We start from the raw sequence: 226,616 nt of genomic DNA, 5'->3' as shown, positions 1-226,616 counted from the left end.
TCGGCGTGGACCTTGGTGTCGTCGGACATGTGTATCTCCTTGACGGACCCGGCGGGGCGGGTCCTGATGTATCGGGGTCTTGTTCAACTCGAACGCATGCGCGTGAGGAAAGCCGCCAGGGCCCGCATCACCGCGTCGATCACGGATGCCGAGCATCCCTCGCCGAAGTTGCGGTCCCGAGTCTACCAGGGCGGCCGCTACGATGAAGACGACGTCTGCGCATCGAACGCATCGGGAGGATCTCACATGGACGCACAGCTCGCTTCGGACCTCGTGTTCGGCTACGTGGGCCTCGTGGTCCTGATCGGCCTCGTCAGCGTCGTGCTGTCGTTCTGGTACCTGGGCCGGCAGAACTACCGCAAGCGCTGACATCTAGGCTGGGGTCATCCCGATCCTGTTCGACAAGGAGTGTCCGTGACCGCGTCCGCATCCCAGCCCACCGCGAACATCGGCGTCGTCGGATTGGCGGTGATGGGCTCGAACCTCGCCCGCAACCTCGCCAGTCGCCGAGGCAACACGGTGGCCGTGTTCAACCGCAGCCGCTCCAAGACCGACGACCTCGTCGCCACCCACCCCGAGGCCGGTTTCGTCCCCACGTTCTCGTACCAGGAGTTCGCGGACTCGCTGACCAGGCCGCGCACCGCGATCGTGATGGTCAAGGCCGGCGCTCCCACCGACGCCGTGATCGACGACCTGGCGGCGGTGTTCGAGCCGGGCGACATCATCGTCGACGGCGGAAACGCCCTGTTCACCGACACGATCCGCCGTGAGAAGGCGGTTCGAGACACCGGCATCAACTTCGTCGGCATGGGCGTCTCGGGCGGCGAAGAGGGCGCGCTGCTCGGCCCGTCGCTCATGCCGGGCGGATCGGACGAGTCCTGGGTCACTCTCGGCCCGATCCTGCGATCGATCGCCGCTGTCGCCGAGGGCGAGCCGTGCGTCACGCACGTCGGCCACGACGGTGCCGGCCATTTCGTCAAGATGGTGCACAACGGCATCGAGTACGCCGACATGCAGCTGATCGCCGAGGCGTACGATCTGATCCGCCGCGGCACGGGCAAGAGCCCGGCCGAGATCGCCGACGTGTTCGCACAGTGGAACGAGGGCGAACTGGAGTCGTACCTCATCGAGATCACCGCCGAGGTGCTGCGCCAGCAGGATGCCGCGACCGCGGCGCCCCTGATCGACGTGATCGTCGACCAGGCCGGGGCCAAGGGTACCGGCGGCTGGACCGTGCAGACCGCGATCGACCTGGGCGTGCCCGTGTCGGGCATCGCCGAAGCCGTGTTCGCCCGGTCGCTGTCGAGCCACCCCGAGCAGCGGTCGATCTCGGTCGGCCTGCCCGGCCCCGCCGCGCAGCTGCGCGCCGAAGACGCCGACGCGTTCATCGAGGACGTGCGCCTGGCCCTGTTCGCCTCGAAGATCGTCGCCTACTCGCAGGGCTTCGATGAGATCCGCGCGGGGGCGGCGCAGTTCGGGTGGGACATCGACCTCGGCGCGGTCGCCAAGATCTGGCGCGGCGGCTGCATCATCCGCGCGCAGTTCCTCAACCGCATCTCGGACGCGTACGCGCAGACCCCCGACCTGGCCGTGCTGCTGACCGCGCCGTACTTCGTCGACGCGCTCGCCCGGGCGCAGGACGCGTGGCGGCGGATCGTCCAGATCGCGGCGGGTGCCGGCATCCCGGCCCCCGCGTTCTCGTCCTCACTGGCGTACTACGACGGCCTGCGCGCCGACCGGCTGCCGGCCGCCCTCATCCAGGGACAGCGCGACTTCTTCGGCGCGCACACCTACCGTCGCGTCGACCGCGAGGGCACGTTCCACACGCTCTGGTCGGCCGACCGCAGCGAGGTCGAGGCGCAGGACACGCACTGAGCGGGGCATACACCTCGGCGACGATGCGCGTGCGCCGCACCGCGGCGCGCATCGTCCTGACGGCCCTGACGGCCGGGTACCTGTTCGCCGTGGCATGGCTGACGCTGCGCGCTCAGCCCTACGGCGGCGTCCTGGCCGGCGGGCTCGACCGGCTGCTGGCCTGGCTCGCGCAGCATCCTTCCACGGCCTGGATCACGTTCGACCGGGTCGAGTTCGCCGCGAACGTCGCGATGTTCGTGCCTCTGGGCATCCTCGCGGTGCTGTGGTTCGGCGTGCGCGGGTGGTGGTCCGCGCCGGTGATCGGACTGGTCGTCAGCGCCGTGATCGAGGCGTCGCAGGCCCTCCTGCTGCCGAGCCGCGTCGCCGACGTCCGCGACCTCGCGGCCAACACGACCGGGGCCGTGGCCGGGATGCTGCTCATGCTGCTGCTGGCGTTCCTGCTCGCTCCCCGGCGCACCTGAGGTGCCCTTCATGGCACGATTCACAGGAGCGCCATAGTCTTTGCCATAGAAGATTCACAGTCCGCTGACGAGAATCGGAGGCATGACCATGACTGCTCCCGGCACTACGCTGCATCGCGCCGACGGCGCCGCTCCCCGCATCCTCGTCGTCGACGACGAGCAGATGCTCACCGATCTGCTGTCCATGGCGCTGCGCATGGAGGGCTGGGACGTCCACTCCGCCGCGTCCGGGTTCGAGGCGCTGCAGGCAGCACGCGACTTCGCCCCCGACGCCATGGTGCTCGACATCATGATGCCCGATCTCGACGGCATGAGCGTGCTGCAGCGGCTGCGCCACAGCGGCAACAACGTGCCGGTGCTGTTCCTCACCGCGAAGGACTCCGTCAGCGACCGGGTCGCGGGCCTGACCGCCGGCGGCGACGACTACGTGACCAAGCCGTTCAGCCTCGAAGAGGTCGTGGCGCGCCTGCGCGGGCTGATGCGCCGGGCCGGCACCGCCCAGGCGGCCGAGTCCGAGCCGATCCTGCGCGTGGGCGACCTGTCGCTGAACGAGGACAGCCACGAGGTCGAACGCGCCGGACGCGAGATCGAGCTGACCGCGACCGAGTTCGAGCTGCTGCGCTATCTGATGCGCAACCAGCGTCGCGTCGTCTCGAAGGCGCAGATCCTCGACCGGGTGTGGAACTACGACTTCGGCGGCCGCTCGAGCGTCGTGGAGCTGTACATCTCCTACCTTCGCAAGAAGATCGACCAGGGCGCGGAGCCCCTCATCCACACGGTGCGCGGCGTCGGGTACATGATCAAAGCCCCGCAGTGACACCGACCGACCACGCCGTGACGGCGCGGCGGCGCCTGACCCTGCAGACCCGCCTGATGGCGACGGTGATCGGCATCGTCACCCTGATCCTCGCCGCCGTGGCGCTGGGAACGAGCGCGATCCTCGGCGGCATCCTGCAGCAGAACCTCGACAACAAGGTGCGCGAGACGACCGCGCTCGTGCTGCAGGGCACGACCCTGAACCCGCCGACGATCATCGAGCCGGGCACGCAGGCGTACGACATCCTGCAGAGCCAGCGCACGCGGACCATCGCCGGCTACCTGCTGGTCGTGAGCCTGCGCGGCACGGCGCCGGACGGCGCGTACGTCACCGCCGACGGCGACGTGCGGCAGATGTCGGCGCGCCAGGTGGAGCAGGTCGTCACGAGCCTCGGGCACACGAGCACGTCGACCGTGGCGATCGACACGCTCGGCGTCTATCACATGCGGCTCGGCACCCTGGGGACCTCGTACGCGGTGGCGGGCGGGCTGCCGCTGAGCGAGGTCAACGAGACGATCGCGCAGATCCTGACCACCGTGCTGCTGGTCACCCTGGGCGGTCTGCTGCTGCTGGCCGCGGCGATCGCAGTGGTGATCCGGCGCGGGCTGCAGCCGCTGCGCGCGGTGGCCGAGACGGCGACCCGGGTCGCAGCGCTGCCGATGAGCGAGGGCGAGGTCTCGATCTCGGAGCGGGTGCCGGCCGACCAGGTCGACCGGCACACCGAGATCGGCCGGGTCGGCACGGCGCTGAACACGCTGCTCGACCACGTCGGCGCGTCACTGCAGGCGCGTCAGCGCAACGAGGAGCGCATGCGCAGCTTCGTCGCCGACGCCAGCCACGAGCTGCGCACGCCGCTCGCGTCGATCCGCGGGTACTCCGAGCTGTCGCTGCGGGATCGCACCCTCAGCGACACCAGCGCGCAGGCGCTCGAGCGCATCCAGGCCCAGTCGCTGCGGATGACCGCCCTGGTCGAGGACCTGCTGCTGCTGGCGCGCCTGGACGAGGGGCAGGAGCTCGTGTTCGGCACCGTCGACCTGTCGCGGCTGGCCGTCGAGGCCACGGGCGACGCGCAGGCCGCCGGGCGCGACCACACCTGGCTCGTCGACGTCGACGAAGAGCCCGTGATCGTCGCCGGGGACGCCGGCCGCCTGCACCAGGTGCTGGCCAACCTGCTCGCCAACGCCCGTACGCACACGCCGGCCGGCACCACAGTCACCACGAGCGTGACCCGCGACGACGCGTCGGCGATGCTGCGCGTGCACGACGACGGTCCCGGGATAGACCCGTCGGTCACCGACGAGCTGTTCGAGCGGTTCGCCCGCGCCGACCGCTCGCGCGCGCGCAATACCGGAGGCACGGGACTGGGGTTGTCGATCGCCCGGGCGATCGTGCACGCGCACCACGGCACGATCTCGGTGCGCTCCACGCCCGGCGACACCACGTTCGAGGTGCGGCTGCCCGCGCGCCCGCACGACCCCGGCGACGGCGACTGACCTCGCGCCCGGGACGGCGCTCGTTCGGCAGCCGGGTCGACGGCCGGGTCAGTAGCCGCTGAACGCGTCGGTCGTGATCGAGCGGGCCCGCTCCAGGGCGGGTGCGAGGTCGGCGATGAGCCCTGCCGGTCCCGACACATAGGCATGGCGCTGCGCGATGTCGGGAACCGTGCGCGCCAGGCCCGCGGCATCCAACCGCACGCCCCGCGCCCACTCCCACTGCGCGGGCAGGTCCTTCGGCTCGTCGCGCGTGAACACCACGACGCGCACGCCCGATGCCTCGAGGTCGGCGCGGAACGCAAGCTCGGCCGCCTCGGACGCGACATAGACCACGACGATGTCGCGGGTCGATCCGGTGAGGGTGAGCTGGCGCAGCTGCGAGACGAACGGCGTCACCCCGATACCGGCGGCCACCAGCAGGATGGGGCTGTCGGGATGCCGCGGCAGCACGAAGTCGCCCCACACGCCGGTCACCGCCAGCGCCGTCCCCGGCGGCACCGCCGCCAGCGCCTTCTTGTAGGTGGACTGCGATCCGCGGCGGAATGCGATCCGCACGGTGGGCAGGTCGGCCGGAGCCGACGCGATGCTGAACTCGCGGCGCGTGCCGCGCGCGTCGGGCCGGCGGTGCGGCACGTCCAGCTCGAGGAACTGGCCTGCCGTGAACGAGAAGCCCCGCCCGGCGCGGAAGGTCAGCTCCTCGATCGACGGGGTGAGCTCGGCGCTGCCCTGGTAGACGAGCCGGACGGCGGCGCGCACGGCGAACGCGAACGCGATGAGGTTGCCGATCAGCACCGCCCGCTCCTGACCGAGCGAGACCGGGAACGTGCCGATCATCGGGGCCCAGCCGACGAGCGCCCCGACCACGGCCGCCACGACCATCTGCTGCCAGCGTCGCGGCGGCAGGGTGAGCGGCTCCGAGAGCATGAACGCCCCAAGGAACAGCAGCGGCGACGACCACAGCTGCTGCCACAGGATGGTCCCGACGTCCACCGGCGCTCCGGCCTGCTCGTACTGCGCCGCGACCGATACGACCCCGATGACCAGCCCGACCACCCAGAACAGCGCGATCACGCGCAGCTTCTCGGTGCGCCACAGCACGATCACGCCCAGCAGCAGCACGATCGGGCCGAACAGCGTCGTGCCGACCCACCACGACGACCCGCCCAGGGCGTACGCCCCGGTGGCCGCCGAGATCAGGGTCAGCACCGTCGCGCCCACGGCGGCGGGGTTGAAGACGTGCCGACCGCGCCACGCCAGCACGTATTTCGAGAGGGATGCCACGGCCCCCGCGATCGCGATGCCCGCAAGGCCGAGCGGATCGACCGAGGGACGCAGCACGAACAGCAGGATGCCGGCGGTGATCAGCGACGATTCCAGGCGCCAGGGCAGCTTCAGCAGGCGCTGGGACGCGGCATCCACTGCGGAGCACACGACCACCAGCACGGCCGACGTAGCCACGAGCTCCAGCGGAGTGGGACCCGCGAGGTCCGCGAGCGAGAGCAGGAACGCGATCGCGGCGAGCAGGCCCAGCGCCAGCAGCGCCAGGCGGTACATCGAGATCCTGCCGAGCAGCTGGAACCCGCGGTTCCAGACGGCGGTCAGGGATGCGGGCACGGCGGACGACACGAGCGCGTCAGGCGGCCCCGTCGAACATGCTCGTCACCGAGCCGTCGACGAACACCTCGTGGATCGCGCGTGCCAGCAGCGGCGCGATCGGCAGGACTGTCAGCCCGTCGAACAGCTTCTCCTCCGGCAGCGGGATCGTGTCGGTCACCACGACCTCGTCGATCGCCTCGTCCTGCAGGCGCTCGACCGCGGGATCGCTGAACACGGCGTGGGTGGCGGCGACGATGACGCGCTCGGCGCCGTTGTCCTTGAGCGCCTCGGCGGCCTTGAGGATCGTGCCGCCGGTGTCGATCATGTCGTCCACGAGCAGGCAGACCCGCCCGCGCACGCGGCCGACGATCTCGTTCACGGTGACCTGGTTGGCCACGTTCGGGTCGCGACGCTTGTGGATGATGGCCAGTGGCGCGTCCAGGCTGTCGGACCACTGGTCGGCCACCCGCACCCGCCCGGTGTCGGGCGAGACGACCGTGAGCTTCGCGCGGTCCTCGGCGCTGAGCGTGCGCTGGAAGTACTCCAGCAGCACCGACTTGGCGAACAGGTGGTCGACCGGACCGTCGAAGAAGCCCTGGATCTGCGCGGCGTGCAGGTCGACGCTCATCACGCGGTCGGCCCCCGCGGTGCGCAGCAGATCGGCGACCAGGCGGGCGCTGATCGGCTCGCGGCCGCGGCCCTTCTTGTCCTGCCGGGAGTATGGGTAGTACGGAGCGACCACGGTGATCCGCTTGGCCGAGGCGCGCTTGGCGGCGTCGAGCATGATGAGCAGCTCCATGAGCCACTCGTTGACCGGCGGGCCGAAGGACTGCACGAGGAACACGTCGCAGCCGCGCACCGACACCTCGAAGCGGGTGAGGATCTCTCCCGACGCGAACGTGCGGTACTCGGTGGGCACGAGCTCGGTGCCCAGGGCGGTGGCGACCTCGGAGGCCAGGGCCCGGTGCGAGCGGCCCGAGGCGACCACCAGACGCTTCTTGGTCTTTGCGACCAGGCCGGGAGCTATCCCGCGGTCGCGATCGAGGTCAACCTTCTTGTCCTTGTGGCCCATCGCCGGCTTTCTGTGCGGATCGGGCGCGCGACGCGACATCCGCCGCCCTCGTGCCCGATCGGTTCTTCTCGACCCACCCCTCGACATTGCGCTGGGGTGCCACGCTCAGGGCCAGGGCTCCGGCGGGCACATCCTTGCGGATGACGGCTCCCGCCCCGGTCTTCGCGCCATCTCCGATCCTAACGGGCGCCACGAACACGTTGTGCGAGCCGGTGTGCACCTCGTCGCCGATCTCGGTGCGGTGCTTGGTCAGGTCGTCGTAGTTGGCCGTGATGGCGCCCGCGCCGAGGTTCACGCCGGTGCCGATCGTGGTGTCGCCGACGTACGACAGGTGCGGCACCTTGCTGCCCTCGCCGATCGTGCTGTTCTTGGTCTCGACGAACGTGCCGATCTTGCCGTGCGCGGCCAGGTACGTGCCCGGGCGCAGGTAGGCGAAGGGGCCGACGGTGGCGTCGGCGCCGATCACGGCAAGGGTCGCGTCGGTACGACGGACGGTGGCCCGCTCCCCCACCTCGCAGTCGACGAGGCTCGTGTCGGGGCCGACGATCGCGCCTTCGGCGACCGCGGACGCGCGCAGGATGTGCGTGTTCGGCAGCACCGTCACGTCGGGCGCCAGAGTGGCCGTGACGTCGATCCACGTGGTGGCGGGATCGATGATCGTCGCGCCCTCCAGCTGCCAGCGCCGCACCGTGCGGGCGTTCAGCAGCCGGCCGACGTCCGACAGCTGCGCGCGGTCGTTGACGCCGTACGTGAGGGTGACGTCGTCGACGACGGATGCCGCGACCCGGTCTCCCGCCCTGCGGGCGAGTCCTGCGACGTCGGTGAGGTACTTCTCGGCCTGGGCGTTGTCGGTGCCGATCGTCGGCAGATGGGTGCGCAGGGTCTCGGCGCGGAACACGTACACGCCGGCGTTGATCTCGTTCACCGCTGCTTCGGCGTCGTTCGCGTCCTTCTGCTCGACGATGCGGGCCACGCCCCCGTCGGCGTCGCGGATGACGCGTCCGTAGCCGCTCGGGTCGTCGACCACGGCGCTCATCAGGGTGACGGCGGCGCCGGAGGCGCGGTGCCCGGCAACGAAGGTCGTCAGGGTCCCGGCATCCAGCAACGGCACGTCGCCCGAGAGCACGAGCACGTCACCGGAGAAGTCGGGGAGCCGTTCGACGGCCACCTCGACGGCACGACCCGTGCCGGGGATCTCGTCCTGATCGACCACGACCGCGGCCGGCGCGTCGTCGGCCACGGCCTGGGCGACGAGGTCGCGCTCATGGCGCACGACGACGAGGGTGTGCGCCGGGGTGAGCGCGGCCGCGGATGCCAGCACGTGCCCGACGAGCGAGCGGCCGCCGATCCGGTGCAGCACTTTCGGCAGCGACGACTTCATCCGGGTGCCTGCTCCTGCGGCCAGGATCACGACGGCAAGGCTCTGATCGATGTTGTCAGCCATGCTCCGCCGCCAGGACTCGAACCTGGACCTCACAGCTCCAAAGGCTGTCGTGCTGCCATTACACCACGGCGGACCGCCGCATCCGCGGCCCGATCAAGTCTGCCAGATCCTGAACGGGGAGCCGCGTGCGCGAGAATGGGGGCATGGCGCACGAGACCGACGAAGTGGACCGGATCGTCGAGGCGTGGGTCACGCAGCGCCCCGACCTCGACTTCTCGCCGCTCGAGGTGCTCTCGCGCGTGGACCGCCTGTCGCGGCATCTGGACCGCGCCCGGCGCGAGGCGTTCCGCCGCAGCGAGCTCGAGCCCTGGGAATGGGATGTGCTGTCGGCGTTGCGCCGGGCGGGCGAGCCGTTCCGGCTGACCCCCAAGCAGCTGCTGCTGCAGACGCTCGTGTCCAGCGGCACCATGACCAACCGCATCGACCGGCTGGTCGGGCGGCGCCTGGTGCGCCGCGAGGCGGATCCCGCCGACGGGCGCAGCATCCTCGTCGTGATGACGCCGGACGGCAAGACCCGGGTGGATGCCGCGATCACGCGGCTCGTGGACGCCGAGGCCGTGCTGCTGGCGCGGCTGTCGCAGAGCGATCGCGAGCGTCTGGCCGCGCTGCTGCGCAAGCTCAGCCTCGGCTTCGACACCGGCGGCGCCTGATCGGTCGGTTCGCGCCTGCCGGCCGGCAGGCGGGAGCATGATGGGCGTATGGGCGAGGACGACCGGATGCCGCAGCCGCCGCTGCAGGAGTCGGACGACGATGCGCTCGGCGGGAACGCGGCGCTCGGCGGCGACGATGCGTTCGGCGGCGACGCCGCGTGCTGGCTGCCGAGTCTGTGTGCCGAGTGCGGCACCATGATCGAAGGCCCGGCCGGTACGGCGTGCTGGCGCTGCGGAGGCACCCGCCGCGAAGGCGACTGAGCCGGGCTGCCAGCCGCGAGGGCCGCAATCAGCGCACCGCATCGACGCGGCCGGATTCGCCGCCGCGTTCGGGCCGTGGGGCACCCGCTACGGTGGGGGCATGCCCGGCATCCGCTACGAGTTCGATGCGACGCTCTTCCGCTGGACCGCACGGCGCGAACTGTGGGTGTTCGCCCGCGTTCCGGCCGACATCTCGGAGGAGATCCACGACATGCCGCACCCGCCCGCCGGGTTCGACTCGGTGAAGATCGTGGCCACGCTGGGCTCGTCGCGCTGGTCGACGTCCCTCTTCCCCGAGTCGGGCGGAGCCTATGTGCTGGCCGTGTCGCGACCGATCCGCGACCGCGAAGGGGTCGGCCTCGGCGACACCGTCCGCATCGGGATCGAGACGCTGCTGTAGTCCCGACCGGACGCGCGGATGTCGGTCCCGCTCTTCCCAGATGGTATGCCAAGGCGTAACATGTCACGCACTACTCCTTCGAAGACGTGGGAAGACGTAGGAAGAGGTACCCCTCATGACCACCCCCCGAAGCCCCCAGTCCCTTCTCGACCGCATGGACGCCCTGCCGGTGATGCGGCCGCACTACAAGCTCGCTCTCATCGGCGGGCTCGGCCTGCTCTTCGACGGCATGGACGGGTCGATGGTCTCGTACATCCTCCCGATCATCCGGCCGCTGTGGAATCTCGACAGCGCCCAGGTCGGGCTCATCGGCAGCTCCCTCCTGATCGGCATCCTCATCGGCGCGATCGCCGCCGGGGTGCTCGGCGACAGGATCGGCCGTCGCCGCGTCATGATGTGGGCGCTCGCGCTCTACGCGGTCGCGACGCTCATCGCCGCGACGTCGCAGAGCTGGGAGTTCTTCTTCGTCATGCGCGTGATCGCAGGCATCGGCATCGGCGCCGAGTCCGCGATCATCCCGACGTTCATCGCCGAGCTGATCCCGAAGAAGCGCCGAGGTCTGTTCGTGGGCGGCGTCGCCGGCTTCTTCGCCCTGGGCTACGTGTTCTCGGCGATCATCGGCACGACGATCGTGGCGCACTTCGCCGACGGCTGGCGGATCAGCCAGGTCGTCACCGCACTGCCCGTGCTGATGCTGGTCTGGTGGCGACGCGTGCTGCCCGAGTCGCCCCGCTGGCTCCTCGAGCAGGGCAGGGTCGCCGAAGCCGAAGAGATCGTCGACGGCCTCGAGCGGGGCGTGCTCGTGGGCAGGCCCTCGAAGCAGGCGCTGGCCGCCGAGGCCGCGCAGCCGCGGGTGCGCGAGCGCGCACCGTTGTTCCGCCACCTCGAGCTGTGGACCCGCGAGAACGCACGCGCGACCGTGGTCATCTGGGTGCTGTGGATCGCCGTGACGTTCTCGTTCTACGGCTTCTTCACCTGGATCCCGTCGCTGCTCGTGCTGCGCGGCATGTCGATCACGACGAGCTTCACGTACTCGCTGATCATCACCCTCGCCCAGATCCCCGGGTACTACAGTGCGGCGTTCCTGAACGAACGGCTCAGCCGCAAGATCACGATCGCGACCTACCTCATCGGCGGCGCGCTGGCCGCCCTCGCGCTGTCGCAGGCGCATACAGAGGGGTACGTGCTGCTGTTCGGCTCGCTCCTGTCATTCTTCATGAACGGCTCGTACGCCGGTCTCTACGCGTACACCCCCGAGGTGTACAGCACGCGGCTGCGGGCGACCGGCATGGGCAGCGCCTCGGCGGTCGGGCGCATCGGCGGCATCGTCGCGCCGATCCTCATCGGCGTGGCCTTTCCGGCGCTCGGGTTCAGCGGCGTGTTCGTCATGTTCGTCTCGGTGCTGGGGGCGGCCGCGCTTATCGTGCTCGTGCTGGGCGCACCGACCAACGGGCGCTCGCTCGAGGAGATCACGGGCGCGATCCGCATCCCCGAGAAGGTCCGGAAGGAGCAGGCCCATGGCACTCAGGCGTGATCCCGGCTCCCCCGCCGCGCCGACGACGGTCACACTGCGGGACGCCCGCGTACTGGATGCCGCGTCCGGCGACGTCCGCGATGCCGGCACGATCGTCGCCCGGGACGGAGAGATCGTCGAGGTCTCGGCATCCACCCGCAGCGTGCCCGGTGCCGTCGAGTACTCGCTCGCGGGCCTGACCGTCCTGCCCGGACTGATCGACGCGCACGCCCATGTGACCCAGGCATCCGGGGACTTCGCCGAGATCCTCTCCTGGTCGCCGCACTACCACGCCGCCCGCACCTCGGTGATCATGCACGAGATGCTGCTGCGCGGATTCACCACCGTGCGCGACATGGGCGGGGCCGACACGGGTCTTGCCCGCGCGGTCGACGAGCGCCTGTTCACCGGCCCGCGGCTGAAGGCCGGCGGCCCGATCTTCGCACCGACCGGCGGCCACGCGCTCACCCACGTGTGCGACGGCGAGGTGGAGCTGCGGCGGGCCCTGCGCGCCCAGTTCCGCGACGGGGCCGACCACGCCAAGCTCACGCTGTTGGGTGGCGTCATCTCGAAGATGCGGCTGGAGGCCCTCGCGTTCTCGGACGCCGAGGTGGCCGCCGCCGTCGACGAGGCGAACCTGGCGCACCGCTACATCGCCGCGCACGTGTACACGGCCGAGGCGATCGCGCGGGCCCTGCGCCTGGGCGTGCGCACGATCGAGCACGGCAACCTGCTCGACGACGAGTGCATCTCGCTCTTCTTGGACAACGGCGCGTTCTACGTGCCGACCCTCGCCACGTTCTGGGCGATCCTGTCCGGGCACACCGGTCACGGCATCACCCCCGACAAGCGCGCGGCGGTCGCCGAGATCTTCGAGCGCGGCCTCGATTCGTTGCAGCGCGCGGCGGCGGCCGGAGTGCCGATCGGCTACGGCACGGACCTGCACGGCGCCGGCCTCGCCTTCCAGCTCGAGGAGTTCGCGCTGCGCGCACGCGTGCAGGAGCCGATCGACGTCATCCGCTCGGCGACGCTCGTCGGGGCCGACATCGTCGGCGAGCCGGGGCGTGTCGGCGTCGTGCAGGAGGGTGCACGGGCGGACCTGATCGCCGTCGACGGCGATCCACGCGAAGACATCACCGTCCTGTCGTCGGGCACGCGCGTGCGCTTCGTCCTCACCGACGGCGACCCCCTGCGCATCGGCTGACGGGCGCGACCTCGCTGACCTCCCCGCACAGGCCGGTGGCCTAGCCTGGGAAGGCTATGGCACATCTTCTCGGGGCGGAGTCCCTGCATCTGGAATACCCGACCCGGATCGTGTTCGACGCGGTCAGCCTCGGCGTCGACGAGGGCGACCGGATCGGCATCGTCGGCCGCAACGGCGACGGCAAGTCGAGCCTTGTGGCGATGCTCACCGGACGCCTCGAGCCCGACGGCGGGCAGGTCACCACGCGCCGCGGCGTGCGCATCGGCGTGCTCGAGCAGCAGGACGCCCTGGACGACCACGAGACCGTCGGCCACGCGATCGTCGGCGACCTCCCCGAGCACGAGTGGGCCGGCGATGCGCGCACCCGCGACGTCATCGCGGGCCTGGTCGCCGATCTGAACTGGGACGGACGGATCGGGATGCTGTCGGGCGGCCAGCGCCGGCGTGTGGCCCTTGCGGCGCTGCTGCGCGCGGACTGGGACGTCATCGCACTCGACGAGCCGACCAACCATCTCGACGTCGAGGCGATCGCCTGGCTGGCAGGACACATCAAGACGCGCTGGAGCGCGAACTCCGGCGCGCTGCTCATGGTCACGCACGATCGCTGGTTCCTCGACGAGGTGTGCAACACGACGTGGGAGGTGCACGACCGGATCGTCGAGCCGTTCGAGGGCGGCTACGCGGCGTACATCCTGCAGCGCGTCGAGCGCGATCGGCAGGCGGCGGCGATCGAGGCGCGCCGACAGAACCTCGCCCGCCGCGAGCTCGCGTGGCTGCGCCGCGGCGCCCCCGCCCGCACCTCGAAGCCGAAGTTCCGCATCGACGCGGCCAACGCCCTCATCGCGGACGTGCCGCCGTTGCGCGACGCCGTCGCCCTGCAGGCACTGGCCACCGCGCGCCTGGGCAAGGACGTCGTCGACCTGCTCGAGGCATCCTACTCGTGGCACGACCCCGCAACCGATGCCGAGCAGGAGCTGCTGCACGCGGTGGAGTGGCGCATCGCGCCCGGTGAGCGCACCGGCATCCTCGGGGTCAACGGTGCCGGCAAGTCGACGCTGCTCGGGCTCGTGGACGGCTCGGTCGCCCCGACCGCCGGTCGCGTCAAGCGCGGCAAGACCGTGCAGATCGCTGCGCTCTCGCAGCGGATGGACGAGCTGACCGAGCACCTCGACAAGCCTGTGCGCATCGTGCTCGACACCCTGCGCACGACGTACACGTTCGGCAGCGGCTCGAAGGCCGCGGAGCTCACCCCCGGGCAGCTGCTGGAGCGGATGGGGTTCTCGAGCGCCCAGCTGTCGACGCCGGTGAAGGACCTCTCGGGCGGTCAGAAGCGCCGTCTGCAGCTGCTGCTCGTGCTGCTGAGCCAGCCGAACGTGCTGATCCTCGACGAGCCCACGAACGACCTCGACACCGACATGCTCGCCGCCATGGAAGAGCTGCTCGACTCGTGGCCCGGGACCCTGCTGGTCGTCTCGCATGACCGATACTTCCTCGAGCGGGTCACCGACCAGCAGTACGCGATCCTCGACAAGCGCTTCCGCCACCTGCCCGGCGGCGTCGACGAGTACCTGCGCCTGCGGGCCGACCAGCGCAACCGCACCGCGGCGCCCGCGAGAACGGATGCCGCGGCCGTGGCATCCTCCCCCGCCCTGTCGGGAGCGGACCGGCGTGCCGCCGAGAAAGAGGTCTCCTCGATCGATCGGCGGCTGCAGAGGATCCAGCAGGAGCTCGCCGCCGTCGACCTGAAGCTCGCCGACGCGCACGATGACTATGCCGCGCTCGTGCGCCTGCAGGGCGAACGCGATGCGCTCACGTCCGAGAGCGCGTCCCTCGAGGAGCGGTGGCTCGAGCTGTCGGAGAAGCTCGAGGGCTGACTCACGCCGCCACGGTCTGCGCCGCCGGCTCGATGCGGATGACGACCGACTTCGACGCCGGCGTGTTGCTCACCTCGGCCGTCGCCCCGAGCGGGACGAGCGGGTTCGCCTCGGGGAAGTACGCGGCCGCACAGCCGCGCGCCGTCGGATAGGCCACGAGCCGGAAGCTGCGCACGACCCGGTCGACGCCGTCGCTGAACTCGCTGTGCACGTCGACGCGCTGGCCGTCGCGCAGACCCAGGTCGGCGATGTCGAGGGGATTCACGAACACGACGTCGCGACCCTTCTTCACACCGCGGTAGCGGTCGTTCAGGCTGTAGATCGTCGTGTTGAACTGGTCGTGCGCCCGGATCGTCTGCAACAGCAGACGTCCTTCGGGGCAGTCGACGTAGTCACGGGCGTTGACGGTGAACATGGCCTTGCCGGTCGCCGTCGGGAACGTGCGCGAGTCGCGCGGGCCGTGCGGCAGCACGAATCCGCCCTTGTTGCGGATCTTGCGGTTGTAGTCGTCGCAGCCGGCGCACACGTGCGAGATGTGCTCGCGGATCGTGTCGTAGTCGCGCTCGAAGCCCGCCCAGTCGACGCTCACCTTGTCGCCGAGGGTCGCCCGGGCCAGTCTGCTGACGATCGCGATCTCGCTGAGCAGGCCGGGCGCGACCGGTTCGACCTTGCCCCACGACGGATGCACGGCGCAGACGGTGTCTTCGACCGAGACGAACTGCTCCCCCGTCGCCTGGCGGTCGATCTCGGTGCGTCCCATCGTCGGCAGGATCAGCGCCTCGCGTCCGACCACGGCGTGCGATCGGTTGAGCTTGGTCGAGATCTGCACGGTGAGCTCCGCCTTGCGCATCGCCTCTTCGGCTGCGTGCGTGTCGGAGACGGCCGAGACGAGGTTGCCGCCCAGGGCCACCCAGACCTTCAGCCGGCCCTCGGACAGGGCACGGATGCCGTCTACGCTGTCGACTCCGTTCACCCGGGGCGGATCGAAGCCGAACTCCGCCTGCAGCTTGTCGAGGAAGGCGGGCGGCATCTTCTCCCAGATGCCCATCGTCCGGTCGCCCTGCACATTGCTGTGGCCCCGGATCGGCGAGGCTCCCGCGCCCGGCTTGCCGATGTTGCCGCGCAGGAACAGCAGGTTCATGATCTCTTTGATCGTGGCGACCGCCCGCTTGTGCTGGGTCAGTCCCATCGCCCACGTGATGATGACCCGGTCGGCCTTCATGTAGCGGTCGGCCAGTCCCCCGATCTCGCCGGCGGTCAGCCCCGTCGTGCGCAGCACCTCGACCTCGTCGAGATCGCGCAGGCTCTGCGCGTACTCGTCGAAGCCCTGGCAGTACCGGTCGATGAAGTCGCGGTCGAGCACCGTGCCGGGGGCTGCCTCCTCTGCCTCGATCACGCGCTTGGCCACGGCCTGCATGAGCGCCTGGTCGCCGGCCAGCCGGATCTGCAGGTAGTCGTCGGCCAGGCCTGTGCCCTTGCCGATCCATCCGCCGACCTTCTGCGGGTTCTTGTAGCGCATGAGCCCGGCCTCGGGCAGCGGGTTCACCGCGACGATGGCCGCACCCGCCTGCTTGGCCTCTTCGAGGGCGGTGAGCATGCGCGGGTGGTTGGTGCCGGGGTTCTGGCCCATGATGATGATCAGATCGGCCTTGGCGAAGTCGTCGTACGAGATCGTGCACTTGCCGACCCCGATCACCTCGCCGAGGGCAGCGCCCGTCGACTCGTGGCACATATTGGAGCAGTCCGGCAGGTTGTTCGTGCCGAAGGCGCGCGCGAACAGCTGGTACGCGAACGCGGCCTCGTTCGAGGTCCGGCCGCTGGTGTAGAACGCCGCCTGGTCCGGGGAGTCGAGGGACCGCAGCTTCTCGGACACGATGCGGAACGCCTCGTCCCAGCCGATCGGCTCATAGCGGTCGCTGTCGGCGGCCTTGTACACGGGTTCGACGAGGCGCCCCTGCATGCCGAGCCAGTACTCGGTCTTCTCCAGCAGGACGGGGATCGGGTGATCGCGCCAGAAGTCGCGCGAGACCGTGACCGGCGTGGCCTCCCAGGTGACGGCCTTCGCCCCGTTCTCGCAGAACTCCGCGATCTTGCGGTGGTCGGGATCCGGCCACGCGCAGCTCATGCAGTCGAAGCCGTCCTTGTGGTTCATGGAGGTGAGCAGCTTCGCCGCTCTGCCGATACCCATGTCGCGGACGGCCGGCCCCACCGAATGCGTGATGCCGGGGATGCCTGCGGCCCATGTCTTGGGATGGGCGATCTGGATGTCCTCCCGGTCGTCGACCTTCCGTTCTGTGCTGACCTGTTCACTCATCATGGTGCACTTCCTCTGCGCACGAGTCCTGCTTTCAGGCATACGCCTGACATCGCGCTCGTGCAACCCTGATTCGGGCAGATCAGGCGCGACGCGGCGCGCTTGAGATTCACCGCGGGCAGGGACACTATGTGAACGAGGGGAACGATTGATAATCGAAGAAGGTCCATCATGCAATTCGCAGTTTCGATGTTCCCACCCCTGGCCCTCGGCTTCTTCGGCCTCGGCACCGGCTACCTCATCTACGGCCCGCAAGAGCTGTTCGGGTGGCCGAAACGAGATGAGAGAGTCGACCGTGCCACCGGTGTCTGGGGCATCTGGTTGCCCGGGCTGTGCCAATTCATCGCAGGAATGATCCTGTTCATAGGCATGAGTTGGTTCCAGGTATTCAAAGACGCACCGCTTTACATGGCCGCATTCGCGTTCTCGGCATACGGCATCCACTGGTTCGCAATCGGCTATAACCGTTATCGCGGAAGCGACCCGCGCCCGAACGCGGGAATGTGCGTCGCGTTCTTCATCATCTCCATTGTCGGCCTCGTCGTGTTCTTCGTCGCCGGCGACTGGGCGGTCGGCCTGCTGTTCGTCGGCCTGGCCCTCATCTATCTGTCCGACTTCTTCGCCTCGATCGGGCAGAGGCTGGGCGAGCGTGCGCTGGGATTCTGGCACCTGGTCACGGGGTTGTGGCTGATGTACCTGATGCTCGCCGTCGCGTTCAATTTCTCACTGGGCTGGTCGCTCGCTGTCTGACCGGCCCATCCCACCCACCGCCGCCGCCGCCTCACGTTCCCCTCGTGACGGCGGCGGCGGTGCGTGAGCGCGACGAGCGCCTACTTCAGCCCGTTGTCGGACAGGAACTTCTTGGCGATGTCGGCCGGCGACTGCTGATCCGTCGTGTTCTGGACGTTCATGTCGACCAGCACCTCGGGCGTGAGCTTGGCCTGGACGGCGTTGATGACGTCAGCCACCTTGCCTTCGACGTCCTTGCTCACCAGGGGCACGATGTTCGAGGCGAGGATCATGCCCTTCGGATCCTTGAGCACGACCAGATCGTCCGTCTTGATGCGCGGGTCGGAGGTGTACACGTCCGCCACGTTGACGGTGCCGGCCACCAGGCTCTCAACCGTGGTGTCACCGGTCGCCTTGAACCCGATGTCGATGCCGTAGATCGACTTGAGTCCCTTCGGGCCGTACGGGCGGTCGGCCAGTTCGGGGTTGCCGCCGAGGGTGAGCGGCACCGTGACGTTCGCGAGGTCGGCGATGGAGCTCAGGTGGTACTTGTCGGCGAAGGCCTTGGTCACCGTGTACGAGTCCTGATCGGTGGCCGTCGCCATGTCGAGCACCGCGAGATTGGCCGGCAGCGCCTTCTTCAGCGCTGCGTAGACGTCGTCCGGCGCGGTCTCGGTCGCGTTCTTGTTCAAGTACTGCAGCAGGTTGCCGGTGTACTCGGGGAACAACTGGATCTGCCCCTTCTCGAGCGTGGGCATGTACGCGTCGCGCTGGCCGATGTTGAACTTGCGCTGGACTTTCATGCCGTCGCCTTCGATCGCCTGGGCATAGATCTCGGCGATGATCTCGTTCGACGCGTACGCCTGCGAGCCGATGACGATCGCCGAGCCCGAGCCGCCCGAGGCGCCGGTGCTGGGACTGAGAGGGTTGTTCGAGGAGCAGCCCGCGAGGGCGAGCGCCGCTCCGACGATCGCGGCGACGGCCGCGATGCTCTTCTTCGCATGCATGATGGCTTCTCTTTCTGTGGGTGGGAGGACAGCGGTCAGGTGAGCGCTTCGCGGACGATCTGCTCGTCGGGCCGCACGGCCCGCCGCGGCGGCCGGACGGTACGCACGCCCCGTGGCACGCTCCAGCGCTGCAGCAGCGCGAAGACGCCGTCGAGCACGAGCGCGAGCGCGGCGACCAGGATCGCACCGCCGAGCACCATGTCGATCCGCTGCAGCGGGAAGCCGGCGAGGATGTACTGGCCGAGCCCGCCGATGGGCACGTAGGCGGCGATCGTCACGGTCGCGACGACCTGCAGCATCGCCGAGCGGATGCCGCCGACCAGAAGCGGCAGGCCCAGGGGCACTTCGATGCGCCACAGCACCTGCCACTGCGTCATACCCACGGCGCGGCCGGCGCCGATCACGGAGCGGTCGATGGCCTCGAACCCGGCGTACGCGCCGGCGAGGATCGATGGGATGGCGAGGATGACGAACGTGATGACCGCCGCCGCGGGGGTGCGCAGCACCCCCATCAGCAGCACGAGCAGGATGAACAGCCCGAACGACGGGATGGCCCGGGCGGCGCCCGAGATCGCGACGGCGACGTCGCGCCCCTTGCCGGTGTGCCCGATGAGCCAGCCCGCCGGGACGGCGATCGCCATCGCCGCCGCGACCGACAGCACCGAGTACAGCAGGTGCACCCCGAGCGCGACCGGGATCGGGTCGGTGCCGGCCAGGTCGCCGCCGAAGATCCACCGGATGGCCTCGATGAGAAAGGTCACGCGATCGCCTCCTGCGCGCCCTGCCGGACGCCCTCGGGGAGCGCGCGAGTCGTCCAGGGCATCAGGATGCGGCCGGCGAGCACGAGTAGCAGGTCGACGACCAGCGCGATCACCATCACGGCCACGATCCCGGCGAGCACCTCGAGCGTGATGCGCCGCTGCAGGCCGTTCGTGAACAGGTAGCCGAGATTGGTCACCCCGATGAGGATGCCGACGGTGGCCAGGGCGATCGTGCTGGCGGCCATGACCCGCAGCCCCGCCAGCACGACGGGTCCGGACAGCGGGAACTCCACGGCCCAGAACCGGCGCCACCCGCCGTACCCGACCGCCGTGGCGGCCAACCGCACGTCCTCGTCGACGGAGTCGAGCCCGTCGGCCACCGCCCGGACCATGAGCGCGATGCCGTAGATCGTCAGGGCGACGATGAGGTTGATGTCGCTGAGGTAGCTCGTGCCCAGCAGCAGCGGCAGCAGCACCAGCAGCGCGAGCGACGGAATCGTGTACAGCAGACCCGTGATCACGAGGATCGGCCCGCGCACGAGTCGGTAACGCCACGCCACCCACCCGAGCGGGATGGACAGCGCGAACGCGACCGCGATCGGGATGAGACTCTGTCGCAGGTGCACGAGCGAGAGCTGCAGGATCAGTCCGAGGTTCTCTGAGAGCCAGATCACCCGGTGCCCTCTTCCACGCGCGCGGCCTCGGCCGCCGTCGCGCCGTCGACGATCGCCCCCTGAGTGCGCCCCACCGAGTCGACGACCACCACGCCGCGGGGGGTGCGCTTCAGGCGCAGGGCGCGGGCGCCGCGTTCGGCGCCGATGAATGTCGACACGAAGTCGGACGCCGGGTCTTCGATGATCTCGTCGGGGGTGCCGCGCTGGGCGATCTGCGCTCCCTTCTGCAGGATCACGACCTGGTCGCCGAGCAGGAACGCCTCGTCGATGTCGTGCGTGACGAACACGACGGTCTTGTCGAGCTCGCGCTGCAGCCGCCGCAGCTCCTGCTGCAGCTCGGCGCGGACGATGGGGTCGACCGCCCCGAACGGCTCGTCCATCAGCAGGATGTTGGGGTCGGCCGCGAGCCCGCGCGCGACGCCGACCCGCTGCTGCTGACCGCCGGAGAGCTGGCTCGGGTAGCGCGCGGCCATCTGTCGGTCGAGCCCGACGGTGTCCATGAGCTCGCGCGCCCTGGCCCGGGCATCCTTCTTCTTCACGCCCTGCAGCACCGGGACCGTGGCGATGTTGTCTTCGACGGTCAGGTGCGGCAGCAGGCCGGAGTTCTGCATGACGTACCCGATGCCGCGCCGCAGCGGCACCGCCGGGCGCGTCGCGATGTCGTCGCCATCGATCTCGATCGTGCCGGACGTGGGGTCGACCATGCGGTTGATCATGCGCAGCAGCGTCGTCTTGCCCGATCCGCTCGAGCCGACCAGCACCGTGATGCGGCGCGCCGGAATGATCAGATCGAAGTCTCGGACGGCGGCCGTCCCGTCCGGGTAGAGCTTCGACACGCCGCGGAACTCGATCAGGGCGCGACCTCGACTTCGGGGTCGAACGCGACGTAGCCCGAGAAGTCGCGACCGACCTTCTCGATCCCGCTCGGATACGGCGTGGGATATGCCCACGCCAGATCCGCCCGCAATCCGTCGCCGTCCTTCACCGAGTAGTACTGGCACTCGCCCTTCCACGGGCACGTGTAGGGCGTGTCGCTGCGCTCGAGCAGCGAGAAGTCCACCGCGCGGGGCGGGAAGTACCAGTTGCCCTCGATCCTGATGAGATCCGCCTCGTCCGCTTCTGCGATCGTGACGTCGCCGAGTCGTGCCCTCATGGTTACCTCCATGCCGCCGGTTTCTCGCGTGTTCTCGAGACTAACCCAGGCCTCCGACACGGGATCGGATCGATACCGGAAGCACAGCCCGGTACCAGCGATCCCGCCGTGTCCCTGGGATCGCGCTCAGTACCAGAAGCTCAGCCTGGGCGGGACGGGCCAGGAGAATAGGGATGCCGCGGCCGCGGCATCCGTCGCCGTCATCCGCCCCGCGGCCGCCAGCGTCGCCGGCGACACGCCGCCGAGCACGATCGCCGACAGCTCGGCGGTGCCCAGTCGCAGGACGGGCGCGTCGGACGGGCCGGCGTCGGACCGGCCGGCGTCGGACCGGCCGGCGTCGGCCGCGGCGCTCACCCGCGCGCTGCCGTCGTCGGCGGCCTCGAGCAGCCACGTCCCGCCGCCGATGCCGAGGGGATCCTCGACGTCGAGCAGCACGCGGCCGGCCCGGGCGTATCGCCGGGCGCCGAGCACCGTCGGCACGTCGAGCACGCGTACGTAGTGGTGGTCCCTGATCGTGACCGTCGCCGCCCGCTGGTCCGAGATCATCCACAGCAGCGGCTCGTCGGTCGACAGCTCGGTCGCCGTGACGGTGCCGACCAGGGGCAGCTCGACGAGGTAGCGCCACAGGCCCGCGTACGCCTCGGCGTCCTCGGCCAGCAGCAGCAGAATGCGCACCGACGACTTCGTGAAGTCGTCATGGTTCTCGTGCACCGTGTACATCGCGACGCCGCCCGGCTCGCCGCTCGCGGTCGTGTACTGCACGGCCCGCACCGCGCCCGGCTTGTCGGCGTCGGGGTCGGTGCCGGTGAACCTGCCCCAGTGCGCGTCGGGGACGGCGAGCTCGCCCGGCCACGCGGAGCGCACGCGTTCGTGCAGCGCGGGGGCCAGACGACGCGCCTGCTCGCGGGTGATGAAGTCGACGCGGCCGGGTGCGTCCGGTCCCGCCCACCGTGTGCGCTTCGTGTCGATCACCCAGGTGGCCGCCGCCGTCGCCGGGGCGAACCCGTAGCGCCCGTAGAGCGTGGACTCGCTCACCGTGAGCGCGGCCATCGGCACGCCCAGCGCCGCCGCGTGCCGCAGCTCGCCCTCCATCATCGTGCGCGCGATGCCGCGGCGCCGGTGGGTCGGGGCGACCGTCACGGCGCTGATCGCGGCGGTCGGCAGCATCGTCCCGCCGGGCATCGTCAGCTCGCCGACCCACGACGCGAACGTGCCCACCGGCACGTCGGGGATCGGCCCCGACGGGTCGTAGACGCCGATGTGCCGCCGGTAGCCGGCCCGCTCGATCGAGGCTGCGAGCTGCTCCGGGGTGCGCTCGGCGTCGAGGAAGCCCCGTGCGGTCGCCTGCAGCCATCCCTCCAGCTCGGGACGCTGCGGCGGCACCCGCCGCAGCTCGAGCCCGATGCTGTGCAGCCGGCGGGCGGCGGCCTCGTCGACCGGTCCGTCGAGGTGTCGTGCGGGCAGCTGGTCGTCCATGTTCCTCCTGTCGGTGGTGCGGCCCCGGGCCGCTCGGTGGGCGGCTCAGGCCGCGATGACCCGTGCGCCGGGCACCGGGCCGTGCACGTGCAGCGCCTGATGGCCCTGCGCGCTGAGGGTGATCTGCAGTCCGATCGCGGCCCGCTCGTCTTCGGCGAGCATCGCGATCGTGGGCCCCGAGCCCGACACGAGTGCCGTGAGCGCGCCCTCGCGCAGACCGAGGTTGATGATGTCGTCCAGCGGCGGACGCAGGCGCAGCGAGGCGGGCGTGAGGTCGTTGTGGGATGCCGCGGCCAGCCGGTCCGCGTCGCCCTGGCGCAGCGCCTGCAGCACGGTCGGCCGCACGGTCGGGTGCCGCGTGATCGGCTCGACCCGGGGCCCCACCGACGCGCGGTACTCGTCGAGCTCGGCATAGACGGCCGGGGTCGACATCCCCTCGTCGCTGGTGACCAGCACCCAGTCGAAGCGCCCCTTGGCCAGCGCCGGGTTGAGCTGGTCGCCGCGGCCCGTGCCCACCGCGGTCCCGCCCATCAGCGCGAACGGCACGTCGGCGCCCAGCTGTGCGCCCAGCGCCAGCAGCTCGGCGTGCGAGAGGCCCGCGCCCCACAGCTCGTCGCAGGCGACGAGTGCGGCCGCGGCATCCGCCGACCCGCCGCCCATGCCGCCGGCGACCGGCACCGTCTTGTGGACCTGCAGGTGCACGCCGTCGACGGCGCCGACTTCGCGCGCGAGCAGGCGCGCGGCGCGCAGGGCGAGGTTCGTGTCATCACGCGGCACGCCCGCGATGTCGACGCTGCCGGTCACGCTGAGCGTGAAGCCGTCGGCGGGCGTGGCCCAGACGTCCTCGTACAGCGACACGGCCTGATAGACCGATGCGACCGGGTGATACCCGTCGGGCTCGAGGCCGCCGACCTGGAAGTACACGTTGATCTTCCCGGGTGCACGCGCGTGCACCCGATCGACGGTCGATGCCATGCTCACAGCTTCGCCGACACCGCCCACAGGTCGACGTCGATCGAGTCGCTCAGCGTGTCGATCTGCTCGATCTCGGCCACGTCGAAGGCGGGACCCGACAGCGCCTCGAGGTTCTCGTCGAGCTGCGCACGGCGCGAGGCGCCGATGAGGGCGGATGCCACGACTCCGTCGCGCAGCACCCACTGCAGCGCCATCTGGGCGAGGGTCTGCCCGCGCTCCTTGGCGATCCGGTCGAGGCTGCGCAGCGCCGAGAGCCCCGCGTCGGACAGGCGCGCGTCCGGCAGCGACGAGCGCTGCTGGGCGCGCACTGCCGTGCCGTCGGCGAGGTACTTCGAGGTGAGCAGGCCCTGCGCGAGCGGGGTGAACGCGATCGCCCCCATCCCCTCCTGCCTGAGCACGCCGGTCAGCCCGTCCTCGATCCAGCGGTTGAGGATCGAGTACGCGGGCTGATGGATCACCAGCGGCGTGCCGAGGCTGCGCGCGACGCCCTTGGCCGCGGCGGTGCGCTCTGCGCTGTAGGACGAGATGCCGACGTACAGCGCCTTGCCCTGCCGCACCAGGGTGTCCAGCGCCCCGACCGTCTCCTCGATCGGGGTGACCGGGTCGACGCGGTGCGAATAGAAGATGTCGACGTGGTCCAGGCCCATGCGCGCAAGCGACTGCTCGGCGCTGGCCAGGATGTACTTGCGGCTGCCGAGGTCGCCGTAGGGGCCGGGCCACATGTCCCACCCGGCCTTCGACGAGATGATCAGCTCGTCGCGGTACGGGCGGAAGTCCTCGCGCATCATGCGGCCGAAGTTCGTCTCTGCCGAGCCGTACGGCGGACCGTAGTTGTTCGCCAGGTCGAAGTGCGTGATGCCGCTGTCGAAGGCGTGCCGCAGGAGCGCCCGCTGATTGTCGAACGGGAAGTTGTCGCCGAAGTTCCACCACAGGCCCAGCGAGATCGGCGGCAGGTAGAGACCGGAGTCGCCGACCTGCCGGTAGGCGAAGCCGTCGTATCTGTCCGCGGCCGCGGTGTAGGGACGGTGGATGTCGTTCATGTCGGTGCGGAATCGCGGCTGCTCGGTCACCCGTCCAGGCTAGCGAGCGCTCTGCACTAGCGCGATGCGGATCCGCGCGCGATGGCGACGAAGTCGTCGATCGCGAGCTGCTCGCCGCGGGCGGTGGGAGGCACGCCCACGCGTTCGAGGGCGGCCGAGGCTTCGGCGGCGGAACCGCCCAGCACGCCCGCCAGCGCCTGACGCAGCATCTTGCGCCGCTGGCCGAACGCGCCGTCGACGATCTCGAACGTGCGCCGCCGCTCGGCCTCGGTGCCCCGCGGCTCGGCGGCGCGCTCGAACGCCACCAGCACCGAGTCGACGTTGGGCACCGGCCAGAACACGTGGCGCGAGACGGTGCCGGCCAGCCGCCAGCGACCGTACCACGCGGCCTTGACGCTCGGCGCGCCGTAGGTCTTCGATCCGGGCGCGGCCGCGAGCCGCTCTCCCACCTCCGCCTGCACCATGACCACGCCGCGCTGCAGCCGCGGGAAGGTCTCGAGGAAGTGCAGCAGCACCGGCACCGACACGTTGTACGGCAGATTCGCCACGAGCACGGTCGGATCGCCCGCAAGCTCCGTCACACGCAGGGCATCGGCATCCATCACCGTCAGCGCGCCGTCGCTCACGCCGTGCGCCGCCGCCGTGGCGGGCAGCCGCGCGGCCAGGCGATGGTCGATCTCGACGGCCGTCACCGACGCCCCCGTCTCGAGGATCGCCAGGGTCAGCGACCCGAGCCCCGGCCCCACCTCGACGACGCGCTCACCGGGTCGGACGGCGGCGATCTGCACGATCCTGCGCACCGTGTTCGCGTCGACCACGAAGTTCTGCCCGAGCTTCTTGGTGGGGGTCACCTCGAGATCGGCGGCGAGCGCGCGGATCTCGCCCGCGCCCAGCAGTGTGACGGTCATCCGCTCATTCTTCCATTGCCGCAGCGTCCGACCCGATGGCTAGGATCATGCGGTGACGACCCTCGGCGACCTGATCGCACCCCGGCGCCTGGGCCGCGACTTCCGCTGGCTGCTGGCGTCGTCGTGGACCAGCAACGTCGGCGACGGCATCGCGCTGGCCGCCTCTCCGCTGCTGATCGCGTCGATGACGTCGTCGCCGATCCTGGTCGCCTCGGGCGCGATCCTGCAGTTCCTGCCGTGGCTGCTGTTCGGGCTGCACGCGGGTGCGATCGCCGACCGGTTCGAGCGGCGCCGACTCGTCATGCTCGCCAACGCCGCCCGGGCGGTCGTCGTGCTGGCCCTGGTGGCGTTCCTGGTCACGGGCACGGCGACGATCTGGATCGTGCTGACGGTCTCGTTCCTGTACGGCCTGGCCGAGGTGTTCGCCGACACCACGAGCACGACGCTGCTGCCGGCGATGGTGCGCCCGGCCGACCTCGGCGTCGGCAACGCCCGCATGCAGGCGGGGTTCCTCGTCGCCAACCAGCTCGCCGGCCCCCCGCTCGGGGCGTTCCTGTTCGCGGTCGGCAGCTTCTGGCCGTTCGCGCTGCAGGCACTGTGCGTGGCGACGGCCGTGCTGCTGATCGCACGGATCGCGCGCCAGCCGGTGCCGCCCCGGCAGGCGGATCGGGATGCCGCGGCGCAGCGTTCGCGGTCGGTGCACCGCGACACTTCGTCAAACTCGGTGCACCGGATCGCCGAGGGCATGCACTGGGCATGGCGCAGCAAGCCGGTGCGGACGCTGATCATCATCATCCTCACGTTCAACGTGACGTGGGCGGCCCCGTGGGGCATCCTCGTGCTGTATGCGACCGAGCATCTGCGCATGGGGCCGGTCGGCTACGGCGCGCTGACCACGGCGTCCGCCGTCGGGGGCCTCGTCGCGACCGTCGGCTACGGGTGGCTGGAGCGGCATCTGTCGTTCGCGACCCTGATGCGCGTGTGTCTGTCGCTCGAGGTGCTCATGCACCTGTCGTTCGCGCTGGCCACGGCCGGCTGGATGGCCCTGGCGATCATGTTCGTGTTCGGCGCCTACGCGTTCGTCTGGGCAACGATCTCGACGACCGTGCGCCAGCGACTGGTGCCGCATGCGCTGCAGGGACGGGTCGGGTCGCTGAACATGGTGGGCGTGTACGGCGGCATGGTGCTCGGGCAGGCGCTGGGCGGCGTCATCGCCCAGGTCTGGGGCCCGACCGCGCCGTGGTGGTTCGCGTGCGTGGGGGCGGCGATCACTCTGCTGCTGATGTGGCGCCAGATCGGGCACATCGCCGCAGCGCGGCCCGTGGTGGGCGACGAGGACGCCGCGGCCGCCAGCGCGCCCTGACGAGGTCGAGATCGCACGAACTGCGCGCCAGACACCGATCGCGGCGCAGTCTGCGCGATCTCGACGACTCGCGCGTGGCCGACCACTGGCCGCAGCCGGGGTCGCGACACGCTCTTCCCGGTGCCCCGCATCGCGCGGCCGCGCGTGAGGAGTGTGACCCCCATGAGCGCATCCGCGGCAAGGTCCTGGGCGTGGCGGCGGCCGCCCCAGGGGATCGCCACCTTCCTCATCACGGTCAGCCTCCCGGCCGTGTCTGCCTGGTCGCTGCCTCCCACGACACGGTCGGGTAGCGGTCCGCCGGTCGATCGTCAAGGGTCGGGACCGTTCGGGATGCCACGGCCTACCGTGCTCGCATGACGACCAACGACGACATGAACGAAGAAGACACCAGCAGGTTCGACGTCGACTCGGCGGGACAGGTGGGCGACCACATCCGCAACGACCTGATGCGGCGCGTCCAGGACGAGGGGCACGATATGCCGGTCAAGGACGTGAACGGCGACCAGGTGGGGACCGTCGACCACATCGAGGGCGACCGGCTCAAGCTCGCCAAGAGCGGCAGTCCCGACGGGCAGCACCATTATGTGCCGCTGCACGCGGTCGCCAGCATGGACGACACGGCGGTCTACCTCGACGTGGGGCGGGACGCGGTGGAATGAGCGCGGGTCAGTCGAACGAGCCGTAGACGGCGAGGGTGTTGGCGGCCAGCTGCGCGCACAGCTCGTCGAGGTCCATGCCGAGCTCGTCCGCCATGAACCGCATCGTCACAGGCACGAGGTACGGCGCGTTCGGCCTGCCGCGCAGCGGCACGGGCGTCAGGAACGGCGCGTCGGTCTCGACCAGGATGCGGTCGCGCGGGGTCACCGCCAGCGCGTCGCGCAGGTTCTGCGCGTTCTTGAACGTGATGTTGCCCGCGAACGACAGGTGGTAGCCGGCCTCCGCGGCCACCCGGGCCATCTCGGCGCCGCCCGAGAAGCAGTGGAACACGGTGCGCTCGGGCGCGCCGACCCGCGCGAGGGTCTCGAGCACGGCCTCGTGCGCGTCGCGGTCGTGGATCTGCATGGCGATGCCGTGCTTCTTCGCGAGCGCGATGTGCGCCTCGAAGCTTTCGAACTGCGCGGCCCGCCCGTCCTCGCCGGTGCGGAAGAAGTCGAGCCCGGTCTCGCCGATCGCCCGCACCCGCGGCTGCGCGGCCAGTTCGTCGATCACCGCGATCGCCTCGTCGAGGCGTCCCGCCGCGGCGTACTCCGGCGCCTCGTTCGGGTGGATCGCGACGGCCGCGAGCACTCGCGGGTGCGAGGATGCCGCGTCCGCCGACCAGCGGCTCGACGAGATGTCACCGCCCGCCTGCACGACGCCGGCGATCCCCACGGCGATCGCCCGGTCGAGCTGCTCGTCCAGCGACAGCCCGCCGCCGTCGCCGTCGGCGATCTCGAGGTGGCAGTGGTTGTCGTAGACGGGCACCGCAAGCGGTTCGGGCACCGCGGGATACGACACGTCCCGCGAGCCCTTCTCACGCTGGCGCACGTAATTGCTGGGATCGTCAGGCATGTCGTTTCGTCTCGCTTCAGCTCGCGGGGCGACCGGGGGTGGGCATCAGTTCTGCTCGACGCGCGGGAACAGCGGCGCAAGACCGTTCACCGACGTGCCCGGCCGCAGCGCGCCCCACGACCCCGCCGCGCGCACCGACTGGTCCTGCAGCCGGCCGAGCGTCTCGGCCGCGCCCAGGCCCACCCACAGCCGCTCGGTCGCGATCGGCATCACCGGCGACAGCAGCACCGCGAGGGCCCGCAGGCCCTCGGCGGCCGTGTACAGCACGGTGCCCAGGCGCCCCCGCTGCGCGTCGTCCTTCGCGAGTACCCACGGCGCGTTGTCTGTGATGTAGCCGTTCAGCTCGTCGACGATCGTCCAGATCGCGGCGATCGCCTCGTCGATGCGGAATCGCCCGATGGCCGCGTCCGCGGCGGACGCGGCATCCGCCACCGTCTTCTGCACGAGAAGATCGCGCTCGGAGTACGCCCCCGGCGCCGGCACGATGCCCTCGAAGTACCGCTCGATCATCGCGGTCGTGCGCGAGGCGAGGTTGCCGAAGCCGTTCGCGAGCTCCGCCTGGTACCGCGCCGACAGGTCCTCCCACGAGAACGAGCCATCGTGGCCGAACGGGATCGCCGACAGGAAGTAGAAGCGGTACGCGTCAGAGCCGAACACGTCGGTGATCTCGGTGGGCGCGATGCCGGTGAGCTTGGACTTCGACATCTTCTCGCCGCCGACCAGCAGCCAGCCGTGCGCGAACACGCCGCGGGGCACCTCGAGGCCCGCCGCCATCAGCAGTGCCGGCCAGATCACCGCGTGGAAGCGCAGGATGTCCTTGCCGACCACGTGATAGGCCGGCCAGCGGCGCGCGAAGTTGGCCTCGTCGGTGCCGTACCCGATCGCCGTGGCGTAGTTCAGCAGCGCGTCGACCCATACGTAGATGACGTGCGACTGGTCCCACGGCACCTTGATGCCCCAGTCGAACGTCGACCGCGAGATCGACAGGTCCTTCAGCCCCTGCTTGACGAACGAGACGACCTCGTTGCGCGCCGAGTCGGGACGCACGAAGTCGGGCTCGGTCTTGTACAGCTCCAGCAGCCGGTCGCCGAACTCGCTGAGCTTGAAGAAGTAGTTCTTCTCCTGCAGCAGCTCGAGCGGCTTGGAGTGGATCGCGCAGACCTTCAACCCTTCGAACGGACCGGTGCCGTCGACGATCTCGGACTCGGGCTTGAACTCCTCGCAGCCCACGCAGTACAGCGCCTCGTACTCCCCCGCGTAGATGTAGCCGCGGTCGTACAGCGCCTGGAAGAAGGCCTGCACGGCCTCTTCGTGCCGCGCCTGCGTGGTGCGGATGAAGTCGTCGTTGGCGACGTCCAGCGTCTTCAGCAGCGGGAACCAGCTCTCGACCACGAGCTTGTCGACCCACTGCTGCGGAGTCACGCCGTTGGCGGCGGCCGCCCGCAGCATCTTCTGGCCGTGCTCGTCGGTGCCGGTGAGCATCCAGGTGTCATCGCCGGACTGCCGGTGCCAGCGCGCGAGCGTGTCGACGGCGACCGACGTGTACCCGTGCCCGATGTGGGGCAGATCGCTCGGGTAGTAGATCGGCGTCGTGATGTAGAAGGAACCGGCGGAAGTCACGGGGTCAAGTCTAGATTGAGGCAGACATCCGATGTCTGCGCGTTTCAGTCGCTACGATGTCGGCATGGCCGTGACCGACGACGCGATCCTGCGCATCAAAGAGATGATCGTCTCGGGCGAGCTCCACCCCGGAGACCGCCTGCCACCGGAGAAGGAGCTCGGCGAGCGCCTCGGCGTCTCGCGCAGTTCGCTGCGCGAGGCCGTGAAGGCCCTCGAAGTGATCCGGGTGCTCGACGTGCGCCGTGGCGACGGCACGTACGTGACGAGTCTCGAGCCGCGCCTGCTGATGGAGGCGCTGAGCTTCGTCGTCGACCTGCACACCGACCGCTCGGTGCTGGAGATCTTCGGCGTGCGCCGCATCCTGGAGCCGGCCGCGACGGCGATGGCGGCCACGCAGCTGACGGACGAGGGACTCGCCGCGATCGAGAGACTCGTGGACGAGACCGACCTGGACGGGCCGATCGAGGACCTCGTCGCGCACGACCTCGCCTTCCACCAGGCCATCGTCGAGGCGGCCGGCAACGAGTACCTCAGCCGGCTCGTCGAGTCCATGCAGTCCGGTACGCAGCGGGCCCGCGTGTGGCGCGGCATCACGCAGCACCGCGCCGCCCACCGCACGATCGCCGAGCACCGCGGCATCGTCGAGGCGCTCCGCCGGCACGACGCAGGCCTTGCCCATGCCCTGTCGGTGGCCCACATCGCCGGCATCGAGCAGTGGCTGCGCGAGGCGTCCGAAGGAGCGGGCCGATGAGGGTCGCACTGCACTCGGTGATCGCCGACGGCGCCATCGACGACTACCGCACCGAGCACGCGCGAGTGCCCGACGAGCTGGCGGCGCTGTTCGAACGCGCCGGCATCCGGGACTGGTCCATCTGGCGCAGCGGCGACCGGCTGTTCCACGTGGTGGATTGCGACGACTGGGACCGCGCGATGCAGGTCGTCAAGGGCGACCCCGCCGACGACCGCTGGCAGGCGCACATCGGACGGTTCGTGGCGGGCTTCCGCGGGCCCGACGGCGAGGACGCCTACGCACCGCTCGACGAGGTCTGGTCGCTGGCCGCGCAGGCCGGCCGATGATGCCGCCCGACACGCCGCTGCTGGACACGCACGTCCACGTGTGGGACACGGCCGCGCTCGACCACCCGTGGCTGGACGGCCCCCCGCTGCCGCCGCGGTGCCTGCCCGGTGACGTCGACCGCGCCGGCGGACGGACCACCCGGATGGTGTTCGTCGAGGCGGATCCGCGATCGGGCCTGGGCGTCGCCGAGGCGCGCTGGGTGGCGGGCCTGGACTGGCCGGAGCTGGCGGGCATCGTCGCGCACGTCGACCCGGGCGCCGGGGACGAGCTGGTCCCGACCCTCGACGAGCTGGGCGGGATCGGACGGGTCGTGGGCGTGCGCCGCGTGCTGCAGGGCGACCCGGCGGACACCTGGCCGGCCGACGCCCTCGCCGACGGCCTGCGCGAGCTCGGCCGGCGCGGCCTGACATTCGACGCGTGCGTGCGGGCGACGCAGCTGGAGGCTCTCGCCGATCTGCTCGAACGCGTGCCCGGCACCGCGGTCGTGCTCGACCACCTCGGCAAGCCGCCCGTCGACGCCGGGATCGACAGCCCCGCCGGGCGCGCATGGACGGCGGGCATCGCCCGGGTCGCCGCTCTGGACCACGTGCACGTCAAGCTGTCGGGGCTGGCGGCCGAGGCGATGGATGCCACGTCCTACGCCGCGCACGCCGACGCGTTCCTCGACGCGGCCCTGACCGCCTTCGGCCCGGACCGCGCCATGATCGGCAGCGACTGGCCGGTCTCTGCCCGGATGGGCGCCGGCACGACGACAGCCGCGTGGGCCGACCGCGTCCAGCGGGCGACCGGGGCGACCGGCGCCGATTGGACGGGGATCGCCGAGGGCAACGGCGCGCGGTTCTACGCACTCGCCTGAGCTGCGGCATCCATCGACGACACGGATGAGGAGTGGGCCTGGCCCTCGACGGCGGCATGCAGCAGCTGCGCCTGCGGCCGGCGGAGCACTGAGTCCCCGCCGGCCGCACACGCTCAGACCTCGTCGGTCACCGGCACCGTGCCGGTCTCGGCCCGCACGCGCTCGCGGTCGATGCGGTCGATCTCGTGCAGCGACGCCCCGCGGGTCTCGCGCAGCGAGAGCACCGCGACCATCGTGATGGCCGCCGCGATCGCCAGGTACACCGCGATCGGGATGTACGAGCCGAACGACGACAGCAGCGACGTCGCGATGATCGGCGCGACCGAGCCCGCGACGATCGAGGTCACCTGGTAGCCGACCGACACACCCGAATAGCGCATGCGCGTGGGGAACATCTCGGACATGATCGCCGGCTGCGGCGCGTACATGAACGAGTGGATCATGAGCCCGAGCACGATCGCCAGGATGATGATGCCGGGGCTCTTCGTGTTGAACATCGGGAACGCGATGAAGCCCCACACGGCCGCGCCGCACGCACCGATGAAGTACACGCGCTTGCGCCCGATGCGGTCGCTGAGCGCGCCGACCAGCGGGATCACGATCATGTGCACGACATGGGCGATCGCGATCATGCCGAGCACCTCGGCGGTCTGCATCTGCAGCGCAACAGCGAGGTAGGTGATCGAGAAGGTCACGACGAGGTAGTACATGATGTTCTCGGCGAAGCGCAGTCCCATCGCGGTGATGACGCCGCGCGGGTAGCGCTTGAGCACCTCCAGCACGCCGTAACGCTGCTTGGAGGCCTGCTCGTCGCGCTGCTGCGCCTCGATGAAGATCGGGGCGTCGGTGATGCGGCTGCGGATGTAGTAGCCGAGCGCGACGATGACGACCGACAGCCAGAAGCCCACGCGCCAGCCCCACGCGAGGAATGCGTCGTGGGTGAGCACGCCCGAGAGCACGAGCAGCACGATCGTGGCGATCAGGTTGCCCACCGGCACCGCCGCCTGCGGCCACGAGGACCAGAATCCCCGCGTCTTGTCGGGCGAGTGCTCGGCGACCAGCAGCACGCCGCCGCCCCATTCGCCGCCGACGGCGAAGCCCTGGCCGAAGCGCAGGATCACCAGCAGGGCGGGCGCCCAGTAGCCGACCGCGTCGAAGGTGGGCAGGCATCCCATCAGGAACGTCGTGATGCCCACGAGGATGATCGCGAACTGCAGCAGCTTCTTGCGACCGTACTTGTCGCCGAAGTGGCCGAACACGATGCCGCCGAGCGGGCGGGCGATGAAGCCGACAGCGTAGGTCACGAACGCCGCGATGATGCCGGCGTACGGGTCGTGCGACGGCGGGAACATGACGAGATTGAACACGAGGGTCGCCGCCGCAGCGTACAGGAAGAACTCGTACCACTCGACGACCGTGCCGGCCATGGCGGCGACGACGACCTTGCCGAGCCGTGTCCTGGGGGCTGTGGCCTCAGCGGGCGTTGATGATGCCATGCGCAGATACCTCCTTGTTTCATGCGCGAATGCGGCGGGGAGCCGCGGCCCTGAGAGTACCTGAGAGCGCGTTCAGGTTTAAGAGCCACCTGTGCACAGCGGCGTGTGCATCAGTGCACAGCGGGATTCAGGTCGGTCAGCCGTTCTTGATGGCCAGCGCCGCCTGATACAGCTCGCGGCTCGAATGGCCGGTGACCTCCGACACCTCGGCTGCGGCATCCTTCATCCGCACGCCGGTGCGGGTCAGCTCGAGCACGTGCATCACGGCGTCGCCGAACGCGATCCGGCGCGCTGGAGCGCCCGCGACCACGATGACCAGCTCCCCCCGCACGCCGCCTTCCGCCCACGCGACGAGCTCGTCGAGCGTGCCCCGGGCGACCTCTTCGTGCAGCTTCGTCAGCTCGCGGCACACCGCCGCACGGCGCTGCCCGCCGAACGCGGCCGCCATGGCGGCCAGCGTCTCGCCCACGCGGCTCGGCGCCTCGAAGAAGACCGTCGTGCGCGGCTCCGCGGCCAGCGCCTCCAGCGCCGAGCGCCGTTCGCCGGCCTTGCGGGGCAGGAACCCTTCGAACGCGAACCGGTCGGTGGGAAGGCCCGACACCGCCAGGGCCGTCACCACCGCAGAGGGCCCGGGCAGCGCCGTGACGGCGACGCCCTGGGCGGCCGCCTCGGCCACGAGCGAGTAGCCGGGGTCGCTGACGGTGGGCATGCCGGCGTCGCTGAGCACGAGCACGTCGGTCTCGCGTGCGAGGGCGACGACGTCGCCGGCGCGCTCCTTCTCGTTGTGGTCGTGCAGCGCGATCAGCCGCGGGCGGTTCTCGACGCCGAGGGCCGCCAGCAGGCGCTGCGTGGTGCGGGTGTCCTCGGCCGCGATCACCGTGGCGGACTGGAGCGCCTCGACGAGGCGACGCGAGGCGTCCCCGAGGTTTCCGATCGGAGTCGCCGCAAGGATGATCACCGCCCCAGCATAGGCTGGGACGGTGACCTCGACGGTGGATGCGCTCGCGCCCGATGTGAACCCGTCGCTGCTGGACCGCTGGCGTGCGCGCGTGCGCGCCGCGCCCGCGCTGCGGCGCCGCATGGACGTGCTCGCGCCGGTGCTCGTCACGCTCCTGGCGGCGGTGCTGCGGCTGTGGGACCTCGCGCATCCGCACGCGCTCGTGTTCGACGAGACGTACTACGTGAAGGATGCCTGGAGCCAGTGGAATCTCGGCTACCCGGCCGAGTGGCCCTCCGACGCCGACGCGGGATTCGTCGCGGGCGAGACCGGTGCGTATCTGCGCACCGGCAGCTTCGTCGTGCATCCCCCGCTGGCCAAGTGGCTCATCGGGTTGGGCATGTGGATCGTCGGCCCGGACTCGTCGGCCGGGTGGCGGATCGCGGCGGCCCTGGCCGGCACCGCGACCGTGCTGCTGACGTACCTGCTGGCCAAGCGCCTGTCGGGCTCGACCCTGCTGGCGACGGTCGCCGGCGGCCTGCTGGCGATCGACGGGCTGGGGATCGTGCTCAGCCGGGTCGCTCTGCTCGACATCTTCCTGACGATGTTCAGCGTGCTGGCGTTCCTGTTCGCCGTGCTCGACCGGCAGCGGCACCTGCGCCGCCTGGCGGCGCGATGGCGCCCCTCCGACGACCTCGGCCCGCTCGTGTGGGCTCGCCCGTGGTTGTTGGCCGCGGGGGCCGCTGCGGGGGCCGCCACCGCCGTCAAGTGGTCGGGCCTGTACGTCGTGGCCGCGATCGGCATCTACACGGTGGTCAGCGATGCGCTCGAGCGGCGCCGCGCCGGGGCCACGGGGTGGGCGTGGGGCGCGGCACGGCAGGGCGCGGCATCCTTCATCCTTCTCGTCCCCGTGGCACTCGTCGTCTATCTCGCGTCGTGGATCGGATGGCTCGTGACCGCCGGCGGCTACGACCGGCAGGCCTCGACCAACCCGTTCACGAGCCTGTGGATCTACCACGAGGCCATCTACGCGTTCCACGTCGGGCTGACCACTCCGCATGGCTACGCGAGCCCTGCCTGGCAGTGGCCGCTGCTGATCCGGCCGACCTCGATGTACTGGCACCAGGACAAGTTCGGCCAGGCGGGGTGCACATGGGCGAGCGGCTGCGTGCAGTCGATCTCGTCGATTCCGAACCCGCTGATCTGGTGGTGCGGGATCGTCGCCGCGATCTACCTGATCGTCGCGTTCGTGCTGCGCCGCGACTGGCGCTTCGCGATCGTTCTGCTGGGCGTCGGTTCGGCCTATCTGCCGTGGCTGCTGTTCCCCGAGCGCACGATCTTCCAGTTCTACACGATCGCGATGGCGCCGTTCCTGGTCATCGCGCTCGCCTTCGCGCTGCGCGACGTCGCCGGCCGGGATCTGCGCGGACACGTCGCCGGCACCGCCCGCCGGCTGGCCGGCCAGCGCGTGGTGTGGATCTTTCTCGCGGTGGTCGCGCTGCTGTCTGCCTTCTGGTACCCGGTCTGGGTCGGGATGCCGGTTCCCTACGACTTCTGGCTCATCCACAACTGGCTGCCGACCTGGATCTGAGTCCCGGCGCGCCGGGTACGCTCAGAGCGTGACTGTTCGCATCGAGAAAGTCGACCTGCCCGGCATCGGCGTGCGCACCGATCTGGTGACCGAGAGCGGCCGGCGCCTGGCTGTCGTGCGCTACCGCGACGGCGAACGCGAGCTCGCCGTCTACGACGTCGACGACCCCGACCTGTGCCGGGAGTCGCTGCGGATCACCGAAGAAGAGGCCGAGGCCCTGGCCGACCTGTTCAGCACGTCGCTGTCGGTGAGCCGGCTGACCAAGCTCACCGAGCAGACCGACGGCCTGTACACCGAGAAGATCGCGCTGCCGACGACGTCGCCGTTCGTCGACCGCCCGCTGGGCGACACCCATGCCCGCACTCTCACGCACGTGTCGGTGGTCGGCATCATCCGCGATGGGCGCATCATCCCCTCCCCGACGCCGACCGAGGTGCTGCGGGCGGGCGATGTGATCGTGACCGTGGGCACGCGCCGCGGACTGGATGCCGCATCCCGCCTGATCGCCGACGGTCCGGAATGATCGGTCGGCGCCGACCGTGAACGACACCACCCTGGTCCTCATCGAAGTCGGCGCCCTGCTGTTCGCCACGAGCCTGCTCGGCCGGCTCGCCGCCCGGTTCGGGATCTCGCCCATCCCGCTGTACCTGCTGGTCGGACTCGCGTTCGGCACGGGCGGCATCCTGCCCCTGGACGCCAGCGAGGACTTCTTCCGGATCGGCAGCGAGATCGGCGTGATCCTGCTGCTGGCGCTGCTCGGCCTCGAGTACTCCGCCGACGAGCTGCTGCGCGGACTGCGTCGCTCGAAGGCGGCCGGGCTGCTGGACGCGGTGCTCAACGCCCTGCCCGGCGCGGCGTTCGCGCTCATCCTCGGTTGGGGGCCCGCGGCGGCGGTCGCGGTGGCCGGCATCTGCTGGGTGACCTCGTCGGGGGTCGCCGCGAAGCTGCTGCGCGACCTCGGCCGCATCGGCAACCGCGAGACCCCCGTCATCCTGTCGATCCTCGTGATCGAAGACCTCGCGATGGCGTTCTACCTGCCCACCGTCTCGGCCGTGGTGATCGGGGTCAGCCTGCTGCAGGGGGCGGTGCGCGTGGCGATCGCCGTCGCGGTGGTGCTGGTGATCCTGTTCGTGGCGCTGCGGTTCGGGCCGCTGATCTCGCGCATGTTCACCCCCGATCTGGCAGAGCCGCTGCTGCTGGGCGTGCTGGGCCTGACGATGCTGGTGGCGGGCCTGGCCGAACAGGTGAGCGTGTCGGCCGCAGTGGGGGCCTTCCTCGTCGGCATCGCCCTGTCGGGCCGGGTCGCGCAGTCGGCACGCGAGGTGCTGACGCCCCTGCGCGACCTGTTCGCGGCGGTGTTCTTCATCTTCTTCGGGCTGGCCACCGACGCCTCGCGGCTGCCGCAGGCGATCCTGCCCGGCGTGGCACTGGCGATCGTCACGACCGGCACCAAGATCGCGACCGGCTACGTCGCCGCCCGCCGTGCGGGCATCGGGGTTCCCGGCCGCTGGCGCGCCGGCATCGGGCTGACCCCGCGCGGCGAGTTCTCGATCGTGATCGCCGGGATCGCCGCGGGCACCGCTCCCCTGCTGGCCCCGATGGCCGAGGTGTACGTGTTCACGACCGTGGTGGGCGCGACGCTGCTGGCTCGCCTGAGCGACACGGCGTGGTTCCGCCGCGTCACGACCCGCAAGAAGACGAAGCCGTCGACGCTCACGCCGGGTCAGGAGGCGGTGTGACCCGAGAGGCTGCGGCAGGGGGCTCGGTGACCGGCAGCCGGCACGCGAAGTCGCGGCAGTCGTAGAGCGTCGGGCGTCCCTCCAGCGCGGTCTTGCCCTCGAACAGCGCGAACCCTGCCTTCGCAGCGGCGTCCGCCTGCGCGGCGGTGGCGACGGCGAACACGTCGGCGGGCTCGGCCCGCATCGCCTCGGTGAGCCGCTCGCCCGCACCGCCGCCGATCACGACGATCTGCCGCGGCGGCGCGGCCAGCTGTGCCGCCACGCGCAGCAGCGCACCATGCGCGACGGGTTCGGCGAGTGCGGCGGTCGCATGGGCGCGGACGAGGGATGCCGCGGCCTGCCGGTGCTGCTCGCCCGCGCCCGCGAGCCATAGGGCGCACGCGGCCTCGGCCAGTGCTGACGGCCCCGACGGATGGTCGGTGTCGGCGGCGGAGGATGCGCTGGGCACGCCGAGCGAGGACAGCACGGCGTCGCCGCCGCCCGGGACGGCGGCGGCCGCTCCGCCCGCAGCGCCCGCGCCCAGGCACGCGTCGACGAGCGCGCGGGCGCGCACGGCGTACGCGGGCTCGCCGGTGGCGAAGGTGAGTGCGACAAGCCCCGAGGCGAGCAGGCCGTAGTCCTCGAGGGTGGCCGCGGCCGGTGAGACGATCTCGTCGAGCGATGCGCGGCGCAGGCGGCCGTCGGGCGCGGTGTTCGCCTCGAGCACCGCGTCGGCGGCCCACCGCGCGGCCTCGATGAAGCGCGGCTCGGCCAGGCGCAGCCCTGCGCGGGCGAGCGCCCCGATGGCCATGCCGTTCCAGCCGGTGACGATCTTGCCGTCGATCGCGGGCGCATCGAGCGCGCTGCGCCCGGCCCGATCGAGCGCGTAGTAGCCGCCCTCGCTGCGCGCGCCGTCGATCCACGACTCGGAGTCCTGGGCCGCGGCCAACCCGCCCGAGGGCTGCTGCAGGACCCCGAGCAGGAACTCGGCGACGCCTCGGGCGGTCTCGGTGTCGCCGGCGTCGAGGGCGACGTCGACGAGGCCGGCGTTGTCGGTGAGCATGCGCTCGTAGTGCGGCACGGTCCAGTCCCGGCGCGTCGCGTAGCGGAAGAAGCCGCCGTCGACGATGTCGCGCAGCTCGGACGCCGCCATCGCGGCCAGGGCGCGCCGCGCGGCCGCGCCCGCTTCAGGCTCGACGCCGAGCAGCGCGTGCGCCTGCAGGAACCGCAGCGCCGGCACGGTCGGGAACTTCGGGGTCGTCATCGTCGCCCCGGCCGGCGCGAAGCCGCCGTACTCGCGGTCTTCGCGGGTCAGGGCCAGGCGGGCGGCGCCGGCGAGGTCGTCGACGGTCGGCAGGTCGGATGCCGCAGCCTCGCGGTCGCCGGTGGCGGCGAGGGCTTCGACGACCGCAGCCGCCGTCGCGTCGACCTGGCCGCGGCGGGTGGTCCAGGCATCCGTCACAGCCTCGAGCACCTGACGGAACGACGGCATGCCCGCGCGCGGGGCGGGCGGAAAGTAGGTGCCGGCGTAGAAGGCACGTCCGTCCGCGGTGGCGAACACGCTCAGCGGCCAGCCCAGGTTCGGCGAGAACGCGGACGCGGCGGCCAGGTACGCGTCGTCGACCTCGGGATGCTCCTCGCGGTCGACCTTGACCGCGACGAAGCGGTCGTTGAGCTCACGGGCGGTGTCGGCATCCTCGAACGACTCGCGGGCCATCACGTGACACCAGTGGCACGTGGAGTAGCCGATCGAGATGAAGACGGGCACGTCCCGCCGGGCCGCCTCGGCGAACGCGTCCTCGCCCCACGGAAACCACGCGACGGGATTGCCGGCGTGGGCGCGCAGGTACGGGCTCGCCGAGTCGGCCAGGCGGTCGGCCATGGCCTCAGTCCACCTCGTCGGGGTGCGCGCTCACGCGCCCCGACCCGTCGCCCGGGTCGATCCCGTCGATCGCGGCGACCTCGGCGTCGCTGAGCGCGAAGTCGAACACGTCCAGGTTCTGTGCGAGCCGCTCGCGGTGCACCGACTTCGGGAACAGGATGTGGTGATGCTGCAGGTGCCAGCGGATGACCACCTGAGCGGGCGTCTTGCCGTGCACCGCGGCGGGGTCTGCGACGGCCGGGTTGCCGAACAGGTCGTACTTGCCCTGCCCGAGCGGTCCCCACGCCTCGATGCGCACGCCGTGCGCGCCGGCCCAGTCGGTCACGTCGCGCTGCTGGTAGGCGGGGTGCAGCTCGATCTGGTCGACGGCGGGGGTGACGCCGGTCTCGGCGACGATCTTCTCGAGGTGCGGCACGAGGAAGTTCGAGACGCCGATGCTGCGCGTCAGACCCTGCTCGCGCAACTCGATCAGCTTCTCCCACGCGTGCACGTAGTTGTCTCTGGCCGGCGTCGGCCAGTGCACGAGGTACAGGTCGACCTGATCGAGCCCGAGCTTGGCGAGGCTCTCGGCGATCGCCGCGTTCGGCTCGTCGCCGTCGTGCCGGTCGTTCCACAGCTTGGTGGTCACGAACAGCTCGCCGCGCGGGATGCCGCTCGCTGCGATCGCGGCGCCCACCTCCGCCTCGTTGCCGTAGATCGCGGCGGTGTCGATGTGGCGGTAGCCGAGCTCGAGCGCTTCGGACACCGCCCGCTCGGCCTCGATGGAGGGCACTTTGAACGTGCCGTAGCCGAGCTGGGGGATCGTGTTGCCGTCGTTGAGGGTGATGTGGGGAACGGTCATGCCTCCAGCCTAGGAGGATGCGGCACCGCCCGTGCGGGTCGCGTCATCGTCGCACTCGTCCGGCTCGGCGCGATACGATGGCAGGCTGTGTCTGCGCCCGAACCCGTCATCGCCTATCCGCCCGAGCTGCCCGTCAGTGCGGCGCGGGAAGACATCGCGCGCGCCATCGAAGACCACCAGGTCGTGATCGTCGCCGGGGCCACCGGCTCGGGCAAGACGACGCAGCTGCCGAAGATCCTGCTCGAGCTCGGCCGCACCTCGATCGCGCACACGCAGCCGCGCCGCATCGCCGCGCGCAGCATCGCCGAGCGCGTCGCCGACGAGCTGCAGGTGCCGCTGGGCACGACGGTGGGCTACAAGGTGCGCTTCACCGACAAGGTCTCGGCCGACACGAAGATCGCGCTGATGACCGACGGGATCCTGCTGGGCGAGATCCACCGTGACCGGCTGCTGAGCCGCTACGACGCGATCATCGTCGACGAGGCGCACGAGCGGTCACTGAACGTGGACTTCCTGATCGGGTATCTGCGCCGCATCCTGCGCAAGCGCCCCGACCTGAAGATCGTGATCACCTCGGCCACGATCGATCCCGCCAGCTTCGCGAAGCACTTCGCCGCCGCCGACGGCATCCCGGCCCCGATCGTCGAGGTGTCCGGCCGCACCTATCCGGTCGAGGTCCGCTATCGGCCCCGCACCCCGGTCGCTGAGCGAGCGCAGCCAGGCGAAGCGCCCGACGACGTCGACGGGCTGCTGGCGGCGCTGCGCGAGCTCGACCGTGAGCCTTCCGGCGACGTGCTGGTGTTCCTGCCGGGCGAGGCCGAGATCCGCGACGCGATGGATGCCGTCCGCGGCATGTACGCGAAGGACGCCGCGCCCACCGAGGTGCTCCCCCTCTACGGCCGGCTGTCGGCGGCCGACCAGCACCGGGTGTTCGAGCGCTCGGCGATCCCCGGTGTGCGCCGCCGCGTCATCCTCGCCACGAACGTCGCCGAGACGAGCCTGACCGTTCCCGGCATCCGATATGTGGTGGATGCCGGAACCGCCCGCATCTCGCGCTACAGCAACCGCAGCAAGGTGCAGCGCCTGCCGATCGAGGCGATCTCGCAGGCATCGGCCCAGCAGCGTTCGGGCCGCGCCGGCCGCACCGCGCCGGGCGTGGCGATCCGGCTGTACGCCGAGGACGATTTCGCATCACGTCCCGAGTTCACCGAACCCGAGATCCTGCGCACGAGCCTGGCCGCCGTGGTGCTGCAGATGCTGGCGCTCGGCTTCGGCGACATCGCCGACTTCCCGTTCCTCACTCCCCCGGACTCGCGCGGCGTGAAAGCCGCGTTCGACCTGCTCGTCGAGCTCGGCGCGGTCACGCTGCGCACCCAGCCGAAGACGCAGCCGAAGCTCACCGAGATCGGCCGGGAGCTTGCGCGCCTGCCCATCGACCCCCGCTTCGCCCGCATGATGATCCAGGCCCGCGCCACGGGCGTCCTGTCCGAGGTGCGGGCGATCGTGGCGGGCCTGTCGATCCCCGACGTACGCGAGCGCCCCGAGGATCAGCAGGAGCAGGCCGACCGGCTGCACGCGCGGTTCGCCGACCCGACCAGCGACTTCCTCGCCCTGCTGAACCTGTGGAACCACCTGCAGCAGCTGCAGCACGACCTCGGCTCGAGCGCGTTCCGGCGGGCCTGCCGTGCCGAGCACCTGAACTATGTGCGGGTGCGCGAGTGGTTCGACGTGCACCGCCAGCTCGGCTCGCTGATGAAGGGCGGCGGCCCGCGCAGCGAGGCCACCGACCCCGACGCGATCCACAAGGCGATCCTTTCGGGCCTGCTCTCGCAGATCGGCGTGCTCGACGAGCGATCGCTCGCGCCGACCGGCGACCACAAGCGCGCGGGCGCGAAACCCCGCAAGCCCCGTGCCGAGTACGTCGGCGCCCGCGGGGCGAGGTTCACGATCTTCCCCGGCTCGGGGCTGCGCAAGAAGAGCCCGCCGGCGGTCATGTCGGCCGAGCTCGTCGAGACCAGCCGCCTGTTCGCGCGCACGGTCGCTGCGATCGATCCGGCCTGGGCGGAGCCGCTGGCGGGCGACCTCGCGAAGCGACAGCTGTCGGACCCGCACTGGTCGAAGGATGCCGGAGCCGCGGTCGCGAGCGAGAAGGTGACCCTGCTCGGGGTGCCCATCGTCCCCCGCCGCCCCGTGCAGCTCGCGCGCATCGACCGGCCGCTGGCCCGCGAGATGTTCCTGCGCCACGCCCTGGTCGACGGCGAGTGGGACTCGACGACCCTCGACAAGCGCGTCACCGCGTTCGAGCGCCGCAACCTCGAGCTGCGGCGCCGGCTCGAGAAGCTCGAGGAACGCGAGCGCCGGCGCGACATCCTCGCCGGCGACGAGGCGGTGTACGCGTTCTACGACGGGCGCGTGCCGCGGGACGTGTTCGACGTGCGCTCGTTCACGACCTGGTGGCGCGAGGCGAGCACACGCACTCCGCGACTGCTGGACATGACCGAGGCCGACCTCGTCGACGATGCGTCGCGGGCCGACGAACGCGACTTCCCGACGCGATGGCGGCAGGGCGATCAGGTCCTCTCGCTCGCCTACCGATTCGAGCCGGGGGCAGCCGACGACGGCGTGACGGCGGTGGTACCGCTGGCGCTGCTCGCGCAGCTGCGCCCGGACGGGTTCGACTGGCAGGTCCCGGGCATGCGCGACGAGCTCGTCACGGCGCTCATCCGCGCCCTGCCGAAGTCGATCCGCCGGCACGTCGTCCCGGCCGCCGACTGGGCCTCGACGTTCGCCGAAGAGCTGGCCGGGCAGGGCCCCGAGTCGCACGAGGGGATGCCGGCCACCGGGCTGCGTGAGGCGTTGGCCGACCGCATCCGGCGCGTCGCGAGCCAGCCGGTCACGGCCGGCGATTTCGACATGGCGCGCGTACCCGGGCACCTGCAGATCTCGTTCCGCGCGGTCGACGCCCGCGGCCGGACGGTGGGCAGCGACCGTGACCTGGGAGCCCTCCAGTCGCGCCTGGCCGACCGTGCCCGCTCCGCCGTCTCCCGCTCGTTGAGCGAGGAGCGCAGCGGCGAGTCGAGACGAGGTCCGGGACCGCAGGGGCGTTTCGACTCGCTGCGCTCGCAGGCAGACCGAGCGGGCACGTCGTTCGCCGAGCGGACCGGGCTCACGGCGTGGGACTTCGGCGACCTGCCCGATGTCGTCGACACGAAGGTGCCCGGCGGCGTCGTGCGCGGCTACCCGGCACTGGCCGACGACGGCAAGACCGCGTCGCTGCGCATCGAGGCGACACCCGAGGCTGCGGCATCCCGCACCCAGGCCGGCGTGCGCCGGCTGCTGCTGCTGTCGGTCCCGAGCCCGGCCGACTACGTGCTCGATCACCTCACCGCGCCCGAGAAGCTCGCACTGACCGCCTCGCCCTATTCGTCCGCGCGCGCGGTCATCGAGGACTGCCGCGTCGCCGTCGCCGATGCGGCCCTGCTCGCCACCGCACCGGACGGGGTGATCCGCACGCGCGCCGCGTTCGAGCGGGCGCACGAGGCGCTGTCGGCCGGGATCGTCGACGACCTGTTCCGCACGGTGTCGCTGGCCAGTGGCATCCTGACCCTCGCCCGCGACGTCGAACGCGCCGTGAAGGCGACCAATGCCCTGACCCTGCTCGCGGCCCTGAACGATGTGAAGACGCAGCTGGCGGGGCTCGTCCACCCCGGCTTCATCGCGCGCACCGGCACGGCACGCCTCGCACACCTGCCCAGGTATCTGCGCGGCGCGCTGCTGCGGCTGCAGGCACTGCCCGACAATCCGGGCCGCGATCGGACGCGACTGACCGAGTACGAGCGGGCGGCGACCCTGTACGCCGACGCCGGCGGCGTCATCCCGCCCGCCGCCGGCGCGCCCACCCCTCTCGTGCACGCGCGATGGATGCTCGAGGAGTATCGCGTCAGCCTGTTCGCCCAGTCGCTGGGCACCGCCGAGTCGGTATCGCTGCAGCGCATCGCCAAGACCGTCGCCGGGCGCTGAGCCCCACGTCCGCGTGGGGTCTTGACGCAACACCGGTTGCGGGTGAAAAGTCTTCCCAGGTCGTTCCCAGCGATCTTCAACACAACTGAATCCCGGAAGGAAGACGATGTCGTCACCCGACACACCGACACGAGGCCCCGCCCGACCAGGCCCGTACGTCATCGCAGGCATCCTGATCGCGATCGCGATCGTCATGCCGCTCCTCATCCCCATGTACGCCAAGCACGATCCCGTCCTGTGGGGCCTGCCGTTCTTCTACTGGTACCAGCTGATCTGGGTGTTCATCGCCTCGGGGCTGCTGTTCCTCGCCTACATCGTCATGCGCAAAGAGGACCGCCGTCGCCGGGCCGAGGTGCGCCGAGGGAGGGACGCCTGATGCTCGCCGTCACCGCAGCCGCCCCCGTCCCGCCCAACCGCCCTATCGACTGGGTGCCGCTGGTCATCGTCATCGTCCTGTTCGTCGTCGTCGCGATCATCGGCTTCCTCGCGTCGCGCTGGCGCACCGCGCCCGCCGACCGCGGCATGAAGACCCTCGACGAGTGGGGCCTGGGCGGCCGGGGCTTCGGCACCTGGGTGACCTGGTTCCTGCTCGGCGGCGACCTGTACACCGCGTACACGTTCGTCGCGGTGCCGGCAGCCATGTGGGCCACCGGAGCCGTCAGCGGCTTCTTCGCAGTGCCGTACACGATCGTGCTCTACCCGATCGTGTTCCTGCTGATGTCGCGGCTGTGGTCGGTCTCGCACCGGCACGGCTACGTCACCCCCGCCGACTTCATCGGCGGGCGCTACGGCAGCCGCACGCTGTCGCTCGCGGTGGCGCTGACGGGCATCATCGCGACGATGCCGTACATCGCGCTGCAGCTGGTGGGCATCAAGTCGGTGCTCACGGTGCTGGGCCTCGGGTCGAACACGAACTGGTTCATGGCCGACCTGCCGCTGATCATCGCGTTCGTCGTGCTCGCCGCCTACACCTACACGGCGGGCCTGCGCGCGCCGGCGCTGATCGCGGTGGTCAAGGACATCCTGATCTACGCGGCGATCATCGTGGCGATCATCTACCTGCCCAGCAAGTTCGGCGGGTGGGACCAGATCTTCTCGGCGGCCGACAGCAAGCTCAGCGCCACCAACCCCGCCACCGGCAACCCGTTCGGGGCGGTGATCCCGGGGGCGGCGAGCTTCAACGCGTACTGGACGCTGGCGCTGGGCTCGGCGATGGCGCTGTTCATGTACCCGCACTCGATCACCGGGGTCCTGGCGACCAAGAGCCGCAACACGATCCGGCGAAACGCCATGATCCTGCCGCTGTACTCGCTCATGCTCGGCGGCCTCGCGCTGCTCGGGTACGTCGCGATCAAGGCCGGCACGCAGCCGATCGACGTGAACGGGTCGGTGAACGCGCAGCTGGTCGTGCCGCAGCTGTTCACCGACGCGTTCCCGAAGTGGTTCGCCGGCATCGCACTGGCGGCGATCGCCATCGGCGCCCTGGTGCCGGCGGCGATCATGTCGATCGCGGCGTCGAACCTGTTCACCCGCAACATCTACAAGGACTTCTTCAAGAAGGACGCGTCGCCCGCGCAGGAGGCCAAGGTCTCCAAGCTCGTGTCGCTCATCGTGAAGCTGGGAGCCCTGGTGTTCGTGCTGGGCATGGATCAGACCTCCGCGATCAACCTTCAGCTGCTGGGCGGCGTCTGGATCCTGCAGACGTTCCCGGCGATCGTCGCGGGTCTGTACACGCGGTGGTTCAACAAGTGGGCGCTGTTCATCGGCTGGGCCGCGGGCATCGTCTACGGCACCGTCGCGGCGTACAACGTCGTCAACCCCGTCACGCACAACCACTTCGGCGGATCGATCGCGAACTTCCCGTTCACGAGCATCCCCGTCTACATCGGGGTGTCGGCGTTCGTCGTCAACGCGGTGATCTCGATCGTGCTGACGCTGATCATGCGCGCGTTCAAGGTCGCCGACACGACCGACTCGACGCGTGCCAGCGACTACGGCGCCGACGAGAACGACCCGAAGGTCATCGAGATCGAGAAGGAGGCCGCGATCGAGGAGGCGAACCCCCTCGCCCCGTGACGGCGATGCTCGACGCACCGTGACAGGCTGGAGGACATGACGCAGGCGATCCAGTACACCGCATTCGGCGGACCCGACGTCCTGTCCCTCGCGCAGACGACCTCCCCGGCACCCGCTGCCGGGGAGGTCGTCGTGCGCGTGCAGGCGGCAGGAGTGAACCCCATCGACGCGAAGATCCGCTCGGGTCTGCGGCCCACGGGCGAGATCACGACCCCACGCCGGATCGGAGAGGATGCCGCGGGCACCGTCGCCGCGGTCGGCTCCGACGTCGCCGGCTTCCGCGTCGGCGACGACGTGATCGTCTTCGGCGGCAAGGGGACGTATGCGAGCGAGGTCCTCGTGCCCTTCCAGAGCGTGCAGCCGCGCCCGCCCGCCGTCTCGGCTGCCGAGGGCGCGGCTCTGGGCGTGCCGGCCGGCACGGCGTACCAGACGCTGCGCAGCCTCGGCGTGCGCGCAGGCGACACCCTGCTCGTGCACGGCGGCTCGGGCGCGGTCGGCCAGGCCGTCGTGCAGTTCGCGACGCTGTGGGGAGCCGCGGTCGTGGCCACGGCATCCCCTCGCCGGCACGAGCGTCTGCGGGCGCTCGGCGCGATTCCGGTGGCGTACGGAGAGGGGCTCGAGCAGCGCGTGCGCGAGGCTGCGGGCGCCGCCGGCGTGACGTGCGTGATCGACATCGCCGGCACCGACGAGGCGATCGACGTCTCTCTGGCCCTGTGCGCCGACCGCTCGCGCATCGCGACCCTCGTGCGCGGAAAGGATGCCGCAGCCCTCGGCATCCGCGCCTTCCTGGGCGGCTCGCCCGACCCGCTGACGCCGCGCGAGCTTCAGCTGCGCGCCGAGGCGATGCCGGTCACGCTCGCCCTGATGGCGGCGGGACGCTTCAGCGTCGAGCTCGGCCCTTCGTTCGCACTCGCCGACGCCGCCGAGGCCCACCGGGTGCTCGAAGCGGGGGTCGACGGCAAGATCACGCTGGCCCCGTAGCGACCGGGCGGCCGGGCGTGTTCGACCACTGGCTCCACGAGCCGGGGTAGACCGTGATGTCGATACCGGCGAGGGCTCCGGCCAGCGCGGTGTGCGCGGCCGTGACGCCCGACCCGCAGTAGGCGGCGACGGCGACGCCGGGCGTCGCGCCGACCTCGGCGAAGGCGGCGCGGATGGCCGCGGCATCCTTGAACCGTCCGTCGTCGAGGTGCACGAGGCTCGGCAGGTTCACGGCACCCGGGATGTGCCCGGCGATGGGATCCATCGGCTCGCTCTCGCCGCGGAACCGCTCGGGCGCGCGCACGTCGATGAGCACACCGTGCCCCGACCACGCTGCCGCATCGTCGATGGATGCCACGCCCGCCGTGCGCTCGTGCAGGGTGACCGTCCCGGGTTCCGGCCGGTCGTCGCCGTCGTCGACGGGCAGGCCCGCCTCGACCCATGCACGGTAGCCGCCGTCGAGCACGCGGACGTCGGCGGCGCCGGCGCCGGTCAGCAGCCACCAGGCACGCGCTGCGCCCATGCCGTTCCAGTCGTCGTAGACGACGACCGTGTCGCCGTCGCGCAGACCCCAGCGGCGCGCCGCCGTCTGCAGCTCGTCCAGGGCCGGCAGCGGGTGCCGGCCGTCCTCGGGCCGGTCGATGTGCGCCAGCTCGTGATCGAGGTCGACGTAGACGGCCCCGGGAACGTGACCCGCACGGTATGCAGGACGCCCATCGGGCCGGTCGAGCCGATAGCGCACGTCCAGCACGCGCACGGGCTGCGCCGAGGTCAGCAGGTCAGAGAGCTCTTCGACGGTGATGAGCGGATGCATGTCTCCATCCTGCCCGAGAATGCTGTCACGCTCTCCCGTGTCGCGCGTCCCGGGCCGGTCGTCCGCTTGTGCCGAGGAGCCGCTCCGCGGTCGCGCGCGCGGCGGGGCAAGCCGGGTCGGCGACGCCGAGGATCGGCGGATCGACGCTGACGAGAGCCTCCGACTGCTCGGCGTCCTCACGCACGTCGGCGATCGCCTTGCGCACCAGGGGTGCGGCGCCGAACGCGGCCTGCGGATCCCCCTTGTGCTCGCTCAGCGGCACGATGTACAGCTCGGTGGCGCCGTCGGCGTCCGCCCGTGCGGTGACCACCGCCATGGTCGGCGCGATCCCGCGCCGCAGGCCCGGGATGACGTCGACGGGCACGACCTCTTCGACGACGTCGGCCACGATCCCCCGCAGCCACGACTTCTTGCGGCTGCCGATCCACAGCGCCTGCGCGGTCCATTCGGACCCCTCGGCGCGCAGCGCCTGATCGAGGTCCTTGTCGTGCCGGGCGAATCCCTGGGCCAGCAGCGCGTCCACCCCTCGCCGCACAGCCTCGTCAGGGGTCCACCGCACCACCAGGCGGCGACCGGTCAGGGCGCCCTGATGGCGCAGGTCGATGAAACGTGCGTCGGCCGCGTCGCCCACCGTCACAGGCTCCACAGTCCGCCGACGTGCTCGTCGGCGGCACGGTAGCCTTCGGCGTTGGCGGCCGCCGCGTCCGACGCGCTCTGCAGGACGTCGACGAGGAACGACATCTGCCCGTTCCACTGCGCGTACGAGCCGACGTAGGCCGCCTGCGCTGCCCCGGCCCATGCAGAGGTCATCCGGCCCGACGCCGTCTGCAGCCCCGTCAGCTGCGCGCTCAGCGCGGCGCGCTTCTCGGCCAGAGACCGCGCGGACATCTGGAGCGAATCGGGCTCGATCTTCAGATCAGACATGTCGTCCTTCCCACCTCATGACGGCCGTCCTCGGCCCATCCGGTCGATCGCCGCGATCGCCTCGTCGATCTGCTGCAGCGTCGCGGCGTAGTGTGCGAGCGCATCGGCCTCGGCCTGCGAGACCACCGCTGCCGGCGAGGGCTCTTCGGTGCCGCTCTCGTCCTGCTTCTGCCACCCCCGGGCCAGCTCCCGCAGGTTCTGGCTCGATCGCTCGCGCAGCGCCTGCGCCAGGGGCGAGTCGTCCGCTCCACCGAACACGTCCGCCAGGGTCGTCTCGTCCGCGTCGATGCGCTGCTGCATCCGGCGCCAGTCGTCGCCCAGCTCACCCTCGCGTGCGCGCTCGGCGCGCCGCGCTTCGGCGCGCTCCGATTCCGCCTGCTGCGCCGCGATCTCCTTGTCGAGCTCGGCGTCCGCCGCGATCAGCTGATCCATCACCTGCTGCAGGGCCTCCGGCATCCGTCCGATCTCGTCGTCCATCACGCCCTCGCCGCCACGCCCCGGGCCAGACCCTCGGCGAGATCGGCCATCCGGAACGCGGAATCCGCGATGTCGGCGATCCCCGAGACCATGCCCGACACCGCGTCGTACACGATGTTGACGTACTTGTACGCCTTGAGCGCGTCCTGGGCGAGGTCCACGGCGCTGATCCCGGTGGTGATCAGCGCGGCGGCCCAGCCGACCAGCGGCACCGCCGCCTCGGCGGCGATCATCAGCAGGCGGTCCTGGATCTTGCGCAGGATCTTCAGGATCATCCCGGCGGCGAACTTCGCGACCGTCGCCAGCGCCTTCAGCATCGACGAGACCGTCGCAGCCGGGCCGCTGAGCACCTGGTGGCCCTGCGAGACCGCCGCGGCGGCGACGACGAACGCCTCGGAGCCCTTGCCGGTCCACGAGGCCGTGCCCGGCAGGAGCCCTGCGGCGTTCTGCGACAGGGCCTTGAGCGCGTCGCTCGTGTGCGTCCAGGCCAGCGCCGCCTCTTTCATGCTCGTCCAGTTGCCCGTGAACGGCTGGGTGATCTTCTCGAGCAGCGAGTAGTGGAACAGCTTCTCCCACACCCAGTCGACGGCGCCGAAGATGACGCCGGCCTTCCAACGGATGTTCTCGAGCTCGGGGTCGTCGGCCTTCGGCACGGGAAGGAAGGAGCGCACGTCCACGGACTCGCTCACCGTCGGGTGCGCGGTCAGTCCCGCCGTGACCCTGTCCCGGGCCTGCGAGGTCACGTCGTCGCCCCATTCGGCCGCGCCGTAGCCGTCCCAGAACGCCTGGTTGAACAGATCACCCTCGGGATCGCCGTAGTGCGACGGCGCACTGTTGCTCGCCGCGCCGAGCGTCGGGATCGTGGGCGGCGTGTACGGCGGCACGCTCGCGCCCAGCCGCTGCGCGACCTCGGCATTGCGTTCGGCGGCCCGCCGCTCGGCCTCGAGGTAGGTGTCCAGAGTCTCGCCCATCCGCTTGCCGCCCTCTTCGAAGACGGTCGCCGACAGATCGAGCGCCCGGCCGCCGACGTTCAGCAGCGCATCGTTGATGGGCAGGAGCAGCTGCAGGATCAGACCCATGTCGGACTGGTCGAGCGTGCCGTAGGTGGTCAGGTGCTGCTTGACGGCGACGCTGCTGTCGTGCTGTCGGACCAGCACCTGCTGAGCCAGGCCCAGGTTCGCGTAGTTGACTTCGATGATCCTCACCCCATCGTCGATCGGTCCGGCGACAAGCGTAACAACACGCCGGAATCCGCCCTGGGCGCCGACACACGCAACAGTTCGACACACGCCGGGAGCCGCACCGGCCCCCACGGTGAGAATGGGGGCATGTCCGAGACCGCCGACCGTCCCACGCCCGCCTTCGCCACCGTGCAGGTGCGCTCCGGATTCTCGGCGCTGACCGCGCCGGCGGCCGCCGTGCCGCCGATCTATCAGTCGAACGCGTTCGAGTTCGAGTCGCTCACGCACGCCGCCGATCTGTTCGCGCATCGCCGCGACGGCGACGTCTACTCGCGCACGGCGAATCCGACCGTCACGGTCTTCGAGCAGCGGGTCGCCGCCCTCGAAGACGGCGTCGCTGCGGCGGGCCTCGCTTCGGGCCAGGCCGCCGTGGCCCTCACGCTCGTCGCCCTCGCCGGCCGGGGCGGACACATCGTCGCCGCCTCGCAGCTGTACGGCGGCACGGTCGATCTGCTCGAAGACACCCTGCCGGACTGGGGCATCACGACCACGTTCGTCGACCAGGACGACATCGACGCCTGGCGTGCCGCGGTGCGCCCCGAGACGCGCGCATTCTTCGCCGAGACCGTCGCGAACCCCATCGCCCAGGTGCTCGACGTGCGTGCGGTCGCCGACGTGGCGCATGCGGCCGGGGTGCCGCTCGTGGTCGACAACACCGTGGCGACCCCGTATCTGCAGCGCCCGAAGCAGTTCGGCGCCGACATCAGCGTGCACTCGGCGACGAAGTTCATCGGCGGACACGGCGCGGTGCTGGGCGGCGTCATCGTCGACCTGGGCACGTTCGACTTCTCCGCCGAGCCGACGAGATGGCCGGCGATCACCGAGCCATCGCGGCGCGTGCCCGGCAAGAGCCTGGCCGAGCACTTCGCCGGCGGTTCGCCGTTCATCGCGCTCATCAAGGCCAAGTACATGCACGACCTCGGCCCGACGCTGTCGGCGGCCAGCGCCTTCCAGCTGCTGCAGGGACTGGAGACACTGGATCTGCGGATGCAGCGGCACGCCGCCTCCGCCCAGCGCGTCGCCGAGCATCTCGCCGCCCACCCCGCCGTCGCCCGCGTGCACCATCCGGGTCTGCCCGGCAACGCGTGGCACGGCGCCGCCGGCACGTACCTGTCCCGCGGGGTGCCGTCGGTGTTCTCGATCGACCTGCACGGCACCGGCGACGACGCGCAGGACTTCGCCCGCGTCGAGACGTTCGTCGCGGGACTGCGCGTGCTGCGGCTGCTGGCCAACATCGGCGACGCCCGCAGCATCGTGACCCACCCGGCCTCGATGACCCACAGCCACCTGTCGACGGCGCAGCTGACCGATGCCGGCATCTCCACCACGACCGTGCGCCTGTCGATCGGCCTCGAAGACCCGGACGACATCGTCGCCGATCTCGACCGGGCGCTGTCGCGGCTCTGATCCGGTCGCGGCGAAAGCTAGCCTGATGACATGACCGCACCTCGCACAGGCCTTCGCTGGGGCATCCTCGCCACGGGCGGCATCGCCCGCTCCTTCACCTCGGACCTGCGTACAGCAGGCCTCGCCGTGCAGGCGGTGGGATCGCGACGGCAGGAGGCCGCCGACGCGTTCGCGCAGGCCTTCGAGATCCCGCACGCGCACGGCTCGTACGAGCAGCTGGTGGCCGACCCCGACGTCGACATCGTCTACATCGCCACCCCGCACACGCTGCACGCCGAGAACGCCCTTCTGGCGCTCGAGCACGGCAAGCACGTGCTGGTCGAGAAGGCGTTCACGGCGAACGCACGCGAGGCGTCGGCCGTGCGTGCGGCGGCCGCCGCCCGCGGGCTGCTGGCGATGGAGGCGATGTGGACGCGGTATCTGCCGCACATGCGCCGCATCCACGAACTGCTCGACGACGGCGCCCTCGGAGACGTGCGCGCCGTGTTCGCCGACCACACGCAGAGCCTTCCGCTCGATCCCGCCCACCGCCTGAACGCGCTCGAGCTCGGCGGCGGTGCACTGCTGGACCTCGCCGTCTATCCCCTCTCATTCGCGTGCGACGTGCTCGGCGTGCCCACCTCCGTGGCCGCGCAGGCGCGCCTGGGCGCCACGGGTGCCGACGCCGAGGTGGCGACGGTTGCCACGCATCCCGGGGGCACCCTGTCGACCACGCTGTCGTCCTCGCGTGCCGCGGGACCCAACACGGCGCACGTCGTCGGCACCGAGGCGCGCATCGACATCGACCGCGTCTGGTACGCCCCCACGACCTTCCGGCTCACGGCCGGCGACGGGCGGGTCGTGGAAGAGTTCACGAGCCGGGTGGCGGGCCGGGGCATGCAGTTCGAGGCGCTGGCCGCGGAGGAGATCATCGCACGAGGCGCCCGGGACAGCGGCATCCTGCCCATCGACGAGTCGGTCGCGATCATGGCCGTCCTCGACGAGATCCGCCGGCAGATCGGGGTGCGCTACGACGCGGACGGGCCCGAGGACGTGTCGTCGGGGGTGTGAGAGCCGCCCTGGCGACGGCGCAGTTCTGCACGCAGCCGCTCCTCTTCGATCTCGCGCTCGAGATCGGCCAGCTGCTGCTCGGTGCTGCGCGGGTCGTGCGGCCGACTCGGGGGCGGCGTCGGACGCGCGCGCGGCGATGTGCGCTGCGGGCGGGGTGACCGCGCGGGATGATCGCGACCGATCGCGAACCAGAGCACGACGCCCACCAGCGGCAGCAGGATCACGAGGATCAGCCACATGAGCTTGGGCATGTGCTTGATCTGGCTGTCGTCGCGCGTCACGATGTCGACGACAGCGACCACCATCGCCGCCACCACCAGCAACCACAACAGGAACGACATGACACAGAGCATAGGGGCGACCTGACACACTGGACGCATGCCCACGTCTCAGGATGCCCGCGTCGCCGTCTATCTCGACTTCGACAACATCGTCATGTCCTGGTACGACCGCGTGCACGGGCGCAACTCCTACTCGCGCGACCGGCAGCGCATCGCCGCCGACGTGTCCGAGCCCGAGATCGCGCAGCGGCTGAACGAGGCGACGATCGACATCGGTGCGATCATCGACTACGCCGCCTCTTTCGGCACCCTCGTGCTCACCCGCGCGTACGCCGACTGGTCGAGCCCCGTCAACGGCGAGTACCGCCAGCAGCTCGTCGCGCGCGCCGTGGATCTGGTGCAGCTGTTCCCCGCCGCCGCGTACGCGAAGAACGGCGCCGACATCCGGCTGGCCGTCGACGCCGTCGAGGACATGTTCCGGCTGCCCGACCTCACGCACGTGGTGATCGTCGGCGGCGACAGCGACTACGTCCCGCTCGCGCAGCGCTGCAAGAGGCTCGGCCGATTCGTCGTCGGGGTCGGGGTGGCGGGATCCACCGCGAAGTCGCTGGCCGCGGCGTGCGACCAGTTCGACGACTACGACTCGCTGCCGGGCATCACGACGCCAGAGCCCGCCAAGAAGGACAGCGCGAAGGATGCCGCGCCCACCCGCCGGCGCAAGAAGAAGGAGCCCGATCAGGCCGGCGAGCTGCTCGAGCGCGCCCTCGTGCTCGAGCACGTGCGCACCGACGACGAATGGATGCACTTGTCGGCCGTGAAGAACCTGCTGCGCCGGATGGACCCCTCCTTCAGCGAGAAGGCGCTCGGCCACAAGTCGTTCTCGGACTTCGTCAAGGCCCACCCCGATGTCGCCGAGCTCGACGAGTCGACGAACATCGTCCGCGTGCGGCTGCAGCCGTCGCGCGCATGAGTCGCACGGTGCTCACCGAGAACGGCACCGCGCCGCGCCAGCGGCTTGCCGACGGCACCGCGCCGCTCCAGCGGCTTGCCGATGGCACCGTCAAGCAGATCGGGCCGCTGACCGGCACCCACGTATGGACCGTGCCGGGCCGTGCGAACCGGCCGCTGGCGCCCGAGCGTCTTGAGCCGCGCATCCTCGAGCCGGGCGAGGCCACCCGGCTGTGCGCGTTCTGCGAGGACCGGTATCTCGAGACGACGCCCGAGAAGGCACGGCTGGCCGGCCCCGACCACCGCCTGCTCGAGCACGTGCCGGCCGGCGCCCTGCACGACACCGTGGCCGAGTTCCGCCGCTTCGGCAATCTGTTCGAGATCGTGTCGGCGGAGTACTGGCGCGAGAACCACGGCTTCCGCCAGCCGGCCGACGTGGTCCGGTGGGCCGACGCGTACCTGTCCGACCAGGCCGGGCGCGCGCACATCGAGCGTCTCGCGGCGATCCGGGCCGCGGCATCCGGAACCCGTCCGAGCCTCGAAGAGGCCGCCCTCGACCTCGTCGGCGGGTCGCACGACGTCGTCGTCGCCCGGCGCCACGTGCGCGAGGGCGCGACCCGCGACGACGAGCTCGTCTCCTCCGGCACGCTCACCCCCGCCCAGCACGCCGCGTACATGACGTTCACGGTGCGGGCGCCGCACGAGATCGAGGCGGCGCAGCCGCACGCGAAGTACGTCGCGGTGTTCCAGAACTGGCTGCGGCCGGCCGGGGCATCCTTCGAGCACCTGCACAAGCAGCTCGTCGCCATCGACGAACACGGTCCGCACCTCGACCACGAGCTGTCGCTGCTGGCTGACGATGCGCTGCTGTACCAGCGCGCGATCGCCGATCTCTCGGTGCGCGAAGGGCTCGTCGTGGCCGCCGTCGACGGCGCGGTCGCGTTCGCGGGCGTCGGCCACCGCTACCCCGCGTTCGAGGTCTACTCGACGGCGCGGGCGAACCACCCCGCCGAGCACTCCGCGGCCGAAGCGCGGGCGGTCTCGGACCTCGTGCACGCGCTGCACGCTGCGACCGGGGTGCACGTTCCCACCAACGAGGAATGGCATTACCGTCCCGCCGACGCGACGCAGCCCATGCCCTGGCGCATCGTGCTGAAGTGGCGCATCTCGAACCCGGCCGGTTTCGAGGGCGGCACGAAGGTGTATGTCAACACGATCGACCCGTGGACGCTGCGCGAGCGCGCGGTCGCCGAGCTGGTGCGCCTGCGCGAAGCCGGCGCGATCGCCGTCGGCATCCGCATCGGCGACGAGTGCTCGCCCGGCGACGCACGCCTGCGGTACGCGGACTGAGCCATGGCCGAGGTGTCGCTGCGCGGAACCCGGGGCCAGATCCTGGTCTCGCTCATGCTCGGCACGTTCCTGATCGCGATCGACTCGACGATCCTCGCGACCGCGGTGCCGACGATCGTCGGGAGCCTCGGCGGCTTCAGCCAGTTCCCGTGGCTGTTCTCGGTGTACCTGCTCGCCCAGGCGGCGTCGGTGCCGGTGTATGCGAAGCTCTGCGACACGTTCGGCCGCAAGCCGGTCATGATCGCCGGGATCCTGCTGTTCCTGGGCGGCTCGATCCTGGCGGCCCTGGCGTGGAGCATGCCCGCCCTCATCGCGTTCCGCGCGATCCAGGGACTGGGCGCCGGCGCCATCACCCCGGCGAGCATGACGATCGCCGGCGACATCTACACGGTCCGTGAGCGCGCGACCGCGCAGGCGTATCTGGCCAGCGTGTGGGCGATCTCGTCGGTGGCCGGTCCCACCCTGGGCGGCGTGTTCGCGCAGTTCGTGTCGTGGCGCTGGATCTTCTGGATCAACGTTCCGCTGTGCCTGCTGGCCCTGTTCATGCTGCGCCGCAGCTACCACGAGCACTTCGACCGGCACCGGCAGCGCATCGACATCACCGGCGCGACGCTGCTGACCACGGCGCTCGTTCTGCTCGTGCTCGGTGTGCTCGAGGGCGCTCAGGGCTGGGCGTGGAACAGCTGGCAGAGTGTGGGATGCTTCGTCGGCGGCGCGGCGTTGCTGGTGGCCTTCGCCCTGGTCGAGCGTCGTGCGGCCGATCCGGTGCTCGCGCCGTGGGTGTTCTCGAGCCGCGTGGTGGTCACCACGTCGTTCGCGGCTCTCGGCGTGGGCGCGGTGCTCATCGGTCTGACCTCGTTCGTGCCGACGTTCCTGGAATCGACGGCAGGAGCGACACCGCTGCTGGCCGGGCTCGCGGTGGCCGTGCTCAGTCTCGGGTGGCCGATCAGTGGTGCGCTGGCGGGCCGGTTCTACCTGCGCATCGGCTTTCGCGCGACGGCCGTGATCGGCAGCTGTCTGTCGGTGGTGGGCACCGCGCTGATGGTGCTCTTCGCCGCCTCGCCCTCGATCCTGCTCACGGCGATCGGATGCTTCGTGGTGGGGCTCGGCCTCGGGCTCGTGGCCAATCCTGCGCTCATCGCCGCGCAGTCGTCGGTCGATCTGCGTCGGCGCGGCGTCGTGTCGGGCACGAACATGCTCGCCCGTTCGGTGGGCAGCTCGGTCGGCGTCGCCGTGTACGGCGCGATCGCCAACGCCGTGATCCTCGGGCACGGCGGGGCGCGGCATCCCGACGCCATTCAGGCGGGGTCGGCCGCGGTCTTCCTCGGCGTCGCGGTCTCAGCGGTGCTGCTGGTCGCCTGCACGGCCCTGATCCCGCGCGTGCCGATCAGCGACGACGAGTAGCCCCCCGCCGCGCCCACACCTCGCGCAGGGCCTCGTCGAGGTCTGTGTGCGCGAACACGAAACCCGCGTCTGACAGGCGCTGCGGCACAACCCACCGGCTCTTCAGCACGAGCTCGGGCTCGGTGCGCAGCGCCCACATCGCCGGTTCGAGCACGAAACGAGGGGCGGGCAGGCCGATCGGCATCCGCACGCTGCGCCGGAGCGCTGCCATGAGCGTGCGGTCGTCGCTCGGGTGCGGTGACGCGAGGTTCACCGCCCCCTCGATCCCCGGATGATCCCGGAGGAACCGCACGGCGCCGACGACGTCGTCCAGGTGGATCCAGCTGAACCGCTGCCGCCCCTTCGAGCGGTGCCCGGGGGCATGACCGTCTCCACTGGCGTGCGGACCGATCCCCCGGTAGCGACGGTGCGCAAACCACCACCCGTCGTACTGCGGTCCGCCCAGCCCCCAGCGAGCCAGACGGAACAGCATCGAGGTCGCCGGCCCGTCGCCGAGCACGATCGCCATGCGCAGTGCGACCCGGCGGGTGTGCGGCAGGTTGCCGGCGAACAATGCGGCCTCCCAGTCGCGCGCGACGTCGACCGAGAAGCCCGTGCCGAGCTCGCCGTCTGCCTCGGTCTGCGGGCGGTCGATCGCGTACCGGTAGATGGTCGCGGTGCTCGCGTTCAGCCACAGCCGCGGGGGCGAGGATGCCTCGGCCACCGCATCGTGCAGCGTCCGGGTGGTCGCGATCCGCGAGCGGTGGATCTCGTCGCGGTTGCGGTCGGTGTAGCGGCAGTCGACGGACTTTCCTGCCAGGTTGATCAGCAGGTCGGCGCCGTCGACTGCGGCGCGGACGCTGTGCGCATCCTTCCAGGTCGCGTCGGAGCCGGTGCGCCCGATCCGGCGCAGCACATACCCGTCGGCTTCGAGTGCCGCGGCCAGGGCCGTGCCGACGAACCCCGAGCCGCCGGCGAGCACGGCGATCGGGGCAGGCATGATGCGAGCCTAGCGGGCGGGCTCGCCGGGCCCGGCAGCAGACGGGACGCTGATCACCAGGATCTACCCGGCCAGTTCGCCCGCGCCCCGCGCGAAGCGCAGGTAGGCCTCGACGTCGTCCGAGTCGGTCATCGCGCGCAGCACCACCTCGTCGACGGCCCCGCGGTACGAGGCGAGGATGCCGGAGGCCGCATCGGAGGTGATCACGGTGTCGATCGCCTCGACGCCGAGTCGATCGAAGTTCGCCGTGTACTTCGGGAAGCGCGCATAGCGGTCCGCCTCGGCGCGCAGCCGCGGCATCCCAGCCTCGTCGAGGGCGGTGCGCACGTACAGCGCGACGTGCGCGCCGGGGGCGACCGCGTGGGCCTCGGCGGACTGCGCGGCGGCGATCTGCGGCGTCAGCCAGTTCAGCAGCATGCCGTCGGCCTGCTGTGCCGCCAGCGCCCGCATCTTCGGACCGAGCGCCCCGACCACGATGCCGGCGCCGGTGCCGGCGCGCAGCGTGTCGACCGCGTTTCCCACGGCCGCCAGCACGGGGCCGGACGCCTGACCCGAGCCGATGCCGAGCATCAGTCTGTCTTCGGGCAGGCCGTCGGCCCGGGCGAGGATCTCGTCGGGCGTCGAGCGGTCGAGCGCGATCACGCCGGTGCCCAGCACGAGGCGCTCGGTCACCGCCGCCGCTTCGTGCAGCGCCGCCAACGCATCGCCGCCGGGGGTGTCGTTGACCCACAGCGCATACAGGCCGGCCGCTTCGGCCGCCGCGGCGATCTGCGCGATCGCGGACGGACCGAGCGCGCCGGCGACTCCGATCGAGACGGGTGCATCGCTCATGCAAACGAGTGTGTCACGGTCGCTCGTCTCGGAGGGGCGGATGACGCCGTTCCGGCCCGAGGCAGCCGCACGCCGTGCACGGCTGCGCGGATCCTCGGCGACGCGCGGGTCCGGCACGATCCCCTACGCAGCCCGGGCGACCGCCTCGGCCGTCACGACCAGCGCGTCGGCCGCGGCATCCACCGTCACCGCTCCCCCGTCGACGAGCGCACCCGACACGAACAGGTCGGCGATGCGGTCGTCGACCTCGCGCTGGATGAGCCGGCGCAGCGGCCGCGCACCGTACTCGGGCTCGTACCCGTGGTCGGCCAGCCACTGCACGGCGGCGTCCGCGACCTCGACGTGCACGCTGCGCCCGGCCAGGCGCTTGCGGGTCGCGCCCAGCAGCAGCCCGACGATCTCGCGCAGCTGCTCGCGGTCGAGCTTGCGGAACAGCACGATCTCGTCGATGCGGTTGAGGAACTCGGGCCGCATCGCCTCGCGGAGCTTCGCGAACACGCGGTCGCGCAGGTCCTTCTCGCTGCCGAAGCCGGTCGCTCCGCCGCCGTCGGCAAGGAATCCGATCGCCCCGCCGCGCGATGCGAGGAACTCGCTGCCGAGGTTCGAGGTCATCACGACCACGGTGTTGCGGAAGTCGACCGTGCGGCCCTGCCCGTCGGTCAGGCGCCCATCGTCGAGCACCTGCAGCAGCAGGTTGAACACGTCGGGGTGCGCCTTCTCGATCTCGTCGAACAGCACGACCGCGTACGGGTTGCGCCGCACGCGCTCGGTGAGTTGCCCGGCCTCGTCGTAGCCGACGTATCCCGGAGGGGCACCGACCAGGCGTGCGGCCGTGTGCCGTTCACCGAACTCACTCATGTCGAACCGGATCACGGCCGACTCGTCGTCGAACAGCGACTGCGCGAGGGCCTTGGCCAGCTCGGTCTTGCCGACGCCGGTCGGGCCGAGGAACAGGAACGACCCGATCGGCCGGTGTGCGTCACCCATGCCCGTGCGGTTGCGCCGCACGGCCTTGGCGACCGCGGTCACCGCGTCGTCCTGCCCGATGACCCGGGCGTGCAGCTCGTCCTCGAGCGAGGCGAGGCGGTCGCGCTCGGTCTCGGTCAGGCGCGAGACCGGGATGCCGGTGGCCCGGCTGATCACCGCGGCGATCTCGGGCTCGTCCACGACGGCTTCTGCCTTGGGGCCGCCGGCGCCGGCTGCGAGCTCGTCGAGCCGGGTCTGCACCTGGCCGATCTCGTCACGGATGCGCGATGCGTCCTCGTAGTGCTCGGCGGCCACAGCCGCGTTCTTGTCGGCCTCGAGGTCGGCGAGGCGCTGCATGAGCTGGGTGGCGTCGGTCTGCAGACCCAGGCGCAGGCGCAGCCGGGCGCCGGCCTGGTCGATCAGGTCGATGGCCTTGTCGGGCAGCACGCGCTCGGTGAGGTACCGGTCGGAGAGCTCGACGGCCGAGCGCAGGGCGTCATCCGTGTAGGTCACGCCGTGGTGCAGCTCGTACGCGGATTTGAGCCCCTGCAGGATCTTCACGGCGTCCTCGACACCGGGCTCGCCCACCTTGACCGGCTGGAACCGGCGCTCCAGCGCGGCATCCTTCTCGATCCGCCGGTACTCGTCGAGCGTCGTCGCGCCGATCAGGTGCAGGTCGCCACGGGCCAGGCGTGGCTTGAGGATGTTGCCGGCGTCCATGCCGCCGTCGCCGTTGCCGCCGGCGCCGACGACCGTGTGCAGCTCGTCGACGAACACGATCAGCTCGCCCTTGCGGGCGGTGATCTCGTCCATCGTCTTGGTCAGCCGCTCTTCGAAGTCGCCGCGATAGCGCGTGCCCGCGACCATGCCCGGCAGGTCGAGCGCGACCACGCGCTTGCCGCGCAGCTGCTCGGGAACCTGGTTCGCCACGATCGCCCGGGCCAGGCCCTCGACGATCGCGGTCTTGCCGACGCCGGCCTCGCCGACCAGCACCGGGTTGTTCTTGGTGCGGCGGCTGAGGATCTCGATCGTCTGCTCGATCTCGGTGGCCCGGCCGATCACGGGATCGAGCGTTCCCGCCTCGGCGAGCGCGGTCAGATCGGTGCCGAACTGATCGAGCATGGGGGTGCCGGATGCCTGGGCCGCGGTCTCGCCGTTCGCCGGCGCACTGCCCGGGGTCACGGTCTCACGCGTGCCCTGGGTGAGCGCTTCGGCGGTCACGCCGGCGTTCGCGAGCACCTGGCCCGCGGGGGCGTCCTGGCCGAGCACGAGCGCGAAGAAGAGGTGCTCGGGGTCGATGTAGGTCGAGCCGGACGAGCGGGCGACCTGGAACGCGTGGAACAGGGAGCGCTGCAGCGATGGGGTGATGACCGCGCCGTCGGCGCCCTCCTGGCTGCGGCCCGCCGAGGGCAGGCGCTCTTCGGCTGCACGCGCGATCGCCGCCGGGTCGGCGCCGATGCGACGCACGGCGGCCTGCACCGCGTCGGCGTCCATCAGCACGTGCAGCAGGTGCAGCGTGTCGACCTCGCGCTGGCCGCGCTCGAGCGCGTACTGCGCCGAGCGCTGCAGGATCTCCTGTGTGCGCGCGGTCAGGAACCTGCTGAGGTCGATCGAGCGCTGCTCACGGGCGCGCTCACCGGCGAGGTAGCGCGCGAGGAAGTCGTCGAACGCGCTCGCGCCGGAAGCGGCGCCCTCGACCGGGGGTGTGCCATCGTCGTTCATTCGTGATCTCCCAAAGATGAGTCTTACGGTGTCAAGTTTACAAACTTGAGCACGGTTGTATCAAGTTCAACGCAGGACAGACGAGCGTATTCCTGCCGCAGCCGATGTCGGAACCTCTGCGTAGCGTGGAGGCACATCACCCCTGGAGGATTCCCATGAACTGGCGCATCGAGCTGATCTTCGTCCCCGTGACAGACGTCGACCGGGCGAAGGAGTTCTACACCCGCATCGGGTTCCACCCCGACCACGACCAGACGCCGTTCGAGGGGCTGCGCTTCGTGCAGATGACCCCGCCCGGCTCGGCCTGCTCGATCGCGTTCGGCACGAACCTCGGCATCGACCTCGAGCCGGGGCGCCAGAACACGATCCAGGTCGTGGTGCCCGACGCCGACGACGCACTGGCCCACCTGCGCGACCTCGGGGTCGAGGCCGACGGCGTCGACGAGCAGGCGTGGGGGCGGTTCGTCACGTTCCGCGACCCCGACGGCAACCGCTGGACGCTGCAGCAGGTGCCGGCCCGCTGATCGGGCCCCTCAGCGCTTGGGCAGGATCGAGGGGTCGGTCTCGTCCCACTTCTGCACCGTCTGGGCGATCCAGAAGACGGCGAAGAGAGCGACGAGACCGACCTCCCCGACGAGCACCCAGGGCTGTCCCATGAGGTCGGCGCCGTTCAGGCGTGCGAACTCGACCCCGGCCAGGTAAGACAGGCAGGCGACCATGCCGACGGCCACCGCGGTGTAGACGTAGCGCCACCGCGGGTGGGAGATGCGCGGAGCGGTGATCGCGCTGACGATCGCGACGGCGACCATGAGCCCGAAGAAGACGCCGGTGGCCACCAGGTGCCCGATCCCGAGCAGCCCGTGCGGCGCGACGCCGAGCCAGACCACGAGTCCGGCCGCGACGGCGACGGCGGCGGCCGCGCCGATCAGCACACCGCGGGTCACGCTGTGCTGCACGCGCGCGAGCACGATCGCCGTGATCGCACCGAGCACCGCGACGATGGCAAGCACGATGATGCCCGTCCGCGCACCGGCGAACTCGGCCGGTGGAACGCACACCGTCGCCCCCACCGCGCACGCGGGCGCCGGCCCCGGGACATCCCCCGCGCCGACCGGTGTGGGCACGACGGCGATCAGGGCCGCGAAGACGGCCGCGACATCCAGCAGGACCTGTTCGACGCTGTGCCCCGACAGCGCGACCAGGCCCAGCGCGATCGCGCACATCGACCCGACGAAGATCGTGCGCCCCGACGTGTAGTACATCCCGCTGATCGAGGTGATCGGCCCGTCGCTCACCGTCACCGCCACGATGCCGATCCCCAGCACGACGGCCGCGCCGACGATGGCGATCCGCAGGTACCGGTATGTGCGTTGGGACGACGTGCTCGACAATCGCATATTCACGATCCTGCACCCCACGTGCGACGCGCACGGGCACTAGCCTGGGGGCGTGTCCTCGCCTTCCACGTTGCCGGGCCGTCTCGACAAGGCCGTCGAGGGCCTCACACCGGGATACTTCGCCCTCGTCATGGCGACGGGCATCGTCTCGATCGGAATGCGCACCGACGGTTGGGTCGCGGCATCCACGATCCTGCTGGCCATCGGCGGCGCGGCGTACTTCCTGCTGCTGGTGCTCAACGCGATCCGCATCGTGCGGCACCGGTCCGCCATGGCCGAGGACTTCGCCGACCCCGCGCGCGCGTTCGGCTTCTTCACGTTCGTGGCCGCCACGTGCGTGCTGGGCAGCCGGCTCAGCGAAGAGGACGGCTTCCACAGCGTGGCCGTCGTCCTGCTGCTGGTGGCCGCCGTCGCGTGGATCGTGTTCGGCTACACGGTGCCGTGGACCGCTGTGCTCGGCGACCGCAAGGCGGCGCCGATCACGACCGCGAACGGCACGTGGTTCATCTGGGCGGTCGCCAGCCAGTCCATCGCGGTGCTGGCCGCCACGCTCGAGGTCGAGCTCGCGCAGTGGCGCGACGCGCTCGCGCTGCTGGCGGTCTTCTCGTGGTCGGTGGGCACGTTCCTGTACTGCGCGGTCGGCGTGTTCGTCGGCGTGCGGATGCTGACGGTGCCGTTCCGGCCCGAAGACCTCACGCCGCCGTACTGGGTCGCAATGGGCGCGACGGCCATCACCGTGGTCGCCGGCGCCCGCATCGTCGAGATGGCGAACGCCCCGATGGTCGACGCCACCCGGGGGCTTATCGCCGGCGCCGCCGTCTTCTTCTGGGCGTTCGGCACCTGGCTGATCCCGCCGTTGGTGATGGCCGGGTGGTGGCGCCACGTGCGCCACCGCATCCCGTTCCGGTACGAGGCGACGCTGTGGAGCATCATCTTCCCGCTCGGGATGTACGGGGTGGGGTCGCAGTTCCTCGGCGACGTCGACCGGCTGCCCGTCGTGCACTCGATCGGCTACGCCGAGAGCTGGATCGCCCTGGCGGCCTGGGCCGGCACGTTCGTGTGGATGCTGGTCAACCTGTGGCGGACGGTGCTGCGGGCACCGCGCGGGCACGGTCGCGAAGCGACGATGGATGCCACGCCCACCATGCGCTGAGCCCGCCGGTCAGGCCCGCCCGCCGGGAGGGCCCACTACGAGCAGCGCGGTGAAGAGGCATGCCACGGCGACCACCGCGAGACCTCCGAACAGCACCGGCCGCACGAGGAAGAAGCGCAGCAGCCGATCGTGCCACGTGCCGTCGCGAGGATCGTCGGTCGCCGTGATCCGCCACGCACCGGTGAGCCGGCCGGTGCGGTGCAGCCAGATCTCGGCCGGGACGGTCGCGTACGGGACCACGGCCGATGCGAGGGCGACCACGATCGGCCACGCTCGCCAGCGGTTGTTCTTGGCCACGAGGATCGCTGTGGCGCCGTAGCAGAGGAAGACGAATCCATGGATGCCGCCGCCGATCAGGACGACCATGGCGAAGCCGGTGGCCCCGCGGACGATGAGCGCTGCGATCAGCAGCGTCCAGGAGATGGCTTCGCCGACGGCGAAGACGCGGAACAGTGCGGAAGGGGTCTGGAACACGCCTTCAGTTTAACTGAAGGATTTTTCGGCTCAAAATTTCCTCTTCCGCCGCGGGGACCGCTCCGCTATGGTGATCCGAAACTGAGCGGAAATCTGGGATCCGCTCAGGATTTCCTATCATTCCCATGAGTCCACTGGGGGGACCATGAAGCATCGCCCGACCCTGCTGTCCGCCATCGCCATCGCGGCGACCGCCCTCGTCGTCGCCGTCGGCGGCGCCGCTCATGCCGACAACGTCGCGATCGACGGAGACGCACTCACGATCGGCACCCAAAGCTCCGTCGATTTCGGAGCCCCGGTATGCGGAACCACTGCGACCAAGACCGTCACCGTGGCCATCAGCCGCAACGGCAACGGCCAGGTCTTCGCAAACAACGCGCAAGTCACCGTCACGGCGATCTCGAACAATCCGGTCGTGACCGTGCCGGCCGCGGCGGGAACGATCACAATGCCCTCCGACTGGTCGTCCGCGACCAACAACGAGCTGTCGACCAAGGTGAGCACGGTCATCGCCCTGCCGAACGTGACGGCGAACGTTCCCGGCGTCAGCGTCACCTTCACCGCCACCGGGGCGCAGTCAGGGGGCGGGACGCTGACGCGGAGCGCGAGCATCCCCGTCACCTGGACCACGGACTGCAGCGTGAAGACCGATACGACCACCTCCGTCTCCTGTCCGACCTCCGTGACGTACACAGGAGCGGCCCTCGAGCCGTGCACGGCCGAGGTGACCGGCCAGAACGGATTCCAGCAATCCCTCCCGGTCACGTACTCGAGCAACACGAACACGGGGACGGCGACCGCGACGGCATCCTTCACGGGAGACGGCACGCACAACGCGAGCAGCAGCGGACCCGCCACGTTCCAGATCACTCCGGCCGGCTCGACGACCACGCTGGACTGCCCGGCCGCAGTCACGTACACGGGTCAAGCGCTTACTCCGTGTACGGCCACCGTCACCACCACCGACGGCCTGAACCTCACCGCGATCCCCGCATACACCGACAACACAGACGTCGGCACCGCCCACGTCACGACCGGCTATGCAGGCGACGACAACCACGCGGCATCCGATGACACGGCGACGTTCGCGATCACAGGAGCGACCGCGACGTGTGCAGTCAGCGGATTCGCCGGCGACTACGACGGCGCCGCCCACGGCGCCACCGGCTCCTGCTCCGGGCTCGACGACGTGGACCTGAGCGACGGTCTCGATCTCGGCGCATCGTTCACTGGCGTGCCTGGCGGCGCGGCGGACTGGACCTTCACCAGCCCGAACTACCTCGCCCAGAACGGCACTGCGCAGATCACGATCGGCCGAGCCGCCTCGTCGATCGCGATCGTCTGCTCCGACACGGTCTACGACGGTACGGCTCAGACGCCGTGCACCGCGAAGGTCACCGGAGCCGGCGGCCTCTCTCAGGACCTCGAGGTCAGCTACTCCGACAACACGAATGCCGGTCAGGCCATCGCGAGCGCTTCGTACGCCGGCGACGACAACCACACCGCCGCCGACCAGTCGACGACGTTCACCATCGCGAAGGCGGGCACCACGACGACGATCACGTGCGACGCGCCGGTCACCTACACCGGCGAGGCGCTCACTCCGTGCTCGGCGCAGACGACGAGCGAAGGCGGGACGATCACCGGCGCGCCCGAGCTGACCTACACCGACAACACGAACGCGGGGACGGCCGGCGTGACCGCGTCGTACACCGGCGATGACAACCACCAGGCGAGCGGTGACGAGGCGCACTTCACGATCGATCGCGCTGCGTCGTCCATGACGCTGACGTGCCCCTCCTCCGAGGTGTACACCGGCGAGGCGCTGACTCCGTGCACCGCGACGGTGTCGGGAGCCGGGCTCGACGACGTGAACGTCGACGTGGTCTACACCGACAACACCGATGCCGGTGCTGCCACGGCGCAGGCGGCGTGGGCCGGCGATCTGAACCACATCGGCACGACGGCCGATGGCGGCTTCACGATCGACCAGGCGTCCTCCACGACGACCGTCACCTGCCCGGCCGAGGCCATCCCGTTCACCGGCTCGCCGATCGAGCCGTGCACGGCCCGCGTGACGGGTGTCGGCGGACTCGACGAGGCAGTCGCCGTCGACTACACCGCCAATGTCCACGTCGGCCCGGCCAGCGCATCCGCGACGTTCGCAGGCGACAGGAACCACCTCGGTGGCACCGGGTCTGCAGACTTCGAGATCACCAAGGCGACCTCCGACGTGACGATCACCTGCGACGAGCCCGTGACGTTCGACACCACTGCGCACACGCCCTGCCGCGCCACCGCAACGGGCGCCGGCGACCTCTCGGTGGACGTGTCGGCCTCGCTCGTCTACAGCGACAACGTCAATGCGGGCACCGCGCACGTCAGCGCGTCATACACGGGCGATGACGACCATGACGGGTCGACGAAGGACTCGACGTTCACGATCGGCCGGGCGAGCTCGACGACGGTCGTCAGTTGCCCGGTGCGCCTGGTGTTCAACGGGTCGGCGCTCACGCCGTGCACGGCGCGCGTGACCGGCATCGGCGGGCTCGATCAGTCCGTCGAGGTGACGTACGAAGACAACGTGAAGGTCGGCACGGCGACGGCGACGGCGACCTTCACGGGTGACGACAACCACCTCGACAGCACGGACGTGGTGACCTTCCAGATCGGCGCCTGGACGATCAACGGGTTCTACAAGCCCATCGACATGGGCACCGTGGTCAACACGGTGAAGGGGGGTTCGACCGTGCCGCTGAAGTTCACGGTGACCGCCGACGGCACTCCGATCACCGACACGGTGAAGCTCGGCGCGAAGTTCAACTTGACACCCATGACGTGTGGCAGCGACCCCACGACCAGCGATGACATCATCACGACGACGGGCGGAACGAGCCTGCGGTATGACGCCTCGGCTCAGCAGTGGGTGCAGAACTGGCAGACACCGTCCGCGTCCGCCGGCAAGTGCTACAAGGTCACGCTGACGACCGCCGACGGCTCGTCGATGTGGGCGTTCTTCAAGATGAAATAGCCGCGCGACCCGTCATCGCCTGCCTGCGGTCATCGCGCACCGCAGGCAGGCGATGTGGCGTGCGCAGTCGTCAGTCGGAGAGCCCTTCTCCGAACGGCTCCTCGTGCAGGCCTTCCAGCGCACGGGTCAGCACGGGCGCGTCTGTCCCGAAAGCCGCGTCGAGCTTCTCGAGCCGCGCATCGGCTTCGGCCAGGGCCTCCGAGCCCTTGTCGGTAACGCGCAGATCCGAGGCAGCACCGGCGTGGGCCGTGGCATCCGCCGCGAGACCGTCATCGACCAGCGCCCGCACCGCCGTGTGCGCCGTCTGGACCGTGATCTGCGAGCGACGCGCGAGTTCTGAGAACGAGATGCCCGGCGTGGCTTGGATGTGCGCGAGCAGGCCGTACTTGCGCGTGGTCAGGCCGAGGCCCTTGAGCTGCTTGTTCAACTGGACGTCCCAGATGCTCGCGAGCGTCAGCAGCGAGATCACGGGACTGAAGCGACGCGGCTGGGGCATGGCATCCATCGTAGTCGTCGCCCGTTGCGGCACCCGCCGGCATGCTCACGTACGGGGACGATCCCCCGTTCTGATCCGGCGCGCCGTGTGAGCCGTGTTCTACCGATACGTCTGCGGCGGCATCGGCGGCTGCGGCCCCCCGCCGGGACGGAACCCGCGCCGCAGACGCTCCTCGTCGGCGAGCAGGATGCCGTTCTTCACCGCCGTACGCATGATGAGGTATCCGATCCACAGCGACAGCGCGATGATGGCCAGATAGATGATCAGCCCGATGATGAAGATGCCCAGACCCAGGCCCGCAGCCATGCCGGAATAGTCGTTCATAGGCTCACCATAGCGAGGCGACGACGAAGCTCTGGGATGATCGCATCGTGACCGACGACTCGTTGACGGGCGAAGAGGCTCTCGCCCGCGCCTTCTGCATCGACGACCTGCTGCCAGACGACGCCCGCCGGTGGCAGCGGGTCGCGCGCGGCGTCGCCCGCGACGTGCTGGCCCCGACGATCGAGGACGACTTCGAGACCCAGCGCTTCCGCGCCGAACACATCCCTGCGCTCGGCGAGGCGGGACTGCTCGGCATGCATCTGCACGGCTACGGCTGCACCGGGGCGAGTGCGACGAGCTACGGCGCCGCGTGCCTCGAGATCGAGGCCGTCGACAGCGGCTGGCGCACCTTCGTCTCGGTGCAGGGGTCGCTCGCGATGACGGCGATCGCGACGTTCGGGTCCGAAGACCAGAAGCAGCGCTGGCTGCCCGAGATGGCGGCCGGGCGCGCGGTGGGATGCTTCGCCCTGACCGAGCCCGCAGGCGGCAGCGATCCGGCGGCGATGGCCACGTTCGCGCGGCGCGAGGGCGCGGACTGGATCCTCACCGGACACAAGCGCTGGATCGGCCTGGCCACAGTCGCCGATGTCGCGGTGGTGTGGGCGCAGACCCGCCAGGGCGTGCGCGGGTTCCTCGTGCCCACCGATGCCCCCGGGTTCACGGCGAGCCCGATCGCCGGCAAGCGCGCGATGCGCACGTCGATCCAGTGCGACATCGACCTCGACGAGGTCCGACTGCCCGAGGAGGCTCGGCTGCCCGACGCCCGCGGCCTGCGCGGACCGTTCACGTGCCTGAACGAGGCCCGATTCGGGATCGCGTGGGGTGCCATGGGCGCCGCGCGCACGTGTCTCGAGGCCGCCGTCGGCCGTTCCCGCACCCGCCAGGTCTTCGGCGCGCCGATCGGTGCGCGTCAGCTCATCCAGGCGCAGCTGGCCGACATGCTTCTCGAGTACGAGAAGGGCGCGCTGCTCGCGCTGCACCTGGGGCGGTTGAAGGATGCCGGAGCCCTCGCCCCCGCACAGCTGAGCGTCGCGAAGCTGAACAATGTGCGCGAGGCGATCCGCATCGCGGGTCGCGCACGAAGCATCCTCGCCGGAGACGGCATCACGGACGAGTTCCCGGTGATGCGCCACATGGCCAATCTCGAGGCGGTGCGCACCTACGAAGGCACCGATGAGATCCACGCCCTCATCCTCGGGCGGGAGCTCACCGGTGCCGACGCGTTCAGCTGAGCGTCACCCCGCCGCCCACGGGCACCTCGGGGTCGAGAGCGGCGTACGGTGAAGACACGACGAGAACACACCCGTCGCACACGGGAGAGTCATCATGGCGCCGAACACGCAACGCGGCGAAGGGAAGCACGCACGCTGGGTCATCGGCACGGTGGGAACCGCACGGGCCACCGGAGCGTATGAGAACTACCGGGCCTGGCAAGCGCTGCTGATCCTGGTGGTGCCCGCCGTCGTGCTCGGCGGCGCGGGGATCGTGGCGGCGATCCTCATGCAGAACCCGTAGCGGACTGGTCTCGCCGTGCGGTCACGGCGAGACCAGCGCAACCGGTCCTAGAAGTCCCAGTCGTCGTCCTCTGTGGCCTCTGCTTTGCCCATGACGTACGACGAGCCCGACCCGCTGAAGAAGTCGTGGTTCTCGTCGGCGTTCGGCGACAGGGCCGACAGGATCGCCGGGTTCACGTCCGTGACGGTGGCGGGGAACATGGCCTCGTAGCCGAGGTTCATCAGGGCCTTGTTCGCGTTGTAGTGCAGGAACTTCTTGACGTCCTCGGTCAGCCCGACGCCGTCGTAGAGGTCCTGGGTGTACTGCACCTCGTTGTCGTACAGCTCGTACAGCAGCGAGAACGTGTAGTCCTTCAGCGCGTCACGCGTGGCCTGGTCGACCTGCTCGAGCCCCTTCTGGAACTTGTACCCGATGTAGTAGCCGTGCACGGCCTCGTCGCGGATGATGAGCCGGATGATGTCGGCCGTGTTCGTGAGCTTGGCCTTCGACGACCAGTACATCGGCAGATAGAAGCCCGAGTAGAACAGGAACGACTCGAGCAGGGTCGACGCGACCTTGCGCTTGAGCGGGTCGTCGCCACGGTAGTAGTCCATGACGATGTGCGCCTTGCGCTGCAGGTTCGTGTTCTCGGTCGACCAGCGGAACGCCTCGTCGATGTCCTTCGTCGAGCACAGCGTCGAGAAGATCGACGAGTAGCTCTTCGCGTGCACCGACTCCATGAACGCGATGTTCGTGTAGACGGCCTCTTCGTGCGGCGTGATCGCGTCCGGTATCAGCGAGACCGCACCGACGGTGCCCTGGATCGTGTCGAGCAGCGTCAGCCCGGTGAACACGCGCATCGTCACGGTCTGCTCTTCGGGCGTCAGCGTGTTCCACGACTGCACGTCGTTCGACAGCGGCACCTTCTCGGGCAGCCAGAAGTTGCCCGTCAACCGGTGCCACACCTCGAGGTCCTTCTCGTCCTCGATGCGGTTCCAGTTGATCGCCTGGACCTTGTCCAGGAGCTTGAGCGGTTCGGGGGTCATGTCAGTTCTCTTTCATACAAGCAAGACGAGGGATGTCCGGGATCACAGCATGCAGCTGACGCAGCCGTCCACCTCGGTCCCCTCGAGGGCCATCTGGCGCACGCGGATGTAGTAGAGCGTCTTGATGCCCTTGCGCCAGGCGTAGATCTGCGCTCGGTTGACGTCGCGCGTGGTCGCCGTGTCCTTGAAGAAGAGCGTCAGGCTCAGGCCCTGGTCGACGTGCTGCGTGGCCGCGGCATACGTGTCGATGATCTTCTCGGGACCGATCTCATACGCGTCCTCGTAGTACGCCAGGTTGTCGTTCGTCATGAACGGCGCCGGGTAGTAGACGCGGCCGAGCTTGCCCTCCTTGCGGATCTCGATCTTCGACACGATCGGGTGGATCGAGCTCGTCGAGTTGTTGATGTACGAGATCGATCCGGTCGGCGGCACCGCCTGCAGGTTCTGGTTGTAGATGCCGTGCTCCTGGACGGAAGCCTTCAGCTCGCGCCAGTCGTCCTGCGTCGGGATCAGGTGGCCGGCGAACAGCTCCTTGACCTTGTCGGTCTGCGGCACCCACTCCTGATCGATGTACTTGTCGAAGAACTCCCCCGAGGCGTACGCGGAGTCGGCGAAGCCGTCGAAGGTCTCGCCGCGCTCGATCGCGATGCGGTTCGACGCGCGCAGCGCGTGGTAGAGCACCGTGTAGAAGTAGATGTTCGTGAAGTCCAGGCCCTCTTCGGAGCCGTAGTGCACGTGCTCGCGCGCGAGGTATCCGTGCAGGTTCATCTGCCCGAGGCCGATCGCATGCGAACGGTCGTTGCCGTCCTCGATCGAGCGCACCGACGAGATGTGACTCTGGTTGCTCACCGCGGTCAGGCCCCGGATCGCCGCCTCGACGCTCTTGCCGAGGTCGCCGCCGTCCATCGCCAGGGCGATGTTCATCGAGCCGAGGTTGCACGAGATGTCCTTGCCGATCTGGTCGTAGGACAGGTCGTCGTGGTAGGTGGTCGGCGTGTTCACCTGCAGGATCTCGCTGCACAGGTTCGACATGTTGATCCGGCCCTTGATCGGGTTGGCCCTGTTCACCGTGTCTTCGAACATGATGTACGGGTAGCCCGACTCGAACTGGATCTCAGCAAGGGTCTGGAAGAACTCGCGCGCGTTGATCTTCGTCTTCTTGATGCGCGGGTCGTCGACCATCTCGCGGTACTTCTCTGTGACCGAGATGTCGCCGAACGGCACGCCGTAGACACGCTCGACGTCGTACGGGCTGAACAGGTACATGTCCTCGCCGCTCTTGGCCAACTCGAACGTGATGTCGGGCACGACAACACCCAGCGACAGCGTCTTGATGCGGATCTTCTCGTCCGCGTTCTCGCGCTTGGTGTCGAGGAACCGCATGATGTCGGGGTGGTGCGCGTTGAGGTACACGGCGCCGGCGCCCTGACGCGCACCGAGCTGGTTCGCGTAGCTGAAGCTGTCTTCGAGCAGCTTCATCACCGGGATGATGCCGGACGACTGGTTCTCGATCTGCTTGATCGGAGCGCCCGACTCGCGGATGTTCGAGAGCAGCAGCGCGACGCCGCCGCCGCGCTTGGACAGCTGCAGCGCCGAGTTGATGCCGCGGGCGATCGACTCCATGTTGTCTTCGATGCGCAGCAGGAAGCAGCTGACGAGCTCGCCGCGCTGCGCCTTGCCGGTGTTCAGGAACGTCGGCGTCGCCGGCTGGAACCGGCCCGAGATGATCTCGTCGACGAGATCGGTCGCGAGCTGCTGGTCGCCGTCGGCCAGGCCCAGCGCCGTCATCACGACGCGGTCCTCGAAGCGCTCGAGGTAGCGCTTGCCGTCGAAGGTCTTCAGCGTGTAGCTCGTGTAGTACTTGAACGCGCCGAGGAACGTCTCGAACCGGAACTTCTTCGCGTATGCGCGATCGTTGAGCTTCTGGATGAACTCGAACGGGTACTTCGCGAGGACGTCGCCCTCGTAGTACTGCTTCTCGACGAGGTAGTCCAGGCGCTCCTTCAGGGAGTGGAAGAACACCGTGTTCTGGTTCACGTGCTGCAGGAAGTATTCCCGGGCCGCACGCTTGTCGGCATCGAACTGGATCTTCCCGTCCGCGCCGTACAGGTTCAGCATCGCGTTCAGCGCGTGGTAGTCCATACCCTCGAACCGCGCGTCGGTCTTGAACGGAACCTCGTCCGTCACTGCAGCTTCCACCATTTTTCCAATCCATCGCTCACGCGGGCGACGTCCTCGGGCGTGCCGAACAGTTCGAGCCGATACAGGTGCGGCACGTGGCACTTGCGGCTGATGATCTCCCCGGCCAGGCAGTACGCCTGACCGAAGTTCGTGTTCCCCGCGGAGATGACTCCGCGGATCCACTTGCGGTTGTCCTCGTCGTTGAGGAACCTGATGACCTGCTTGGGGACGGCGCCCTTCTCCTCGCCGCGCCCCTGTCCCCCGCCGTAGGTCGGTGTGACGAGCACGAACGGCTCGTCCACGTGCAGCGGGGGCTCGACGCTGTGCGGCCCGGCGTGCAGCGGGATGCGCCGGGCCGGCAGGCCCAGCTTCTCGACGAATCGCGCCGTGTTTCCCGAGACGCTGGAGAAGTAGACGAGAAGCGGCGCTGCCACCGCGATGGGCATGTCAGGCCAGACGGGCGGCGAGCTCGTCGATCTTGTCGGGACGGAAGCCCGACCAGTGGTCCTCATCGGTGATGACGACCGGCGCCTGCAGGTAGCCGAGCGCCTTCACCTGCTCGAGTGCTGCCGGGTCCTCGGTGAGGTCGTGCACTTCGTATTCGATGCCCTTCGAGTCCAGAGCGCGGTACGTCGCGTTGCACTGGACACAGGACGGCTTCGTGTAGACCGTGATCGCCATGTCGACTGTCTCTCCCCTCATTCGGTCCCTCTGTCCGGCAGTTCCCCCCGCCGGTCCCCCAATACTACATATGGGGACGGACACTCGGAAGCACCACAAGGGATAGTAGTTACATCTATGTAGTTTTCCACCGCTCTCCCCATGTACAACACAGCTTGTCCACCGTTTCATCCACAACCGCGCGGGTGTCGTCGAGGCCGCGGAAACGCTGATTCACGCGGGTCTTCCGCCCGACTGGCGGCATCCATCCACATCCCGGACCATATGCGGCACCTCCGACACCGGTTTTCCTGTGGACAACGCCCACGGCGTGTCGCGGGCGTGTCGAGCGCGCCGGTAACGTTGACCCGTGGCGGGATACCGGGATCTTCTGCGCACGCCGGGAGTCGGGCGCATCATCGCCGCGCAGCTGACGGCGCGCTTCCCTTCGGGCATGACGAGCCTCGCGCTGCTCATGCACATCGAGCACGTGACGGGCACATACGGCGCGGCCGGCCTGGTCCTGGCCGCCGCCTCGGTCGGGCAGGCGATCTCAGGCCCGATCACGAGCCGCTGGATGGGCCGGTGGGGCATGCGCCGGGTGCTGACCCTGACCATGATCGTGTGCGCGATGTCGCTGGCCGGCATCGGCCTGTTCGAGCTGCCGATCGCCGCCTACATGGCGCTGGGCCTGATGTCGGGACTGTCCACGCCGCCGGTGCAGTCGGCGGTGCGCACCATCTATCCGAAGATGGTCAACTCGCGCCAGCTCACCCCCTTGTTCTCGCTGGATGCCTCGCTGCAGGAGATCATCTGGATCCTCGCGCCGGTCGTGATCACGATCGTCGCCACGCAGATCGGCACGGTCGTCGGCATCGTGATGGTCGTCGTGATCCTGTTCGCCGGCGGCAGCTGGTTCATCCTCTCGCCCGAGCTCGGGCGCGTGCGCATCCCGCGCAGCCGCCGCCGCTTCGGACGCGTGCTGGCCCGGCCGGCGGTGCTGCTGGCGACCGTCATGGGCTTCCTGCTGATCGGGGCGTGCGCGGCCGTCGAGGCGGGCGTCATCGCGACCTTCGGCCACGGCGGGCTGCAGGCGGGCCTGGTCCTGGCGATCTTCTCGGTCGGGAGCCTGGCCGGCGGCCTGCTGTCGGGCGGCATCCCGATCGGCCGGTGGGCGATGGCGCGGCGGATGGCGATCGTGGCAGCGGGCCTTGTCGTCACGACGTTCTCGCTGTCGGTCTGGTGGCTGAGCGGGTCCCTTCTGGTGGCCGGCATCGGCGTCGCTCCGGCTCTGGCCGTGATGTTCGCGATGACGACGGCCAGCGTCAAGTTCAGCGACACCGCCGAGGCGTTCGGCTGGGTGGGCACCGGCCAGCTCATCGGCGCGGCCGCAGGGTCGGCCATCGCGGGGTTCCTCATCGACGGGATGGGCCCGACCGGCGCGTACTGGACCGCGGCCGGGTTCGCCGTGGCCGGCCTCATCGTCTCGGTGCTGTGCGTGCGCGGATTCCCCGACCTGCGCTTCCGCGACGCGAGCCCGATGCCCGACACCGAGCCGGTGCACACGGTCGCCTCGTGATCGTCAGCGGGTGACGCGGCCGAGCAGCTCCAGCAGCGCGAGCGCGTAGGCGTCGGCCGGCTCGGGGTGCTCGAACGACAGCGCCTTGCCCGCGATCTCGACGTCGACCGCGTACGCGTCGGGCAGGCGCCGCAGCGCCCGGAACGTGCCGCGCAGCAGCTCGCGCAGCTGATCCTCGCCGGGCAGCCACAGCGCGTCCTCGAGGGCCACGGAGTCCAGCGCCCACTCGGTCGTGCCGTTGAAGGCGAGGATGCTGCCGGTCGGATACGTGCGCGGCTCGATCGTCATGTCGCTGACCGTGAACACGTCGGCCTCGAACTCGGGCTCGTCGAGCTGGAACCGATCGCCCGAGGCGGGATGCCACACCAGGCCCGTCTCACGCAGCCGGCGTGCGAGGTCGGTGGAGATCATTCCCTCAGGGTATGCCCGCACGCTCATCCGAACGCGGCCTGCACCTCCGCCTCGCCGAGCATCGACCACAGCGCATCCAGCCGGGCGTTCGGGCGCTGGCCCCGCGGCACCGCCAGCACCACCTCGTTCGGCGTGACCCGATCGCGCACCCGGACGTAGGCGACGCGGCGGCCGTCGAACGCCTCGGTGCCGATCGGCTTGCCGCTGAACACCGAGTAGCCGAGGCCGTGCGCCACCATGGCGCGTACGGTCTCGGGGTTCGAGAACGCCCAGCCGGCGTGCGGCACGACGCCCGCGTCCTCCATCAGCGCCTCGATCACCCGGCTGGACTCGGCCGCGCGCACGATGATCAGCTGCTCGCCGGCGAGCTCTTCGAGGGCGAGATCACTCCGGCCGGCCAGCGGATGGTCGGCGGCCAGCACGGCATACGGCTCCACCGTGCGCACCGTCCGCGCGTCCAGTCCCTCGCCCAGCTGCCGGCGGTACAGCAGGCAGACGTCGGCTGCCCCCGTGCGCACCCGCTCCTGCACATCCGTGGCCAGACCGTCCGTGACATCCAGCTCGACACGCGGATACCGCGCCCCGAACTGGGCCGCCACCAGCGGCAGCACGCGCGGCGACAGCGCGATGGTGCAGGCGATGCGCAGCCGCCCCGCCACCTCTCCATGCTCGGCCGCCGCCAGCTCCGACAGCTCGGCGGCGTCCGCCAGGATCCGGCGCGCGATCGGCAGGACGCTCTGTCCGCCGCCGGTCACCGTCACGCCCTTCGCAGGACGGCGCACCAGCAGCTGCATGCCCAGGGCCCGCTCGAGGTCGTTCAGGGCGGCCGAGACCGCCGCCTGCGACGCCTGGCATCGCGCGGCGGCCGCGCTCACGGTGCCGGTGTCGACCGCGGCGACGAAGTACTCGAGCTGGCGCAGCGTGCCACCATTCATCGCTTCTCCCGATGTTCTCGTTCGGCTTTTCCCGTTTTTCAAATGATTACACGGGTCGCACCATGGATCCATCGCCCCGAACGAACTGGGAGAGAATCCATGACCGGCACCTCTGTCGTCACCCTCGGCACCGCCGGCGGCCCGCGCTGGTGGACCCCGATCGATGCGCACTCGCGCTTCGGCATCTCCACGGCGATCGCGGTCGGCGAGCGCGTCTACCTCGTCGACGCCGGCATCGGCGCCGGCCGCCAGTTCGCCCGCGCCGGGTTCACCATGGACCGGCTGGGCGGCGTCTTCCTCACGCACCTGCACTCGGACCACACCACCGACCTCGCCAACATCGCGCTGTTCGGCATGTTCGGGCTGTCGGGCGAAGGTCCTCGCATCCCGATCCTCGGACCCGGCGACCGCGGCATGATGCCCCCGGTCTCGCCGCGGGCGGTCGTCCCGCCGAAGCCCGTGGCACCGCACCTGCCCACGCCCGGCACCGCCGACATGTTCCGGCTGCTGATCGAGGCGCACGCCACCGACCTCAACGACCGGGTGCTCGACGCGCTGCGCCCGTCGCCGTTCGACCTGTTCGACGCGCGCGACATCCCGGTGCCCACCGACATCGGCTACCACCCGAACGACGCCATGACACCCGACATGCAGCCGTTCACCGTCTTCGAGGACGACCGGGTGCGGGTCGAGGCGATCCTCGTCGAGCACCCGCCCATCGCCCCCGCGTTCGGGTTCCGCTTCACCACCGACGACGCCACGATCGCGATCTCAGGCGACACCCGCAAGACGCCGAACATGGCGCGGCTGGCCGCCGGCGCCGACCTGCTGCTGCACGAGGCGATCAGCTTCGACTGGGTGCATCGGCAGTACGGCGGCGCGATGGATGCCACATCCCGGGCGTCCATCGATCACCACCGCAAATCCCACACGAGCGCGGCCGAAGCGATCGAACTCGCCCGCGAGGCGGGTGCCGCGCGCCTCGCGCTGCACCACTTGGTGCCCGGTCACCTGCCCACGCGGCAGTGGCTGGCCGAAGCGGGCCACGATCGCGCCGTGCTCGTGCCCGACGACCTGCAGGTCCTCACCCTGGACGGCGCCCGCACCCGGGTCGCCGTCTGATCCCGTTCCACCCCACAGAAGCACCCACTCAGAAGAGAGGTCGATGATGACCCACAATACGGTTACGACGATGTCCTCCGACTCCCCCGCCCCCGGCGCGCAGCTCGGCGCCGACGGCACCCAGCTGTCGCTGACCACGCGCGAGATGCGCCGCGTGATCGCGTCCAGCTTCATGGGCAGCATGATCGAGTTCTACGACTTCGTGCTGTACGCGACGGCGGCCAGCATCGTGTTCAGCCACGTGTTCTTCGCCGGCCTCGGGCCCCAGTTCGGCCTGTTCGCCTCGATCGCGACGTTCACGGTGGGCTACATCGCGCGTCCCCTCGGCGGCATCCTGTTCGGCCACTTCGGCGACACCCGCGGCCGCAAGGTCGTGCTCGTGCTCACGCTCGTGCTGATGGGCGTGGCGTCCACACTGATGGGACTGCTGCCGGCGACGGCGCAGATCGGCATCGCCGCTCCCATCGCCCTGGTGGTGCTGCGCGTCGTGCAGGGCGTCTCGGTCGGCGGCGAGTGGGGTGGCGCGACGCTCGTCGCCCTCGAGCACGCACCGGCGCGCAGCCGCGGACTGGCCGCCGCCTTCTCCAGCGCGGGCGGCCCGGTCGGGGCCGTGGTGGCCACGCTCATGCTCGGACTGTTCTCGGTGCTGCCCGACCAGCAGTTCATGTCGTGGGGCTGGCGTGTGCCGTTCCTGTTCAGCATCGTGCTGGTCGGAGTCGGCCTCGTCATCCGCCTCAAGGTGTCGGAGACCCCGAACTTCCAGCGCCTGGCACAGCGCGCCGAGGCCTCGCGGACCCGCATCCCGATCGTGCAGGTGCTGCGTCACCACTGGCGCGCGGTCGTGCTGTCGCTGCTGGCGGTGCTCGCCTTCACCTCGACGCAGGGCCTGATGACCGTGTGGGGCGTCGCCGAGGCCGTCGAGCACGGCGCCGACCGCACAGGCGTGCTGAACTGGAAGGCCGTGGCCGCCGTCCTCACGGTCGTGGTCGGGATCCTCGCCGCCAAGGTGAGCGACCGCATCGGTCGGCGCGCCGTCATCGTCACGGGCTGCGCGCTCGGGGCCGTGCTCGCCTTCCCGATCATGCTGCTGCTGGGCACGGGCACCGTGTGGGGCTTCGCGATCGCGATCGTCCTGGGCAACGGACTCGTGCAGGGCCTGGTCTACGGGCCGGTCGGCGCCTTCGTGGCCGAGCAGTTCCCCACCGCGCTGCGCTTCTCGGGCGCGTCGGTCGCCTATCAGTCGGCCTCGACGATCGGCGCCGGCTTCTCGCCGCTGATCGCCACCGGACTGGTCGTGGGCATCGGCGCCGCCTGGCCCGTCGCGGTCTTCTGGATCGTCGTGATGATCGCAGCGGGCGTCGCCATGCTGCTCGCCCCCGAGGGCAAGGACATCGACATCCACGCCGCGTCCTGATCCTGGCTGCGGAGCGCGCATCGGCCCGTGCCGGTGCGCGCTTCGCCGTCAGCGGTTGCCGACGTCGTAGACCTTGAGCACTTCCGAGACGGCCTGCTCGCGCTCGTCGCCGCCGTTCTCGAACATGTGCGCCACGTGCGTGCGCAGATGGTTCTCCAGCAGCAGCTTGTCGAGCGAGGCGAGCGCCTTCTGGATGGCCCGCGACTGCCCGATGATGTCCATGCAGTAGTCCTCGTTCTCGATCATCTTCGCGAGGCCGCGCACCTGTCCCTCCAGGATCGCCGTGCGGTGGAGGGCCCGCTTCTTGATGTCTTCGATCACGCGGCAAGGGTACCCGCCCCAAGGGGCCTCGGGTGCGAGGATGGCGCCATGGCGCGCACCCCGACGGACAGTCTCAGTCCCGCCGACCGGGTCCGGCGCCGGGGCCTTCGGCGCATGAAGGCGATCGCCCTCGGCGCGCTGGCGGTCCTGGCGGTCGTGTTCGCGTTCTCGTTCGTGTTCGAGGACCGCGTCCCCGCGCTCACGTACGTGCGCGCGGCCGCCGAGGGCGGCATGGTCGGCGCGCTCGCGGACTGGTTCGCCGTCACGGCGCTATTCCGGCATCCCTTCGGACTGCCGATCCCGCACACCGCGATCATCCCGACCCGCAAGGACGAGATCGGCCGGTCGCTCGGCGAGTTCGTCGAGACGAACTTCCTGTCCGGCCCGGTGGTGCGCGCGAAGCTCGAGCAGGCGGGCATCGCCGCGCGGCTCGGCGCCTGGCTCGCCCGGCCTGCGCACGCCGAACGCGTCGCGACCGAGGGCTCGGCGATGGCCGCCGGCGTCCTGCGCGCGCTCGACGACGCCGACGTGCAGGAGCTCATCGCCGACCTCGCACGCGATCACCTCATCGCGCCGGAATGGGGGCCGCCGGCGGGCACCTGGCTGCAGCGCGTGGTGGATGCCGATGCCCACCGCGGTGCAGTCGACCTCGCCGTCGACAGCATCGCGACGTGGCTGGCCGCCAACCACACGGCGTTCGAGGGCCTGGTCTCGCGCCGCCTGCCCGGCTGGGTGCCGAAGATCGCGCACCGCTTCGTCGATGACACGGTCTACACCGAGGCGATGAGATTCGCCGACGCGGTGCGGGCCGACCCCCGGCATCCCGCCCGCCTCGCCTTGGACGCGTACCTGAAGCGCCTCGCCGACCGGCTGCAGCACGACCCGGCGATGATCGCGCGGCTCGAGGACGCCAAGGGGGCGGTGTTCGACAGCCCGCGCGTGCGCGAGCTCGCCGCCCGCGTGTGGGGTACCGCGAAGGCGGGGCTGCTGGACGCACTCGCCGATCCCGGCAGCGGGCTGCGCGGCCGCATGAGAGAGGCCCTCGTCGACGCCGGCGAGCGCCTGACCGCCGACGACATCCTGCAGCGGCGGGTGGACGGCTGGATCACCGACGCCGCGGTGTTCGGCGTCGAGCGCTACCGGCACGACATCGCCTCGATCATCACCGACACGATCGAGCGGTGGGACGCCGCCGAGACGACCGAGAAGATCGAGCTCATGGTGGGGCGCGACCTGCAGTACATCCGCCTGAACGGCACGGTGATCGGGGCGCTGGCGGGCCTGGCCATCTTCGTCGTCGCGCAGCTGACCCTGGGATGATGGAGCCATGGTCACTCTCGCGCTCGTGCGACACGCGAAATCCGACTGGGGCGATCCGGACGTGCCCGATCACGACCGGCCGCTGAACGCGCGCGGACTGCGCGATGCGCCGGCGATGGCCGCGCGGGTGTCGGCGACGGGCTTGCACCCCGACGTCATCGTCTCGAGCACGGCCCTGCGGGCCCGCACGACCGCCGAGGCGTTCGGCGCGGCGCTGGGCGTGGCCGTCGACCTGGACGCGGACCTGTACGGGGCGCCGGCCGACGCGATCCTCGCGGCGGCCGCCCGGGCGAGTGCCGCACAGGTCCTGGTCGTCGCGCACGATCCGGGCATGAGCGCGCTGGCCGCACGGCTGTCGGGCGACGAGATCGCCCACATGCCGACGTGCGCGGTGGCGGTCTTCAGGTGGGACGAAGACGACTGGGACGTCGCGACCGCGGTGGATCCGGCATCCTTCGCCTTCGATTCCCCGCGCGGATGAGCGGGGCGCCGGCGAACGCGGTCGGTCTGCTCGACGCCGACGGGTCGATTCGCGAATGGATGCCGTGGGCTGAGGTCGACCGCCGGCTCGGCGACGCAGCGGTCACGGTGGCGACGGCCACGCGCGGCGACTGGCAGGTGCGGATGCTGCGCATCGACGCGGGAACGGTCGCCGGCGTGCGGCTGACCGGGCACGCGGTCGAGATGGCCCAGGGCGAGGAGCCGGTGATCACCGAGGTGCACCAGGGCGTGGATGTGCGCGTGGACGCGCACGGTGCGGCCGTGCACTCCGAGCTGCGGATGCTGGTGCCGTGGGACGGCGAGATCGCGGTGTCGGACGAGGCAGCGACGCCGTGCGCCACCGTGCACGAGCCGCCGACCGGCTTTCCGGTCATCGTCGCGGTGCGTCTGGGCGCCGCCGATCCGGCCGTGCCGCAGATCGAGGAGAAGACCGTGGGCGGCGGCAGCAAGCCGATGCGGATCCTGCGCACCGGGCTGTCGATCCCCGAGGTGGAGCTCGCGCCGGCGCCCGGTGGCGGCCACGCGATCACGGTGCTGTGGCCCGACCGCGATCGCGAGGTCGTGGTGCTGCCCGGCGGGTGACCCGCGGTCCTCAGCCGACCTGGCGGCCGTCCTTGTAGACGCTGTCGATCAGCGGCACACCGGGGCGGTACGCGAGATACGTGCGGCTCGGGGCGTCGAGCACGACGAGGTCGGCGCGCTTGCCGACGGCCAGCACGCCGACGTCGTCGCGGCGCAGCGCCCGCGCACCGCCGGCGGTGGCCGCCCAGATCGCCTCGGGCACCGTCATCCTCATCTCGCGCACGGCGAGGGCGACCATCAGCGGCATCGAGCTCGAGAAGTTCGACCCCGGGTTGCAGTCACACGCGATGGCGACCGTGACGCCGGCGTCGATGAGCCGGCGCGCGTCGGGGTACGGGTGGCGGGTCGAGAACTCGACACCCGGCAGCAGGGTCGCGACGGTGTCGGAGCCGGCGAGGGCCGCGACATCGTCGTCGCTGAGGAACGTGCAGTGGTCGACGGACGCCGCGCCCAGCGCGACGGCCAGCTGCACGCCCGGTCCCTCGCCGAGCTGGTTGCCGTGCACGCGCGGGACGAGGCCGCGGGCGATGCCGGCTTCGAGCACCCGGCGCGACTCGTCGGCGGTGAACGCCCCGGTCTCGCAGAACACGTCCACCCACTTGGCGTGCGGGGCGCACGCGGCGAGCATCGGCCCGCAGACGATCTCGACGTAGTCGTCGCGGGCGTCGGCGTACTCGGCCGGCACGACATGCGCGCCGAGGTATGTCACCTCGGGGGTGACCTCGGCCGCCAGGCGTGCGAGCCGCGCCTCATCGTGCACGGTGAGGCCATAGCCGGTCTTGATCTCGACCGTCGTGGTGCCCTGCGCGTGCAGCTCGGCCATGAGCCCGGTCAGGCGCCGGCGCAGCGCGTCATCGGTCGCGGCGCGGGTAGCGGCCACGGTCGTGCGTATGCCGCCGGCGGCATACGGATCGCCGGCCATGCGTGCGGCGAACTCAGCGGACCGCTCGCCGCCGAACACGAGGTGGCTGTGGCTGTCGACGAACCCCGGGATCACCGCGCGTCCACCGACGTCGATGACGTTCTCGGGAGTGGGGGCGGATGCCGCAGGCCCGACCCAGGCGATGCGCGAGCCCTCGATCAGCACGGCCGCGTCGGTGAGCGTGCCGCAGAGGTCGTCGCCCGCGGCCACGTTCGTGGTGAGCTCGCCGATGTTCGTGATGAGGAGTGCCGGGGCGGTCATGAGACGTCCTTCCGGGTCAGGATGCCACCGACGATCGTCGCTGTCACATCTCCGGTACGGGCGACCAGCGGCAGCTGCAGCAGGTCGGCCCCGCGTGTGCGGGTGGTGTCAGTATCGACCTCGACGGCGTCGAACGCGTCCCCGACGCGCAGGCCGGCCGCATCCTGCCCTCTTCCCCCGAGACCCAGCGCGCGGGCGCCGCCGGCGCTGCCGGCGCGCCACAGCTGCGCGGGCGTGAAGATGCCCCGTTTCTGGGCGCGCAGGCGCTGGTCGAGCTCGAGCCGGGCGACCTCTTCGAACGGATCGATCACGGCATGCTGGTCCGACCCGATCGACAGGGTGGCGCCGGCAGCCTGCAGCTCGGGGGCAGGACCGATGCCGTCGCCGAGGTCGGCCTCGGTCGTCGGGCACATCACGATCGACGCGCCCGCCGTGCCCAGCAGCGCGATGTCGTCGTCGGTCAGGTGGGTCGCGTGCACGGCGGCGAGCCGAGGGTGCACGAGCCCGTGCTCGGCCAGGAGCGCCGTCGGCGTCAGACCGTATGCGTCCAGGCACGCCTGGTTCTCAGCGACCTGCTCCGACAGGTGCACGTGCAGCGGCACACCGGCGGGCAGTTCGCGGCCGACGACGGCGAGGTCTGCCGGCGTGACGGCGCGCACGGAGTGCACCGCGGCCCCGACCGACACGAGTGCGCGTCGGCGCGGATCGGCCGCGACCGCATCGCGCAGGCCGTGCCAGCGCTCGAGCCATGCGTGCACGTCGCCGTCGCCGAACCGCTGCTGGCGCTCGCTCAGCTGCATGCCGACGCCGCCGCGCAGATAGCAGGTGTCCAGCAGCACGAGCCGGATTCCGGCGGCCACGGCCGCGTCGGCCAGGGCCAGCTCCATGGCGTGGTCGGGGTACGGCGTGCCGTCGGGCCGGTGGTGCACGTAGTGGAACTCCCCCACCGCCGTGTATCCGGCATTCCGCATCTCGGTGAAGGCGCGCTCGGCCAGCGTGCGATACGACTCCGGGGTGAGGGCACCCGCGGCCCGGTACATCTCCTCGCGCCACACCCAGAAGTCCCCGCCCCCGCCGTGCGTGCGACCGCGCAGCAGCCGGTGGAACGCGTGCGAGTGGGCGTTGACGAACCCGGGTGCGACGACGCCGAGCCGTGTGTCGCCGGGCTCGGCGGGAACGCCCGTGGCGAGCTCGGCGATCACGCCGTCACGCGCGGTGATCCGCACATCGGCGGCGAAAGCGCCGTCGACCAGGGCCGCGGCGGCGTGGGCCGACGCGATGACGCTCATGCCGTCCCCGCCAGGGCACGCAGGGCGGCCGCGAGCGCCCGGGCACCGGCTTCGCAGTCCTCGTCGCGCGCGCCCTCGCCCGGGGCGTGCGAGACGCCGGTGGGGTTGCGCACGAAGATCATCGCGGTGGGCAGGTGCGCGGCCAGGATGCCCGCGTCGTGGCCGGCTCCGGTCGAGATGGCCGGCACCGGCCCGAACTCGGGCTCCAGCGCCGCGGTGATCGCGGCGGTCAGATCGTCGTCGAAGTCCACCCGCGGGGTGAACGACTCCTCGTGCACGTCGAGGACGCAGCCCTCGGCCTCGACGACCGCGCGGACGCGCTCGATCGTCAGCGCGTACTGCTCGCGCACGTCGTCGTCGGTGAAGGCCCGCAGGTCCATCCACGCGACCACGCGGGATGCGATCACGTTCGTGCCGCCCGGGACGATCTGCGCCTTGCCGATCGTGCCGCGCGCCCCCGGCATCCGCGACACGGCCACATCGCGCACCGCGAGGACGGCGCCGGCGAGCGCGACCATCGGGTCGGCGCGCAGGTCCATCGTCGTGGTGCCGGCGTGGTTGCCCTCGCCCGAGATCGTCAGCCGCCAGCGGCCGTGCGGGATGATCGCCGATGCGGTCGAGACCGGCAGTCCGCGGTCCTCGAGGTCCCGGCCCTGCTCGACGTGCAGCTCGACGAACGCCGACAGGCGCCCGATGCGCTCGGGGTCGGGCCCGACCCGCCGGGGGTCGCGACCGGACTCCCGCCAGGCCTGCGCGAGGGTCGTTCCCGCGGCATCCGCGCGTTCGAGTACCGATGCCGCGTCCGCGGCGCCGGTCAGCAGCCGTGTCCCCAGGCACGGCATGCCGAACCGCGATCCTTCTTCTTCGGCGAACGCGCAGACGGCGATCGGGCGGGCGGGGGCGAAGCCGGCCGCCCGCAGCTGCGCGACCGCCTCGAACGCGCTCGCGACTCCCAGCGGTCCGTCGAACGCCCCGCCACCGGGCACCGAGTCGAGGTGGCTTCCGGTCGCGACAGCCCCGGCCCCCGGCATCCCCCACCAGGCCCAGAGGTTGGCATCGTCGTCCTCCTCCACGGCCAGTTCGAGCTCTTCGGCGCTGCGGCGGAACCAGTCCCGCAGCGCCGCGTCCGAGGCGTCGAACAGGTGGCGCGAGTATCCGCCGCGGTCGGCGTCACGGCCGAGGTCTGCGATCTCGGTCAGGCGACCGGCCACCGTCATGTCAGCCCTCCGACAGCATCGGGACCTTCAGGCCCCGCTCACGGGCGATGTCCTTGGCGTGCTCGTAGCCCGCGTCGACGTGCCGCATGACACCGGTGCCCGGGTCGTTGGTCAGCACGCGCTCGAGCTTCTGGGCGGCCAGCTCCGACCCGTCGGCGACGGTGACCTGACCGGCGTGGATCGAGCGGCCGATGCCGACGCCGCCGCCGTGGTGCAGCGACACCCAGCTGGCGCCCGACGCCGTGTTCAGCAGCGCGTTCAGCAGCGGCCAGTCGGCGATCGCGTCCGAGCCGTCCTTCATGGCCTCGGTCTCGCGATAGGGAGAGGCGACCGAGCCGGAGTCGAGGTGGTCGCGGCCGATCACGATCGGCGCCTTCAGTTCGCCCGAGGCGACCATCTCGTTGAACTTCAGGCCCGCGAGGTGCCGCTCCTTGTAGCCGAGCCAGCAGATGCGGGCCGGCAGCCCCTCGAAGTGCACCTTCTCGCCGGCCTTCTCGAGCCAGCGGTGCAGCGCCTTGTCCTCGGGGAACAGCTCGGCGATGGCCCGGTCGGTCTTGTAGATGTCCTCGGGGTCGCCCGACAGCGCCGCCCACCGGAACGGGCCGCGGCCCTCTTCGAACTGCGGGCGGATGTAGGCCGGCACGAAGCCCGGGAACTCGAACGCCCGGTCGAACCCGCCGAGCTTCGCCTCGGCGCGGATCGAGTTGCCGTAATCGAACACCGCGGCCCCGGCATCCTGGAACGCCACCATGGCCGCCACGTGCGCGGCCATCGACGCACGCGAGCGCTGCGTGAAGCCCTCGGGGTCGCGCTCGGCCTCGGCCTTCCAGTCCGCGACCGAGATGCCGATCGGCAGATACGCGAGCGGGTCGTGCGCGCTGGTCTGGTCGGTGACGATGTCGATCGGCGTGCCGCGGCGCAGCAGCTCGGGGAAGATCTCGGCCGCATTGCCCACGACACCCACCGACAGGGCCTCGCCGGCGTTCTTGGCCGCCACGACGCGCTCGACGGCGGCGTCCAGGTCGGTCGTGTACTCGTCGAGGTAGCCGTGCTCGACCCGGCGGGCGAGGCGCGACTCGTCGACGTCGACGATCAGCACCGCACCGTCGTTGAGCGTCACCGCCAGCGGCTGAGCGCCGCCCATGCCGCCGGCTCCGGCGGTGAGGGTGAAGGTGCCGGCGAGCGAGTCCTTGCCGAGCGAACGGGCGACGGCCGCGAACGTCTCGTACGTGCCCTGCAGGATGCCCTGCGTGCCGATGTAGATCCACGAGCCCGCGGTCATCTGGCCGTACATGATCAGGCCGAGCTCTTCGAGGCGGCGGAACTCCGGCCACGTCGCCCAGTCGCCGACCAGGTTCGAGTTCGCGATGAGCACGCGCGGCGCCCACTCGTTCGTGCGGAACACGCCCACCGGCTTGCCCGACTGCACGAGCAGCGTCTCGTCGGGCTCGAGCTCGTCGAGCGTGCGCACGATCGCGTCGTACGCCGCCCAGCTGCGGGCCGCGCGACCCGTGCCGCCGTACACGACGAGGTCTTCGGGGTGCTCGGCGACCTCGGGGTCGAGGTTGTTCATCAGCATGCGCTTGGCGGCTTCGGCGCCCCAGCTCTTGGCGGTGCGCTCGTTGCCGCGCGCCGCGCGCACGGTGCGTGCTTCGCTCATCGGTGTTCTCCTTCTCAGTTCTGTGCGTAGGCGGCGTCGCGGACGGCGCCGGAGAGGACGAGGCCCGTGACGGTCTCGATGTCGGGGCTCACGAATCGGTCGTGGCCGGGACCGGCGACGCCGTTGCTGCGCAGCAGATCGCGCACCGCGCCGGTGCCGGGGCCGGCCTGCAGCGGCGCGCGCAGGTCGAGCGCGCGGCTGCCGGTGATGACCTCGACGGCCAGGACCCGGGCCAGGCCGTCGATCGCGCGGCGGAGCTTGCGTGCCGCGGCCCACCCCATCGACACGTGGTCCTCCTGCATCGCCGACGAGGGGATCGAGTCGACCGACGCCGGGACGGCCAGGCGCTTGAGCTCCGAGACGATGCCCGCCGACGCATACTGGGCGATCATCAGGCCCGAGTCGACGCCGACCTCATCGGCCAGGAACGGCGGCAGCCCGTGGCTGCGCGCGGGGTCCAGGGCGCGGTCGGTGCGACGCTCCGAGACGCTCGCGACGTCGGCGACGGCGATCGCGAGGAAGTCGAGGACGTACGCGACCGGCGCGCCGTGGAAGTTGCCGTTGGACTCGACGCGGCCGTCCGAGGTGATGACGGGGTTGTCGACGGCGGCCTGCAGCTCGCGGCCGGCCACCAGGCGGGCGTGGTCGACGGTGTCGCGGGCGGCGCCGTGCACCTGCGGCGAGCACCGCAGCGAGTACGCGTCCTGCACGCGGCCGTCCTCGGGTCCCTTGTGGCTGGCGACCATCGGCGACGGGTTCAGCAGCGTCCGCAGGTTCGCGGCGCTCGTGGCCTGCCCGATCTGCGGGCGCAGCGCCATCAGGTCGGCGGCGAACACGGCGTCGGTGCCCAGCTGGCTCTCGATCGACAGGGCCGCGGCGGCGTCGGCCGTGTCCAGCAGCATGTCGAGGTCGGCGATCGCCATCAGCAGCATGCCGAGCATGCCGTCGGTGCCGTTGATGAGGGCCAGGCCCTCCTTCTCGGCCAGGACCAGGGGCGTGATGGATGCCGCAGCCAGCGCGGTCGCGGCATCCTGCAGCTCGCCGTCCACACGCACCTGCCCCTCGCCCATCGTGGCCAGCGCGATGTGCGCGAGCGGGGCCAGGTCGCCCGAGCAGCCGAGCGAGCCGTACTCGCGGACGACAGGGACGATGTTCGCGTTCAGCAGGGCCGCGTACGTGTGCACGACCTCGGGGCGCACGCCGGTGTGGCCGGTGGCCAGGGTCTGCAGCCGCAGCACCTGCAGGGCGCGCACGACCTCGGCCTCGACCTCGGCGCCGGTGCCGGCGGCGTGCGAGCGGATCAGGCTCTCCTGCAGCTGGCGGCGGCGGTCGGCGGCGATGAAGGTGGTGGCGAGTGCACCGAACCCGGTCGAGATGCCGTAGTGCGGCACCGGGTCGTCGGCCAGACGCTCGACGAGCGCGCGGGCCTCGGCGACGCGGGCCTCGGCGCCGGCGTCGATGTCGACGTGCGCGCCGTGGCGGGCGACGGCGACGACCTGGGCAGGGGTGAGCGGCGAAGCGCCGACGGTGACGGTGTCGAGAACGGGGGTGACCATGTCTTCGATTCCACACCCTCGGACCCCGCTCGGGCAGCCGCGACGACCATCCTTAGTCTGGAATACCAGACAGTCGGGCAGTGTGGTCAGTCGACCTTCTCGACGGTCCCGCCGGTCAGCTGCACGAGCTCGTCGAACGTCAGCGGGAACACCGCGTGCGGCGTGCCTGCCGCGGCCCACAGCTGCGGGTAGGCCGACAGCGCCTCGTCGACCACCGTCGTGACCGGCGCGGGGTGTCCGGTCGGAGCGACGCCGCCGATCGCCTGCCCGGTCGCCTCGCGCACCTGCTCGGGAGTGGCGCGGGCGATCTTCGTCCGCCCCAGTCGCTCGGCGAGCGCCTTCACGTCGACGCGATGGGCGCCGCTGGTCATGACCAGGAGCGCCTCGCCGTCCGAGAAGAACACGAGGCTGTTGGCGATCGCCCCCACCTCGACGCCGAGGGCGGCCGCCGCGAGCGGCGCGGTGGCGGCCGAGTCGGGCAGCACGACGATCTCGCCGGGGATCCCGGCGGCGCGCAGGGCGTCGTGCACGAGCCGGGTGCGGGTGGGAAGCTGGTCGGTCATGCCGCCAGCCTAGATGAGGGCAGCGGACGCGTTCAGATCGCAGGACTTTCTGTCGCACGGCGCTCGACACGCCGCGATTCGGGATGCCGGGGCCGGCTCTTGCTGTCATCTGGACGACGCGCACCGGGCAGAATGGAGACAGGCGCCGCGAAGCCGCGGCGCCGCACGCACAGCCCACAAGGCCCGCCGAAAGAGGTCGCGATGTCGCACACCCTGCCCCTGCCCGATTTCGTCCACGAGCGCGTGGAGGTGATCACCGGAGCGCGCAGCGGCCTGTTCCTCACCGTCGCGCTGCACTCCTCGGCGCTCGGCTCGGCGCTGGGCGGCGCCCGCCTGTGGACCTACCCGCACTGGAGCGACGCTCTCGGCGACGCCCTGCGCCTGTCGGCCGCGATGACGCTGAAGAACGCCGCGGCCGGGCTCGACACCGGCGGCGGAAAGTCCGTCATCCGCCTCGAGCCGGGCCAGACGCTCGACGCCGACCGGCGCCGCGCCGCCTTCCTCGACCTCGGCGACGCGGTCGAATCCCTCGGCGGCCTGTACCGCACGGCGGAGGACGTCGGCTCCACCGCCGAGGACATGCTCACGATCAGCGAGCGCACCGCGCACGTCGTGGGCCTTCCCGACACCGCGGGCGGCGAAGGCGAGCCCGCCGGTCCGACGAGCCTGGGCGTCTACGAGTCGCTGCGCGCGACCCTCGAGCGCGTCACCGGATCCGCCGACGTCGCCGAACGACGCATCACGATCTCGGGCCTCGGCCAGGTCGGCGGGCGCCTCGCCCAGCGGCTCGCCGCCGAGGGCGCGATCCTCACGGTCACCGACGTGAACCCCGCCAAGAAGGAGGTGGCGACCCGCCTCGGCGCGACCTGGGTCACCCCGGGCACCGAGCAGCACGTCCCCGGCGACGTGTTCGTGCCGGCCGGCATCGGCGGCGTGCTCGACGACGAGGTCATCGACGCGCTGCAGGTGAAGGCCGTCTGCGGCCCGGCGAACAACCCGCTGGCCGACCGCTCGGGTGCTGCCCGCCTGGCCGGCCGCGGCATCCTGTACGCCCCCGACTTCGTCGTCAACGCGGGCGGCGTGATCTACCTCGACCTCGAGGCGAAGAAGCACGGCACGCGCGAGGAGATCATGCAGCGCGTCAGCGCCATCGGCGACACCGTGCGCCGCATCTTCGACGAGGCCGAGGCCGCCGGCACGACTCCCCTCGAGGCCGCCGAGAACCTCGCCGCGGCACGCCTGGACGCGGCCCGCACCGCCCGGGTCTGACCCGCCCGCACGCGGACCGAGTATCACGAGAGCTGATACTCGGTCCGCGTGGCATGATGGTCGCAACCGGTGACGGAGCCGGCCGCCGACACCAGCATCGGCGCGTGCACGATGAATCAAGGGAGAAGCCTCGTGTTCCACAGCCCGTTCCCCGACGTCGAGATCCCCGAGCTCAGCGTCTACGACTACCTGTTCGGCGATCTCTCCGACGAAGACCTCGCCCGCGTCGCCCTCATCGACCCGGCCACGGGCGCCGAGACCACATACGGCGCCCTCAAGGCGCAGATCGACGCGTTCGCCGGCGCCCTGGCCGCGCGCGGCGTCGACGAGACCACCGTGATCGGGCTGCTGTGCCCCAACGTCCCCGCGTTCGCCGTCGTCTTCCACGGCGCGCTGCGCCTGGGCGCGACCGTCACGACGTTCAACTCCCTGTACACGGCCGGCGAGATCCAGAAGCAGATCGAGGATGCCGGAGCCACCTGGATCGTCACTGTGAGCCCGCTTCTGCCGCACGCCGCCGAGGCGGCCGCCGCCTGCGGCATCGCCGAGGACCACGTCATCGTCCTGGACGGCGCGGAGGGGCACCCCGATCTGCGCGAGCTGCTGGGCGAGCAGCGCACCCCTCCCGAGGTGCACATCGATCCCGCCACCCACGTCGCCGCGCTCCCGTACTCGTCGGGCACGACCGGGGTGCCCAAGGGCGTCATGCTCAGCCATCGCAACCTCGTCGCCAACGTCGAGCAGTCGCGCGTGAACATCGACCTGCGCGCCGCCGACCGCGTGCTGGCGGTGCTGCCCTTCTTCCACATCTACGGCATGACGGTGCTGCTGAACCTGGCCCTGCGCCAGCGGGCGAGCCTGGTCACGATGCCGAAGTTCGACCTCGTCGAGTTTCTGAAGAACATCCAGGACTTCGGCTGCACCTACCTCTACATCGCGCCGCCGATCGCGGTCGCCCTGGCCAAGCATCCGATCGTCGACCAGTACGACATCTCCACCGTGCACACCGTGTTCTCGGGCGCCGCCCCCCTGGACGGCGAGACCGCGGAGCTTGCCGGCCGTCGCATCCACGCCCGGATGATGCAGGGCTACGGCCTGACCGAGACGAGCCCGGTCACCCACGCGATGCCGTACACGCGCGACGACATCCCGGTCAGCTCGGTCGGCGTCTCGCTGCCGAACACGGTCTGCAAGCTCGTCGACCCCGACAGCGGCCAGGAGATCACCGAGTTCGGCGACGACGGCCGGACCCGGCCGGGCGAACTGTGGATCAAGGGTCCACAGGTCATGCTGGGCTACTTGAACAAGCCGGATGCCACAGCCCATGCGATCGATGCAGACGGCTTCTTCCACACCGGCGACGTGGCCACCTACAGCGAGGGCGGCTGGTTCACGGTGGTCGACCGCGTCAAGGAGCTCATCAAGTATCACGGGTACCAGGTGCCGCCGGCCGAGCTCGAAGCGCTGCTGCTGGGCCACCCGAAGGTCGCCGACGTCGCCGTGATCGGCGTCCCCGACGACGAGGGCCAGGAGATCCCGAAGGCCTTCGTGGTCCCCGCCGCCGGCGCCGAGCTGACCGCCGACGAGGTCATGGAGTTCGTGGCCGGGCAGGTCGCACCGTACAAGAAGGTGCGCCGCGTCGAGTTCATCGACGCGATCCCGAAGTCCAGCGCCGGCAAGATTCTGCGCAAGGATCTGCGCGCCCGCGAAGCGGCGGCCCGGTAGGGCGCGGGCGCCCACAGACCCGCGGGTCGCCGCTACCTCGGCAACGCGGCGATCCGGGGCAGCTGTCCGGGGTCGGCGGGCGCCGACCAGCCGAGGTCGGCCGAGGCGCCGGCCGCAGCGCGCAGGAGCGCGGGCAGTAGGGTCAGGGCGGCTGCGGCATCCATGCTCACCGTCGGGACCGACACCGACAGCGCCGCTGCGACCCGCCCCCAGGCGTCCCGAATCGGGGCGGCCAGGCAGTTGAGGAACGACTCGTGCTCGCGGCCGTCGCTGGCGTAGCCGTCCAGACGCACGCGCTCGAGCTCGGCCAGATAGGCGTCGGGCGAGTCGATCGTGTTCTCGGTGAACCGCGTGTAGAGGATGCCGCGAGCCGTCCGTTCGCGTTCGGCCGACGCCAGCGCGGCCACGAGCACCTTGCCGACGGCCGTCGCGTGCAGGGGCGCGGTCAGGCCGATGCGCGAGTACATCCGGATGCCGCGACTCGGCTCGACCTTGTCGATGTACACCGCCTCGCCGGCTTCGAGCGCCGCCAGGTGGATCGTCTGGCCGGTCGCCGCCCCCAGCGCCTCGAGGTGCGGGCGGGCGGCCTGGCGCACGTCCCATCCGTCCAGCGCCGTGGCCGCCAGGGCGAACAGCCGTCGGCCCAGGCGATACCGGTGCCGCGCATCGTGGGCGACGAAGCCCTTCGCCTCCAGGGTCTGCAGCAGGCGCAGCGCGGTGGACTTGTGAACGTCGAGCCGTGCCGCGCACTCCTCGAGCGAGCGCGGGCCGCCCTCGAGCGCCGCGAGCAGCTCGAGCGCACGGTCGACGCTCTGCGTGGTCACGACCTCGCCCCGACGTGGTCGCCGGCGACGGCGAGCGCCTGCGCCGCGGTCGCGTGCCCCGCCTGCACGCACGATCGCAGGTCGTCGCCGCGCAGGATGCCGCCCAGCAGCCCGGCGGCGAACGCGTCGCCGGCGCCGATCGCCTCGACGACGTCGACCCGGCCGGGGGCGACATCCACCCGCCGGTGGCCGTCGAACGCGGTCGCGATGCCCGCGTCGTTCTTCACGACGAGCAGGCGCGGCGCGTCGAACAGCGCGCGCACGTCGTCGACCGTGCGCACGCCGAACACCGCCTCGGCCTCGTCGAGCCCGACCAGGACGATGTCGGCGAGGCGCGCGAACGCGGCGATCGCCTCGCGCCCGGCCTGCTCGCGCCCGTGCCATAGCGCGGGCCGCCAGTTCACGTCGAACGAGACCAGTGCGCGCCCGCGCACCCGATCCACGAGCACGCGCTGCGTGGCGTGGGCGGAGTCGGAGAGGGCCGGCGTGATGCCTGTGGTGTGCACGAGGTGCGCCTCGGCCAGCGCTGCGGCCACGGCCGGTTCGTCGAGGTAGTCGGGGGTCATCGCCGAGGTCGCCGACCCCGTGCGGTAGTAGTGCATGACGCTGCGCGCGAGCCCGACCTCTTTCACGTACAGGCCGGTGGCGGCTGTCGCGTCGACGTCGACCGCGTCGACGTCGACGCCGAGTTCGCCCAGCAGCCGCGTGGCGTAGCGGCCGAAGCCGTCGTCGCCCACGCGCGTGAGCATGCTCGCCCCGATGCCCTGCGCGGCCAGTCCGATCGCGACGTTGGCCTCGGCGCCTCCGAGGGAGCGGCGGAAGGTCTCGGCATCCTCCATCGCCCCCGGCTGCTCCTGCACCAGCACGGCGAGCACCTCGCCGAAGGCCGCCACACGCCGGTCAGTGCGCGGTGCGGACGGGATCGACGGGACCATGCGGCGAGACTAGCCCCCGACGGGATCGCGTGCAACGCACGTTGCACGATGTGCAACGGGGGATTCCGCAGGCCCACGACGCCGAGGTTCGGCCCTCGTGCGCTCAAACGGGCCTATCCTGAGGGAATCCGACTCAGCGATGAGTGAGGAGTGATCATGACCGGCAAATACACTCCGACCACCACACACGGTGCATGGGGCTCGGGTCATCCGCACCTGATCGTCAGCAGCGACGACGAGCACCTCGAGGTGCCGCTGGATCGCGACCTGGTGCGCATCGGATCGTCGAGGGACGTCGAGGTCACGCTCGACGGGCTCGCGTCGCTGCACGCCGAGGTCCACCACGACGTGCGCGACGAGTACGTGCTCGTGCTGCACGGTCCGGCGACCACCAGCGCGCGGCACGAGCCGATCCCGACGATCGGCGGCAGGCCGGGCGAGATACTGCGCACGGGCGCCCGGTTCGTGCTCGGCGACTGGGCGTTCGTGTTCATGCGCGAGGAGTTCGCCGACCACGGCCTGCCGTACGGCGGGCGCACCGGCGGCGAAGGCGCGCACGAGCCGCACCAGCCCAGCCGGCCCGACTACACCGGCTCGCATCCGGTGATCACGCCCGACATGCAGCCCAAGCGCTGACGGGGCGCGCCCGTCGAGCCGCCGGGCGGCCACCCCCTATGCTGGCAGACATGACGGATGACACGGCCACCGACCGCGCCGACGCGTCGATGCCGCAGCCGTCGCTGGTCGAGGTCGGTCTGGAGTACATCCGCGACCGCATCGTCTCGGGCGAGTTCGCACCGGGCAGCCGGCTGAAGGAGCGCGATCTCGTCGAGAAGATCGGCATCTCGCGGGTGCCGGTGCGCGAGGCGCTGCGCAGTCTCGCCACCGAGGGCTTCGTCACACTGAGCCCCCGGCGCGGCGCCGTCGTCACCCCGCTCGAGCTGCGCGACCTCGACGAGATCTTCGAGGTCCGCGAGGCGCTCGAGGTGTTCGAGTGCGAACTGGCCACACAGAAGGCCGGCCCCGCCGAGATCGCCCGCATGAAGGGCATCGTCGACGAGGCCGACGCCGCCCTGGCCGCGGGCGACGACGAGGGCGTGATCGACGCCAACCTGCGCTTCCACCAGCTGCTCGTGGAGATCTCGCACAACGACGTCCTCGCGCGCATGCTCGAGCCGATGCGCAATCGGCTGAACTGGCTGCTGCGTCAGAACGACGACAACACGCAGCTGTGCCGCGAGCACCGCAGCATCGCCGACGCCATCGCGGCCGGCGACGTGCGCCGCGCGCGGCGCCTGGCCCGCGCGCACGTGAAGACGTCGAAGAAGGTCGCCATCGAGCGGCTGTTCGGCGTCTCGGGTCGCTGACAGCGCCGCCGCCGCACCCGCTCTGTGCGCATTCTGCCGCGGCTGTGCCGTCTTCTGCCGTCCTCGCGGCAGCTCGTGTTTCACCATGTGGCGGTTTCTGGTAGGCCAAAAAGACGATATGGTATGCAAGAGCGACCCGCTCGGGTCCGCTGTCCAAGCTAAGACACGAGGTGGATCCATGCGGCAGCCCCTGCAGAACCCGACGGAATGGCCGACGCTGGCGGCGACCGCGACTCCCGACGACATCACGCGCGCCCTCGCGGGCGGCGCCGACATCGACGGGGTCGACTCCCAGGGCCGCACCGCGATCCTGATCGCCGCGAAGGCCGGGCGCCTCGACATCGTCCGGATGCTCATCGACCTCGGCGCCGACCTCGACAAGCAGGACCAGGTGCGTCTGAACCCGCTGCTGTGGGGCTGCATCTCAGGCGACCTCGATCTGGTCAGGCTCATGGTCGAATCCGGCGCCGACCTCGAGCGCCGCACGCGCTTCGACGGCGCCCCGATCCACCCGCCGGCAGAGAAGGGCCACGTCGAGATCGTGCGCTACCTCGCCGAGCACACCGACTGCAACGTCAACCACACGAACCTCTGCGGCTGGACCCCGATGCTCGAGGCGATCATCCTGCGCGACGGGGGCCCCGTCCAGCAGGAGATCGTGAGCCTGCTGATCGGCGCCGGGGCCGACCCGACGATGGTCGACCAGTGGGGCACCTCTCCCCTGCAGCACGCGCAGGAGAAGGGCTTCGCCGAGCTCGCCGACATCCTCACCGCCGCCCTTCCCTGATCGGGGAACGACAGAGCGAGGCGATGTGACGACGGTGGCGATGGCGATCTCGGCGGATGCCGAGGTGCTGGCGACGCCCGCCCTGCTGAGCGGACGGATCCATTCCGTGTTCGCCTCGGTCGTCAATGTCTGCGCCGCCGACGGATCGCTGTGGTGCCTGGCCGCCGCCGGCGTGCCGGCCGGCCCCCGCCAGATCACGGTGGACGCGGCATCCTTCACCGGCCTCGGACTGAACGAAGACATGACGGTCGACGTCACGGCGGCCGACGTGCGCATCGGCGACCGGCTGAGTGTCGCGCTTGCCGGCGCCCGCCCCTGGACGACGCCGCGCGCGCACGGCCCGGTCGTGGCCGGGCGGGTCGCAGAGCTCGACGAGGCGCTGGCCCAGGTCGGGGTGCCGGGTGGCGCCCGCTCCGGCCACGACCTGTTCTCGCACGCCGTGGCCGAGCGCATCCGTTCGGCGCTGGACGCGATCGCGTCCGGCGTGCGCAGCGGCGACGTGGCCGCCATCACCGGCGCCGCATCGGGCCTGGTGGGCCTGGGCACCGGGCTCACGCCCGCCGGCGACGACGTGCTGACCGGCCTGGCGTTCGCCGCGGCCCAACTGGGCGGCGAACTGGCGGCGATCCCGGATGCCGTGGACCGCGCGGCACGCGACGGCTGGACGCACGCGATCTCGCTCACGGCGCTGCGCGAAGCGTGCCGCGGGCGCGCGGTGCAGCCACTCGCCGACCTGCTGAGGGCGCTGTGCGCGGACGGCCCCCACGACGGCGCCCGTTCGATCCCCCGTCTCACGGCCGATCTCGTCGAGATCGGCCACACATCCGGCACGGACCAGGCCACCGGGCTTCTGGCAGCCGTGTGCATGACCCAAGGAATGCGAGGAAAGTGATGCCCACAAGGTCACTGATAAAGAAGAACACCTACATCGATTCCGTCTCGCTGATGGCGATCTCGACGAAGGCGGGGCAGTTGGACGGCGTGACCAATGCGGTCGCGGCGATGGCGACGCCCATGAACAAGGACGTCCTGACGAACCAGGGCCTGATGACCCCCGAGATCGACGAGGCGACCCCGGGCGACCTGGTCCTGATCGTCGTCACCGACGGCGACGAGGCGACCGCGGACGCCGCGCTCGAGGGCCTGATCAGCCTGCTCGACCGCAAACCCAGCGGCGAGAGCGCCGAGATCACCTACCGCACGATCCCGGCCGCGGCAGAGGGCCGTTCGGACGCGAACATCGCGGTGATCTCGGTCAACGGCGAGTACGCCGCGCACGAGGCGCACAAGGCGCTGGACGCGGGCCTGAACGTCATGCTGTTCAGCGACAACGTGACCGTCGCCGACGAGCTCGCGCTCAAGCGGAAGGCCCACGACGCGGGGCTGCTGGTGATGGGTCCCGACTGCGGCACCGCCATCATCAACGGCGTCTCACTGTGCTTCGCCAACAAGGTCCGCCGCGGGCGCATCGGCATCGTGGCGGCCTCGGGCACCGGCGCGCAGGAGCTGAGCGTGCGCATCCACGACTTCACCGCGGGCGTCTCGCAGCTGATCGGCACCGGCGGGCGCGACCTGTCGGCCGAGATCGGCGCGATCATGATGCTCGACGGCATCGATGCGCTCGACGCCGACCCCGACACCGACGTGATCACCGTGATCTCCAAGCCCCCGGCACCCGAGGTCGCCACCACGGTGCTCGACCGCCTGGCAGCCTCGGGCAAGCCCGCCGTCGCGTGCTTCCTGGGCGCGAACGACGAGCTGAAGAAGGCCGGCGCCGACCGCGGCGTGCAGGTCTTCGACCGCACCAAGCCCGCGGCCCTGGCCGCGGTCGTCGCCGGCGGCGTGCGCGAGGAGGATCTCGACCTGCACGCGCTGAACCTGCCGCTGATCGACGAGGTGCGCGCGAAGCTGAAGCCCGAGCAGCAGTACATCCGGGGCCTGTTCTGCGGCGGCACGCTGTGCGACGAGTCGATGTTCCTGACCCTGGAGAAGTTCCCCGAGGTCTATTCGAACATCCAGAAGGACCCGTCCAAGAAGCTCAAGGGCACCGACGCGTCGAAGGCGCACACGTTCCTCGACTTCGGCGAGGACGAGTTCACCAACGGCAAGCCGCACCCGATGATCGACCCCTCCAATCGCATCGAGCGGTTCCTGGTCGAGGCGGCCGACCCCGAGGTCGGCGTCATCGTCATGGACTTCGAGCTCGGCTACGGCGCGAACCCCGACCCGGTGGGCGTCATGCTGCCGGCGATCGTCGAGGCCAAGCAGAAGGCCGAGGCCGCCGGACGTCACCTCGAGATCCTCGCCTACGTGCTCGGCACGAGCGAGGACGCGCAGGGCTTCGACGCGCAGGTCCACAAGCTCACCGACGCCGGGGTCACCTGGGCGTCGTCATCCACCAACGCGGGACTTCTGGCCCGCGAGTTCGTCAGCAAGGGAGAGAACGCATGAGCACGGTCGCGGAGATTTTCACGCGCCCGCTGTCGGCGATCAACGTCGGCGCGGCGATGTTCGCCGACGACATCAGCGCACAGGGCGCGTCGGTCACGAACCTCGACTGGACGCCGCCGGGCGGCGGACGACCCGAGATCGTCGCGGCCCTCGCGGCCCTGTCGCGCCCCGACCTCGTCGAGAAGATCGAGGCGGCGAACGCTGAAGCGGTGAACCGCATCATCACGTCGCAGCCGGTGCTGGTGGGCTACGGCCAGGCGATCGACGTCGTGCCCGGCATGACGAAGAAGACGATCCTGCACGCCGGCCCTCCGATCACGTTCGAGCGGATGGCCGGCCCCATGAAGGGCGCCGTCACCGGTGCGCTCGTGTTCGAGGGGCTCGCCGGCGACCTCGACGAGGCGTACGAGCTCGCCGCCTCGGGCGAGATCACGTTCTCGCCCTGCCACGAGCACCAGACGGTCGGCTCGATGGCCGGTGTGACCAGCGCCTCGATGTTCATGCACGTCGTCGAGAACCGCCCGTACGGCAACTACGCCTACACGAACCTGTCGGAGCAGCTCGCGAAGATCCTTCGCATGGGTGCGAACGACCAGTCGGTCATCGACCGCCTGAACTGGATGCGCGACGTCTTCGGACCCATCCTTCGCGACGCGATGGTCTCGGCCAAGGAGATCGACCTGCGGATGATGCTCGCCCAGGCCCTGCAGATGGGCGACGAGGCGCACAACCGCAACAACGCCGGCACGACGCTGCTGATCCAGGCGCTCGCGCCGCACATCCTCGAATCCGACTTCTCGACGAAGGACAAGCAGGACGTCTTCACCTTCGTCTCGTCGTCGGACTACTTCTCGGGGCCGACCTGGATGGCCACCGCGAAGGCCGCGCTGGACTCGGCGCACGACATCGAGTACTCGACGATCGTGACGACGATGGCCCGCAATGGCGTCGAGTTCGGCATCCGCGTGTCGGGCCTCGGCCAGGACACCTGGTTCACCGGTCCTGCCCAGTTCATCGAGGGCCCGCTGTTCCCGGGCTTCACGAAGGACGACCGCGGGCGCGACATCGGCGACTCGGCGATCACCGAGACCTACGGCATCGGCGGTTTCGCGATGGCCGCGGCCCCCGCGATCGTCCCGCTCGTGGGCGGCACGGTCGAAGAGGCCATCGGCTACTCGCGGACGATGATGGAGATCACCACCGCGACCAACCCGAACCTGACGATCCCGATCCTCGGGTTCCGCGGGACCGCGACCGGCATCGACGTCCGCAAGGTCGAGGAATCCGGCATCCTGCCGCTCATCAACACGGCGATCGCGCACAAGGATCCCGGCATCGGCATGATCGGCGCCGGCATCACGCATCCGCCGGTGGAGGCGTTCCACGCCGCCACGCTCGCGCTGGCCGAGAAGTACAAGTAATCCCCCTCCCGGGCCCGTCGCCCCCGCCGGTGACGGGCCCGACCCATACCCCCGAACACGAGGAAGCCATGACCACCACGACCCGTCCTGTCGATGCGGAAGGCATCGCTGAGATCCCCGACGCGGATATCGACAGATATCTCGAGCGCGGCTATTCCGCAGAGGTCCTGCCGCTGCGCAAGAGCGAGCGCACCTGGGGAACGGCCAACTTCATCACGGTGTGGATGGGCCCGGTCCACAATCTGCTGTCGTACTTCACGGTCGTAGGCTTCTTCGCCCTGGGCCTGAACGCCTGGCAGGTCGTGGCGGCCATCATGACCAGCGCGGTGATCGTCTCAGCCGGCTACGTGCTCAACGGCGTCGCCTCGGCGCGCTACGGCATGCCGTTCGCGATGCTGGTGCGCGACGTGTTCGGCGTCAAGGGCGCCGTGATCCCGAGCGTCGTGCGGGGCCTCGTGGCCGGCTTCGTGTTCTTCGGCGTGACCACGGTCTCGACCGCACAGGCGCTGGACGTGGCGATCGACCAGGTCTTCCCCGGCTACCGCGACTTCGCCGGCGACGCGAACGTCCTCGGCTTCCCGATCCCGTCGCTGATCTCGTACGCGATCATGTTCGTGATCACGATCGCGCTGTACCTGGGCGGCCAGAAGTTCCTCGGCAGGTTCGCCAACTGGGCCTCCCCCGCCGTGTACGTCCTCGCCGTGATCGCCGTCATCATCGCCCTCGTGAACGCCGGCGGCTTCGGCGCGGCGTTCTCGTTCCACGCCGAGGGCGCCCCCGGGTTCACGCCGGTCGCCTTCATCACCTGCGTGTCGCTGCTGGTGTCGAACTGGGCGGGCCCGATCGTGAACACCGGCGACTACTCGCGCAACGCGAAGAACGCGCGCTTCCCGAAGATCGGCTTCCCGGTCGGCATGATCGTCTCGTACATCCTGTTCGCGGTGGTCACGGTCGCCTTCATGGCGAGCCTGAACGCGGCCACCGGCGGCAGGTTCGACATCAACAAGCCGTCGGTGTTCGTCGACGCGATCGGCTCGATCGGCAACCCGGTGATCATCGTGCTGCTGATCCTCGCCTTCAACGTGGGCGCCACGGCGTTCTGCGTCTTCGGCAACATGCTGCCCTCCGGCCTGCAGCTGGCCGCACAGCTGCCCAAGGTCTTCACCGTGAAGACCGGCGGCATCGTCGCGGCGGTCCTCGGCACCCTGATCGTGCCGTGGCAGTTCGTCGAGTCGACACAGATGCTGGGACTGTTCTACGGCTTCATCGGCTCGGTGTTCGGACCGATCGCCGGCATCATGCTCGCTCACTTCTTCTTCGTGCGTCGCGGTCAGGTGAACATGGACGCCGACATGTACGTCGCGCCCGGCACGAACGGCACGTACGCGCACGGCATGAACGCGAAGGCGGTGACGCTGCTGATCGTGAGCTTCGTCGTCACGATGTCGGGAGCGTTCCTGCCGAGCGTCGAGCTGTTCGCGACCTCCAACAAGTTCGCGTTCTTCGTGGGCCTGATCATCGGCTTCTTCGGGTACCTGCTGGCGAGCCTGCCCGCCCGCAACGCCGACCGCCGGCTCTGACCGATCCTGAGAACGAGGAGACACATCATGGACGAATACTTCCGTCTGGCCACCGAGGCGACGCTCGCCGGGATGGATGCCGGGACCGGCGGCCCCTTCGGCGCCACGCTCGTGGCGCCCGACGGCGAGGTCGTGTGCGCGGTCGGCAACACCGTGGTCAAGGAGATGGACCCTTCGGGCCACGCGGAGCTGGTCGCCGTGCGCGAGGCGTGCAGCAGACTCGGCACGCTCGACCTGTCGGGGTACACGATGTACGCCACGTGCGAGCCGTGCCCGATGTGCGTGTCGGTGATGATGCTCGCGGGCATCACCACCTGCTACTACGCGTCGACGGATGCGGATGCCACCGAGGGCGGCTTCCCGGTCGACCACCTGCGCGACTTCCTGACCGGCGCGCGGCCCGACGCGTTCGAGCTGGTGCACGTGGCCGAGGGCCGCGACGACTGCGCCGGGATCTGGACGCAGTGGAGTGCCGCGCGGGCGTGACGGAGGGCACGAGAAGGGGGGCCCGGGCGCACGCCCGGGCCCCCTCGTCGACGTCGAGACTATTCGACGGCCGCCGCGCTCGGCTGCCGGCGCGGCGCCTCGATGGCCAGATACACGATCAATCCGACCAGCAGGCCGGTCACGGCATCCGAGAATCCGGGCGCCACGATGTGCACGAGCAGCCCCGCCGCCGAGCCCGCGGCCCAGGCGACGAACGCCATCGGCCGGATGCGGCGTTCGGCGCGAGCGGCCAGGCGCCTGGCGAGGATGATCTGGTCGGCGATCAGCACGGCGCCCAGCGGTGGCACCACGACGCCGAGGATCGACAGCCAGTTCACGTAGTAGTGCCAGGCCCCGAGAACCGCCGCGAGCAGGCCCACGGCTCCGAGGATCAGCGTGAGCAGCCGCATCTTCGACCGCACCAGGTGCGACCACCCCAGTGCGCCGTTGTACAGGCAGTGCGTGCACACCGAGCCGAGGTTCACGACCACGAACACGACCACCAGCGCGTTCAGCAGCAGGTTGCCCGGCCCGGTCAGGATCGGGGTGAAGTCGCCGCCGGCGTTGGCCGGATCGGCGATGGCGCCGGCGGCCACCAGCACACCGCCGGACAGCTGCGCCACCAGGCTCGCGACCGGGAAGGCGCTCGTGGTGGCCAGCACCGCCTCGCGCCCGTTCTTCGACCACCGGGTGAAGTCGGCGGTCATGGTGCCCGAGTCCAGGAACGTCGCCATGATCGCCGTCACGGCCACGCCGAACGTCATCGCGCCGCCGCCGACGCCCGCGAACTGGAAGACCTGCCCGAAGTCGTGCGTCTGCGACGCGATCGAGAAGGCGATCACGACGGCGATGATGAACAGCGGGGCGGCGATCGCGCCGATCCACGACAGCGCCTTGATGCCCAGGTACGTGGCGGCGATGAACAGGATCGCGACGATCCCGGTCGTCAGCGGCTCGTTCCACCCGAACGACAGGTGCAGCGCTGAGCCGGTGGCCCCGGCGTTGAAGGCGAACCAGCCGACGACGATCGTCGCCAGCAGTCCCGACGCGATCGCATAGCCGGTGGTGCCGAAGGTCTCGGTGGTCTGCAGGGCGAAGCTCTTGCCGGTGCGGCCGGCCCGGTAGCTGAGCAGGCTGACGTAGACGAACATGATGAGGTTCGCCACGAGGATCGCCGCCACACCGGGCCAGAATCCGAGCATCGCCACGACGATGCCGCCGGGGACGGCATTGGTCAGGATCATCGGGAACCCGAACCAGACGGCCGAGACCGTCAGCAGGGACTTGCGGTGCGAGAGGGGGACGGGCGAGTGCTCGAACTCGGACTCGAGTCCGCCCTCGCTGACGGCCGCGTCTTGCGCTTGTGCCATGGGTGGTTGCTCCATTTCGGTCACGCCGAGCACACCGGAACATCGGCGTTCAGCGCATTCTGGTATACACGTTCAGCCTACTCTGGTATACCTAAATGCAACAGAGTTCTGTCTGAAACGGAGAGCATCAAGATGCGCATCGTCGTAGCCCTCGGGGGCAACGCACTCGCCCGCCGCGGCGACCCGATGACCGCGGACCGCCTGCGGGCGAACGTCCGCTCCACGTGCGAGGCCCTGGCTGGCCTCGCCCGCGAGCACGAGGTGGTCATCACCCACGGCAATGGTCCCCAGGTGGGTCTGCTCGCCCTGCAGAACCTCGCGTATCGTGACGTCGCCGCCTACCCGCTCGACATCCTCGGCGCCGAGACGCAGGGCATGATCGGCTACGTGGTGCAGCAGGAGCTGTCCAATGCGCTGGACGGCCAGCGCAAGGTCGCCGGCGTCATCACGACCACCGTCGTCGACGAGAACGACCCCGCCTTCGAGCGCCCGACCAAGCTCATCGGCCCGCAGTACTCCGCCCACGACGCCGCCGAGGCGGCCGCCGAATACCGCTGGACGATCGCGAAGGACGGCAAAGCCTTCCGCCGCGTCGTGCCCTCCCCCAACCCGATCAAGATCGTGCAGGCCCCGCTGGTCAAGCTCCTGCTCGACAGCGAGTACCTGGTCGTCTGCGTGGGCGGCGGCGGCGTGCCGGTGCGCACGGACGCGGCCGACAAGCGCCACTTCGGCGTGCAGGCCGTCGTCGACAAGGACCTCGCCAGCGCTGCCCTGGCCGCAGACCTCGAGGCCGACATGCTCATCATGCTCACCGACGGCGACTACGTCAGCCAGGATTGGGGCACGCCCGAGCAGAAGGACATCCTGACCGCCTCGGCCGACGCGATCGCGAAGCTGCAGTTCGCCGAGGGGTCGATGCAGCCGAAGGTGGATGCCGCGATCCGCGTGGCCCGTGCCGGCGGCCGTGCCCTCATCGGCCCGCTGGACCGCCTCGAGGAGCTCATGAACCGCACCATCGGCACCGAGATCCGCCCCGACGTCAAGGGCGGCATCGTCTACGTGTGATCTCGCGCCGCTCGCCGCGCCGCCGGGGTGATCACCATCCCAGCTGCGCGGCGAGGGCCGCGATCACCGGTCCGCGGGCGAGCTCGATGTGGGCGTGCGTCTGCGCACCCGCGAGTTCCGCGTTGCCGTCGGCGACCGACCGGAAGATCTGCCGGTGCTCGTCGGCGTGCTCGCTCTCGCGCGTCGTGCGGGTGAGACGGAACACCCATTCCATGCGCCCGAGCATGGGCCCGAGCGCCCGCATGAGGATCGAGTTGCCCGACAGGCGCACGATCTCGGAGTGGAACTCGAGAGTGGCCTTGCCCGGCGCGTCGCGGTCGTCGGGCTCCACACTGCGCTGCAGCGCCTCGGCGAGCCGGTCGACCGACGCGTGGCCCGCCGCGACGCGCGCGGCGGCCCGCCGGGCCGCGAAGGGCTCCACGCACAGTCGCGCGTCGAACAGCTCCTCCATGTCGGCGCGCGTCACGTCCGCCACTCGAGCGCCGCGGTTGGGCAGCGTCACCACGAAGCCCTCCGCCTCCAGCCGCTGAAGCGCCTGGCGCACGGGGATCCGCGACACGTCGTGCCGCTCCGAGAGCTCTCGCTCCTTGAGTCTCGAGCCCGGCTCGAGGGTGCCCTCGACGATGCTGCGCCAGATCTCGCGATACACGCCCTCCGCCAGCGCCGTGGCGGCCGGGACGTCCGTCCGGGGGAAGTCCATTCGTCTCCTGTCTGGTGTCACGTGTCCGGGGTCACAGCGCGGCGTAGACCGTCGGGAACAGCTCCTCGGCCTCGCCCCCACGGTAGTCGCGCTCGGAATAGGCGGCGCGCATCTTGGCGAACAGCGTCGCGGTGTCGCGGCGGATCGCCGCCAGGTCGACACCGGGGATCTGGCCGTCCCGCATCACGATACGACCGGCCACCATGGTCAGGCACGCGTCCCGCGCGGTGCCGGCCAGCACGAGCGCGCGCAGCGGGTCGTCGATCGGGCCGGTCCGCACGTCGTCGAGCCGGAACGCGGTCAGGTCGGCCTGCGCGCCCACGACGATGCGGCCGAGGTCGGGTCGGTGCAGGGCAGCCGCTCCCCCGAGCGTGGCGGCATCGATGTAGCCGGCGACGTCTCCGCACGAGAGGTCGCGGTTCTGTGCCTTCGCCACCGAGACCCCGGCGTCGATGCCGCGGATCAGGTCGGGCGGGAACGAGTCGGTGCCGAGCGCGATCGTCAGCCCTGCGTCGCGATACCGGGCGAAGGTCTCGAGCTCGGACCCGTACCGCGCGTTGGTCAGCGGACAGTGCACGATGCTGGCGCCGGCCCGCACGAGGCGGTCGAGGTCGCCGCGGTCCTCGCCGTCCACGCGTCGGTTCACGTCGAGGAACACGCCGTGCGGGATGATCAGGCGATCGTCCAGCAATCCGCAGCGCGCGATCAGCTCCAGCGGCGTGCACCCGTGCTCGCGCAGCACGTACTCGCGCTCGAAGGCGCCCTGCAGGGCGTGCAGGCGGACGAGTGCCCCGCGCTCGTCTGCCGCACGCGCGGTGGCCTCGAGCAGCTCGACGGTCATCGTCTCGATGCGGCACGGCAGCAGTACACCGGTCAGCAGCGGGTCGGCCCGCTCGGCGAGCTCGTCGACGAACCGGATCGCGTCGGCCAGACCCCGTCGCCCCTCGTCCTCGTCGAACAGGACGTCGCGGCTGCCGTCGGAGCGGACGACGTTGACGCCGGAGCGGTAGCTCGGGCCGAGGAAGCCGCGCAGGCCCAGGCGCGCCGAGAAGTCGGCCATCGCGCGCAGCTCGTCCGCCGACTCGGCCCAATCCGAGTGCACCTCCGAGGCGATCGGCATGTACGTGGTGATGCCGTGCAGCGCCAGCTGCACGAGGGCGATCTCGCGGATGCGCGCCCGCTCGGCGGGCGTGAACACGGCGCGCCGGCGCGTGAAGTAGTCGGCCGACCACTGAAGACGCGCCGCGGCTGCGGCATCCCCCCACGAATCCAGGATCAGGTGATCGATGTCGCTGAGCGCATCCAGGTCGATCAGCCCCGGCATCAGCACGCTCTCGCCGAGGTCGATCCGTTCGTCGTGGGCCGGCGCGCATGCCCGTGGCCCGACGAAAGCGACGCGGTCGTCGTCCACCAGCACGGCGCCGTCCGTGAGCAGCCGATGCGCACGGCCGTCGGATGCGATGACGTGGTCGGCGGTGACGAGGGTTCGCATCGCACTCCTTCGTGTGATCTCGGTACGGGGTTCCGGCGCTTGGTATCCAAACTGTAGCCACATGGCGTGTCGAGGGCAATGCGCGGGCAATATTACGCAGCATCAGGATGCCTCTCGGGGATCCGTTTATCTCCTGTTCACACGGTATTTCGCGAGGGCTTCCGGATGCCGGAGGCAAGGGCGTAATGGAATGCAGGGCTTGCGCGAGTTCGAGGTTGGTATACACTTTTGGTCAATCACGTCCGCCAGACAATCGAGGAAGATCGTGACGGCCACATCAGCGACGACGCCGAAGACCGACGTCCTGCCCATTCCGGCACACCAGATCAAGACCGGGCGATCGCTGCTCGGCACGGCTTGGCTGCGCATCCGACGCAGCAAGATCGCGATGATCGCACTGGTCACGGTCGGGCTGATCGTCCTGTTCGCGCTGCTGGCACCGCTGCTGACGGCCATCGAGGGCCAGGATCCGTACACGACCCACACCGGGCCGGACGTGCTGGACAACTTCATGACCCCGGGCCTGCCGCTGCCCGGCTTCATGTACCCCTCGGCCGAGCACTGGCTGGGCGTGGAGCCCGGACTCGGCCGCGACCTGTTCGCCCGCCTCGCCTTCGGCGCGCAGATCTCTCTGCTGATCGCGCTGCTGTCGACGGTCGTCTCGGTCACGCTCGGCACGCTGATGGGAGCGGCGGCCGGCTACTTCGGCGGCAAGGTCGACACCGTCATCAGCCGCATCATCGACCTGTTCCTCGCCTTCCCGCACCTGCTGCTGGTGCTCTCGCTGACCCCGATCCTGCAGTCCCGGCTGCAGAACACGCCGCTGGGCAAGGGCAGCTTCGTGCCCGTCGCGTCGCTGATCCTCATCCTGGGCTTCTTCGGCTGGGCGTATCTGGCCCGCGTCGTGCGCGGCCAGGTGCTCAGCATCCGCGAGCAGGAGTACATCGAGGCGGCCCGGTCGTACGGCGCGTCCAACCGCACGATCATCCTCAAGCAGGTCGTGCCGAACGTCATGGGCGTCGTGCTGGTGTACGCCACGATGATGATCCCGATGAACATCACCGCCGAGGCGGCGCTGTCGTTCCTCGGCGTGGGCGTGAAGGATCCCACCTCCTCCTGGGGCCAGATGCTCAACGCCACACAGGCGGGCAACTGGTACCTGAGCGACCCGTGGTTCCTGCTGGTGCCCGGCACCGCGCTCGTGATCAGCGTGCTCGCGTTCAACCTGCTCGGCGACGCCGTCAGCGACGCCCTCGATCCGAAGGCGTCGCGCCGGTGAGCGTCGCACCCCTTCGCCCCCAGACCCCCACCCCCCACACCAAGGAAATGAGGAGAGGCATGAGACCTCGTCACACCGTCGTCATCGCGGTCGCCGCAGCGCTCGCGCTGACGATCACCGGATGCGCCGCGGGCGGCAACGCCGGCCCGAATCAAGGCGCCCCCAAGGACCCGTACGCCGCGCACATCGTCGGCGCCGGGTACACCCAGAAGGGCGGCAACGTCAACGTGCTCATGTCCAGCGACTTCCAGACGCTGGACCCGGGCAACAGCAACTACGTGCAGACGGCCAACGTCGGCCAGCTGTACTACCGCACCCTGACCATGGCGAAGGAGACCGCCGGCCAGCCGCCCAAGATCGTTCCGGACCTCGCCACCGACACCGGCAAGGTCTCGGCCGACGGCCTGACCTGGACCTACACGCTCAAGGACGGGCTCAAGTTCGAGGACGGCACGCCGATCACCTCGGCCGACATCAAGTACGGCGTCGAGCGCACGTATGCCCGCGACGTCTACACCCAGGCGCCGCAGGAGCTGAACGCGGCCCTGACCGACGACACCTACAAGGGCCCCTACACGGGCGGCGACCTCAAGGCGATCGACACCCCGGACGCCAAGACCGTCGTGTTCCACCTCAAGCAGCCGAACCCGGACTTCCCTGCGCTCGCCTCGCGCTCGAACACCGCTCCGGTGCCGAAGGACAAGGACACCAAGCTCGACTACACGAACCACCCGATCTCGTCGGGACCGTACAAGGTCGCGTCCTACGAGCGCGGCCGTGAGCTCAAGCTCGTGCGCAACCCCGAGTGGGACCCGGCGACCGACCCGAACCGCACGGCACTGCCCGACACGTTCACCTTCTCGCTGTCGACGGCTCAGGCCACGATCAGTCAGCAGCTGATGAGCGACAACGACCCGACGGCGATCACGCTCGACTCGAACGGCGCCCTGCAGGCCTCCGACACGTCGCGCCTGAGCGACCCGGCGATCGCGGCGCGCACCGCTTCGGGCCTGCTCGGCTGCACGGACGTGCTCAACCTGAACACCGAGACGATCACCGACCCCGACGTGCGCCACGCGATCGCGCTGGCCATCGACCGGTCGGCCATCCAGGTGCAGTACGGCGGCGCCCGCTTCGGCAAGCTGACCGACTCGTACCTCAACGACGCCCAGGTCGGCTACATCAAGCCCACCATCGACCTCGACCCCGCCGGCGCTCCCAAGCTCGCCGAGGCAAAGAAGCTGCTCGCGGGCAAGACCGTCCCGTCGTCGCTGACCTACGGGTACGCGAACTCGACCGACCGCTACAAGAACCTCGGCACCGTGCTGCAGCAGAACCTCAAGCAGCTCGGCATCGACCTGCAGCTGGTCGCGATCCCGTCGGCGAACTACTACACGACGCTGGCCGGCAAGGACATGCCCGACATCGCCCGCTCCGGATGGTGCGGCGGCGCCGCCTCCGGCTCGACGCGGACGACGGTCGATCCGAACCTCGGCCCGAGCCTGGACGGCAAGACCTTCGGGTTCAGCAACATCCCCCGTTACTATGACGCGACCGTCTCCAAGGAGATGTACGACCTGCGCGCCAAGAACGGCACCTCCGAGGAGATCAACACCGACTGGTCGAACCTCTACAACAAGGCGATGGAGAGCTACCCGCTCGTCCCGCTGATCCGGTCGTTCACCAACAGCGTCGTGGGATCGAAGATCCGCAACGCGCAGGTGGGCTACTTCTTCGGCGGCATCGACCTGTCCATCATCGGTGTCGAGCACTGATCCACATTGAAAGGAAGGGGCCGGCGGTGATTCGCCGCCGGCCCCGGATGGCCCCGCCATGCTCGGATTCTTCACCCGACGACTGATATCGCTGGTCGTCCTGCTGCTCGTCGTCAGCTTCGTGACGTTCGTGCTCTTCTACTTCGGCCCCGCCGACCCGGCGGCGGCCGCCTGCGGCCAGGAATGCACGCCCGACCGCATCGAACAGGCACGCGTCGCGCTCGGGATGGACAAGCCGTTCTTCGTCCAGTACTTCACCTACCTGAGCGGCTTCTTCGTGAGCCGGATGGTGGGCGCGCCCGGTGCGCAGCAGCTGTGCGCCTGGCCATGCCTGGGCAAGTCGTTCCAGACCAACGAGAACGTCACCGACATCATCATGCGCGCCCTGCCCTACACGCTCTCGATCGCCGTCGGCGCCGTCATCCTGTGGACCGTGCTGGGCGTGGGCCTGGGTCTCGTCGCTGCTCTGCGCCGCGGCAGGGCCGCCGACAAGGCCATCGTCGGAGCGGCATCCTTCGGCGTCTCGCTGCCGATCCCGGTGACCGGTCTGCTGCTGCTGCTGATCTTCGTCAGCACGCTGCACTGGCTGCCCTTCACGAGCAACTCGATATCATCGCCGTTCGGGGCGGCCGGGCCCGGCGCCTGGATCGCCAACTACTTCCTGCCGTGGGTCGCCATCGCCGTGCTGTTCAGCGCCCAGTACATCCGCATCACGCGCAACAACATGATCGAGACGTTCGGCGAGGACTTCATGCGCACCGCCCGGGCCAAGGGCCTCTCGCGGCCGAGCATCATCTTCGGGCACGGCGTGCGCGCCGGCATCACGCCGGTCATCACGATGCTGGGCCTGGACATCGGGGGGCTGCTGGGCGGCGCCGTGCTCACCGAGCAGATCTTCTCCGTCCCTGGACTGGGCTTCACCGCCGTACACGCCGCCATCGCCGGAGATCTCCCGGTGACCATGGCGATCACGATGCTCGCCGCGTTCTTCATCATCACCGCGAACGTCGTCGTCGACCTCGTCTACGCCGGCATCGATCCGAGAGTGAGGGTCAGCTGATGGCCGCACCGCTGCTGGACGTCCGCGATCTGCGCGTGACGTTCCCGACCGACGACGGGCTGGTCCACGCCGTCAACGGCATGGACCTGCGCGTGAACCGCGGCGAGACCGTCGGCATCGTCGGCGAGTCGGGATCGGGCAAGACCGTGACCAGCCAGACCCTGATGGGCCTGCTCAAGGGCACGAACGCGCGCGTCGCGGGCAGCATCCGCCTGGACGGCGTCGACCTGGTGCCGCTGAGCGAGGCCGAGATGCGGCCGTACCGCGGGCGCAAGATCGGCATGATCTTCCAGGACCCGCTCTCGGCGATGCATCCCTTCTACACCGTCGGCCGGCAGATCGCCGAGGCCTACCGCGTGCACAACCGCACGAGCGCGAAGGACGCGCGCAACCAGGCGATCGAGATGCTGAACCGCGTCGGCATCCCCGACCCGGTGTCACGCTTCGACGCCTACCCGCACGAGTTCTCGGGCGGCATGCGCCAGCGCGCGATGATCGCGATGGCGCTCATCTGCGAACCCGAGCTGCTCATCGCCGACGAGCCGACCACCGCCCTCGACGTCACGGTGCAGGCGCAGATCCTCGACCTCATCTCGTCGCTGCAGTCCGAGACCGGCTCGGCGGTCATCTTCATCACGCACGACCTGGGCGTGGTCGCCGAGGTCTGCCAGCGGGTCGTGGTGATGTACGGCGGCCAGTGCGTCGAAGAGGGCGACGTGCGCGACATCTTCTTCCGCACCGAGCACCCGTACACGAGGGGCCTGATGGCGTCGATGCCGTCGATGACCGATGAGTCCGGGCGCCTCACCCCGATCCCCGGGTTCCCGCCCTCGCTGATCGACCTGCCGCAGGGGTGCCTGTTCGCCGAGCGCTGCCCGGTGGCCCATCTGGTGGCCGACGGGCGCTGCTTCACCGAGCGCCCGGAGCTGGTGATCACCGGGGAGGGGCACCGCTCGCGCTGCCACCTGTCCACCGCGCAGGACGATGCCGCCCTGACCGTCGAGGAGGTCGCCTCATGACCGCGCCGCTGCTGAAGGTCGATGGCCTGGCCAAGCACTTCCCGGTGAAGAAGGGGATCGGCCGCAAGCCCGGGCAGGTCAAGGCCGTCGACGGCGTCTCGTTCACCCTCGAACGCGGATCCACTCTCGCCCTGGTCGGCGAATCCGGCTGCGGCAAGTCGACCACCGCGCGGCTGCTCATGCGCCTGCTCACCCCCACGGCGGGTCAGATCCTGCTGGACGGGAAGGATGTCGCGCAGCTGCGCGGCAGGGGCCTGCAGTCGTTCCGCCGCCGCGTGCAGATGGTGTTCCAGAACCCCGCGTCGTCGCTGAACCCGCGTCAGAGCGTGGGGTCGGCCATCGCCGCGCCGCTGCGGGCCCAGGGCATCGTGCCCGAAGGCGGCGTGAAGAAGCGCGTCGAGTCGCTGATGGACCGGGTGGGCCTGCGCCCCGAGCACTACAACCGGTTCCCGCACGAGTTCTCGGGCGGGCAGAAGCAGCGGGTCGGCATCGCCCGCGCCCTCGCCCTGGACCCCGACATCGTGATCTGCGACGAGCCGGTGTCGGCGCTGGATGTCTCGGTCCAGGCGCAGGTGATCAACCTGCTGCAGGACATCCAGAACGACACCGGGATCTCGTACGTGTTCATCGCCCACGACCTGTCGGTCGTCAAGCACTTCGCCGACGAGGTCGCGGTCATGTACCTCGGCAAGATCATGGAGCGCGGCACCCGCGACGAGGTGTTCGACGCCCCCCGCCACCCGTACACCCGGTCGCTGCTGTCGTCGGTGCCCTCGCCGGACCCGGATGCCGACCGCAGCGGCCGCATCCGCCTCAGCGGCGACCTGCCGCACCCGTCGAACCCGCCCAGCGGCTGCGTGTTCCGCACGCGCTGCCCGTTGTACGCGATGCTCGACGCCGACCGCCAGAAGGTCTGCCAGGACGTCGTGCCCACCGGTGCGGTCGCGTGCCACCATCTCGACCGGGACGACGACCTGGCCCTCGCCACCCCGATCCTCGAAGGAGCGCAGAATGCTGATCAGTGACGTCCGCCCGTGGGGCGCCGAGTCCGTCGACCTCGACATCGAGGGCGGCGTGATCCGCGGCATCCACCCGCACGACGCCGCCCGCGCCGCCTCCGCCGACGTCGACGGCCGGGGCCGGCTCGCGCTGCCCTCCTTCAGCGATGTGCACGTGCACTTGGACTCCACCCGCATCGGCCTGCCGTTCCGGCCGCACACCGGGGCGCCCGGCGTGTGGGCCATGATGCTCAACGACCGCGACAATTGGCGCGACGCCGAGGTCCCCCTCCCCGAGCGGGTCGCCGGCACCCTCGAGCGCATGATCGCGCACGGCACGACGCGCGTGCGCTCGTTCGCCCAGGTCGACGTGGACTGCGAGCTCGACAAGCTCGAGGCCGTCCTCACGGCCAAAGAGAAGTTCGCCCGCCACGCCGATGTGCAGATCATGGTGTTCCCGCAGGCGGGCATCCTGCGCGAAGAGGGCACCGTGCCCCTGCTCGAGGACGCGCTGCGCGCCGGGGCCGACGTGATCGGCGGCATCGACCCGTGCCAGCTCGATCGCGACCCGGTGCGGCATCTGGACGTCGTGTTCGGCCTGGCCGAGAAGTACCAGACCGACATCGACATCCACCTGCACGAGCCCGGCCACCTGGCCGTGTTCAGCACCGATCTGATCCTGGAGCGCGTGCGCGCGCTCGGCATGCAGGGACGGGTGACCCTGTCGCACGCCTACGAGCTGGGCGGCGTCTCGGAGGCGACGACCCGGCGCCTGATCGACGAGTTCGCCGAGCTTGACGTGTCGCTGACCACCGTCGCGCCCTCGGCCCGCAACCAGCTTCCGCTGATCGGGCTGGTCGAAGCCGGCGTGCGCGTGGGCCTCGGCGAGGACGGCCAGCGCGACTACTGGAGCCCCTACGGCAACTGCGATCTGCTCGATCGCACCTGGCAGCTCGCGTTCACGAACGGCTACCGCCGGGACGACCACATCGAGCTCGCGCTCGCGGTGGGCACGATGGGCGGGGCGAGCATCATGGACCGCGGCGTCGCCCGCGTCACCGGCCTCGGCGACCGGCCGGGCGTCGGCGTCGGCGACCGCGCCGACCTCGTGCTGGTGGACGGCGAGACACCGACCAGCGCCGTGATGGACCGCGGGTCGGACCGCACCGTCATCCACGACGGACGCGTCGTCGCAGACGGCCTGCAGGTCGTCTCGCTCTGAGTCCGGCCGCGCCGTCGGGCCGCCCCGCGGGTCGACTAGATTTGACTCCGCGGGGCACCGGCGCCACAAGCCCGACGAGTGCCCGATCATCCTTCGACCTGGAGGCACCGTGAAGGCACTGTTCAAACCCGAGCCGGGACCCGGCTTCGAGCTCATCGACCGCCCCGACCCGGTCGCCGGCCCCGATGACGTGATCATCCGGGTGCTGCGCACCGGTATCTGCGGCACCGACCTGCACATCCTGCGGTGGGACGACTGGGCGGCATCGACGATCACCACTCCCCTGACCCCCGGACATGAGTTCTTCGGCGAGGTCGTGTCCATCGGCGAGCGCGTGCGCGACGTCACGGTCGGCGACCTGGTGTCGGGCGAGGGCCACATCGTATGCGGCACGTGCCGCAACTGCCGCGCAGGGCGCCGGCAGATGTGCATCCGCACACAGGGCCTCGGCGTGCAGCGAGACGGCGCGTTCGCCGAGTACCTGTCGCTGCCGGCGAGCAACGTGTGGGTGCACCACGAGTCGATCGAGCCCGAGGTGGGTGCGATCTTCGACCCGCTGGGCAACGCCGTGCACACCGCTCTGGCCTTCCCCGTCGTCGGCGAGGACGTGCTGGTCACCGGCTGCGGCCCGATCGGGCTGATGGCGATCGCCGTCGCCCGGCACGTCGGGGCGCGCTTCATCGTCGGCACCGACGTCAGCGCGCAGCGCCTCGAGATGGCCCTGCGCATGGGCGCCGACGAGGTCGTCGACGTCTCGCGCGCCGATGTCGCCGACGCGCAGCGGTCCCTCGGCATGCGCGAGGGCTTCGACGTGGGCTTCGAGATGAGCGGCGCCCCCACCGCACTGCCGCAGATGATCGAGAACATGAACCACGGCGGTCGCATCGCGATGCTGGGCCTGCCCTCGGGTCCGTTCGCCGTGGACTGGGGCAAGATCGTCACGCACATGCTCACGATCAAGGGCATCTACGGCCGCGAGATGTTCGAGACCTGGAACGCGATGGGTGCGATGCTGCAGACCAGCGCCGAGCTGCGTGCGGCGATCGCATCGATCATCTCCGCGCGCTTTCCTGCCCGCGACTGGCAGCAGGCCTTCGATGCGGCCGCGGCAGGCGCCACCGGCAAGATCATCCTGGATTGGACGCAGCTATGACCTCCGCCCGCTACGCCGCCCACGCGGCATCCGTCCTCGAAGAGATCGAGCAGGCCGGGCTCACCAAGCGCGAACGCGGCATCTCGGGCCCGCAGCAGGCCGAGATCACCGCGGACGGCGCCGAGGTGCTGAACTTCTGCGCCAACAACTACCTGGGGCTCGCGGACGATGAGCGGCTGATCGAGGCGGCGAAGGGCGCGCTGGATGCCTGGGGCTACGGCCTTGCGTCGGTCCGGTTCATCTGCGGCACGCAGGAGCAGCACCTCGAGCTCGAGCGGCGGGTGTCGTCGTTCCTGGGCACCGAGGCGACGATCCTGTTCTCGTCGTGCTTCGATGCGAACGGCGGCGTCTTCGAGGCCCTCTTCACCGACGAGGACGCGATCATCTCCGACGAGCTGAACCACGCGTCCCTGATCGACGGCATCCGGCTGTGCAAGGCGCGGCGGCTGCGCTATCGCAACCGCGACATGGCCGACCTCGAGGCGCAGCTGCAGGCCGCGGCCGACGCGCGGTTCCGGGTGGTCGTCACCGACGGCGTGTTCTCGATGGACGGCTACATCGCGCCGCTCGCCGAGATCTGCGACCTCGCCGAGAAGTACGACGCGCTCGTGTTCGTCGACGACTCGCACGCGGTCGGCTTCATCGGCGCACACGGCCGCGGCACTCCCGAGCTGTGCGGCGTCGAGGGCCGCGTCGACATCTACACCGGCACGTTCGGCAAGGCGCTGGGCGGGGCCAGCGGCGGATATGTCTCGTCGCGTCGCGAGATCGTCGACGTGCTGCGCCAGCGCGCACGCCCCTACCTGTTCTCGAACACCGTCGCACCCTCGATCGTGGCGGGGACGCTGCGGGCGATCGACCTGCTCGAGGGCTCGGACGAGCTGCGCGAGCGGCTCACCGCCAACGCCGCCCTGTTCCGCGAGCTGATGACCGACGCCGGCTTCGACCTGCTGCCGGGCGAGCACCCGATCGTGCCGGTCATGTTCGGCGACGCCGCGCGCACCGCCCGCATCGCCGACGAGATGGGCCGGCGCGGCATCTATGTGACCGCCTTCAGCTTCCCGGTCGTGCCGCGCGAGAAGGCGCGGATCCGGGTGCAGCTGTCGGCCGCCCACACCGAGGAGCAGATCCGCCGCTGCGTCGACGCGTTCACCGCCGCGCGGGACGCCGTGGGCTGACATGGGCGAATTCGCCGACGGATCCGTGCAGTGCGCGACCTGCGGCGTCGAGCGCGACGCGTCGGGGGTCCCCGCGGTGTGCCCGATCTGTGCGGACGAGCGGCAGTACATCGATCCGCACGGTCAGCGATGGATCGATCCGCGCGCGTTCGATGGCCGCATCGCGCTGCACGAGATCGAGCCGGACCTGTGGGTGCTCGAGGTCGAGGACGGCGTGGGCATCGGCCAGCACGCGAAGGTGATCGTCACCGACGCGGGCACCGTGATGGTGGACGTGCCCGCCGCGATCACGCCCGAGGCCGTCGCCGCGGTGCAGACGCTGGGACCGCTGCGGGCGATCATCCCGTCGCACCCGCACATGTTCGGCGTGCAGTCGCTGTGGTCGCAGGCCGCCGGCGACGCGCCCGTGTGGGTGGCGGCGGCCGACGCCGACTGGCTCGGGCTGCGTCCCCGCGCCCTGCGCCTGTGGGACGGCGCGATCGAGCCCGTGCCGGGCATCGTCGCCTCGCAGCCGGGCGGGCACTTCCCGGGCAGCGCCGTGGTGCACTGGGCCGGCGCCGACGGCGCGGGCGTGCTGCTGTGCGGCGACACGATCATGGTCAATCCCGATCGTCGCACCGTGTCGTTCCTGCGGTCCTACCCCAACCGGCTGCCTCTGTCGGCCGCTGTGGTGGAGCGCATCGCCGCGCACGTCGACCGGTACGCGTACGACCGCGTGTACAGCAACTTCTCGTTGCGCATCGAGCGTGATGGCAAGGCTGCCGTGCAGGCATCGGCCCGTCGTCACGCCGCGTGGGTGCGCGGTGAGTTCGATCACCTCACCTGACGCGGTCAGACGGTGACCTGACCGCCCTCGACGACCACGCGTCCGCCGGCGACGACGATCTCGCGCCGCGGTGCGCGCACGAGCGCGTCGGCCGGGTTCTGCGCGTCCAGCAGCACGATGTCGGCACGTGAGCCGGCCGCCAGGTCGTGCTGCGCACGGTGCACGAAGCCGGCGGCCTCGGTCGAGGCGAGCGAGACGGCGCGGGCGAGGTCCTCGTCGGTGCGCAGCCGGTGCAGCTGCGCGAACGTGAGCGCGACACGCAGCAGGTCGCCGTCGCCGAACGGGTTCCACAGGTCGCGGATGCCGTCCGTGCCCAGGCCCAGACCCATTCCCGCATCGCGCATCGCGCGCCACGGCAGCGGGGCCGAGCCGACCGGAGCGACCGTCGTCCACGAGATGCCCGCCTCGGCCAGGCGGGGCAGCAGGTCCTGCTGGGCCGGCGCCGAGATCTCGCCGAGCGCGAAGCCGTGCGCGATGTTCACGCGGCCCTGCGCGCCGACCGCGAGTGTCCGGTCGAGGATCAGCTCGAGCTGGAAGCGGCCGAGCTCTCCTCCGTCGTGCAGGTGGATGTCCAACCCCACACCCGTGCGGTCGACGATGTCGAACAGCGCATCCAGCTGCGCGACCGGGTCGCGGTCGATGCCGGCCGGGTCGAGCCCGCCGATGTTGCGCACGCCCATCGACGCCGCCTCGTCGAGCAGCTTCACCACGCCGGGCCGTCGTATGACGCCGTCCTGCGGGAAGGCGACGATCTCGATGTCGACGGCGCCGCCGAGGTTGCGGCCGGCCTCGAGCACGTCCTCGACGCCGCGCAGCCCGATGCCGAGGTCGACGTCGACGTGCGAACGGGTCGCCGTGGTGCCGTGGCGCAGGAACTCGCGAAGGATCTTCTCCACGCCGCCGACGGACGGGATGCCGAGTTCGTCGCGGTGCGCGCGCTCGTGCTCGATGCGGCCCTGCGTGGTGGCCCGGCCGCCGTACGACACCCACGGCTGGTCCCACCACGACTTGTCGACGTGCGCGTGCGCGTTGATGAGGCCCGGCAGCGCCAGCAGCCCTCTGCCGTCCACCACCCGGGTGTCCCGGGCCGCGGCCGTGCCGGCCGGGACGATGGCGGTGATCGCGTCGCCGTCGACGACGATGTCGGACGCGGCCGCCCCGAGCGGGCGGACGTCGCGAAGGATCCAAGTGGTGTCGGTCATGCCACTACGGTATACCAAAGTTGCAGCCCGAAATGCCGGACCCGGTCGGCCGCGATCAGCGGGCCGCGCGGTCGATGGCCTCGACGATCCCCGTGTATCCGCGCTGGACGGCCAGGTCCCGCGGCAGCACTCCGCCGCCGTCGCGGATCGACGCGTCGGCGCCGGCCGCCAGCAGCATCCGCACGACCTCGACGTGGTCGGCCGACCCGTTCCCGAGCACGATCGCCTCGTGCATCGCTGTCCAGTCGAGGTTGTTGACGTGGTCGAGCGGGACGCCTGCGTCGATGAGGATGCGCGCGGTGGAGACGTGGCCGTGCTCGCTGGCCGGGATCAGCGCGGTGCCGCCGTAGCGGTTGGTACTGGTCACGTCGGCGCCGTGCTCGAGAGTGAGGGTCAGGATGTCATCGAGTCCCTCAGCGCCGGCATAGAGGAACGCCGAGTCCTGGATGCCGTCCTTCGCGTCCGGGCTCGCCCCCGCCTCGAGCAGCACCCGGACGATATCGACCCGGTCGGCCTTGGTCGCGGCGACGACCGGCGGTGTGCCCGAGCCGTCACGGGCCTCGACGTCGGCGCCGTCGGCCACCGCGGCGCGCACCTGCGCGAGGTCGCGGTCGTGGATGCCGCGCCACAGCCGGGTGGTCGCTTCGGTGCTCGTCGGCTCCGTGCTCGTCGAGTGCGTGGCATGCCCTGCGGAGCCGGCGGGAGCGCACGCGACGAGCACCGCCCCCAGGACTGCACCCAGAAGCGTTCCCGCCATGGCCGTCGCGGCCTTGGTCCGTCGTGTGCCCGTCATGTCGCCACCCTCTTTCGGTCTGTCGATGGTATGCCAAATATCCTCCGAGTCCCCTGAACGCCTAGACTTGCCACCGAGCGTGGGGGGTGTCGTGGGCGAGCGCATACGACGGATCGAGCCGCCGGATCACGAGCCTGCAGAGCACCCGGGCGCGGACACCCGGTTCCGGCTCGGACTGCAGATCGCCATGCAAGGCTGGGTGTGACCCGTGAGGAGAACCGTGCGACCGTATCTGGACAAGATCGCCCCCGAGGCGTGGAAGGCCGCGTCGGCGTATTCGGCCGCCGTCGGCGAGGCCGCATCACGGCTGGGACTGACCGAGGCCGAGACCGAGCTCATCAAGGTGCGCGCGTCGCAGCTGAACGGCTGCGCCTTCTGCCTGGACCTGCATGGGCGGCAGGCGCGGGATGCCGGCATCCCGCAGCAGAAGCTCGACATGCTGCCCGCCTGGCGTGAGTCGACCCTGTACACCGACCGCGAGGCCGCGCTCCTCGCCGTCGCCGAAGCCGCCACCCGGCTGCCGCTTTCGGAGGACGCGCAGGGCGATCTCGACGCCGCTCGCGGCATCCTGGACGACGACGCGTTCGTCGCCGCCGAGTGGATCGCCGCGACCATCAACACGTTCAACCGGATCTCGATCCTCAGCGAGCACCCGGTGCGTGCACGCGATGCGAAGGGGGCGCTGGTCCGCTGAGCGGTTCGGCGCCCATGCCGAAGCGGCCGTGCCTCGGCTCTCCGAGCCTGTCGAAACGGGGCCCCGCTGACGCGGTCGATCTCCTCTAGGATTGCGCAATGGGATCAGGCAACCTTCTGGCGCTCGATCTCTTCCGGCTGCGAATCTTCACCACCGTCGTTGAACGCAACGGCTATTCGGCCGCCGCCCGTCACCTCCATCTTGCGCAGCCCACCGTTTCACACCACGTGGCAGAACTCGAAAAGGCACTCGGCTCTGTCCTTCTCCGCTATGAGCAGCGGGCGGTACACCTGACGCCGGCTGGCAAGGAGGTGTACCACTCGGCCCTGCTCATGCTCCGTGAGCAGGAGTCGCTGCAGGAATCGCTCAGCGACCTGCAGCACGGCCGGCGCGGCAGGGTGCGCCTCGGAGCCAGCATCGCGTTCGAACAGAGATACTTCGTGGACCAGGTGATCGCTCCGTTCTGCCGCGCGCACCCGGGCATTCTGCTCTCCCTTCGATTCGGGCACAGCGGCCAGTACGCCCAGGCGGTCTTGGACAGGGAGGCGGACCTTGCATACGTGCTCAAGTGGCAACTGCCCCCTGATGCATCCTTCGAATCCCTGCACGAAGCGCCTCTGAGGTTTCTCGCGCCAAGTTCCCATCCCCTGGCCAAGCAGGAATCCGTCGATGTCGAGGACATCGCGGCGGCCGGCCTGATCTCCGGCCCTCTTTCGGGCCTCGAATCGATCTACTACCGGCAGATCCTCCGCGAGAGCGGGATCACCGGCGCGCATTCCGTGATTGAGGTCGACGGCCTGCACGCTCGCGTCCTGGCGGCCGAAGCAGGCCTGGGTGTCGTGGCGACGTTCATCCCCCACTACGCTCACGGTGACGTCATGGCCCCGCTCGTCGAACTCTCGGTCAGTGGCCCGACCGCCCAAGCCGAGATCGGCCTGGTCCGTCGACCCGGGGACGATGAGTCGGAGAGCACCAACGCGCTCGCAAGCTGGTTGCGCCGACTGACGTCGACCCCGGATCCAGTGGAGCCGACGTCGTAGCGGCAGACGACGTCTGGGATGCGTGGTCTTCGGAGCATCCAAGCCATTCAAGAACTCCATATATCCATTGATGCCAGCCCATTGAGGAAGGCGCATACGCCGCATACGCTCGCTGCCAGTGGCGCGCAATGGAGATATTGCGCGACTCCCGCATTCGAGGAGAGCCGATGGCAAATCACACGATCAGAGTCGCGATCATCGGCGCCGGGATCGGGGGGCTCGCCGCCGCAATAGCGCTTACAAGGATCGCGGGCGTTCAGGTCACGGTGTTCGAGCAGACGCGACACATAGCCGAAGTGGGCGCCGGCTTCGGAGTCGCCCCCAACGGTCAGCGCGTGCTCGACCGCCTCGGGCTACTCGACGAGACAAAACTCGCAGGTGCCGTCATGGAAGGCCCCGACCTCTATAGGAATGCCGACAGCCGCATAATAGCCGAAGGAGCCTACTCGGATACAGCCGGGCAATACCACACTATTGGCATGCATCGAGCTGACTTCGTCGACATGCTGACCCGCGCGCTTCCCGGCGGCACGGTCCGTACAGGTCACAGGTTGACGTCGATCCATGCTTCGGATTCGAGCGTGCGTCTTGAATTCGAAAACGGGGTGGATGCCGAATTCGACGCCGTGGTCGGTGCGGACGGCATACATTCCGTCGTCCGAGATTCGATCACGCAGTCGTCGAATCCGGTCTATTCAGGATCCATCGCCTATCGCGGCGTTCTCGACGCGAGCCTTCTTCCCGAAGATTGGCCGATGAAGATTCAGATCTGGATGGGCAAAGACAAGCATTTCATGTGTTACCCGCTGCGCCATCGCACCCTGTTCAACTACGTCGGCTTCGTTTCGAGCGATAAGCCTCTCAGGGAATCATGGTCGGCTGCCGGGGACGTCGACGAACTGGCCGCCGAGTTTGCCGGCGAAGCGTGGGATCCGCATCTCCGTGAGTTCATCGAACGAATCGATAAGACATTCTGGTGGGGTCTTTATGACCGAGAGCCTCTGAGGAACTGGTCGCGAGGCCGGGTCACGCTGCTGGGCGACGCGGCCCACCCGATGCTCCCCCACGCCGGCCAAGGTGTGAACCAGGCACTGGAAGACAGCGTGACCCTTGCGATGTTCGTGAGAGAAGTCAGGGGTTCCGACGATATCGTCACCGCGTTCAAGCGCTATACGTCAGCGCGTATGCAGCGAACGGCGATCGTTCAGGCGAATTCGCGCAGGAGCGGGTCACAGCGCGACTCGCAGGCTGAGTTTGGAGACATGCGCAGACGCGACGCCGAGATGCGCGCGGGGCGAGATTTCCGCCGGAGTTTCATATTCGACTACGATGCGGTCGCCGTCGCCCAAAAGTACTTGACGCGATCATATTGGTAGAAGGAAGGCGTTGTGAGTATGACATCGATCAGCATAATCGGGACGGGCAAGATGGGTTCGGCAATCGCCGATGTGTCATCGAGGGCGCATGCACATATTCAAATGCTCAAACGGAGGGCCGGTGTCGGCCCGACAATCGAGCGCGACGACGTCGAATACGGGGTGATGGGTGATGCACTCACGGGTGAAATCGTGGTCATCGCGACACCGTACGCGGCGATCGCGGACATACTTGCGCAGTACAGGGATCAACTGGCCGGCAAAGTCGTCGTCGAGATCAGCAACCCCATCGACTTCGTCACGTTCGATGGATTGACCGTTCCTCCGGATTCCTCCGCCGCGGCCGAGCTTGCGGAGGCCATCCCAAGTGTCGCCGTCGTCAAGGCGTTCAACATCAATTTCGCAGAGACATTGACGACGGGAACCAATGACGGAAGGCTCACGACGGTTGTCGTCGCCGGAGATGATGCCGACGCGAAGATTGCCGTCATGGATCTGGTCGAAGCGGCAGGTATGAGGGCTGTCGACGCTGGACCTCTTTCGCGCGCGCGGGAACTCGAGGCATTGGGCTTTCTTCAGATCACCTTGGCAGCACTCGCAAAGACCCGATGGGAGTCCGGGTTCGCGCTGATGACGTGAGCAGACCACTTCGACGACAGCGGTGTCGCCGGAGGAAACCGAATCAGAGAGGCAAGTTCAGGCATGAACACGCGCAAGACGAAGGGAGCCGTCGGCCTTATCGCCACGGCGTCGGCGGCCGCGCTCATCCTCAGCGGATGTGCGCGCGGCGGCGAATCACCTCAGATGAGCGACAGCGGCCGCGCATCGAGCTCAGGCATCACCGACACGACGCTCACGTTCGGCATCACGACGCCACTGAGCGGCGCGTCGGCCGGCGTCGGAAACTGCACGGCAGATGGTGCACGTGCCTACTTCGGACAGAAGAACGCCGCCGGCGGCATCACGTTCGGCGACGGCAAGACTCGCACGATTCAGATCAAGACCTACGACGACCAGTACGACCCGCAGAAGGCCATCGCCAACTTCCAGCAGATGGCCGCCGGCGGCGTGTTCGCCGCCGGCATCGGGCTCGGCACGCCGACCAATCGCGCTTGGCGTGAGGCCGCGATTCAGAGGAAGTTCCCGCAGGTGCTCGTCACCACGGGCGACGAGCTTTTCAGCGACCACGAAGACAGCCCGTGGCAGCTCGGCTTGATACCGACCTACCAGCAGGAGGGGGAGGCGTTCGGCAGCGCACTCGTCGCATCGGGCCAACCGCACAAGGTCGCGGTTCTGTCGCAGAACGACGACTATGGAAAGGGCTACGTCGAGGGCTTGAAGAAGGCCATCGCCGGCCACCCGGATATCCAGATCGTCGGCGAGCTCACATACGAGACGACCGACACGAGTGTCGACGCGCAGCTCACCGAGCTCGCAGGCACGGGGGCGGACGTCTTCTTCGATGCCATGTCGATCACCCCGCTCGTGATCTCGTCGCTGCAGAAGGCGCAACAACTGGCCTGGAAGCCGAGCTGGTTCCTGCCCGCGAACACCTCGAGTCCGAAGGCCATCCTCGAGCCCGGCGGCGGCGCGGCATTCCCCGGCATCTACACCGTCGCCTTCGCCGAGGCCGCGGCCAGCCCCGCGTTCCAGGAGAGCGACGCCGGCAAAGGCTTCATGTCGGCGCTCGCTGAATATACGAACCAGGACGGCATCCCCGCGTTCCCGCAGTGCGTGTGGAGCTGGATCGCCGCCGAGACACTGACGGAAGCGTTCGAGAAGATGAAGGAGCCCACCCGTGAGAGCTTCATGAAGGCGCTGCGCGACATCTCCGACTTCCACGCATCCTTCATGCTGCCTGGTGCGGCGATCGACACGACGAAGGACGGCGTCCCAGCGGTATCTCAGGTCGTCGTGCAGAAGTACAACGGCAAAGGCTACGATACGGTCCGCGCCTTCGGCTGATCAGGTGACCGGTCCGAGCGGAGCGCTCACCCGCTGATCATGCCCACCATCGTCTGCAGCGGCTCGGCGGATCGCGGTGAGACCATCGGCACGCTCCCTCTCTCAGCCGGGTCCTATCGCCGGACCACGGCCTCGCCGTGGGTGGCGCTGACCGGGATGCCGTCGATGTCGACGCCGTCGCCGGCCAGGACGACGGCCGCCGACCCGTCTCCGGTGGCCTGGATGCCGCCACCCACCGTGAGCCGCCCGATCGAGCCGTCCGATTCCAGCGTCGTGACGTGATCGCCGCTCGTGGCAAGCCGGCCGCCGATGCGGATCTCGTCCGCCGCGCCGCCGGGTTTGACGCTCAGCCCGATCGCCTGCAGGGCGACCTGCACGCCCTTGACGAGACTGAGCCCGGTGCCGCCGCTGGTGGTGACATCGCCGGCGACCGCAAGCCGGCCGAGCGGTCGGCTGATCTGGATGCCGATCGAGCCGTCGCCGCTGGTCTCGATGCTCGCGAAGCGCGCATCGCGGAGGCTGCCGTCGTACAGGTTGAATCCGCGGGCGCCCTTGCCGGTCGTGGTGATCGGAGCCTGCACGTCGAGCACGTCGATGTCGCCGAAGTTCACGAAGCCGATGCCGCTGGGCCCGTGCGAGGTCACCGGCGCCGCCGCGGTCCAGGAGCCGACGGTGCCCCAGTTGTCGAGCACCATGTCGTTCTGCCCATAGGTCGTCACCGGTCCGTCGTCGACGACCCGGTCGACGCCCGCGCCGCTGATGACGAACACGCCGCCCGAGATGAGGTCCGGCGTCGCCTCGGGGATGCCGCCGTCGACGTGGATCTCGCCGGTGCGCAGCTCGCTCACCCGCAGAGTGCCGCCGTCGCCCTTGCCGTCCCAGTCGCCGTGCCCGCCGACGAACACGCCGCTGCCGCGCACCGGCTCGCCGGCCGTGCCGGCCGCGATGCCGCGCAGCTGCGCCGTCAGAACGACCGCCGGGTCCGCCTGCCGGTTCCAGAGGGTGAACGCACCCTGCAGCGCCTCGACGCCGAATCCATGCGGGCGGCACGAGCGTCCCCGCACGTCGGCGGCGAGCACGTGAACGCCGTCGGCCTCGATGTGGCCGGCGCGCACCCGGTCCTCGGCCAGCAGCAGCACCTGTCCGCGGGTCGTCACGTTGTGCAGTGTCAGCGTACCGAGGTCGTCGCGGGTCGTGTCGTTCAGGACGGCGACCTCCTGGTCGGGCACCAGGACCGTGATGTCTTCGAGGGTGTTGTCGCGGGTGAGCCGCACACCCTTCGCGCCGAACCGCAGCGTGCCGCCATGCAGCCTCGTGCCCGGCGGCAGGGTGATCATCGGCGAGCCGCTGATCGTGCCGTGCACCTCGATGTCCAGCATGCCGTCGAACAGAGCCGCGGCCAGTTCCGCCGCGGTTGTGACGATCCTCGTGTCCATATCCGTCTCCGCCCTGTTCGTCCGGCCGCGCTCGATCGTCGCGTTCTATCCGGATCGTACGCCGACACGATGTGCTCGCCGGAAGGGCCTCGCGCAGGCGGTGCGGATGCAAAACACCCAGCCGACGTTCTATCGTCTGACTGGGTGTTTCTCTTCGGTGGACCTGAGGGTGTCTGGGTTCACGACATAGGTCTCTTCTGATAGGTCTCTGGTGAGTTGCGTCAGAGGTCACAGTCGATGGCGTGTCGAAGAACGTGTCGTTGTGCTGAAGATCATCGCCGGCCAGTTGACGGTCAGTGAAGCCGCCGCCGTGTATGGGCTGTCACGCCGACATATCCATCGTCTGCTCGCCAGGTACCGGCAGGACGGGATCGACGCAGTCGAGCCCCGCTCACGCGCCCCGTTATCCAGCCCACAGCAGACCACCGACCGGGTCCGGGAACGGGTCATCGCGCTACGGCGGCAGCTGGTCGCCGCCGGTGCGGACGCGGGACCGGGGAGATCATCGCGACCAACACCATCGACCCTGACCACACCTACTGGCGCAACACGATGAAAGCCCCAGGCCGATGGCCCGGGGCTCCCAAACAGTGACCTATGACGCGACTCACATAAGACCTATGACGCGACTCATCACACGGTGGACCTGAGGGGATTCGAACCCCTGACCTCTTCATTGCGAACGAAGCGCGCTACCAACTGCGCCACAGGCCCGTGAACCTCAGCAACACTATCACGACTGCGGAGGGGGGCAGAACCAACGAACCCGACCTGCCTTCAGCATCCCGGCGGACACAGCGGCGGGGATTCTGCCCGACACGCCGCAGCCCACGCGGGCCCACCGCGTGTCGCCGAAAATCCCCGCAGATGTGCACGCGCGTCTGAACCGACTGGTCAGACGGCGGCGCGGTGGCGCAGCAGCTGGCGCACGTGCGCTTCGATCTCGGCGTCGTCGATGTGGCCCATCCGGGCCACGCGGGCCGCGTCCAGCCCGGCGGGGCGGGATCGCTCGGCGCGCTCGCGCAGCGGCTCGTCGAGGCTCGCCTGACGCAGCTGCTCGCGGGCGGCTGCGGCATCCAGCACCGCGGCGGCGCGAGACCCCGCCGAGGCCGTGAGCGGCCGCGGCAGCTCGCGCGGCTGCCAGACCCGTTCGTCGGTCAGCGAGATGTCCTGCGCGGCCAGTGCGACGCGAGGGCGGACGGATGCCTCGACCTGCACCCCGGCTTCCGCCGCCCGAGCACCGACCCGGGCCATGCGCACGAGCAGCAGGGCGCACGCGAACACGAGCGCTCCCCCGACCGTCACCGGCAGCACCGTGCCCGCCGTCAGCAGGACGTACGCACCCCATCCGGTGAGCCCGAGCGACAGCATCCCGATCATCGTCGTGGTCAGTCGCGCGCGGCGACGTACCCGTGCCAGGTGGGCACGCGCGGCCCGCGGCCCGGACTCGCGCACCTGGGCCTGCGCCACTCGCTCATGCGCCGCCCGCTGCTCTCGCAGGGCCTGCTCGCGCCGGCCGAGCACGTCGCGCTCGCGCACAGTGCGATCACGGGCGGCCTCGAGCGCCGCCCGGCGCTCGGCCACCTCGGCCTGCGCGCGCACGAGCTCGGCCTGTTCGCGGGCCACCAGCTCGCGCTGGGCGACGCGGTCGCGGGCGACCTGCGCCTGGAGCGCCAGCGCATCGCGGTCGGCCTGCGCCTTGCGCGCCAGCGCATCCCGCTCGAGCTGCGCCCTGCGGGCGAGCTCTTCGCGCTCGGCCTGGGCGCGCCGCGCGATCTTCTGCTGCGCCAACGCAGTGCGCGCCGACAGCTCCAGCCGCACCTCTTCGGGGGTCTCGCTGGTCTCGGCGAGCACGCGCAGCGCCTGATTCAGTCGCACGGCATTGCGCTCGGCCGCGTCGTATTGATGCCGCTGGTACCAGCTGGGCAGCAGATACACCAGCCACAGCGCCACCGCCACCAGGACGACGATCCCCCCGCCCAGCACCTGCCCACCCATGCCCCCAACGGTATGCGATGCGAGGCTCCGCTCCCCTCAGCGGCGCGCGTGTCGGCTCACGCCGGCAGCCGGTCGGCCGGGGGGATGGATGCCGCGGCCTGCGGCGCACGGCCCGCCAGCCATCGCGCGAGCACCCCTTCGGGCACCTCGTCGCGGGTCAGCGCGAACGCGTAGTGGTCGCGCCAGTCGCCGTCGATGTGGATGTACCGCCGCCGCAGGCCCTCGTAGCGGAAGCCCAGCTTCTCGACCACGCGCAGGCTCGGCTTGTTCTCGGGCCGGATGCAGATCTCCATGCGGTGCAGGCGCAGCTCGGTGAAGCACACGTCGGTGGCGAGGGCGACCGACGTGGGCGTGATGCCCCGCCCGGCGTACCGTTCGCTCACCCAGTACCCGATCGTCGCCGAGGCCAGCGACCCGCGGGCGATGCCCCACACGTTCAGCTGACCGGCGATCTCGCCGTCCCACTCCATCACGAACGGGACGCCGGCGCCGTCCCGGTACTGCTGCAGCAGCCGGCGCACGCCCAGCCGCATGTCCAGCGACACGGGCCCGTCGGGACTGGTCGCCTCCCACGGACGCAGCCAGCCGCGATTGCTCATCAGCTCGTGCTGCAGCGCCCGGGCGTCCTTCTGGCGGATCAGCCGGATCGAGACGGCGCCGTGGCGGTGCGGATCGGACAACTCCACTTGGCCCCCTTCGGCGAGCTAGAGCGTCGCAGCGAACTCCTTGAACCACGGACGCAACTCCGGCCCGAGGTCGTCGCGGTCGGCGGCCAGTTGCACGATGGCCTTGATGTAGTCCACCTTATCGCCGGTGTCATATCGTCGCCCGCGGAAGATCACGCCGTACACACCGCGGTCGGCGTCGCCCGCGAGCTCCTGCAGAGCGTCGGTCAGCTGGATCTCGCCGCCCTTGCCCGGCTCCGTGCGCTCGAGGATCTCGAACACCTCGGGCGGCAGCACGTAACGGCCGATGACGGCCAGGTTCGACGGAGCGTCCTCGGCGCTGGGCTTCTCGACCATGCCCGTCACGCGCACCACATCGGGGTCGTCGGTGGTCTCGACCGAGGCCACGCCGTACATGTGGATGTGCGCCGGGTCGACCTCCATGAGGGCCACGACTGCGGCCTCGCGCTTGTCGTACTCGCCCAGCATGGTCTTGAGCAGGTCGTCGCGTTCGTCGATCAGGTCGTCGCCGAGCAGCACCGCCAGCGGGTGGTCGCCGACATGCCCCTTGGCCCGCCACACCGCATGGCCGAGCCCGCGCGGCTCGCCCTGGCGCACCATGTGGATGTCGGCGAGGTCGCTGGAGTACTGCACCTTCGCCAGGCGGTCGTGATCGCCTTTGCGCTCGAGCGTGGACTCCAGCTCGGGGACCGAGTCGAAGTGGTTCGCGATGGCGTTCTTGTTGCGCCCGACGATGATCAGCACGTCTTCGATGCCGGCATCCACCGCCTCTTCCACCACGTACTGGATCGCAGGCTTGTCGACCACGGGCAGCATCTCTTTGGGCATCGCCTTGGTGGCGGGCAGGAACCGCGTGCCCAATCCGGCGGCGGGAATCACGGCTTTGAACGGCTTGTGCGGCATCGTCCCACTCTACCGACCGTAGAATCGGGTCATGCGCGACCCGATCGACGACGCCAAGCGCGCGCAGCGCGCCGAGCTGCGCGAGCGGCGGCAGCAGCTGAGCGACGCGGCGCGCAGCGCCGCCGAGGCGGGCATCACCGCCCAGCTCGACGCCCTGGTGGCCGAACACGACGCGCAGTCGGTGTCGTGTTACCTCTCGACGCCCATGGAGCCGGGAACCCGGCGCTTCGTCGACGCCGCCATCGAGCGCGGCATCCGTGTGCTGCTGCCCATCATGCGCGCGGACGGCCTGCTGGACTGGGTCGTCGCCGACCCCGACGCGCCCGAGCACGAGGCGGCCCTGGGCGTCTCGGAGCCCGAGGGCGAACTGCTCGGCCCGATCGCCGTCGGCGACGTCGACGTCATGATCATCCCGGCCGCCTCCGTGGACCGCACCGGGATGCGCCTGGGCTGGGGCCGCGGCTACTTCGACAAGACGATCGGCTCGATGCAGGACCGGCCCCCGATCTACGCCGTCGTCTACGACAGCGAATTCGTCGACGAGCTGCCCCGCGACGTGCACGACCAGTACGTCACCGGTGTCGTGACGCCGACACGTACCATCACACTTGCGCCCGCCGGGCGCTGAACGGAAGATCCATGCCCACATACGCCTATGCCTGCAAACAGTGCGGTCACGCCTTCGACGCCGTGCAGTCCTTCGCCGAGCCGTCCCTGACGGTGTGCCCCGAGTGCGGCGGAGCGCTGCGCAAGCAGTACGGCTCGATCGGCGTGACGTTCAACGGGTCGGGGTTCTACCGCACCGATTCGCGCAAGGCACCGGCATCCGGCGGCGACTCGTCCGGCGGTTCGGGCTCGTCCGCCGGTACCGGCTCGAGCGCCCCCGCGGCGAAGTCCGAGACCAAGAACTCGCCCGCACCCGCGGCATCCTGACCGCACGCCCCGCGGATGCGCTCCGCGGGGCGCCTCGAGAGTCAGACGGCAGGCTGGTCCGTCCCGCAGTACTTGCACTTGCTCGCCCCGACCGGCAGGTCGTCGGACAGGCAGGCGGGGCAGGTCTTGGCCGGTGCCGGATCGCCGAAGACGACGACGCCGCGGCGGGCCTGGATCGCCTTGTACGGCACGACGATCACGAAGTAGACCACCGCCATGAAGATGATGAAGTAGATGATCGCCGAGATGAACGACCCGAGGTCCAGGTAGGTCGCCTTGTTGCCCGCGGCGCCCAGCTGCCAGCCGAGGCCGAGCGACTTGCCGCCCCCCGCAGCCGCGACGAGCGGGTTGATGACGAAGTCGGTGAACGCCTTCACCAGCGTGCTGAACGCCAGTGCGACGACCAGTCCGACGGCGACGGTGACCACGTCGCCGCGCATCAAGAAGTTCTTGAATCCGCGAATCATCGCATTCCTCCTCCATTTTCGGCGGCGGGTCTGCCGCCGTTTCGAAGGATAGAGCACGCCGTCCGCGCACGTCCGGCGACACCCGGCACGTCGGATGGGGCGGCACAGTGGTGAGTCGGCTCAGTAGTGCGGCGGCTTGTCGCGCCGCATCCGCTCGTCGTTCGGCCCGGGCGCGTCCGCCGGCGTCTCCTCGTCCGTCGCGACCGGCTCCTGCGTCGTGCCGGGGGCGGGCGTCAGCTTCGCTCGGCGCGACCCGCGCACGCGCACGACGTGCTGGCGGGACGGGTCAGTCGACATCGATCGGCTGGGTGTCGGCATCCGCCCGCGGAGTCTCGGGGTTCACGCCCAGGATCCCGGCGATGCGCTGGGCGACGTCGGCCGGGTCGCTGTACAGATCGAACGAGTGCACACGCACGTAGTGCCACCCCAGGCGCCGCAGCACCTGCGGGCGCAGGCGCAGCGATTCGCGCAGCGACCCGGTGCCCGCCTCGGGGTCGCTCTCGACCGCGACGGCCTTGCCGCCGTACTGCGCGACCAGGGGCAGCAGGCCGCGGTAGTGCACGTCGACCGACACGCCCAGCTGACGCAGCTCGCGGGCCAGGACCAGCGTGAGCGGATCGGCGAGGTCTTCGAGCCGCGCTTCGCGCGCCCGCGCGGCGATGCCGCCGAGCACGGTCATGAGAGTCGCGGCGCCGTGCTGCAGCCGCCCCTCGTCGAAGGCCGACGGGCGGATGCACGAGACGATCACCATCGAGCGGCGGGCACGGGTCATGCCCACGGTGAGAAGCCGCTCGCCGTCCGGCGTCGACAGATCGCCGAAGTCGCTGAGCACGCGCCCGTGCCGGGTGAGGCCGAAGCCGAGCGAGAAGATGACGCGGTCGCGGCTCTCGGCGACCGATTCTTCGAGGGTGAGCACCGCGAGCGGTTCGGCGGTATCGCGCGAGACGAAGTCGGCGACGTCGGACCGGCCGGCGAACGCGGCGTCGACGGCGGCGCGCACGCGCTCGGCGTGCTTGGCGCTGGCGGTGACGACCATGAGCGACTCGGTGCCGCGGTTCACGGCGTGCTCGACGACGAGCGTGACCACGCGGGCGACCTCGGCGTCGGGACTCTCGACCGCACCGGTCTCGGGATCGGGCACGCCGGACCCGCCCTCGACGTAGTCGACCGACAGGCTGCCGCGCCCGAGGTACGAACCGGCCCACGGCAACGACACCAGCTCGCCGCCGTAGAAGGCGTCGTTGACGAGCTCGGCCAGGTCTTCGCCGCCGGCCCGGTAGCTGTGCGTGAGCGTGTCGACCGGCACGAGCTCGGCCAGCCGTTCGAAGACGCTGGCCGAGTCGAACGGCTCGTCGTCCTCATCGGGCTCGTCTTCGGGCCGCGGGCGCCCGGAGGCGATGCGGAACGGCGTGGGCTGCTGCGTCACCGGGTCGCCGAACGCCACGACCTGCCGCGCCCGGCGCAGGGCCGGGGCGGCTTCGGCCAGCGACAGGGCGCCCGCGTCGGCCAGCAGCACGACGTCGAACGCGATGTCATCGGGGATCGAGGGCACCTCGTAGGGCGACGCGATCCAGGCGGGGGCCAGGGTCGCCGACAGCGACGGCGCCACGCGCACGAACTGGGTCGGGGTCGGCTCCCCCGCCTTCAGCGTGCGCTTCAGTCCGTCGGCCTCGGCGGCGTGGTCGACGATGCCGATGCGCCACTGGGTGGCCAGGCGCGCGGCCAGCAGGGGGCCGGATGCCGCGACATGGGCTTCGTCGACGAGGCGGAAGTCGCGCTCCAGGCGATCGACGACGGACGTGTTCGCGCCCAGCAGCGCCTTGTCGGTGCGCAGCAGGTGCTCGAGCGCCGACTGCCACCACGCGTACTCGAGCTCGGCGCGCACCTGGTCTTCGGGCACGTGCCGCACGCTCAGCTCCACAAGCAGCGGCTCGAGGCCGAGTGCCGCCAGCTCCGTGCGCAGGCTCGCGCGCTCGACCAGGTTCTCGAAGTAGGCCGAGTCCGCGGCCAGCGCCCCCAGCTGACGCACCATCGCCTGCGCAGGCAGCGCGCTCAGGCGCGCCGTCTCGGTGCGGTCCACGACGAGGTCGAGCCGGTCCAGCCCCTCTTGCGCCCGCTGCCAGAGCGCGGTCACCTCGCCGAGTCCGACCGGCACCTCGGGCACGACCGCGGCAGACTCGGCGAACGACTCCCACTCGGAGCGCTGCCGCTGGATGCGCACCAGCGCATCGTGCATGTCGGCCACGTGCACGCCGGGCCGCACGTATTCGCGCGACAGGCGACGCAGCCGCCGGCGGTTCGCACCGCTGAGCTGGGGTGCGTCACGGCGCGGGCCGTGCGCCTGGATGAGCTCGCCGAGCGGATGCTCGAACACGGTCGGGCTGAACCTGTCGAGCGAGTCGCGGATGCCCTGCAGCAGCCGCAGATAGCCGCCGAGCTCGGCGACGCTGCGGAACGGGCGCATCCGGGTCTGCGCGATCAGCTCGTACCCGCGCTCGAGCAGGGCGGGCACGTCTTCGCGGTGCAGCCGGCGGGCCAGTGCATGCGCGTCGCGGGCCGCCTCGGTGGTGGCGAACGTGACCCCGTACCAGGCGGAGTCGTCGGGCCCGTACCGGAACTCGCCCAGGCGGGCGGCGGCCACGAGCTTGTCGGCGGCGGCCCGTCGCGTGTTCTTCAGCCGCTGCAGCGTCGCCGCATCGAACCGGGCGGAGGTGATCGGGGCGGCGTGGGTGGCGGCCAGGGTCGTCAGCTCCCGGACGATCTCGAGCACCGAGACGTCCAGTTCCGGGCGCGGCCGGGTCAGTGCGCCGCGATAGTCGCGCAGCACGGTGCGCAGCCGCAGCAGGGCGTCGTCGATGTCGGCGATGCGCGGCTGCTCGGCCTTCTCGTTGCGCCCGATCGCACGAATCAGGTCGCGCCGCAGCTGACGCGGCGAGACGGCCAGCCCGCCCAGGCCGATGCCGGCCAGGCGGTGGCGCACGCCTTCGAGGGTCGAACGGCGAGCGCTGACGACCAGCACGCGCTTGCCGTCGTCGATCAGGGCGCCCAGCGCGTTGATCACGGTCTGCGTGCCGCCGGTGCCCGGCAGGGTGTGCACGACCAGCGACTGGCCGTCCACGATCCGGGCGAGCACGTCCTCCTGCTCGGCGTCGGCGTCCAGCAGCAGGGTGTCGGATGCCGGGGGCCGCTCGTCGGGATCCGCCACCGCCGGGCGGCCGCGGCGCAGGGCCAGGCGCGCGCGGTCGTCGGGGTGGCCGGCGAGGGCGTTGAGGACGGGATGGTCGAGGGAACCCAGGTCGCGCGCGAGCCGGGCACCGACGTCGCCGAAGGTCGAGATGACCAGACGCGGCCGCACCGTGAACGAGGGGATGTGCGCGGTCAGCTGCCGCAGCCGGTCGATCACCGGCTGCGGCTTGAACAGGCCGCCGTCGATCGCGAGCTCGGCGAGGCTCCGGCCGTCGACGTCGACGCCGAACTGCTCGGCCAGAGCGCGCACGAGCTCGGTGTTCACGATGAACGATCCGTGCAGCTTGACCTCGAAGTCGGAGTGATGGCGCCGGATGGCGGTGGGACGCAGCAGCACGGGTGCGCAGAACGATTCGCCGCCGACGGTCCAGGAGGCCAGGCCCACCGCCAGGGCGACCAGGTCCAGGCCCCGGGCGGTGCGCAGTTCGACGCTCTTGGAGGCGACGTGGGCCGCCGCGATGCGCGCGGTGCGCAGTGCGACCTCGTCACGGAACAGGTTCGACAGCAGCGTGGAGCGGCCGGTGATGAACTGCGGAAGGCTGCCGGGGTGCGCCTTGGTGATCTCGATGCCGGCGTCGCCGGCGTCGGTGAAGCGCAGCAGGGTCGACCGCCCGCCGAGCATCGCGGCCTGCGCCCGGATGCGCTCGCGCTCGGGCTCTGCCACATGCATCACCGTCACCCCCTGCTCTGCGAGCCGCAGGGTGTGCGGAGTCACCTCGGCCGGGCCGGAGTCCTCCTCCACGCCCGCCACCGCGTTGCCTTCAGCTCGCCACACAGACACACACTAAGCGGCGCGGCTGGATGACCCCCGCATCCCGAGCGGGTTTCGCTGGATTACAGGCCCGGATGCCCCCTGATCGGCGCCTCCTGCACAGCCGGCGCAGCCCGGCGGGTTCTTCACGGATCCGGCCTCCGGTCCGTCGCCGACCCCCGCGGCGGACCAGGATGGACGCATGACGCACACCACCTTCACCGTCCACCCCTCCCCCGTCGGCGACGTGTTCCTCGCCTCCACCGACGCCGGCCTGGTGTGTGCGCATGTGCTGCGCGACGACGACGAGCGCGGCATCGGCGAGCAGCTGGCCGAGCTCACCCTCGCGCTCGGGTCGACCCCGGGCCGCGACGATGCCGGCGCGGACGAGGCCCGTCGTCAGCTCGACGAGTATTTCGACGGGCGGCGCCGCGCGTTCGACCTGCCGCTGGACTGGCGCCTGGTGGGCGGCGGGTTCGCCCGGGACGCGTTGCAGCGGGTGTGCGACATCCCGTTCGGCGAGACGGCGGGGTACGGCGAGGTGGCCGCCATGGCCGGTCATCCGCGCGCCGCGCGTGCCGTGGGCAACGCGTGCGCCCGCTCGCCGTTCTCGGTCGTGGTTCCCGTGCACCGGGTGGTCCGCTCGGACGGCTCGATCGGCGGGTACGGGGGGCGTGCAGAGGTCAAGCGCTATCTTCTCGCGCTCGAACGCAGCACCGGCGAGTAGGCCGCCGGCGGTGCGGGATCGGCCCCGGACGCATCGCGTCCGGGGCCGATCGACCGTGTGGACCGTGTCAGTGCTCCACCGCCTTCTCGGCACCGAAGCCGGTCAGCGACCGCACCTCCATCTCGGCGGCGCGCTCCGGGTCCTCGTCCTTCTTCGAGAGCACCGAGCCGAGCCAGCCCAGCACGAAGCCGACCGGGATCGAGACGATGCCCGGGTTGTTCAGCGGCCACAGGGCGGTTCCGATGTCCTTGAACACGCTCGTCTCGGTGCCCCAGAACACCGGAGACAGGAAGATGAGGATGATCGCGGCGGCCAGGCCTCCGTACATGCTCCACACCGCGCCGCGCGTGGTGAAGTCCTTCCAGAACAGCGAGTAGAGGATGGTCGGCAGGTTGGCCGATGCCGCCACCGCGAAGGCCAGCGCCACCAGGAACGCGACGTTCTGGTGCTGCACGCCGATGCCGCCCACGATGGCGAGCACGCCGATCACCAGCACGGTGCGGCGGGCGACCTTGACCTCGGTGCCCGGCTCGACCTTGCCCCTCTTGACGACGTTCGTGTAGATGTCGTGCGAGAACGACGCTGCCGCGGTGATCGTGAGCCCCGCGACCACGGCGAGGATCGTGGCGAACGCGACCGCCGAGATGATCCCCAGCAGCACTGGACCGCCCAGGTGGGCCGCCAGGAGGGGAGCCGCCGAGTTGACGCCGCCGGGCGCCTTCTTGATCGCCTCGGGACCCACCAGTGCTCCGGCGCCGTAGCCGAGCACGAGCGTGAGCAGGTAGAACAGGCCGATCAGCCAGATGGCCCACACGACCGAGCGCCGCGCCTCTTTGGCCGTCGGCACCGTGTAGAACCGCATCAGCACGTGCGGCAGGCCGGCCGTGCCGAGCACGAGCGCGATCGCCAGCGAGATGAAGTCCCACGGGTTGCTGCCGTACTGCAGACCGGGGGCGAGCACCTTCTCTCCTGCCGGGGAGGCGGCCACGGCGTTCTCGAGCAGCGTGTCGATGCTGAAGCCGTTCAGCGCCAGCACCCAGATCGTCATGACGACCGCGCCCACGATCAGCAGCCCCGCCTTCACGATCTGCACCCAGGTGGTGCCCTTCATGCCGCCCACCAGCACGTACACGATCATCAGCACGCCCACCACGGCGATCACCAGCGACTGGCCGAGCTCGCCGTCGATGCCCAGCAGCAGCGACACCAGGGCGCCGGCGCCGGCCATCTGCGCGAGCAGATAGAACAGGCACACCACGAGCGTGGTGATCGCCGCCGCCATCCGCACCGGGCGCTGTTTGAGGCGGAACGAGAGCACGTCCGCCATCGTGAACTTGCCGGTGTTGCGCATGAGCTCGGCGACCAGCAGAAGGGCCACGAGCCATGCGACGAGGAATCCGATGGAATAGAGGAATCCGTCATATCCGTTCACGGCGATCGCACCGCAGATGCCGAGGAACGACGCCGCGGACAGATAGTCGCCCGAAATGGCGAATCCGTTCTGCGGACCCGAGAACGAACGACCCGCCGCATAATAGTCGGCGGCGGTCTTGTTGTTGCGGCTGGCGCGAATGACGATGAACAGCGTGACGGCGACGAACAGGGCGAAGATCGTCATGTTCAGAATCGGGTTGTTCTCGACTTCCGTGGCGCCGTCGGCGGCGAAGACGAGTCCGTTCACGACGCCGCCCCCTGCCGGTTCTCGAGTTCTTCCCGGATCGACTCGGCCTTCGGGTCCAGTTTGCGATTCGCGTATGACACATACCACATCGTGATGGCGAATGTCGTGACGAATTGACCGAGCCCGAACAGCAGGCCGACGGTGATGTCGCCCCAGACGCGCTGCGACATGAATTCCGTCGCGAACGACGACAGCAGGACATAGACGAAATACCAGAGCAGGAACGCCACCGACAGCGGGAAGACGAAGCTGCGCTGCGCCTTCCGCAATGATCGGAACGGCGCCGACTCCTGCACGGCGACGTAGTCGATGCCCCCCTTCGGGGTGACATCGGTCGTGGGATCTGACACGGGGCCTCCTTGCCTCATGACTGAGCGGTGCATCGATGCACCGCACAATGACAGCGTGATCGGGATCGACACGCGAGTAGGGTTGAGGCTACGAAGCACCTGTGAATCCCCGTCACCCCCGGAAGTAGGTATTGCGCGTGTCCGCTGCCACCGCCGCCCCGGATGCCGATCTGATCTCACACGCCGTGGCCGAGCTGACCGCCCGCACCCGCTTCCCCGTCGCGTTCGGCGGGCTGCTGCACGAGGACGGCGTGCACGTCAGCGCCGTGTCGGGCGCGCGCACGCACCTGCTCGACACCCTCGTGGTCGAACGGGGCCGGGGCCTGGGCGGACGCGCGGTGATCGAGACACGGCCGCGGCTGGCCCTGGACTACCGCACCGCGAAGGGCATCACCCACGACTACGACCGGGTCGTCCTCGGCGAAGGCATCGCGACCCTGTTCGCCGTTCCGGTGATCGTCGCGGGCACCCCGCGCGGCGTGCTCTACTGCGGCTCGTGGGGCCAGGCCCCGATCGGCGAGCTCGCCGCCCGCCCCGCTTTCGCGATCGCCGACGAGGTCGCCACCGAATTGCGCATCCGCGACGAGGTGAACCGGCGTCTGGCGCGCATTCCCGTCCCCGATCACACATCGGCTCTGACCGCGACCACGCAAGAGGAGCTGCGCGAGGCGTACGCCCAATTGCGTCAGATCGCAGCGACCGTCGAAGACCGTGCATTGCGCCGGCGACTCGCACAGGTCGAACTCCGTCTGGCGGCGTTGTCGGCCGATCGATCCCCCGTCGAACTCGAAATCCCTCTTTCTCCGCGTGAGACCGACGTGCTGGCATGCGCCGCTCTGGGTTCGACGAATGCGCAGATCGGAATCGCCTTGGGATTGAAAGAGGCGACCGTGAAATCGTATCTCGCGGCCGCGATGTCGAAATTGGATGCCTCGACCCGGCATTCCGCAGTCGCCAAAGCGCGGCGCGCGGGCATTCTTCCTTAAAGTTCTATAATCAATTCGCGTGTCGAATGCCGGCTTCTGCCAGAATTCATCCATGGCCAGAAAAATCGTGCACCAATTGGTCGACGACATGGATGGAACCGTTCTCGAACCCGGCGAGGGTCAGACCGTTCTGTTCTCGCTCGACGGCATCGCCTATGAGATCGACTTGACCGACGAGAACGCCTCCGCATTGCGCGACGCGGTGAGCCCTTATGTGGCAGCCGGTCGCGCCGTGGCCGGAGGCCGCGGAGCCCGCCGCACCACCGTGGCGCGCGGCGGACGCCGCCGCACCGGTCAGCGGGACTATGGGCCCATCCGCGCCTGGGCGAAAGAGAACGGCTACGAGCTGTCGGACCGCGGCCGGGTGCCGGCCGCGGTGCTCGAAGCATTCGACGCCGCCCACTGACAACACCCTCGCAGCGCCGCTGATCGTCTGACGGTCAGCGGCGCTGCAGCGTTCCGCGCCGCCATCCGAGCGCGGGAGCGACCTCGCCGGCGATCAGCTGGATCGATCGCAGCACGAGCTCGTGCGGCGGATCGACCGGGTGCACCTGGAAGACGATGTCGGTGGCCGCGGCGAGCACCTCGTCGGCGGCCAGTTCTGCGACCACCTCGTCCGGCGTGCCGACGTGCACGTCGAGGGCCGCCAGCACCTCGGCGGTCGCGCCCGCGGGCACGCCCAGTCCCGCCCTACGCGCGTCGCCGGCCGCTCGCTCGAGGCCGCGCTCGGCGAGCGCCCGTGCGGTGACCCTGTCGTCGGTGACGAACACGCTGCGCGAAGCGAGGACCCGCGGCGTCGCCCCCGCCGGCAACGCGTCCAGGTACGCCTCGACCAGCGGCCGCTGCATCGCCCCGAGGCTCTGGTCGCCGCCGCCCCTCTGCTCGCCGGCCGAGCGGGGCTGCGAGCGCGCCAGCATGAGCCCGTGACCGGCCGCCCCGATCCGCGTCGCCCCCGGCACCGACGACGTCGCCTCCCAGATCGTCGTGCGCAGCTCGGGGGCCGCCGGATACAGGGCGCCGTCGTCGGCGGTCAGGCGGGCGCCGGCCAGCGCATCGTCCAGGCGCCGCACGTTCTCGACGTAGAGCCGCGAGCGGTGCGCGGCATCCTTCCCGAACGGAGCGAACGCGCTCGCGGTGCTGCCGCTGCCCACGCCCAGCTCGAATCGGCCACCCGACAGCCGGGCGAGGACCGCCGCGTCCTCGGCCACCCGCAGCGGGTCCTCGAGAGACAGTGCGACGATCGCGGTGCCCAGCGTGATGCGCTCGGTGAACGCCGCGGCGTACGCGAGCAGCACGAACGGCGACGGCAGGCCGCCCTCGTCGCGGTGGAAGTGGTGCTGCGCCACCCACGCGGTGTCGAACCCGGCCCGCTCAGCGGCGACGATCTGCTCCACCGCGAACCGATAGCGGTCGGCGGCGGGCGCGGCTTCGAGCACCCGGGTGAAGAACCCGAGTCGCTGACGGTGTGCGAGGTGATGCATCCCTGCTGACGGTATGCCGCACGCGCCGCCGGCGCTGATGCCGTGTCGCCGTGTGACCGCCGGTGACGGAATGTGACGAGCGACATTTTCGACACATTCCTCCCCCGCGCCCGCCCGGCGACCGTAGGCTGAGGCCGATCCCGAATCGCGGAAAGGCCCCACATGCCCGGCATCCACTCCGACATCACCACCGCCTTCGGCGGCACCCCGCTCGTGCGCCTGAACCGCGTCACCGACGGCTCGCAGGCCGAGGTGCTCGCCAAGCTCGAGTTCTACAACCCCGGCTCGAGCGTGAAGGACCGCCTCGGCATCGCGCTTGTGAACGCGGCCGAGGCGTCGGGCACCCTCGCGCCCGGCGGCACGATCGTCGAATCCACCAGCGGCAACACCGGCATCGCGCTGGCGCTGGTGGGCGCCGCACGCGGCTACAAGGTGATCATCACGATGCCCGCCTCGCTGTCGAAGGAACGCCGCGTGCTGCTGAAGGCGCTCGGGGCCGAGCTCGTGCTCACCGACCCCTACAAGGGCATGACCGGGGCGATCGCGGTCGCCGAGGAGATCGTGGCGAAGACGCCGGGGGCGATCCTGGCCAAGCAGTTCGAGAGCCCTGCGAACGTCGCGATCCACCGCGAGACCACCGCCGAGGAGATCTGGCGCGACACCGACGGCGACGTCGACGTGTTCGTCGCCGGCGTCGGCACGGGCGGCACGATCACCGGTGTCGGACAGGTGCTCAAGGAGCGCAATCCCGACGTGAAGGTCGTGGCCGTGGAGCCGGCCACCTCGCCGCTGCTGGCCGAGGGCCACCCGGGCCCGGCCAAGATCCAGGGCATCGGGCCGAACTTCCTGCCGCCGGTGCTCGACACCGACGTGTACGACGAGGTCATCGGCGTCGAGTTCGAGGACGCGCTGAGCACGGCGCGCGCCCTCGCCGCCCAGGAGGGCATCCTCGCTGGGATGTCGGCGGGCGCCGCGGTCTGGGCCGCGCTGCAGATCGCCGCACGGCCCGAGAGCGCCGGCAAGCGCATCGTGGTGATCGTGCCCGACACCGGCGAGCGGTACCTCAGCACCGCGCTGTTCGAGGACCTGCGCGAGCCCAAGCGCGAAGAGGCCAAGCGCGAAGAGGCCAAGTGACATGGGCGTCGTCGACCGGATCCGCGAGGACGTCGCCGCCGCACGGCTGCGCGACCCTGCGGCGCGCAGCGGCGTGGAGATCGCGCTGCTCTACCCCGGCCTGCACGCGATCTGGGCGCACCGCGTCTGGCATGCGCTGTGGATGCGCAGGATCCGGTTCGTCGCGCGCACGGGCTCGCAGCTCACGCGCTGGCTCACCGGGATCGAGATCCACCCCGGCGCGGTGATCGGCCGCCGGTTCTTCATCGATCACGGCATGGGCGTGGTCATCGGCGAGACCGCCGAGGTCGGCGACGACGTCATGCTGTACCACGGGGTGACGCTCGGCGGACGTCAGCGCGAAGGCGGGAAGAGGCATCCCACGATCGGCGACGGCGTCGCGATCGGAGCGGGCGCGAAGGTGCTCGGCCCGATCACGATCGGCGCCGGCTGCGTGATCGGCGCGAACGCCGTGGTCACCAAGGACGCGCCCCCCGACAGCGTGCTGGTGGGCGTGCCCGCCAAGCCCCGAGCGCGGCGCCCCGGCGAGGACACTCGGGCGCTGCTGGCCGCGCCCGAGTACTACATCTGAGGCTCAGGCCTCGTCGGCCAGGGCCGAAAGCCGCGCCTCTTCGTCGGCGCGCACCGCCGATTCGACGATCGGGTCGAGCGCGCCGTCCATCACCTGGTCGAGGTTGTAGGCCTTGTACCCGGTGCGGTGGTCGGCGATGCGGTTCTCGGGGAAGTTGTAGGTGCGGATGCGCTCGGAGCGGTCCATGCCGCGGATCTGCGAGTGCCGGGCGTCGGATGCCGCAGCCGCCAGCTCTTCCTGCTGGCGGGCCAGGAGCCGTGCGCGCAGCACGCGCATGCCCGCCTCGCGGTTCTGCAGCTGGCTCTTCTCGTTCTGCATCGACACGACGATGCCGGTGGGCAGGTGTGTGATGCGCACGGCCGAGTCGGTCGTGTTCACCGACTGACCGCCGGGGCCGGACGAGCGGTACACGTCGATCTTCAGGTCGTTCGGGTTGATCTCGATCTCGTCGGGCTCGTCGACCTCGGGGAAGACGAGCACGCCGGTGGTCGAGGTGTGGATGCGCCCCTGCGACTCGGTGGCCGGCACGCGCTGCACGCGGTGCACGCCGCCCTCGTACTTCAGGTGCGCCCACACGCCCTGTGCGGGATCGGACGAGGACCCCTTGATCGCGATCTGCACGTCCTTGTAGCCGCCGAGATCCGACTCGTTGCGCTCGAGCAACTCGGTCTTCCAGCCCTTCGAGGCCGCGTACTGCAGGTACATGCGCAGCAGGTCGGCGGCGAACAGCGCCGACTCGGCGCCGCCCTCGCCCTGCTTGATCTCCATGATCACGTCGCGGGCGTCGTCGGGGTCGCGCGGGATGAGCAGGCGCCGCAGCTTCTCCTGCGCTGCGGCGGCCTGCTCTTCGAGCGCCGGGATCTCGTCCGCGAACGCGTCGTCCTCTCGGGCGAGCTCGCGCGCGGCCGCGAGATCGTCGGATGCCGCGGCCCACGCATCATGGGCCGCGACGATCTTCGACAGCTCGGCGTAGCGCCGGTTCACCCGCTTGGCCCGCGCCGCATCGGCGTGGACGGCGGGATCGCTCAGCTCCTCCTGGACGGCCTTGTGCTCGGCGATGAGGCCCTTGACGGACTCGAACATCGCCGGCTCGGGCGCTGCGGACTCGGCCACCACTCGACCGGGCTCAGCGGATGCTGTTCTCGTGCCCGTGCGAGTGGCCGCCGCCGTGGCCGGCGGTCGGCGCCGGGATCGACTTCTGCATCTGCACGAGGAACTCGACGTTGGACTGCGTCTCCTTGAGCTTGCCGAGCACGACCTCCAGCGCCTGCTGCGGGTCAAGGCCCGCAAGCGCGCGGCGCAGCTTCCACGTGATCTTGACCTCGTCGGGGCTCAGCAGCATCTCTTCGCGGCGGGTCGAGGACGCGTTGACGTCCACGGCCGGGAAGATGCGCTTATCGGCCAGTTGGCGGTTCAGGCGCAGCTCGCTGTTGCCGGTGCCCTTGAACTCCTCGAAGATGACCTCGTCCATCTTCGACCCGGTCTCCACGAGAGCGGTCGCGAGGATCGTGAGCGATCCGCCGTTCTCGATGTTGCGCGCCGCGCCGAAGAACCGCTTGGGCGGGTACAGCGCCGAGGCGTCGACGCCGCCGGTGAGCACGCGGCCGCTGGTGGGCGCCGAGATGTTGTAGGCGCGGCCGAGCCGGGTGATCGAGTCGAGCAGCACGACCACGTCGCGGCCGAGCTCGACCAGGCGCTTGGCGCGCTCGATCGCGAGTTCGGCGACGGTGGTGTGATCTTCGGCCGGGCGGTCGAAGGTCGAGGCGATGACCTCGCCCTTGACCGTGCGCTGCATGTCGGTGACCTCTTCGGGCCGCTCGTCGACGAGCACGACCATGAGGTGGACCTCGGGGTTGTTCGTCGCGATCGCGTTGGCGATCTGCTGCAGCACGATGGTCTTGCCGGCCTTGGGCGGGGCGACGATGAGGCCGCGCTGACCCTTGCCGATCGGGGCGACCAGGTCGATGATGCGCTGCGTGAGCTTCTCGGGCGCGGTCTCGAGGCGCAGGCGCTCCTGCGGGTACAGCGGCGTCAGCTTGCCGAACTCGACGCGGGCCGCGGCATCCTCGACACTCAGTCCGTTGACCGCGTCGACCTTCACGAGCGCGTGGTACTTCTGGCGGCTGGACTGCTCGCCCTCGCGGGGCTGCTTGATCGCACCGACGATCGCGTCGCCCTTGCGCAGGTTGTACTTCTTGACCTGGCCGAGCGAGACGTACACGTCGGTCGCCCCGGGAAGGTAGCCGGTCGTGCGCACGAACGCGTAGTTCTCGAGCACATCGAGGATGCCCGCGATCGGGACCAGGACGTCGTCCTCGCCGATCTCGGTCTCGAACTCGTCGCCGGCGGCGCCGCGGCGCTTGTTGCGCTGGCGCCCGCGACCCGATCCGCGCTCGTCGTCGTCGGACTCGTTGCCGCCGCCCTGGCCGCCCTGGCCGGCGTTGCCTCCGTTGCCGCCCGCGTTGCGGTTGCGATTGCGGTTGCGGCCGCGGTTGCGGCTGCGCGACGGCTGCTCGCCGCCCTCGGACTCGCCGCCCTCGGCGGGAGCGGGCGACTCGGCAGGCGTTTCGGACGCGCCCTCGGCCGGCGCCTCGGCGGAGGCTGGCTTCCTGCGCCCGCCCTTGGCGGGGGTGGATGCCTCGGCCGCGCCGTCGGCGGTCGGCTCGGGCTTCTGGGCGCCCTGGGCGCCCTGGGCGCCCTCGACGACGGCGGTGGTCTCGGCGGGCGCCTCGGCCTGCGCGTCGGCGGCCTGCTGCTCGGCCTCGGCCTTCTTCTTGGCCGGGCTCTTGCGGGTGCGGGCGGGCGCCTTCTTGGCCGGGGCCTCGGCCGGGGCCTGGCCGTCGGCCGAGGCGGGCTCGGCGGTGGGCGCGTCGGCCTGCGACCGCTCGGCGGCGGGCGCGGTCTCGGCCGGTGCGGACGCTGCCTCGGACGAGTCCGCCGCGGCGGCGGGCTCGCTCTTGGCACGGCGCGGCGCGCGCTTGCGCGCGGGCTTGGCCTCGGCCGCCTCGGGCAGGTCGATCAGCGTCTCGGGCTTGGATCCGCCCGGGGCGGGAGCGGCAGCGCTCTCGGCAGAGGCGGGGGCGCCGGAAGCGTCGCCGGTGTGGATCTCGGAGATGGACTCCACGAGTTCTCCTTGTCAAAACGATTGGATAGACAGAACCGCTCCGGACGGGCGTCGGGGACGCGCGCCGGTGCGCCGTCGGCTCACAGGGGCCGGGGACGAGTCCCAGACCGGGTCATGTCAGCCGGCGGGGCGGTGCGGGTGTTCGCAGAATGCGATGGAGGAAAAGATTCTCGCCAGTTCACGACGCGTGCGTCGCTGACTGCGAAGCATCCTCCGTATGGTTTCTCACTGTACCACCCTTGAAGTCGACGGCGAGCATCAGCGCCTCCCAGGGCGTGTCCGTGACGGATGCCGCGAGCTGGGCCGCCTCCAGACGCCGGCCGGGTCCGTCGGCGAGCACCAGGACCGAGGGACCCGAACCGCTGAGCACCGCGGCGAACCCGGCCGCGCGCAGCGCCCGCACGAGCCGGTCGGTGTCGGGCATGGCCTGTGCGCGGTAGTTCTGGTGCAGCTTGTCGTCGGTCGCGGCCAGCAGCAGCTCGGGACTCTGCGTGAGCGCGGCGATCAGCAGTGCCGAGCGCGACACGTTGAACACGGCGTCCTCGCGGGTGACCTGCAGCGGAGCCAGCCCCCGGGCGACGCTCGTGGGCATGACGAACTCGGGGACGAACACGAGCGGCGCGACGCCGCGGTGCACGAGCAGCTTCTTGTACTGCGGGCCGTGCTCGTCCATCCACGCGATCGTCAGTCCTCCGAACAGCGCCGGGGCGACGTTGTCGGGGTGCCCCTCCAGCTCGGTGGCCAGCCGCAGCAGCAGCGACGGGCCGAACTCGACGTCTCCGGCCAGCAGGCCGCGGGCCGCGAGCAGCCCCGCGACCACGGCGGCCCCGGACGATCCGAGGCCCCGGCCGTGCGGGATCACGATGCTGCTGGACAGCCCGACCCCCGGCATCCGGCGCCCCACCGCCTCGAACGCATACGCCATGGCCCGCACCACCAGGTGCGAGTCGTCGCGCGGCACCGCCTCGGACCCGGGGCCGGTCACGTCGATCCGCAGCTCGCCCTCGGGCAGGGCCTCGACGACGATCTCGTCGTACAGGCTCAGCGCGAGGCCGAGCGTGTCGAAGCCCGGCCCCAGGTTCGCGCTCGTGGCGGGCACCCGCACCGCGACGGTGCGTCCCGCCACGACCGGCGACACCAGGGCTGGGCTCACGCGGTCGCCTCCGCGGTGTCGGACACGGTGTCGGACGCGCCGAGCTCGAGCACTTCAGCGACCTGGCGGGTGTCGGCGTCGACCACGGTCGGGGTGACCTCGGTGCCGTCGAGCTCGCGCAGCGCCCACTGCGGGTCCTTCAGGCCGTGCCCGGTGACGGTGAGCACGACGCGGGACCCGGCGGGGATCACGCCGGCCTCGGCGCGGTCGAGCAGGCCCGCCACGCTCACGGCCGAGCCGGGCTCGACGAACACGCCCACCTCGGCGGCCAGCAGCTTCTGGGCCGCGAGGATGCGCCCGTCGTCGATCGCGCCGAACCAGCCGTTCGTGGCATCCCGCGCCTCGAGGGCCAGGTGCCACGACGCCGGGTTGCCGATGCGGATCGCCGTGGCGACCGTCTCGGGGTTCTTCACGACCTCGCCGCGCACGATGGGCGCCGAGCCCTCGGCCTGGAAGCCGAACATGCGCGGCACGCGGGTCGCGACGCCCCGGGCGGCCTCTTCGCGGTAGCCGCGGCTGTAGGCCGTGTAGTTGCCGGCGTTGCCGACCGGGATGAAGTGGAAGTCGGGGGCGTCGCCGAGCTGCTCGACGACCTCGTAGGCCGCGGTCTTCTGCCCCTCGATGCGGTCGGGGTTGACCGAGTTCACCAGGTGCACGGGATAGTTGTCGGCCAGCTCCCGGGCGATCTCGAGGCAGTCGTCGAAGTTGCCGCGGATCTGCAGCAGCCGCCCGCCGTGGATCACGGCCTGCGCGAGCTTGCCCATCGCGATCTTGCCCTCGGGCACGAGCACGGCCGCGGTGATGCCCGCGTGCGCGGCGTAGGCGGCGGCCGAGGCCGACGTGTTGCCGGTCGAGGCGCACACGACCGCCTTCGCGCCGTGCTCGACGGCGCGCGAGAGCGCCACGGTCATGCCGCGGTCCTTGAACGAGCCGGTCGGGTTCATGCCTTCGAACTTCACCCACACCTCGGCGCCGGTACGGCGCGACAGCGCGGGGGCCGGGATCAGCGGTGTGCCGCCCTCGCCGAGGGTCACCACGGTCGACGATTCGGTGACGCCGAGTCGGTCGGCGTATTCGCGGAGGACTCCGCGCCAGACATGTGCCATGTCAGTCTCCTTCCACACGCAGGACCGAGACGACGCGCTCCACCACGTCTTCGGCGGCGAGCCGCTGCACGGTGTCGCCGAGGTCCTGCTCCAAAGCCTTGTGCGTTCCGATCACCAGCCGGGCCGAGCCCGTGCCCGCCTCGCCGTCCGGCGAGGGCTGGATGGTCTGCTCCACCGTCGCGATCGATACCCGTCCTTCGGACAGGATGCCCGCCACGCGCGCGAGCACGCCCGGCCGGTCGTCGACCTCGAGGGTGACCTGGTATCGGGTGACCACGTGGCCGATGTCGAGCACGGGGAGGTTCGCCCTCGTCGACTCGCCCACTCCGACGCCGCCGGCGATGTGACGCCGGGCCGCCGAGACGACGTCTCCGAGCACGGCGGATGCGGTCTGCACTCCCCCGGCCCCGGCGCCGTAGAACATGAGGTTGCCCGCCGCCTCCGCCTCGACGAACACGGCGTTGTTCACACCGTGGACGCTGGCCAGCGGGTGGTCGCGGCGGATCAGGGCGGGGTACACGCGCACCGAGATCGCCTCGTCGGCCTCGGATGCGGTGCCGGATGCCGCAGCCCGCCCGGTGACCCGCTCGCACACCGCGAGCAGCTTGATGACGTAGCCGGCGTGGCGCGCGGCATCCATCGTCGCCCGCGTGATCGACGTGATGCCCTCGCGGTGCACCGCCTCCAGCGGGACGCTGGTGTGGAACGCCAGGCTCGCCAGGATCGCCGCCTTCTGCGCGGCGTCGTAGCCCTCGATGTCGCTGGTCGGGTCGGCCTCGGCATAGCCGAGGCGCTGCGCGTCGGCGAGGATCTCGGGCATCTCGGCGCCCTCGGCGTCCATCCGGTCGAGGATGTAGTTCGTCGTGCCGTTGACGATGCCCATGATGCGGTGCACGCGGTCGCCGGCCAGCGAGTCGCGCAGCGGACGGATGATCGGGATCGCCCCGGCGACGGCCGCCTCGTAGTAGACCGACGCCCCGACCTGGTCGGCGGCATCGTAGATCTCGGCGCCGTGCGCGGCCAGCAGCGCCTTGTTGCCGGTCACCACGTCGGCGCCCGAGTTCAGCGCCGTCAGGATGTGCGTGCGGGCCGGCTCGATGCCGCCCATCAGCTCGATGACGATGTCACTGCCGACGATGAGCGTCTCGGCGTCGGTGGTGAACAGCTCGCGCGGCAGGTCGGTGTCGCGCGGGGCGTCGAGGTCGCGCACGGCGATGCCTGCCAACTCCAGCGCCGCACCGGACCGGTCGGCCAGTTCGTCGGCGTGGGTGAGCAGCAGGTCGGCGACCTGCGATCCGACGGAGCCGGCGCCCAGCAGGGCGATGCGCAGGCGACGGTAGTCGATCATGCGTTCCTTTCCTCGGCGATGCCGGCGTCCCGCTGCAGGAGGTCGGCGATCGTCTCCCCGCGCACGATGACGCGGGCCTGTCCGCCGCGCACGGCGACGACGGCAGGGCGCGGCAGGTAGTTGTAGTTGCTCGCGAGCGAGAAGCAGTAGGCGCCGGTGGCGGGCACGGCCAGCAGGTCGCCCGGGGCGACGTCGCCCGGCAGGTGCTCCTGGTCGACGACGATGTCGCCGGACTCGCAGTGCGACCCGACGACGCGCACCAGGGCGGGCGCGGCATCCGAGACCCGCGACGCGAGTCGCGCGGAGTACTGCGCGCCGTACAGCGCGGGCCGCGGGTTGTCGCTCATGCCGCCGTCGACGCTGACATAGAGGCGCTGCGCGTCCTCGCCGATCGTTACGGGCTTGACGGTGCCCACCTCGTAGAGCGTGACGCCGGCCTGGCCGACGATCGCGCGGCCGGGTTCGAACGCCAGCTCGGGGAGGGGGATGCCGCGCACCTCGCACTCCTGCGCGACGGCCGCCACGATGCCGGCGGCCAGGTCCTCGATCGGGGTCGGGTCGTCGGCGGCGGTGTAGGCGATGCCGAACCCGCCGCCGAGGTTCAGCAGCGGGATCGGGCCGTCCTCGAGCAGCTGCGCGTGCAGGTCGACGAGGCGGGCGGCCGACTCGGCGAAGCCGGCGACGCCGAAGATCTGCGAGCCGATGTGGCAGTGCAGTCCGAGGAACCGCAGCGAGCCGAGTTCGCGGATGCGGGCGACCGCGGCGGGTGCGGCATCCATCGCGAAGCCGAACTTCTGGTCCTCGTGCGCGGTGGCCAGGAACTCGTGGGTCTCGGCGTGCACGCCGCTGTTGACCCGCAGCAGCACCTGCTGCACGGCGCCCCGGCGGTCGGCGATGGCGGCGAGCCGCTCGATCTCGATGAGGCTGTCGACGATCACGGTGCCCACGCCGGCCTCGACGGCGCGTTCGAGCTCGATCGTGCGCTTGTTGTTGCCGTGGAAGCCGAGCCGCGCCGGATCGGCGCCGGCGGCCAGCGCCACCTCGAGCTCGCCGAGGCTGCACACGTCGACGTTCATGCCGCAGTCCGCGACCCAGCGCACGACCTCGGTGCACAGGAACGCCTTGCCCGCGTAGTAGACGCGGGCCGTGGTGCCGTGCGCGAGGGCCGCCGCATCGAACGCGGCGACGGTGCGCCGGGCGTGCGAGCGCACCTCGTCCTCGTCGAGGACGTACAGCGGCGTGCCGAACGTGTCGCGCAGCCGGGCGACGCCCACGCCCGCGATGGTCAGCTCGCCGTGCTCGTCGCGTCGCGCTGAGGCCGGCCACACGCGCTCGACGAGCCCGTTGGCGTCGTCGGGGACGATCGGCGGGGCGAGAGGGTGGGCGGAGGCGGACAAGGACGGTCCAATCGGTGGATGCTTCGGTGCGGCGTTTCCGGAAGGGTTCTCCGGTCGCGCCGGGTCGACGCCTGCACCGGGAGTATCTCTGAAGTCTACCGGGGTCAACCGCAGGTGCCCGGCTTCTGTAACGACGGGTCCGCCATGATGCGGGGGTCGACGTGGAACGACGTGGTCACGGCATCCCTGCCCACCTCGATGGCGGTCATCGTCATGCCCTTCGGGAACGTCGTGGCCACGCAGAAGCTGCGCGGGGCGAGGATGCCGTCGGCCAGCGTCCCGAAGCGCTGCCGGATGATGTCGGCCGACATCTTCTCGCCGCCCACGTCGAATCCGACCGGGGTGAGCACCAGCCGGCCGTCCTTCGCGGACGGGCGCAGGGTGAGCGTGAACGAGACGCCGCTGAGGAACTGCGACGGGTCGAGCGAGACCGCGACGTCCTTGCCGACGATGTGCAGGGAGCCGGGCACGGTGCGGCCGAGGTCGCCGACGAGCTTCGCGATCGCGTCGGGCTTGAGGCTCACGTCCGCCTGCACGCTCGTGGCCGCACCGTCGCCGCGGATCGGCACGCCGGTGGCGTTCACGGTCACGTCGCCGGTCGTCTTTCCCAGCGGGGCGTCGGGGACGGTGACCGTGAGCGTGCTGAGGTCACCGGCCACCAGCTGCGGCAGCATGGGCTCGGCGACCGTGACCTCGACCGGGTGGTCGGCCGGCACGCCCAGGGCCTGGCGGGTCTTCTGCTGCACCTGGTCGATGACGGTCTGCTTGGCCCAGGCGTTGCCGGCGACCCAGCCGACCCCGGCGAGCACCGCGAGCACGACCACGACGCTCAGGGTGATGACCGGACCCTTCCACCGCCGGCGCTTGCGCGGCGGGGCGGGCGCGGCGGCCGCCTGCGCGGGCATCTGCTGCGTGTACTGCGGGTACGCCGCCGTCTGCGGGTACTGCCCGGTCTGCGGGTAGGCGGGCGCTGCGGGCACGATCGGCAGCGGCAGGGTGGTCGCCTCGGGTTCGACGGGCGGCTCGGCCGGCGTCGGCGACGCGGATGCCGCGGCCGCGGCATCCGGTGCCGGCGACGAGATGGGCTCGGTCGGCGGCGCCGGAAGCGGCGGCTTCGGCGGGATGTTCAGCGGCTCGGTCGGGTCAGGCAAGGGTGCTGGTCGATCAGCCATGGCGTTCGGGCCCCTTTCCGATGACTACATGCGCTCGGGCGCGCTCACTCCCAGAAGGCCGAGGCCGTTGCGCAGCACCTGGCCGGTGGCGTCGTTCAGCCACAGACGCGTGCGGTGCACGGACTCGATGGGAGCGTCGCCCAGCGGGATGACGCGGCAGTTGTCGTACCAGCGGTGGTACAGGCCGGCGAGCTCTTCGAGGTAGCGTGCGACGCGGTGCGGCTCGCGCACCTCGGCGGCGAAGCCGACCACGCGCGGGAACTCCTGCAGGGCTCCCAGCAGCGCCGACTCGGTCTCGTGCGTGAGGGTCTCGGGCGCGAACTCGCTGCGGTCGACGCCCGCCTGCGCGGCGTTGCGCGCGACGTTGTGGGTGCGCGCGTGCGCGTACTGCACGTAGAACACCGGGTTGTCGTTCGTACGCCGCTGCAGCACGTCGAGGTCGACGTCGAGGTTCGAGTCGGCCGAGCTGCGGGTCAGCGCGTAGCGCGCGGCATCCACGCCCACGATCTCGACCAGGTCCTCGAGCGTGACGATCGTCCCGGCGCGCTTGGACATGCGCACCGGCTGGCCGTCCTTGACCAGGTTGACCATCTGGCCGATGAGGATCTGCAGGTTGAGGCCCGGCTCGTCCCCGAACGCCGCGCACATGGCCATCAGCCGGCGGACGTAGCCGTGGTGATCGGCGCCGAGCATGATGATGCAGCGGTTGAAGCCGCGCTCGCGCTTGTCGAGGTAGTACGCGAGGTCGCCGGAGAAGTAGGCCGCCTCTCCGTCGGACTTGAGGATCACGCGGTCCTTGTCGTCGCCGAAGTCCGTGGAGCGCAGCCACGTGGCGCCGTCCTGCTCGAAGATGTGGCCGAGCTCGCGCAGCCGGGCGATGGCGCGGTCGACCGCGCCGGAGGCGTGCAGGTTGTTCTCGTGGAAGTAGACGTCGAAGTCGACGCCGAACTCGTGCAGGTCCTGCTTGATCTCGTCGAACATGAACCCGACGCCGAGGCTGCGGAACGCCTCCTGCTTCGCGGCGGCGTCCAGCACGTCGAGGTCGCCCTGGTACGCGAGGGCCACGCGGCGGGCGATGTCGGAGATGTAGGCCCCGCCGTAGCCGTCCTCGGGAGTCGGCAGGCCGTCGTGGGCGGCGACGAGGCTGCGCGCGAACCGGTCGATCTGCGCGCCGTGGTCGTTGAAGTAGTACTCGCGGGTGACCTCTGCGCCCTGCGAGGCGAGGATGCGCGCGAGCGCGTCGCCGACCGCCGCCCAGCGGGTGCCGCCGAGATGGATCGGCCCGGTGGGGTTCGCGCTCACGAACTCGAGGTTGATCACTTCGCCGACCCGGCTGTCGCCGCCGCCGTAGGCCGCACCGGCCTCGACGATGGTCTTCGCGAGGGATCCGGCGGCCGCGGCATCCAAGCGGATGTTGATGAAACCGGGACCCGCGACCTCCACCGACGCGATGCCCGGGACCACGCCCAGCGCCTCGGCGATCTCGGCGGCGAGCACGCGCGGGTTGGTGCCGACGGCCTTGGCGAGCTTGAGCGCGGCGTTGGACGCCCAGTCTCCGTGCTCGCGGTTCTTCGGCCGCTCGAGCGGAAGATCCGCGGCGGTCAGCCCGGCCGTCGACTCGGGTCGTCGCGCCTCGGCCAGCAGGCGGACGACATCGAGCAGGGTGGCGGAGAGGGCTGCGGGATCCATAGACGACCGATTCTATGGGGTCCGTCCTCGACTCCCCTGTGTGCGGGGCGGGAATCGGCATTCAATCCATGCGGTTGAATCGACATCGGAAGGGAGACACCACATGACCCGTCTCATGATCCTCGTCGCCAGCGTGCGCGAAGGACGCATCGGACTTCCGATCGCCGAATGGGTGCGCCACGAGGCCGAAGCCGACGGCCGGTTCGAGATCGACGTCGCCGACCTGAAGCAGATCGGCCTTCCGCTGATGGACGAGCCCAACCACCCGAAGCTGCGCCAGTACACGAAAGAGCACACGAAGGCGTGGAGCGCGCGGGTCGAGGCATCCGACGCGTTCGTCTTCGTGCAGCCGGAGTACAACTTCAGCTACGCGCCGAGCCTGAAGAACGCCCTCGACTACCTGCACCAGGAGTGGCGGCGCAAGCCCGTGGGCACCGTGAGCTACGGCGGGATCTCGGGCGGCACGCGCGGGACGACGGCGATCCGGCCGGTCGAGATGGCGCTCGGGCTCGTGCCGACGACGATCAACGTCGAGCTCGCCTGGGCCGCGCAGCACATCGGCGACGAGGGCGACTTCGAGCCCACCGAGAGCAACCAGCGGCTGCTGCACGGGATGTTCGACGAGCTCGTCCAGCTCGAGGGGGCGCTGGCGCCGCTGCGCGGCTAGCGTGCTTGGCCTCTCACAGCGTTCGGAAGATCGCACGAAGTTCGGATGTCTTCCGCCGAATCATCCGAACTCGGTGAGACCTTCCGAACTCTGTGAGCGCGGAAGCGCGGCGCTCGCGGACGCTACGCGACCCGGTCGGGCTCTGCGCTCCGGCTGCGTGCCATGTACGCACCCGTGAGCGCCGCGCCGACGACCAGCACTGCTCCGCCGATCATGACGGTCGCCGGGATCCCGACGAGCGTGCCGACCACTCCGACGGTCACACCGCTGAAGGTCTGCATGCCCGGCCCGAACATGCTGTAGGCGCCGAGCACGCGGCCCCGCTCTGCGGCGGGCGCCTCGAGCTGGACGATCGCCTGCCCGGTCGCGGTCGACGTGATCTGCGCGACGCCGGTCAGCAGCAGCGCCACCACGGCGACGGCGAGCCAGGTCGTGACGGCGAACACGAGCGCGAACGCGCCGAACAGGATCGACGCCACGACGGCGGTCGTGGCCGTCGGGCGGATCCAGCGGCTCGCCTCGAGGAAGAACCCGCCGACCACGCCGCCCATGCCCAGCGCGAACAGCAGCGTGCCGTACACGAGCTCGCCGTCGGCGCCGGCAGGGGTCAGCACCGCTTCGAACACGGGCATCGAGGTCTGCAGCACGGCGCCGATCGTCACCGACGCGAGGGTGGCGAGGATCAGCATGCCCATGATCCGCGGGTGGCGGCGCACCGTGCCCAGCACCCGGAACGACTGCAGCATCGACACGCGGCCGGTCGCGAACAGGCCCTCGCGCGAGTGCCCGGTGTACGCCGTGCGCGACAAAAACAGCACGAGCGGCAGATAGAACGCGATGTTCGCGAAGATGCCCCAGGTCGTGCCGAGGGTCAGCAGCAGCACCGAGCCGACCACCGGTCCGAACAGGATGCCGAGGCTGCGGAAGGTCGCGTTCACCCGCACCGCCGAGGGCAGCTGTTCGCGGCCGGCGAAGTCGTACAGCATCATCTGCTCGGCCGGCCCCCACAGCGTACCGGCCAGGCCGTGCAGCACGAGCAGCACGCACGCTTGCCACAGCTGCAGGGTTCCGGTGAGGAACAGGATGCCCCAGCACAGCGACACGAACATGAACAGGGCCTGCGCGGCCTGGATGATGCGCCGGCAGTCGAACCGCTGGGCCAGCGAGCCCGCGTAGACCGAGAACAGCAGGAACGGCAGCCAGTGGCTGACGAGCTGGAAGCCGACGAGCACCGGCGAGTGGAACGTGTTCCACAGCACGAGGTAAGTGATGACGTGCTCGATGTTGTCGCCCATCATCGCCAGACCTGCACCGACGAGGTAGGGGGCGGTCTTCCAGCTGCGCAGCACGCCGAAGCGCGGGGCGGGGCTGGCGGCGGTCACTCCCTCATCTTTTCACCGCCGACGTCAGCCGCGGCCGGACCAGCCCGCGAACAGCGCGTGCGCGAGCGGGAGCGCCGAGACCGACATCAGCACGATGCCCAGCGGCGGATTCCACGGCAGCAGCAGCACGCCGCCGACCAGGAGTCCCGCGAACATCACCGCCGAGACCGCGCGGCGCACGAGTCGCTCCAGCCGCGCGAGCCGCCGGTCGATCGCCGGGGTCGAGACGGTCACCCGTCCCTGTTCGACGCGGGTGACCAGCGCGTCGAACCGCTGCGGCAGTCGCACCGTGGCCGCGGCGACCGCCAGCGCCTGGGTCGACAGCTCGCGCAAAGCGTTGCCGCTCTCGGCCCGCAGCAGGCGCCCGGCGAACGGCTCGACCGCGTCCCAGATGTTGAACTCGGGGTCCAGCGCGCTGCACACGCCGCTGGTCAGCGACATCGAGCGGATCACGAGCAGGAAGCTGTCGGGCAGCTGGAACGGCAGCGACCGCACCACGGCGCCGAACTCCTCCGCGAAGTCTCGGAACTCGCGCGGGTCCACCTTGCGCAGCTGCGCGAACCCCATGCCGCCGAACCGGGCGAACAGCTGCGTCATTGCCCGCTCGAGCTCGGTCGTGTCGGCCGACGGCAGCAGCACGCCCACGTCCCGGATGCTGTCGACCAGGCTCTGGCTGTCGCGCGCGGCCACCGCGATCAGCAGGCGCCGCAGGCCCGCGCGCAGCTCGTCGTCGACCTCGCCCATCATGCCGAAATCGATGAACGTGAGCCGCCACGGCGGGGACGCGGCATCCTTCTCGGCATCGGCGGGCACCGCCGACGGCGTGACGAAGATGTTGCCAGGGTGCGGATCGGCGTGGAAGTAGCCGTGGTCGAAGAGCTGCTCGAACATGACCTCGGCGAAGCGGGCGGCCACCGCGGCGGGGTCGATGCCGGCGGCGCGCAGGCCCGCGACGTCATTGATCTTGATCGCCGTGACGTCCGAAAGGGTCAGCACGCGCCGCGTGGTGCGCTCCCATGCGACCTCGGGGATGCCCACCCCCGCCTCGCCGGCGAAGTCCTCGGCGAACCGCTCGGCGTTGGCCGCCTCGTGCAGATAGTCGATCTCTTCCAGGCTCGTGGCCGCGAACTCCTCGACCAGTCCGGGCAGGTCGACGTGGTCCGCCACCACGCGCACGTGGCTGAGCCAGCGCGCGACGCGGCGCAGGGCCGCCAGGTCGATGTCGACGATCTCGTCGATGCCGGGCCGCTGCACCTTGACGATGACGTCGGCGAAGCCGGCGTCGGCGGCGCCGGCGGGCGTGAGTCGTGCCCGGTGCGCCTGCCCGAGGGATGCCGCGGCCACCGGCACGTCGTCGAACCGCACGAACGCCCGCTCGAGCGACATGCCGAGCTCTGCCTCGGCGAGCGCGCGGATCCCGTCGAACGCGACCGGGGGCACCTCGTCCTGGAGCCCTGCGAGCTCACTGGTGATCTCGGGCGGGAGCACGTCCAGCCGCGACGAGAGGAACTGCCCGACCTTGATCATGAGGCCGCCGAGCTCCACCGCCAGCACGTGGAACCGCTGGGCCAGCGTCGTCAGCCGCGCCGCCCGGCCGCGGGCAGCCAGGGCGCCGAACCCGATCCGGGGCAGGATGAGCTCGAACCACCACATCTGCGCGATGTAGCGCATCGCGAAGCGCATGATGCGGCGGTAGCGCGGTCCGTCCACGGGCGCCGCGGGCGCCGGTGGCGCGTCCACATGCGGGGCGCCCGGTCGGGACGCCGCGACGCGGTGCGGGCCGCCGGTGCCCCCGGCATCCTCCTCCACCCGTTCAGTCCTCCGCGAGGATGCCGTGCAGCCGGCGCCGCGCCTCGACGAGCACCGTCACCGCCTGCTTCACCTGCTCGGGGCTTCCGGTGCGCGCGACCTGGGCCGCGGCCTGGGCGAGCTCGACGCCGGCCTTGGGCAGCGCGCCCAGCGGGCCGTGCGCGGTCATGCCCGCACCCTCCCACGGGGTCGCCCGGTCGGCGGTCTCCTCGGCCTCGGCCCGGCCCGCCTCGGTGAGCGAATACGTCTTGCGGCCGTTCGACTCCTCGGCGGTGATCATGCCCTCGTCTGCCAGCAGCTGCAGCGTCGGATACACCGATCCCGCGCTCGGCTTCCACGTGCCGCCGCTGCGCTTGTCGATCTCGCCGATGATCTGGTAGCCGTGCATGGGCTGCTCGGCCAGCAGCGAAAGCACCGTGGCCCGCACATCCCCGCGCGAGACCCGCGGCATCATCTTCTTCTCGAACGTCGAGCGCATCTGATCGAGCATGTCCCACAGGGCCTGCGGGCCGTAGGGGAACCCCTGCCCCGGGCCGTGCGCGCCGAATCCGCCGGTGTGTGAACTGGTCATGGCGACCTCCTCGTTGAAAGGCCCGTCCGGGTCTTGCCGATATATAACGATATATCGTTCAGGATGCCGCGACCAGGCCCTCTGGGGACATTCTCGCGCGTGCGGGGTCGTCACAGGTGACGGGAGTGGACCCGGCGCCCTGATAGTCTTGATCGGCACGCCTCCGTAGCTCAGGGGATAGAGCGTTGGTTTCCGGTACCAAAGGTCGCAGGTTCGATTCCTGTCGGGGGCACCAGATGCGATGAGGGCCCCGTCCGCGAGGACGGGGCCCTCATCGTCCCGTTCTCGTGCAAACGGGCGGGTGGATGGGCGAAAAGGCGTCCACCCCGCTGCGACACCCCTCCCGTCACACCCGGCGGTAGGCGAGGTCGCGGATGGCGCGGCCCGCCGCGATGCCCTTGCGCTCGAACGCGGTCATGGCGCGTCCGTCGAAGCGCGGGGCCCACTCCCCCTCGAACGCCCGCACGAAGCCGGGCGCGGCATCCATCACGTCGGCCATCTGCAGGGCGTAGTCCTCCCAGTCGGTGGCCAGCCGCAGCATCCCGCCGGTGCGCAGCGCTCGGGCCGCGATGCCGGCGAACTCGGACGCGATCAGCCGCCGCTTCGTGTGCCGCTTCTTGTGCCACGGGTCGGGGAAGAACACCCAGATCTCGTCGACCGACGCCGCCGGCAGCAGATGCTGCAGCACTTCGGGCGCGTTGGCCTCGACGAGCCGGAGGTTCGCGGCCCCCGCGGCCGCGGCATCCTTCATCGTCCGCGCCAACCCCGCGCGGAAGACCTCGACCGCGAGATAGTCGACGCCGGGGTGGGTGGATGCCGCGTGCACGATCGCGTGGCCCTGGCCCGAACCGATCTCCACGACGAGGGGCGCGCTGCGCCCGTACACGACGGCCGGGTCCACCCGGGCGTCCCGGGCGACGCTCGTGGAGGCGATGTCGCGCGGCACGTCGATCAGGTACCGGGCGGCGAGCTGCTCCCACGCCCGCTCCTGCCCGTCGCTCATCCGGCCGCTGCGTCGCACGAACGACACCGGATGGTCGCGGAACGTGCGCGGGGCCTCCGGCGCGATCTCGGGTTCGGGGGCGGGTTCGGTATCGGGCACCCCTCCAGGGTAGGCGGCTCTCAGCCCGCCTCCGCCGTGACGAAGTCGATGAGCTCCTCGACCCGGCCCAGCAGCGCCGGCTCGAGGTCGCGATACGAGTGGACGCGCGAGAGGATCCGCTGCCACGCCCGCGCGATGTCGGCCTGGTCGTCGGCGGGCCAGCCGAAGGCGCGGCAGACGCCGACCTTCCACTCGGTTCCGCGCGGGATCACGGGCCACGCCCGGATGCCCAGCGCCGCCGGGGTCACGCACTGCCAGACGTCCACGAACGGATGGCCGACGATGCGCAGGTGGCGCCCGTGCACACCGCGCGCGATGGACTCGGCGATGCGCGCCTCTTTCGACCCGGCCACGAGGTGGTCGACCAGCACGCCGTAGCGTCTGGCCGCCGACGGCGGGTCCTCGCGCAGCGCCGCGTCCAGCAGGTCGACGCCCTGCAGGTATTCGACGACGACGCCCTCGGCGCGCAGGTCGTCGCCCCACACCTTCTCGACGAGCTCGGCGTCGTGCCGGCCCTCGACGAAGATGCGGCTCGCGCGGGCGACCCGCGCACGCGCGTCGTCGGCGGCGAAGGACCCGGATGCCGTGCGCCGGGGCGCTGCGGCCCCCTTCGCGGTCGGCGCCACGAGGATCACCGCCTCGCCGTCGACGAGGAAGCCGGGGCCGAGCGAGAACATGCGTCTGCGCCCGTTCCGGTCCTCGAGCTCGACCAGCCCGCCGGAGCAGCCGGTGACCGCGCCGCAGAACCCGTCCTCGGCGACCTCGACCACCGTGTCGCGGTCGGCAGGCACCTTCGGCAGCACCCTGCGGAACTGCTCGCGCCACCCGGCCGACAGCACATCGGTGCCGTAGCGATCGTCCATCACGCCTCCCGAACCGCCGAGCCTATCCCGACGCCCGGCCGGCACCGGCACCGACGCGCCCCCTTTCCGACTGTCGGCGCATCTGAATAGACTCGCGGCAGGAGTCAGGCTTGGGGAGGGACCGATGCGCCTACGCCGACTGCTCGCCGTCGCTGCGGCATCGATCGCTCTCGTGATCGGCTCGGCGACGGCCGCAGCCGCCACGGATCCGGTGTCGCTGGGCGCCGGGCGCGTGCTCGACGACGCCGGCGTGCTCGACTCCGGCCAGACCGCCGCCGCCGAGGCCAAGCTCGGCGACCTGTACGAGGCGACCGGGGTCGACCTGTACGTCGTGTTCGTCGACACGTTCACCAACCCCTCCGACCGGCAGGACTGGGCCGACACGGTGGCCACCGAGAACGGCCTGGGCGCCCGGCAGTACCTGCTGGCGGTGGCGACCCGCAGCCGGCAGTACACCATCTCGGCCGACGACACCGGGCCGCTCGACAACGCCCAGCTCGACCAGATCGAGGCCACGATCAAGCCGAAACTGTCCAGCGGCGACGATCTGGGCGCGATCATGACGGCCGCCGGCGCCTTCCGCTCCGCACTGAAGGGCGGATCGGGCGGCGGGGGCTGGATCGGCGGGTTCGTCGTCTTCCTGATCGTGGCGGCGATCGTCGCCGTGGTGATCTGGCTTGTCGTGCGCGCGCGCCGCAAGAAGACCGGCCCGCCGGGATCGGCGCCCACGCCCGACGAGCTCGACACGAAGGAGCTCGCCCGGCGTGCGGGGTCGGCCCTCGTGCACACCGACGACGCCGTGCGCACGAGCGAGCAGGAGCTCGGGTTCGCCCGCGCCCAGTTCGGCGACGCCGCGACGACCGAGTTCACCGCCGCGCTCGCGCAGGCCAAGGCGAACCTCGACGAGGCGTTCGCGCTCAAGCAGAAACTCGACGACGCGGTCGAAGACACCGAGGCCGACACGCGCGCCTGGAACACCCGGATCGTCGAGCTGTGCACCCAGGCGAATCAGGGCCTCGACGAGAAGGCGGCGGCGTTCGACGAACTGCGCAAGCTCGAGCAGAACGCGCCCGAGGCGCTCGCCAGCCTGCAGCAGCAGCGCACCGGGGTGGCGCAGGGCATGGATGCCGCAGCCGCGCAGCTGCAGCAGCTGACCACGTCGTACGCGCCCGAGGCGCTGGCCACCGTCGCCGACAACGTCGAGCAGGCGCGCCAGCGCCTCGCCTTCGCCGACGAGCAGATCGCGGACGCGCAGAAGTCGCTCGGCGAAGGATCCGGCGGGCAGGCCGCCGTCGCGATCCGCTCCGCCGAGCAGGGCGTCGATCAGGCGCGGCTCCTGCAGCAGGCGATCGGCAAGCTCGGCGCCGACCTCGCGGAGGGCGAGAAGACCGTCGCCACCATGATCACCGACCTCGAGGGCGATCTCGCGGCCGCCTCGGCCCTTGCCGACGCCGACGGACGCATCGGGCAGGTCGTGACCGCCACCCGCACGCAGGTCGACGCGGCCAAGGCCGACATCGCGGCGGCGAAGCGGCATCCCCTCGGCACGCTCAAGGCGCTCGAAGCGGTCAACGCTCAGATCGACGCGGTGCTGCAGGGTGCGCGGGATGCCGCGGCCCGCGCCCAGCGGGCGCAGCAGATGCTCGGGCAGATGATGATGCAGGCCCAGACGCAGGTGTCGGCGGCCGAGGACTACCTCACGGCGCGACGCGGCGCGATCGGAGCGGATGCCCGCACGCGACTGGCCCAGGCGGGCGCCGAACTGACGCACGCCCGGCAGCTGCAGGCGACGGCACCCGATCAGGCGCTGCAGCACGCCCAGCGTGCCGACCAGCTCGCCGGCCAGGCCCTGCAGCTCGCGCAGAGCGACGTCGGCGGGTTCGACGCGGGTTTCGGCGGCCGGGCCACGGCCGGCTCGGCAGGCGGCGGGAACATGATGGGCGCCGTGCTCGGCGGTATCCTGATCAACTCGCTGCTGGGCGGCGGCGGACGCGGCGGAGGGTTCGGCGGCCTGGGCGGAGGATTCTCGGGCAGATCCCACACCTCCGGCGGCGGGTTCGGCCCCGGCAGCTTCGGGGGCGGCGGAACACGCAGCAGACGAGGGGGCGGCCGTTTCTGACCACGCCCGGTCCCTGACCCACAGCACCTGACACCCGGTACGACCCAGGAAGGAAAACAGATGGCAAAGCAGTCCATCTTCGGCCGCATCTCCACGCTCGTGCGCGCGAACGTCAACGCGATGCTCGACTCGGCCGAAGACCCCCAGAAGATGCTCGACCAGCTCAAGCGCGACTACGCGAACAACATCTCGGACGCGGAGTCGGCCATCGCCGAGACGATCGGCAACCTGCGCCTGCTCGAGCGCGACCACGCCGAGGACGTGCAGGCCGCCGCCGAGTGGGGCAACAAGGCCCTGGCCGCCTCGAAGAAGGCCGACCAGCTGCGCGCGGCGGGCAACGCCACCGACGCCGACAAGTTCGACAACCTCGCGAAGGTCGCCCTGCAGCGGCAGATCTCCGCCGAGAACGAGGCGAAGGCGGCCGAGCCCCAGCTGGTCGCACAGAACGAGACCGTCGAGAAGCTCAAAGACGGCCTCAACGGCATGAAGCAGAAGTATCAGGAGCTGAACGCCAAGGCGGCGGAGCTGGTCGCACGGCAGAAGACGGCCGAGGCGCAGAACAAGGTCGCCGATGCGGTCAAATCGATCGACGTCATGGACCCGACCAGTGAGCTCGGCCGGTTCGAAGACAAGATCCGCCGTCAGGAGGCGCTGGCGCAGGGCAAGCAGGAGCTCGCCGCCTCGAGCCTGGACACGCAGTTCAACCAGCTCGACGACCTGGGCGAACTGACCGAGGTCGAGGCGCGCCTGGCAGCGCTGAAGTCCGGCCAGAAGCCGTCCGTCACCGCTGCACCCGCGGCCGCCGCGATCGACGCGCCCACGGCGCCGTATACCCCCGGTCAATGATCCGGTGAACCCCGGTGAGGCCGTGGATCCTTCGGGAACGCCGCCTCACCGGCGTACGCTCGTTAGAGTCTGAGCATCGTCCGAGGGGGCAGCCGTGACCCGTTTTCTGGTGGTTCCGCAGTGGCAGGGCTCATCCTCGTCCCGGGCGATGCAGCTCATCGACGGCGCCCTGGCGATCGCGGGCGACCTTCCCCGCGCCACGAGCGTGACCATCGACGTCCCGATCGAGGCCGGAGAGTCCCTCGACTCGGGCGTGCACCGCCTGAGCGCCCTGCAGCGGATCGCCCGGCTGCATCTTCAGGCGCTGGCCGAGCTCGACGGCTCCGAGCACGGCGAGGCCGTGCTGACCGTCGGCGGCGACGGGGGCGTGGCCACCACAGCGGCCCTGGCGGCGATCGGCGCGACCCGCGGCGAGATCGACCCCGGAGCGGTCGTGGTCTGGTTCAGCGCGCACGCCGACCTGCACGACCCCGCCACCTCCCCCACCGGCGCGTTCGACACGATGGCCGCCCGCGCGCTCCTGGACGACACCGTCCCGCGACCGGCCGAGCACGGCCTGGCGCCGGACCGTCTCGTGCTGGCCGGGGTCCGCGCGATCGAACCCGCCGAGGCCGAGGTCGCCGAGCGCCTGGGCATCGGCATCCTGACCTCCGACGACCTGACCCCCGACGCGGTGGCCGCCGCCGTCCTCGACCGGGGTGCGACGAGCGTGTTCATCCACGTCGACCTCGACGTGCTCGACCCGGGCGCGATGACGGGGCTTGCCAGCCCCGAGCCGTTCGGGCCCGCTGTCGCGTCCGTCATCGCGTGCATCGGCGCCGTGCGTGCGGTAGCCCCCCTGCGGGCCGCAGCGATCACCGAGTTCTCACCGTCCTCCCCCGCCGACGCGGTCGAGGACCTGGGAGCGATCCTGCGACTGGTCGGGGCCCTCGCGTGAGTCCGCTCACGACCCCGCCGGCCGACTGGCGCCGCCGGGCGGACCGCGCCCTCGCCCGCGGGCGGCGGTTCGACCGCTTCATCCCCGCGGTCCTGCTCGACTCGCGCATCAGCCGCGCCGGGGCCCGGTACGGCACGACCGTGGGCTGGTTGTGGGGCAGCGTCTGGAGCACGGGGCGCGTCGAGCGCCATGGCCGACTCTGGGTGTTCCGGGGGCTTCCCGCCTGGGCGTTCCGGCGCGGCGGAGTGTGCGTCGGGCGGTGCTTCCTCACCGGCGACCAGACGCCGTCGGCCGAAGTGCTCACGCACGAGGCCGTGCACGCGCGCCAGTGGGAACGCTACGGCGCGCTCATGCCGCTGCTGTACCTGCTCGCGGGCCGCGACCCGCTGCGCAACCGCTTCGAGATCGAGGCGGGGCTCGAGGACGGCAACTACGTGCAGCGGGGAGCCTGAGGGCTCAGGGCACTCAGCGCAGCCCGTACTCCGCCGGGGTGCGCACGGTCTCGGGCGCACGCCCGAGATGCTCGTCGAGGTGGTCGACGATCTCGGCCGCCGCGAGGTAGCCGCCCATCAGGAACACACGGGTGTCGTCGCCGTCGGCGCACATCATCTCGTCGGCCCAGGCCGTGACTGCCCGGGTGAGCGCCGCGCCGCGGCGGCAGGCCCGACCCGAGCCGGGGTCGCCCGTGCGCGCCGAGCGGTCCAGCCACGTGACGGTCATGCGGCCCGGTGCCGGCAGCTCGCCGACCCACGATGCGTCCGGGACCTCGACGAACACCCGGCCGGTCGCGCACATCGGCAGCGTCGCCAGCAGGGCCTGCGTCTCGGCCAGCGCCGTCTCGTCGGCGGCGACCAGGTGCTGGACAAGACCGCGGCGGGCGATGCGGCGCGCGACGGCGCTCATCGGCGCGGTGTTCGGCGCGGTGTTCGGCGCGGTGGCGGAGGCGGAAGCGGAAGCGGGCATGACTGCATCAGTGTAACGCAAGGATAGGCATGCCTTACCTCACCCTGCCCCGGCGGAGGTCACGCGTCGCTGCGAGGCGGCACCGGGTAGCGACCGGCGATCGCGAGCCGGTTGAACGCGTTGATCGCGATGATCAGCCAGCTCAGCGCGACGTACTCCTGCTCGGACAGGATGCCGCCGACCCGGTCGTAGACCTCGTCCGAGACGCCGCCGTCGTGGATGAACACGAACGCCTCGGTCAGCTCGAGCGCGGCGCGCTCGCGCGCGGTGAAGACGCCCGATTCCTCCCACGTCGGGATCTGCGCGATCACGTCGGCGTCGAGCCCGGCCTTCAGGGCACGCTCGACGTGCACGCGCACGCAGTACGCGCAGCCGTTCAGCTGCGACGCGTGCAGCTGCACGATCTCGGCGAGCCGATCGTCGATGCCCGTCTCGGCGGTCACCTGCTTCACGCTCCTGCTGAACGCGTCCAGCGCGTCGTAGGCGGGGCGGGCGGCTCGGGCCAGGTGCACGCGGGTCTGCTAGGTCATGCCGCCAGCCTATCCAGCGCCCTCCTGATGGATCTGCCCTGACAGAATGACACCGTGATCGACGACGACTTCGACGAGTTCTCGTTCCTGCCGGCACAGGCCGCCGACAACGACCTGCCCGGGCCGCTCCCCCGCGGCGAGCGCCTGGCGCTGACGCTGGCCGATGGACGTGTGCTGAGCGCCCTGCGGTATGCACCGGCATCCACCCCCGACGCCGCCCCGCAGGTGACGTTCGTGCACGGCGCGGGCCTCAACGCGCACACGTGGGACACCACGATCCTCGCACTGGGCCTGCCGGCCCTCGCCGTCGACCTGCCCGGCCACGGCGACTCGTCATGGCGCGACGACGCCGCCTACGTCGCCTCGACCCTGGCGCCCGACGTCGTCGCCGGGATGCGCGCCTGGACCGACCGCCCGCAGCTGCTGGTCGGCCAGTCGCTCGGTGGACTGACAGCGGCCGCGGTCGCAGCCTGCGCCCCCGACCTCGTGCACGAGCTCGTCGTCGTCGACATCACGCCCGGGATCGATCCGAACGGCAACGCGCAGCAGATCGCGCAGTTCTTCGCCGGGCCGACCGACTGGGCGACCCGCGACGAGCTCGTCGAGCGCGCCCTGAGCTTCGGCCTCGGCGGCACGCGCGCGGCCGCCACGCGCGGCGTCTACCTGAACTCGCGGATGAGAGCGGACGGACGCGTCGAGTGGAAGCACCACTTCGCCCGGGTCGCCAATGCGCTGGCCGCCGACCCGGACGCGGCCCGCGCGGCGGCCGACCGGCACAACGCGGTGGGAGCCGTGCTGGCCGACGCCTCGTGGGCGGACCTCGCCGCGGTCGCCGCAGCGGCGCCGGTGACCCTCATCCGTGGCGACCACGGATACGTGACCGACGACGAGGCGGCGGAGTTCGCCCGTCGGGTGCCCGGGGCGAGCGTCACCACCGTCGAGACCGGCCACAACGTGCAGGAGGAGATCCCCGCCCGGCTGGGCGCGATGCTCCGAGGCCGGGTGGTCTGAGCCGTTCCGGCCTTCCGCAATGCGCGGCCCGGAATGCACGGGCTCACAGCTGTGTTGCGATGGGCAGACAAAGGACGGCAGCCCACCCGCCGGGCCTCTAGGCTTGTCGGCAGCCCGCGAAAGGATCCCCTCCCCATGCTTCGTCGCTCTCTGACGGCCGCTGCCGCACTCGTCGCCGCCTCTGCGCTCATGCTGACTGCGTGCACGTCCACCGGAAGCGGACCGACATCGTCCGGCACGCCCGACCCGAACGCGTCGATCGCGATCCGGCTCGTGCTCGAGCCCAGCAACCTCGACATCCGGCAGACCGCGGGCGCCGCCCTCGACCAGATCCTGATCGACAACATCTACCAGGGCCTGGTCTCGCGCACCCCCGAGCAGAAGATCGTCCCGGCCCTGGCCAGCCAGTACACCGTGTCGCCCGACGGGCTGACCTACACGTTCACGCTGCGCGAGGGCGTCACGTTCGACGACGGCCAGGCGCTCACCCCCGATGACGTCGTCTGGTCGCTCACCGAGCACAAGACGCAGGCGACGTGGACGGACTCCGAGACCCTGTCGCGGGTGAAGTCCATCACCGCCGACGGCCAGAAGATCACGATCGTGATGAATCAGCCGGACTCGCAGCTGCTGTGGAACCTGTCGGGCCGTGCCGGCATCATCCTGAAGAAGGGCGACAAGGTCGACTACAAGACCAAGGCCAACGGCACCGGCCCGTTCGTCCTGTCGAGCTGGAAGCAGGGCGACTCGATCACGTTCGAGCGCAACGACAAGTACTGGGGCCCCAAGGCGAAGGCCAAAGAGATCGTCTTCGACTACATCCCCGACAACCAGGCCGCGCTCAACGCCGCGCAGGCGGGCGAGGTCGACGTCGTCACCGGGTTCGATGCGAACCTCAAGAAGCAGCTCGAGCAGAACGGCGACTTCCGCCTCGTGCTGGGCAGGTCGACCGACAAGGGCACGCTCGCGATGAACAGCCACAACCGGTGGCTGAAGGACAAGCGGGTGCGTCAGGCGATCCGCCAGGCGATCAACCACAAGGCGGTCATCCAGGCGCTCGGCTCGGGACAGACCATGTTCGGCCCTATCCCCGAGCTCGACCCGGGTTACGAAGACCTCTCGTCGATCGCTCCGTACGACCCCGCGGCATCCAAGAAGCTGCTCGCCCAGGCGGGCGCGAACGACATCACGCTGACGCTCACGATCTACAACGGCTACGGCACGACGATCCCGCAGATCCTCGTCTCGGACCTGAACGCGGTCGGCATCACCCTGAAGGTCAACGCCGTCGAGTTTCCGACATGGCTGAACGACGTGTACGTGAACAAGGACTACGAGCTGAGCTTCGTGCTGCACACCGAGGCGCGCGACTTCGGCAACTGGGCCGACCCGAACTACTACTTCACGTACGACAACCCGAAGGTGCAGCAGCTGTACCAGGACTCGCTGGGCGCGACCACCGAGCAGGCGGCGGCCGCGGACCTGCGCCAGGCCGCCCGCATCGTCTCCGAGGACATGGCCGCCGACTGGCTGTACAACGGGGCGTCGGTGGTGGGCGTGGCCACCGACATCACCGGCATGCCGTCCGTGAACGTCAACGAGCGCCTCAACCTGGCCGACATCGCCAAGAGCAAGGGGTGACCCGCTACGCGCTGACCCGGCTGGCCCTCCTTGCGGTGGGCCTGTTCGTGGCCAGCGTGCTCATCTTCGTCACGCTGCGCGTGCTGCCCGGCGACGTGGCCCAGCTGATCGCGGGCACCGACAGCTCGCCCGCGCAGATCGCCGCGATCCGTCGCAGCCTCGGACTGGACGAGCCGCTGCCCGCCCAGTACCTGGGCTGGATCACGGGCGTCCTGCACGGCGACTTCGGCACGTCGCTGATCACCGGCTCGCCCGTGCTGGGCGAGCTCGCCCAGAAGGCGCAGGTGACCGTACCGCTCGGGCTCATGGCGATGACGATCGCCCTGGTGACCGCGGTGCCGCTCGGCGTCCTGTCGGCGCTGCTGCGCGGCCGGGCCGGCGGCACGTCGCTGAACGTCGCGTCGCAGGCGGTCGCCGCGGTGCCCGTCGTGTGGGCCGGCATGATGCTCGTGGTCGTCTTCGCCGTGTGGCTGGGGTGGCTGCCGGCGCAGGGCTTTCCCCGCGCCGGCTGGCAGCAGCCCGGGTTCGCGCTGCGCGCGCTGCTGCTGCCGGCCCTGACGATCGGCATGGTCGAGGGCGCGATGCTGCTGCGGTTCGTGCGCAGTGCGACATTGCAGGCGGTCGGGCAGGACTACGTGCGCACGGCGGCGGCCAAGGGCCTGACCCGCACGCAGGCGCTCATCCGCCACGGGCTTCCGAACATGGCACTGTCGGTGATCACGGTGCTCGGGCTGCAGGTGGCCGGCATCATCGTGGGCTCCGTGGTCATCGAGCAGCTGTTCTCCCTTCCCGGCATCGGACGGATGCTGGTGACCGACGTCGGCAACCGCGACCTGGTCAAGGTGCAGGGCGAGCTGCTCGTGCTCACCGGCTTCGTGCTGATCGTCGGCTTCGCCGTCGACCTCGTGCATCGCATCATCGACCCCCGGCAGCGGGAGGCGGCATGAGCGCCGGGGCACGCGCCCATGGCCGCGCAGCCTGGCTGCGCCGGCTGTGGCGACTGTCGACGGGACGGTTCGGACTGATCGTCTCGGCGATCATCGTGCTCACTGCCGGCGCGTCGCTGTTCTGGACGCCCTTCGACCCGCAGCATGTCGACATCGCCGCGCGCTGGCAGAGCCCGACCTGGCCGCACGTGCTGGGAACCGACGGCTCGGGTCGCGACATCCTCTCCCTCATCATGGCCGGCGCGCAGACGACGGTGTTCGTCGCGGTCGGCTCAGCGGTCATCGCCACCGTCCTGGGCATCGCCCTGGCGGCCCTCGGCGCCCTCACCGCCCGCTGGATGCGCGAATCGGTCGCGGTGCTCGTCGACATCCTGATCGCGTTCCCGGTGCTGCTGATCGCCCTGATGATCTCGGCCATCTGGGGCCGGTCGCTATGGGTCGTGATCTGGGCCGTGGGCATCGGGTTCGGCGTGAACATCGCCCGCGTCACCCGGCCCGAGCTGCGCCGCGTGCTGCACAGCGACTTCGTGCTCGCCGGCACGGCTTCGGGTCTGACCGGCGCGCAGAACCTCTACCGGCACCTGCTGCCCAACGTCGCCCCGGTGTTCATCGTGCAGCTGTCGTGGGGCATGGCGGTGGCCGTGCTGGCCGAGGCCGGCCTGTCGTACCTGGGCGTGGGCGCTCCGGTCACCGCGCCCAGCTGGGGTCTGCTGCTGGCCGAGCTGCAGCAGTTCCTGACCGTGCATCCGCTGTCGGTGCTGTGGCCGGGTCTTGCGATCACGTTCACGGTGCTGGGCCTGAACCTCCTCGGCGATGCACTGCGCGAGGCGACAGACCCCACGCTGACGCGGCGCGAGGGTCGCGCGGCGAGGGACCGGATGCCGCAGCCCGAGGTGGTCGCATGAGTCTGCGGGTGCGGGGTCTGAGCATCGACATCGGTGGCCGGCGGGTCGTCGATGACGTGTCGTTCGACGTCGCCGACGGTCAGCGCACGGGGCTGATCGGCGAGTCGGGCTCGGGCAAGTCGCTGACGGCCCTGGCGATCCTGGGCCTGCTGCCGGACGGCGCCCGCGCGTCGGGCAGCATCCGCTGGAACGACCGCGAGCTGGTCGGCCTCGCCGACCGCGAGCTCGCCGAGCTGCGCGGCGACGAGATCGGCATCGTCTTCCAGGAGCCGCGCACCGCCCTGAATCCGATCCGCACGGTGGGGCGTCAGATCGCCGAGGCGATCCGCATCCACGAGCGCATCGGCCGCGCCCAGGCGCGCCGCCGCGCGATCGCCGAGGCCGCCCGGGTGGCCCTCCCCGACCCCGAGCGCATCGTCGACCGCTACCCGCATCAGCTCTCCGGCGGGCAGCGCCAGCGGGTCGCGATCGCGATGGCGCTCGCGTGCCGGCCGCGGCTGCTGATCGCCGACGAGCCCACCACCGCGCTGGACGTGACGATCCAGGCCGAGATCCTCGACCTGCTGCACGGACTGGTCGACGACGACGGCATGTCGCTCGTGTTCATCACGCACGACCTCGCGGTGCTGTCGCAGATCGCCGTCGACGGGGTCGTGCTCGAGCATGGCCGCGTCGTCGAGCAGGCCCCGGTGCGGCAGCTGCTGACCACGCCGCAGTCGCCGATCACGCAGGGGCTGCTGCGCGATGCCACCACGACGCTGTGGAAGCCGGAGGGCCGGGCATGACGGCATCCATCCTCCTGCAGGGGCGGGGCCTCACCCGCCGCTTCCCGGTCCCGCGCAGGACGCTGTTCGAGCGCCGCACGTTCACCACGGCGCTGGACGACGCCGACATCGACGTGCGCGAAGGTTCGGCGGTCGGGGTGATCGGCGAGTCCGGCTCGGGCAAATCGACTCTCGTGCGCCTGCTGCTGGGGCTGGACCGGCCGACGACCGGGACGGTCGCCTTCGACGGGCGGACGGTGGATGCCTCGGCCGGCGCGCGATCGCTGCACTGGCTGCGCCGAGAGACGGGCGTCGTGTTCCAGGACCCGTACGCGTCGCTCGACCCGCGGATGAGCGTCGGGCGCATCGTCGGCGAGCCCCTGTGGGCGCTCGGCCTGTCGGGCGAGGGCGCCCCCGGATCCGCGGGCCGGCGCGAGCGCGTGCGCGAGGTGCTCGTCGACGTGGGGCTGGAGCCCGGCATGACCGGCCGCTACCCGCACGAGTTCTCGGGCGGACAGCGGCAGCGGATCGCCCTGGCGCGTGCGATCGTGCACCGTCCGCGGCTGCTGGTGGGCGACGAGCCGCTGTCGGCCTTGGACGTGACCGTGCGCGCGCAGATCCTGCAGGTACTGCAGACGCTGCGCGAGCGCGACCGGCTGACGGTGATCATGGTCTCGCACGACATCGGCGTCGTGCAGAACCTGTGCGACGAGGTCGTGGTCATGAAGGACGGCCGCATCGTCGAAGAAGGACCCACCGAGAAGGTGCTGCTCGAACCGCAGGTCGCCTACACACGGCGCCTGCTCGCCTCGATCCCGGTGATCGACCCCGGCGCATGAGCCGTGTCCCACCGGGCGGTGTCGGCGGCCGAGGATACGGTCGGAAGATGGAATACGGCATCGTCCCCCCGTTTCTGCTCGACCGTGTGGCCAAGACCGACATGCCACACCTGGCCCGGGCGGCACGTGCCGCGCACCACACGCTGGCGGCCGATCGCGCGTATCGTCCGCGTCGCGCGCAGCTCGAGCTCAGCCTCGAGGACGGCGAACTGGTCGCGCGTGCCGAGCCCTCGCCCGATCGGACGATCGCCGATGCGAAGGGCACCGAAGAGCTGCCCGGCACCACGGTGCGCACCGAAGAGCAGCCGGCCGTGGCCGACGCGGCCGTGAACCAGGCGTTCGACGGCCTGGGTGAGACCTTCGAGTTCTACTGGGAGGCGTACCGGCGCGACTCGATCGACGGCCGGGGCCTGGCGCTGGACGCCACCGTGCACTACGGGCAGGACTACGACAACGCGTTCTGGAACGGCGAGCGCATGGTGTTCGGCGACGGCGACGGCGACGTGTTCGTCGGCTTCACCGGCTCGATCACGGTGATCGCCCACGAGCTGACGCACGGCGTGACCCAAGCCAGCGGCGGCCTCGACTACCAGGGGCAGTCCGGCGCGCTGAACGAGTCGATCTCGGACGTGTTCGGAGTGCTGACCGAGCAGTTCACGAAGAACCAGACGGCCGAGCAGGCCTCGTGGCTGATCGGCGAGGGGATCCTCGCGCCCGGCATCCACGGCGAGGCGCTGCGGTCGCTGAAGGCGCCCGGCACCGCCTACGACGATCCCGTGCTCGGCAAGGACCCGCAGCCGGCGACGATGGCCGGCTACGTCCAGACCACCGACGACAACGGCGGCGTGCACATCAACTCCGGCATCCCGAACCACGCGTTCTACCTGTGCGCGACGGCCCTCGGCGGCTTCGCGTGGGAGCGCGCGGGGCTGATCTGGTACAAGACGCTCACCAGTGGCTCGCTGCCGCCGAGCGCCGACTTCGCCGCGTTCGCGGACGCCACCCTGCGGACGGCCGTCGCGGAGTACGGTGAGGGATCAGAGGAGGTCGCCGCCGTCCGCACCGCGTGGACGAGTGTCGGCGTGCTGGAGGATGACAAGTCCTGACGTCGTCGTGACCGTCGTGCGCACCGGCGGTTTCGCCGGCATCCGGCGCGAGTGGACCGCCGAGCCCGAAGGCGATGAGGCGCCGCGCTGGGTCGCGCTCATCAAGGAATGCCCGTGGGACGAGGAGGATGCCGCGACCCCGACGGATCCCGAAGCCGGTGGCGATGCGGGTGGTAGCACCGGTGGCGGTGGCGGTCCTGGTGGTGGTGCCGACCGATTCATGTGGCGGATCGAGGCGCGCCTGGGCGGCGACGACCATCACGCCGAGCTGCCCGAGACGCGCCTGCACGGCGCCTGGCGCGACCTCGTCTGCGAGGTGCAGTCCTTCGCCGACCCCGGTCGTCGGTGAGCGCGCGCGTCGCCCGTCGTCAGAAGGGCGCAGGGTCGCGTGCGAGTGCGTGATCGATCTCGCGTCTGAGGTGGGGGTCCGGGTTGATCAGCTCGACGGGGTCGAATCTGACGGTGCCCGGTGGTCGGGTGGTGTGGACCCGTCGGGTGGGCGCGGTCCAGCGCAGGATCCCGCCGGCCAGCTGCTCCACGGACCAATCGGTCTCGTGCTTCACCGTGTGGTGGCGTTTGCAGAGATGCTCGAGGTTGCACAGGCAGGTGGGTCCGCCCTGGGCATGGGGGATGGTGTGATCGGTGTCGCATCTGTGCGCGGGACGGCGGCAGCCGGGGAACCGGCAGTGCTCGTCCCTGACCCGCAGGAACAGTTTCTGCTTCTTCGAGGGCCGGTACCGGTCGACGCTGATCGGCACCCCGGTGCACACGTCGGTGAACACCCGAACCCAGGTGCGGGCCATGCCGGCGAGGTGCTTCGCGGTGTCGTCGTCGATGGGCCCGAACCCGGTGACCACGGCCCCGCCGACGGTCGCGCCGGCGAGGGTGGTGGCGGGCACGGTGACGTGCACGGTAGGGGTGATCGCGTTGATCGCGTCGCGCCCTTCTGGGGTGTTGCCGTGCCCGTCGGCGGCGGAGGTGAGCAGCAGATCGCAGAAGATGTCGGCCATGATCTGCGCGTGCGTGCGCTCATCGAACACCGGCCGATCGGCATCAGTGTCGACGGCCGGCGCCTCCGCGTCGGCGCCGACGACTGCCGTCCCGGCCTCGCCCGGTGGCACGGACGCATCCGGCTCGCCGGCCGGCGCCGGGTTCGCCGTCGCCGTGACCGCCACGGCCTTCTCGACTGCGGCTGCTTCGGCTTCGGTCTTCTCCGTCGTGTTCTGCTCGAACAGCTCGGTGGCCATGTCATGGATGCGGTTGAACGCCCCCACGCCCTGCGCCGTGGGCACGTCTGCGGTGATCCGGGACAATCCCGGCTCTAGTTCCCGCACGGTGACCTTGCGGCGCTTCACTGCCTCGCGCACCCGCCGCCGGGTGCCCTCGGGGTCCAGGCGTTCCACCAGCCCGTTCACTGCGGGCTTGAGCTGCCCGGGGGTCATCTCCCCGGCCATGTCCAGCGCGACGGCCTCATACTCGCGAAGCACCGTCGGATCTTCGATCACGCCACCGCTCTCCGCGATCAGCGTCGCGTGCTCGGGAGAGATTCGTCCGCAGCTGGCCTCGCACAGCGTCTCGTGGAACTGGTTCGTCAACGACCAGGCGACCGAGACCTTGCGCGCCACCTGCCACTCGCTCAGCCGCAGAGCGGCCGCGATCTCGGCGAACACCTCCCGCATCCCCAGCTGCGAGGTGCGAGTGATGGCCCCGTCATCGCGCGCCGCGCGCTCCCGCTCGCGCCGCTCCACCAGACCGGCGACGCGTTCGAAGAAGAACATCTCGGCGGCGAACGCCGCCGCAACCCGCTCCCGCGACTGGCTGAGCTGGTCCACGATCTCATCCAGCTCCGAGATCACCGGAGACAGGCTCGCGTCTGTCATCGTCGACATCGGCCCCTCCCGTCATCGGTGCGGTTGATGGACTAAGACTATCGAACTTCTGTTCGTCGAACAAGAGGCACGATTGCCTGATTCTGCAGTCGCCAGCGACCGCGAGGCCTCAAGTGTCAGAAGCTGTTTCGGCGCCTAGGATTCGAACACAAAGACAGTCGAGGGGCGACACGGCCGGAATCAGTCGGGCACGCGCCAGTCCACCGGCTCGGCGCCCTGCTGCACGAGCAGCGCATTGGCGCGCGAGAACGGCCTCGAGCCGAAGAAGCCGCGATGCGCCGACAGCGGCGACGGATGCGGCGACTCGATGATCGGCGTCGGTCCGAGCAGCGGGCGCAGGTTCGCGGCATCCCTCCCCCACAGGATCGCGACCAGCGGGCCGCCGCGGTCGACCAGCGCCCGGATCGCGTGCTCGGTGACCTTCTCCCACCCCCAGTTGCGATGGGATGCCGGAGCCCCGGGCGCGACGGTGAGCACACGGTTCAGCAGCATGACGCCCTGGTCGCTCCACGCCGACAGGTCGCCGTGCGCGGCCGGTGGGATGCCGAGGTCGTCGCCCAGCTCCTGGTAGATGTTCGCGAGGCTGCGCGGCAGCGGCCGCACGTGCCGGTCGACGGCGAACGACAGCCCGATCGGGTGCCCCGGGGTCGGATACGGGTCCTGCCCCACGATGAGCACGCGCACATCGGACAAGGGCCGTGCGAACGCGCGCAGCACCCGGTCGCCGGCGGGCAGGTAGTGCCGCCCTGCCGCGACCTCGGCGCGCAGGCGCTCACCGAGGGCGGCGATGTCGCCGCCGACGGGCTCGAGCTGCCTGGCCCATCCGGCGTCGATCAGCCCGGCATCGGCCAGTTCCGGCAGGGTCATCGCCATGTCAGGGTCGCGCCTCCGCCCCGGTGTCCTCCTCGATCACCGAGCCTCGGAACGACCATGGGAAGTCGATCCACAGGTCGGTGCGCTTGAACGAGAAGTCCGGCTCGACGATCGTGGTCGGCTTCGTGTAGATCACCGCCGACCGCACTTCGGCGCCCTGTTCGACGAGCAGCCGCACGGCCAGGTCGAGGGTGCGGCCGCTGTCGGCGACGTCGTCCACCAGCAGCACGCGCCGGCCGTTCAGATACGACATGTCCAGCTCGGGCGGCAGGAGCTCGGGGTTCTCGAGCACGGTGCCGATCCCGGTGTAGAACTCGACGTTGATCGCGCCGCAGTTCTTCACGCCGAGACCGTAGGCGATGGAGCCGGCCGGCAGCAGCCCGCCGCGCGCGATGGCGACGACGACCTCAGGCGCGAAGCCCGACGCGACGATGTCGCGCGAGATCGTCCGACTCGCCTCACCGAATCCGTCCCAGGTCAGCGTCTCTCGCTCCCGTTCCACCGTCATCGCGCCCCCGCCCTTTCCGTCGTTCACGATCCCAGGCTCCGCACCAGCACGCCCTGCTCGGTGCCGGTGACGCTCCACACGCTGCCGGCACCGGCCACGCGCAGCGCGCCGTCGCCCGCGATCAGCACGGTGTTCTCGTCGACGCCGACCCCGGCATCCACCATCCCTGCCTCGACGGCGGCGATCAGGCGCGACAGGGTGCCCCACTGCGCCGCGTGCACGTCGACCGCGATGTCGACGAGGCCGATGCCCGGGCGCACGGCCAGGTCGTCGAGGTCCTCGCCGGCGTCTTCGGGCGCGACCTCGACGCCGCCGATCCGCCAGCCGCCGACGATCGCGTGCGTTGCCGCGATCGCGGACCCCGCCGAGAAGCCCAGGTACGGCACGCCGGCGAGCACCAAGGCCCGGATCAGGTCGAAGCGCGGCTCGAGGCGGTCGCGGTAGACCGGGGTGAGCCCGCCGCCGACCAGGATCCCGTCGACGTCGTCGAACGCGGTCGCCGGGATCTCGTCGTCGGGGCCGCCCGCAGTGACCACGGGCTCGAAGGCACCGGCCGGCGACGCGTGCGCGATCAGCTTGACGGCGTGCTCGGCGCCGTCGCCGTCACGCACCGCGATGACGGCGATCCGCGGGACCTCGCGTCCCGCCGCGGCCGCGCGCGCCGTCGCCTCGGCCACGAACGCGCGGTACGCGGCGCCGTCGGGCTCGTCCTGCCAGCCGCCTCCGACCAGATGGACGCTCACTCGCGCACTTCCAGCGGACCGCGCGCGAGCAGATGCGTGGCCGACTGCGCCACCGGGCGCATCGTGACCAGGTCGAGGTTGACGTGCCCCGGCGCGTTCAGCGCGTACGCGATGACGTCGGCGACGTCGGCGGCGGTCAGCGGGGCCTCGACATCGGCATAGACCTTGTCCGCGGCATCCTGATCGCCGTGCAGCCGATTGAGCGAGAACTCCTCGGTGTGCACGAGCCCGGGCGCGATCTCGACGACGCGGATCGGTTCGCCGTGCAGCTCGAGCCGCAGGGCGTGCACCAGCATCGACTCGCCCGCCTTGGCGGCGTTGTAGCCGGCGCCGCCCGGATACGCCCCCTGCGCAGCGGTCGAGGTGACGAAGAGCGTGTCGGCGTGGCCGTCGGATGCCGCGGCCCGCCGCAGCAGCGGAAGCAGCGCCGCGATCAGCCGCTGCGTGCCCAGCACGTTCGCGTCGAACATCCACTGCCAGTCCTCGGGACGCCCGTCTTCCACCCGGTCCGTGCCGCGGGCGCCGCCGGCGACCTGAACGACGGCGTGCACCGGCCCGGTCTCGCCGAGCCAGCCGGCGAGGGCGTCCACGTCCTCCTGCCGGGTGAGGTCGGCCGCGAAGGCAGCGGCTCCGGTGGATGCCTCGACCTTCGCGAGTCGGCCCGCGCGGCGTGCGACCGCCACGACATCCCATCCCGTCGCCCGCAGGGCTCGGACGGTCGCCTCGCCGATCCCCGTGCTCGCCCCGGTCACCACTGCGCGTCTGGTCATGCATCAACCGTAGTCGCCGCCCCCAGCGGGGAGGTTACGTAACATTTCCCGCGCGTTGTTGACACACCGCGGCATCCGTACCCTCGAGACCAACGCCCCACCCGAATCCGAGGAGCTTCCGATGACCGCACCCGAGAACTGGCGGTTCGAGACCGCGCAGATCCACGCCGGCGCTCAGCCCGACCCGGTCACCGGGTCACGCGCCACGCCGATCTACCAGACCACGTCGTACGTGTTCAAGAACACCGAGCATGCCGCGAACCTCTTCTCGCTGGCCGAGACCGGCAACATCTACACCCGCATCCAGAACCCCACGCAGGACGTCGTCGAGCAGCGGCTGGCCGCGCTCGAGGGCGGCACCGGCGCGCTGCTGACAGCATCCGGAATGTCGGCCGTGACGCTCGCGATCCTCAACATCGCCAGCGCCGGCGACCACGTCGTCGCCTCGTCGGCCCTCTACGGCGGCACCTACAACCTGCTGCGCTACACGCTCGACCGGCTCGGCATCTCGACCACGTTCGTCTCGGACCAGGACGACCCGGCGGCCTGGCGGGCCGCCGTGCGGCCGAACACGAAGCTGTTCCTGGCCGAGTCGATCGGCAACCCGAAGATCAACGTGCTCGACATCCGCACCGTCGCCGACGTCGCCCACGAGGCCGGCGTGCCCCTGGTCGTCGACAACACGATCGCGACCCCGTACCTGATCCGCCCGTTCGAGCACGGCGCCGACGTCGTGGTGCACGCCGCGACGAAGTTCCTCGGCGGCCATGGCACGGTCATCGCCGGCGCGATCGTCGACGGCGGCACCTTCCCGTGGTCGCAGCACGCCGACCGGTTCCCGGGGCTGACCGAGCCGGACCCGTCGTACCACGGCGTGAGCTACACGGGCGTGCTCGGCGACGGCATCGCCTACATCATCAAGGCGCGCGTGCAACTGCTGCGCGACCTCGGCCCCGCGATCTCGCCGAACAGCGCGTGGCAGCTCATCCAGGGAATCGAGACGCTGTCGCTGCGCATCGAGCGCCACGTGCAGAACACCCAGCAGATCGCCGAGTGGCTCGAGGCGCGCGATGACGTCGCGTCGGTCAGCTACGCGGGCCTGCCGAGCTCGCCCTGGTACGCGCTGGCCAACACCTACGCTCCGAAGGGCGCCGGAGCGGTGCTGTCGTTCGAGCTCAAGGGCGGCGTCGACGCCGGCCGGGCGTTCGTCGACAACCTCACGCTGTTCAGCCACCTCGCCAACATCGGCGACGTCCGCTCGCTGGTCATCCACCCCGCCTCGACGACGCACTCGCAGCTCTCGCCCGAAGAGCAGCTGTCCAGCGGCGTCACGCCGGGACTGGTGCGCCTGTCGGTGGGCCTCGAGAACGTCGAGGACCTCAAGGCGGACCTCGAGCAGGCTCTCGCCGCCGCGCACGAGGTGCGCGAGGCCGCGCGGGTCTGACCCGCACCGACAGACAGACCCCCTCCTCAGGGACCGGATGCCCCGGCCCGGCCCGTTCGCTCAGGCTCGGCCGGGGCATCCGGCGTTCGGCGGCCGTCGCGAGACTGCCGCTCAGGCTGCGGCATCCCACCAGCGCAGCACCCGCAGCGCACGCAGGGTGACCCACCTGCTCGGGAAGCCCTCGGCCTCGGCATCGAACGCGAACAGCGTGGGCCCCTCGTGGGTGTTCGCGAGGTTCCACATCCCGTCGTCCAGCCGCTGGGATCGGAGGACCTCGAGCGCGTCGGCGCAGCGCGGGTCGCGCTCGGGCCGCGCCCGGCGGAAGTAGTCGAGCCCGCGCAGCCCGTCGTAGAACCAGCGCGTCGGATACGACGCCATCGCGAACCGCGGGTCGATCGGCGCGCCGTCCGAGGCACGCCAAAGCAGGCGCCGGTCGAGCAGGTACTCCTCGCCGCGACGGCGCGCCTCGCTCACTGCAGCGACCGCGTCGGCAGAGGCATCCACCCCCAGAGCCTGCTCCCACGCGAGCAGGCCTTCGAGCGCGCAGATCGTGGAGTGGAGCGACGACACGCTCGTGCCGTCCTCGTCCCAGCAGTTCCACCCGCCGTCGTGCAGCTGGGTGTCGAGCAGGGTGCGTGCGATCCGGGCGCCGTCCTCGCCGACATACGCTGCGATCGCCAGCGCCACGCCGTTGATGCACGGCTCGGTCTCGCCGTCGAAATAGGGCTCGCCGGCATGATCCCACCGCACGTTCTCGCGCACTCGGTCGATGGCGAGCCGCACCGCGGGATCGGCCGGATCCACGCCGAAGTCGACGAGCTGCTGCAGGCTGAAATGCGTCGCCGTCCAGGCGTCGAAGAACGGCCGCGAATCGTCGGCCCAGCCCGGCCGGTACACGCCCCCGTCCCACAGTCCGTCGTCGGCCTGCTCGGCCAGCAGCCGGGCGCCCCAGCCCTCGCGGGCGACGCGGGCGCGTTCGGCGGCGACCTCGTCCGGTGCCGCGTCGATGAGGTCGGCCATGACCTGCCAGCGGATCGCGGGATCGCCCGCGAGGAGATATTCGATGACATCGTCCATGCGCGCGACGCTACTCGGGGGCCCCGACATGTAACAGGCCCAGGCACGTCGCGCGGGCACGGGAGAATAGGTCCGTGGATTGGCAGCAGACCTCGGAAGACACCGTGCCCAGCGCACCGGTGACCGAGGCCGACGCCCGCTCGCTGCTCGGCCGCCCGCCCGCGACCGGCGCATGGCGCGACGGCGACCGGCCGGGCAACCGGCAGTTCGCCGGCATCGGCGCCTTCCGCACCGAGAACGGCGCCGAGCTGCCGTTCGTGCGCATGGCCTACGAGGCGTGGGGCGAGCTGAATCCCGCCCGCGACAACGCCGTGCTGATCCTGCACGCGCTGACCGGCGACAGCCACGTGCGGGGAGCTGCGGGCCCCGGGCATCCCACGTCGGGCTGGTGGGAAGAGGTCGTCGGCCCCGGCTGCGCCGTCGACACCGACCGGTGGTTCGTGGTGGCGCCGAACATGCTGGGCGGATGCCAGGGCTCGACGGGACCGGCGAGCATCGGTCCGACCGGTCGCGAGTGGGCGTCGCGGTTCCCCTACCTCACGATCCGCGATCAGGTCGCCGCCCAGGAGCGTCTGGCGGACGTGCTGGGCATCGAGCGCTGGGCCGCCGTGATCGGCGGGTCGATGGGCGGCATGCACGCCCTCGAGTGGGCGATCGGATCCCCCGACCGGGTCGCGCGGCTCGGCATCCTGTCCTCTCCCCCGTTCAACACGGCCGACCAGATCGCGCTGAACTCCGTGCAGCTCGAGGCGATCCAGATCGACCCGCGCTTCGCCGACGGCGAGTACTACGATGCCGGCGACGGCGACGGGCCGCACCGCGGGCTCGCGCTGGCGCGGCGCATGGCGCTGCTGAACTACCGCAGCCCCACCGAGCTGAACCAGCGCTTCGGCCGCTCCTGGCAGTCCGGCGTCTCACCGCTCGGCGACGAGGGCCGGTTCGCCGTCGAGTCCTACCTCGACTTCCACGGCAACAAGTTCACGCGCCGGTTCGATGCGAACAGCTACATCCGCCTCGTCGAGGCGATGGACTCCCACGACGTGGGCCGCGGCCGAGGCGGCATCGAAGACGCCCTGGCCCTGGTCACCGCGACGACGCTCGTGCTCGGCATCGACACCGACCGGCTGTTCCCGGTCGAGGGACAGCACCGCATCGCCCGCGGCATCCGGAACACCCTCGATGGCCACGAGGCCGTCGTGCTGACCAGCGACTTCGGCCACGACGGCTTCCTCATCGAGTCCGAACTGGTCGGCCTGCACCTGCGTCGGCTGCTGTCCGCCTAGTCGGCGACGAGGTAGCGCCAGGGCAGCACGGCGGTCTCGAGCCGGTGTCGCGCGCCGGGCGCATCGATCCGCACGGCCGGGTCGTAGGCGGCATCGGGCTGCCAGACGAAGACGGTCGCGTCGCCGTCGCGGCGCACATTGCTGGCGAACAGCTGGATGCCGCGGCCCGCCGCCGCGTCCAGCAGCGCGTCGACCGACGAGAATCCGCTCAGCGCGTGCAGCGTCACCCACGTCGGCGGGTACAGCGTGAAGTCGCCCTGTGCATGGCGCACGAGCGCGTCCTCGGGCCGCGTCCACAGGATCGCGGCCACCTCGGCGGCGCTGGGCGTCGGCTCCGCCCGCCCGGCACGGCCGAGGAAGAACCAGGTGCGGATGCGCTTGGGGATGCCCGCCGGCGGATCCCACCGGCTGATCGGCACGAGCAGGTCGGCATCGATCGCGAGTCCCACTTCTTCGGCGGTCTCTCGGGCCGCCGCCCGTCGGGCGTCGTCGATCGGGTCGGCGCTGCCGACCAGATCGTCGTCTTCGACCCGGCCGCCCGGGAACACCCACGCCCCGCCGAACGACCCGCGGTCGGGCCGGTGCATCATCAGCACCTCGGGCCCCTCGCCGCCGTCGCGCACGAGCACCGCGGTGCCGGCGCGCGGGAGCGCGGCATCCGGATCCGGCCCCTCGCCGCGTACGACGCCGACGGCGGACTGCAGCTCGCGCAGGGCCCGGTCCATGTCGCTCACGCCGCCAGCCTAGCCACCGTCGGGTTCGGCCGGCCGGGGCCGGGTGTGCAGAACTCCGGAGATCCGGGCCACGCGAACCCGGGTTCGGCGTCCGACGGCGGGCAGCGGCCGGTTCTTCGGGAGTTCTGCACGAGGCCAGACCCGGACGCCGTCCGCACGGCCTGTCGTGACCCGGGCTCAGCCCTGTTCGTCGATCGCGGCCTCGAGGCGCGCGATCTTGCCGTCGAGCTCGCCCGAGTACCCGGGGCGGATGTCGGCCTTGAGGACGAGCGACACCCGCGAGCCGAACGGCATGACGGCCTCGGTGGCGCGCTTGACGACGTCCATCACGGTGTCCCAGTCGGGGCCCTCGATCTCGGTGAACATGGACGTCGTGCGATGCGGCAGGCCGGAGTCGCGGACGACCTTGACGGCGGCGGCGACGGCGTCGTGCACCGAGGCGTCGGCGCGTTCGACGGAACCTGCGGGGGCGCCGCTGGGGGCGACGGAGAAGGCGATCAGCATGCCGTCGACGCTACTCCGCCCCGGCTGTGGCCGGGTCGACGGTCGGCCGCCGGGCGGCGGCCACGCGCACGCGCACGAGTCGCGTCACGGCCCACGCGAGCAGCACGACCAGAAGGAGGTTGCGCACCGTGAGCACAAGGGCAGGGCCCGCCTCTGCCTGCAGCAGACCGCCGTACGCGATGGGATACACGACCTGGGTCAGCGCCGCGATCAGCAGCCCCAGCGCCGCCGGCCCCCACCATCGGCGACGGTCGACGACGAGCCCGATCATCAGCGGCACGGCGATCCAGGTGAGGTACTGCGGCGAGCCCACCTTGTTCAGCGTGATGAACGCGGTGACCAGGCTCAGCGACAGCGGCACGAACAGCGCCGCGAACGTCGCGCCGCGCTGCGCCTTGAGTGCTCCGACGATCGCGATGAAGGCGACCACGGTGAGCATGACGGGCGTCATGACGGCGATCACGGCGTCGACGTTCGGCCCGGTGACCTGGAACGTGAGGATGTGCGGGTCGTAGTAGATGAACGACCCGTCCATGCCGGCCACCGCCCGCCACAGGTAGATCGCGCTCACCGGCGCCTCGAGCTGCAGACCCCGGCCGGTCTGGTCGCCGATGAAGCCGAACGCATAGCGCATGCCGCCCGCGGCGGCGACCGCGGCCAGCGTCAGAGCCGAGACCACCAGGGCTCCCCCGACGACGGCGAGCCGACGCCGGACGGCGATCACGGCGGCCACGAGCAGCGCCGCCGGCCAGACCTTGATCCACGCCCCCACGGCCAGCAGCATCGAGCCCAGCCACGGCCGGCCGACCAGCCACAGGCATCCCGCGATCGCCAGCGGGATCGTGACGGCGTCGAGCCGGTACAGTCCGACCGGCCCGAGCAGCAGGATCGAGGCGACCCAGAACCAGGCCGCGGTCACCCGGCCGCGCGATCGGGCCCGTCCCACCAGCATCCAGAACGCCAGCGCGTTGCACCCGGCGACCATCACGACCCAGCCGAGGACGTACCCGCCGATCCACGCGAAGCCGTGCGCGAGCGCCATCGGCACGAGCGCGAGCTGCGGGTACACCCAGGGTTCCGTGATCCCCACGATCCCCGTGCCCGCCAGGGCCGCGTTCGACCAGGGCTCGTAGACCAGGTAGACATCGCCCATGGGCTGATTGGGCATGATCCAGCCCAGGCCCCCCGCGACCAGATGGACGACGACGAAGGCCGCCCACAGGATCGCGCGTCTGCCCACCGGCCCATCCTAGAGGGAGGGGGTCAGGATGCCTCGCCCAGCACCTCCGCGACGGCCCGGGGCAGGGCCGCGGCGAGGTCCAGGGCCACCAGCGGACCCGGCCGGCCCGCGCCCGCCCGGCGGGACGCGACCCTGCCCGCACCGCCGTGCAGCCACGCCGCCGAGGCTGCGAGGGGGCCGAGGGACTCGGCATCCACTCCCCCTGCCTCGCGCTCGCGCGACGCCTGCGCCCCTGCCACGACGGCGCCGAGCACGCCCGCCAGCACGTCGCCGGTGCCGGCCGTGGCCAGCCACGGCGTCGACGCGTCGACGCGGGCGGTCCAGCCCGACGGGGTCGCCACGATCGTCACGGCGCCTTTGAGCAGCACCGTGACGTTCAGCGCCGACGCGGTCTGACGCGCGGTGGCGATGCGCGTGGCCTCGTCCGAGCCGTCCTGCGCCGGCAGGCCGATCGACGTGCGCAGCGCCGCGAGCTCGCGCGCGTGCGGCGTGACCACGCACGGCGCTGTCGCGGCGGCGACCAGATCGAGCGCGCCGGCGTCGGCGATCACCGGCAGATGGCCGGCGAGAATGCCGCGCTGCGCTCGGGTCTCGTGCGCCTCTCGGGTCGCGGCATCCATCCCCGATCCGATCACCCACGCCTGCACGCGGCCGTCCGCGGTCACGGTCTCGGGGCGCCGGCGCAGCACGAGCTCGGTGGGAACCGTCGCGCCGAGATACCGCACCATCCCGATGCCGGTGCGCCACGCCGCCTCGACGCCGAGCACCGCGGCGCCGGGGAACATGTCCGATCCGGTGCGCATGCCGACCACACCGCGGGAATACTTGTCATCGGAGGCGGTCGGAGCGCGCAGGACCTCCGCCACCCGGGCGGCCGTCCACGTCACCGCCTCGACCATGGCCACACCATACCCGCAGGAGCACCGCCGAATGAGTATTCTGTTCGCCCCGTTGACGATCCGGCGCACGACGTTCCGCAATCGGCTGTGGGTCTCGCCGATGTGCCAGTACAGCGCGGTGGACGGGATGCCGCAGGAGTGGCACCACGTGCACCTCGCGCAGTTCGCGACCGGCGGTGCGGGCCTGGTCATGGCCGAGGCCACCGCGGTGCTGCCCGAAGGCCGCATCTCGCCCGAGGACACCGGACTGTGGAGCGACGCGCACCGGGACGCCTGGGCGCCGATCGCCGATGCGATCCGCGCCCGCGGAGCGGTGGCCGGGGTGCAGCTGGCCCATGCCGGACGCAAGGCGTCGACGTGGGCGCCGTTCGCGCCGCGGCGCGGCTCGGTGCCCGCGGATGCGGGCGGGTGGCCCACCGTCGCGCCGTCGGCGATCGCCTATGAGGGGTACGCGTCGCCGCACGAGCTCGATCCTGCCGGCATCGCGCGCGTCGTCGAGGCGTTCGCCGCGGCCGCGGTGCGCGCGGTGCAGGCCGGGTTCGACGTGCTCGAGATCCACGGTGCGCACGGCTACCTGCTGCACCAGTTCCTCTCACCGCTGTCGAATACGCGCACGGACGGGTACGGCGGCGACCTGGCCGGGCGTGCGCGGCTGCTGCTCGAGGTCGTCGACGCCGTGCGCGCGGCCGCGCCCGAGGCGCCCGTGTTCGTCCGGCTGTCGGCCACCGACGGCGCTGAGGGCGGCTGGGACGTCGCGCAGACCGCGACCGTGGCCGGGTGGGCCGCGGCGCGCGGCGCCGATCTGTTCGACATCTCCAGCGGCGGCCTGGTCGCCCACCAGCGGATCGATCCCGGCCCGGGCTATCAGGTCGCGTTCTCGTCGCAGGTGCGCCGCGAGGCGGGCGTGCGCACCAGCGCGGTGGGCCTGATCGGCTCGGCCGCGCACGCCGAGCAGATCCTCGCCGACGGCGAGGCCGACGCGATCATGGCCGGGCGCGAATGGCTGCGCGACCCGCACTTCGCGCTGCGCGCGAGCACCGAGCTTGGTGAGGCCATCGATTACTGGCCGCTGCAGTACCTGCGCGCACGGCCCCGTCGCTGAGCGGGCACGGGGCGGGCGCGGGGTGGGCGCGGTGCCCGGACCGGGCCGTTCCCGGCTCCGTCACCGTCCGTTGCCGCGGTGCCCGCGACGGGTCGCGTCCTGCACCTCGCCGACCAGCTCCTCGATCACATCCTCCAAGAACAGCACGCCGGTGGTCGCGCCGTGCTCGTCCCGCACCTGTGCGAGGTGGCGGCCCGCACGGCGCATCAGGGCCAGGGCGTCCTCGAGATCGGTGGTGGTCAGCACCGGCACGAGGTGGTGGATGCGCTTGGCGGGGATCGACCGCACGCCGCCGGCCGAGGCATCCGGATCCTCCGCCGCGCGCAGCACGTCCTTGAGGTGCACGTACCCGACGACTCCACCCTCGTCGTCGACGATCACGTAGCGCGAGAAGCCGTGCTGCGCGACCGCGCGCTCGATGTCGTCCGGGGTCGACGATCGCGGCAGCGTGACCAGGTCGGCCAGCGGCACGGCGATGTCGGCGGCCTTCTTGTCGGTGAATTCGACGGCCGCGGCGACCGTGCCCGAGGCATCCTCGAGCACTCCCTCGATCCGCGACCGGTTCACGATCGTGGCCACCTGGTCCAGGGTGAACGTCGACGCCGCCTCGGCCTTCGGCTCGACCCGGAACAGGCGCACGACCGCGTTCGAGGTCCAGTTCAGCGCGACGATCACCGGGTGGAAGACCTTCGAGATCCACACCAGCGGGGTCGCGAGCATCAGTACGGCCCGATCGGGCATCGAGAACGCGAGGTTCTTCGGCACCATCTCGCCGAACACGACATGGAGGTACGACACGAGCACGAGCGTGATGACGAACGCGATCACGTCGACCAGGGCCTCACCGGCGCCGGTGAGCCCGAGGGGCGCAGCCAGCAGATGGTGGATCGCCGGCTCCGACACGTTCAGGATCAGCAGCGAGCAGATCGTGATGCCCAGCTGCGTGGTCGCGAGCATGAGGGTGGCGTGCTCCATCGCGAACAGCGCCGTGCGCGCGCCGCGCGAGCCCTCGTCGGCGCGTGGCTCGATCTGCGAGCGACGCGCCGAGACGACGGCGAACTCGGCCGCCACGAAGAACGCGTTGCACACCAGCAGGACGACGAGCCAGATGATTCCCGCCCAGTCGCTCATCGGGGCTCACCCCCCTCGTGGGACTCGGCCCTGCCATCGACCCCGGCATCGGCGGGGTGCGGGACAGGTGTGAACGTGACCCGTTCCATGCGTCGGCCCGACATGCGCGCGACCGTCAGAGTGCCGTCCTCGATCTGGACGGTGTCGCCGGTCTTGGGCACCCGTTCGAGCACGCTCATGATGTAGCCGCCGACGGTGTCGTACACGTCGCCCTCGGGAACGCGCACGCCCGCGCGGTCGCGCAGCTCGTCGGGGCGCCAGTCGGCGGGGAACGTGACGGTCTCGCCGCCGCGCACGAGCTCGGCGCGGCGCCGGTCGTGCTCGTCGAGCACCTCGCCGACGATTTCTTCGACGAGGTCTTCGAGCGTGACGATGCCGGCCGTGCCGCCGTACTCGTCGAGCACGATCGCCAGCTGGTACCCGCGGGCGCGCAGCTCGGCCAGCAGCCCGTCGAGGTGTACGGCCTCGGGCACCCGCAGGGGCTCGGATGCCAGTGCCGCGGCCGGAACGTCGGCACGGCGCTCGCTCGGCACGCTCACCGCGGCCTTCAGGTGCACGACGCCGACGATGTCGTCCATCGACTCGCCGGTGACCGGAAAGCGGCTGTGCCCGGTGCGGCGGGCGAGCTGGATGACCTCCTCGGCCGAGTCGTCCGCGGCCACGGCGTGCACGCTCGGGCGCGGGGTCATCACGTCGGCGGCGCTCAGGCGCGAGAAGGTCAGGCTGCGATCCAGCAGCGTCGCGGTGTCCTGCTCGAGCACGCCGGCGCTGGCCGAGCGGCGCACCAGGCTCGACAGCTCGGATGCCGTGCGGGCGCCGGACAGCTCTTCCTTCGGCTCGACGCCGACGGCCCGCAGCACGCCGTTGGCCGAGCCGTTCAGGGCCGCCACGGCAGGGCGGAACACCGTGGTGAACGCGACCTGGAACGGCAGCACGAGCTTGGCGGTGTGCCGCGGCAGCGCCAGGGCGAAGTTCTTCGGCACGAGCTCGCCGAGGATCATCGAGAGGATCGTCGCGATGACGATGCCGATGATCGCCGCGAGCGGCACGAGCACGCCATCGGGGATGGACCACGCGGCGAACACCGGCCGCAGCAGGTTCGAGATCGCCGGCTCCATCGTGTAGCCGGTCAGCAGCGTCGTCAGCGTGATGCCCAGCTGCGCGCTGGACAGATGCGTCGACGTCTTCTTCAGGGCTGCGATCGTCAGCGCGAGACGCGACTCGCCGCGCGACTGACGCGCCTCGAGGTCGGCGCGATCGAGGTTGACCAGGGCGAACTCGCTCGCCACGAAGAGGCCGGTCCCGACCGTGAGCAGGAGCCCCACGCCCAGCATGACGTAGTCCATCACACGTCACCCCCTGTCCGGGGAGCGGGTTCGTGGGGCGGGCGTCTGCAACTCGGCGGGTCGTCCATCGTGGCGACAAGTTTACTGCGCCCGCTCGCCGGCATGCTGCGCGGCGGTGCGCGACTGCGGCACCGCCGCCTGCGGCTGCGGCATCCCTCCTCGCGCCGACCCCCTTGACTCGGTCAACTCACCTCGCGAAAGCTACAGCATCCTGCTGATGCGGCACGTCTTTACGACGGGCGGCACTTTCCTGCTGATGCTCCAAGAAAAAGCGAGCGCATCAGCAGGAAAGTGCCGCCCCGGGTGTCCGGGTGCTGCGCGTGACGACGCCGAGCGCAGACGCATTCGCCGCGCCTCCTCCCCAGATCGCGACAGCGGGCGAGAACGGGGCACTTCTCCACAGAAGGGGATGCCGGGGCCACGGCCGGCGGCCGGCATCGGCATCCTCTTGTCCATGACCTCCTCCGCACTGCGCAGACTCGTCGTCTCGAGACGCAGCGACCGGCCGCTGGAGCTGATCGACGATCGCCATCTGTATGCGGCGATCGCCAGCGGTGACTGGACGCGCATCACAACCGGAGCGTATGCGCCGACGGCATTGTGGAGCCCGCTGAAACCGATCGAGAAGCATCGCGTGTTCGTGCACGAGGTGCTTCGACGACTCAAGAGTCCGGGGGTGGTCTCGCATCTCGCCGCGGCCGCCGAACACGGGATCGACGTGATCGGCGGCTGGCCGGGACGGGTGGATGTCACGACCCGTCGCACCGACGGCGGCCGATCCAGCGGCACGGTGCAGCGGTACACGCTGGGGCTCGAAGATGTCGAGACCGCAGTCATCGGCGAGCACCGCGTCACCACTCCGACCCAGACGGCGCTCGATCTTGCGCGCAGTCTGCCCTTTCTGCGCGCGGTGACCGCCGTGGACCAGGCGATCTGGACGGGTCGTCCCGGCGGACCGCTCACCACGATCGGACAGATCCTGTCGCTGATGGAACGCACACAGCCGCGGCGCACGGATGCCAAGGCGCGTCGTGTGCTCGCGTTCGCCGACCCGCTGGCCGCGAATGTCCGTGAATCGCAGAGTCGGGTTGTGGTCGTCCAACTGGGGTTTCCCAAGCCGCGGCTGCAGGAGAGGCGTGTGCTGCGCACCGGGCGGCTCGTGTTCGGGGACCTCTATTTCGAGACGGAAGACCACTGGTGCGAGGTCGACGGACGGGTGAAGTACGTCAAGCCCGAGTTCGACGACAAACGCGACATCACCGAGATCGTCATCGACGAGAAGGATCGCGAGAACGAGATCCGGCGAGAGGTGCGGGGGTTCTCGCGCTGGGCCGCGAAGCAGGCAGACACCCCGCGCGTCATCTGGGACATCCTGACCGGAGACGGGCTTCGGTGCTCGAAGCCTCGCCCGTAGCGCTCAGTGACGGCGCTCACGGAATCCGCATCTCCGATGCCGCTCCCGGCGTTCCGCTGATGCTGCAGATCCCTGCTGATGCGCCAGGAAAAAACTGCCGCATCAGCAGGGAACTGCAGCACTGGGAAAATGGATGCCGCATCAGCAGGAAGCTGTAGCATTCGGCGTTTCGGGTTCGAGCGTCGGTGGCGGGCGGCGCAGCCGGGAATCCGGTGGCGGCGGCGCTACCAGCTGACGGGGAGAGCCTTGCCCTCCTCGTAGCCGGCGGCGGACTGCAGACCGACGCGGGCGCGATCGTGGAACTCGCCGACCGTGCGGGCGCCGGCGTAGGTGAACGACGAGCGGATGCCCGAGGTGATCATGTCGAGCAGGTCCTCCAGGCCCGGGCGCAGCGGGTCGAGATAGATCCGCGACGACGAGATGCCCTCGGCGAACAGCTCTTTGCGGGCCAGCTCGTAGGCGTCGAGGCGGCCGAAGCGCTCGCGCACGGCCTTGGTCGAGGCCATCCCCCACGACTCCTTGTAGACGCGGCCGTCCACGTCGGCCAGCAGTTCGCCCGGCGCCTCGACGGTGCCCGCGAACCACGAGCCGATCATCACGGACGACGCGCCTGCGGCCAGGCCCAGCGCGACGTCGCGGGGGTAGCGCACGCCGCCGTCGGCCCACACGTGCGCTCCCATCAGGTGTGCGGCCTGCGCGGTCTCGAGCACAGCTGAGAACTGCGGCCGCCCGACGGCGGTCATCATGCGCGTCGTGCACATCGCGCCCGGCCCGACGCCGACCTTCAGGATCGATGCGCCCGAGGTCACGAGGTCGTGCACGCCCTCGGCCGTGACGACGTTGCCGGCCGCGATCGGGATCGACAGGCCGAGCTCGGCCACTTGCTGCAGTGCGCGCAGCATCCCCTCCTGGTGGCCGTGGGCGGTGTCGACCACCAGCACGTCGACGCCCGCGCCGACCAGGGCCCTCGCCTTGGCCTGCACGTCGCCGTTGATGCCGATCGCCGCCGCCACGATCAGTCGGCCCGAGGCGTCGACCGCGGGCCGGTACAAGGTCGCGCGCAGCGCGCTGCGACGAGAGAGGGTGCCCACCAGCATCCCGTGCCGCAGCACGCACACCGTCTCGGCCCCGCTGTCGACGATGAGGTCGAATGCGTGCCGGGCGTCGGTCACGTCGTCGGCGTCGATCGAGGTCGGGCGGGCGCGGGCCAGGTCACCCAGCTGTGCGTCCGGCAGCGCGGTGCCAAGTCGCCCGGCCGAGACCACCCCGCGGATCCGCTCGACCGGAACCGCGTGGGCCGGCTCGTCGGAGACGACGATGCCGTACCCCTCGAGCGGGGGAAGGATGCGCGCGGCCTCGGCGACCGTCGTGTGCGGGGGCAGCACGACGGGCGTGTCCCACGGCACCGGCTGCGCCTTGACCCAGCGGATCGCGGCGTCCAGGTCCTGCAGCGGCATGTCCTGCGGCAGCACGCCGAGCCCGCCGCGGCGGGCCAGGGTCGCAGCCAGCCGGGGGCCGGTCACGGAGTTCATGTTGGCCGACACCAGCGGGATCGTCGCCGTCGTGCCGTCGCCCGGCGACAGGTCCACGTCGAGCCGGCTGGTGACCTCCGAGCGGCGCGGGACCAGGAACACATCCGAATACGTCAGGTCGCCGACAGGCTGCTCGCCGTAGAACTCCATGCTGTCAAGGGTAATGATTCTTTCGGCGGGGGAAACGATGCCGAATCATGGCGTGCGGCGGGCCGCAGCATCCTGCCCTCTTCCGCGTGGTGAGATACGCTAGACAGTCGTGTGCAAGGGCGACAAAGAGCCCGTACATCTCCAGATCTCAGCGAGGAAAGCAGGCGAACGAACGTGTCGAGCCAGGTGAACGGCGTCGGGACTTCGAGCGAAGGAGAGTTCGGGGCCAATGAGTGGCTCGTCGACGAGCTCTACGAGCAATTCAAGAAGGACCGCAACTCCGTCGACAAGTCGTGGTGGCCGATTCTCGAGGCCTATCATCCCGTCGACACGAGCGCACACGTCGCCGCGCCGTCGGCCGCGGCGCCCGCAGCTCCCGTGACCACGACGCCGCCGTCGGACGCGCACCCGGTGACCGCTCCGGTCCCGGTGATCGGGTCGCAGCCGGTCGCGCGCACGACGGCCAAGCCCGCCGCTCCGCAGCCGATCCCGGCCCAGGCGCCCAAGGTGAAGCCGTCGGCCGCCGACGAAGAGCACGAGCACGTCGATGAGGATGTCGTCACCCCGCTGCGCGGGATGACCAAGACCCTCGCGGCCAACATGGACCAGTCGCTGACGGTCCCGACCGCGACCAGCGTGCGCACGATCCCGGCCAAGCTCATGATCGACAACCGGATCGTGATCAACAACCACATGTCGCGCACCCGCGGCGGCAAGGTCAGCTTCACTCACCTGATCGGGTGGGCGCTCATCCAGGCGCTCAAGGAGTTCCCGAGCCAGAACGTGTTCTACACCGAGGTCGAGGGCAAGCCGTCCGTCGTCGCCCCCGCGCACGTGAACCTGGGCATCGCGATCGACCTGCCCAAGCCCGACGGGACCCGTGCGCTGCTGGTGCCGAGCATCAAGCGTGCCGACAGCCTGACCTTCAACGAGTACCTCGCCTCATACGAGGACCTGGTCAAGCGGGCCCGCGCCAACAAGCTGACGGCGACCGACTTCGCCGGCACCACGCTGTCGCTGACCAACCCCGGCGGCATCGGCACCGTGCACTCGGTGCCGCGCCTGATGAAGGGCCAGGGCTGCATCATCGGCGCCGGCGCCCTCGAGTACCCCGCCGAGTTCCAGGGCTCGAGCGACAAGACGCTCAACGAGCTGGGCATCGGCAAGACCATCACCCTGACCAGCACGTACGACCACCGCGTGATCCAGGGCGCCGGCTCGGGCGAGTTCCTCAAGAAGGTGCACGAGCTGCTGGTCGGCGAGCGCGGCTTCTACGACAGCATCTTCGCAGCCCTCCGCATCCCCTACGCCCCGATCCGCTGGGCCAAGGACATCAACGTCGACATCGCCGAGCGGGTCGACAAGACCTCTCGCGTGCAGGAGCTGATCAACTCGTTCCGCGTGCGCGGCCACCTGATGGCCGACACCGATCCGCTGGAGTACGTGCAGCGCACGCACCCCGACCTCGAGATCGAGAACCACGGTCTGACGTTCTGGGACCTCGACCGCGAGTTCGTCACGGGCGGGTTCGGCGGCAAGCGCATCATGAAGCTGCGCGACATCCTGGGCGTCCTGCGCGACTCGTACTGCCGCACGATCGGCATCGAGTACATGCACATCCAGGACCCGGTGCAGCGCAAGTGGTTCCAGGACAACATGGAGGTCAAGTACCAGAAGCCGAGCCACGACGAGCAGCTGCGCATCCTCAGCAAGCTCAACCAGGCCGAGGCGTTCGAGACCTTCCTGCAGACGAAGTACGTCGGCCAGAAGCGGTTCAGCCTCGAGGGCGGCGAGTCGCTCATCCCGCTGCTGGACCAGATCCTGCAGGGGGCAGCGCAGATCGGTCTCGACGGTGCGGGCATCGGCATGGCGCACCGCGGCCGGCTGAACGTGCTCACCAACATCGGCGGTAAGACGTACGGCCAGGTGTTCCGCGAGTTCGAGGGCTCGGTGGCCGTCGGCAACAAGAGCGGCTCGGGTGACGTCAAGTACCATCTCGGCACCGACGGCACGTTCGTCGGCGACGGCGGCGAGCAGCTGCCGGTGCACCTGGCCGCGAACCCGTCGCACCTCGAGACGGTCGACGGCGTCCTCGAGGGCATCGTGCGGGCGAAGCAGGACCGCAAGCCGTTCGGCTCGTTCACGTATCTGCCGATCCTCGTGCACGGCGACGCCGCGTTCGCCGGTCAGGGCGTCGTGGTCGAGACGCTGCAGATGTCGCAGCTGCGCGGCTACCGGACCGGTGGCACGATCCACGTCGTCGTGAACAACCAGGTCGGGTTCACGACGCTGCCCAACGACGGCTTCACCTCCGTGTACGCCACGGATGTCGCCAAGACCATCCAGGCGCCGATCCTGCACGTGAACGGCGACGACCCGGAGGCGGTCGTGCACGTGGCCGAGGTCGCTTTCCGCTACCGTCAGCAGTTCCACCGCGACATCGTGATCGACCTCGTCTGCTACCGCCGGCGCGGGCACAACGAGGGCGACGACCCGTCGATGACCCAGCCGCTGATGACGAACCTCATCGAGGCCAAGCGCTCGGTGCGCCGCCTGTACACCGAGTCGCTCGTCGGCCGCGGCGACATCACCGAAGACGAGTACGAGACCGCGAAGAAGGACTTCCAAGACCGCCTCGAGGTCGCCTTCGCCGAGACGCACGCGGCCGAGACCGGCACCTCGCCGATCGTGACCGTCACCGGTTCGGTCGACACCGCGACCGGTGCCCCCGACACCACGGGTGTCTCGCGCGAGGTCATCGAGTCGATCGGCGACGCGTTCGTGAACAAGCCCGAGCGCTTCACGGTGCACCCGAAGCTCGACAAGCTGCTCACCAAGCGTCTGGACATGAGCCGCAACGGCGACATCGACTGGAGCTTCGGCGAGCTGCTCGCGTTCGGTTCGCTCCTGCTCGAGGGCACCGCGGTGCGCCTGGCCGGGCAGGACTCGCAGCGCGGCACGTTCGTGCAGCGCCACTCCGTGCTGCACGACCGCCAGAACGGCCAGGAGTGGATCCCGCTGGTGAACCTGTCGGCCACGCAGGGCCGGTTCTGGGTCTACAACTCGCTGCTCAGCGAATACGCGGCGATGGCGTACGAATACGGCTACTCGGTGGAGCGGCCCGACGCGCTGGTGCTGTGGGAGGCCCAGTTCGGCGACTTCGCGAACGGCGCCCAGTCGGTGGTCGACGAGTTCATCTCGTCGGCCGAGCAGAAATGGGGCCAGCGCTCGAGCGTCGTGCTGCTGCTGCCGCACGGCTACGAAGGACAGGGCCCCGACCACTCGTCGGCCCGCATCGAGCGCTACCTGCAGATGTGCGCGCAGGACAACATGACCGTCGCGCGCCCGTCGACCCCGGCCTCGTACTTCCACCTGCTGCGCCGTCAGGCCTACGCCCGGCCGCGTCGCCCGCTGATCGTGTTCACACCGAAGGCGATGCTGCGCCTGCGCGGGGCGACGAGCCAGGTCGACGACTTCCTCACCGGCAAGTTCGAAGAGGTGCTCGACGACGACCGCGGCATCGCCAAGGACGCCGTCAAGCGCGTGCTGCTGCACTCGGGCAAGATCCACTGGGATCTGAAGGCCGAGCTCGACAAGAACCCGAACCCCGAGATCGCGCTGGTGCGCCTGGAGCAGTACTACCCGGCGCCGATCGAGCAGCTGAAGACGGTGCTCGGCCAGTACCCGAACGCCGAGCTGGTGTGGGTGCAGGACGAGCCCGAGAACCAGGGCGCCTGGCCGTTCATCGCGCTCGAGATCGACAAGCAGCTCGACGGACGGTCGATGCGCGTGGTCTCGCGCGCCGCATCGGCATCACCGGCGACCGGCTCGCCCAAGGTGCACGCCGCCGAGGCCGCCGACATCATCGCGCGCGCGACCACGCTGTAGGGCCTCGCCGAGGGTACAGCTGAGCCTCGCCGAGAGTACAGCTGCGGGGGCGAAGGTGCGGGACGATCCCGTACCTTTGCCCCCGCAGCTGTACCTTCGCCGTCTGGATGCCGGTGCCCGGCGCGACGGGCGAGCGGGACGAGGGTCAGCGGGGGTCGAGTTGCGCGAGCGGATGCCACGGCTATCGCAATCGGTGACGCCGAGATGTTTCGGCGCCGGCCCGGGTCACGCTGACGCTGTGCAGGGGTCGGCAGCTCCCGCGCCATCCGGGCACGGCGCCGCAGGGACCTCGGGCACGGGCGATGCCACGACCTCGGGCACGGAAGGGCCCGCCGACACCGCGCCGCCCGCCGACACCGCACTGCTCGACAGGACCGCTACCGGTGCCGCTCGCCGACTGGCCCGACGGCGCCGCCAGAGCGTGACCGCGACCGCCGCGGCGGCCAGCACCGCGGCCGGGGCCAGATGGGCGATGTTCAGGGCGAGCAGCGCCACCGAGAGCACGGCCGCGACGAGCGCCATCCACCATCCGGGCGTGGACCGGGGAAGGATGCGCAGCGCGGCGATCATGCCCGCGGCGTAGATCGAGACCATGTTGCCGGTGTGGATGAGGATGAACGTCTCGAGGTTGCCGCCGGTGGCCACCGCCGCACCGAAATAGGCCAACGCGACGCCGAACGTCAGCAGAAGCGCGCGACGCGGCACGCCGCCGGCCTCGGCACCGGGCGCGAACACCTTCGGCAGATCACCGGTGACGGCCAACGACGCACCGAGTTTGCCGAAAGCGGCCAGATACGAGTTCAGCACGCCGAGCGCGACGATGCCCGCGGCCACGCCCACCAGAACGCGCCCGACGCCGGGAGCCACCGCCTCGGCCAGCGCGACCAGCGGCGCATCGCTGTCGCCGGCGGCCCCACCGAGCACCCCGACCGTGACGACCTGCAGCAGCAGATAGGCGGCGCCGGTGACCACCAGGGCGATGCCGGTGGCTATCGGGATCGCACGACGCGGATTGCGGAACTCGCCCGAGATGTGGGTGCCGACCTCCCATCCGGCGAACGCCCATACGAACAGGCTCACCGCGACGCCGACACCGGCCCAGCCGTGCGGAAGCGGCGGCACGAAGCGCTCGGGTTGAACGGCGGGGAACGCCACCCCCACGACGAACACCACGATCGCCGTGAGCGTTCCGGTGAGCACGAACTGCACCCACCCCGCCGTCCGCACACCGAGCATGTTGATCGCGAACGGCGGAACCAGCACCGCGAGGCCGAGCAGCGGCGCCGCCGACGCATCGACGCCGGTGAGCGCCGTGAGGTAGTTGCCGCCCAGCAGAGCCAGGACGGGGAAGCCGGCTGCGACCCCGAAGTAGAACCAGTATCCGGTCGCGCGCGCCGCCGTGGGACCGATTGCCCGACGAACATAGCTGGCGACCCCACCGGGATCGGGATAGCGGGCCGCGAGCGCGGCGAACGTGCCCGCAAGCGGAGCCGCCAACAGCATCACGGCGAGCACGGCGAGGATCGACGCCGGCCCCGCCACCGCCGCCGCCAGCCCGGGGAGCACGAGCAGCCCGCTGCCGAGGATCGCGGCGATGTACAGCGCCGTGCCCTGCAGCACGCCGATGCCGCCGGTGCGCACGCCGGTACCGCCGGCGCGAACGCGCGTCTGAGTCACGCCTCCAAGTATGGACGGCACCTCCGACACCGACTGACGCCCCGACACCGCCCGACGTCGCCGACGGCGCGCTGATAGATTCGCCCGGATGACCGACTACGACCCGCGCATCGTGGATCTGTACGACCTCGACAACCCCGACGGTCCCGATCACGACTTCTACCGCTCCCTCGCGGACGAGGTCGGCGCCGGCGCGGTACTCGATCTCGGCTGCGGCACCGGCATCCTCACCGTCACCTTCGCCCGGGGCGGGCGTCGCGTCGTCGGCGTCGACCCGTCCGCTGCGATGATCGCGTATGCGCGCCGGCGCGCCGGCGCCGAGGGCGTCGAGTGGTTCCACGGCGACAGCCGGGCGATCCCGCCGGGGCCGTTCGACGTCGCGGTGATGACGGGCAACGTCGCCCAGCACGTCCCGGAGTCCGACTGGGCGCGCACCCTGGGCGACCTGTGCCGGGCTCTGCGCCGAGGCGGACTGCTCGCCTTCGAATCCCGCAACCCCGCCGTCCCTGCCTGGAACGACTGGACCGCTCCCCCGTCGACGCGCGAGAGCGCACACGGCCCGCTGCGCGAATGGTCCGATGCGCGAGAGATCGCGCCCGGACTCGTCGAGCTGTCGTCGCACAACGTGTTCGAGCGCACCGGCGACGCCGTCGACGAGGTCCAGCTGCTGGCGTTCCGCACTCGCGACGACATCGCGCGTGCTCTGACCGCCGCCGGCTTCGCGGTCGAGGCCGTCTACGGCGGCTGGCATCGCGAGCCGCTCGCTCCGGACAGCCGCCCGATGGTCTTCGTGGCCCGCGCCGACCCGTCATAGCCCCGGGCCGCCACCTCGACCATGCCCTCGGCCGTCCGTTGCACTCTCGGGTGATGGGCGGGGGTGGAGGGGGCGGGGAACGGGAGCGTCAGGCGGGGTCGACGCCGGCGCGGGCGAAGGCGGATGCCGCAGCCGCGGCGGATGCGTCACGGTCGGCCGCGACCAGACCCAGGCGGGTGCGCCGGTCGAGCACGTCGTCGATCGTGAGGGCGCCCTCGACCCGCACCGCCCACTCGAGCTCCTGCGCCGTCACGCCGCGCGCCGCACCAGGACCCGCCGGCAGCCCGGCCGCAAACCGCGCCTCGGCCCCGTACCGCCGCACGAAGCGGTCCGGCACGCCGGGCGCCAGATCGCCCAGTCGCTCGCGCGGCCATGCGCCGACGACCGGCAGCGACGCCGTGACGCACGCCCCGGCCGCCAGTCCGGCGTGCCGCACCGCGGCATCCACCCCGTCCTGTGCCATCCGGCGATACGTCGTCAGCTTGCCGCCCACGACCGAGACCACGCCGTCCGTCGACACGCGCACCGCGTGCCGCCGCGACAGGTCGCTCGGCGCTCCGCGCGCGCCCGCCACGCCGCCCGCACGTGCCGCCACGCCCCCGTCCGCCAGCAGCGGCCTCAGCCCGGCGAACGTGCCGATCACGTCCGCGCGCGTCAGCGGCGCCTGCAGCACGCCGCCGAACACGTCCAGCAGCTGGTCGATCTCGGCATCGGCGGCCTCGGCGACCTCGGGCGGCTCGCCGGGAGCGGAGACGTCCGTCAGCCCGATGTACGCCCGCCCGTGCGGCGCCGGCACCGAGAAGACGAACCGCGACGACGATCCCGGCAGGGGCGCGGTCAGCGAGAGGTCCGCGAAACCCAGGCGCGCGGCATCCACCACCAGATGCGTTCCCCGGCTGGGCAGCACATGCACTCCGTCGTCGAAGCGCCCGGACCACACGCCGGTCGCATTGATGACCGCCCGCGCGCGCACCGCGATCTCGTCTGCGGTGAGCGCGTCGCGCAGCAGGGCGCCGTCGCCGGTCGCCGAGACGGCCTCGAGGCGGGTGAGAACGGATGCCCCGTACCCGGCCGCCGTCCGTGCGACGGCCACGACCAGCCGGGCGTCGTCGAACAGCTGCCCGTCCCACCCGCGCACGCCGCCGCGCAGATCACCGCGCCGGACGGCCGGCGCGAGCCGGGCGACCTCGTCCGCCGAGACGAACCCCGGGTCGGGCAGCACCCGCCGCGGGGTTCCGGCCAGCGCCCGCAGCGCGTCGCCGAGCAGGTACCCGGTGGCGATGTACGCACCGTGGGCGGCCGAGTCCGCGGCGAACAGCGGCACGACCTGCGCGAGCGGCCGGGTCAGGTGCGGCGCGATGCGCGTCATCAGCAGGTGGCGTTCGACGGCGCTCTCGTGCGCGATGCCGACCTGCCCGGTCGCCAGGTACCGCAGTCCGCCGTGCACGAGCTTCGAACTGAACCGGCTCGTACCGAACGCCAGATCGTGCTTCTCGACCAGCACCGTGCGAAGGCCCCGGGATGCGGCATCCAACGCCACTCCCGCCCCGGTGATCCCACCGCCGATCACGAGCACGTCGATGTCGGCGGTGTCGGCCAGCGCGTCGAGCTCGCGTCGCCTGCGCGCCGCGTTCAGTGCGGTGGGATGGGGCGTGCGCCCGACGGTCCTCATCGCAGGTACCCCCTCAGCGCGGCGGCGAGCTCGCGGCGCCACACCGCCTCGTCGAGCCACGCGTCGACGATCGGCGCCGACAGCGCCGCCGACTGTGCGATCAGCAGCACCATCGCCGCGATCTGCGACGCGTCGCCGGCGCGCAGGAGTCCCGCCGCCTGCCCCGAGCGCACCCGCGCGGCCAGCTGCTCGTGTATCAGCCGCTGGCTCGTGCCCACGCGCTCGAGCACATATCGTGCGAGCAGTTCGGGGTCGCTGCGGCGCAGCGTCTGCAGCAGCGGCATGCGCCGGATGCGATCGGTCGTGTCGACCAGTGTCTCGACGAACGCCTCGAGCGAGGCCGGATCGGCCGGCGGCGGCATCACTGCCAGCAGCTCGCGCGTGATCAGTGCGGCCAGCAGCGACTGCACGTCGGGCCAGTACCGGTACAGCGTCTGCCGTGACAGTCCGGCGCGACGCGCGATGTCGGACGCCGTGGTGCGACGGATCCCGTGCGCCCGCACCTCGTCGGCCGCGGCATCCAGGATCTCCGCTTCGGTCTGCGTCGTCAGTGCCGTGCCATCCGCGTCAGCCATGTGACAAATATACGTACTGTGTCATACTGTCGCCATGGTTTCGGATGAGGCGAGGATGCCGCGGCCCCCGCTCGCCGTCCCCTCGCCCGCGCCGCGACCGCCGTGGGACGGGTGGTCCGACGAGCCCGCCTCGCTGCCGCCCGGTGCGCGGGCGATCGCCGCGGCGCTGCTGCGAGGACGGCCGCATCCCGTGCCCCGCCGCGCGCCCGCGCCGCTGCCCCCGCCCCGCCTGTCCGCCGACGACCTGGCGGTGCTGGCGGCGGTGACGGAGGTCGTGACCGACGACGACGCACGTCGCATGCACCTGGGCGGCAAGAGCACGATCGACCTGCTGCGCCGCCGGCTCGGCCTCGACGAGGCGGCACCCGATGCCGTCGCGCGTCCCACGACGCACGCCGAGGTCGCCGCGGTCCTCGCCGTGTGCGACGAGCGCGGCGTCGTCGTGGTGCCGTTCGGCGGCGGCACCAGCGTGGTCGGCGGCGTCGATCCCGTCGACGGCGCACGCGCAGACGACGGATCCGAGAACGCGCGCCCGGTCGTCACGCTCGACCTGTCGCGCACCGCCGCGCTGCTCGACCTCGACGAGACGTCGCTCGTGGCCTCGTTCGGCGCCGGCACGACGGGGCCCCAGGCCGAAGAGCTGCTCGGCGCGCACGGGTACACGCTCGGCCATTTTCCGCAGAGCTTCGCGTTCGCCACCCTCGGCGGGTTCGCCGCGACCCGGTCGTCGGGCCAGGCCTCCCGCGGCTACGGCCGGTTCGACGACCTCGTGCAGCGTCTGCGCATCGCGACCCCGACCGGCGACCTCGACCTCGGACGCGCTCCCGCCACCGCCGCCGGTCCCGATCTGCGCGAGCTGTTCCTCGGCTCGGAGGGGACGCTCGGAGTTATCACCGAGGTCGCCGTCGCGATCCGGCCGCACCCCGCCGTCACGGCGTACGGCGCCTGGACCTTCCCCGACTTCGCCGCCGGCGCCCGAGCGATCCGCGAGCTCACGCAGCACGGCGTGCGCCCCACCGTCATGCGCCTCTCGGATGCCGCCGAGACCCGGGTCAACGCCGCCCTCGGCGGGCATCTCACGCGTCTGCGCGGGTGCCTGGCCGTCGCCACATTCGAGGGCGAGACCGCGGCGGACGCGGCATCAACCCTCGAGCGCACCGACGCGATCTTCGCCGCCCACGGCGCGAAGGCCCGGGGCGAGGACCCCGCCCGCTCGTGGGAGCGCGGCCGGTTCGCCTCGCCGGCCTTGCGCGACACCCTGCTCGAGATCGGCGTGCTCGCCGAGACCCTCGAGACCGCGACGACGTGGTCGAACGTCCCGCACCTGAAGGCCGCCGTCACCGCCGCACTCACCGACGCCCTGTCGGCCCTCGGCACGAAGCCGCAGGTCCTGTGCCACATCTCGCACGTGTACCCGGCGGGCGCGTCGCTGTACTTCACCGTGGTCGCGGCGCTCACCGACGACCCGATCGGCCAGTGGACGAGGGCGAAGGATGCCGCGTCCCGCGCGATCGTCGACGCCGGCGGCACGATCACCCACCATCACGCCGTCGGCCGCGACCACCGCCCGTATATGGCGGCGGAGATCGGCGAGCCGGGCGTGCGGATCCTGCGGGCGGTGAAGGATGCCGTGGACCCGCGCGGGATCCTGAACCCCGGCGTGCTCATCCCGCCGGCGGGCCGCCCGTGAGGGTCGCGCTGGTCGCGAATCCGGCCGCGCGCGCCGGGGTGCGCACCGACGCCGCCGAGCGCGCCGCCGCCCGCCTGCGCGCGCACGACGTCACGACCTCGATCATCTCCGGCGGCTCGGCCGCCGACACCACGACGCTGCTGCGGGCCGCGCTCGACGCGGGCGTCGACGGGGTCGTGGTCGCCGGCGGCGACGGCACCGTGAACCTCGCGCTTCAGCAGGTGGCGGGCACCGGCATCCCGCTCGGCGTCATCCCGACCGGCACCGGCAACGACTTCGCCGCGGCGGTCGGGTTGCGGGGGCGCGACGTGGACGCGGCCGCCGACGCGATCGCCGCCGGCGCCACGCGCGAGGTCGATCTGGCCAGGCTCACCCGCGCCGACGGCTCGACGACCCTGTTCGGCACGGTGCTCGCGTCCGGGTTCGACGCGCGCGTCAACGACCGCGCGAACCGCATGCGCTGGCCGCGCGGCTCCAGCCGCTACACGATCGCGATCCTCGCCGAGTTCCTGACGCTGCACGGCGTGCCGTTCCGGATCGAGCTCGAGACCGCCGACGGGACGGTCCGACGCTTCGAGAAGGACCTCGTGCTCGCGGCGGTCGGCAACGGGCCGAGCTATGGCGGCGGCATCCCGATCTGTCCTGACGCCGATCTCGGCGACGGCCTGCTCGACGTGACAGTGGTGGATCCGGCCGGGCGCCTGCGGCTGCTGCGTCTGCTGCCCCGGCTCTACCGCGGCACGCACACGACGGTCGACGAGGTGTCGACCTACCGTGCGCGCAGCATCCGGCTCGACTCCGCGGGGGCGACGGCCTATGCCGACGGCGACCCCGTGGGAACGCTGCCGCTGCGAGTGGATGCCGTGCCCGCCGCCCTGCGCGTGTTCACCCCGATGGGCGCCTGAGCGAGGGAGCACCCGCTACGGGCGGAGCATGGGACGATCAGTCGGCGACGACGTGCACCTGGTTGAGGCGGGTGAGGACCATCTCGCGCAGCTGCTCGGGCGCGGCCTCCTTGCACGACCGCGCGAGCACCTCGGTCAGCGTGCGCGACACCAGGGCCTCGTCACGGCAGCCGGGGCAGCCCTCCAGATGCTCGCGGATGTCGGCCTGCTCGGTCTTGCACACCTCGTTGCGCAGATACTCCTCGAGATCCTTGCGGGTCTTCTCGCAGCCGCAGTCGGTCATTTCTTGCTCCCTGATGCGATGATCCCGCGCTCGTGTGCGTAATCGGCCAGCAGCTCGCGCAGCATGCGCCGTCCGCGGTGCAGTCGGCTCATGACGGTGCCGATCGGGGTCTTCATGATGTCGGCGATCTCCTGGTAGGCGAAGCCCTCGACGTCGGCGAGGTACACCGCCAGCCGGAAGTCCTCCGGGATGGACTGCAGCGCGTCTTTGACCACGGAGGCCGGCATGTGGTCGATCGCCTCGGCCTCGGCCGACCGCGCCGAGCTCGACGTGGTGGACTCGGCGCCGCCGAGCTGCCAGTCCTCGAGATCGTCGATCGGGCTCTGGAAGGGCTCGCGCTGCTTCTTTCGGTATGTGTTGATATACGTGTTGGTGAGGATGCGGTACAGCCACGCCTTCAGGTTCGTCCCCTGCGTGAACGTCTTCCACGAGGCGAACGCCTTCACGAACGTCTCCTGCACCAGATCCGCCGCATCCGCGGGGTTGCGCGTCATGCGCATCGCGGCGGCGTACAGCTGGTCCATGAAGGGAAGGGCCTGCTCCTCGAACTGCGCACGTGTATCGACCGGCGTCTGCGACTCGTCCATCAAGGGCAAGTCTACGTGCGTGCGCTCGGCGAAAGCAGGACGCTCCAGGGTGGCGATCATCCGGCTCCTCTCCAGGGTTCGTTAGGGTAGAACCCGATGACCGACCACCGGTATTCCCCCGAATCGTCGTGGCGCGCTCCATCGGCCGCCGAGCCCCTGGACGCGGTGGTCACCGTGCCCGGTTCGAAGTCGCTGACCAACCGCGAACTCGTGCTTGCAGCCCTCGCCGACGCCCCCAGCACGCTGCACGATCCCCTGCACTCCGACGACTCGGCGCGCATGATCGCAGCCCTGCGCGCACTCGGCGTCGGCATCGATCCGGTTCCCGGCGAGGGCCCGTTCGGCGACGATCTGCTCGTGACCCCGGTGGCGCCGTTCGTCGGCGCCGACGAGATCGACTGCGGTCAGGCCGGCACGGTCATGCGCTTCGTCGCACCGCTGATCGGCTTCGTCGAGGGCGAAGTCACGCTCACGGCGCACGAGAGCGCCCTGCACCGGCCCATGGGCGCGATGATCAAGGCGCTGCGCGACCTGGGCGTCGACATCGACGACGGCGGGCGCTGGGCGCTGCCGTTCACGGTGCGCGGGCACGGACAGGTGCGCGGCGGCGAGGTCGCGATCGACGCGAGCGCATCGAGCCAGTTCGTATCCGGGCTGCTGCTGGCCGCTCCGCGGTTCGACGTCGGCCTGCGTCTCGTGCACGAGGGCGAGCGGCTGCCCAGCATGCCGCACATCGACATGACCGTCGAGGCCCTCGGTCGCCGCGGCGTCGCGGTCGAACGGCCGAGCGCGACCGAATGGGTGGTGCCGGCGGGACCCATCCGCGGCAAGGACGTGCACGTCGAGCCCGACCTGTCCAACGCCGCGCCGTTCCTGGCCGCGGCCCTGGTCGCGGGCGGCCGGGTGGCCGTGACCGGCTGGCCGTTGCACTCCACGCAGCCAGGCGCCATGCTGCCCGAGATCCTCACGCTCATGGGCGCGCGCACGCAGCGGCGCGGCGGGGCGCTGCACGTCGCCGGCGGCGGCGGCGGGATCAGCGGCGTCGACCTGGACCTGTCGGCCGCCGGCGAGCTCGCACCGACGATCGCGGGCCTGGCCGCCCTCGCCGACGCGCCGACCTCGATCCACGGCATCGGCCACATCCGCCACCACGAGACCGACCGGCTCGCCGCCCTCGTCGAGAACCTGCGGGCGCTCGGCGGCGAGGCCGAAGAGCTCGAGGACGGCATCCGCATCGTCCCACGCGCGCTGCATGGCGGGGTGTGGAAGGCGCACCACGATCACCGCATGGCGACCACCGGGGCCCTCATCGGCCTCGCGGTCGACGGGGTCGAGGTCGACGACATCGGCACGACGGCCAAGACCATTCCGCAGTTCCCGACGCTGTGGGCGCGCATGCTCGGCGGCGAGACGGGGGATGCCGCGGCCTAGCCGCGCAGCCGCCATGAGCTGGCTCACCGACGACGACGAGGACAAGGACGAGTTCGACGAGTCGGACGTGCGCGTGCGCCCCAACCCCAAGGCGAACCGGCCGCGCACCAAGCGCCGTCCCGCGCACGAGGACGCGCGCATCGCGCGGGTGCTCGGCGTCGACCGGGGACGGTACACGGTGCTCGTCGACGAGGACGAGGCCGACGAGCACACCGTCCTGGCCGTGCGCGCGCGCGAGCTGCGGCGCCGGCCGATCGTGACCGGCGACCTCGTGCGCATCGTCGGGGACGTGACAGGCGGCGAGGGCACCCTCGCCCGGATCATCGGCATCCAGGACCGCACGACCCTGCTGCGCCGCAGCGCCGACGACACCGACCAGGTCGAGCGCGTGATCGTCGCCAACGCCGATCAGATGCTGATCGTGGTGGCCGCCGCCGACCCGGAGCCGCGCGAGCGGCTGGTCGACCGCTACCTGATCGCGGCGCTGGACGCCGGCATCCGCCCCCTTCTCGTCGTGACCAAGACCGATCTGGCCGACCCCACGGACTTCCTCACGCACTTCGCGGGACTCGACCTGCGCGTGTTCACGAGCGCGCGCGGCGCGATGCCGACAGACGATATCGGTGCCGCCCTCGTCGGCCACTCCACGGTGTTCGTGGGGCACTCGGGCGTCGGCAAATCCACGCTCGTGAACGCCCTCGTGCCCGACGCCGGGCGTGCGACCGGCCACGTCAACCAGGTCACCGGCCGCGGCCGTCATACCTCGAGCTCGACGGTGTCGCTGCGCTACCGCTCCCCCGACGGCGCCGGGTGGGTCATCGACACCCCGGGCGTGCGCTCGTTCGGGCTCGGACACGTCGACCCTGCCCACATCCTCGACGCGTTCACCGACCTGGCCGAGGCGGCCGAAGAGTGCCCGCGCGGCTGCACGCACCTGCCCGACGCGCCGGACTGCGCGATCATCGAAGCGGTCGAGTCCGGACGCCTCGGCCCCGGCGCCGCCGGCCGCCTGGACTCGCTGCAGCGGCTGCTGGCGACCTTCGCCGAGCACTGAGCACCGCCGGCCGCCGGGCGGCCCGTAGGCTGTGAGCATGACCCAGCTGCAGCCCGGAGACACCGCACCCGACTTCACTCTCACCGACCAGGACGGCCGCGAGATCTCGCTCCACGACCTGCGCGGCGGCAAGGTCGTGCTGTACTTCTACCCGGCCGCGATGACGCCGGGCTGCACGACCGAGGCGTGCGACTTCCGCGACAGCCTGGCATCGCTGAGCGGGGCCGGCTACACCGTGATCGGCGTCTCGCGCGACACGCCCGCCAAGCTGCGCGAGTTCCGTGAGCGCGACGGACTGACCTTCCCGCTGCTGAGCGACCCCGACCACGCCGTGCACGACGCCTACGGCGCCTGGGGCGAGAAGATGAACTACGGCAAGAAGATCGAGGGCGTGCTGCGCTCGACGTTCGTGCTCGACGAGGCGGGCGCGGTCACCCTCGCCCAGTACAACGTGAAGGCCACCGGACACGTCGCCCGGCTGCGCAAGGCGCTCGGCCTGGACTGAACCGGGCGGTCCGGCACAAGACGCGTCTCAGTGCTCGTCGTCGTCGTGCTCGGACTCGCGGCGCTCGCGTCCGGCGCGGCGCACGTCGATGATGAGCGGGACGAGGCCCACGAGGCCCACCACGGCCAGTGCCAGCCCGATCAGCGGATGCGCGTAAGCCCCGGTGACCGCGCCGAGGGCCACGGCGAGCACGAGCAGCTGCATCACCACACCGCCGCTGCGCGCCCACGACGCATCGCGCAGCACCCCCACGGCGAACGCGCCGATCGCCACGGCCCCGATCACGGTCAGCACGATCAGCGCGATCGCGCTCGTCGCGGACTCGACGTCACCGGCCAGCAGCGCCAGTACCTGCCAGATCGCGAGGCCGAAGACGCCGACCGTCTCGACGGCGAGAACCGTCGCCGCGACCCGCGCAGCGGGGTTTGTTCGTGCACCTGACAATATAAAGAAAACCCTTGATTCGTGTGCTTCGCTATGGAACCATGGAACGGTTGTGTGCTCCCACAGCGGCGTGGGGCGAGCACTGCTCGCACGACCTCCAGGCTATCGGAACCCGAAACCACCCTGGTGCATACCCCACACGACGTGACACTCTCTCAGTCAAGGAGCACATCCATGGATTGGCGCGACAAAGCCGCTTGCCTCACTGTCGACCCCGAGCTGTTCTTCCCCGTGGGGAACACCGGCCCCGCGGTCGAGCAGATCGAGAAGGCGAAGGCCGTATGCGCCCGGTGCACCGTCACCGAGATCTGCCTGCAGTACGCCCTCGAGACCGGTCAGGACTCGGGCGTCTGGGGCGGCCTGTCCGAAGACGAGCGCCGCGCCCTCAAGCGCCGCGCCGCCCGCGCTCGCCGCGCATCCTGAATCCCCGCGGCTGTATCCCGCCGTAGCTCAGGCGTCGTCGATGTCGATGTAGCGCAGTGGGATCTCGATCGTCACCTCGGTGCCCTGCCCTGCGAGGGTGTGCCAGTCGATCGACCCGCTCAGCTCGCCCTGGATGAGGGTGCGCACGATCTGCGTGCCCAGCCCCCGGCCCACCTGCCCCTCGGGCAGGCCGACCCCGTTGTCGCGCACGCGCACCTCGAGCATGTGGTCGGTGCGGTCGGCGACGATCTCGACGTCGCCCTCCTTGCCGGCCAGGCCGTGCTCGACGGCGTTGGTCACGAGCTCGGTCAGCGCGAGGGCCAGCGGCGTCGCGTACTCGCTGGGCAGCGTGCCGAACCTGCCGGTCGTGCGTGTGTGCGCGTGCGTGTTGGGCGCGGCGGCGACCTCGGCGACGAGCTTGAGCACCGCCTGGAACACCTCGTCGAAGTCCACGTTCTGAGCCAGGCCCTGTGCGAGCGTGTCGTGCACGACCGCGATCGCCGACACGCGCCGCATCGCCTGGGTCAGCGCCTCGCGCGCCTCGTCCGAGTGGGTGCGACGCGCCTGGATGCGCAGCAGCGACGCCACCGTCTGCAGGTTGTTCTTCACCCGGTGATGGATCTCGCGGATCGTCGCGTCCTTGGTGATCAGCTCCTGCTCCTGGTGGCGCATCTCGGTCACGTCGCGGCACAGCACGATGGCGCCGATCCGGGTGCCGTGGTCGCGCAGCGGGATCGTCCGCAGCGAGATCGTGACCCCGTTCGCCTCGATGTCGGCCCGCCAGGGTGCGCGGCCGGTCACCACGAGCGGCAGAGACTCGTCGAACTGCCGCTTCTCGGGAAGGATGCCGGTGACCACCTCGACGAGCGACTGGCCCTCGAGCTCGTCGTCGAACCCGAGCCGGTTGAACGCCGAGAGCGCGTTGGGGCTCGCGAACGTCGCCATGCCGTCGACGTCGAGGCGGATCAGTCCATCCGATGCGCGCGGCGCGCCGCGCCGGGGGCCGGTCGGGGCCGACAGGTCGGGGAAGTCCCCCGCGGCGATCATGCCGAACAGATCGTCGGCGCAGTCGTTGAACGTGATCTGCTGGCGTGAGGGCGTGCGCGCCTCGCCGAGGTTCGTGTGCCGGGTCAGCACCCCGATCACCACGGGCTTCTCGCCGGCGCGGGCGTGCTCGCGGACGATCGGCACGGCGCGCACCCGCGTCGGCGTCTCTTCGAACCAGTCGGGCGAGGCCGAGTCGACGATCTGGCCGCCGGTGAATGCCGAGCGCACTTGCGCCCGCCACTGCGGACGCACGCGCTCGCCCACGATGTCGCGATAGAACAGGGTCGCCGCTCCCCCGGGACGGGTGTGCGTGACCGCGACGAACGACTCGTCGGCGGTCGGCACCCACATCACGATGTCGGCGAAGGCCAGGTCGGCGAGCAGCTGGCAGTCGCCCGCGAGGCGGTGCAGCCATTCGACGTCGGCGGCGTCGGACAGGCCCTGGGCGTAGACGAGGTCGGTGAGGGTCGGCACGCTGATCAGCCTACGTTGCGGCGGCGCCCTCCGACGTCACCACCCGCGCCCGCTTCGCCCGACGCGGTGCACGCCGGGGCGCGGGCGGCGCGATGGCCTCGGCGGCCAGGCGCCGCACGGCGAGAGTCAGCGGCGCCTTGGGCGCGACGTCTGCGACCGGCCGTGCCGCCAGCAGCGCGGCATCGACGCTGCGCGGGTCCTGCGGCACGAACCACACGTCGCGGATCCCGGTGAAGCGCTCCAGCGTCCGCCGCACCTGCCCGTGCGCGTCGATGCCGAGCGTGCCGGGCCTCAGCCGGTTGGCGACCACGGCGATCGGGACGGATCCCACCGTCGCGCGAAGTTCGGCGTGCGCGCGCAGAAAGCGGGCGACGCCCAGCGGGTCTGCGGCCACGACCGCCACGATCTGGTCGGCCGCGCGCAGCGCCGCCAGGGTGGCCGCATTGCGCCGCGGCCCTTCGGTGAGGTCGCTGACGATCTCTTCATCGCGTTCCAGGCTGGATGCCACATCCACGACGGTGTGGTCGGCCCAATCGCGGCACGCTGCCAGCGCCGCGCCGACCCGGCGTTCGCTCAGCTCGGGCCAGCGCGAGGGGCGGTTGATGCCGGTGAGCACGTCGACCGAGCCGTCGCCGATCGTCACCGGGGTGCTGATGCGGGCGAGCTCCACGGCATCGAGCCCGCCGCGTTCGGCGCTGCGGCACGCAGCGGCGAATCCGGGACCCTCGTCGGCCAGGCCCAGCATGAGCGCGATCGAGGGCGCGTGCGTGTCGGCGTCGGCCAGGCACACCTGGCGCCGGCCGCGACTGAGCTCTGCGGCCAGCTCCACGGCGATCGTCGACCGGCCCGGGGCGCCGGCCGCACCCCACACCGCGACGACGCGCGGCCCGTGCGGCGCGGCCCGGTCGGCGGCGCCGACGGGTGCGGACTGCAGCGCGTCGGCCACCATCCACCCCTCGGCGTCTGCCGGAAGCTGCGGCGACAGCCCGAACGCCGCGGCCAGGCGCGCCTCGCTCTCGCCGGCGCACAGTGGCAGGATGCGGGTCCCCGCCCGGTCGCACGCGGCGACCAGCGACGCCTCGAGCGTGTGGCGCGTCACCGCGAGCACGAGCGCGTCGGGCCCTCCGAGCCGTTCGAGCGCGTCGGCGGCCTCGGCCGGGGCGACCACCGTCGGCACCTCGACGCCGGCGCGTGCGAGCTCGGCCGCCAGCTCGGCGCCGCGCGGCTCGTCGACCGCGACGATCACGTGGGTCATCGCGCCGCCCCCGCCGGCACGATCGAGAGGGCCGCCTGCGCCGAGATCGCCTCGAGCGCCGCCGCGACGTCCTCGCGTGGGATGACCAGCTCGATCGCCGCCGTCCCGCCGCCGATCATCGAGTCGTCGCGCACGACCGACACGACGGTCGCCCGTGGGATGAGCACGCGCGGCGCCGCGTAGACGCCGCGCTCCTTCTGCTCGGCCGACCACAGCTCGACATCGGTTCCGGTGCGCACGCCGCTCGGGACGTCGACGCTGCTGTGCACGACGACGCTGGTGACCGCCGACGTCGCCGCCGAGACCGTCGCCGACGCCGGGACGAGCTCGCCGGCGTGCACCGTGCGGGTGGCCACGGCATCCGACAGCGCAGCGCCCGGCGCCAGGTACGTGTCGCGCGCGGTGCCCAGCGCCACGTCGACCACGGTGAGGTCGGCCGAGGTCACGGCCTGCCCGGGGACGATCGTGTGCGCGGCGGCATACACCGGGCTGGTCTGGCGCGACAGCGTCACGACCGCCCAGACGCCCGCGATCGACGCGACGATCAGCACGACGCCCAGGAAGAAGCGGGCATCGGTCCAGAACAGGCGCCGGCGGGAGCGCACGACGGGATGGGCGTCGGAAGTGGCGGGATGGCTGCCGAGAGCGCTCATGCGGTCCATCGTCGCGCATCCGCGAGATCGACGTCGAAAGTTATCCACAGGGGCGGATTCCCAGCCTGCACAACAGTGCTTCGTCGCCATAATTGACGCATGCCCGACACGTCCGTACCCGACGCACGTCTCGTCGCCCCCGCCCACGTCGCCGAAGCCCTCGGCATCACCGTCGACGAAGTCATCGCCCTGGCCATCGACGGCCAGCTGCGCGGTGTGCGCGTCGGCCGTCCGCCGCAGTGGCGCATCGCCGAAGACAGCGTGATCGCCTACCTCGACGAACAGGCCGAGCAGACCCGCCGCATGGCCCTGTGGCGGCAGTCGAACGCCGCCAGCTTCCCGGAGCTGTGGGGCACCGGCGACGTGCGCCGACCCGACTGAGCCGACTCCACCGAGCCGTCCCGACCCGATCGCGCCCGCGTCAGAGTTCGAGGTACGGCTGCTCGAGCCGTACCGCCGCGATCCCGGTGAGCGGGATCATCCGCATACCCGCGACCGCCGTCGCGCGACGCGGCTCGCCCGGATCGTGCAGCGCGAGGTCGACGTGGTCGGCCAGGGCGCGGTCGATCGTTCCGGCGAGCACGCGCCCGTCGCACAGCTGCACGCTCACGGGCGCACGGCGACGCGCGATGTCGCGCAGCACGAAGCCGAACGTCATGCGCTCGCGCAGCGTGGCGGGCGAGACGGATGCCGCGTCCGCCCGGGCACTGCGCAGCAGGTCGGGCTGCGGCATCCCGAACGAGAGCACCGCGGGCAGCGCGAGAAGGACGATGCCCGACCGGCCGTCGGCGGCGATCACGCCGAGCCAGTCCGCCCCGACGGCGCCGAGTCGGCCGCGCACGGCGGCGCCGCCGACGAGTTCGATCGACAGCTCGGGGCCGCCGGAGCCGCCGAGGGTGCGCAGGCGGTCGCGCAGCTCCAGGCGCGCGAGCCGCAGGCGCTCCGCCTCGGAGTCCAGCGCGGCGCGCTCGGCCTCCCACTCGGAGTCGAGCTGATCCTCGAGGTCCTCGAAGAACCGGTCCCATCGCACGGTGCGAGAGTACGGGACCGTGACGGGGCGTGTCGGGTTATCCACAGGTGAGAGGCTTCTCATCTGGCTGGGAGTTGCCTGTGTGCTGTACTTGATCGGACCTGACATCCCTCGGTCTCGCCCGGGGCAGCGAGAGAGGCAAGCCGTATGACGACGAGGTCCGCAGCAGCCCTGGCGGTGCGAAGAAGGGTGGACGAACGAGACCCGGGAGCCGCGCAACGCACCCCGGCCTCGGCCCTGCCCGACCCCGACCCGCTCCTGCGCAACCTCACCCAGGGCGTGCTCGAGGTGCTCGCCGGTGTGCGCGACGTCAACCAGCTCGCACGGTGGATGACCGAGGACGCGTTCCGCTCGCTCGTGACCCGCGCCGGTCTCGCCGCCCGTGCCCGCAGCGCCCGCGGCGTGACCGCGACCCGCCCGGTGCACGCGATCCGGTCGGTGCATCGCACCTCGCCCGCCGTCGACGTCGTCGAGGCGGTGGTCGTCATCGGCGGTCCCGCGCGCACGCGCGCCGTCGCGATCCGGCTCGAGGGCCTGGATCGCCGGTGGCGCGCCTCGTCGCTCGCGCTGCTGTGACTACCGCTGCTTGTACGAGACCAGGAAGTTGCCGATCCGCTCCACGGCGTCGGCGAGCACCCGCGGCTCAGGCAGTGTCACGATGCGGAAGTGGTCGGGCGTCGGCCAGTTGAAGCCGGTGCCCTGCACGACCAGCACATGCTCGGCCACGAGCAGATCGTAGATCAGCTTCGCGTCGTCGCGGATCTCGTAGACCTCGGGATCGAGCCGCGGGAACGCGTACAGCGCTCCCTGCGGCTTGTAGCAGGTCACGCCGGGAATCGCCTCGAGTCCCTGCCAGGCGATGTCGCGCTGCTCGTGCAGCCGCCCGCTCGGGCCGATCAGGGCGTCGATCGACTGCACGCCCGACAGCGCCGCCTGCACCGCGTGCTGCGCCGGCACATTCGGGCACAGGCGGGTCGATGCGAGCAGGTTGATCCCCTCGAGGAACCCCTTCGCGTGCGCCTTCGGCCCGGTCACGACGAGCCAGCCGCTGCGGTAGCCGGCCACGCGGTAGGTCTTGGACAGTCCGTTGAACGTCAGGCACAGCAGATCGGGTGCGAGTGTGGCGAGGCTGATGTGCTCGGCGCCGTCGTACAGGATGCGGTCGTAGATCTCGTCGGCCAGCAGCAGCAGCGAGTGCTCGCGGGCGATGTCGACGATCCCCTGCAGCGTTTCGCGCGTGTACACCGACCCGGTCGGGTTGTTCGGGTTGATCACGACGATCGCCTTGGTGCGCTCGGTGATCTTGCCGCGGATGTCGTCGAGGTCGGGCTGCCAGTCCCCTTCGGGGTCGCACCGGTAGTGCACCGGGACGCCGCCGCCCAGGCTCGTCATGGCCGTCCACAGCGGATAGTCCGGCGACGGGATCAGCACTTCGTCGCCGGTGTCGAGCAGTGCCTGCATGGTCATCGTGATGAGCTCTGAGACGCCGTTGCCCAGGAACACGTCGTCGGGGTCGAACTTCGGGAAGCCCGGGATCTGCTCGTAGCGCGAGACGACGGCACGGCGGGCCGGCATGATGCCGCGGCTGTCGCTGTAGCCGTGCGCGTACGGGACCGCCTCGATCATGTCGCGGACGATCTGATACGGCGCGTCGAACCCGAAGATCGCCGGATTGCCGGTGTTGAGCTTGAGGATCGTGTGCCCGTCCGCTTCGAGCCTGCCGGCCTCGACCAGGGCGGCTCCGCGGATCTCGTAGAGGACGTCCTTGAGCTTGGTCGACTGGTCGAGCGGGCGAAGCGGTGTCATCCGTAAAGACTACTGCCGCCGCCTGTGGCCTCCGCGCCGAGCGCTCCAGGCAGCAGGCTACTTGCCGCGGCCGGCCGCGCGACGCTGTGCGCGGTTCTGCGGAGAGTCGTCGGGCGCCGCGGTGGGCTGACCGAACGCTCCGCGCTGGGTCGGCTGCGCGGGCTGCTCCTGCGGGGCGGATGCCGCGGCCGCGGCGGCTGCGGCGCGCCGCAGCCGATCGGTCGCCGCCTGCTGCACCTGGCCGCGGTCGTTGCGCACCTCGACCTCGCCGGCGTCGTTCGCCGCCGAGTACTCCAGCCGCTGCCCGTCCTGCGCGGGAGCCACGAGACCCTTCGCCTCGACATCCAGCTCGCCTTCGGCCTGCGCACGCACCTCGACCTCGAGGTTGTAGAGGTAGCCGACCGACTCCTCCTTGATCTGGCCCATCATGGCCTCGAACATCTGGAAGCCCTCGCGCTGGTACTCCACGAGCGGGTCGCGCTGGGCCATGGCCCGCAGGCCGATGCCGTCCTTGAGGTAGTCCATCTCGTACAGGTGGTCGCGCCAGCGGCGGTCGAGCACCTGCAGCACGACGCGGCGCTCGAGCTCGCGCATCGCGGGCTCGCCCAGCGCCTCCTGCCGTTTGTCGTAGGCGATCTTCGCGTCCGAGAGGATCTCGCGCTTGAGGCCCTCCGACGTGATGCGACCCTTCGTGCCGGCCTCGGCGACGACCTCGTCGATCGTGACGCTGACGGGGAAGAGCGTCTTCAGCTCGGTCCACAGCGCATCGAAGTCCCAGCTCTCGGTGTGGCCGGTCGAGGTGTGCTGGTCGATGATGTCGTTGACGGTGTCTTCGACGAAGTGCTGCACCCGGTCGGCGATGTCGTCGCCCGAGAGCATGTGCCGCCGGTCGGCGTAGATCGCCTCGCGCTGGCGGTTCAGGACGTCGTCGTACTTGAGCACGTTCTTGCGGATCTCGGCGTTGCGCGCCTCGACCTGCGACTGCGCGCTCTTGATCGCCCGCGACACCATCTTCGACTCGATCGCGACGTCGTCGGGGAAGTTCGTGCGGTTCAGGATCGCCTCGGCGGCGCCGGACTGGAACAGGCGCATCAGGTCGTCGGTCAGCGACAGATAGAACCGGCTCTCGCCGGGGTCGCCCTGGCGGCCGCTGCGTCCGCGCAGCTGGTTGTCGATGCGGCGGGACTCGTGGCGCTCAGTGCCCAGGACGTACAGGCCGCCGGTCTTCACGACCTGCTCGGCTTCGGCATCCACCCGCTCCTTCACCGACGCGTACACCTCGTCCCACGCGGCCTCGTACTCCTCGGGCGTCTCTTCGGGGTCGAGGCCCTTGGCCTTCATCTCCTGCACGGCCATGAACTCGGCGTTGCCGCCGAGCATGATGTCGGTGCCGCGACCGGCCATGTTGGTCGCGACGGTGACCGCGCCCAGGCGTCCCGCGCGCGCGACGATCTCGGCCTCGCGCGCGTTGTTCTTCGCGTTCAGCACCTCGTGCTTGACGCCCTTCTTGGCCAGCAGGCGCGAGAGGTACTCGCTCTTCTCGACGCTGACGGTTCCGACCAGCACGGGCTGGCCGTTCGCGTGGCGGGCGGCGATGTCCTCGACGACCTGGTCGAACTTGGCCTGCTCGTTCTTGTAGACGAGGTCGGGCTGGTCCTTGCGGATCATCGGCTTGTTCGTCGGGATCGGAACGACACCGAGCTTGTAGGTCGACATGAACTCGGCCGCCTCGGTCTCGGCGGTACCGGTCATGCCCGCGAGCTTCTCGTACAGGCGGAAGTAGTTCTGCAGCGTGACGGTGGCCAGGGTCTGGTTCTCGGCCTTGACCGGCACGCCCTCCTTGGCCTCGATGGCCTGGTGGATGCCCTCGTTGTAGCGGCGGCCGACCAGAATGCGGCCGGTGTGCTCGTCGACGATCATGACCTCGTCGTTCATCACGACGTAGTCGGTGTCGCGCTTGAACAGCGAGTTCGCCTTGATCGAGTTGTTCAGGAACGAGATCAGCGGAGTGTTGGCCGACTCGTAGAGGTTGTCGATGCCGAGGTAGTCCTCGACCTTCTCGATGCCGGGCTCGAGCACGCCGACGGTCTTCTTCTTCTCGTCGACCTCGTAGTCGACACCGGGCTGGAGGGTGCGCGCGACCTTTGCGAACTCGGTGAACCAGCGGTTGGCCTCGCCCGACGACGGACCCGAGATGATCAGCGGCGTGCGCGCCTCGTCGATGAGGATCGAGTCGACCTCGTCGACGATGGCGTAGAAGTGGCCGCGCTGCACGAGGTCCTGCTGCTGCCAGGCCATGTTGTCGCGCAGGTAGTCGAAGCCGAACTCGTTGTTCGTGCCATACGTGATGTCGGCCAGGTACTGCTCGCGGCGCACGTCGGGGGTCTGGCCCGAGATGATCGTGCCGGTGGTCATGCCGAGCGCGCGGAAGACGCGACCCATCAGCTCGGACTGGTAGCTGGCGAGGAAGTCGTTGACCGTGACGATGTGCACGCCCTCGCCGGCGATCGCGTTGAGGTACGCGGGCAGGGTCGCCACGAGGGTCTTGCCCTCACCGGTCTTCATCTCGGCGATGTTGCCGAGATGCAGGGCAGCTCCCCCCATGATCTGCACGTCGTAGGGCCGCTGGCCGAGCGTGCGCTTGGCCGCTTCGCGCACCGCGGCGAACGCCTCGGGCATGAGCGTGTCGAGCGTCTCGCCCTTCTCGTACCGCTCGCGGAAGTGCGCGGTCTCGTCGCGCAGCTCGTCGTCCGTGAGCGCCGAGTACTCGTCTTCGAGCGCGTTCACGGCCTTGACGACCTGCTGCAGGCGTCGCAGCAGCCGGCCTTCGCCGGCACGAAGCAGTTTCTCGAGAGGGTTGGCCACGGAGGATCTCCATCTATCGGGTGGTCAGACGTGCGGGTCGCGCCCGGGCACACCTACCCATGTTATCCATCGGCGACCTTTGAGGGTGCTGGCAGCGATGGGGCGGCAGGACGCCGGCACCGGCGCCTGCCGGTTGATCCCGTCGTCGCTCAGCCGGCCCAGGTGTTCACGGCGCAGGCGTCACCACAGCCGACGGCATCCGCCGCCCACCGCCGCGCACTCCGGCGATCACCGCGCCCACCCCAATGCCCACGACGCACAGCGCGCGCAGCCCCCATAACGGCATCCAGTACATGATCGAGTCGTCAGACGGGACGATCCACACGAACACGGCGAACCACGCCGGGCCCGGCAGGGCCCACACGGCGGCGGCGACCGCCACGACGCGGCGCAGTCCGGGGCCGATCACACGTGCGCGGTTCACGAGAACCGCGGCGGCGATCACGAGGGCATCGGGGATGAGCTCGGCGCCCAGCAGCGGCAAGACGTCCAGCAGCGGATGCACCCGAGCAATATCGGCGGTGAGGTCGGCCGGCAGCGCCAGAAGCGGTCCCACGACCGCAACCGCACCGATCAGAGGCGGCCAGAAGGCGATCACGATGAGCACGACCTTCCCCGCACGTCGGCGCGCGACGACGCTGTCCGAGCCGGTGGCCAGCATCATGACGGCGACACACCACAGCGCGGCGGCTACCGCCGTCACGACGAAAGTGGGTCGCACGGCGCTCAACATCAGCAGGGTGAGCACACTCGCGATCAGGCACACGCCCGCCCACACCCACCTCGGGCGGGCGAGGCGTGACGAGCCGGTCGCCGGGGCTGCGGCATCCATTTCTTCACCCTACGCGTGAGGGGGGCGGTCAACAGCCTCTCAGTCGGCGGGCGGATAAACCCTGATGCCGGATGCCGCGGCCGACGGCACGATGCACAGCCCGGCCGCGATCAGCGGTGCCATCCGGAACTCGCGCGGCACGCGACCGCCGCGCCACACGCCGACGGCGGCCACGACCGCCGCCGCTGCGGGAATGTTCGCATCGACCGTGCCGGCGATCGTCCACCACGTCGGCCGCGCGGCCGTTCGCGTCGAGTCCGGCCGCGAGCATCTGCCACACGATCAGACTCAGCGGGGGCCACAGCGCCAGCACGAACAGGGCCACGACGCCGGAGGTGCCCGCCACGACGCGATCGCGACCGACGGCGAACAGGATCCACGCCGCCGCGCCCAGGGTCACCCCGACCCCCCACCTGCCACCGACCCCGCGCAGCATCATCCGCAGCAGGGTTCCCACGATCAGCGTGCCGCCTGCCCACACCCATGTCGGGCGGACGATGCGGATAGGTCGGCTCGGCAGTGCTGTGGCATCCATGTTCTGCACATACCGACACGCCGCAGACCAGCGGCGAGCCCACCGCGGATTGCCGGGTATGTATATACTCGGCAACTACATACTCGGCATGCACAAGGAGGCGCGCGGATGTCGGTGAAGCAGAGCCTGCTGGCGATCCTGGACCAGGGTCCCTGCTACGGATACCAACTGCGCAGCGAGTTCGACCGGCGCACCGGCTCGACCTGGCCGCTGAACGTCGGCCAGATCTACAACACGCTCGAGCGCCTCGAGCGCGACGGCCTGGTCGCCAAGGGCGAGACCGACGCGCAGGGGCACGTGTTCTTCGAGATCACGGATGCCGGCAGAGACGAAGTGCGCTCGTGGCTGGGCTCCCCCGTCGCGCGCGGACAGGGCACGCGCGACGAGCTGGCGATCAAGCTGGCGCTGGCCGCCACCCTGCCGGGGGTCGATGTGACCGAGGTCATCCAGACCCAGCGCCGGGCCTCGCTCGCCCAGCTGCAGGAGCTCAACCGCGCGAAGTACGCCGGCGCCGACCCCGAGGGCCCCGAAGAGCTGGCCTGGTCCCTCGTGGTCGACTCGATGATCTTCGCGGCCGAGGCCGAGGTCCGCTGGCTCGACCACACCGAGCAGCGTCTCGCGCTGCACCCGCGCCGCGCGATGACGCTGGAACTGTCCACCGAACTGCCCAAGCGCGGGCGCCCGGCCGCCGCCCCCACGAAAGAGACGGTCCGATGAGCGAGACGGTTCTGCGCCTGGTCGGCATCACCCAGCAGTACGGCATCGGCGAGACGAGCGTCTCGGCGCTGTCGGGCGTCGACCTCGAGGTCGCCCAGTGCGAGCTCGTGGCGATCATGGGCGCGTCGGGGTCGGGCAAGTCGACCCTGCTTTCCATCGCGGGCGGGCTGCAGCATCCCACCTCCGGCGAGGTGATCGTCGAAGGCCGCCACCTGTCGACGGCGTCGCCCCGCGACCTCGCGCTGCTGCGGCGCCGCTCCCTGGGATTCGTGTTCCAGGACTTCAATCTCATCCCGACCCTCACGGCGCTCGAGAACGTGACGCTGCCGCTGGAGCTCGACGGCTTCCGAGCCCGAGTGGCACGCCGTGCGGGTCGGGATGCGCTCGCCTCCGTCGGCCTGGCCGACAAGGTCGACGCCTACCCCGACGACCTGTCGGGCGGCCAGCAGCAGCGCGTCGCGATCGCCCGCGCCGTCGTCGGCGGCCGGCGCCTGATCCTCGCCGACGAGCCGACCGGGGCCCTCGACTCGGTGACCGGCGAGCTCGTGCTGAAACTGCTGCGCACGCGGGTGGATGCCGGAGCCGCCGCGATCCTCGTCACCCACGAGGCGCGCCACGCCGCGTGGGCCGACCGCATCGTGTTCCTGCGCGACGGGCGCATCGTCGACGAGTCGCGCCGCGACGGCGTGGATTCGCTGGCCGGGATGCCCGCATGAGCGGCGGGCACGTCTCCTCGCTTCAGGCGAGGGGATCTCACGAAACGAGGATGCTTTCGCGTGATCCGGTCCTCGTCTGGTCGGATCCCCTCGCTTCGGGCGAGGAGCAGGCGCCGTGACGCGCAAGGTCAGACGGCAGGATGCCGCGAATCAGAGTGCCGCGGACCAGGATGCCGCAAGCCCCAGTGGTGGGACACCCAGCCGCCCGCGCCCCAGCCGCTGGGCGCGCTGGCGCGTCGACCTCAGGATCGCTCGCCGCCAGGTGTGGCGCACGAAGGGGTCGAGCCTGCTGGTGATGGCGCTGGTGGCGCTGCCGGTGATGGGGCTCGCGGGGGCTGCCGTGTTCGCCGAGAGCCACATGGCCACCCCGGCCCAGCGCGCGGAACTCGAACTCGGGCGGACGCAGTCGTGGATCGAGGTGGCCGGCCCGCCTGATTCGAACCTGCGGCAGGCGGTGGATGAGCCCGGCTACCGGGCCAGCCCGTCAGACGCATCTGGCGAGACGCCCGCCGCCCCCACCGGCGAAGCTCCGATCGACCCGAGCGGTGTGATCCCGGCGGGCACCCGAGTGATCCCACTCGACGTGTTCGCCTCGGCCGTCGTGAAGACGGCGACCGGTATCGGCCAGGTCGCGGCCACGCTCGGCCCCGTCTGGGACCCGGTCTTCGCGGGCCGCTATACGATCATCGACGGCGCGGCGCCGACCTCGGACGACGAGGCCATGGTCACGCCCGGCCTGCTCGAGCGCCTGGGCGCGGTCATCGGCGACGACGTGATGGTGCCCGATGCCGACCGATCCTTCCGGATCACCGGCACACTGCGCCAGCTCGACACGTTCCCCGCCGACGACATGGTCTTCCTGCCGATGGCGGCGAAGGATGCCGTGCAGCCAGGCTCCACCCGCTGGTACGCCGTGGACTGGCAGCCCGATTACACGCAGCTGCAGGGCATGAACCACAAGGGCTTCGTCGCCTATGCCCGGGATCTGGCGATCGACCCGCCGCAGGGCGCGCTGCTGGCCTACGAGCAGCCGGGCCGCCAGTGGCAGACGCTGCTGATCGGCGGCATCGCGGCGGTGTTCTGCGGCTATCTCGTCGTGCTGCTGGCCGGAGCGGCATTCGCGGTGTCGGCGCGTCGGCAGGAGCGATCCCTCGCCGTGGCGACCAGCGTCGGCGCGGTGCGGGGCGACACGTTCCGCATCGTGATGCTGCAGGGAACGGTGCTGGGTCTGGTCGCCGGCATCGCGGGAGCGGCCCTGGGCGTCGGCCTGTCGGCGGCCTTCATGGCGGTCGTCGACGACGGCGTGCGCGGGTCGTTCTGGGGCAACTGGGGCATCCGCGTGCCCTGGTCGCTCGTGCTCGCCGTCGTCGTGTTCGCCGTCGTCGTCGGCACGCTCGCGGCGATCGCGCCCGCACGTGCGGCGTCGCGGGGCGATGTGATCGGGGCGCTGCGCGGCGCGCGCCGCCCTGCCAGGCTCAATCCTCGGCGGCCGCTGTGGGCACTCGGCATGATGATCGCGGGCTTTGCGGCGACCGTGGTCGGTGCGATCTGGATCGCCGCGCTGAACGCGATCGACCAGCCCGACTACGCGGACCCGCTGCGCGTCCCTCTGCTGATGGCGGTCGCGCTGGGGCCGGTGATCTTCCAGATCGGGTTCATCGTCGGCGGGCATTGGACGCTGACGATGATCTCGAGGGTGCTCTCGCGGTTGGGCATCGGCCCGCGCATCGCGGGGCGGGATGCCGCGGCCAACCCGTCACGGGTGGTGCCGGCGTTCGCCGCCATCGCCGCGTGCGTGTTCATCGCATCGCTCTCGCTCAGCCTGACGAGCATGACGACCGCGTCGAACAACCGGCAGTATGGCTGGACCGGCCACGACGGCACGGTCTCGGTCGGCATCTGGGCGGGCGACGTGCTGACGCATGCCGACGCTGATGTCGAGACGGCCGAGGCTCTGCTCGCGCCGTCGAATCCTTCGGCGACCGTCCGCATCGACATGCCCGCGGCCCCGCCCACGAATCCGAAAACCGGTGAGCCGGTCGACCCCGGGTTCGCGGTCTGGACCGTCGCGGCATCCCCCGAGCTCACCGGCCAGGACGCCGCCATGTCGCTGGACGGCGCGGGCGGAGTGAGCATCGTCGACCCCGACGACCTCGCGACCGTGTTCGGCGAGCGGGTGCCCGCAGGCGACCTCGCCGCATATCGGAACGGAGCGGCGCTGGTCGTCTCGGCGTGGCGTGACTTCATCGGCACGGACGACAGGGTCCGGCTCGTGCAATGGACGGCATCCGGCCTCAACGACTACAACAACGCACGCAGCGCCTATTACGACGCCGGTGGTTATGACGGGGGCAAACCGGCGCCGACAGGCCTACCCTCTCCGGCCGCGGTGCACGAGGTACCGGCGCGGGTGGTGCCGCTCACGCACCCGCAGGGCAACCTGCAGACGATCATCGCGCCCGCGACGGCCGAGAAGCTCGGCATCCGGCTGCAGCCGCAGGCAATCTATGCGACGTATTCCGAACCGCCCACCGACGCCGTCGTCGACGCGATGACCGCGAACGCCGAGAACACCCTGCTGCCGGGCGACGGGAGCCTCAGCGTCACGGTGGAGCGTGGACCCGCTCCGATCAACCCGGTGATGTGGGCGATCGTCGCCGTCACGGGCGTGCTGGTGCTCGGCGCGGGAGCTATCTGCCTCGGCCTCGCGCGCTTCGAGCGCCGGCCGGACGACGGCACGCTCACGGCGGTCGGAGCGACCACCAGGCTGCGCCGCCGGGTCAACGGCTGGCAGGCGCTGATCGTGGTGGGCATCGGCACCGTGGTGGGCACCCTCGCCGGGCTGATCCCCGCGTGGGCGATCACGCAGACCAGTAGCGACTACCTGCAGTTCGCCGACATCCCGTGGCTCTGGCTCGGAGCGATCGCGCTCGGCCTGCCCGCGGTGATGGCCGCGGCATCCTGGATCATCCCGCCTCGCAACGCCGACCTCACCCGCCGCACGGCGATTGCGTAGGGATTCAGTCGACGCGTTTTACCGTTCCTCACGGTGAAAAGCCGCACGTCGGGTCGACTGAATTTCTCCCTCCGGTTCAGTCGACACGATTTGCCGTTCCACGCGCGAAATTCTGCAAATCGCGTCGACTGACGCGCGGGCGGAAGTCGCGGGGTGTCGGCGATGGATGCCGCAGCCTGTGGATAACGGGAACGGGCGAACCTGAATCCATGCAACGGTGTCTTCATGACGGCCGACGAACTCCCCGCAGCACTGGGTGCAGCGTTCAGCGTGAGTGCCGCACTGCGTGCGGGGATGAGTCGGTCACGGTTGCGCCACCGCGACGTCGAGCTCACGTTCCACGGCGCCCGAGCGGTCGCGGGGGCGACGCTCATCGCCGACGTCGAAGCCGACGCCCGTCGCGCCTATCCCCGCAGCGCCGAGGCGACACGGATCCACACGCTGGCCGCGCAGTACGCGCCGGTCATGAACGAGGGAGCGTTCTACTTCGGAATCACGGCGGCCGTCCTGTGGGATGCTCCGGTCCCGACTCGCCTGTTCCGGTCCGCCGACGACCAGCCGCCCGAGATCGATCCCGACGTGCTCGAGGTCGCGGTGCACTGGCCCAAGCGCGCGCCGCGGGCGGCCGGAATCTGCGGCCGCGCCGTTCGGCCCGAGCTCTCGAACACCATCCGACATCCGGTGTCGAAGCTGCTCATGGCGACCCCGGCGTCGACGTGGGCGACGCTCGCGCCGGTGCTGCGGCATCCCTACGACCTCATCGCGGTGGCGGACCACTTCGTGCACAGAACGCGGCCTCCGCACAGTCGGCCGAAGCAGCCCGTTCCGATCCGGCTCGCGTCGAGAACGCAGCTCGCCGCGGCGATGAACGCCGGGCGGCGCGAAGGGATCGCCTTGCTGCGCGCGACACTGCCGAGGGTACGAACCGGGTCGGCGTCGCGCCCTGAGACCTGGACGCGTCTCACGCTCGTCGACGGCGGACTGCCTGAGCCGGTACTCGACCACGACGTGTTCGACGCGGTGGGCGAGTTTCTCGCGCGGGTCGACATGGCGTATCCGCAGTGGAAGATCGCCGTCGAATACGAGGGCGCCCATCACAACACCGATCAGCAGTGGGAGAGCGACATCGACCGGTACGCGCGGCTCGAGGCCGATGGCTGGATCGTCATCCGGGTCACCCGCACGATGCTGTTCACCACGCCCCGCACGCTCGTCGCACGCGTGCGCGCCGCCATCGCCCGCCGCGCCCGCTGACACGAGCCTCCGAATCCGACGCACACGAGCAGCGTCGAATTCAGTCGACGGAATTTACCGTTCTGCCCGAGAAGAACGGCAAATCGGGCCGATTCAATTGAGGAGCCTCCATTCCGTCGGCGCGATTTACGGTCGCAGACGCGAAAGACCCGAAAATCGCGCCGACCGAATGACGTGGGATGCCGCAGGCAGACGCCTACTTCGTCACGTCGAACACCCCGTGGGCGCCGCGCTCGGCGTCGACCATGAAGTGCGACACGAACGGGTAGTGCCCGGCCTCGGGGAAGGTCAGCTCGACGAACCCGCCCTGCGCGGGCATGAGCCCGAGCGCCTGCGACCCCGAATCGCGCGAACGGTCGATCAGATACCGGCCCTCGCTCCACACCGTGTCGAACTGGCCGCCCACGACATGGAAGCTCGTCGACCGGTCGATCCCGGCATCCAGCACCCACACGCGCACGCGCTCGCCCACCTTCGCCGTCAGCGGCGCATGGTCGTACTGATTCGCATAGCCGTTGAACACGACCAGGTCGGGCTTCTCCTCCTCGACCTTGGTCGTGTCGACCTCGCCGCCGTCGTGCGCGCCGAGGTAGAACTCCGACTGCACGATCACGTACGAGGTCGCGACGGCCGGCAGCCCGGGCGGCTCGATCACGACCGCGCCGTACATGCCATTGGCGATGTGCGCGGTCATCGGCATGGTCGAGCAGTGGTACATCCAGATGCCCGACCGGGTCGCCGTGAACGTATAGGTCAGGCTCTGGCCGGGTGCGATCGTGCGCATCGGCTTGTCGGGCGCGACCGAACCCGCATGGAAGTCGATCGAATGCCCCATGCTGCCGTTGTTGACGAGCGTGACGACGAAGGTGTCGCCCACCCGTCCGTGCAGCACGGGCCCGGGCGCGGTGCCGTTGTACACCCAGAGCGTCTGCGTGACGCCGGGGGCGACCTCGGTCTTCTTGTCGGTGATGTCCAGTGTGACCCGGCGGGTGACGGGTCCGGATGCCGGGGGCAGAGGCTTCAGCTGCGCGTCGTACGGGCGGAATCCGGGGCCGGGGTCGGCGCTCAGATCGATGCCGCCGTTCGCGCCGCTCGATCCGTGGTCCATGCCCGGCATGCCCGGCATGTCCGTCCCCGGCATGGTCGCCGTCGGCGTGGGAGTGGCGGCCGCCGCCGTCCCCGACGTCTTGACCGTCATGACCATGCCGAGCTGCCGGTGCCCGACGATCGAGCACCAGCCGTCGAGCGTGCCGGTGATCACGCCGACGTCGATCGTCTCGCTCTGCCCGGGCGACAGGCGGGAGCCCGCGACGCCGTTCCCGAACACCAGGTCGTGCACCATCGACGGGTCGGTGTTGGTCAGCTCGATCTTCAGGTGCGTTCCCGCCGGCACGGTGATCGTGCTCGGCGAGTACCGGTAGTTCGCCGCGGTCACCTTCACGACCTGCACCGGGGCGTCCGTGGGCGCCGCCACCGGCGCGCCCCACCCCATCGAGACCGGGTCGATCGCCGCGGTCACCGCGACGGCGAGCACGACGGCGAGCAGTCCCGCCACGGCCTGCCCTGCCCGGTGCGGCTTGACGCCTTCCGGCACGATCGGGCCGTGCGGCCGGTCGCCCGACGCGATCGAGGCCTTCGTCTCGGCCAGAGCCGCGCCCGAGCGCTTGGCGGCGCCCTGCGCCCGCATCGCGACGAGCATCAGATACAGGAACGACGCCATCGCGACGAAATACATGAGGGATGCCACGACCCGCATCAGGCTCGACACCGGCAGCGCGCACACCAGCAGGGCGGCGTTGGCGGTCGCGATCCGCAGCGCTCCGGCGCGGTCGAAAGCGGCCGTGCCGACGCGCACCGGGGTCGGCCCGCCGCCGAGTACGACCGGAATCAGGTAGCTGAGCGCGCCGACGAGAACCTGGGCTGCGAATCCGGCCGCGAGGAACGGGACGACCGAGTCCACGGCATCCTGCACCCGAGTGAAGCCCGAGCCGTCGGCGATGCCGACGAACGCCGCGATGACGAGCGCGGCGACGCACCCGGCCCACCACACGAACGCCATGCCCACCGACAGGGCTGCGAACGTGTGCGGTGGGGCGCTGCGGGCCGCGCGCCACAGCGACACGGCGATGATGCCGAGCCCGGTGGCATAGGCGAGCAGTCCCAGGGCGAGCCCCGGCAGCCAGCCGCCGGCGGCGCCCGCGGCGGCCAGCAGCACACCGCCGGCCAGCACGGGCAGGGCCCGAGCCGCGCTCTGTGCGGCGTTCTCGTCGGCGCGCGTGCGCAGGATCGTCGGCCACAGCGTCACGAGCGTGCCGGCCACGGTCAGGCCGATCCATCCGAGCACGTTCAGGATCGCGTGCGCGAGCACGAGCGTGCCGGCGCTGTTGTCGTGGGCGAGCCAGGCGCCCAGCGCCGCCCCGATCGGCAGTATCGCGGCGGCGGCGATGTAGTAGCGGATCGTGCGCCCGAACCGGCCGGGCAGACTGCGGCGCGAGCGGGCGTACAGGCTCGCGCCGTGCCAGATCACGCCGGCGATCAGGGACGCCGCCCCCACGATCGTGACCGCCCAGACCTGGGTCGTGACGCCCGCGATGACCACGGCGGCTCCCCCGTTGGCCAGGCCGAGCCGCCACGACTGGCGTCGCCGATCGGCGACCGTGGCCGCCGTGCGCAGCAACGCGTAGGAGAAGTACTGGCTCCACACCAGGATCGCGTGCGTGACCGCGCCCAGCAGCAGCAGATGCAGCATGAGCCAGGTCGGCACCGGCAGCCACCGATGGAATACGACCGCGAGCGCGACCAGGATCAGCCACACGAGCGTCGGGATGTCGCGCAGCACCCAGAAGCCCCGGTTCGGCGCCTTCTGGTCGAGTGCGGGACGGGCCGCGTTCATTGGTCTCCTCGGGGTGCGTCCGGCGTCTTCGGTTCCCGAATCCCTATGGATTCGGCGAGTCCATGCCCTATGGGGTGTTGATTCGCCGAGTCCCTATGGATTCGGGTGGGAGCGGGGCTGGATGCCGCAGCCGGCCGGGCCGCGGCATCCACCCGCGTGCGGGGCGGGCCGAGCACGGCGCTGGTGACCGCGACGATCACGAACAGCAGCAGCGCGATCACGCCCAGCACGCCGCCGATCTGCCAGCCGAGCGGCTGGGCGAGTCCGTCGCCGACCCACAGCCGAACGATCAGACTCAGCTGCAGGATCGCCGCGGGCACCCAGAACGCGGCCCGGTACGGCAGCGTGATGTGCAGCACGGCGGGCAGGATCGTCGTGGCGTGCGCCATGATCATCGAGATCGTGTAGCCGAGGAACACCGCGTGCACGACGGCGTCGTACGCGGGCTGGTCGACGGGATCGCCGAACAGCAGCGCGACGGCGGCCACCCCCAGCCAGACGTAGCCGGTCAGGATGCAGGCGGCCATGTATCG

General features: G+C 70.7%; 210 protein-coding genes, 3 tRNA genes and 1 pseudogene (2 of these 214 running past the window's edge). 105 read left to right on the top strand and 109 right to left on the bottom strand.

Annotated features, from left to right (window positions below; all coding sequences use genetic code 11):
* Positions 1-29 carry the beginning of a 50S ribosomal protein L25/general stress protein Ctc gene (locus AC3RX0_RS03020; RefSeq protein ID WP_491504456.1) on the bottom strand. Its footprint begins 592 nt before the window's first position, so the window shows 29 of its 621 coding nt (coding positions 1-29); its start codon is at positions 27-29; the stop codon falls past the left edge of the window.
* Between the two features lie 217 nt (positions 30-246).
* Between AC3RX0_RS03020 and AC3RX0_RS03015 the strand changes: the two genes are divergently transcribed.
* From AC3RX0_RS03015 to AC3RX0_RS02995, 5 genes are all read left to right on the top strand, one after another.
* Positions 247-369: a hypothetical protein gene (locus tag AC3RX0_RS03015; protein WP_491504455.1), complete on the top strand. Its 123-nt coding sequence runs from the start codon at positions 247-249 to the stop codon at positions 367-369.
* Positions 370-408: 39 nt separating this feature from the next.
* Positions 409-1,875 (top strand): NADP-dependent phosphogluconate dehydrogenase, encoded by a 1,467-nt coding sequence (gene gnd, locus AC3RX0_RS03010; protein WP_491504454.1) that lies wholly within the window; start codon positions 409-411, stop codon positions 1,873-1,875.
* Between the two features lie 29 nt (positions 1,876-1,904).
* Positions 1,905-2,336 carry a VanZ family protein gene (locus tag AC3RX0_RS03005; protein ID WP_491504453.1) on the top strand — a complete coding sequence of 144 codons (432 nt, stop codon included), beginning with the start codon at positions 1,905-1,907 and terminating at the stop codon, positions 2,334-2,336.
* An 82-nt stretch (positions 2,337-2,418) separates the two neighbouring features.
* Entirely contained in the window at positions 2,419-3,153 is a 735-nt protein-coding gene (locus tag AC3RX0_RS03000; RefSeq protein ID WP_498165860.1) for a response regulator transcription factor, read from the top strand.
* A gap of 56 nt (positions 3,154-3,209) precedes the next feature.
* Positions 3,210-4,646 (top strand): sensor histidine kinase, encoded by a 1,437-nt coding sequence (locus AC3RX0_RS02995; RefSeq protein WP_491505365.1) that lies wholly within the window; start codon positions 3,210-3,212, stop codon positions 4,644-4,646.
* 48 nt (positions 4,647-4,694) lie between these two features.
* On the opposite strand, the gene AC3RX0_RS02990 is transcribed toward AC3RX0_RS02995, so the two are convergent.
* From AC3RX0_RS02990 to AC3RX0_RS02975, 4 genes are all read right to left on the bottom strand, one after another.
* The gene (locus tag AC3RX0_RS02990) at positions 4,695-6,260 is read right to left on the bottom strand and encodes an FAD-dependent oxidoreductase (RefSeq protein WP_491504452.1); all 1,566 of its coding nucleotides are present in this window, start codon (positions 6,258-6,260) and stop codon (positions 4,695-4,697) included.
* Between the two features lie 19 nt (positions 6,261-6,279).
* Positions 6,280-7,314 carry a ribose-phosphate diphosphokinase gene (locus tag AC3RX0_RS02985; RefSeq protein WP_491504451.1) on the bottom strand — a complete coding sequence of 345 codons (1,035 nt, stop codon included), beginning with the start codon at positions 7,312-7,314 and terminating at the stop codon, positions 6,280-6,282.
* Positions 7,289-8,758, bottom strand: a complete 1,470-nt coding sequence (glmU, locus tag AC3RX0_RS02980) for a bifunctional UDP-N-acetylglucosamine diphosphorylase/glucosamine-1-phosphate N-acetyltransferase GlmU (RefSeq protein WP_491504450.1) — start codon at positions 8,756-8,758, stop codon at positions 7,289-7,291. The genes AC3RX0_RS02985 and glmU overlap by 26 nt, the downstream gene beginning before the upstream one ends.
* Before the next feature lies 1 nt (position 8,759).
* Positions 8,760-8,831, bottom strand: a tRNA-Gln gene (locus tag AC3RX0_RS02975).
* 70 nt (positions 8,832-8,901) lie between these two features.
* Between AC3RX0_RS02975 and AC3RX0_RS02970 the strand changes: the two genes are divergently transcribed.
* The 6 genes from AC3RX0_RS02970 (at position 8,902) to AC3RX0_RS02945 (ending at position 14,660) form a co-directional block, all read left to right on the top strand.
* Positions 8,902-9,408: a MarR family winged helix-turn-helix transcriptional regulator gene (locus AC3RX0_RS02970; RefSeq protein ID WP_491504449.1), complete on the top strand. Its 507-nt coding sequence runs from the start codon at positions 8,902-8,904 to the stop codon at positions 9,406-9,408.
* Positions 9,409-9,456: 48 nt separating this feature from the next.
* Positions 9,457-9,669 (top strand): hypothetical protein, encoded by a 213-nt coding sequence (locus AC3RX0_RS02965; protein WP_491504448.1) that lies wholly within the window; start codon positions 9,457-9,459, stop codon positions 9,667-9,669.
* Between the two features lie 100 nt (positions 9,670-9,769).
* A complete protein-coding gene (locus AC3RX0_RS02960) occupies positions 9,770-10,069 on the top strand; it encodes a DUF1905 domain-containing protein (protein ID WP_491504447.1) in 300 nt (99 codons plus the stop codon).
* 115 nt (positions 10,070-10,184) lie between these two features.
* The gene (locus AC3RX0_RS02955) at positions 10,185-11,603 is read left to right on the top strand and encodes an MFS transporter (RefSeq protein WP_491504446.1); all 1,419 of its coding nucleotides are present in this window, start codon (positions 10,185-10,187) and stop codon (positions 11,601-11,603) included.
* Entirely contained in the window at positions 11,587-12,786 is a 1,200-nt protein-coding gene (locus AC3RX0_RS02950) for a metal-dependent hydrolase family protein (protein ID WP_491504445.1), read from the top strand. The genes AC3RX0_RS02955 and AC3RX0_RS02950 overlap by 17 nt, the downstream gene beginning before the upstream one ends.
* A gap of 56 nt (positions 12,787-12,842) precedes the next feature.
* A complete protein-coding gene (locus AC3RX0_RS02945) occupies positions 12,843-14,660 on the top strand; it encodes an ABC-F family ATP-binding cassette domain-containing protein (protein WP_491504444.1) in 1,818 nt (605 codons plus the stop codon).
* Between the two features lies 1 nt (position 14,661).
* On the opposite strand, the gene AC3RX0_RS02940 is transcribed toward AC3RX0_RS02945, so the two are convergent.
* Positions 14,662-16,977, bottom strand: a complete 2,316-nt coding sequence (locus AC3RX0_RS02940) for an FdhF/YdeP family oxidoreductase (protein ID WP_491504443.1) — start codon at positions 16,975-16,977, stop codon at positions 14,662-14,664.
* A 168-nt stretch (positions 16,978-17,145) separates the two neighbouring features.
* On the opposite strand from AC3RX0_RS02940, the gene AC3RX0_RS02935 reads away from it, so the two are divergent.
* A complete protein-coding gene (locus tag AC3RX0_RS02935) occupies positions 17,146-17,724 on the top strand; it encodes a hypothetical protein (RefSeq protein WP_491504442.1) in 579 nt (192 codons plus the stop codon).
* 80 nt (positions 17,725-17,804) lie between these two features.
* On the opposite strand, the gene AC3RX0_RS02930 is transcribed toward AC3RX0_RS02935, so the two are convergent.
* The 9 genes from AC3RX0_RS02930 to rsmA all read right to left on the bottom strand — a co-directional run bounded on the left by AC3RX0_RS02930 (position 17,805) and on the right by rsmA (position 25,697).
* On the bottom strand, positions 17,805-18,710 hold the full coding sequence (locus AC3RX0_RS02930) for an ABC transporter substrate-binding protein (RefSeq protein ID WP_491504441.1): 906 nt from the start codon (positions 18,708-18,710) through the stop codon (positions 17,805-17,807).
* A gap of 35 nt (positions 18,711-18,745) precedes the next feature.
* On the bottom strand, positions 18,746-19,471 hold the full coding sequence (locus tag AC3RX0_RS02925; protein ID WP_491504440.1) for an ABC transporter permease: 726 nt from the start codon (positions 19,469-19,471) through the stop codon (positions 18,746-18,748).
* Positions 19,468-20,145 (bottom strand): ABC transporter permease, encoded by a 678-nt coding sequence (locus AC3RX0_RS02920; protein WP_491504439.1) that lies wholly within the window; start codon positions 20,143-20,145, stop codon positions 19,468-19,470. The genes AC3RX0_RS02925 and AC3RX0_RS02920 overlap by 4 nt, the downstream gene beginning before the upstream one ends.
* A complete protein-coding gene (locus AC3RX0_RS02915) occupies positions 20,142-20,999 on the bottom strand; it encodes an ABC transporter ATP-binding protein (protein ID WP_491505364.1) in 858 nt (285 codons plus the stop codon). Before AC3RX0_RS02915 ends, AC3RX0_RS02920 begins: the two co-directional genes overlap by 4 nt.
* Positions 20,996-21,298 (bottom strand): DUF427 domain-containing protein, encoded by a 303-nt coding sequence (locus AC3RX0_RS02910; RefSeq protein WP_491504438.1) that lies wholly within the window; start codon positions 21,296-21,298, stop codon positions 20,996-20,998. Before AC3RX0_RS02910 ends, AC3RX0_RS02915 begins: the two co-directional genes overlap by 4 nt.
* A gap of 126 nt (positions 21,299-21,424) precedes the next feature.
* Positions 21,425-22,774, bottom strand: a complete 1,350-nt coding sequence (locus AC3RX0_RS02905) for a GNAT family N-acetyltransferase (RefSeq protein ID WP_491504437.1) — start codon at positions 22,772-22,774, stop codon at positions 21,425-21,427.
* 45 nt (positions 22,775-22,819) lie between these two features.
* Complete coding sequence (locus tag AC3RX0_RS02900; RefSeq protein ID WP_491504436.1) at positions 22,820-23,749, bottom strand: 4-(cytidine 5'-diphospho)-2-C-methyl-D-erythritol kinase; 930 nt, start codon at positions 23,747-23,749, stop codon at positions 22,820-22,822.
* 2 nt (positions 23,750-23,751) lie between these two features.
* Entirely contained in the window at positions 23,752-24,789 is a 1,038-nt protein-coding gene (locus AC3RX0_RS02895) for an aldo/keto reductase (RefSeq protein ID WP_491505363.1), read from the bottom strand.
* Between the two features lie 56 nt (positions 24,790-24,845).
* On the bottom strand, positions 24,846-25,697 hold the full coding sequence (rsmA, locus tag AC3RX0_RS02890; RefSeq protein ID WP_491504435.1) for a 16S rRNA (adenine(1518)-N(6)/adenine(1519)-N(6))-dimethyltransferase RsmA: 852 nt from the start codon (positions 25,695-25,697) through the stop codon (positions 24,846-24,848).
* Between the two features lie 52 nt (positions 25,698-25,749).
* Between rsmA and AC3RX0_RS02885 the strand changes: the two genes are divergently transcribed.
* Together AC3RX0_RS02885 and AC3RX0_RS02880 are read left to right on the top strand one after the other, a co-directional pair.
* Positions 25,750-27,060, top strand: coding sequence for an MFS transporter (locus tag AC3RX0_RS02885; protein WP_491504434.1), 1,311 nt, complete (start codon positions 25,750-25,752; stop codon positions 27,058-27,060).
* Positions 27,061-27,413: 353 nt separating this feature from the next.
* Positions 27,414-27,719 (top strand): DUF2171 domain-containing protein, encoded by a 306-nt coding sequence (locus AC3RX0_RS02880; protein WP_491504433.1) that lies wholly within the window; start codon positions 27,414-27,416, stop codon positions 27,717-27,719.
* Positions 27,720-27,726: 7 nt separating this feature from the next.
* Here AC3RX0_RS02880 and AC3RX0_RS02875 read toward each other — a convergent pair whose 3' ends face one another.
* Together AC3RX0_RS02875 and metG are read right to left on the bottom strand one after the other, a co-directional pair.
* Complete coding sequence (locus AC3RX0_RS02875; protein ID WP_491504432.1) at positions 27,727-28,611, bottom strand: TatD family hydrolase; 885 nt, start codon at positions 28,609-28,611, stop codon at positions 27,727-27,729.
* A 45-nt stretch (positions 28,612-28,656) separates the two neighbouring features.
* Positions 28,657-30,231: a methionine--tRNA ligase gene (metG, locus tag AC3RX0_RS02870; RefSeq protein ID WP_491504431.1), complete on the bottom strand. Its 1,575-nt coding sequence runs from the start codon at positions 30,229-30,231 to the stop codon at positions 28,657-28,659.
* A 64-nt stretch (positions 30,232-30,295) separates the two neighbouring features.
* On the opposite strand from metG, the gene AC3RX0_RS02865 reads away from it, so the two are divergent.
* Genes AC3RX0_RS02865 through AC3RX0_RS02855 form a run of 3 tightly spaced genes read left to right on the top strand, consistent with a single transcriptional unit; the run spans position 30,296 to position 32,165 of the window.
* A complete protein-coding gene (locus AC3RX0_RS02865; protein WP_491504430.1) occupies positions 30,296-30,982 on the top strand; it encodes a FadR/GntR family transcriptional regulator in 687 nt (228 codons plus the stop codon).
* On the top strand, positions 30,979-31,308 hold the full coding sequence (locus AC3RX0_RS02860; protein WP_491504429.1) for an L-rhamnose mutarotase: 330 nt from the start codon (positions 30,979-30,981) through the stop codon (positions 31,306-31,308). Before AC3RX0_RS02865 ends, AC3RX0_RS02860 begins: the two co-directional genes overlap by 4 nt.
* Positions 31,305-32,165, top strand: coding sequence for an amidohydrolase family protein (locus AC3RX0_RS02855; protein ID WP_491504428.1), 861 nt, complete (start codon positions 31,305-31,307; stop codon positions 32,163-32,165). Before AC3RX0_RS02860 ends, AC3RX0_RS02855 begins: the two co-directional genes overlap by 4 nt.
* Positions 32,166-32,278: 113 nt before the next feature.
* Here AC3RX0_RS02855 and AC3RX0_RS02850 read toward each other — a convergent pair whose 3' ends face one another.
* The gene (locus AC3RX0_RS02850) at positions 32,279-33,661 is read right to left on the bottom strand and encodes an MFS transporter (protein ID WP_491504427.1); all 1,383 of its coding nucleotides are present in this window, start codon (positions 33,659-33,661) and stop codon (positions 32,279-32,281) included.
* A gap of 136 nt (positions 33,662-33,797) precedes the next feature.
* On the bottom strand, positions 33,798-34,619 hold the full coding sequence (gene rsmI / locus AC3RX0_RS02845) for a 16S rRNA (cytidine(1402)-2'-O)-methyltransferase (RefSeq protein ID WP_491504426.1): 822 nt from the start codon (positions 34,617-34,619) through the stop codon (positions 33,798-33,800).
* A gap of 22 nt (positions 34,620-34,641) precedes the next feature.
* Here rsmI and AC3RX0_RS02840 point away from each other — a divergent pair, with 22 nt between their 5' ends.
* Genes AC3RX0_RS02840 through AC3RX0_RS02830 form a run of 3 tightly spaced genes read left to right on the top strand, consistent with a single transcriptional unit; the run spans position 34,642 to position 37,928 of the window.
* Positions 34,642-36,189, top strand: a complete 1,548-nt coding sequence (locus tag AC3RX0_RS02840) for a dolichyl-phosphate-mannose--protein mannosyltransferase (RefSeq protein ID WP_491504425.1) — start codon at positions 34,642-34,644, stop codon at positions 36,187-36,189.
* A 28-nt stretch (positions 36,190-36,217) separates the two neighbouring features.
* Positions 36,218-36,712 carry a cation:proton antiporter regulatory subunit gene (locus tag AC3RX0_RS02835; protein ID WP_491504424.1) on the top strand — a complete coding sequence of 165 codons (495 nt, stop codon included), beginning with the start codon at positions 36,218-36,220 and terminating at the stop codon, positions 36,710-36,712.
* 16 nt (positions 36,713-36,728) lie between these two features.
* Positions 36,729-37,928, top strand: coding sequence for a cation:proton antiporter (locus AC3RX0_RS02830; RefSeq protein WP_491504423.1), 1,200 nt, complete (start codon positions 36,729-36,731; stop codon positions 37,926-37,928).
* On the opposite strand, the gene AC3RX0_RS02825 is transcribed toward AC3RX0_RS02830, so the two are convergent.
* Both AC3RX0_RS02825 and AC3RX0_RS02820 read right to left on the bottom strand, forming a co-directional pair.
* The gene (locus AC3RX0_RS02825) at positions 37,903-39,789 is read right to left on the bottom strand and encodes a thioredoxin domain-containing protein (protein ID WP_491504422.1); all 1,887 of its coding nucleotides are present in this window, start codon (positions 39,787-39,789) and stop codon (positions 37,903-37,905) included. The two genes, AC3RX0_RS02830 and AC3RX0_RS02825, sit on opposite strands and share 26 nt — an antisense overlap.
* Positions 39,790-39,793: 4 nt before the next feature.
* On the bottom strand, positions 39,794-40,630 hold the full coding sequence (locus AC3RX0_RS02820; RefSeq protein ID WP_491504421.1) for an aldo/keto reductase: 837 nt from the start codon (positions 40,628-40,630) through the stop codon (positions 39,794-39,796).
* An 87-nt stretch (positions 40,631-40,717) separates the two neighbouring features.
* On the opposite strand from AC3RX0_RS02820, the gene hrpA reads away from it, so the two are divergent.
* The 4 genes from hrpA to AC3RX0_RS02800 all read left to right on the top strand — a co-directional run bounded on the left by hrpA (position 40,718) and on the right by AC3RX0_RS02800 (position 47,707).
* Positions 40,718-44,650, top strand: coding sequence for an ATP-dependent RNA helicase HrpA (hrpA, locus tag AC3RX0_RS02815; protein WP_491504420.1), 3,933 nt, complete (start codon positions 40,718-40,720; stop codon positions 44,648-44,650).
* A 106-nt stretch (positions 44,651-44,756) separates the two neighbouring features.
* A complete protein-coding gene (locus AC3RX0_RS02810) occupies positions 44,757-45,026 on the top strand; it encodes a DUF3311 domain-containing protein (protein WP_491504419.1) in 270 nt (89 codons plus the stop codon).
* Positions 45,026-46,726 (top strand): monocarboxylate uptake permease MctP, encoded by a 1,701-nt coding sequence (mctP, locus tag AC3RX0_RS02805; RefSeq protein WP_491504418.1) that lies wholly within the window; start codon positions 45,026-45,028, stop codon positions 46,724-46,726. The genes AC3RX0_RS02810 and mctP overlap by 1 nt, the downstream gene beginning before the upstream one ends.
* A gap of 36 nt (positions 46,727-46,762) precedes the next feature.
* Complete coding sequence (locus tag AC3RX0_RS02800) at positions 46,763-47,707, top strand: quinone oxidoreductase family protein (RefSeq protein ID WP_491504417.1); 945 nt, start codon at positions 46,763-46,765, stop codon at positions 47,705-47,707.
* On the opposite strand, the gene AC3RX0_RS02795 is transcribed toward AC3RX0_RS02800, so the two are convergent.
* Genes AC3RX0_RS02795 through AC3RX0_RS02775 form a run of 5 tightly spaced genes read right to left on the bottom strand, consistent with a single transcriptional unit; the run spans position 47,691 to position 51,127 of the window.
* Entirely contained in the window at positions 47,691-48,521 is an 831-nt protein-coding gene (locus AC3RX0_RS02795) for a sulfurtransferase (RefSeq protein ID WP_491504416.1), read from the bottom strand. The two genes, AC3RX0_RS02800 and AC3RX0_RS02795, sit on opposite strands and share 17 nt — an antisense overlap.
* Positions 48,522-48,546: 25 nt before the next feature.
* A complete protein-coding gene (locus AC3RX0_RS02790) occupies positions 48,547-49,152 on the bottom strand; it encodes a hypothetical protein (RefSeq protein WP_491504415.1) in 606 nt (201 codons plus the stop codon).
* Positions 49,153-49,154: 2 nt separating this feature from the next.
* On the bottom strand, positions 49,155-49,445 hold the full coding sequence (locus tag AC3RX0_RS02785) for a WXG100 family type VII secretion target (protein WP_491504414.1): 291 nt from the start codon (positions 49,443-49,445) through the stop codon (positions 49,155-49,157).
* A gap of 15 nt (positions 49,446-49,460) precedes the next feature.
* Positions 49,461-49,922, bottom strand: a complete 462-nt coding sequence (locus AC3RX0_RS02780; protein WP_491504413.1) for a hypothetical protein — start codon at positions 49,920-49,922, stop codon at positions 49,461-49,463.
* Positions 49,922-51,127, bottom strand: coding sequence for a hypothetical protein (locus tag AC3RX0_RS02775; protein ID WP_491504412.1), 1,206 nt, complete (start codon positions 51,125-51,127; stop codon positions 49,922-49,924). The genes AC3RX0_RS02780 and AC3RX0_RS02775 overlap by 1 nt, the downstream gene beginning before the upstream one ends.
* 123 nt (positions 51,128-51,250) lie before the next feature.
* On the opposite strand from AC3RX0_RS02775, the gene AC3RX0_RS02770 reads away from it, so the two are divergent.
* Together AC3RX0_RS02770 and AC3RX0_RS02765 are read left to right on the top strand one after the other, a co-directional pair.
* The gene (locus AC3RX0_RS02770) at positions 51,251-52,570 is read left to right on the top strand and encodes an O-acetylhomoserine aminocarboxypropyltransferase/cysteine synthase family protein (protein ID WP_491504411.1); all 1,320 of its coding nucleotides are present in this window, start codon (positions 51,251-51,253) and stop codon (positions 52,568-52,570) included.
* Positions 52,571-52,600: 30 nt separating this feature from the next.
* Positions 52,601-53,620: a Gfo/Idh/MocA family protein gene (locus AC3RX0_RS02765; RefSeq protein ID WP_491504410.1), complete on the top strand. Its 1,020-nt coding sequence runs from the start codon at positions 52,601-52,603 to the stop codon at positions 53,618-53,620.
* On the opposite strand, the gene AC3RX0_RS02760 is transcribed toward AC3RX0_RS02765, so the two are convergent.
* Positions 53,578-53,961, bottom strand: a complete 384-nt coding sequence (locus AC3RX0_RS02760; protein WP_491504409.1) for a PLDc N-terminal domain-containing protein — start codon at positions 53,959-53,961, stop codon at positions 53,578-53,580. The genes AC3RX0_RS02765 and AC3RX0_RS02760 overlap by 43 nt on opposite strands.
* Before the next feature lie 37 nt (positions 53,962-53,998).
* Between AC3RX0_RS02760 and AC3RX0_RS02755 the strand changes: the two genes are divergently transcribed.
* Genes AC3RX0_RS02755 through AC3RX0_RS02745 form a run of 3 tightly spaced genes read left to right on the top strand, consistent with a single transcriptional unit; the run spans position 53,999 to position 57,603 of the window.
* Positions 53,999-54,871 (top strand): NYN domain-containing protein, encoded by an 873-nt coding sequence (locus AC3RX0_RS02755; protein ID WP_491504408.1) that lies wholly within the window; start codon positions 53,999-54,001, stop codon positions 54,869-54,871.
* Positions 54,868-56,199, top strand: coding sequence for a DUF4921 family protein (locus AC3RX0_RS02750; protein WP_491504407.1), 1,332 nt, complete (start codon positions 54,868-54,870; stop codon positions 56,197-56,199). Before AC3RX0_RS02755 ends, AC3RX0_RS02750 begins: the two co-directional genes overlap by 4 nt.
* Before the next feature lie 3 nt (positions 56,200-56,202).
* On the top strand, positions 56,203-57,603 hold the full coding sequence (locus AC3RX0_RS02745; RefSeq protein WP_491504406.1) for an MDR family MFS transporter: 1,401 nt from the start codon (positions 56,203-56,205) through the stop codon (positions 57,601-57,603).
* On the opposite strand, the gene AC3RX0_RS02740 is transcribed toward AC3RX0_RS02745, so the two are convergent.
* The 3 genes from AC3RX0_RS02740 to AC3RX0_RS02730 all read right to left on the bottom strand — a co-directional run bounded on the left by AC3RX0_RS02740 (position 57,587) and on the right by AC3RX0_RS02730 (position 62,101).
* Entirely contained in the window at positions 57,587-58,582 is a 996-nt protein-coding gene (locus tag AC3RX0_RS02740; RefSeq protein ID WP_491504405.1) for an epimerase, read from the bottom strand. The genes AC3RX0_RS02745 and AC3RX0_RS02740 overlap by 17 nt on opposite strands.
* A 63-nt stretch (positions 58,583-58,645) precedes the next feature.
* The gene (locus AC3RX0_RS02735) at positions 58,646-59,413 is read right to left on the bottom strand and encodes an LLM class flavin-dependent oxidoreductase (RefSeq protein WP_491504404.1); all 768 of its coding nucleotides are present in this window, start codon (positions 59,411-59,413) and stop codon (positions 58,646-58,648) included.
* 123 nt (positions 59,414-59,536) lie between these two features.
* Positions 59,537-62,101 (bottom strand): ATP-dependent Clp protease ATP-binding subunit, encoded by a 2,565-nt coding sequence (locus AC3RX0_RS02730; protein WP_491504403.1) that lies wholly within the window; start codon positions 62,099-62,101, stop codon positions 59,537-59,539.
* A 155-nt stretch (positions 62,102-62,256) separates the two neighbouring features.
* Here AC3RX0_RS02730 and AC3RX0_RS02725 point away from each other — a divergent pair, with 155 nt between their 5' ends.
* Positions 62,257-62,625, top strand: coding sequence for a VOC family protein (locus AC3RX0_RS02725; protein ID WP_491504402.1), 369 nt, complete (start codon positions 62,257-62,259; stop codon positions 62,623-62,625).
* Between the two features lie 9 nt (positions 62,626-62,634).
* Here the strand turns inward: AC3RX0_RS02725 and AC3RX0_RS02720 are convergent, their stop codons facing one another.
* Entirely contained in the window at positions 62,635-63,498 is an 864-nt protein-coding gene (locus AC3RX0_RS02720) for a hypothetical protein (RefSeq protein WP_491504401.1), read from the bottom strand.
* Positions 63,499-63,550: 52 nt separating this feature from the next.
* On the opposite strand from AC3RX0_RS02720, the gene AC3RX0_RS02715 reads away from it, so the two are divergent.
* On the top strand, positions 63,551-64,651 hold the full coding sequence (locus AC3RX0_RS02715; protein WP_491504400.1) for a tellurite resistance/C4-dicarboxylate transporter family protein: 1,101 nt from the start codon (positions 63,551-63,553) through the stop codon (positions 64,649-64,651).
* 9 nt (positions 64,652-64,660) lie between these two features.
* Here the strand turns inward: AC3RX0_RS02715 and AC3RX0_RS02710 are convergent, their stop codons facing one another.
* A complete protein-coding gene (locus AC3RX0_RS02710; protein WP_491504399.1) occupies positions 64,661-65,125 on the bottom strand; it encodes a DUF3817 domain-containing protein in 465 nt (154 codons plus the stop codon).
* Positions 65,126-65,270: 145 nt separating this feature from the next.
* Here AC3RX0_RS02710 and AC3RX0_RS02705 point away from each other — a divergent pair, with 145 nt between their 5' ends.
* Positions 65,271-68,156, top strand: coding sequence for a PxKF domain-containing protein (locus AC3RX0_RS02705; RefSeq protein ID WP_491504398.1), 2,886 nt, complete (start codon positions 65,271-65,273; stop codon positions 68,154-68,156).
* A gap of 70 nt (positions 68,157-68,226) precedes the next feature.
* On the opposite strand, the gene AC3RX0_RS02700 is transcribed toward AC3RX0_RS02705, so the two are convergent.
* The gene (locus AC3RX0_RS02700; protein ID WP_498165857.1) at positions 68,227-68,652 is read right to left on the bottom strand and encodes a MarR family winged helix-turn-helix transcriptional regulator; all 426 of its coding nucleotides are present in this window, start codon (positions 68,650-68,652) and stop codon (positions 68,227-68,229) included.
* A 99-nt stretch (positions 68,653-68,751) separates the two neighbouring features.
* Complete coding sequence (locus tag AC3RX0_RS02695; RefSeq protein WP_491504396.1) at positions 68,752-68,976, bottom strand: hypothetical protein; 225 nt, start codon at positions 68,974-68,976, stop codon at positions 68,752-68,754.
* Between the two features lie 47 nt (positions 68,977-69,023).
* Here AC3RX0_RS02695 and AC3RX0_RS02690 point away from each other — a divergent pair, with 47 nt between their 5' ends.
* Together AC3RX0_RS02690 and AC3RX0_RS02685 are read left to right on the top strand one after the other, a co-directional pair.
* Positions 69,024-70,208 (top strand): acyl-CoA dehydrogenase family protein, encoded by a 1,185-nt coding sequence (locus AC3RX0_RS02690; protein WP_491504395.1) that lies wholly within the window; start codon positions 69,024-69,026, stop codon positions 70,206-70,208.
* Positions 70,209-70,302: 94 nt separating this feature from the next.
* Complete coding sequence (locus AC3RX0_RS02685) at positions 70,303-70,491, top strand: hypothetical protein (RefSeq protein ID WP_491504394.1); 189 nt, start codon at positions 70,303-70,305, stop codon at positions 70,489-70,491.
* Positions 70,492-70,538: 47 nt separating this feature from the next.
* Here AC3RX0_RS02685 and nrdF read toward each other — a convergent pair whose 3' ends face one another.
* From nrdF to nrdH, 4 genes are read right to left on the bottom strand one after another with little or no spacing between them, the layout of a single operon-like run.
* Positions 70,539-71,516, bottom strand: a complete 978-nt coding sequence (gene nrdF / locus AC3RX0_RS02680; protein WP_491504393.1) for a class 1b ribonucleoside-diphosphate reductase subunit beta — start codon at positions 71,514-71,516, stop codon at positions 70,539-70,541.
* A gap of 42 nt (positions 71,517-71,558) precedes the next feature.
* On the bottom strand, positions 71,559-73,718 hold the full coding sequence (nrdE, locus tag AC3RX0_RS02675) for a class 1b ribonucleoside-diphosphate reductase subunit alpha (RefSeq protein ID WP_491504392.1): 2,160 nt from the start codon (positions 73,716-73,718) through the stop codon (positions 71,559-71,561).
* A complete protein-coding gene (nrdI, locus tag AC3RX0_RS02670) occupies positions 73,700-74,143 on the bottom strand; it encodes a class Ib ribonucleoside-diphosphate reductase assembly flavoprotein NrdI (protein ID WP_491504391.1) in 444 nt (147 codons plus the stop codon). The genes nrdE and nrdI overlap by 19 nt, the downstream gene beginning before the upstream one ends.
* A 1-nt stretch (position 74,144) precedes the next feature.
* A complete protein-coding gene (nrdH, locus tag AC3RX0_RS02665) occupies positions 74,145-74,378 on the bottom strand; it encodes a glutaredoxin-like protein NrdH (RefSeq protein WP_491504390.1) in 234 nt (77 codons plus the stop codon).
* Positions 74,379-74,727: 349 nt separating this feature from the next.
* On the opposite strand from nrdH, the gene AC3RX0_RS02660 reads away from it, so the two are divergent.
* Positions 74,728-75,936 (top strand): MFS transporter, encoded by a 1,209-nt coding sequence (locus AC3RX0_RS02660; protein ID WP_491504389.1) that lies wholly within the window; start codon positions 74,728-74,730, stop codon positions 75,934-75,936.
* 3 nt (positions 75,937-75,939) lie between these two features.
* On the opposite strand, the gene AC3RX0_RS02655 is transcribed toward AC3RX0_RS02660, so the two are convergent.
* Together AC3RX0_RS02655 and AC3RX0_RS02650 are read right to left on the bottom strand one after the other, a co-directional pair.
* On the bottom strand, positions 75,940-76,347 hold the full coding sequence (locus AC3RX0_RS02655) for a pilus assembly protein CpaE (protein ID WP_491504388.1): 408 nt from the start codon (positions 76,345-76,347) through the stop codon (positions 75,940-75,942).
* Positions 76,348-76,370: 23 nt separating this feature from the next.
* A complete protein-coding gene (locus tag AC3RX0_RS02650) occupies positions 76,371-77,282 on the bottom strand; it encodes a LysR substrate-binding domain-containing protein (RefSeq protein WP_491504387.1) in 912 nt (303 codons plus the stop codon).
* 99 nt (positions 77,283-77,381) lie between these two features.
* On the opposite strand from AC3RX0_RS02650, the gene AC3RX0_RS02645 reads away from it, so the two are divergent.
* Positions 77,382-78,404: an MBL fold metallo-hydrolase gene (locus tag AC3RX0_RS02645; protein WP_491504386.1), complete on the top strand. Its 1,023-nt coding sequence runs from the start codon at positions 77,382-77,384 to the stop codon at positions 78,402-78,404.
* Positions 78,405-78,474: 70 nt separating this feature from the next.
* Positions 78,475-79,818 (top strand): MFS transporter, encoded by a 1,344-nt coding sequence (locus tag AC3RX0_RS02640; RefSeq protein ID WP_491504385.1) that lies wholly within the window; start codon positions 78,475-78,477, stop codon positions 79,816-79,818.
* 48 nt (positions 79,819-79,866) lie between these two features.
* On the opposite strand, the gene AC3RX0_RS02635 is transcribed toward AC3RX0_RS02640, so the two are convergent.
* Positions 79,867-80,139, bottom strand: a complete 273-nt coding sequence (locus AC3RX0_RS02635) for a metal-sensitive transcriptional regulator (protein WP_491504384.1) — start codon at positions 80,137-80,139, stop codon at positions 79,867-79,869.
* A gap of 48 nt (positions 80,140-80,187) precedes the next feature.
* On the opposite strand from AC3RX0_RS02635, the gene AC3RX0_RS02630 reads away from it, so the two are divergent.
* The 3 genes from AC3RX0_RS02630 to AC3RX0_RS02620 are packed head-to-tail and all read left to right on the top strand — an operon-like array spanning position 80,188 to position 82,542.
* Positions 80,188-81,459 carry a DUF445 domain-containing protein gene (locus tag AC3RX0_RS02630; protein ID WP_491504383.1) on the top strand — a complete coding sequence of 424 codons (1,272 nt, stop codon included), beginning with the start codon at positions 80,188-80,190 and terminating at the stop codon, positions 81,457-81,459.
* 7 nt (positions 81,460-81,466) lie between these two features.
* The gene (locus tag AC3RX0_RS02625; RefSeq protein ID WP_491504382.1) at positions 81,467-81,940 is read left to right on the top strand and encodes a SixA phosphatase family protein; all 474 of its coding nucleotides are present in this window, start codon (positions 81,467-81,469) and stop codon (positions 81,938-81,940) included.
* Complete coding sequence (locus AC3RX0_RS02620; protein WP_491504381.1) at positions 81,937-82,542, top strand: hypothetical protein; 606 nt, start codon at positions 81,937-81,939, stop codon at positions 82,540-82,542. The genes AC3RX0_RS02625 and AC3RX0_RS02620 overlap by 4 nt, the downstream gene beginning before the upstream one ends.
* Positions 82,543-82,552: 10 nt before the next feature.
* Here the strand turns inward: AC3RX0_RS02620 and hutI are convergent, their stop codons facing one another.
* The 6 genes from hutI to AC3RX0_RS02590 form a co-directional block, all read right to left on the bottom strand.
* Complete coding sequence (gene hutI / locus AC3RX0_RS02615) at positions 82,553-83,725, bottom strand: imidazolonepropionase (RefSeq protein ID WP_491504380.1); 1,173 nt, start codon at positions 83,723-83,725, stop codon at positions 82,553-82,555.
* Positions 83,722-85,014: a formimidoylglutamate deiminase gene (locus tag AC3RX0_RS02610; protein ID WP_491504379.1), complete on the bottom strand. Its 1,293-nt coding sequence runs from the start codon at positions 85,012-85,014 to the stop codon at positions 83,722-83,724. The genes hutI and AC3RX0_RS02610 overlap by 4 nt, the downstream gene beginning before the upstream one ends.
* Positions 85,011-86,231, bottom strand: a complete 1,221-nt coding sequence (locus AC3RX0_RS02605) for an allantoate amidohydrolase (RefSeq protein ID WP_491504378.1) — start codon at positions 86,229-86,231, stop codon at positions 85,011-85,013. Before AC3RX0_RS02605 ends, AC3RX0_RS02610 begins: the two co-directional genes overlap by 4 nt.
* A 1-nt stretch (position 86,232) precedes the next feature.
* Entirely contained in the window at positions 86,233-87,891 is a 1,659-nt protein-coding gene (hutU, locus tag AC3RX0_RS02600) for a urocanate hydratase (RefSeq protein WP_491504377.1), read from the bottom strand.
* 14 nt (positions 87,892-87,905) lie between these two features.
* Positions 87,906-89,447 (bottom strand): histidine ammonia-lyase, encoded by a 1,542-nt coding sequence (gene hutH / locus AC3RX0_RS02595; protein WP_491504376.1) that lies wholly within the window; start codon positions 89,445-89,447, stop codon positions 87,906-87,908.
* Positions 89,448-89,533: 86 nt separating this feature from the next.
* Positions 89,534-90,010 (bottom strand): YbaK/EbsC family protein, encoded by a 477-nt coding sequence (locus tag AC3RX0_RS02590; protein WP_491504375.1) that lies wholly within the window; start codon positions 90,008-90,010, stop codon positions 89,534-89,536.
* 201 nt (positions 90,011-90,211) lie between these two features.
* Between AC3RX0_RS02590 and AC3RX0_RS02585 the strand changes: the two genes are divergently transcribed.
* Together AC3RX0_RS02585 and AC3RX0_RS02580 are read left to right on the top strand one after the other, a co-directional pair.
* Positions 90,212-91,279 carry a Glu/Leu/Phe/Val dehydrogenase family protein gene (locus tag AC3RX0_RS02585; protein ID WP_491504374.1) on the top strand — a complete coding sequence of 356 codons (1,068 nt, stop codon included), beginning with the start codon at positions 90,212-90,214 and terminating at the stop codon, positions 91,277-91,279.
* A 132-nt stretch (positions 91,280-91,411) separates the two neighbouring features.
* Positions 91,412-93,004, top strand: coding sequence for an AMP-binding protein (locus AC3RX0_RS02580; RefSeq protein ID WP_491505362.1), 1,593 nt, complete (start codon positions 91,412-91,414; stop codon positions 93,002-93,004).
* A gap of 32 nt (positions 93,005-93,036) precedes the next feature.
* Here AC3RX0_RS02580 and AC3RX0_RS02575 read toward each other — a convergent pair whose 3' ends face one another.
* Positions 93,037-93,828, bottom strand: coding sequence for an IclR family transcriptional regulator (locus AC3RX0_RS02575; protein ID WP_491504373.1), 792 nt, complete (start codon positions 93,826-93,828; stop codon positions 93,037-93,039).
* Positions 93,825-94,763, bottom strand: a complete 939-nt coding sequence (locus AC3RX0_RS02570) for a sugar kinase (protein WP_491504372.1) — start codon at positions 94,761-94,763, stop codon at positions 93,825-93,827. The genes AC3RX0_RS02575 and AC3RX0_RS02570 overlap by 4 nt, the downstream gene beginning before the upstream one ends.
* Positions 94,764-94,919: 156 nt before the next feature.
* On the opposite strand from AC3RX0_RS02570, the gene AC3RX0_RS02565 reads away from it, so the two are divergent.
* The 8 genes from AC3RX0_RS02565 (at position 94,920) to AC3RX0_RS02530 (ending at position 102,855) form a co-directional block, all read left to right on the top strand.
* A complete protein-coding gene (locus AC3RX0_RS02565) occupies positions 94,920-95,399 on the top strand; it encodes an FHA domain-containing protein (protein WP_491504371.1) in 480 nt (159 codons plus the stop codon).
* Positions 95,400-95,449: 50 nt separating this feature from the next.
* The gene (locus tag AC3RX0_RS02560) at positions 95,450-96,130 is read left to right on the top strand and encodes a GntR family transcriptional regulator (RefSeq protein ID WP_491504370.1); all 681 of its coding nucleotides are present in this window, start codon (positions 95,450-95,452) and stop codon (positions 96,128-96,130) included.
* Positions 96,131-96,308: 178 nt separating this feature from the next.
* Entirely contained in the window at positions 96,309-96,917 is a 609-nt protein-coding gene (locus AC3RX0_RS02555; protein ID WP_491504369.1) for an ankyrin repeat domain-containing protein, read from the top strand.
* A gap of 25 nt (positions 96,918-96,942) precedes the next feature.
* Positions 96,943-97,809, top strand: coding sequence for an oxamate carbamoyltransferase subunit AllH family protein (locus tag AC3RX0_RS02550; RefSeq protein ID WP_491504368.1), 867 nt, complete (start codon positions 96,943-96,945; stop codon positions 97,807-97,809).
* Positions 97,809-99,368 carry an acyl-CoA synthetase FdrA gene (gene fdrA / locus AC3RX0_RS02545; RefSeq protein WP_491504367.1) on the top strand — a complete coding sequence of 520 codons (1,560 nt, stop codon included), beginning with the start codon at positions 97,809-97,811 and terminating at the stop codon, positions 99,366-99,368. Before AC3RX0_RS02550 ends, fdrA begins: the two co-directional genes overlap by 1 nt.
* A complete protein-coding gene (locus AC3RX0_RS02540; protein WP_491504366.1) occupies positions 99,365-100,789 on the top strand; it encodes a YlbE family protein in 1,425 nt (474 codons plus the stop codon). The genes fdrA and AC3RX0_RS02540 overlap by 4 nt, the downstream gene beginning before the upstream one ends.
* Before the next feature lie 68 nt (positions 100,790-100,857).
* The gene (locus tag AC3RX0_RS02535; protein ID WP_491504365.1) at positions 100,858-102,369 is read left to right on the top strand and encodes a cytosine permease; all 1,512 of its coding nucleotides are present in this window, start codon (positions 100,858-100,860) and stop codon (positions 102,367-102,369) included.
* Between the two features lie 27 nt (positions 102,370-102,396).
* Entirely contained in the window at positions 102,397-102,855 is a 459-nt protein-coding gene (locus AC3RX0_RS02530) for a nucleoside deaminase (protein WP_491504364.1), read from the top strand.
* A 59-nt stretch (positions 102,856-102,914) separates the two neighbouring features.
* Here the strand turns inward: AC3RX0_RS02530 and AC3RX0_RS02525 are convergent, their stop codons facing one another.
* Positions 102,915-104,225, bottom strand: a complete 1,311-nt coding sequence (locus AC3RX0_RS02525; protein WP_491504363.1) for a cytosine permease — start codon at positions 104,223-104,225, stop codon at positions 102,915-102,917.
* 132 nt (positions 104,226-104,357) lie between these two features.
* Here AC3RX0_RS02525 and AC3RX0_RS02520 point away from each other — a divergent pair, with 132 nt between their 5' ends.
* A complete protein-coding gene (locus AC3RX0_RS02520) occupies positions 104,358-105,290 on the top strand; it encodes a carbamate kinase (RefSeq protein WP_491504362.1) in 933 nt (310 codons plus the stop codon).
* A gap of 31 nt (positions 105,291-105,321) precedes the next feature.
* On the opposite strand, the gene AC3RX0_RS02515 is transcribed toward AC3RX0_RS02520, so the two are convergent.
* Together AC3RX0_RS02515 and AC3RX0_RS02510 are read right to left on the bottom strand one after the other, a co-directional pair.
* Positions 105,322-105,990 carry a GntR family transcriptional regulator gene (locus tag AC3RX0_RS02515; RefSeq protein WP_491504361.1) on the bottom strand — a complete coding sequence of 223 codons (669 nt, stop codon included), beginning with the start codon at positions 105,988-105,990 and terminating at the stop codon, positions 105,322-105,324.
* Between the two features lie 31 nt (positions 105,991-106,021).
* Complete coding sequence (locus AC3RX0_RS02510) at positions 106,022-107,482, bottom strand: chlorohydrolase family protein (protein WP_491504360.1); 1,461 nt, start codon at positions 107,480-107,482, stop codon at positions 106,022-106,024.
* A gap of 265 nt (positions 107,483-107,747) precedes the next feature.
* Between AC3RX0_RS02510 and AC3RX0_RS02505 the strand changes: the two genes are divergently transcribed.
* The 9 genes from AC3RX0_RS02505 (at position 107,748) to AC3RX0_RS02465 (ending at position 117,992) form a co-directional block, all read left to right on the top strand.
* Entirely contained in the window at positions 107,748-108,761 is a 1,014-nt protein-coding gene (locus tag AC3RX0_RS02505; protein WP_491504359.1) for an ABC transporter permease, read from the top strand.
* Positions 108,762-108,820: 59 nt separating this feature from the next.
* A complete protein-coding gene (locus AC3RX0_RS02500) occupies positions 108,821-110,536 on the top strand; it encodes an ABC transporter substrate-binding protein (protein WP_491504358.1) in 1,716 nt (571 codons plus the stop codon).
* A 58-nt stretch (positions 110,537-110,594) separates the two neighbouring features.
* Positions 110,595-111,596, top strand: coding sequence for an ABC transporter permease (locus tag AC3RX0_RS02495; protein WP_491504357.1), 1,002 nt, complete (start codon positions 110,595-110,597; stop codon positions 111,594-111,596).
* Positions 111,596-112,615: an ABC transporter ATP-binding protein gene (locus AC3RX0_RS02490; RefSeq protein WP_491504356.1), complete on the top strand. Its 1,020-nt coding sequence runs from the start codon at positions 111,596-111,598 to the stop codon at positions 112,613-112,615. The genes AC3RX0_RS02495 and AC3RX0_RS02490 overlap by 1 nt, the downstream gene beginning before the upstream one ends.
* Complete coding sequence (locus AC3RX0_RS02485; protein WP_491504355.1) at positions 112,612-113,640, top strand: ABC transporter ATP-binding protein; 1,029 nt, start codon at positions 112,612-112,614, stop codon at positions 113,638-113,640. The genes AC3RX0_RS02490 and AC3RX0_RS02485 overlap by 4 nt, the downstream gene beginning before the upstream one ends.
* The gene (locus tag AC3RX0_RS02480; RefSeq protein ID WP_491504354.1) at positions 113,627-114,835 is read left to right on the top strand and encodes an amidohydrolase family protein; all 1,209 of its coding nucleotides are present in this window, start codon (positions 113,627-113,629) and stop codon (positions 114,833-114,835) included. Before AC3RX0_RS02485 ends, AC3RX0_RS02480 begins: the two co-directional genes overlap by 14 nt.
* 109 nt (positions 114,836-114,944) lie before the next feature.
* Entirely contained in the window at positions 114,945-115,988 is a 1,044-nt protein-coding gene (gene tdh, locus AC3RX0_RS02475; protein ID WP_491504353.1) for an L-threonine 3-dehydrogenase, read from the top strand.
* Positions 115,985-117,166 (top strand): glycine C-acetyltransferase, encoded by a 1,182-nt coding sequence (locus AC3RX0_RS02470; protein ID WP_491504352.1) that lies wholly within the window; start codon positions 115,985-115,987, stop codon positions 117,164-117,166. Before tdh ends, AC3RX0_RS02470 begins: the two co-directional genes overlap by 4 nt.
* A 1-nt stretch (position 117,167) precedes the next feature.
* Positions 117,168-117,992 (top strand): MBL fold metallo-hydrolase, encoded by an 825-nt coding sequence (locus AC3RX0_RS02465; protein WP_491504351.1) that lies wholly within the window; start codon positions 117,168-117,170, stop codon positions 117,990-117,992.
* Positions 117,993-117,997: 5 nt separating this feature from the next.
* Here AC3RX0_RS02465 and AC3RX0_RS02460 read toward each other — a convergent pair whose 3' ends face one another.
* A complete protein-coding gene (locus AC3RX0_RS02460; RefSeq protein WP_491504350.1) occupies positions 117,998-119,194 on the bottom strand; it encodes an amidohydrolase family protein in 1,197 nt (398 codons plus the stop codon).
* 55 nt (positions 119,195-119,249) lie between these two features.
* Positions 119,250-119,987 carry an ankyrin repeat domain-containing protein gene (locus AC3RX0_RS02455; protein ID WP_491504349.1) on the bottom strand — a complete coding sequence of 246 codons (738 nt, stop codon included), beginning with the start codon at positions 119,985-119,987 and terminating at the stop codon, positions 119,250-119,252.
* Positions 119,988-120,207: 220 nt separating this feature from the next.
* Here AC3RX0_RS02455 and AC3RX0_RS02450 point away from each other — a divergent pair, with 220 nt between their 5' ends.
* The 5 genes from AC3RX0_RS02450 (at position 120,208) to AC3RX0_RS02430 (ending at position 125,062) form a co-directional block, all read left to right on the top strand.
* Positions 120,208-120,681 carry a carboxymuconolactone decarboxylase family protein gene (locus tag AC3RX0_RS02450; RefSeq protein ID WP_491504348.1) on the top strand — a complete coding sequence of 158 codons (474 nt, stop codon included), beginning with the start codon at positions 120,208-120,210 and terminating at the stop codon, positions 120,679-120,681.
* A gap of 98 nt (positions 120,682-120,779) precedes the next feature.
* Positions 120,780-121,721, top strand: a complete 942-nt coding sequence (locus tag AC3RX0_RS02445) for a LysR family transcriptional regulator (protein ID WP_491504347.1) — start codon at positions 120,780-120,782, stop codon at positions 121,719-121,721.
* A gap of 167 nt (positions 121,722-121,888) precedes the next feature.
* Positions 121,889-123,097, top strand: a complete 1,209-nt coding sequence (locus tag AC3RX0_RS02440; protein ID WP_491504346.1) for an FAD-dependent monooxygenase — start codon at positions 121,889-121,891, stop codon at positions 123,095-123,097.
* An 18-nt stretch (positions 123,098-123,115) separates the two neighbouring features.
* Positions 123,116-123,736, top strand: coding sequence for an NADPH-dependent F420 reductase (locus AC3RX0_RS02435; protein WP_491504345.1), 621 nt, complete (start codon positions 123,116-123,118; stop codon positions 123,734-123,736).
* A 63-nt stretch (positions 123,737-123,799) separates the two neighbouring features.
* Positions 123,800-125,062, top strand: coding sequence for an ABC transporter substrate-binding protein (locus AC3RX0_RS02430; protein ID WP_491504344.1), 1,263 nt, complete (start codon positions 123,800-123,802; stop codon positions 125,060-125,062).
* A 113-nt stretch (positions 125,063-125,175) separates the two neighbouring features.
* On the opposite strand, the gene AC3RX0_RS02425 is transcribed toward AC3RX0_RS02430, so the two are convergent.
* Positions 125,176-126,498 (bottom strand): hypothetical protein, encoded by a 1,323-nt coding sequence (locus AC3RX0_RS02425; protein ID WP_491504343.1) that lies wholly within the window; start codon positions 126,496-126,498, stop codon positions 125,176-125,178.
* A gap of 211 nt (positions 126,499-126,709) precedes the next feature.
* Here AC3RX0_RS02425 and AC3RX0_RS02420 point away from each other — a divergent pair.
* Positions 126,710-126,994, top strand: a pseudogene (locus AC3RX0_RS02420) (helix-turn-helix domain-containing protein); the annotation flags it as partial.
* A gap of 145 nt (positions 126,995-127,139) precedes the next feature.
* On the opposite strand, the gene AC3RX0_RS02415 reads toward AC3RX0_RS02420, so the two are convergent.
* The 4 genes from AC3RX0_RS02415 to galU all read right to left on the bottom strand — a co-directional run bounded on the left by AC3RX0_RS02415 (position 127,140) and on the right by galU (position 130,085).
* Positions 127,140-127,212: transfer RNA gene (locus tag AC3RX0_RS02415), tRNA-Ala, on the bottom strand.
* 180 nt (positions 127,213-127,392) lie between these two features.
* Entirely contained in the window at positions 127,393-128,496 is a 1,104-nt protein-coding gene (locus tag AC3RX0_RS02410) for a coiled-coil domain-containing protein (RefSeq protein ID WP_491504342.1), read from the bottom strand.
* A 56-nt stretch (positions 128,497-128,552) separates the two neighbouring features.
* Positions 128,553-129,182: a GNAT family N-acetyltransferase gene (locus AC3RX0_RS02405; protein ID WP_491504341.1), complete on the bottom strand. Its 630-nt coding sequence runs from the start codon at positions 129,180-129,182 to the stop codon at positions 128,553-128,555.
* Positions 129,183-129,200: 18 nt separating this feature from the next.
* Complete coding sequence (gene galU, locus AC3RX0_RS02400; protein WP_491504340.1) at positions 129,201-130,085, bottom strand: UTP--glucose-1-phosphate uridylyltransferase GalU; 885 nt, start codon at positions 130,083-130,085, stop codon at positions 129,201-129,203.
* Positions 130,086-130,116: 31 nt separating this feature from the next.
* On the opposite strand from galU, the gene AC3RX0_RS02395 reads away from it, so the two are divergent.
* On the top strand, positions 130,117-130,713 hold the full coding sequence (locus AC3RX0_RS02395; RefSeq protein ID WP_491504339.1) for a 5-formyltetrahydrofolate cyclo-ligase: 597 nt from the start codon (positions 130,117-130,119) through the stop codon (positions 130,711-130,713).
* 11 nt (positions 130,714-130,724) lie between these two features.
* On the top strand, positions 130,725-131,018 hold the full coding sequence (locus AC3RX0_RS02390) for an FmdB family zinc ribbon protein (RefSeq protein WP_491504338.1): 294 nt from the start codon (positions 130,725-130,727) through the stop codon (positions 131,016-131,018).
* A gap of 41 nt (positions 131,019-131,059) precedes the next feature.
* Here AC3RX0_RS02390 and AC3RX0_RS02385 read toward each other — a convergent pair whose 3' ends face one another.
* The 3 genes from AC3RX0_RS02385 to AC3RX0_RS02375 form a co-directional block, all read right to left on the bottom strand.
* On the bottom strand, positions 131,060-131,485 hold the full coding sequence (locus tag AC3RX0_RS02385; RefSeq protein ID WP_491504337.1) for a large conductance mechanosensitive channel protein MscL: 426 nt from the start codon (positions 131,483-131,485) through the stop codon (positions 131,060-131,062).
* A gap of 120 nt (positions 131,486-131,605) precedes the next feature.
* Positions 131,606-131,782: a hypothetical protein gene (locus tag AC3RX0_RS02380; RefSeq protein ID WP_491504336.1), complete on the bottom strand. Its 177-nt coding sequence runs from the start codon at positions 131,780-131,782 to the stop codon at positions 131,606-131,608.
* A complete protein-coding gene (locus AC3RX0_RS02375) occupies positions 131,772-135,482 on the bottom strand; it encodes an AAA family ATPase (protein WP_491504335.1) in 3,711 nt (1,236 codons plus the stop codon). The genes AC3RX0_RS02380 and AC3RX0_RS02375 overlap by 11 nt, the downstream gene beginning before the upstream one ends.
* Positions 135,483-135,684: 202 nt before the next feature.
* Here AC3RX0_RS02375 and AC3RX0_RS02370 point away from each other — a divergent pair, with 202 nt between their 5' ends.
* Positions 135,685-136,209: a methylated-DNA--[protein]-cysteine S-methyltransferase gene (locus AC3RX0_RS02370; protein WP_491504334.1), complete on the top strand. Its 525-nt coding sequence runs from the start codon at positions 135,685-135,687 to the stop codon at positions 136,207-136,209.
* Positions 136,210-136,276: 67 nt separating this feature from the next.
* On the opposite strand, the gene AC3RX0_RS02365 is transcribed toward AC3RX0_RS02370, so the two are convergent.
* Both AC3RX0_RS02365 and AC3RX0_RS02360 read right to left on the bottom strand, forming a co-directional pair.
* Positions 136,277-137,890 carry a monocarboxylic acid transporter gene (locus AC3RX0_RS02365; RefSeq protein ID WP_491504333.1) on the bottom strand — a complete coding sequence of 538 codons (1,614 nt, stop codon included), beginning with the start codon at positions 137,888-137,890 and terminating at the stop codon, positions 136,277-136,279.
* Entirely contained in the window at positions 137,887-138,240 is a 354-nt protein-coding gene (locus AC3RX0_RS02360) for a DUF485 domain-containing protein (RefSeq protein ID WP_498165855.1), read from the bottom strand. The genes AC3RX0_RS02365 and AC3RX0_RS02360 overlap by 4 nt, the downstream gene beginning before the upstream one ends.
* Positions 138,241-138,377: 137 nt before the next feature.
* Here AC3RX0_RS02360 and AC3RX0_RS02355 point away from each other — a divergent pair, with 137 nt between their 5' ends.
* On the top strand, positions 138,378-139,226 hold the full coding sequence (locus AC3RX0_RS02355; RefSeq protein ID WP_491504332.1) for a LuxR C-terminal-related transcriptional regulator: 849 nt from the start codon (positions 138,378-138,380) through the stop codon (positions 139,224-139,226).
* A gap of 52 nt (positions 139,227-139,278) precedes the next feature.
* Positions 139,279-139,632: a histone-like nucleoid-structuring protein Lsr2 gene (locus tag AC3RX0_RS02350; protein ID WP_491505360.1), complete on the top strand. Its 354-nt coding sequence runs from the start codon at positions 139,279-139,281 to the stop codon at positions 139,630-139,632.
* 34 nt (positions 139,633-139,666) lie between these two features.
* Here AC3RX0_RS02350 and AC3RX0_RS02345 read toward each other — a convergent pair whose 3' ends face one another.
* Complete coding sequence (locus AC3RX0_RS02345) at positions 139,667-140,707, bottom strand: putative FMN-dependent luciferase-like monooxygenase (RefSeq protein ID WP_491504331.1); 1,041 nt, start codon at positions 140,705-140,707, stop codon at positions 139,667-139,669.
* A gap of 162 nt (positions 140,708-140,869) precedes the next feature.
* Here AC3RX0_RS02345 and cysK point away from each other — a divergent pair, with 162 nt between their 5' ends.
* Together cysK and epsC are read left to right on the top strand one after the other, a co-directional pair.
* Positions 140,870-141,841, top strand: a complete 972-nt coding sequence (gene cysK / locus AC3RX0_RS02340) for a cysteine synthase A (protein ID WP_491504330.1) — start codon at positions 140,870-140,872, stop codon at positions 141,839-141,841.
* A 1-nt stretch (position 141,842) separates the two neighbouring features.
* Positions 141,843-142,412, top strand: a complete 570-nt coding sequence (gene epsC, locus AC3RX0_RS02335) for a serine O-acetyltransferase EpsC (protein ID WP_491504329.1) — start codon at positions 141,843-141,845, stop codon at positions 142,410-142,412.
* Positions 142,413-142,415: 3 nt separating this feature from the next.
* On the opposite strand, the gene prfA is transcribed toward epsC, so the two are convergent.
* The 8 genes from prfA to argS all read right to left on the bottom strand — a co-directional run bounded on the left by prfA (position 142,416) and on the right by argS (position 153,401).
* Positions 142,416-143,495, bottom strand: a complete 1,080-nt coding sequence (gene prfA, locus AC3RX0_RS02330) for a peptide chain release factor 1 (protein WP_491505359.1) — start codon at positions 143,493-143,495, stop codon at positions 142,416-142,418.
* A 43-nt stretch (positions 143,496-143,538) separates the two neighbouring features.
* Positions 143,539-145,536: a transcription termination factor Rho gene (gene rho, locus AC3RX0_RS02325; protein WP_491504328.1), complete on the bottom strand. Its 1,998-nt coding sequence runs from the start codon at positions 145,534-145,536 to the stop codon at positions 143,539-143,541.
* Positions 145,537-145,714: 178 nt separating this feature from the next.
* Entirely contained in the window at positions 145,715-146,689 is a 975-nt protein-coding gene (gene thrB, locus AC3RX0_RS02320) for a homoserine kinase (protein ID WP_491504327.1), read from the bottom strand.
* Positions 146,686-147,795: a threonine synthase gene (gene thrC, locus AC3RX0_RS02315; protein WP_491504326.1), complete on the bottom strand. Its 1,110-nt coding sequence runs from the start codon at positions 147,793-147,795 to the stop codon at positions 146,686-146,688. Before thrC ends, thrB begins: the two co-directional genes overlap by 4 nt.
* Before the next feature lies 1 nt (position 147,796).
* A complete protein-coding gene (locus AC3RX0_RS02310; protein ID WP_491504325.1) occupies positions 147,797-149,143 on the bottom strand; it encodes a homoserine dehydrogenase in 1,347 nt (448 codons plus the stop codon).
* Positions 149,140-150,540, bottom strand: a complete 1,401-nt coding sequence (gene lysA, locus AC3RX0_RS02305; protein ID WP_491504324.1) for a diaminopimelate decarboxylase — start codon at positions 150,538-150,540, stop codon at positions 149,140-149,142. The genes AC3RX0_RS02310 and lysA overlap by 4 nt, the downstream gene beginning before the upstream one ends.
* A 104-nt stretch (positions 150,541-150,644) precedes the next feature.
* The gene (locus AC3RX0_RS02300; RefSeq protein ID WP_498165853.1) at positions 150,645-151,712 is read right to left on the bottom strand and encodes an LmeA family phospholipid-binding protein; all 1,068 of its coding nucleotides are present in this window, start codon (positions 151,710-151,712) and stop codon (positions 150,645-150,647) included.
* Positions 151,713-151,736: 24 nt separating this feature from the next.
* Entirely contained in the window at positions 151,737-153,401 is a 1,665-nt protein-coding gene (argS, locus tag AC3RX0_RS02295; RefSeq protein WP_491504322.1) for an arginine--tRNA ligase, read from the bottom strand.
* A 103-nt stretch (positions 153,402-153,504) separates the two neighbouring features.
* Here argS and AC3RX0_RS02290 point away from each other — a divergent pair, with 103 nt between their 5' ends.
* A complete protein-coding gene (locus AC3RX0_RS02290; RefSeq protein WP_491504321.1) occupies positions 153,505-154,068 on the top strand; it encodes an NADPH-dependent FMN reductase in 564 nt (187 codons plus the stop codon).
* A gap of 122 nt (positions 154,069-154,190) precedes the next feature.
* Here the strand turns inward: AC3RX0_RS02290 and AC3RX0_RS02285 are convergent, their stop codons facing one another.
* The 3 genes from AC3RX0_RS02285 to AC3RX0_RS02275 form a co-directional block, all read right to left on the bottom strand.
* Positions 154,191-155,450 carry an MFS transporter gene (locus AC3RX0_RS02285; protein WP_491504320.1) on the bottom strand — a complete coding sequence of 420 codons (1,260 nt, stop codon included), beginning with the start codon at positions 155,448-155,450 and terminating at the stop codon, positions 154,191-154,193.
* Positions 155,451-155,474: 24 nt separating this feature from the next.
* A complete protein-coding gene (locus AC3RX0_RS02280) occupies positions 155,475-157,133 on the bottom strand; it encodes an ABC1 kinase family protein (protein WP_491505358.1) in 1,659 nt (552 codons plus the stop codon).
* Between the two features lie 130 nt (positions 157,134-157,263).
* Positions 157,264-157,830 carry a PadR family transcriptional regulator gene (locus AC3RX0_RS02275; protein ID WP_491504319.1) on the bottom strand — a complete coding sequence of 189 codons (567 nt, stop codon included), beginning with the start codon at positions 157,828-157,830 and terminating at the stop codon, positions 157,264-157,266.
* 159 nt (positions 157,831-157,989) lie between these two features.
* Between AC3RX0_RS02275 and AC3RX0_RS02270 the strand changes: the two genes are divergently transcribed.
* Positions 157,990-158,065 (top strand) — tRNA-Arg (locus AC3RX0_RS02270).
* Positions 158,066-158,176: 111 nt separating this feature from the next.
* On the opposite strand, the gene trmB is transcribed toward AC3RX0_RS02270, so the two are convergent.
* Both trmB and AC3RX0_RS02260 read right to left on the bottom strand, forming a co-directional pair.
* Complete coding sequence (gene trmB, locus AC3RX0_RS02265; RefSeq protein ID WP_491504318.1) at positions 158,177-158,932, bottom strand: tRNA (guanosine(46)-N7)-methyltransferase TrmB; 756 nt, start codon at positions 158,930-158,932, stop codon at positions 158,177-158,179.
* Between the two features lie 20 nt (positions 158,933-158,952).
* On the bottom strand, positions 158,953-159,795 hold the full coding sequence (locus AC3RX0_RS02260; RefSeq protein ID WP_491504317.1) for a DUF3097 family protein: 843 nt from the start codon (positions 159,793-159,795) through the stop codon (positions 158,953-158,955).
* Positions 159,796-159,919: 124 nt separating this feature from the next.
* Between AC3RX0_RS02260 and AC3RX0_RS02255 the strand changes: the two genes are divergently transcribed.
* The 4 genes from AC3RX0_RS02255 (at position 159,920) to AC3RX0_RS02240 (ending at position 164,149) form a co-directional block, all read left to right on the top strand.
* Positions 159,920-161,914, top strand: a complete 1,995-nt coding sequence (locus AC3RX0_RS02255) for a TPM domain-containing protein (protein ID WP_491504316.1) — start codon at positions 159,920-159,922, stop codon at positions 161,912-161,914.
* 60 nt (positions 161,915-161,974) lie between these two features.
* Positions 161,975-162,760, top strand: a complete 786-nt coding sequence (locus AC3RX0_RS02250) for a PspA/IM30 family protein (RefSeq protein ID WP_491504315.1) — start codon at positions 161,975-161,977, stop codon at positions 162,758-162,760.
* Between the two features lie 94 nt (positions 162,761-162,854).
* Positions 162,855-163,697, top strand: coding sequence for an arginase family protein (locus AC3RX0_RS02245; protein ID WP_491504314.1), 843 nt, complete (start codon positions 162,855-162,857; stop codon positions 163,695-163,697).
* The gene (locus tag AC3RX0_RS02240) at positions 163,694-164,149 is read left to right on the top strand and encodes a Fe-S oxidoreductase (RefSeq protein WP_491504313.1); all 456 of its coding nucleotides are present in this window, start codon (positions 163,694-163,696) and stop codon (positions 164,147-164,149) included. The genes AC3RX0_RS02245 and AC3RX0_RS02240 overlap by 4 nt, the downstream gene beginning before the upstream one ends.
* 13 nt (positions 164,150-164,162) lie before the next feature.
* Here AC3RX0_RS02240 and AC3RX0_RS02235 read toward each other — a convergent pair whose 3' ends face one another.
* Together AC3RX0_RS02235 and AC3RX0_RS02230 are read right to left on the bottom strand one after the other, a co-directional pair.
* On the bottom strand, positions 164,163-164,660 hold the full coding sequence (locus AC3RX0_RS02235) for an SIP domain-containing protein (protein WP_491504312.1): 498 nt from the start codon (positions 164,658-164,660) through the stop codon (positions 164,163-164,165).
* Positions 164,661-164,719: 59 nt separating this feature from the next.
* Entirely contained in the window at positions 164,720-165,172 is a 453-nt protein-coding gene (locus AC3RX0_RS02230; protein ID WP_491504311.1) for a carboxymuconolactone decarboxylase family protein, read from the bottom strand.
* Positions 165,173-165,247: 75 nt separating this feature from the next.
* Between AC3RX0_RS02230 and AC3RX0_RS02225 the strand changes: the two genes are divergently transcribed.
* From AC3RX0_RS02225 to AC3RX0_RS02190, 8 genes are all read left to right on the top strand, one after another.
* Positions 165,248-166,201 (top strand): alpha/beta fold hydrolase, encoded by a 954-nt coding sequence (locus AC3RX0_RS02225; protein WP_491505357.1) that lies wholly within the window; start codon positions 165,248-165,250, stop codon positions 166,199-166,201.
* 135 nt (positions 166,202-166,336) lie between these two features.
* A complete protein-coding gene (locus AC3RX0_RS02220) occupies positions 166,337-167,842 on the top strand; it encodes an ABC transporter substrate-binding protein (RefSeq protein WP_491504310.1) in 1,506 nt (501 codons plus the stop codon).
* Positions 167,839-168,789, top strand: coding sequence for an ABC transporter permease (locus AC3RX0_RS02215; protein WP_491504309.1), 951 nt, complete (start codon positions 167,839-167,841; stop codon positions 168,787-168,789). The genes AC3RX0_RS02220 and AC3RX0_RS02215 overlap by 4 nt, the downstream gene beginning before the upstream one ends.
* A complete protein-coding gene (locus tag AC3RX0_RS02210; protein WP_491504308.1) occupies positions 168,786-169,694 on the top strand; it encodes an ABC transporter permease in 909 nt (302 codons plus the stop codon). The genes AC3RX0_RS02215 and AC3RX0_RS02210 overlap by 4 nt, the downstream gene beginning before the upstream one ends.
* Positions 169,691-170,479, top strand: coding sequence for an ATP-binding cassette domain-containing protein (locus tag AC3RX0_RS02205; protein WP_491504307.1), 789 nt, complete (start codon positions 169,691-169,693; stop codon positions 170,477-170,479). Before AC3RX0_RS02210 ends, AC3RX0_RS02205 begins: the two co-directional genes overlap by 4 nt.
* Positions 170,476-171,297, top strand: coding sequence for an ABC transporter ATP-binding protein (locus tag AC3RX0_RS02200; protein WP_491504306.1), 822 nt, complete (start codon positions 170,476-170,478; stop codon positions 171,295-171,297). The genes AC3RX0_RS02205 and AC3RX0_RS02200 overlap by 4 nt, the downstream gene beginning before the upstream one ends.
* Before the next feature lie 47 nt (positions 171,298-171,344).
* Positions 171,345-172,403, top strand: a complete 1,059-nt coding sequence (locus tag AC3RX0_RS02195; RefSeq protein ID WP_491504305.1) for a M4 family metallopeptidase — start codon at positions 171,345-171,347, stop codon at positions 172,401-172,403.
* Complete coding sequence (locus tag AC3RX0_RS02190; protein ID WP_491504304.1) at positions 172,390-172,752, top strand: protealysin inhibitor emfourin; 363 nt, start codon at positions 172,390-172,392, stop codon at positions 172,750-172,752. Before AC3RX0_RS02195 ends, AC3RX0_RS02190 begins: the two co-directional genes overlap by 14 nt.
* Before the next feature lie 19 nt (positions 172,753-172,771).
* Here the strand turns inward: AC3RX0_RS02190 and AC3RX0_RS02185 are convergent, their stop codons facing one another.
* The 5 genes from AC3RX0_RS02185 to AC3RX0_RS02165 all read right to left on the bottom strand — a co-directional run bounded on the left by AC3RX0_RS02185 (position 172,772) and on the right by AC3RX0_RS02165 (position 177,186).
* Positions 172,772-174,292, bottom strand: a complete 1,521-nt coding sequence (locus tag AC3RX0_RS02185; RefSeq protein ID WP_498165851.1) for an HNH endonuclease signature motif containing protein — start codon at positions 174,290-174,292, stop codon at positions 172,772-172,774.
* Positions 174,293-174,472: 180 nt separating this feature from the next.
* Positions 174,473-175,165, bottom strand: a complete 693-nt coding sequence (locus AC3RX0_RS02180) for a uracil-DNA glycosylase (protein ID WP_491504302.1) — start codon at positions 175,163-175,165, stop codon at positions 174,473-174,475.
* A gap of 1 nt (position 175,166) precedes the next feature.
* Complete coding sequence (locus tag AC3RX0_RS02175) at positions 175,167-175,673, bottom strand: phosphoribosyltransferase (protein WP_491505356.1); 507 nt, start codon at positions 175,671-175,673, stop codon at positions 175,167-175,169.
* Between the two features lie 23 nt (positions 175,674-175,696).
* Positions 175,697-176,416 carry a type 1 glutamine amidotransferase family protein gene (locus AC3RX0_RS02170; RefSeq protein WP_491504301.1) on the bottom strand — a complete coding sequence of 240 codons (720 nt, stop codon included), beginning with the start codon at positions 176,414-176,416 and terminating at the stop codon, positions 175,697-175,699.
* The gene (locus AC3RX0_RS02165; protein WP_491504300.1) at positions 176,413-177,186 is read right to left on the bottom strand and encodes an SDR family oxidoreductase; all 774 of its coding nucleotides are present in this window, start codon (positions 177,184-177,186) and stop codon (positions 176,413-176,415) included. The genes AC3RX0_RS02170 and AC3RX0_RS02165 overlap by 4 nt, the downstream gene beginning before the upstream one ends.
* A 121-nt stretch (positions 177,187-177,307) precedes the next feature.
* On the opposite strand from AC3RX0_RS02165, the gene AC3RX0_RS02160 reads away from it, so the two are divergent.
* Entirely contained in the window at positions 177,308-178,630 is a 1,323-nt protein-coding gene (locus AC3RX0_RS02160) for a bifunctional o-acetylhomoserine/o-acetylserine sulfhydrylase (protein WP_491504299.1), read from the top strand.
* Between the two features lie 111 nt (positions 178,631-178,741).
* Here AC3RX0_RS02160 and AC3RX0_RS02155 read toward each other — a convergent pair whose 3' ends face one another.
* Positions 178,742-179,707, bottom strand: coding sequence for a hypothetical protein (locus tag AC3RX0_RS02155; RefSeq protein WP_491504298.1), 966 nt, complete (start codon positions 179,705-179,707; stop codon positions 178,742-178,744).
* A 74-nt stretch (positions 179,708-179,781) separates the two neighbouring features.
* On the opposite strand from AC3RX0_RS02155, the gene metX reads away from it, so the two are divergent.
* Positions 179,782-180,990, top strand: coding sequence for a homoserine O-acetyltransferase MetX (gene metX, locus AC3RX0_RS02150; RefSeq protein ID WP_491504297.1), 1,209 nt, complete (start codon positions 179,782-179,784; stop codon positions 180,988-180,990).
* On the opposite strand, the gene AC3RX0_RS02145 is transcribed toward metX, so the two are convergent.
* From AC3RX0_RS02145 to AC3RX0_RS02130, 4 genes are all read right to left on the bottom strand, one after another.
* Positions 180,987-181,715: an NUDIX domain-containing protein gene (locus AC3RX0_RS02145; RefSeq protein ID WP_491505355.1), complete on the bottom strand. Its 729-nt coding sequence runs from the start codon at positions 181,713-181,715 to the stop codon at positions 180,987-180,989. The genes metX and AC3RX0_RS02145 overlap by 4 nt on opposite strands.
* A 186-nt stretch (positions 181,716-181,901) precedes the next feature.
* Positions 181,902-182,228, bottom strand: a complete 327-nt coding sequence (locus AC3RX0_RS02140; RefSeq protein WP_491504296.1) for a thiamine-binding protein — start codon at positions 182,226-182,228, stop codon at positions 181,902-181,904.
* 10 nt (positions 182,229-182,238) lie between these two features.
* Positions 182,239-183,468, bottom strand: a complete 1,230-nt coding sequence (locus AC3RX0_RS02135; RefSeq protein ID WP_491504295.1) for a glycosyltransferase family protein — start codon at positions 183,466-183,468, stop codon at positions 182,239-182,241.
* 23 nt (positions 183,469-183,491) lie between these two features.
* Complete coding sequence (locus AC3RX0_RS02130) at positions 183,492-184,367, bottom strand: ADP-dependent NAD(P)H-hydrate dehydratase (protein WP_491504294.1); 876 nt, start codon at positions 184,365-184,367, stop codon at positions 183,492-183,494.
* Positions 184,368-184,398: 31 nt separating this feature from the next.
* Between AC3RX0_RS02130 and AC3RX0_RS02125 the strand changes: the two genes are divergently transcribed.
* Positions 184,399-185,469, top strand: a complete 1,071-nt coding sequence (locus AC3RX0_RS02125) for an NADH:flavin oxidoreductase/NADH oxidase (RefSeq protein ID WP_491504293.1) — start codon at positions 184,399-184,401, stop codon at positions 185,467-185,469.
* Positions 185,470-185,529: 60 nt separating this feature from the next.
* Here the strand turns inward: AC3RX0_RS02125 and AC3RX0_RS02120 are convergent, their stop codons facing one another.
* Together AC3RX0_RS02120 and AC3RX0_RS02115 are read right to left on the bottom strand one after the other, a co-directional pair.
* Complete coding sequence (locus AC3RX0_RS02120; RefSeq protein ID WP_491504292.1) at positions 185,530-186,600, bottom strand: hemolysin family protein; 1,071 nt, start codon at positions 186,598-186,600, stop codon at positions 185,530-185,532.
* A complete protein-coding gene (locus tag AC3RX0_RS02115) occupies positions 186,597-187,946 on the bottom strand; it encodes a hemolysin family protein (protein ID WP_491505354.1) in 1,350 nt (449 codons plus the stop codon). The genes AC3RX0_RS02120 and AC3RX0_RS02115 overlap by 4 nt, the downstream gene beginning before the upstream one ends.
* A 115-nt stretch (positions 187,947-188,061) precedes the next feature.
* On the opposite strand from AC3RX0_RS02115, the gene AC3RX0_RS02110 reads away from it, so the two are divergent.
* On the top strand, positions 188,062-189,360 hold the full coding sequence (locus AC3RX0_RS02110) for a hypothetical protein (RefSeq protein WP_491504291.1): 1,299 nt from the start codon (positions 188,062-188,064) through the stop codon (positions 189,358-189,360).
* A 224-nt stretch (positions 189,361-189,584) separates the two neighbouring features.
* Here the strand turns inward: AC3RX0_RS02110 and guaB1 are convergent, their stop codons facing one another.
* Positions 189,585-191,042, bottom strand: coding sequence for a GMP reductase (guaB1, locus tag AC3RX0_RS02105; RefSeq protein WP_491504290.1), 1,458 nt, complete (start codon positions 191,040-191,042; stop codon positions 189,585-189,587).
* A 174-nt stretch (positions 191,043-191,216) separates the two neighbouring features.
* On the opposite strand from guaB1, the gene AC3RX0_RS02100 reads away from it, so the two are divergent.
* Positions 191,217-194,930, top strand: coding sequence for a multifunctional oxoglutarate decarboxylase/oxoglutarate dehydrogenase thiamine pyrophosphate-binding subunit/dihydrolipoyllysine-residue succinyltransferase subunit (locus AC3RX0_RS02100; protein WP_491504289.1), 3,714 nt, complete (start codon positions 191,217-191,219; stop codon positions 194,928-194,930).
* Positions 194,931-195,155: 225 nt separating this feature from the next.
* On the opposite strand, the gene AC3RX0_RS02095 is transcribed toward AC3RX0_RS02100, so the two are convergent.
* Entirely contained in the window at positions 195,156-196,607 is a 1,452-nt protein-coding gene (locus AC3RX0_RS02095) for an APC family permease (RefSeq protein WP_491504288.1), read from the bottom strand.
* An 88-nt stretch (positions 196,608-196,695) separates the two neighbouring features.
* Between AC3RX0_RS02095 and AC3RX0_RS02090 the strand changes: the two genes are divergently transcribed.
* Positions 196,696-197,421, top strand: a complete 726-nt coding sequence (locus AC3RX0_RS02090) for a class I SAM-dependent methyltransferase (RefSeq protein WP_491504287.1) — start codon at positions 196,696-196,698, stop codon at positions 197,419-197,421.
* A gap of 88 nt (positions 197,422-197,509) precedes the next feature.
* On the opposite strand, the gene AC3RX0_RS02085 is transcribed toward AC3RX0_RS02090, so the two are convergent.
* Together AC3RX0_RS02085 and AC3RX0_RS02080 are read right to left on the bottom strand one after the other, a co-directional pair.
* Positions 197,510-199,093, bottom strand: coding sequence for a glycerol-3-phosphate dehydrogenase/oxidase (locus tag AC3RX0_RS02085; protein WP_491504286.1), 1,584 nt, complete (start codon positions 199,091-199,093; stop codon positions 197,510-197,512).
* Entirely contained in the window at positions 199,090-199,668 is a 579-nt protein-coding gene (locus AC3RX0_RS02080; protein WP_491504285.1) for a TetR/AcrR family transcriptional regulator, read from the bottom strand. Before AC3RX0_RS02080 ends, AC3RX0_RS02085 begins: the two co-directional genes overlap by 4 nt.
* A 34-nt stretch (positions 199,669-199,702) precedes the next feature.
* Here AC3RX0_RS02080 and AC3RX0_RS02075 point away from each other — a divergent pair, with 34 nt between their 5' ends.
* Together AC3RX0_RS02075 and AC3RX0_RS02070 are read left to right on the top strand one after the other, a co-directional pair.
* Positions 199,703-201,358 carry an FAD-binding oxidoreductase gene (locus AC3RX0_RS02075; protein ID WP_498165848.1) on the top strand — a complete coding sequence of 552 codons (1,656 nt, stop codon included), beginning with the start codon at positions 199,703-199,705 and terminating at the stop codon, positions 201,356-201,358.
* Positions 201,355-202,263, top strand: coding sequence for a diacylglycerol kinase (locus AC3RX0_RS02070; protein ID WP_491504283.1), 909 nt, complete (start codon positions 201,355-201,357; stop codon positions 202,261-202,263). The genes AC3RX0_RS02075 and AC3RX0_RS02070 overlap by 4 nt, the downstream gene beginning before the upstream one ends.
* 37 nt (positions 202,264-202,300) lie before the next feature.
* Here AC3RX0_RS02070 and AC3RX0_RS02065 read toward each other — a convergent pair whose 3' ends face one another.
* The gene (locus tag AC3RX0_RS02065) at positions 202,301-202,546 is read right to left on the bottom strand and encodes a zf-HC2 domain-containing protein (protein ID WP_491504282.1); all 246 of its coding nucleotides are present in this window, start codon (positions 202,544-202,546) and stop codon (positions 202,301-202,303) included.
* The gene (locus AC3RX0_RS02060; protein ID WP_491505353.1) at positions 202,543-203,133 is read right to left on the bottom strand and encodes a sigma-70 family RNA polymerase sigma factor; all 591 of its coding nucleotides are present in this window, start codon (positions 203,131-203,133) and stop codon (positions 202,543-202,545) included. Before AC3RX0_RS02060 ends, AC3RX0_RS02065 begins: the two co-directional genes overlap by 4 nt.
* Before the next feature lie 96 nt (positions 203,134-203,229).
* On the opposite strand from AC3RX0_RS02060, the gene aroA reads away from it, so the two are divergent.
* From aroA to bcp, 3 genes are read left to right on the top strand one after another with little or no spacing between them, the layout of a single operon-like run.
* Positions 203,230-204,564, top strand: coding sequence for a 3-phosphoshikimate 1-carboxyvinyltransferase (gene aroA, locus AC3RX0_RS02055; protein ID WP_491504281.1), 1,335 nt, complete (start codon positions 203,230-203,232; stop codon positions 204,562-204,564).
* A gap of 13 nt (positions 204,565-204,577) precedes the next feature.
* A complete protein-coding gene (gene rsgA / locus AC3RX0_RS02050; protein ID WP_491504280.1) occupies positions 204,578-205,618 on the top strand; it encodes a ribosome small subunit-dependent GTPase A in 1,041 nt (346 codons plus the stop codon).
* A 37-nt stretch (positions 205,619-205,655) separates the two neighbouring features.
* Positions 205,656-206,123 carry a thioredoxin-dependent thiol peroxidase gene (gene bcp / locus AC3RX0_RS02045; protein ID WP_491504279.1) on the top strand — a complete coding sequence of 156 codons (468 nt, stop codon included), beginning with the start codon at positions 205,656-205,658 and terminating at the stop codon, positions 206,121-206,123.
* A gap of 27 nt (positions 206,124-206,150) precedes the next feature.
* On the opposite strand, the gene AC3RX0_RS02040 is transcribed toward bcp, so the two are convergent.
* On the bottom strand, positions 206,151-206,567 hold the full coding sequence (locus AC3RX0_RS02040; protein WP_491504278.1) for a histidine kinase: 417 nt from the start codon (positions 206,565-206,567) through the stop codon (positions 206,151-206,153).
* A 174-nt stretch (positions 206,568-206,741) separates the two neighbouring features.
* Between AC3RX0_RS02040 and AC3RX0_RS02035 the strand changes: the two genes are divergently transcribed.
* Positions 206,742-206,990 carry a WhiB family transcriptional regulator gene (locus AC3RX0_RS02035; RefSeq protein WP_029146319.1) on the top strand — a complete coding sequence of 83 codons (249 nt, stop codon included), beginning with the start codon at positions 206,742-206,744 and terminating at the stop codon, positions 206,988-206,990.
* 27 nt (positions 206,991-207,017) lie between these two features.
* Here the strand turns inward: AC3RX0_RS02035 and AC3RX0_RS02030 are convergent, their stop codons facing one another.
* From AC3RX0_RS02030 to AC3RX0_RS02020, 3 genes are read right to left on the bottom strand one after another with little or no spacing between them, the layout of a single operon-like run.
* The gene (locus AC3RX0_RS02030) at positions 207,018-208,511 is read right to left on the bottom strand and encodes a sensor histidine kinase (protein ID WP_491504277.1); all 1,494 of its coding nucleotides are present in this window, start codon (positions 208,509-208,511) and stop codon (positions 207,018-207,020) included.
* Positions 208,512-208,521: 10 nt separating this feature from the next.
* On the bottom strand, positions 208,522-209,766 hold the full coding sequence (locus tag AC3RX0_RS02025; protein ID WP_491504276.1) for a CpaE/TadZ family protein: 1,245 nt from the start codon (positions 209,764-209,766) through the stop codon (positions 208,522-208,524).
* Positions 209,763-210,419 carry an SAF domain-containing protein gene (locus tag AC3RX0_RS02020; protein ID WP_491504275.1) on the bottom strand — a complete coding sequence of 219 codons (657 nt, stop codon included), beginning with the start codon at positions 210,417-210,419 and terminating at the stop codon, positions 209,763-209,765. Before AC3RX0_RS02020 ends, AC3RX0_RS02025 begins: the two co-directional genes overlap by 4 nt.
* Before the next feature lie 99 nt (positions 210,420-210,518).
* Here AC3RX0_RS02020 and AC3RX0_RS02015 point away from each other — a divergent pair, with 99 nt between their 5' ends.
* Entirely contained in the window at positions 210,519-210,800 is a 282-nt protein-coding gene (locus AC3RX0_RS02015) for a helix-turn-helix domain-containing protein (RefSeq protein ID WP_491504274.1), read from the top strand.
* Between the two features lie 40 nt (positions 210,801-210,840).
* Here the strand turns inward: AC3RX0_RS02015 and AC3RX0_RS02010 are convergent, their stop codons facing one another.
* Positions 210,841-211,449, bottom strand: coding sequence for a hypothetical protein (locus AC3RX0_RS02010; RefSeq protein ID WP_491504273.1), 609 nt, complete (start codon positions 211,447-211,449; stop codon positions 210,841-210,843).
* 147 nt (positions 211,450-211,596) lie between these two features.
* Between AC3RX0_RS02010 and AC3RX0_RS02005 the strand changes: the two genes are divergently transcribed.
* A complete protein-coding gene (locus AC3RX0_RS02005; protein ID WP_491504272.1) occupies positions 211,597-212,025 on the top strand; it encodes an Rv3235 family protein in 429 nt (142 codons plus the stop codon).
* Here AC3RX0_RS02005 and AC3RX0_RS02000 read toward each other — a convergent pair whose 3' ends face one another.
* From AC3RX0_RS02000 to AC3RX0_RS01985, 4 genes are all read right to left on the bottom strand, one after another.
* Positions 212,026-213,255: a pyridoxal phosphate-dependent aminotransferase gene (locus AC3RX0_RS02000; RefSeq protein WP_491504271.1), complete on the bottom strand. Its 1,230-nt coding sequence runs from the start codon at positions 213,253-213,255 to the stop codon at positions 212,026-212,028.
* 57 nt (positions 213,256-213,312) lie between these two features.
* Positions 213,313-216,120 (bottom strand): preprotein translocase subunit SecA, encoded by a 2,808-nt coding sequence (secA, locus tag AC3RX0_RS01995; RefSeq protein WP_491504270.1) that lies wholly within the window; start codon positions 216,118-216,120, stop codon positions 213,313-213,315.
* Positions 216,121-216,286: 166 nt separating this feature from the next.
* Positions 216,287-216,952: a hypothetical protein gene (locus tag AC3RX0_RS01990; RefSeq protein ID WP_491504269.1), complete on the bottom strand. Its 666-nt coding sequence runs from the start codon at positions 216,950-216,952 to the stop codon at positions 216,287-216,289.
* A gap of 28 nt (positions 216,953-216,980) precedes the next feature.
* On the bottom strand, positions 216,981-217,487 hold the full coding sequence (locus tag AC3RX0_RS01985; RefSeq protein ID WP_491504268.1) for a hypothetical protein: 507 nt from the start codon (positions 217,485-217,487) through the stop codon (positions 216,981-216,983).
* Positions 217,488-217,595: 108 nt separating this feature from the next.
* On the opposite strand from AC3RX0_RS01985, the gene AC3RX0_RS01980 reads away from it, so the two are divergent.
* The 4 genes from AC3RX0_RS01980 (at position 217,596) to AC3RX0_RS01965 (ending at position 223,190) form a co-directional block, all read left to right on the top strand.
* Positions 217,596-218,204: a PadR family transcriptional regulator gene (locus AC3RX0_RS01980; protein ID WP_491504267.1), complete on the top strand. Its 609-nt coding sequence runs from the start codon at positions 217,596-217,598 to the stop codon at positions 218,202-218,204.
* Entirely contained in the window at positions 218,201-218,920 is a 720-nt protein-coding gene (locus AC3RX0_RS01975; protein ID WP_491504266.1) for an ABC transporter ATP-binding protein, read from the top strand. The genes AC3RX0_RS01980 and AC3RX0_RS01975 overlap by 4 nt, the downstream gene beginning before the upstream one ends.
* Before the next feature lie 115 nt (positions 218,921-219,035).
* Positions 219,036-221,936 carry an FtsX-like permease family protein gene (locus AC3RX0_RS01970; protein WP_491504265.1) on the top strand — a complete coding sequence of 967 codons (2,901 nt, stop codon included), beginning with the start codon at positions 219,036-219,038 and terminating at the stop codon, positions 221,934-221,936.
* A 225-nt stretch (positions 221,937-222,161) separates the two neighbouring features.
* Entirely contained in the window at positions 222,162-223,190 is a 1,029-nt protein-coding gene (locus AC3RX0_RS01965; protein WP_491504264.1) for an endonuclease domain-containing protein, read from the top strand.
* Positions 223,191-223,386: 196 nt separating this feature from the next.
* Here the strand turns inward: AC3RX0_RS01965 and AC3RX0_RS01960 are convergent, their stop codons facing one another.
* Both AC3RX0_RS01960 and AC3RX0_RS01955 read right to left on the bottom strand, forming a co-directional pair.
* A complete protein-coding gene (locus tag AC3RX0_RS01960) occupies positions 223,387-226,083 on the bottom strand; it encodes a multicopper oxidase domain-containing protein (protein WP_491504263.1) in 2,697 nt (898 codons plus the stop codon).
* Positions 226,080-226,616 carry the end of a DUF8744 domain-containing protein gene (locus AC3RX0_RS01955; RefSeq protein ID WP_491504262.1) on the bottom strand. 702 nt of this gene lie beyond the right edge of the window, so 537 of the gene's 1,239 nt are visible here — the last part of the coding sequence; the start codon falls outside the window, past its right edge; its stop codon occupies positions 226,080-226,082. Before AC3RX0_RS01955 ends, AC3RX0_RS01960 begins: the two co-directional genes overlap by 4 nt.

Source organism: Microbacterium sp. W1-4-2 (genome assembly GCF_058349885.2).
Note: the sequence above shows the minus strand (reverse complement) of the source record. Positions and strands in the feature narration are given on the sequence as shown.

Excerpts from the sequence above, each read along its gene's own strand:
- AC3RX0_RS03015 (WP_491504455.1), top strand. The coding sequence starts at position 247 with ATGGACGCACAGCTCGCTTCGGACCTCGTGTTCGGCTACGTGGGCCTC.
- AC3RX0_RS03000 (WP_498165860.1), top strand. The coding sequence starts at position 2,419 with ATGACCATGACTGCTCCCGGCACTACGCTGCATCGCGCCGACGGCGCC.
- AC3RX0_RS02995 (WP_491505365.1), top strand. The coding sequence starts at position 3,210 with ATGGCGACGGTGATCGGCATCGTCACCCTGATCCTCGCCGCCGTGGCG.
- AC3RX0_RS02985 (WP_491504451.1), bottom strand. The coding sequence starts at position 7,314 with ATGGGCCACAAGGACAAGAAGGTTGACCTCGATCGCGACCGCGGGATA.
- glmU (WP_491504450.1), bottom strand. The coding sequence starts at position 8,758 with ATGGCTGACAACATCGATCAGAGCCTTGCCGTCGTGATCCTGGCCGCA.
- AC3RX0_RS02970 (WP_491504449.1), top strand. The coding sequence starts at position 8,902 with ATGGCGCACGAGACCGACGAAGTGGACCGGATCGTCGAGGCGTGGGTC.
- AC3RX0_RS02965 (WP_491504448.1), top strand. The coding sequence starts at position 9,457 with ATGGGCGAGGACGACCGGATGCCGCAGCCGCCGCTGCAGGAGTCGGAC.
- AC3RX0_RS02960 (WP_491504447.1), top strand. The coding sequence starts at position 9,770 with ATGCCCGGCATCCGCTACGAGTTCGATGCGACGCTCTTCCGCTGGACC.
- AC3RX0_RS02955 (WP_491504446.1), top strand. The coding sequence starts at position 10,185 with ATGACCACCCCCCGAAGCCCCCAGTCCCTTCTCGACCGCATGGACGCC.
- AC3RX0_RS02950 (WP_491504445.1), top strand. The coding sequence starts at position 11,587 with ATGGCACTCAGGCGTGATCCCGGCTCCCCCGCCGCGCCGACGACGGTC.
- AC3RX0_RS02945 (WP_491504444.1), top strand. The coding sequence starts at position 12,843 with ATGGCACATCTTCTCGGGGCGGAGTCCCTGCATCTGGAATACCCGACC.
- AC3RX0_RS02940 (WP_491504443.1), bottom strand. The coding sequence starts at position 16,977 with ATGATGAGTGAACAGGTCAGCACAGAACGGAAGGTCGACGACCGGGAG.
- AC3RX0_RS02935 (WP_491504442.1), top strand. The coding sequence starts at position 17,146 with ATGCAATTCGCAGTTTCGATGTTCCCACCCCTGGCCCTCGGCTTCTTC.
- AC3RX0_RS02930 (WP_491504441.1), bottom strand. The coding sequence starts at position 18,710 with ATGCATGCGAAGAAGAGCATCGCGGCCGTCGCCGCGATCGTCGGAGCG.
- AC3RX0_RS02910 (WP_491504438.1), bottom strand. The coding sequence starts at position 21,298 with ATGAGGGCACGACTCGGCGACGTCACGATCGCAGAAGCGGACGAGGCG.
- AC3RX0_RS02905 (WP_491504437.1), bottom strand. The coding sequence starts at position 22,774 with ATGGACGACCAGCTGCCCGCACGACACCTCGACGGACCGGTCGACGAG.
- AC3RX0_RS02900 (WP_491504436.1), bottom strand. The coding sequence starts at position 23,749 with ATGGCATCGACCGTCGATCGGGTGCACGCGCGTGCACCCGGGAAGATC.
- AC3RX0_RS02895 (WP_491505363.1), bottom strand. The coding sequence starts at position 24,789 with ATGAACGACATCCACCGTCCCTACACCGCGGCCGCGGACAGATACGAC.
- rsmA (WP_491504435.1), bottom strand. The coding sequence starts at position 25,697 with ATGACCGTCACACTGCTGGGCGCGGGCGAGATCCGCGCGCTCGCCGCC.
- AC3RX0_RS02880 (WP_491504433.1), top strand. The coding sequence starts at position 27,414 with ATGACGACCAACGACGACATGAACGAAGAAGACACCAGCAGGTTCGAC.
- AC3RX0_RS02875 (WP_491504432.1), bottom strand. The coding sequence starts at position 28,611 with ATGCCTGACGATCCCAGCAATTACGTGCGCCAGCGTGAGAAGGGCTCG.
- AC3RX0_RS02865 (WP_491504430.1), top strand. The coding sequence starts at position 30,296 with ATGGCCGTGACCGACGACGCGATCCTGCGCATCAAAGAGATGATCGTC.
- AC3RX0_RS02860 (WP_491504429.1), top strand. The coding sequence starts at position 30,979 with ATGAGGGTCGCACTGCACTCGGTGATCGCCGACGGCGCCATCGACGAC.
- AC3RX0_RS02855 (WP_491504428.1), top strand. The coding sequence starts at position 31,305 with ATGATGCCGCCCGACACGCCGCTGCTGGACACGCACGTCCACGTGTGG.
- AC3RX0_RS02850 (WP_491504427.1), bottom strand. The coding sequence starts at position 33,661 with ATGGCATCATCAACGCCCGCTGAGGCCACAGCCCCCAGGACACGGCTC.
- AC3RX0_RS02825 (WP_491504422.1), bottom strand. The coding sequence starts at position 39,789 with ATGGCCGACCGCCTGGCCGACTCGGCGAGCCCGTACCTGCGCGCCCAC.
- AC3RX0_RS02820 (WP_491504421.1), bottom strand. The coding sequence starts at position 40,630 with ATGACCGTTCCCCACATCACCCTCAACGACGGCAACACGATCCCCCAG.
- AC3RX0_RS02810 (WP_491504419.1), top strand. The coding sequence starts at position 44,757 with ATGTCGTCACCCGACACACCGACACGAGGCCCCGCCCGACCAGGCCCG.
- mctP (WP_491504418.1), top strand. The coding sequence starts at position 45,026 with ATGCTCGCCGTCACCGCAGCCGCCCCCGTCCCGCCCAACCGCCCTATC.
- AC3RX0_RS02800 (WP_491504417.1), top strand. The coding sequence starts at position 46,763 with ATGACGCAGGCGATCCAGTACACCGCATTCGGCGGACCCGACGTCCTG.
- AC3RX0_RS02795 (WP_491504416.1), bottom strand. The coding sequence starts at position 48,521 with ATGCATCCGCTCATCACCGTCGAAGAGCTCTCTGACCTGCTGACCTCG.
- AC3RX0_RS02785 (WP_491504414.1), bottom strand. The coding sequence starts at position 49,445 with ATGTCTGATCTGAAGATCGAGCCCGATTCGCTCCAGATGTCCGCGCGG.
- AC3RX0_RS02780 (WP_491504413.1), bottom strand. The coding sequence starts at position 49,922 with ATGGACGACGAGATCGGACGGATGCCGGAGGCCCTGCAGCAGGTGATG.
- AC3RX0_RS02770 (WP_491504411.1), top strand. The coding sequence starts at position 51,251 with ATGTCCGAGACCGCCGACCGTCCCACGCCCGCCTTCGCCACCGTGCAG.
- AC3RX0_RS02765 (WP_491504410.1), top strand. The coding sequence starts at position 52,601 with ATGACCGCACCTCGCACAGGCCTTCGCTGGGGCATCCTCGCCACGGGC.
- AC3RX0_RS02760 (WP_491504409.1), bottom strand. The coding sequence starts at position 53,961 with ATGTCGTTCCTGTTGTGGTTGCTGGTGGTGGCGGCGATGGTGGTCGCT.
- AC3RX0_RS02755 (WP_491504408.1), top strand. The coding sequence starts at position 53,999 with ATGCCCACGTCTCAGGATGCCCGCGTCGCCGTCTATCTCGACTTCGAC.
- AC3RX0_RS02750 (WP_491504407.1), top strand. The coding sequence starts at position 54,868 with ATGAGTCGCACGGTGCTCACCGAGAACGGCACCGCGCCGCGCCAGCGG.
- AC3RX0_RS02745 (WP_491504406.1), top strand. The coding sequence starts at position 56,203 with ATGGCCGAGGTGTCGCTGCGCGGAACCCGGGGCCAGATCCTGGTCTCG.
- AC3RX0_RS02740 (WP_491504405.1), bottom strand. The coding sequence starts at position 58,582 with ATGCCTGCCCCGATCGCCGTGCTCGCCGGCGGCTCGGGGTTCGTCGGC.
- AC3RX0_RS02735 (WP_491504404.1), bottom strand. The coding sequence starts at position 59,413 with ATGAGCGATGCACCCGTCTCGATCGGAGTCGCCGGCGCGCTCGGTCCG.
- AC3RX0_RS02730 (WP_491504403.1), bottom strand. The coding sequence starts at position 62,101 with ATGAACGACGATGGCACACCCCCGGTCGAGGGCGCCGCTTCCGGCGCG.
- AC3RX0_RS02725 (WP_491504402.1), top strand. The coding sequence starts at position 62,257 with ATGAACTGGCGCATCGAGCTGATCTTCGTCCCCGTGACAGACGTCGAC.
- AC3RX0_RS02720 (WP_491504401.1), bottom strand. The coding sequence starts at position 63,498 with ATGCGATTGTCGAGCACGTCGTCCCAACGCACATACCGGTACCTGCGG.
- AC3RX0_RS02705 (WP_491504398.1), top strand. The coding sequence starts at position 65,271 with ATGAAGCATCGCCCGACCCTGCTGTCCGCCATCGCCATCGCGGCGACC.
- AC3RX0_RS02700 (WP_498165857.1), bottom strand. The coding sequence starts at position 68,652 with ATGCCCCAGCCGCGTCGCTTCAGTCCCGTGATCTCGCTGCTGACGCTC.
- AC3RX0_RS02695 (WP_491504396.1), bottom strand. The coding sequence starts at position 68,976 with ATGAACGACTATTCCGGCATGGCTGCGGGCCTGGGTCTGGGCATCTTC.
- AC3RX0_RS02685 (WP_491504394.1), top strand. The coding sequence starts at position 70,303 with ATGGCGCCGAACACGCAACGCGGCGAAGGGAAGCACGCACGCTGGGTC.
- nrdF (WP_491504393.1), bottom strand. The coding sequence starts at position 71,516 with ATGACCCCCGAACCGCTCAAGCTCCTGGACAAGGTCCAGGCGATCAAC.
- nrdE (WP_491504392.1), bottom strand. The coding sequence starts at position 73,718 with ATGGTGGAAGCTGCAGTGACGGACGAGGTTCCGTTCAAGACCGACGCG.
- nrdI (WP_491504391.1), bottom strand. The coding sequence starts at position 74,143 with ATGCCCATCGCGGTGGCAGCGCCGCTTCTCGTCTACTTCTCCAGCGTC.
- nrdH (WP_491504390.1), bottom strand. The coding sequence starts at position 74,378 with ATGGCGATCACGGTCTACACGAAGCCGTCCTGTGTCCAGTGCAACGCG.
- AC3RX0_RS02655 (WP_491504388.1), bottom strand. The coding sequence starts at position 76,347 with ATGATCTCCACCGACCTCGCACGCCGGCTGCGTGAGACGGGCCTGGTG.
- AC3RX0_RS02650 (WP_491504387.1), bottom strand. The coding sequence starts at position 77,282 with ATGAATGGTGGCACGCTGCGCCAGCTCGAGTACTTCGTCGCCGCGGTC.
- AC3RX0_RS02645 (WP_491504386.1), top strand. The coding sequence starts at position 77,382 with ATGACCGGCACCTCTGTCGTCACCCTCGGCACCGCCGGCGGCCCGCGC.
- AC3RX0_RS02640 (WP_491504385.1), top strand. The coding sequence starts at position 78,475 with ATGTCCTCCGACTCCCCCGCCCCCGGCGCGCAGCTCGGCGCCGACGGC.
- AC3RX0_RS02630 (WP_491504383.1), top strand. The coding sequence starts at position 80,188 with ATGGCGCGCACCCCGACGGACAGTCTCAGTCCCGCCGACCGGGTCCGG.
- AC3RX0_RS02625 (WP_491504382.1), top strand. The coding sequence starts at position 81,467 with ATGGTCACTCTCGCGCTCGTGCGACACGCGAAATCCGACTGGGGCGAT.
- AC3RX0_RS02620 (WP_491504381.1), top strand. The coding sequence starts at position 81,937 with ATGAGCGGGGCGCCGGCGAACGCGGTCGGTCTGCTCGACGCCGACGGG.
- hutI (WP_491504380.1), bottom strand. The coding sequence starts at position 83,725 with ATGACCGCCCCGGCACTCCTCATCACGAACATCGGCGAGCTCACCACG.
- AC3RX0_RS02610 (WP_491504379.1), bottom strand. The coding sequence starts at position 85,014 with ATGAGCGTCATCGCGTCGGCCCACGCCGCCGCGGCCCTGGTCGACGGC.
- AC3RX0_RS02605 (WP_491504378.1), bottom strand. The coding sequence starts at position 86,231 with ATGACGGTGGCCGGTCGCCTGACCGAGATCGCAGACCTCGGCCGTGAC.
- hutU (WP_491504377.1), bottom strand. The coding sequence starts at position 87,891 with ATGAGCGAAGCACGCACCGTGCGCGCGGCGCGCGGCAACGAGCGCACC.
- hutH (WP_491504376.1), bottom strand. The coding sequence starts at position 89,447 with ATGGTCACCCCCGTTCTCGACACCGTCACCGTCGGCGCTTCGCCGCTC.
- AC3RX0_RS02590 (WP_491504375.1), bottom strand. The coding sequence starts at position 90,010 with ATGACCGACCAGCTTCCCACCCGCACCCGGCTCGTGCACGACGCCCTG.
- AC3RX0_RS02585 (WP_491504374.1), top strand. The coding sequence starts at position 90,212 with ATGTCGCACACCCTGCCCCTGCCCGATTTCGTCCACGAGCGCGTGGAG.
- AC3RX0_RS02570 (WP_491504372.1), bottom strand. The coding sequence starts at position 94,763 with ATGGTCCCGTCGATCCCGTCCGCACCGCGCACTGACCGGCGTGTGGCG.
- AC3RX0_RS02565 (WP_491504371.1), top strand. The coding sequence starts at position 94,920 with ATGACCGGCAAATACACTCCGACCACCACACACGGTGCATGGGGCTCG.
- AC3RX0_RS02560 (WP_491504370.1), top strand. The coding sequence starts at position 95,450 with ATGACGGATGACACGGCCACCGACCGCGCCGACGCGTCGATGCCGCAG.
- AC3RX0_RS02555 (WP_491504369.1), top strand. The coding sequence starts at position 96,309 with ATGCGGCAGCCCCTGCAGAACCCGACGGAATGGCCGACGCTGGCGGCG.
- fdrA (WP_491504367.1), top strand. The coding sequence starts at position 97,809 with ATGCCCACAAGGTCACTGATAAAGAAGAACACCTACATCGATTCCGTC.
- AC3RX0_RS02540 (WP_491504366.1), top strand. The coding sequence starts at position 99,365 with ATGAGCACGGTCGCGGAGATTTTCACGCGCCCGCTGTCGGCGATCAAC.
- AC3RX0_RS02535 (WP_491504365.1), top strand. The coding sequence starts at position 100,858 with ATGACCACCACGACCCGTCCTGTCGATGCGGAAGGCATCGCTGAGATC.
- AC3RX0_RS02530 (WP_491504364.1), top strand. The coding sequence starts at position 102,397 with ATGGACGAATACTTCCGTCTGGCCACCGAGGCGACGCTCGCCGGGATG.
- AC3RX0_RS02525 (WP_491504363.1), bottom strand. The coding sequence starts at position 104,225 with ATGGCACAAGCGCAAGACGCGGCCGTCAGCGAGGGCGGACTCGAGTCC.
- AC3RX0_RS02520 (WP_491504362.1), top strand. The coding sequence starts at position 104,358 with ATGCGCATCGTCGTAGCCCTCGGGGGCAACGCACTCGCCCGCCGCGGC.
- AC3RX0_RS02515 (WP_491504361.1), bottom strand. The coding sequence starts at position 105,990 with ATGGACTTCCCCCGGACGGACGTCCCGGCCGCCACGGCGCTGGCGGAG.
- AC3RX0_RS02510 (WP_491504360.1), bottom strand. The coding sequence starts at position 107,482 with ATGCGAACCCTCGTCACCGCCGACCACGTCATCGCATCCGACGGCCGT.
- AC3RX0_RS02500 (WP_491504358.1), top strand. The coding sequence starts at position 108,821 with ATGAGACCTCGTCACACCGTCGTCATCGCGGTCGCCGCAGCGCTCGCG.
- AC3RX0_RS02495 (WP_491504357.1), top strand. The coding sequence starts at position 110,595 with ATGCTCGGATTCTTCACCCGACGACTGATATCGCTGGTCGTCCTGCTG.
- AC3RX0_RS02490 (WP_491504356.1), top strand. The coding sequence starts at position 111,596 with ATGGCCGCACCGCTGCTGGACGTCCGCGATCTGCGCGTGACGTTCCCG.
- AC3RX0_RS02485 (WP_491504355.1), top strand. The coding sequence starts at position 112,612 with ATGACCGCGCCGCTGCTGAAGGTCGATGGCCTGGCCAAGCACTTCCCG.
- AC3RX0_RS02480 (WP_491504354.1), top strand. The coding sequence starts at position 113,627 with ATGCTGATCAGTGACGTCCGCCCGTGGGGCGCCGAGTCCGTCGACCTC.
- AC3RX0_RS02470 (WP_491504352.1), top strand. The coding sequence starts at position 115,985 with ATGACCTCCGCCCGCTACGCCGCCCACGCGGCATCCGTCCTCGAAGAG.
- AC3RX0_RS02465 (WP_491504351.1), top strand. The coding sequence starts at position 117,168 with ATGGGCGAATTCGCCGACGGATCCGTGCAGTGCGCGACCTGCGGCGTC.
- AC3RX0_RS02460 (WP_491504350.1), bottom strand. The coding sequence starts at position 119,194 with ATGACCGACACCACTTGGATCCTTCGCGACGTCCGCCCGCTCGGGGCG.
- AC3RX0_RS02455 (WP_491504349.1), bottom strand. The coding sequence starts at position 119,987 with ATGACGGGCACACGACGGACCAAGGCCGCGACGGCCATGGCGGGAACG.
- AC3RX0_RS02445 (WP_491504347.1), top strand. The coding sequence starts at position 120,780 with ATGGGATCAGGCAACCTTCTGGCGCTCGATCTCTTCCGGCTGCGAATC.
- AC3RX0_RS02440 (WP_491504346.1), top strand. The coding sequence starts at position 121,889 with ATGGCAAATCACACGATCAGAGTCGCGATCATCGGCGCCGGGATCGGG.
- AC3RX0_RS02435 (WP_491504345.1), top strand. The coding sequence starts at position 123,116 with ATGACATCGATCAGCATAATCGGGACGGGCAAGATGGGTTCGGCAATC.
- AC3RX0_RS02430 (WP_491504344.1), top strand. The coding sequence starts at position 123,800 with ATGAACACGCGCAAGACGAAGGGAGCCGTCGGCCTTATCGCCACGGCG.
- AC3RX0_RS02425 (WP_491504343.1), bottom strand. The coding sequence starts at position 126,498 with ATGGACACGAGGATCGTCACAACCGCGGCGGAACTGGCCGCGGCTCTG.
- AC3RX0_RS02410 (WP_491504342.1), bottom strand. The coding sequence starts at position 128,496 with ATGGGTGGGCAGGTGCTGGGCGGGGGGATCGTCGTCCTGGTGGCGGTG.
- galU (WP_491504340.1), bottom strand. The coding sequence starts at position 130,085 with ATGCCGCACAAGCCGTTCAAAGCCGTGATTCCCGCCGCCGGATTGGGC.
- AC3RX0_RS02395 (WP_491504339.1), top strand. The coding sequence starts at position 130,117 with ATGCGCGACCCGATCGACGACGCCAAGCGCGCGCAGCGCGCCGAGCTG.
- AC3RX0_RS02390 (WP_491504338.1), top strand. The coding sequence starts at position 130,725 with ATGCCCACATACGCCTATGCCTGCAAACAGTGCGGTCACGCCTTCGAC.
- AC3RX0_RS02385 (WP_491504337.1), bottom strand. The coding sequence starts at position 131,485 with ATGATTCGCGGATTCAAGAACTTCTTGATGCGCGGCGACGTGGTCACC.
- AC3RX0_RS02380 (WP_491504336.1), bottom strand. The coding sequence starts at position 131,782 with ATGTCGACTGACCCGTCCCGCCAGCACGTCGTGCGCGTGCGCGGGTCG.
- AC3RX0_RS02370 (WP_491504334.1), top strand. The coding sequence starts at position 135,685 with ATGACGCACACCACCTTCACCGTCCACCCCTCCCCCGTCGGCGACGTG.
- AC3RX0_RS02350 (WP_491505360.1), top strand. The coding sequence starts at position 139,279 with ATGGCCAGAAAAATCGTGCACCAATTGGTCGACGACATGGATGGAACC.
- AC3RX0_RS02345 (WP_491504331.1), bottom strand. The coding sequence starts at position 140,707 with ATGCATCACCTCGCACACCGTCAGCGACTCGGGTTCTTCACCCGGGTG.
- cysK (WP_491504330.1), top strand. The coding sequence starts at position 140,870 with ATGCCCGGCATCCACTCCGACATCACCACCGCCTTCGGCGGCACCCCG.
- epsC (WP_491504329.1), top strand. The coding sequence starts at position 141,843 with ATGGGCGTCGTCGACCGGATCCGCGAGGACGTCGCCGCCGCACGGCTG.
- prfA (WP_491505359.1), bottom strand. The coding sequence starts at position 143,495 with ATGTTCGAGTCCGTCAAGGGCCTCATCGCCGAGCACAAGGCCGTCCAG.
- thrC (WP_491504326.1), bottom strand. The coding sequence starts at position 147,795 with ATGGCACATGTCTGGCGCGGAGTCCTCCGCGAATACGCCGACCGACTC.
- AC3RX0_RS02310 (WP_491504325.1), bottom strand. The coding sequence starts at position 149,143 with ATGATCGACTACCGTCGCCTGCGCATCGCCCTGCTGGGCGCCGGCTCC.
- AC3RX0_RS02300 (WP_498165853.1), bottom strand. The coding sequence starts at position 151,712 with ATGGCTGATCGACCAGCACCCTTGCCTGACCCGACCGAGCCGCTGAAC.
- argS (WP_491504322.1), bottom strand. The coding sequence starts at position 153,401 with ATGGATCCCGCAGCCCTCTCCGCCACCCTGCTCGATGTCGTCCGCCTG.
- AC3RX0_RS02290 (WP_491504321.1), top strand. The coding sequence starts at position 153,505 with ATGACCCGTCTCATGATCCTCGTCGCCAGCGTGCGCGAAGGACGCATC.
- AC3RX0_RS02280 (WP_491505358.1), bottom strand. The coding sequence starts at position 157,133 with ATGCGCTTCGCGATGCGCTACATCGCGCAGATGTGGTGGTTCGAGCTC.
- AC3RX0_RS02275 (WP_491504319.1), bottom strand. The coding sequence starts at position 157,830 with ATGACCAGTTCACACACCGGCGGATTCGGCGCGCACGGCCCGGGGCAG.
- AC3RX0_RS02260 (WP_491504317.1), bottom strand. The coding sequence starts at position 159,795 with ATGGACGATCGCTACGGCACCGATGTGCTGTCGGCCGGGTGGCGCGAG.
- AC3RX0_RS02255 (WP_491504316.1), top strand. The coding sequence starts at position 159,920 with ATGCGCCTACGCCGACTGCTCGCCGTCGCTGCGGCATCGATCGCTCTC.
- AC3RX0_RS02250 (WP_491504315.1), top strand. The coding sequence starts at position 161,975 with ATGGCAAAGCAGTCCATCTTCGGCCGCATCTCCACGCTCGTGCGCGCG.
- AC3RX0_RS02235 (WP_491504312.1), bottom strand. The coding sequence starts at position 164,660 with ATGCCCGCTTCCGCTTCCGCCTCCGCCACCGCGCCGAACACCGCGCCG.
- AC3RX0_RS02220 (WP_491504310.1), top strand. The coding sequence starts at position 166,337 with ATGCTTCGTCGCTCTCTGACGGCCGCTGCCGCACTCGTCGCCGCCTCT.
- AC3RX0_RS02210 (WP_491504308.1), top strand. The coding sequence starts at position 168,786 with ATGAGCGCCGGGGCACGCGCCCATGGCCGCGCAGCCTGGCTGCGCCGG.
- AC3RX0_RS02205 (WP_491504307.1), top strand. The coding sequence starts at position 169,691 with ATGAGTCTGCGGGTGCGGGGTCTGAGCATCGACATCGGTGGCCGGCGG.
- AC3RX0_RS02200 (WP_491504306.1), top strand. The coding sequence starts at position 170,476 with ATGACGGCATCCATCCTCCTGCAGGGGCGGGGCCTCACCCGCCGCTTC.
- AC3RX0_RS02195 (WP_491504305.1), top strand. The coding sequence starts at position 171,345 with ATGGAATACGGCATCGTCCCCCCGTTTCTGCTCGACCGTGTGGCCAAG.
- AC3RX0_RS02190 (WP_491504304.1), top strand. The coding sequence starts at position 172,390 with ATGACAAGTCCTGACGTCGTCGTGACCGTCGTGCGCACCGGCGGTTTC.
- AC3RX0_RS02185 (WP_498165851.1), bottom strand. The coding sequence starts at position 174,292 with ATGTCGACGATGACAGACGCGAGCCTGTCTCCGGTGATCTCGGAGCTG.
- AC3RX0_RS02180 (WP_491504302.1), bottom strand. The coding sequence starts at position 175,165 with ATGGCGATGACCCTGCCGGAACTGGCCGATGCCGGGCTGATCGACGCC.
- AC3RX0_RS02175 (WP_491505356.1), bottom strand. The coding sequence starts at position 175,673 with ATGACGGTGGAACGGGAGCGAGAGACGCTGACCTGGGACGGATTCGGT.
- AC3RX0_RS02165 (WP_491504300.1), bottom strand. The coding sequence starts at position 177,186 with ATGACCAGACGCGCAGTGGTGACCGGGGCGAGCACGGGGATCGGCGAG.
- AC3RX0_RS02160 (WP_491504299.1), top strand. The coding sequence starts at position 177,308 with ATGACCGCACCCGAGAACTGGCGGTTCGAGACCGCGCAGATCCACGCC.
- AC3RX0_RS02155 (WP_491504298.1), bottom strand. The coding sequence starts at position 179,707 with ATGGACGATGTCATCGAATATCTCCTCGCGGGCGATCCCGCGATCCGC.
- AC3RX0_RS02145 (WP_491505355.1), bottom strand. The coding sequence starts at position 181,715 with ATGGACCGGGCCCTGCGCGAGCTGCAGTCCGCCGTCGGCGTCGTACGC.
- AC3RX0_RS02140 (WP_491504296.1), bottom strand. The coding sequence starts at position 182,228 with ATGCTGATCGCCTTCTCCGTCGCCCCCAGCGGCGCCCCCGCAGGTTCC.
- AC3RX0_RS02130 (WP_491504294.1), bottom strand. The coding sequence starts at position 184,367 with ATGGTCGAGGCGGTGACGTGGACGGCCGCCCGGGTGGCGGAGGTCCTG.
- AC3RX0_RS02125 (WP_491504293.1), top strand. The coding sequence starts at position 184,399 with ATGAGTATTCTGTTCGCCCCGTTGACGATCCGGCGCACGACGTTCCGC.
- AC3RX0_RS02120 (WP_491504292.1), bottom strand. The coding sequence starts at position 186,600 with ATGAGCGACTGGGCGGGAATCATCTGGCTCGTCGTCCTGCTGGTGTGC.
- AC3RX0_RS02115 (WP_491505354.1), bottom strand. The coding sequence starts at position 187,946 with ATGGACTACGTCATGCTGGGCGTGGGGCTCCTGCTCACGGTCGGGACC.
- guaB1 (WP_491504290.1), bottom strand. The coding sequence starts at position 191,042 with ATGGAGTTCTACGGCGAGCAGCCTGTCGGCGACCTGACGTATTCGGAT.
- AC3RX0_RS02090 (WP_491504287.1), top strand. The coding sequence starts at position 196,696 with ATGACCGACTACGACCCGCGCATCGTGGATCTGTACGACCTCGACAAC.
- AC3RX0_RS02085 (WP_491504286.1), bottom strand. The coding sequence starts at position 199,093 with ATGAGGACCGTCGGGCGCACGCCCCATCCCACCGCACTGAACGCGGCG.
- AC3RX0_RS02080 (WP_491504285.1), bottom strand. The coding sequence starts at position 199,668 with ATGGCTGACGCGGATGGCACGGCACTGACGACGCAGACCGAAGCGGAG.
- AC3RX0_RS02075 (WP_498165848.1), top strand. The coding sequence starts at position 199,703 with ATGGTTTCGGATGAGGCGAGGATGCCGCGGCCCCCGCTCGCCGTCCCC.
- AC3RX0_RS02065 (WP_491504282.1), bottom strand. The coding sequence starts at position 202,546 with ATGACCGACTGCGGCTGCGAGAAGACCCGCAAGGATCTCGAGGAGTAT.
- AC3RX0_RS02060 (WP_491505353.1), bottom strand. The coding sequence starts at position 203,133 with ATGGACGAGTCGCAGACGCCGGTCGATACACGTGCGCAGTTCGAGGAG.
- aroA (WP_491504281.1), top strand. The coding sequence starts at position 203,230 with ATGACCGACCACCGGTATTCCCCCGAATCGTCGTGGCGCGCTCCATCG.
- rsgA (WP_491504280.1), top strand. The coding sequence starts at position 204,578 with ATGAGCTGGCTCACCGACGACGACGAGGACAAGGACGAGTTCGACGAG.
- bcp (WP_491504279.1), top strand. The coding sequence starts at position 205,656 with ATGACCCAGCTGCAGCCCGGAGACACCGCACCCGACTTCACTCTCACC.
- AC3RX0_RS02035 (WP_029146319.1), top strand. The coding sequence starts at position 206,742 with ATGGATTGGCGCGACAAAGCCGCTTGCCTCACTGTCGACCCCGAGCTG.
- AC3RX0_RS02025 (WP_491504276.1), bottom strand. The coding sequence starts at position 209,766 with ATGACCCACGTGATCGTCGCGGTCGACGAGCCGCGCGGCGCCGAGCTG.
- AC3RX0_RS02020 (WP_491504275.1), bottom strand. The coding sequence starts at position 210,419 with ATGAGCGCTCTCGGCAGCCATCCCGCCACTTCCGACGCCCATCCCGTC.
- AC3RX0_RS02015 (WP_491504274.1), top strand. The coding sequence starts at position 210,519 with ATGCCCGACACGTCCGTACCCGACGCACGTCTCGTCGCCCCCGCCCAC.
- AC3RX0_RS02005 (WP_491504272.1), top strand. The coding sequence starts at position 211,597 with ATGACGACGAGGTCCGCAGCAGCCCTGGCGGTGCGAAGAAGGGTGGAC.
- AC3RX0_RS02000 (WP_491504271.1), bottom strand. The coding sequence starts at position 213,255 with ATGACACCGCTTCGCCCGCTCGACCAGTCGACCAAGCTCAAGGACGTC.
- AC3RX0_RS01990 (WP_491504269.1), bottom strand. The coding sequence starts at position 216,952 with ATGGATGCCGCAGCCCCGGCGACCGGCTCGTCACGCCTCGCCCGCCCG.
- AC3RX0_RS01985 (WP_491504268.1), bottom strand. The coding sequence starts at position 217,487 with ATGGATGCCACAGCACTGCCGAGCCGACCTATCCGCATCGTCCGCCCG.
- AC3RX0_RS01980 (WP_491504267.1), top strand. The coding sequence starts at position 217,596 with ATGTCGGTGAAGCAGAGCCTGCTGGCGATCCTGGACCAGGGTCCCTGC.
- AC3RX0_RS01975 (WP_491504266.1), top strand. The coding sequence starts at position 218,201 with ATGAGCGAGACGGTTCTGCGCCTGGTCGGCATCACCCAGCAGTACGGC.
- AC3RX0_RS01965 (WP_491504264.1), top strand. The coding sequence starts at position 222,162 with ATGACGGCCGACGAACTCCCCGCAGCACTGGGTGCAGCGTTCAGCGTG.
- AC3RX0_RS01960 (WP_491504263.1), bottom strand. The coding sequence starts at position 226,083 with ATGAACGCGGCCCGTCCCGCACTCGACCAGAAGGCGCCGAACCGGGGC.